At 68.7% G+C, this 226,442-nt stretch carries 216 protein-coding genes, 5 tRNA genes, 1 pseudogene and 1 riboswitch (2 of these 223 running past the window's edge); of the genes and pseudogenes, 110 read left to right on the plus strand and 112 right to left on the minus strand.

The genetic code is table 11. From position 1 onward, the window contains the following. Both EV138_RS19575 and EV138_RS19580 read left to right on the plus strand, forming a co-directional pair. On the plus strand, positions 1 to 692 hold the 3' portion of the coding sequence (locus tag EV138_RS19575; protein ID WP_133980309.1) for a hypothetical protein. 184 nt of this gene lie to the left of the window's left edge; the window shows 692 of its 876 coding nt (coding positions 185–876); its start codon lies off the left edge, out of view; the stop codon is at positions 690 to 692. Next, positions 689 to 2,056 carry an FAD-binding oxidoreductase gene (locus EV138_RS19580; RefSeq protein ID WP_133980310.1) on the plus strand — a complete coding sequence of 456 codons (1,368 nt, stop codon included), beginning with the start codon at positions 689 to 691 and terminating at the stop codon, positions 2,054 to 2,056. The genes EV138_RS19575 and EV138_RS19580 overlap by 4 nt, the downstream gene beginning before the upstream one ends. A gap of 350 nt (positions 2,057 to 2,406) precedes the next feature. On the opposite strand, the gene EV138_RS37335 is transcribed toward EV138_RS19580, so the two are convergent. From EV138_RS37335 to EV138_RS19610, 7 genes are all read right to left on the minus strand, one after another. Beyond that, positions 2,407 to 2,496: transfer RNA gene (locus EV138_RS37335), tRNA-Ser, on the minus strand. Positions 2,497 to 2,538: 42 nt separating this feature from the next. After that, positions 2,539 to 3,732 carry an RtcB family protein gene (locus EV138_RS19590; RefSeq protein ID WP_133980312.1) on the minus strand — a complete coding sequence of 398 codons (1,194 nt, stop codon included), beginning with the start codon at positions 3,730 to 3,732 and terminating at the stop codon, positions 2,539 to 2,541. Between the two features lie 49 nt (positions 3,733 to 3,781). After that, a tRNA-Gln gene (locus tag EV138_RS37340) sits at positions 3,782 to 3,854 on the minus strand. A 31-nt stretch (positions 3,855 to 3,885) separates the two neighbouring features. Beyond that, the gene (locus EV138_RS19595) at positions 3,886 to 4,332 is read right to left on the minus strand and encodes an HNH endonuclease (protein WP_133980313.1); all 447 of its coding nucleotides are present in this window, start codon (positions 4,330 to 4,332) and stop codon (positions 3,886 to 3,888) included. Positions 4,333 to 4,442: 110 nt separating this feature from the next. Next, positions 4,443 to 4,516 (minus strand) — tRNA-Arg (locus EV138_RS19600). 99 nt (positions 4,517 to 4,615) lie between these two features. Next, positions 4,616 to 4,691, minus strand: a tRNA-Pro gene (locus tag EV138_RS19605). Positions 4,692 to 5,200: 509 nt separating this feature from the next. Next, positions 5,201 to 6,463, minus strand: coding sequence for a delta-60 repeat domain-containing protein (locus tag EV138_RS19610; protein ID WP_133980314.1), 1,263 nt, complete (start codon positions 6,461 to 6,463; stop codon positions 5,201 to 5,203). Positions 6,464 to 6,684: 221 nt separating this feature from the next. Between EV138_RS19610 and EV138_RS19615 the strand changes: the two genes are divergently transcribed. Next, positions 6,685 to 6,760 (plus strand) — tRNA-Thr (locus tag EV138_RS19615). A gap of 14 nt (positions 6,761 to 6,774) precedes the next feature. Here the strand turns inward: EV138_RS19615 and EV138_RS19620 are convergent. From EV138_RS19620 to EV138_RS19630, 3 genes are all read right to left on the minus strand, one after another. Beyond that, a complete protein-coding gene (locus EV138_RS19620; RefSeq protein ID WP_133980315.1) occupies positions 6,775 to 7,914 on the minus strand; it encodes a tyrosine-type recombinase/integrase in 1,140 nt (379 codons plus the stop codon). Positions 7,915 to 8,228: 314 nt separating this feature from the next. Further along, the gene (locus tag EV138_RS19625) at positions 8,229 to 8,750 is read right to left on the minus strand and encodes a hypothetical protein (protein ID WP_133980316.1); all 522 of its coding nucleotides are present in this window, start codon (positions 8,748 to 8,750) and stop codon (positions 8,229 to 8,231) included. 251 nt (positions 8,751 to 9,001) lie between these two features. Next, positions 9,002 to 9,970, minus strand: coding sequence for an SDR family NAD(P)-dependent oxidoreductase (locus EV138_RS19630; protein ID WP_133980317.1), 969 nt, complete (start codon positions 9,968 to 9,970; stop codon positions 9,002 to 9,004). Positions 9,971 to 10,072: 102 nt separating this feature from the next. Between EV138_RS19630 and EV138_RS19635 the strand changes: the two genes are divergently transcribed. Beyond that, positions 10,073 to 10,918 (plus strand): helix-turn-helix transcriptional regulator, encoded by an 846-nt coding sequence (locus EV138_RS19635; protein WP_133980318.1) that lies wholly within the window; start codon positions 10,073 to 10,075, stop codon positions 10,916 to 10,918. 150 nt (positions 10,919 to 11,068) lie between these two features. Here the strand turns inward: EV138_RS19635 and EV138_RS19640 are convergent, their stop codons facing one another. Both EV138_RS19640 and EV138_RS19645 read right to left on the minus strand, forming a co-directional pair. Then, positions 11,069 to 11,848 (minus strand): class I SAM-dependent methyltransferase, encoded by a 780-nt coding sequence (locus EV138_RS19640; protein ID WP_133980319.1) that lies wholly within the window; start codon positions 11,846 to 11,848, stop codon positions 11,069 to 11,071. A gap of 78 nt (positions 11,849 to 11,926) precedes the next feature. Next, on the minus strand, positions 11,927 to 12,661 hold the full coding sequence (locus EV138_RS19645) for an SDR family oxidoreductase (protein WP_202866768.1): 735 nt from the start codon (positions 12,659 to 12,661) through the stop codon (positions 11,927 to 11,929). 71 nt (positions 12,662 to 12,732) lie between these two features. Between EV138_RS19645 and EV138_RS19650 the strand changes: the two genes are divergently transcribed. Then, on the plus strand, positions 12,733 to 13,662 hold the full coding sequence (locus tag EV138_RS19650) for a LysR family transcriptional regulator (RefSeq protein ID WP_133980320.1): 930 nt from the start codon (positions 12,733 to 12,735) through the stop codon (positions 13,660 to 13,662). Between the two features lie 46 nt (positions 13,663 to 13,708). Here the strand turns inward: EV138_RS19650 and EV138_RS19655 are convergent, their stop codons facing one another. After that, positions 13,709 to 15,160, minus strand: a complete 1,452-nt coding sequence (locus EV138_RS19655; RefSeq protein ID WP_133980321.1) for an MFS transporter — start codon at positions 15,158 to 15,160, stop codon at positions 13,709 to 13,711. Between the two features lie 137 nt (positions 15,161 to 15,297). Between EV138_RS19655 and EV138_RS19660 the strand changes: the two genes are divergently transcribed. Next, entirely contained in the window at positions 15,298 to 15,864 is a 567-nt protein-coding gene (locus EV138_RS19660; protein ID WP_133980322.1) for a TetR/AcrR family transcriptional regulator, read from the plus strand. Between the two features lie 130 nt (positions 15,865 to 15,994). Then, a complete protein-coding gene (locus tag EV138_RS19665; RefSeq protein ID WP_133980323.1) occupies positions 15,995 to 16,570 on the plus strand; it encodes a GNAT family N-acetyltransferase in 576 nt (191 codons plus the stop codon). Positions 16,571 to 16,578: 8 nt separating this feature from the next. Here EV138_RS19665 and EV138_RS19670 read toward each other — a convergent pair whose 3' ends face one another. Both EV138_RS19670 and EV138_RS19675 read right to left on the minus strand, forming a co-directional pair. Further along, entirely contained in the window at positions 16,579 to 17,334 is a 756-nt protein-coding gene (locus tag EV138_RS19670; RefSeq protein WP_133980324.1) for an ABC transporter permease, read from the minus strand. Beyond that, complete coding sequence (locus EV138_RS19675; protein ID WP_133980325.1) at positions 17,331 to 18,236, minus strand: ABC transporter ATP-binding protein; 906 nt, start codon at positions 18,234 to 18,236, stop codon at positions 17,331 to 17,333. Before EV138_RS19675 ends, EV138_RS19670 begins: the two co-directional genes overlap by 4 nt. Positions 18,237 to 18,412: 176 nt before the next feature. On the opposite strand from EV138_RS19675, the gene EV138_RS19680 reads away from it, so the two are divergent. Both EV138_RS19680 and EV138_RS19685 read left to right on the plus strand, forming a co-directional pair. Beyond that, positions 18,413 to 18,790 (plus strand): RidA family protein, encoded by a 378-nt coding sequence (locus tag EV138_RS19680; protein WP_133980326.1) that lies wholly within the window; start codon positions 18,413 to 18,415, stop codon positions 18,788 to 18,790. Between the two features lie 103 nt (positions 18,791 to 18,893). After that, a complete protein-coding gene (locus EV138_RS19685; RefSeq protein WP_133980327.1) occupies positions 18,894 to 19,169 on the plus strand; it encodes a YggT family protein in 276 nt (91 codons plus the stop codon). Here the strand turns inward: EV138_RS19685 and EV138_RS19690 are convergent. Continuing rightward, a complete protein-coding gene (locus tag EV138_RS19690) occupies positions 19,159 to 20,415 on the minus strand; it encodes an alpha/beta fold hydrolase (protein WP_133980328.1) in 1,257 nt (418 codons plus the stop codon). The two genes, EV138_RS19685 and EV138_RS19690, sit on opposite strands and share 11 nt — an antisense overlap. Before the next feature lie 270 nt (positions 20,416 to 20,685). After that, positions 20,686 to 21,063 carry a VOC family protein gene (locus tag EV138_RS37345; protein WP_166678644.1) on the minus strand — a complete coding sequence of 126 codons (378 nt, stop codon included), beginning with the start codon at positions 21,061 to 21,063 and terminating at the stop codon, positions 20,686 to 20,688. An 84-nt stretch (positions 21,064 to 21,147) separates the two neighbouring features. On the opposite strand from EV138_RS37345, the gene EV138_RS19700 reads away from it, so the two are divergent. The 4 genes from EV138_RS19700 (at position 21,148) to EV138_RS19715 (ending at position 22,929) form a co-directional block, all read left to right on the plus strand. Then, a complete protein-coding gene (locus EV138_RS19700) occupies positions 21,148 to 21,561 on the plus strand; it encodes a VOC family protein (protein ID WP_133980330.1) in 414 nt (137 codons plus the stop codon). 162 nt (positions 21,562 to 21,723) lie between these two features. Further along, positions 21,724 to 22,224, plus strand: coding sequence for a DinB family protein (locus EV138_RS19705; protein WP_166678645.1), 501 nt, complete (start codon positions 21,724 to 21,726; stop codon positions 22,222 to 22,224). A 7-nt stretch (positions 22,225 to 22,231) separates the two neighbouring features. Further along, complete coding sequence (locus EV138_RS19710; RefSeq protein ID WP_133980332.1) at positions 22,232 to 22,555, plus strand: hypothetical protein; 324 nt, start codon at positions 22,232 to 22,234, stop codon at positions 22,553 to 22,555. Further along, entirely contained in the window at positions 22,552 to 22,929 is a 378-nt protein-coding gene (locus tag EV138_RS19715; RefSeq protein WP_133980333.1) for a DUF402 domain-containing protein, read from the plus strand. The genes EV138_RS19710 and EV138_RS19715 overlap by 4 nt, the downstream gene beginning before the upstream one ends. On the opposite strand, the gene EV138_RS19720 is transcribed toward EV138_RS19715, so the two are convergent. Together EV138_RS19720 and EV138_RS19725 are read right to left on the minus strand one after the other, a co-directional pair. Then, entirely contained in the window at positions 22,855 to 23,235 is a 381-nt protein-coding gene (locus EV138_RS19720) for an MmcQ/YjbR family DNA-binding protein (protein ID WP_133980334.1), read from the minus strand. The two genes, EV138_RS19715 and EV138_RS19720, sit on opposite strands and share 75 nt — an antisense overlap. Continuing rightward, a complete protein-coding gene (locus tag EV138_RS19725) occupies positions 23,228 to 24,199 on the minus strand; it encodes a 2-hydroxyacid dehydrogenase (protein WP_133980335.1) in 972 nt (323 codons plus the stop codon). The genes EV138_RS19720 and EV138_RS19725 overlap by 8 nt, the downstream gene beginning before the upstream one ends. 117 nt (positions 24,200 to 24,316) lie before the next feature. Here EV138_RS19725 and EV138_RS19730 point away from each other — a divergent pair, with 117 nt between their 5' ends. From EV138_RS19730 to uppS, 3 genes are read left to right on the plus strand one after another with little or no spacing between them, the layout of a single operon-like run. Beyond that, a complete protein-coding gene (locus EV138_RS19730) occupies positions 24,317 to 25,324 on the plus strand; it encodes a magnesium and cobalt transport protein CorA (RefSeq protein WP_133980336.1) in 1,008 nt (335 codons plus the stop codon). Between the two features lie 28 nt (positions 25,325 to 25,352). After that, entirely contained in the window at positions 25,353 to 25,865 is a 513-nt protein-coding gene (locus EV138_RS19735; RefSeq protein ID WP_133980337.1) for an AAA family ATPase, read from the plus strand. Between the two features lie 51 nt (positions 25,866 to 25,916). Next, complete coding sequence (gene uppS / locus EV138_RS19740; RefSeq protein WP_133980338.1) at positions 25,917 to 26,693, plus strand: polyprenyl diphosphate synthase; 777 nt, start codon at positions 25,917 to 25,919, stop codon at positions 26,691 to 26,693. Between the two features lie 9 nt (positions 26,694 to 26,702). Here the strand turns inward: uppS and EV138_RS19745 are convergent, their stop codons facing one another. Further along, positions 26,703 to 27,194, minus strand: a complete 492-nt coding sequence (locus EV138_RS19745) for a hypothetical protein (RefSeq protein WP_133980339.1) — start codon at positions 27,192 to 27,194, stop codon at positions 26,703 to 26,705. Positions 27,195 to 27,203: 9 nt separating this feature from the next. Beyond that, complete coding sequence (locus tag EV138_RS19750; RefSeq protein ID WP_133980340.1) at positions 27,204 to 27,671, minus strand: Lrp/AsnC family transcriptional regulator; 468 nt, start codon at positions 27,669 to 27,671, stop codon at positions 27,204 to 27,206. A gap of 159 nt (positions 27,672 to 27,830) precedes the next feature. Between EV138_RS19750 and EV138_RS19755 the strand changes: the two genes are divergently transcribed. Genes EV138_RS19755 through EV138_RS38115 form a run of 3 tightly spaced genes read left to right on the plus strand, consistent with a single transcriptional unit; the run spans position 27,831 to position 31,605 of the window. After that, entirely contained in the window at positions 27,831 to 28,919 is a 1,089-nt protein-coding gene (locus EV138_RS19755) for a thiamine pyrophosphate-dependent dehydrogenase E1 component subunit alpha (protein ID WP_133980341.1), read from the plus strand. A 2-nt stretch (positions 28,920 to 28,921) separates the two neighbouring features. After that, positions 28,922 to 29,917, plus strand: coding sequence for an alpha-ketoacid dehydrogenase subunit beta (locus EV138_RS19760; RefSeq protein ID WP_133980342.1), 996 nt, complete (start codon positions 28,922 to 28,924; stop codon positions 29,915 to 29,917). Next, the gene (locus EV138_RS38115; RefSeq protein WP_238158237.1) at positions 29,914 to 31,605 is read left to right on the plus strand and encodes a dihydrolipoamide acetyltransferase family protein; all 1,692 of its coding nucleotides are present in this window, start codon (positions 29,914 to 29,916) and stop codon (positions 31,603 to 31,605) included. Before EV138_RS19760 ends, EV138_RS38115 begins: the two co-directional genes overlap by 4 nt. Before the next feature lie 83 nt (positions 31,606 to 31,688). On the opposite strand, the gene EV138_RS19775 is transcribed toward EV138_RS38115, so the two are convergent. The 3 genes from EV138_RS19775 to EV138_RS19785 all read right to left on the minus strand — a co-directional run bounded on the left by EV138_RS19775 (position 31,689) and on the right by EV138_RS19785 (position 34,621). After that, on the minus strand, positions 31,689 to 32,396 hold the full coding sequence (locus tag EV138_RS19775) for a TetR/AcrR family transcriptional regulator (RefSeq protein WP_133980343.1): 708 nt from the start codon (positions 32,394 to 32,396) through the stop codon (positions 31,689 to 31,691). Positions 32,397 to 32,500: 104 nt separating this feature from the next. Continuing rightward, positions 32,501 to 33,298: a S1 family peptidase gene (locus EV138_RS19780; RefSeq protein ID WP_133980344.1), complete on the minus strand. Its 798-nt coding sequence runs from the start codon at positions 33,296 to 33,298 to the stop codon at positions 32,501 to 32,503. A 138-nt stretch (positions 33,299 to 33,436) separates the two neighbouring features. Next, a complete protein-coding gene (locus tag EV138_RS19785) occupies positions 33,437 to 34,621 on the minus strand; it encodes an MFS transporter (RefSeq protein ID WP_133980345.1) in 1,185 nt (394 codons plus the stop codon). Positions 34,622 to 34,753: 132 nt separating this feature from the next. On the opposite strand from EV138_RS19785, the gene EV138_RS19790 reads away from it, so the two are divergent. The 3 genes from EV138_RS19790 (at position 34,754) to EV138_RS19800 (ending at position 37,879) form a co-directional block, all read left to right on the plus strand. Next, a complete protein-coding gene (locus EV138_RS19790) occupies positions 34,754 to 35,212 on the plus strand; it encodes a MarR family winged helix-turn-helix transcriptional regulator (protein ID WP_133980346.1) in 459 nt (152 codons plus the stop codon). A gap of 88 nt (positions 35,213 to 35,300) precedes the next feature. Continuing rightward, on the plus strand, positions 35,301 to 36,620 hold the full coding sequence (locus EV138_RS19795) for a DUF1800 domain-containing protein (protein ID WP_133980347.1): 1,320 nt from the start codon (positions 35,301 to 35,303) through the stop codon (positions 36,618 to 36,620). Positions 36,621 to 36,628: 8 nt separating this feature from the next. Further along, positions 36,629 to 37,879, plus strand: a complete 1,251-nt coding sequence (locus tag EV138_RS19800) for a DUF1501 domain-containing protein (RefSeq protein WP_133980348.1) — start codon at positions 36,629 to 36,631, stop codon at positions 37,877 to 37,879. On the opposite strand, the gene EV138_RS19805 is transcribed toward EV138_RS19800, so the two are convergent. Both EV138_RS19805 and EV138_RS19810 read right to left on the minus strand, forming a co-directional pair. After that, entirely contained in the window at positions 37,869 to 39,167 is a 1,299-nt protein-coding gene (locus EV138_RS19805; protein WP_238158238.1) for a HAMP domain-containing sensor histidine kinase, read from the minus strand. The two genes, EV138_RS19800 and EV138_RS19805, sit on opposite strands and share 11 nt — an antisense overlap. Positions 39,168 to 39,337: 170 nt before the next feature. Further along, positions 39,338 to 40,021: a response regulator transcription factor gene (locus tag EV138_RS19810; RefSeq protein WP_133980350.1), complete on the minus strand. Its 684-nt coding sequence runs from the start codon at positions 40,019 to 40,021 to the stop codon at positions 39,338 to 39,340. Positions 40,022 to 40,126: 105 nt separating this feature from the next. Here EV138_RS19810 and EV138_RS19815 point away from each other — a divergent pair, with 105 nt between their 5' ends. After that, entirely contained in the window at positions 40,127 to 40,306 is a 180-nt protein-coding gene (locus tag EV138_RS19815) for a DUF3099 domain-containing protein (protein WP_133980351.1), read from the plus strand. 52 nt (positions 40,307 to 40,358) lie between these two features. On the opposite strand, the gene EV138_RS19820 is transcribed toward EV138_RS19815, so the two are convergent. Continuing rightward, entirely contained in the window at positions 40,359 to 41,276 is a 918-nt protein-coding gene (locus EV138_RS19820) for a cation diffusion facilitator family transporter (RefSeq protein WP_133980352.1), read from the minus strand. A gap of 70 nt (positions 41,277 to 41,346) precedes the next feature. Between EV138_RS19820 and EV138_RS19825 the strand changes: the two genes are divergently transcribed. The 5 genes from EV138_RS19825 (at position 41,347) to EV138_RS19845 (ending at position 46,833) form a co-directional block, all read left to right on the plus strand. Beyond that, the gene (locus EV138_RS19825; RefSeq protein ID WP_133980353.1) at positions 41,347 to 41,940 is read left to right on the plus strand and encodes a helix-turn-helix domain-containing protein; all 594 of its coding nucleotides are present in this window, start codon (positions 41,347 to 41,349) and stop codon (positions 41,938 to 41,940) included. 87 nt (positions 41,941 to 42,027) lie between these two features. After that, positions 42,028 to 43,206: an NAD(P)/FAD-dependent oxidoreductase gene (locus tag EV138_RS19830; RefSeq protein ID WP_133980354.1), complete on the plus strand. Its 1,179-nt coding sequence runs from the start codon at positions 42,028 to 42,030 to the stop codon at positions 43,204 to 43,206. After that, a complete protein-coding gene (locus tag EV138_RS19835; RefSeq protein ID WP_133980355.1) occupies positions 43,203 to 44,936 on the plus strand; it encodes an FAD-dependent oxidoreductase in 1,734 nt (577 codons plus the stop codon). Before EV138_RS19830 ends, EV138_RS19835 begins: the two co-directional genes overlap by 4 nt. Further along, positions 44,933 to 45,835, plus strand: a complete 903-nt coding sequence (locus tag EV138_RS19840; protein ID WP_133980356.1) for a dihydrodipicolinate synthase family protein — start codon at positions 44,933 to 44,935, stop codon at positions 45,833 to 45,835. Before EV138_RS19835 ends, EV138_RS19840 begins: the two co-directional genes overlap by 4 nt. Beyond that, positions 45,832 to 46,833 (plus strand): proline racemase family protein, encoded by a 1,002-nt coding sequence (locus EV138_RS19845; RefSeq protein WP_133980357.1) that lies wholly within the window; start codon positions 45,832 to 45,834, stop codon positions 46,831 to 46,833. The genes EV138_RS19840 and EV138_RS19845 overlap by 4 nt, the downstream gene beginning before the upstream one ends. Here the strand turns inward: EV138_RS19845 and EV138_RS19850 are convergent. Genes EV138_RS19850 through EV138_RS19865 form a run of 4 tightly spaced genes read right to left on the minus strand, consistent with a single transcriptional unit; the run spans position 46,830 to position 50,272 of the window. Further along, the gene (locus EV138_RS19850; RefSeq protein WP_133980358.1) at positions 46,830 to 47,663 is read right to left on the minus strand and encodes a 5-oxoprolinase subunit C family protein; all 834 of its coding nucleotides are present in this window, start codon (positions 47,661 to 47,663) and stop codon (positions 46,830 to 46,832) included. The genes EV138_RS19845 and EV138_RS19850 overlap by 4 nt on opposite strands. Further along, entirely contained in the window at positions 47,660 to 48,265 is a 606-nt protein-coding gene (locus tag EV138_RS19855) for a 5-oxoprolinase subunit B family protein (RefSeq protein ID WP_133980359.1), read from the minus strand. Before EV138_RS19855 ends, EV138_RS19850 begins: the two co-directional genes overlap by 4 nt. Further along, positions 48,265 to 49,017 (minus strand): LamB/YcsF family protein, encoded by a 753-nt coding sequence (locus EV138_RS19860; protein ID WP_202866770.1) that lies wholly within the window; start codon positions 49,015 to 49,017, stop codon positions 48,265 to 48,267. The genes EV138_RS19855 and EV138_RS19860 overlap by 1 nt, the downstream gene beginning before the upstream one ends. Positions 49,018 to 49,027: 10 nt before the next feature. Beyond that, on the minus strand, positions 49,028 to 50,272 hold the full coding sequence (locus EV138_RS19865) for an NRAMP family divalent metal transporter (RefSeq protein ID WP_238158239.1): 1,245 nt from the start codon (positions 50,270 to 50,272) through the stop codon (positions 49,028 to 49,030). 151 nt (positions 50,273 to 50,423) lie between these two features. On the opposite strand from EV138_RS19865, the gene EV138_RS19870 reads away from it, so the two are divergent. The 4 genes from EV138_RS19870 to EV138_RS19885 all read left to right on the plus strand — a co-directional run bounded on the left by EV138_RS19870 (position 50,424) and on the right by EV138_RS19885 (position 53,852). Beyond that, a complete protein-coding gene (locus EV138_RS19870; RefSeq protein WP_238158240.1) occupies positions 50,424 to 51,170 on the plus strand; it encodes a GntR family transcriptional regulator in 747 nt (248 codons plus the stop codon). A gap of 21 nt (positions 51,171 to 51,191) precedes the next feature. Further along, positions 51,192 to 51,962, plus strand: coding sequence for a putative hydro-lyase (locus EV138_RS19875; protein WP_202866771.1), 771 nt, complete (start codon positions 51,192 to 51,194; stop codon positions 51,960 to 51,962). A gap of 19 nt (positions 51,963 to 51,981) precedes the next feature. After that, positions 51,982 to 53,406 (plus strand): aminopeptidase P family protein, encoded by a 1,425-nt coding sequence (locus EV138_RS19880; RefSeq protein ID WP_133980361.1) that lies wholly within the window; start codon positions 51,982 to 51,984, stop codon positions 53,404 to 53,406. Between the two features lie 209 nt (positions 53,407 to 53,615). Next, a complete protein-coding gene (locus EV138_RS19885) occupies positions 53,616 to 53,852 on the plus strand; it encodes a hypothetical protein (protein ID WP_133980362.1) in 237 nt (78 codons plus the stop codon). A 1-nt stretch (position 53,853) separates the two neighbouring features. Here the strand turns inward: EV138_RS19885 and EV138_RS19890 are convergent, their stop codons facing one another. Continuing rightward, a complete protein-coding gene (locus EV138_RS19890; RefSeq protein ID WP_238158241.1) occupies positions 53,854 to 55,347 on the minus strand; it encodes an alpha/beta hydrolase in 1,494 nt (497 codons plus the stop codon). Positions 55,348 to 55,467: 120 nt separating this feature from the next. Between EV138_RS19890 and EV138_RS19895 the strand changes: the two genes are divergently transcribed. Then, entirely contained in the window at positions 55,468 to 55,797 is a 330-nt protein-coding gene (locus EV138_RS19895; RefSeq protein WP_133980363.1) for a DUF3817 domain-containing protein, read from the plus strand. Between the two features lie 2 nt (positions 55,798 to 55,799). Here the strand turns inward: EV138_RS19895 and EV138_RS19900 are convergent, their stop codons facing one another. Continuing rightward, positions 55,800 to 56,750: a hypothetical protein gene (locus tag EV138_RS19900; RefSeq protein ID WP_133980364.1), complete on the minus strand. Its 951-nt coding sequence runs from the start codon at positions 56,748 to 56,750 to the stop codon at positions 55,800 to 55,802. A gap of 132 nt (positions 56,751 to 56,882) precedes the next feature. Beyond that, a riboswitch (glycine riboswitch) is annotated at positions 56,883 to 56,975 on the plus strand. Positions 56,976 to 57,054: 79 nt separating this feature from the next. Here EV138_RS19900 and EV138_RS19905 point away from each other — a divergent pair. Continuing rightward, positions 57,055 to 58,428, plus strand: a complete 1,374-nt coding sequence (locus EV138_RS19905) for an L-serine ammonia-lyase (protein WP_133980365.1) — start codon at positions 57,055 to 57,057, stop codon at positions 58,426 to 58,428. On the opposite strand, the gene EV138_RS19910 is transcribed toward EV138_RS19905, so the two are convergent. Together EV138_RS19910 and EV138_RS19915 are read right to left on the minus strand one after the other, a co-directional pair. Continuing rightward, positions 58,415 to 59,095 carry an alpha/beta fold hydrolase gene (locus EV138_RS19910; RefSeq protein WP_133980366.1) on the minus strand — a complete coding sequence of 227 codons (681 nt, stop codon included), beginning with the start codon at positions 59,093 to 59,095 and terminating at the stop codon, positions 58,415 to 58,417. The two genes, EV138_RS19905 and EV138_RS19910, sit on opposite strands and share 14 nt — an antisense overlap. A gap of 52 nt (positions 59,096 to 59,147) precedes the next feature. Then, positions 59,148 to 59,843, minus strand: coding sequence for an SDR family oxidoreductase (locus EV138_RS19915; protein ID WP_133980367.1), 696 nt, complete (start codon positions 59,841 to 59,843; stop codon positions 59,148 to 59,150). A 102-nt stretch (positions 59,844 to 59,945) separates the two neighbouring features. Here EV138_RS19915 and EV138_RS19920 point away from each other — a divergent pair, with 102 nt between their 5' ends. After that, positions 59,946 to 60,797 carry a helix-turn-helix transcriptional regulator gene (locus EV138_RS19920; RefSeq protein ID WP_133980368.1) on the plus strand — a complete coding sequence of 284 codons (852 nt, stop codon included), beginning with the start codon at positions 59,946 to 59,948 and terminating at the stop codon, positions 60,795 to 60,797. A 44-nt stretch (positions 60,798 to 60,841) separates the two neighbouring features. Here the strand turns inward: EV138_RS19920 and EV138_RS19925 are convergent, their stop codons facing one another. Both EV138_RS19925 and lysX read right to left on the minus strand, forming a co-directional pair. Continuing rightward, entirely contained in the window at positions 60,842 to 61,795 is a 954-nt protein-coding gene (locus tag EV138_RS19925) for a hypothetical protein (RefSeq protein ID WP_133980369.1), read from the minus strand. 119 nt (positions 61,796 to 61,914) lie between these two features. Beyond that, positions 61,915 to 65,271, minus strand: coding sequence for a bifunctional lysylphosphatidylglycerol synthetase/lysine--tRNA ligase LysX (gene lysX / locus EV138_RS19930; RefSeq protein ID WP_202866772.1), 3,357 nt, complete (start codon positions 65,269 to 65,271; stop codon positions 61,915 to 61,917). A 60-nt stretch (positions 65,272 to 65,331) separates the two neighbouring features. On the opposite strand from lysX, the gene EV138_RS19935 reads away from it, so the two are divergent. Beyond that, entirely contained in the window at positions 65,332 to 66,018 is a 687-nt protein-coding gene (locus tag EV138_RS19935) for a DUF998 domain-containing protein (protein ID WP_133980371.1), read from the plus strand. After that, complete coding sequence (locus EV138_RS19940) at positions 66,015 to 66,761, plus strand: alpha/beta fold hydrolase (protein WP_133980372.1); 747 nt, start codon at positions 66,015 to 66,017, stop codon at positions 66,759 to 66,761. The genes EV138_RS19935 and EV138_RS19940 overlap by 4 nt, the downstream gene beginning before the upstream one ends. Positions 66,762 to 66,823: 62 nt before the next feature. On the opposite strand, the gene EV138_RS19945 is transcribed toward EV138_RS19940, so the two are convergent. The 4 genes from EV138_RS19945 to EV138_RS19960 all read right to left on the minus strand — a co-directional run bounded on the left by EV138_RS19945 (position 66,824) and on the right by EV138_RS19960 (position 74,339). Continuing rightward, complete coding sequence (locus EV138_RS19945) at positions 66,824 to 68,074, minus strand: ROK family transcriptional regulator (RefSeq protein ID WP_133980373.1); 1,251 nt, start codon at positions 68,072 to 68,074, stop codon at positions 66,824 to 66,826. A 75-nt stretch (positions 68,075 to 68,149) separates the two neighbouring features. Next, positions 68,150 to 71,071 (minus strand): helix-turn-helix transcriptional regulator, encoded by a 2,922-nt coding sequence (locus EV138_RS19950; RefSeq protein ID WP_133980374.1) that lies wholly within the window; start codon positions 71,069 to 71,071, stop codon positions 68,150 to 68,152. A gap of 137 nt (positions 71,072 to 71,208) precedes the next feature. After that, the gene (locus tag EV138_RS19955; RefSeq protein WP_133980375.1) at positions 71,209 to 71,421 is read right to left on the minus strand and encodes a hypothetical protein; all 213 of its coding nucleotides are present in this window, start codon (positions 71,419 to 71,421) and stop codon (positions 71,209 to 71,211) included. Then, entirely contained in the window at positions 71,418 to 74,339 is a 2,922-nt protein-coding gene (locus EV138_RS19960) for a type 2 lanthipeptide synthetase LanM family protein (RefSeq protein WP_133980376.1), read from the minus strand. The genes EV138_RS19955 and EV138_RS19960 overlap by 4 nt, the downstream gene beginning before the upstream one ends. Positions 74,340 to 74,778: 439 nt before the next feature. Here EV138_RS19960 and EV138_RS19965 point away from each other — a divergent pair, with 439 nt between their 5' ends. Continuing rightward, positions 74,779 to 75,861 (plus strand): MsnO8 family LLM class oxidoreductase, encoded by a 1,083-nt coding sequence (locus tag EV138_RS19965; RefSeq protein ID WP_133980377.1) that lies wholly within the window; start codon positions 74,779 to 74,781, stop codon positions 75,859 to 75,861. 66 nt (positions 75,862 to 75,927) lie between these two features. Then, a complete protein-coding gene (locus tag EV138_RS19970) occupies positions 75,928 to 77,388 on the plus strand; it encodes an NAD-dependent succinate-semialdehyde dehydrogenase (protein ID WP_133980378.1) in 1,461 nt (486 codons plus the stop codon). A 3-nt stretch (positions 77,389 to 77,391) separates the two neighbouring features. Here the strand turns inward: EV138_RS19970 and EV138_RS19975 are convergent, their stop codons facing one another. Continuing rightward, complete coding sequence (locus EV138_RS19975) at positions 77,392 to 77,979, minus strand: TetR/AcrR family transcriptional regulator (protein WP_133980379.1); 588 nt, start codon at positions 77,977 to 77,979, stop codon at positions 77,392 to 77,394. A 67-nt stretch (positions 77,980 to 78,046) separates the two neighbouring features. On the opposite strand from EV138_RS19975, the gene EV138_RS19980 reads away from it, so the two are divergent. The 6 genes from EV138_RS19980 to EV138_RS20005 all read left to right on the plus strand — a co-directional run bounded on the left by EV138_RS19980 (position 78,047) and on the right by EV138_RS20005 (position 84,166). After that, on the plus strand, positions 78,047 to 78,601 hold the full coding sequence (locus EV138_RS19980) for a GNAT family N-acetyltransferase (RefSeq protein WP_133980380.1): 555 nt from the start codon (positions 78,047 to 78,049) through the stop codon (positions 78,599 to 78,601). Positions 78,602 to 78,832: 231 nt separating this feature from the next. Next, entirely contained in the window at positions 78,833 to 79,510 is a 678-nt protein-coding gene (locus EV138_RS19985) for a polysaccharide deacetylase family protein (protein ID WP_238158242.1), read from the plus strand. Between the two features lie 93 nt (positions 79,511 to 79,603). Further along, positions 79,604 to 80,965, plus strand: coding sequence for an APC family permease (locus EV138_RS19990; protein ID WP_133980381.1), 1,362 nt, complete (start codon positions 79,604 to 79,606; stop codon positions 80,963 to 80,965). Between the two features lie 14 nt (positions 80,966 to 80,979). After that, the gene (locus EV138_RS19995; RefSeq protein ID WP_133980382.1) at positions 80,980 to 81,381 is read left to right on the plus strand and encodes a hypothetical protein; all 402 of its coding nucleotides are present in this window, start codon (positions 80,980 to 80,982) and stop codon (positions 81,379 to 81,381) included. After that, a complete protein-coding gene (locus EV138_RS20000) occupies positions 81,381 to 82,601 on the plus strand; it encodes a glutathionylspermidine synthase family protein (protein WP_133980383.1) in 1,221 nt (406 codons plus the stop codon). Before EV138_RS19995 ends, EV138_RS20000 begins: the two co-directional genes overlap by 1 nt. 38 nt (positions 82,602 to 82,639) lie before the next feature. Next, the gene (locus tag EV138_RS20005) at positions 82,640 to 84,166 is read left to right on the plus strand and encodes a GntT/GntP/DsdX family permease (protein ID WP_238158243.1); all 1,527 of its coding nucleotides are present in this window, start codon (positions 82,640 to 82,642) and stop codon (positions 84,164 to 84,166) included. On the opposite strand, the gene EV138_RS20010 is transcribed toward EV138_RS20005, so the two are convergent. The 5 genes from EV138_RS20010 to EV138_RS20035 all read right to left on the minus strand — a co-directional run bounded on the left by EV138_RS20010 (position 84,163) and on the right by EV138_RS20035 (position 89,814). After that, positions 84,163 to 84,588: a sigma-70 RNA polymerase sigma factor region 4 domain-containing protein gene (locus tag EV138_RS20010; RefSeq protein ID WP_133980384.1), complete on the minus strand. Its 426-nt coding sequence runs from the start codon at positions 84,586 to 84,588 to the stop codon at positions 84,163 to 84,165. The two genes, EV138_RS20005 and EV138_RS20010, sit on opposite strands and share 4 nt — an antisense overlap. A gap of 268 nt (positions 84,589 to 84,856) precedes the next feature. Next, a complete protein-coding gene (locus EV138_RS20020; protein WP_238158244.1) occupies positions 84,857 to 87,331 on the minus strand; it encodes a glycoside hydrolase family 2 protein in 2,475 nt (824 codons plus the stop codon). 43 nt (positions 87,332 to 87,374) lie between these two features. After that, entirely contained in the window at positions 87,375 to 87,977 is a 603-nt protein-coding gene (locus tag EV138_RS20025) for an SGNH/GDSL hydrolase family protein (RefSeq protein ID WP_133980387.1), read from the minus strand. Next, positions 87,974 to 89,071: a Gfo/Idh/MocA family protein gene (locus EV138_RS20030; RefSeq protein ID WP_133980388.1), complete on the minus strand. Its 1,098-nt coding sequence runs from the start codon at positions 89,069 to 89,071 to the stop codon at positions 87,974 to 87,976. Before EV138_RS20030 ends, EV138_RS20025 begins: the two co-directional genes overlap by 4 nt. Continuing rightward, the gene (locus EV138_RS20035) at positions 89,068 to 89,814 is read right to left on the minus strand and encodes a sugar phosphate isomerase/epimerase family protein (protein WP_133980389.1); all 747 of its coding nucleotides are present in this window, start codon (positions 89,812 to 89,814) and stop codon (positions 89,068 to 89,070) included. Before EV138_RS20035 ends, EV138_RS20030 begins: the two co-directional genes overlap by 4 nt. A gap of 331 nt (positions 89,815 to 90,145) precedes the next feature. Here EV138_RS20035 and EV138_RS20040 point away from each other — a divergent pair, with 331 nt between their 5' ends. Next, positions 90,146 to 91,165: a LacI family DNA-binding transcriptional regulator gene (locus tag EV138_RS20040; RefSeq protein WP_133980390.1), complete on the plus strand. Its 1,020-nt coding sequence runs from the start codon at positions 90,146 to 90,148 to the stop codon at positions 91,163 to 91,165. 203 nt (positions 91,166 to 91,368) lie between these two features. Here EV138_RS20040 and EV138_RS20045 read toward each other — a convergent pair whose 3' ends face one another. The 3 genes from EV138_RS20045 to EV138_RS20055 all read right to left on the minus strand — a co-directional run bounded on the left by EV138_RS20045 (position 91,369) and on the right by EV138_RS20055 (position 94,739). After that, positions 91,369 to 93,471, minus strand: coding sequence for a molybdopterin-dependent oxidoreductase (locus EV138_RS20045; RefSeq protein ID WP_133980391.1), 2,103 nt, complete (start codon positions 93,469 to 93,471; stop codon positions 91,369 to 91,371). A 50-nt stretch (positions 93,472 to 93,521) separates the two neighbouring features. Then, a complete protein-coding gene (locus tag EV138_RS20050) occupies positions 93,522 to 94,040 on the minus strand; it encodes an AAA family ATPase (protein ID WP_133980392.1) in 519 nt (172 codons plus the stop codon). Positions 94,041 to 94,139: 99 nt separating this feature from the next. After that, positions 94,140 to 94,739 (minus strand): TetR/AcrR family transcriptional regulator, encoded by a 600-nt coding sequence (locus EV138_RS20055; protein WP_133980393.1) that lies wholly within the window; start codon positions 94,737 to 94,739, stop codon positions 94,140 to 94,142. Between the two features lie 76 nt (positions 94,740 to 94,815). On the opposite strand from EV138_RS20055, the gene EV138_RS20060 reads away from it, so the two are divergent. From EV138_RS20060 to EV138_RS20070, 3 genes are all read left to right on the plus strand, one after another. Further along, positions 94,816 to 95,349, plus strand: a complete 534-nt coding sequence (locus tag EV138_RS20060; RefSeq protein ID WP_133980394.1) for a 2TM domain-containing protein — start codon at positions 94,816 to 94,818, stop codon at positions 95,347 to 95,349. Positions 95,350 to 95,413: 64 nt separating this feature from the next. Continuing rightward, positions 95,414 to 96,061: a Pr6Pr family membrane protein gene (locus EV138_RS20065; protein ID WP_133980395.1), complete on the plus strand. Its 648-nt coding sequence runs from the start codon at positions 95,414 to 95,416 to the stop codon at positions 96,059 to 96,061. A gap of 9 nt (positions 96,062 to 96,070) precedes the next feature. Further along, a complete protein-coding gene (locus EV138_RS20070) occupies positions 96,071 to 96,718 on the plus strand; it encodes a class I SAM-dependent methyltransferase (protein WP_133980396.1) in 648 nt (215 codons plus the stop codon). Positions 96,719 to 96,778: 60 nt separating this feature from the next. Here EV138_RS20070 and EV138_RS20075 read toward each other — a convergent pair whose 3' ends face one another. Continuing rightward, on the minus strand, positions 96,779 to 97,357 hold the full coding sequence (locus EV138_RS20075) for a transglycosylase family protein (protein ID WP_238158245.1): 579 nt from the start codon (positions 97,355 to 97,357) through the stop codon (positions 96,779 to 96,781). Between the two features lie 493 nt (positions 97,358 to 97,850). Continuing rightward, positions 97,851 to 98,396, minus strand: a complete 546-nt coding sequence (locus tag EV138_RS20080) for a DUF5946 family protein (RefSeq protein WP_255513712.1) — start codon at positions 98,394 to 98,396, stop codon at positions 97,851 to 97,853. 111 nt (positions 98,397 to 98,507) lie between these two features. Here EV138_RS20080 and EV138_RS20085 point away from each other — a divergent pair, with 111 nt between their 5' ends. Then, complete coding sequence (locus EV138_RS20085; RefSeq protein ID WP_238158246.1) at positions 98,508 to 99,107, plus strand: response regulator transcription factor; 600 nt, start codon at positions 98,508 to 98,510, stop codon at positions 99,105 to 99,107. Here the strand turns inward: EV138_RS20085 and EV138_RS20090 are convergent. From EV138_RS20090 to EV138_RS20135, 10 genes are all read right to left on the minus strand, one after another. Then, positions 99,086 to 100,786: an ABC transporter ATP-binding protein gene (locus EV138_RS20090; RefSeq protein ID WP_133980400.1), complete on the minus strand. Its 1,701-nt coding sequence runs from the start codon at positions 100,784 to 100,786 to the stop codon at positions 99,086 to 99,088. The genes EV138_RS20085 and EV138_RS20090 overlap by 22 nt on opposite strands. Then, positions 100,783 to 102,378 carry an ABC transporter ATP-binding protein gene (locus tag EV138_RS20095; RefSeq protein WP_238158247.1) on the minus strand — a complete coding sequence of 532 codons (1,596 nt, stop codon included), beginning with the start codon at positions 102,376 to 102,378 and terminating at the stop codon, positions 100,783 to 100,785. The genes EV138_RS20090 and EV138_RS20095 overlap by 4 nt, the downstream gene beginning before the upstream one ends. A 68-nt stretch (positions 102,379 to 102,446) precedes the next feature. After that, complete coding sequence (locus EV138_RS20100; RefSeq protein WP_238158248.1) at positions 102,447 to 104,567, minus strand: prolyl oligopeptidase family serine peptidase; 2,121 nt, start codon at positions 104,565 to 104,567, stop codon at positions 102,447 to 102,449. A 107-nt stretch (positions 104,568 to 104,674) separates the two neighbouring features. Next, on the minus strand, positions 104,675 to 104,812 hold the full coding sequence (locus EV138_RS20105) for a SapB/AmfS family lanthipeptide (RefSeq protein WP_133980402.1): 138 nt from the start codon (positions 104,810 to 104,812) through the stop codon (positions 104,675 to 104,677). 4 nt (positions 104,813 to 104,816) lie between these two features. Next, positions 104,817 to 107,390 (minus strand): class III lanthionine synthetase LanKC, encoded by a 2,574-nt coding sequence (gene lanKC / locus EV138_RS20110; RefSeq protein WP_133980403.1) that lies wholly within the window; start codon positions 107,388 to 107,390, stop codon positions 104,817 to 104,819. A gap of 263 nt (positions 107,391 to 107,653) precedes the next feature. Beyond that, positions 107,654 to 108,613, minus strand: coding sequence for a catalase family protein (locus EV138_RS20115; RefSeq protein WP_166678646.1), 960 nt, complete (start codon positions 108,611 to 108,613; stop codon positions 107,654 to 107,656). Between the two features lie 85 nt (positions 108,614 to 108,698). Continuing rightward, positions 108,699 to 109,760: an ABC transporter ATP-binding protein gene (locus EV138_RS20120; RefSeq protein ID WP_133980404.1), complete on the minus strand. Its 1,062-nt coding sequence runs from the start codon at positions 109,758 to 109,760 to the stop codon at positions 108,699 to 108,701. Continuing rightward, entirely contained in the window at positions 109,757 to 110,566 is an 810-nt protein-coding gene (gene modB, locus EV138_RS20125) for a molybdate ABC transporter permease subunit (RefSeq protein WP_133980405.1), read from the minus strand. Before modB ends, EV138_RS20120 begins: the two co-directional genes overlap by 4 nt. After that, positions 110,563 to 111,327, minus strand: coding sequence for a molybdate ABC transporter substrate-binding protein (gene modA, locus EV138_RS20130; protein ID WP_133980406.1), 765 nt, complete (start codon positions 111,325 to 111,327; stop codon positions 110,563 to 110,565). The genes modB and modA overlap by 4 nt, the downstream gene beginning before the upstream one ends. Next, positions 111,327 to 111,722 carry a TOBE domain-containing protein gene (locus EV138_RS20135; protein WP_133980407.1) on the minus strand — a complete coding sequence of 132 codons (396 nt, stop codon included), beginning with the start codon at positions 111,720 to 111,722 and terminating at the stop codon, positions 111,327 to 111,329. Before EV138_RS20135 ends, modA begins: the two co-directional genes overlap by 1 nt. Before the next feature lie 65 nt (positions 111,723 to 111,787). Between EV138_RS20135 and EV138_RS20140 the strand changes: the two genes are divergently transcribed. Together EV138_RS20140 and EV138_RS20145 are read left to right on the plus strand one after the other, a co-directional pair. Then, positions 111,788 to 113,758 carry an acyl-CoA dehydrogenase family protein gene (locus tag EV138_RS20140; RefSeq protein ID WP_133980408.1) on the plus strand — a complete coding sequence of 657 codons (1,971 nt, stop codon included), beginning with the start codon at positions 111,788 to 111,790 and terminating at the stop codon, positions 113,756 to 113,758. Then, positions 113,751 to 114,371: a hypothetical protein gene (locus tag EV138_RS20145; protein ID WP_133980409.1), complete on the plus strand. Its 621-nt coding sequence runs from the start codon at positions 113,751 to 113,753 to the stop codon at positions 114,369 to 114,371. Before EV138_RS20140 ends, EV138_RS20145 begins: the two co-directional genes overlap by 8 nt. Before the next feature lie 417 nt (positions 114,372 to 114,788). On the opposite strand, the gene EV138_RS20150 is transcribed toward EV138_RS20145, so the two are convergent. After that, positions 114,789 to 115,427 carry a response regulator gene (locus EV138_RS20150; RefSeq protein WP_133980410.1) on the minus strand — a complete coding sequence of 213 codons (639 nt, stop codon included), beginning with the start codon at positions 115,425 to 115,427 and terminating at the stop codon, positions 114,789 to 114,791. Continuing rightward, positions 115,415 to 117,361 (minus strand): sensor histidine kinase, encoded by a 1,947-nt coding sequence (locus EV138_RS20155; RefSeq protein WP_133980411.1) that lies wholly within the window; start codon positions 117,359 to 117,361, stop codon positions 115,415 to 115,417. Before EV138_RS20155 ends, EV138_RS20150 begins: the two co-directional genes overlap by 13 nt. Before the next feature lie 136 nt (positions 117,362 to 117,497). Between EV138_RS20155 and EV138_RS20160 the strand changes: the two genes are divergently transcribed. Continuing rightward, positions 117,498 to 117,812 (plus strand): hypothetical protein, encoded by a 315-nt coding sequence (locus EV138_RS20160; RefSeq protein WP_133980412.1) that lies wholly within the window; start codon positions 117,498 to 117,500, stop codon positions 117,810 to 117,812. A 46-nt stretch (positions 117,813 to 117,858) separates the two neighbouring features. Here the strand turns inward: EV138_RS20160 and EV138_RS20165 are convergent, their stop codons facing one another. Next, positions 117,859 to 120,375, minus strand: coding sequence for a bifunctional FO biosynthesis protein CofGH (locus EV138_RS20165; protein ID WP_202866773.1), 2,517 nt, complete (start codon positions 120,373 to 120,375; stop codon positions 117,859 to 117,861). 90 nt (positions 120,376 to 120,465) lie between these two features. Between EV138_RS20165 and EV138_RS20170 the strand changes: the two genes are divergently transcribed. Further along, a complete protein-coding gene (locus EV138_RS20170) occupies positions 120,466 to 121,029 on the plus strand; it encodes a TetR/AcrR family transcriptional regulator (protein WP_133980413.1) in 564 nt (187 codons plus the stop codon). 70 nt (positions 121,030 to 121,099) lie between these two features. Continuing rightward, entirely contained in the window at positions 121,100 to 122,992 is a 1,893-nt protein-coding gene (locus tag EV138_RS20175; RefSeq protein ID WP_238158249.1) for an FtsX-like permease family protein, read from the plus strand. 8 nt (positions 122,993 to 123,000) lie between these two features. On the opposite strand, the gene EV138_RS20180 is transcribed toward EV138_RS20175, so the two are convergent. The 6 genes from EV138_RS20180 to EV138_RS20205 form a co-directional block, all read right to left on the minus strand. Continuing rightward, positions 123,001 to 123,501: a DUF2867 domain-containing protein gene (locus tag EV138_RS20180; RefSeq protein ID WP_133980414.1), complete on the minus strand. Its 501-nt coding sequence runs from the start codon at positions 123,499 to 123,501 to the stop codon at positions 123,001 to 123,003. 9 nt (positions 123,502 to 123,510) lie between these two features. Further along, on the minus strand, positions 123,511 to 124,062 hold the full coding sequence (locus tag EV138_RS20185; RefSeq protein WP_133980415.1) for a TetR/AcrR family transcriptional regulator: 552 nt from the start codon (positions 124,060 to 124,062) through the stop codon (positions 123,511 to 123,513). Between the two features lie 138 nt (positions 124,063 to 124,200). Then, complete coding sequence (locus EV138_RS20190; protein ID WP_133980416.1) at positions 124,201 to 126,645, minus strand: GH116 family glycosyl-hydrolase; 2,445 nt, start codon at positions 126,643 to 126,645, stop codon at positions 124,201 to 124,203. A 68-nt stretch (positions 126,646 to 126,713) separates the two neighbouring features. Next, positions 126,714 to 127,928, minus strand: a complete 1,215-nt coding sequence (locus EV138_RS20195; protein WP_133980417.1) for an MFS transporter — start codon at positions 127,926 to 127,928, stop codon at positions 126,714 to 126,716. After that, on the minus strand, positions 127,925 to 128,371 hold the full coding sequence (locus EV138_RS20200; protein ID WP_133980418.1) for a MarR family winged helix-turn-helix transcriptional regulator: 447 nt from the start codon (positions 128,369 to 128,371) through the stop codon (positions 127,925 to 127,927). The genes EV138_RS20195 and EV138_RS20200 overlap by 4 nt, the downstream gene beginning before the upstream one ends. A gap of 24 nt (positions 128,372 to 128,395) precedes the next feature. Then, positions 128,396 to 128,959: a hypothetical protein gene (locus EV138_RS20205; RefSeq protein WP_133980419.1), complete on the minus strand. Its 564-nt coding sequence runs from the start codon at positions 128,957 to 128,959 to the stop codon at positions 128,396 to 128,398. A gap of 91 nt (positions 128,960 to 129,050) precedes the next feature. Between EV138_RS20205 and EV138_RS20210 the strand changes: the two genes are divergently transcribed. Further along, positions 129,051 to 129,422 carry a hypothetical protein gene (locus EV138_RS20210; protein WP_133980420.1) on the plus strand — a complete coding sequence of 124 codons (372 nt, stop codon included), beginning with the start codon at positions 129,051 to 129,053 and terminating at the stop codon, positions 129,420 to 129,422. Here EV138_RS20210 and EV138_RS20215 read toward each other — a convergent pair. Further along, positions 129,398 to 130,663 carry a glycosyltransferase gene (locus EV138_RS20215; RefSeq protein ID WP_133980421.1) on the minus strand — a complete coding sequence of 422 codons (1,266 nt, stop codon included), beginning with the start codon at positions 130,661 to 130,663 and terminating at the stop codon, positions 129,398 to 129,400. The two genes, EV138_RS20210 and EV138_RS20215, sit on opposite strands and share 25 nt — an antisense overlap. A 43-nt stretch (positions 130,664 to 130,706) precedes the next feature. On the opposite strand from EV138_RS20215, the gene EV138_RS20220 reads away from it, so the two are divergent. From EV138_RS20220 to EV138_RS20230, 3 genes are read left to right on the plus strand one after another with little or no spacing between them, the layout of a single operon-like run. Beyond that, the gene (locus tag EV138_RS20220; protein WP_133980422.1) at positions 130,707 to 131,201 is read left to right on the plus strand and encodes a MarR family winged helix-turn-helix transcriptional regulator; all 495 of its coding nucleotides are present in this window, start codon (positions 130,707 to 130,709) and stop codon (positions 131,199 to 131,201) included. Further along, complete coding sequence (locus EV138_RS20225) at positions 131,179 to 131,640, plus strand: methyltransferase family protein (protein ID WP_133980423.1); 462 nt, start codon at positions 131,179 to 131,181, stop codon at positions 131,638 to 131,640. The genes EV138_RS20220 and EV138_RS20225 overlap by 23 nt, the downstream gene beginning before the upstream one ends. Positions 131,641 to 131,668: 28 nt before the next feature. Continuing rightward, positions 131,669 to 131,968, plus strand: a complete 300-nt coding sequence (locus EV138_RS20230; protein WP_133980424.1) for a thiamine-binding protein — start codon at positions 131,669 to 131,671, stop codon at positions 131,966 to 131,968. Positions 131,969 to 131,994: 26 nt separating this feature from the next. Here the strand turns inward: EV138_RS20230 and EV138_RS20235 are convergent, their stop codons facing one another. Further along, complete coding sequence (locus tag EV138_RS20235; protein WP_133980425.1) at positions 131,995 to 132,738, minus strand: SDR family oxidoreductase; 744 nt, start codon at positions 132,736 to 132,738, stop codon at positions 131,995 to 131,997. Between the two features lie 99 nt (positions 132,739 to 132,837). Here EV138_RS20235 and EV138_RS20240 point away from each other — a divergent pair, with 99 nt between their 5' ends. The 5 genes from EV138_RS20240 to EV138_RS20260 all read left to right on the plus strand — a co-directional run bounded on the left by EV138_RS20240 (position 132,838) and on the right by EV138_RS20260 (position 138,935). Beyond that, entirely contained in the window at positions 132,838 to 133,689 is an 852-nt protein-coding gene (locus EV138_RS20240; RefSeq protein ID WP_133980426.1) for a helix-turn-helix transcriptional regulator, read from the plus strand. A gap of 159 nt (positions 133,690 to 133,848) precedes the next feature. Beyond that, the gene (locus EV138_RS20245; RefSeq protein ID WP_133980427.1) at positions 133,849 to 135,144 is read left to right on the plus strand and encodes a ThuA domain-containing protein; all 1,296 of its coding nucleotides are present in this window, start codon (positions 133,849 to 133,851) and stop codon (positions 135,142 to 135,144) included. Positions 135,145 to 135,247: 103 nt separating this feature from the next. Further along, entirely contained in the window at positions 135,248 to 136,342 is a 1,095-nt protein-coding gene (locus tag EV138_RS20250; protein ID WP_202866774.1) for a WD40/YVTN/BNR-like repeat-containing protein, read from the plus strand. Positions 136,343 to 136,452: 110 nt separating this feature from the next. Beyond that, positions 136,453 to 137,256: an endonuclease/exonuclease/phosphatase family protein gene (locus EV138_RS20255; RefSeq protein WP_133980428.1), complete on the plus strand. Its 804-nt coding sequence runs from the start codon at positions 136,453 to 136,455 to the stop codon at positions 137,254 to 137,256. Positions 137,257 to 137,606: 350 nt separating this feature from the next. Next, positions 137,607 to 138,935 (plus strand): C40 family peptidase, encoded by a 1,329-nt coding sequence (locus EV138_RS20260; RefSeq protein WP_238158250.1) that lies wholly within the window; start codon positions 137,607 to 137,609, stop codon positions 138,933 to 138,935. A 55-nt stretch (positions 138,936 to 138,990) separates the two neighbouring features. Here EV138_RS20260 and EV138_RS20265 read toward each other — a convergent pair whose 3' ends face one another. The 3 genes from EV138_RS20265 to EV138_RS20275 all read right to left on the minus strand — a co-directional run bounded on the left by EV138_RS20265 (position 138,991) and on the right by EV138_RS20275 (position 141,507). Next, the gene (locus EV138_RS20265) at positions 138,991 to 139,695 is read right to left on the minus strand and encodes an SDR family oxidoreductase (RefSeq protein ID WP_133980430.1); all 705 of its coding nucleotides are present in this window, start codon (positions 139,693 to 139,695) and stop codon (positions 138,991 to 138,993) included. A 25-nt stretch (positions 139,696 to 139,720) separates the two neighbouring features. Further along, positions 139,721 to 140,608, minus strand: coding sequence for a LysR family transcriptional regulator (locus tag EV138_RS20270; protein WP_133980431.1), 888 nt, complete (start codon positions 140,606 to 140,608; stop codon positions 139,721 to 139,723). 410 nt (positions 140,609 to 141,018) lie between these two features. After that, the gene (locus EV138_RS20275; protein ID WP_112248339.1) at positions 141,019 to 141,507 is read right to left on the minus strand and encodes an inorganic diphosphatase; all 489 of its coding nucleotides are present in this window, start codon (positions 141,505 to 141,507) and stop codon (positions 141,019 to 141,021) included. 50 nt (positions 141,508 to 141,557) lie between these two features. On the opposite strand from EV138_RS20275, the gene dacB reads away from it, so the two are divergent. From dacB to EV138_RS20340, 13 genes are all read left to right on the plus strand, one after another. Beyond that, positions 141,558 to 142,925 carry a D-alanyl-D-alanine carboxypeptidase/D-alanyl-D-alanine endopeptidase gene (gene dacB, locus EV138_RS20280; RefSeq protein ID WP_133980432.1) on the plus strand — a complete coding sequence of 456 codons (1,368 nt, stop codon included), beginning with the start codon at positions 141,558 to 141,560 and terminating at the stop codon, positions 142,923 to 142,925. A 73-nt stretch (positions 142,926 to 142,998) separates the two neighbouring features. Continuing rightward, complete coding sequence (locus tag EV138_RS20285) at positions 142,999 to 144,093, plus strand: zinc-dependent metalloprotease (protein WP_133980433.1); 1,095 nt, start codon at positions 142,999 to 143,001, stop codon at positions 144,091 to 144,093. After that, complete coding sequence (gene tilS / locus EV138_RS20290) at positions 144,065 to 145,090, plus strand: tRNA lysidine(34) synthetase TilS (RefSeq protein WP_133980434.1); 1,026 nt, start codon at positions 144,065 to 144,067, stop codon at positions 145,088 to 145,090. Before EV138_RS20285 ends, tilS begins: the two co-directional genes overlap by 29 nt. 4 nt (positions 145,091 to 145,094) lie before the next feature. After that, complete coding sequence (gene hpt / locus EV138_RS20295; RefSeq protein WP_133980435.1) at positions 145,095 to 145,646, plus strand: hypoxanthine phosphoribosyltransferase; 552 nt, start codon at positions 145,095 to 145,097, stop codon at positions 145,644 to 145,646. A 193-nt stretch (positions 145,647 to 145,839) separates the two neighbouring features. Then, positions 145,840 to 147,876 carry an ATP-dependent zinc metalloprotease FtsH gene (ftsH, locus tag EV138_RS20300; RefSeq protein WP_133980436.1) on the plus strand — a complete coding sequence of 679 codons (2,037 nt, stop codon included), beginning with the start codon at positions 145,840 to 145,842 and terminating at the stop codon, positions 147,874 to 147,876. Positions 147,877 to 147,946: 70 nt separating this feature from the next. Continuing rightward, the gene (gene folE, locus EV138_RS20305) at positions 147,947 to 148,519 is read left to right on the plus strand and encodes a GTP cyclohydrolase I FolE (protein WP_238158251.1); all 573 of its coding nucleotides are present in this window, start codon (positions 147,947 to 147,949) and stop codon (positions 148,517 to 148,519) included. 128 nt (positions 148,520 to 148,647) lie between these two features. Next, positions 148,648 to 149,817 (plus strand): S1 family peptidase, encoded by a 1,170-nt coding sequence (locus tag EV138_RS20310; protein ID WP_133980438.1) that lies wholly within the window; start codon positions 148,648 to 148,650, stop codon positions 149,815 to 149,817. A gap of 153 nt (positions 149,818 to 149,970) precedes the next feature. Further along, positions 149,971 to 150,768, plus strand: a complete 798-nt coding sequence (gene folP / locus EV138_RS20315; protein WP_133982025.1) for a dihydropteroate synthase — start codon at positions 149,971 to 149,973, stop codon at positions 150,766 to 150,768. Further along, entirely contained in the window at positions 150,765 to 151,226 is a 462-nt protein-coding gene (locus tag EV138_RS20320; protein ID WP_133980439.1) for a nuclear transport factor 2 family protein, read from the plus strand. The genes folP and EV138_RS20320 overlap by 4 nt, the downstream gene beginning before the upstream one ends. Continuing rightward, a complete protein-coding gene (gene folB, locus EV138_RS20325; protein WP_133980440.1) occupies positions 151,223 to 151,612 on the plus strand; it encodes a dihydroneopterin aldolase in 390 nt (129 codons plus the stop codon). The genes EV138_RS20320 and folB overlap by 4 nt, the downstream gene beginning before the upstream one ends. Next, the gene (gene folK, locus EV138_RS20330) at positions 151,609 to 152,175 is read left to right on the plus strand and encodes a 2-amino-4-hydroxy-6-hydroxymethyldihydropteridine diphosphokinase (protein WP_133980441.1); all 567 of its coding nucleotides are present in this window, start codon (positions 151,609 to 151,611) and stop codon (positions 152,173 to 152,175) included. Before folB ends, folK begins: the two co-directional genes overlap by 4 nt. Positions 152,176 to 152,177: 2 nt before the next feature. Beyond that, entirely contained in the window at positions 152,178 to 152,696 is a 519-nt protein-coding gene (locus EV138_RS20335) for a DUF3180 domain-containing protein (protein ID WP_238158252.1), read from the plus strand. A gap of 11 nt (positions 152,697 to 152,707) precedes the next feature. Then, positions 152,708 to 153,148: a hypothetical protein gene (locus EV138_RS20340; protein WP_133980443.1), complete on the plus strand. Its 441-nt coding sequence runs from the start codon at positions 152,708 to 152,710 to the stop codon at positions 153,146 to 153,148. Between the two features lie 70 nt (positions 153,149 to 153,218). Here the strand turns inward: EV138_RS20340 and EV138_RS20345 are convergent, their stop codons facing one another. Together EV138_RS20345 and EV138_RS20350 are read right to left on the minus strand one after the other, a co-directional pair. Then, positions 153,219 to 154,181 (minus strand): putative endonuclease domain-containing protein, encoded by a 963-nt coding sequence (locus tag EV138_RS20345; protein ID WP_133980444.1) that lies wholly within the window; start codon positions 154,179 to 154,181, stop codon positions 153,219 to 153,221. 125 nt (positions 154,182 to 154,306) lie between these two features. Then, complete coding sequence (locus tag EV138_RS20350) at positions 154,307 to 155,512, minus strand: NADH-quinone oxidoreductase subunit D (RefSeq protein ID WP_133980445.1); 1,206 nt, start codon at positions 155,510 to 155,512, stop codon at positions 154,307 to 154,309. 26 nt (positions 155,513 to 155,538) lie between these two features. Here EV138_RS20350 and EV138_RS20355 point away from each other — a divergent pair, with 26 nt between their 5' ends. Together EV138_RS20355 and EV138_RS20360 are read left to right on the plus strand one after the other, a co-directional pair. After that, complete coding sequence (locus tag EV138_RS20355; RefSeq protein WP_133980446.1) at positions 155,539 to 156,027, plus strand: PH domain-containing protein; 489 nt, start codon at positions 155,539 to 155,541, stop codon at positions 156,025 to 156,027. Then, on the plus strand, positions 156,024 to 157,502 hold the full coding sequence (locus tag EV138_RS20360; RefSeq protein ID WP_133980447.1) for a PH domain-containing protein: 1,479 nt from the start codon (positions 156,024 to 156,026) through the stop codon (positions 157,500 to 157,502). Before EV138_RS20355 ends, EV138_RS20360 begins: the two co-directional genes overlap by 4 nt. Positions 157,503 to 157,606: 104 nt before the next feature. Here the strand turns inward: EV138_RS20360 and EV138_RS38615 are convergent. Both EV138_RS38615 and EV138_RS20370 read right to left on the minus strand, forming a co-directional pair. Next, positions 157,607 to 158,254: pseudogene (locus EV138_RS38615) on the minus strand (SAM-dependent methyltransferase); the annotation flags it as partial. After that, entirely contained in the window at positions 158,251 to 158,826 is a 576-nt protein-coding gene (locus EV138_RS20370; RefSeq protein WP_133980449.1) for a 2'-5' RNA ligase family protein, read from the minus strand. The pseudogene EV138_RS38615 and the gene EV138_RS20370, both read right to left, overlap by 4 nt. Positions 158,827 to 158,951: 125 nt before the next feature. Here EV138_RS20370 and EV138_RS20375 point away from each other — a divergent pair, with 125 nt between their 5' ends. From EV138_RS20375 to EV138_RS20405, 7 genes are all read left to right on the plus strand, one after another. Next, complete coding sequence (locus tag EV138_RS20375) at positions 158,952 to 159,788, plus strand: Rossmann-like and DUF2520 domain-containing protein (RefSeq protein WP_133980450.1); 837 nt, start codon at positions 158,952 to 158,954, stop codon at positions 159,786 to 159,788. Next, on the plus strand, positions 159,785 to 160,612 hold the full coding sequence (panC, locus tag EV138_RS20380; RefSeq protein WP_133980451.1) for a pantoate--beta-alanine ligase: 828 nt from the start codon (positions 159,785 to 159,787) through the stop codon (positions 160,610 to 160,612). The genes EV138_RS20375 and panC overlap by 4 nt, the downstream gene beginning before the upstream one ends. Positions 160,613 to 160,634: 22 nt before the next feature. Next, positions 160,635 to 162,290 (plus strand): L-aspartate oxidase, encoded by a 1,656-nt coding sequence (locus EV138_RS20385; protein ID WP_133980452.1) that lies wholly within the window; start codon positions 160,635 to 160,637, stop codon positions 162,288 to 162,290. Positions 162,291 to 162,294: 4 nt separating this feature from the next. Continuing rightward, positions 162,295 to 163,149, plus strand: a complete 855-nt coding sequence (gene nadC / locus EV138_RS20390; protein ID WP_133980453.1) for a carboxylating nicotinate-nucleotide diphosphorylase — start codon at positions 162,295 to 162,297, stop codon at positions 163,147 to 163,149. Then, positions 163,149 to 163,907, plus strand: coding sequence for a type III pantothenate kinase (locus EV138_RS20395; protein WP_133980454.1), 759 nt, complete (start codon positions 163,149 to 163,151; stop codon positions 163,905 to 163,907). Before nadC ends, EV138_RS20395 begins: the two co-directional genes overlap by 1 nt. 184 nt (positions 163,908 to 164,091) lie before the next feature. After that, entirely contained in the window at positions 164,092 to 164,538 is a 447-nt protein-coding gene (locus EV138_RS20400; protein WP_133980455.1) for a hypothetical protein, read from the plus strand. Then, on the plus strand, positions 164,538 to 165,992 hold the full coding sequence (locus tag EV138_RS20405; protein WP_133980456.1) for a multicopper oxidase family protein: 1,455 nt from the start codon (positions 164,538 to 164,540) through the stop codon (positions 165,990 to 165,992). The genes EV138_RS20400 and EV138_RS20405 overlap by 1 nt, the downstream gene beginning before the upstream one ends. A 1-nt stretch (position 165,993) precedes the next feature. On the opposite strand, the gene EV138_RS20410 is transcribed toward EV138_RS20405, so the two are convergent. Further along, positions 165,994 to 166,551 (minus strand): carboxymuconolactone decarboxylase family protein, encoded by a 558-nt coding sequence (locus EV138_RS20410; protein WP_133980457.1) that lies wholly within the window; start codon positions 166,549 to 166,551, stop codon positions 165,994 to 165,996. A 142-nt stretch (positions 166,552 to 166,693) separates the two neighbouring features. Here EV138_RS20410 and EV138_RS20415 point away from each other — a divergent pair, with 142 nt between their 5' ends. The 4 genes from EV138_RS20415 to EV138_RS20430 all read left to right on the plus strand — a co-directional run bounded on the left by EV138_RS20415 (position 166,694) and on the right by EV138_RS20430 (position 171,787). After that, a complete protein-coding gene (locus EV138_RS20415; protein ID WP_133980458.1) occupies positions 166,694 to 167,977 on the plus strand; it encodes a hypothetical protein in 1,284 nt (427 codons plus the stop codon). Positions 167,978 to 168,008: 31 nt separating this feature from the next. After that, positions 168,009 to 169,262 (plus strand): hypothetical protein, encoded by a 1,254-nt coding sequence (locus EV138_RS20420; protein WP_133980459.1) that lies wholly within the window; start codon positions 168,009 to 168,011, stop codon positions 169,260 to 169,262. 7 nt (positions 169,263 to 169,269) lie between these two features. Beyond that, positions 169,270 to 170,526 (plus strand): hypothetical protein, encoded by a 1,257-nt coding sequence (locus EV138_RS20425; protein ID WP_133980460.1) that lies wholly within the window; start codon positions 169,270 to 169,272, stop codon positions 170,524 to 170,526. Positions 170,527 to 170,833: 307 nt separating this feature from the next. Continuing rightward, positions 170,834 to 171,787 carry a hypothetical protein gene (locus EV138_RS20430; RefSeq protein ID WP_133980461.1) on the plus strand — a complete coding sequence of 318 codons (954 nt, stop codon included), beginning with the start codon at positions 170,834 to 170,836 and terminating at the stop codon, positions 171,785 to 171,787. On the opposite strand, the gene EV138_RS20435 is transcribed toward EV138_RS20430, so the two are convergent. Next, entirely contained in the window at positions 171,784 to 172,185 is a 402-nt protein-coding gene (locus EV138_RS20435) for a TIGR03668 family PPOX class F420-dependent oxidoreductase (RefSeq protein WP_133980462.1), read from the minus strand. The two genes, EV138_RS20430 and EV138_RS20435, sit on opposite strands and share 4 nt — an antisense overlap. Before the next feature lie 82 nt (positions 172,186 to 172,267). Between EV138_RS20435 and EV138_RS20440 the strand changes: the two genes are divergently transcribed. Further along, on the plus strand, positions 172,268 to 173,551 hold the full coding sequence (locus tag EV138_RS20440; protein WP_133980463.1) for a fibronectin type III domain-containing protein: 1,284 nt from the start codon (positions 172,268 to 172,270) through the stop codon (positions 173,549 to 173,551). On the opposite strand, the gene EV138_RS20445 is transcribed toward EV138_RS20440, so the two are convergent. From EV138_RS20445 to EV138_RS20460, 4 genes are all read right to left on the minus strand, one after another. Continuing rightward, the gene (locus EV138_RS20445; protein WP_133980464.1) at positions 173,537 to 174,238 is read right to left on the minus strand and encodes a DedA family protein; all 702 of its coding nucleotides are present in this window, start codon (positions 174,236 to 174,238) and stop codon (positions 173,537 to 173,539) included. The two genes, EV138_RS20440 and EV138_RS20445, sit on opposite strands and share 15 nt — an antisense overlap. Before the next feature lie 46 nt (positions 174,239 to 174,284). Then, positions 174,285 to 175,139 carry an SPFH domain-containing protein gene (locus EV138_RS20450; RefSeq protein WP_133980465.1) on the minus strand — a complete coding sequence of 285 codons (855 nt, stop codon included), beginning with the start codon at positions 175,137 to 175,139 and terminating at the stop codon, positions 174,285 to 174,287. Continuing rightward, complete coding sequence (locus tag EV138_RS20455) at positions 175,127 to 175,573, minus strand: NfeD family protein (protein WP_133980466.1); 447 nt, start codon at positions 175,571 to 175,573, stop codon at positions 175,127 to 175,129. Before EV138_RS20455 ends, EV138_RS20450 begins: the two co-directional genes overlap by 13 nt. 70 nt (positions 175,574 to 175,643) lie before the next feature. Further along, a complete protein-coding gene (locus EV138_RS20460; RefSeq protein WP_202866775.1) occupies positions 175,644 to 176,249 on the minus strand; it encodes an ArsR/SmtB family transcription factor in 606 nt (201 codons plus the stop codon). A gap of 37 nt (positions 176,250 to 176,286) precedes the next feature. Here EV138_RS20460 and EV138_RS20465 point away from each other — a divergent pair, with 37 nt between their 5' ends. The 4 genes from EV138_RS20465 to EV138_RS20480 all read left to right on the plus strand — a co-directional run bounded on the left by EV138_RS20465 (position 176,287) and on the right by EV138_RS20480 (position 182,532). Then, on the plus strand, positions 176,287 to 177,507 hold the full coding sequence (locus tag EV138_RS20465) for an MFS transporter (protein WP_133980468.1): 1,221 nt from the start codon (positions 176,287 to 176,289) through the stop codon (positions 177,505 to 177,507). 9 nt (positions 177,508 to 177,516) lie between these two features. Next, positions 177,517 to 179,037: a lysine--tRNA ligase gene (gene lysS / locus EV138_RS20470; protein WP_133980469.1), complete on the plus strand. Its 1,521-nt coding sequence runs from the start codon at positions 177,517 to 177,519 to the stop codon at positions 179,035 to 179,037. 274 nt (positions 179,038 to 179,311) lie between these two features. Further along, positions 179,312 to 179,641: a histone-like nucleoid-structuring protein Lsr2 gene (locus tag EV138_RS20475; RefSeq protein ID WP_112248302.1), complete on the plus strand. Its 330-nt coding sequence runs from the start codon at positions 179,312 to 179,314 to the stop codon at positions 179,639 to 179,641. A gap of 356 nt (positions 179,642 to 179,997) precedes the next feature. Then, positions 179,998 to 182,532 carry an ATP-dependent Clp protease ATP-binding subunit gene (locus EV138_RS20480; RefSeq protein ID WP_133980470.1) on the plus strand — a complete coding sequence of 845 codons (2,535 nt, stop codon included), beginning with the start codon at positions 179,998 to 180,000 and terminating at the stop codon, positions 182,530 to 182,532. Positions 182,533 to 182,819: 287 nt separating this feature from the next. Here the strand turns inward: EV138_RS20480 and EV138_RS20485 are convergent, their stop codons facing one another. Beyond that, positions 182,820 to 183,338 carry a hypothetical protein gene (locus EV138_RS20485; protein ID WP_133980471.1) on the minus strand — a complete coding sequence of 173 codons (519 nt, stop codon included), beginning with the start codon at positions 183,336 to 183,338 and terminating at the stop codon, positions 182,820 to 182,822. Positions 183,339 to 183,721: 383 nt separating this feature from the next. Next, entirely contained in the window at positions 183,722 to 186,622 is a 2,901-nt protein-coding gene (locus tag EV138_RS20490) for a hypothetical protein (RefSeq protein WP_133980472.1), read from the minus strand. A 106-nt stretch (positions 186,623 to 186,728) separates the two neighbouring features. Here EV138_RS20490 and EV138_RS20495 point away from each other — a divergent pair, with 106 nt between their 5' ends. Both EV138_RS20495 and EV138_RS20500 read left to right on the plus strand, forming a co-directional pair. Next, entirely contained in the window at positions 186,729 to 188,909 is a 2,181-nt protein-coding gene (locus tag EV138_RS20495) for a kinetoplast-associated-like protein (protein ID WP_238158253.1), read from the plus strand. Between the two features lie 72 nt (positions 188,910 to 188,981). Beyond that, positions 188,982 to 189,935: a DivIVA domain-containing protein gene (locus tag EV138_RS20500; RefSeq protein ID WP_112248297.1), complete on the plus strand. Its 954-nt coding sequence runs from the start codon at positions 188,982 to 188,984 to the stop codon at positions 189,933 to 189,935. 56 nt (positions 189,936 to 189,991) lie between these two features. On the opposite strand, the gene EV138_RS20505 is transcribed toward EV138_RS20500, so the two are convergent. Next, on the minus strand, positions 189,992 to 190,885 hold the full coding sequence (locus EV138_RS20505; RefSeq protein ID WP_133980474.1) for an iron-sulfur binding domain-containing protein: 894 nt from the start codon (positions 190,883 to 190,885) through the stop codon (positions 189,992 to 189,994). Between the two features lie 32 nt (positions 190,886 to 190,917). Between EV138_RS20505 and EV138_RS20510 the strand changes: the two genes are divergently transcribed. Beyond that, positions 190,918 to 191,595, plus strand: coding sequence for a hypothetical protein (locus EV138_RS20510; protein WP_133980475.1), 678 nt, complete (start codon positions 190,918 to 190,920; stop codon positions 191,593 to 191,595). On the opposite strand, the gene EV138_RS20515 is transcribed toward EV138_RS20510, so the two are convergent. The 12 genes from EV138_RS20515 to EV138_RS20570 form a co-directional block, all read right to left on the minus strand. Continuing rightward, positions 191,592 to 193,103 carry a DHA2 family efflux MFS transporter permease subunit gene (locus EV138_RS20515; protein ID WP_202866776.1) on the minus strand — a complete coding sequence of 504 codons (1,512 nt, stop codon included), beginning with the start codon at positions 193,101 to 193,103 and terminating at the stop codon, positions 191,592 to 191,594. The two genes, EV138_RS20510 and EV138_RS20515, sit on opposite strands and share 4 nt — an antisense overlap. After that, complete coding sequence (locus EV138_RS20520) at positions 193,079 to 193,651, minus strand: PadR family transcriptional regulator (protein WP_133980476.1); 573 nt, start codon at positions 193,649 to 193,651, stop codon at positions 193,079 to 193,081. The genes EV138_RS20515 and EV138_RS20520 overlap by 25 nt, the downstream gene beginning before the upstream one ends. 149 nt (positions 193,652 to 193,800) lie before the next feature. After that, the gene (gene disA, locus EV138_RS20525) at positions 193,801 to 194,895 is read right to left on the minus strand and encodes a DNA integrity scanning diadenylate cyclase DisA (RefSeq protein ID WP_238158254.1); all 1,095 of its coding nucleotides are present in this window, start codon (positions 194,893 to 194,895) and stop codon (positions 193,801 to 193,803) included. A 241-nt stretch (positions 194,896 to 195,136) separates the two neighbouring features. Further along, the gene (locus EV138_RS20530) at positions 195,137 to 196,075 is read right to left on the minus strand and encodes a beta-ketoacyl-ACP synthase III (RefSeq protein WP_133980477.1); all 939 of its coding nucleotides are present in this window, start codon (positions 196,073 to 196,075) and stop codon (positions 195,137 to 195,139) included. A 192-nt stretch (positions 196,076 to 196,267) separates the two neighbouring features. Beyond that, on the minus strand, positions 196,268 to 197,680 hold the full coding sequence (gene radA, locus EV138_RS20535) for a DNA repair protein RadA (RefSeq protein ID WP_133980478.1): 1,413 nt from the start codon (positions 197,678 to 197,680) through the stop codon (positions 196,268 to 196,270). Positions 197,681 to 197,766: 86 nt separating this feature from the next. Next, the gene (locus tag EV138_RS20540) at positions 197,767 to 199,107 is read right to left on the minus strand and encodes a hypothetical protein (protein WP_133980479.1); all 1,341 of its coding nucleotides are present in this window, start codon (positions 199,105 to 199,107) and stop codon (positions 197,767 to 197,769) included. Next, positions 199,104 to 200,879, minus strand: coding sequence for an ABC transporter permease subunit (locus EV138_RS20545; protein WP_133980480.1), 1,776 nt, complete (start codon positions 200,877 to 200,879; stop codon positions 199,104 to 199,106). The genes EV138_RS20540 and EV138_RS20545 overlap by 4 nt, the downstream gene beginning before the upstream one ends. After that, positions 200,879 to 202,147: an ABC transporter substrate-binding protein gene (locus EV138_RS20550; RefSeq protein ID WP_238158255.1), complete on the minus strand. Its 1,269-nt coding sequence runs from the start codon at positions 202,145 to 202,147 to the stop codon at positions 200,879 to 200,881. Before EV138_RS20550 ends, EV138_RS20545 begins: the two co-directional genes overlap by 1 nt. Then, complete coding sequence (locus EV138_RS20555) at positions 202,134 to 202,688, minus strand: P-loop NTPase family protein (protein ID WP_133980481.1); 555 nt, start codon at positions 202,686 to 202,688, stop codon at positions 202,134 to 202,136. Before EV138_RS20555 ends, EV138_RS20550 begins: the two co-directional genes overlap by 14 nt. 322 nt (positions 202,689 to 203,010) lie before the next feature. After that, positions 203,011 to 203,706, minus strand: a complete 696-nt coding sequence (locus EV138_RS20560) for a class I SAM-dependent methyltransferase (protein WP_133980482.1) — start codon at positions 203,704 to 203,706, stop codon at positions 203,011 to 203,013. Between the two features lie 19 nt (positions 203,707 to 203,725). After that, entirely contained in the window at positions 203,726 to 204,184 is a 459-nt protein-coding gene (locus EV138_RS20565; RefSeq protein ID WP_133980483.1) for a GNAT family N-acetyltransferase, read from the minus strand. Between the two features lie 38 nt (positions 204,185 to 204,222). Beyond that, entirely contained in the window at positions 204,223 to 205,575 is a 1,353-nt protein-coding gene (locus EV138_RS20570; protein ID WP_238158256.1) for an MFS transporter, read from the minus strand. Between the two features lie 173 nt (positions 205,576 to 205,748). Here EV138_RS20570 and EV138_RS20575 point away from each other — a divergent pair, with 173 nt between their 5' ends. After that, positions 205,749 to 207,173 (plus strand): beta-N-acetylhexosaminidase, encoded by a 1,425-nt coding sequence (locus tag EV138_RS20575; RefSeq protein ID WP_133980484.1) that lies wholly within the window; start codon positions 205,749 to 205,751, stop codon positions 207,171 to 207,173. A 98-nt stretch (positions 207,174 to 207,271) separates the two neighbouring features. Here the strand turns inward: EV138_RS20575 and EV138_RS20580 are convergent, their stop codons facing one another. Both EV138_RS20580 and EV138_RS20585 read right to left on the minus strand, forming a co-directional pair. Further along, complete coding sequence (locus EV138_RS20580; RefSeq protein ID WP_133980485.1) at positions 207,272 to 207,499, minus strand: hypothetical protein; 228 nt, start codon at positions 207,497 to 207,499, stop codon at positions 207,272 to 207,274. A gap of 19 nt (positions 207,500 to 207,518) precedes the next feature. Further along, positions 207,519 to 207,962 carry a hypothetical protein gene (locus EV138_RS20585; RefSeq protein ID WP_133980486.1) on the minus strand — a complete coding sequence of 148 codons (444 nt, stop codon included), beginning with the start codon at positions 207,960 to 207,962 and terminating at the stop codon, positions 207,519 to 207,521. A gap of 270 nt (positions 207,963 to 208,232) precedes the next feature. On the opposite strand from EV138_RS20585, the gene EV138_RS20590 reads away from it, so the two are divergent. Further along, complete coding sequence (locus EV138_RS20590) at positions 208,233 to 209,705, plus strand: WS/DGAT/MGAT family O-acyltransferase (protein ID WP_133980487.1); 1,473 nt, start codon at positions 208,233 to 208,235, stop codon at positions 209,703 to 209,705. On the opposite strand, the gene EV138_RS20595 is transcribed toward EV138_RS20590, so the two are convergent. Both EV138_RS20595 and EV138_RS20600 read right to left on the minus strand, forming a co-directional pair. Continuing rightward, the gene (locus EV138_RS20595) at positions 209,702 to 210,418 is read right to left on the minus strand and encodes a Type 1 glutamine amidotransferase-like domain-containing protein (RefSeq protein WP_133980488.1); all 717 of its coding nucleotides are present in this window, start codon (positions 210,416 to 210,418) and stop codon (positions 209,702 to 209,704) included. The two genes, EV138_RS20590 and EV138_RS20595, sit on opposite strands and share 4 nt — an antisense overlap. Then, complete coding sequence (locus EV138_RS20600; RefSeq protein WP_133980489.1) at positions 210,415 to 211,047, minus strand: VOC family protein; 633 nt, start codon at positions 211,045 to 211,047, stop codon at positions 210,415 to 210,417. The genes EV138_RS20595 and EV138_RS20600 overlap by 4 nt, the downstream gene beginning before the upstream one ends. A 307-nt stretch (positions 211,048 to 211,354) precedes the next feature. Between EV138_RS20600 and EV138_RS20610 the strand changes: the two genes are divergently transcribed. After that, positions 211,355 to 212,302: an NAD-dependent epimerase/dehydratase family protein gene (locus EV138_RS20610; protein ID WP_133980491.1), complete on the plus strand. Its 948-nt coding sequence runs from the start codon at positions 211,355 to 211,357 to the stop codon at positions 212,300 to 212,302. Here the strand turns inward: EV138_RS20610 and EV138_RS20615 are convergent. Beyond that, the gene (locus tag EV138_RS20615) at positions 212,299 to 213,045 is read right to left on the minus strand and encodes a DUF3109 family protein (RefSeq protein ID WP_133980492.1); all 747 of its coding nucleotides are present in this window, start codon (positions 213,043 to 213,045) and stop codon (positions 212,299 to 212,301) included. The two genes, EV138_RS20610 and EV138_RS20615, sit on opposite strands and share 4 nt — an antisense overlap. Positions 213,046 to 213,181: 136 nt before the next feature. On the opposite strand from EV138_RS20615, the gene EV138_RS20620 reads away from it, so the two are divergent. The 5 genes from EV138_RS20620 to EV138_RS20640 are packed head-to-tail and all read left to right on the plus strand — an operon-like array spanning position 213,182 to position 217,099. Then, on the plus strand, positions 213,182 to 214,114 hold the full coding sequence (locus EV138_RS20620) for a Ppx/GppA family phosphatase (RefSeq protein WP_133980493.1): 933 nt from the start codon (positions 213,182 to 213,184) through the stop codon (positions 214,112 to 214,114). A 22-nt stretch (positions 214,115 to 214,136) separates the two neighbouring features. Beyond that, positions 214,137 to 215,003: a sugar phosphate isomerase/epimerase family protein gene (locus EV138_RS20625; protein WP_112248277.1), complete on the plus strand. Its 867-nt coding sequence runs from the start codon at positions 214,137 to 214,139 to the stop codon at positions 215,001 to 215,003. Beyond that, a complete protein-coding gene (locus EV138_RS20630; RefSeq protein ID WP_133980494.1) occupies positions 215,000 to 215,593 on the plus strand; it encodes a TetR/AcrR family transcriptional regulator in 594 nt (197 codons plus the stop codon). The genes EV138_RS20625 and EV138_RS20630 overlap by 4 nt, the downstream gene beginning before the upstream one ends. A gap of 49 nt (positions 215,594 to 215,642) precedes the next feature. Beyond that, positions 215,643 to 216,365 carry an ABC transporter ATP-binding protein gene (locus EV138_RS20635; RefSeq protein WP_133980495.1) on the plus strand — a complete coding sequence of 241 codons (723 nt, stop codon included), beginning with the start codon at positions 215,643 to 215,645 and terminating at the stop codon, positions 216,363 to 216,365. After that, on the plus strand, positions 216,362 to 217,099 hold the full coding sequence (locus EV138_RS20640; RefSeq protein ID WP_133980496.1) for an ABC transporter permease: 738 nt from the start codon (positions 216,362 to 216,364) through the stop codon (positions 217,097 to 217,099). The genes EV138_RS20635 and EV138_RS20640 overlap by 4 nt, the downstream gene beginning before the upstream one ends. Here EV138_RS20640 and EV138_RS20645 read toward each other — a convergent pair. Beyond that, positions 217,096 to 218,136, minus strand: a complete 1,041-nt coding sequence (locus tag EV138_RS20645) for a DUF695 domain-containing protein (RefSeq protein WP_133980497.1) — start codon at positions 218,134 to 218,136, stop codon at positions 217,096 to 217,098. The genes EV138_RS20640 and EV138_RS20645 overlap by 4 nt on opposite strands. Before the next feature lie 280 nt (positions 218,137 to 218,416). Between EV138_RS20645 and EV138_RS20650 the strand changes: the two genes are divergently transcribed. Together EV138_RS20650 and EV138_RS38485 are read left to right on the plus strand one after the other, a co-directional pair. Further along, entirely contained in the window at positions 218,417 to 219,346 is a 930-nt protein-coding gene (locus EV138_RS20650) for a proline dehydrogenase family protein (protein WP_133980498.1), read from the plus strand. A gap of 566 nt (positions 219,347 to 219,912) precedes the next feature. Then, the gene (locus EV138_RS38485) at positions 219,913 to 220,458 is read left to right on the plus strand and encodes an excalibur calcium-binding domain-containing protein (protein ID WP_133980499.1); all 546 of its coding nucleotides are present in this window, start codon (positions 219,913 to 219,915) and stop codon (positions 220,456 to 220,458) included. Positions 220,459 to 220,471: 13 nt separating this feature from the next. On the opposite strand, the gene EV138_RS20660 is transcribed toward EV138_RS38485, so the two are convergent. The 5 genes from EV138_RS20660 to EV138_RS20680 form a co-directional block, all read right to left on the minus strand. Further along, positions 220,472 to 221,674 (minus strand): RNA polymerase sigma factor, encoded by a 1,203-nt coding sequence (locus EV138_RS20660; protein WP_133980500.1) that lies wholly within the window; start codon positions 221,672 to 221,674, stop codon positions 220,472 to 220,474. Continuing rightward, entirely contained in the window at positions 221,671 to 222,015 is a 345-nt protein-coding gene (locus EV138_RS20665) for a YciI family protein (RefSeq protein ID WP_133980501.1), read from the minus strand. The genes EV138_RS20660 and EV138_RS20665 overlap by 4 nt, the downstream gene beginning before the upstream one ends. Before the next feature lie 39 nt (positions 222,016 to 222,054). Continuing rightward, positions 222,055 to 222,453, minus strand: a complete 399-nt coding sequence (locus EV138_RS20670; RefSeq protein ID WP_133980502.1) for a VOC family protein — start codon at positions 222,451 to 222,453, stop codon at positions 222,055 to 222,057. 114 nt (positions 222,454 to 222,567) lie between these two features. Next, on the minus strand, positions 222,568 to 223,794 hold the full coding sequence (locus EV138_RS20675; RefSeq protein ID WP_133980503.1) for an MFS transporter: 1,227 nt from the start codon (positions 223,792 to 223,794) through the stop codon (positions 222,568 to 222,570). Then, positions 223,794 to 225,221, minus strand: coding sequence for an FAD-dependent oxidoreductase (locus EV138_RS20680; RefSeq protein ID WP_133980504.1), 1,428 nt, complete (start codon positions 225,219 to 225,221; stop codon positions 223,794 to 223,796). The genes EV138_RS20675 and EV138_RS20680 overlap by 1 nt, the downstream gene beginning before the upstream one ends. Before the next feature lie 86 nt (positions 225,222 to 225,307). Here EV138_RS20680 and EV138_RS20685 point away from each other — a divergent pair, with 86 nt between their 5' ends. Together EV138_RS20685 and arsB are read left to right on the plus strand one after the other, a co-directional pair. Continuing rightward, on the plus strand, positions 225,308 to 225,673 hold the full coding sequence (locus tag EV138_RS20685) for an ArsR/SmtB family transcription factor (protein ID WP_133980505.1): 366 nt from the start codon (positions 225,308 to 225,310) through the stop codon (positions 225,671 to 225,673). Positions 225,674 to 225,792: 119 nt separating this feature from the next. Beyond that, on the plus strand, positions 225,793 to 226,442 hold the 5' portion of the coding sequence (gene arsB / locus EV138_RS20690; protein WP_133982030.1) for an ACR3 family arsenite efflux transporter. The gene runs 382 nt beyond the window's last position; only the first 650 of its 1,032 coding nucleotides appear in the window; it begins with the start codon at positions 225,793 to 225,795; its stop codon lies off the right edge, out of view.

The raw sequence follows: 226,442 nt of genomic DNA on the forward strand, positions 1-226,442 counted from the left end.
ACCGGGTCTCGCAAGGCAGCGGCGTGATGATGCTGACCGACAGCGAGATCGACGAGATGCTCACGCTCGGCGTCGACCATGGTGTGGAGGTCTGCCTGTTCCTCGGACCGCGCGGCGCCTGGGACATCGGCGGCCAGGCGAAGGTCTCGGCTGCTGTCGGCGGAGTTGCTCGCGGCAACGACATGGTTGCCGCGTCGCTCTGTGATGCGTACCGCGCGGTCGAGCTGGGTGTCCGGAGCCTGCTGGTCGGCGATCTCGGGGTGCTCGAACTGCTCGGCCTGCTCAAGAAGGAAGGTGAGCTGCCGGCCGACCTGGTGCTGAAGACATCGGTGCTGATGCCGTTGCCCAACGCATCGACTGCCGCGCTGTACGAGCGGCTCGGAGCGACTAGCTTGAACGTGTCGACCGACCTGCCGATCGGAGTGCTGGCAGAGATCCGGGCGATGACGACTGTGCCGATCGACATGTATATCGAGGTTCCTGACGATCAGGGCGGGCACGTGCGGTTCTACGACGTACCGGATGTGGTGCGCGTGGCGGCGCCGGTGTATCTGAAGATGGGACTGCGGAACGCGCCGAACATCTACCCGGCCGGGGCGCACCTGGCCGCGACCGCCGAGGCACTCGGGCGGGAGCGCGTCCGCCGGGCCGAGTTGGTCCTTCGGTTGCTCGCGGAACAGGAGGAGGAATGAGCCTGATCGCGCGGTTGACGTCATCGCTGGGAGACAAGGCGGTCGTCACCGATCCCGACGTACTGGACAGCCATCGCAATGACCACGCTTCGTTCTGTACTGCGGGTGTGCCGCTCGTGCTCGTCCGGCCCTCGTCCACGGCCGAGGTGCAGGAGGTGCTGCGGGCGTGCTCGGAGTACGGGGTACCGGTGGTGACGCAGGGCGCGCGAACCGGGTTGTCGGGGGCTGCGAATGCGCTGGACGGGTGTTTGTTGCTGTCGACCTCGCGGCTGGATCGGATCCTGGAGGTCTCGGTCGAGGATCAGGTCGCTGTCGTTCAGCCCGGAGTGGTGAACTCGGCCTTGTCGGCCGCGGTGCTCGAGAAAGGGTTGTTCTACCCGCCGGATCCGTCGTCGTGGGAGATGTCCACGATCGGTGGCAACATCGCCACGAACGCGGGTGGACTGTGCTGCGTGAAGTACGGCGTGACGGGCGACTTCGTCAGGGCCCTCGAGGTGGTGCTTGCCTCTGGCGAGGTGATCCGGACCGGGCGCCGATCGGTGAAAGGTGTGGCTGGGTATGACGTGACCCGGCTGATCGTCGGCTCCGAGGGGACCCTCGGGGTGGTCACGGAGGCGACTCTCGCGTTGCGTCCCGCGCCCGAGGCCGCGTTGACGGCTGCTGCCACGTTCCTGTCGATCGAGGACGGGATCGCCGCTGCTGCCGCGGTGATGGCTTCTGGGTTGCGGCCGTCGTTGCTGGAGTTCCTCGACGGGCTGACGGCTCGGGCGATCCAGGACTATCGGGACATGGGTCTGCCTGCCGACGTCGGGTCGCTGCTGATCGCGCAGTCCGATCGTGGTCCACGAGCAGCAGCCGATGTCGCCGAGATCGCCCGGATTTGCACGGCTTTCGGGGCTGTGGAGGTCGCCGAGGCGTCCGACGCGGAGGAGTCCCGGCTGTTGCTGGAGGCGCGCCGGCTGGTGAATCCCGCGCTGGAGTTGCGCGGCGTCACGCTGGTGGACGACATCGCCGTACCGCGAAGCAAGCTGGTCGCGCTGCTGAACGGAGTGGGTGAGATCGGCGCGAAGTACGACGTACAGATTTATTGCCCTGGGCATGTAGGTGACGGCAACATGCATCCGACCGTCGTCTTCGACCGCGACGACCCAGCAGCTGAGTCCCGCGCCCTGGAGGCTTTCGGCGCGGTGATGCAGCTGGGCTTGTCCCTCGGCGGCACGATCACCGGCGAACACGGCATCGGCAAACTCAAACGCCAATGGCTGGCCCAGGAACTCGGCCCCATCGAACTGTCCCTCCAACGCCAACTCAAATCAGTCTTCGACCCCGCCGGACTACTCAACCCCGACAAACTGTTCCTCTGAGTCTCCCTGCCTGGAGTCGAACCAGGGACCCGGCCTTCGGAGGGCCAGGCGTGCATCCGTCACCAGAGAGCCACCACCCCGGGTGCTTTGCAGCACCCGGGGTGTTCGTCACTCCTCGACCTCGATCACGCGGACCCAGTCGGAGCAGTCCCCTTCACACCACACGTGATCGCCCGCGTGCGCGATCCGATCGCGCTGAACATGCCCACAGGCGAGATGCACACGCCGCAAGGCATGCCCTTGCTGAACCGGAGCACCGGTCCTACCGCCAGGAATCTTCCTCCGCTTACTTCTGAGATCGGCCACAGCCGGTCCTCCTCTCTTGTTCCTCGGATGGTTCAGGTGTCACGCGGTGAGGGCGAGATTCGAACTCGCGGACCGGTCGATGGCCGGTCGACGGTTTAGCAAACCGCTGCCTGTGCCATCAGGCGGACCTCACCAGGACCGCGACCGCCGTGTCCCCTGAACACGGCGGGCGCGGGTCAGCCCTTCACGCAGATGACCTGTTTGAGGTGGGCAACTACCTCGACGAGGTCGGACTGGGCGGCGATGACCGACTCGATGTCCTTGTACGCCGCGGGCAGTTCGTCGAGCACACCCGCGTCCTTGCGGGATTCGACGCCGGCGGTCTGGGCGATCAGGTCGTCGACCGTGTAGCGGCGCTTCGCCTCGTTGCGGCTCATTCGCCGGCCTGCCCCGTGCGAGGCCGAGTAGAACGACTGCTCCGAGCCGAGCCCGCGGACGACGTACGAGCCAGTGCCCATCGATCCCGGGATCAGCCCGAGGTCGCCCTTGCCGGCCCGGATCGCGCCCTTGCGGGTGACGAGCAGGTCGAGGTCGTCGATGGTCTCCTCCGACACGTAGTTGTGGTGGCAGGAGATCGGCTGCTCGAACGTGATCTCCTGCTCGAACGACTCCCGCACCGCCTGCATCACCAGGGCGAGCATGACCGCGCGGTTCCGCGAGGCGTACTCCTGTGCCCAGGTGAGGTCGCGCCGATAGGCGTCCATCTCCGGCGTACCGGACAAGAACACCGCCAGGTCCCGATCGGGCAGCTCGGCGTTGTGCGGCAGCGCCTTCGCGATCCGCATGTGCCGCTCGGCCAGTTCCTTGCCGATGTTGCGCGAACCTGAGTGCAGCATCAGCCAGACCCGGTCGTCGTCGTCCAGGCAGACCTCGATGAAGTGGTTGCCACCACCCAGCGACCCCATCTGCTGCTGCGCCTTCTTCTCCCGGTCCTGTACGCCGTCGTGCAGGCTCGAGAACGCTCCCCAGAACCGGTCCCATCCGCGATCCAGCCCGAGCTTGCGGACACTGACCGCGTTCTCGTGCGCCCGGAACCCGACCGGTACCGCGGCCTCGATCCGCGACCGGATCCCGCTGAGGTCGTCCGGCAGATCCGACGCGGTCAGCGACGTCAGCACGCCCTCCATCCCGCAGCCGATGTCGACCCCGACAGCGGCCGGCGAGACGGCCTGGTACATCGCGATCACCGAACCCACCGTCGCGCCCTTGCCGAGATGCACGTCCGGCATCACCCGTACGCCGTGCACCCACGGCAGCGCCGCGATGTTCCGCAACTGCTGGAGCGCCGGTGCTCCCACCTCGTGCTCCTGAGCCCACATCAGAGTGGAGCTCTTGGCTCCGCTCAACGGAACCGGGTACTGAACGTTCATCTCCCCACTCCTTTGTCAGGGTCGCGGCTTGGCGTGCCGCGGTACAGAGCTGCCAGGGCAGGACTCGAACCTGCGAGACCTCGGGTCAGAACCGAGGGTGGGACGCCGTCGCCCACCTGGCATCGCTCTGACGCGACACCTGGGGGCGCCGGGTCAGAGTGCTAACTCGGCACGCGTCGGAATCCACGGCTGCCACAACAGCGGCATACCGGCTTCCTCTGGCGTGCGCGAGCCCTTCTTCTCGTTGCAGGAGGCATGGGCCGCTACTGCGTTCAGCCACTCGCCGCGCCCGCCACGGGACCGTGGTACGACGTGATCCATCGTGGTGGCGCCAGCACGGCCGCAGTAGGCGCAGCGGTACTTGTCGCGCTTCAGTACGCCGACTCGCGTGTACTGCAGTCGCCCAGTGGCGTAGCGCCATTTGGTCACTACGTAGCGCACCAGTCGCAGCACACGGGGGAGGGGGAACGGGCCGATGCTGGCGCCGTCGTGCGCCTCCTCGACGACCGCCACTTCCCGGACGAGCATCCGGATGGCGTGCGGGATCGACACCACGTGCAGCGGCTCGTATGAGGCGTTGAGCACTATGACACCGCTCATGCTGGTTCCTCCTCTCATCCAGTGTGCCCGACGCTTCGTAGCCGGGCTGGCTCTCTCGGTGCGGCTCTCCGCTCTCCGCCCGCGTACTACGCCACGCGGGGCGGCCACAGCACGCCCGGCAGGACTTGAACCTGCAACCTCCTGCTTCGTAGGCAGGCGCTCTCTCCGGTTGAGCCACGGGCGTTCGTTGCGTTGCGCCCTGCGCCGGATGGGTTGCGGATTTCCGGCGCAGGGCACGCTTGGGGCGCCCGCTCGGCCGGTAGCTGAGCTTGCTGCGGGCGCCTGGTCGAGCTGGGGAGATTCGAACTCCCGTTCCCCTCATCCCAAATGAGGTGGCCTGGCCGCTGGCCCACAGCTCGCTGTCCCCGGGTACCTGTGGAGGCCCCGGGGAATTGCAATGGCATATCCAGTTGTCAATTCTGCAATTCGCCGCCCGTAAGCGTCGACAAAAGCATCGGTGGAGGGAATCGAACCCTCTCGGCGCGGGTTTGGAATCCGGCCGGCAACCATTGCGCACCGACGACGGTGTGTAGACGGTGGGAAAAAGAAAGAGCCGCCTCGGTCGGTATCCGACTCGGGCGGCTCCAGTGATCTGCGATCAGATCAGACAGGTGGGCCGCCGGATGTCGGGCTGAGTTCCGCATCGCGCAGGGAGGTCAAGGCGTGACTGGGCAGGGATCGCAGGCACGTCGGCGCGACGGCGTACTGCATCCGCCACTCCCGCCCTACGTTCCGCTTCCCGAACACGACCTTCTCCTGTCAGTTGTGGTTGACCTTGCGGGCATAAGTTTCACCCGACAACACAGGTCAAGTCAATGCATTTCTCTGCCGAATTATTCCCGCGCGCCACCCGACAAATTCACCGCGGTCAGGGAAGTGGCAGGAAGGCGAGTCGCTCGTGCACCTCGCCGCCGATGTGGGTGGTGTCCGAGCCGACCCAGAGACCGGTCGAGGTGAGCAGCAGGTCGTACCCGCCGATGCCGCGGTCCTTGGTGGGGTTCCATGAGTAGGCGAGGCCGCTGTGTGGGTTGAGTGCTGCGATGCCTGGCCGGCTGACCGCGCCGGGGCCGGCGGTGTTGTTGCCACCCGGGTTGTTCATCCAGCGCTGGTGCCCCTGCACGTAGACGGCTGCGCGGGTGACCTGCACCGAAAGCAAGGTGTCGCCGCCGGTGTAGTTCACCCAGACCGGGTACGTCGTACGGGAGTCGTTCGTGTTCCAGCGGGTCGCGGCGTCGCAGATCAGGTCCCGGTTGTTGGGGGACGTGCCGCCGGTGGTGACGATGACGAAGAACGTGCCGTCGTACGAGAAGTCGACATCGCGGGTGTACGTCGGCGTCTCGCTCCAGCAGGGCTTGTCGAACAGCGTCGAGTACCAGGTGCTCGTCCAGGCCCCGTACGTGCCGAGGGTGATCAACGCTGCCTGCCGCCGGAGCTGGCCGCCGACCGAGGTGAAGGTGCCGACGATCGCCAGCCGGGTACCGGCCGGGTTCACCGCGAAGCGGAACACCTTGGTCTGGCCGGCGTTCGTACCGCCGGGCGCTCCGGTGATGGCGAGCTTGATGTAACCGGTGTCACCGCCGGTGGCGGGATTGACTGCGATCAGCTTCTTGCTGAAGGCGCCGCCGAGGATGAGGCGGCCCTTCACCAGCGCCATGTCCGTGACCGAACCCGTCAGCCGCGCGTTGAAAGCGGTGTCGACGGCGCCGGTGTACGGGTCCAGCTTGACGACGCCGGTGCGGGCGACACCGTTGACGTTGTTGAAGTACCCGCCGACCCACAGCGACCTGCCGTCGGTGGCCATCGCCCAGACCGCGGCGTTGAAGGTGGCGTGGAACCCCGTCAGACCCCCGCTGATCGGGTTGAAGCCGAACAGCCGGCTCCGGGAGATGGTGCCGGAGTTGTTGTACGGCTTCACCGAGCTGAACTCGCCGCCGGCGAACATGATGCCGCCCAGTTGCAGCATCTTGTAGACCGCGCCCTGCTGAACCCGGGGCGTCAGATCCGAGGGATTCGGTGAGACGACATAGTCCTGCGAAATCGGCGACGCGGACGCCGGTGCGCCCTGGAGGGCCGTCGCCCCCAGTGCGACCGCGGTGACAACTGCTCCAAGAGCCTTGACGAGCTTGTTCATGGTGACGCCCCCTCAGCGCGGTCCGATTACCGGCTGTCTACGGACTCTGGCACAGCTGAACCCGCAGCAGAAGGCCCAACCATCAACGCTTCCCGGCCGCGCACGCCTCCCTCACCTGTCGCTACCGTCCGTCACCAACCCCGCAGGCCGTCGCCCTCCCGCTATCCGATTCGGAATCCCCCGAACCTCCCGCTACACTCTTGCATCGGCCCCCGGGCCACGCCGCCTTAGCTCAGTCGGCAGAGCGTCTCACTCGTAATGAGAAGGTCGTCGGTTCGATTCCGACAGGCGGCTCCACCCAAACCCCCAGGTCAGAGGCCACTTTCCTCGACTGGGGGTTTTGTCATTCCGGCCTCAAGTTCCCTCCGTGTCCCTGTGGTGCCCCCGATCTTCCGGGCGGCATCCCAGAGGTTCTGGTCGATCAGGTGGCCGTATAGGTCCATAGTCATGGCCGCCGAGGCGTGCCCCAGGATCCGCTGTACGACCTTGGGGTCAGCTCCCGATCCAAGCCAGACCGACGCGGCTGTGTGGCGCAGATCGTGGACACGGAGAGTTGGAACCCCAATCGCCTTGATCGCAGCCGACCAACGAACCGACCGCTTCCAGTTGCCCTCGCTCAGCGGCCCACCCTGAGGAGCGTGGAACAGCCAGGCGTCGTTCACCTTCTCGCCTGCCCAGCGGTCGACCAGAGGGATCAGCTCGTCGACCAGGGGGACGGTCCGAGCGCGCTTGCTCTTCAAGGTATCTACGAACAGTTCGCCGGACCCACCGCTAGCCAGCACAGCCCGTTGAAGCCGGAGACCTCTGCCCGGCACCCAGACCCTGTCGCCAGCCTGGAGACCAGCCATCTCACCCCACCGAAGACCGCCCAGGCCAAGTACGAGCACCAGTTCGGCGTACCGGCCGTTGCAGGCGTCAGCGAGCTGGTAGAGCTGTGCCTCGGTCAGGTGCACACCCTCCCGCCTCGACTGCCCGCCACTGGGAGCCTTCGCCAGGGCAGCGACGTTGACCGTGATCCGGCCGTCAGCGATGGCGTAGTTCAGGATCGAGCGCAGCGTCGCCAGGTACCGAGTGACGCTGGAGGGACGGCGACCGGCAGCGATCTGCGAGCCGACCCAGCTCGACACCTCAGCGGCTGTGATCGACACGAGAGGGAAGTTGCCGAAACGCGGTGCGATGTGGAGACGCCAGTCGGCTTCGTCGGCCTCACGAGTCCGGCGCTTGGCTGAACTGCGCGATTCCAACCAGTCCTCTGCAACTGCCGAAAGGGGAACGCGACCGCGCTTCGGGTCGGTCCACTCGCCGAGGCGAAGCTTGCGGGTCTGGTCTTGCTCCCAGGCGACGGCGTCGGCCTTGCGATCGAAGACGCGGGTAGCGACCTCCCGGCCATGCGACTTGATCCGTGCTCGGTACCGGACCTGGCCGCCCTTGGTGTACCGCTGGACGCTCATCAGGCGGGATGACGGGACCGATTTGGCCGGCTATCGCGGAGCGGGGTCGGGTGCGTCTTCCCGTCTGCCGCTCAGCCCAGTCAGGACCTATCAGGAGCCACCGGAGGGGACAAGGTCGTTCGTCCAGCGGGGCGCTCCACCTTGTCCCCTCCGGCGTCTCCTGATCGCGCTACGCGTGGGCTGAACGGCAGACGGGAAGACGGTTGGGGCGAAGCATGCGCAGCACCAGCTGCGCTGTCTTTGGCCGGTTGGGCGGCTGCCTCAAGTCGCTCGCCGGACGGGCAACAACAGATCGGCTTGCGCAGGTTCCTCGATCAGTGACGAGGGCCCGGGTCTGCGGCGTGGGCTGCGCTGTATGCGGCTGTTCGTTCGGCATGTTCAAGGCCAACTTGCACACCGCCGTTTCCTCCGCCGTGGCAGTACATGGACAACGAGAGACCTCGGATGGTCCAGGCGCTCGCTGGCATGTGTGCCGGACCCCACTCTTCGCGGGGTGCCCCGAAGGCGTCAGACAAGAGACGCCTCAAGGCGTCATAGCCAGCTCTGGGCTTCGGGTCCGTCGGGTCAGGTGAGAGGTAGAGGAAGAAGTTGAGGCCGAGAAACTCGCCGTTGAAGGTACTCCAGTAACCATCAACCTGATCGCCAAGAGAGGTACTGAAGACTCCGGGTGTTCGTTCCGACTCGCCAGCCGGGCTGCGCTCAAGGAAGGCCATCTCGGAGAACATGGCCCGCCGTTCGCCATCGGTGGTCGGCCACGGAGCAGCGACGATCCTGGTGATCGTCACTACTACTTCCGCTGGATCTGGTGATAGCACCGGCGGATCGTCTTCAGGCACACGGCTACCGTAGCCGCTAGCGCACGAGACGGCCCATAAGGGACGGCCTGCCAACAACCTTGAATCTCAGCGATCGGTGCCCCCGAGGTGCCCCCGAACGGCCCTGAACAGCCGTCAACGACCCCCGGCCGCTGAGCACGATAACTGCTCAGGGTCGCGGGTCGTCGCGGCGTTGGGGCTCAGGGGAACGGACTCGTAATGAGAAGGTCGTCGGTTCGATTCCGACAGGCGGCTCCACAAGAACCCCCAGGTCAGAGGCCAGTTTCCTCGGCTGGGGGTTTTGTCATTCCCGCCTCCGCGCGTTCCAGCAGGTCGGCGGTTGCTTCCCAGAGGCGTTGCTCGCGGGTGGGGTTGTGGGCGATCGGCTGTACTTCGGTCGGCTTGGTCTTCAGTACGAAGGCGCCGTCGCGCAGGTGGGCCCACTTGTCGTCCAGGGCCATCGCCGCCAGTAGTGGGCCTGAGCGTTGCGGCGTGGATACGCCCGGAATGTGGCCTAGGGCGCGGCTGATCGTCTGGAGTGCCTTCGGGGCGCCGCGGCCGAGTGCGGTGCCGGGCATCCAGCCCGGTTCGAACACCGACACGTTGAGGCCGGAGCCCGCTCGGCGCTGCAGCTCGTGGGCGTAGTACAGGATCGCCAGCTTGGCGTTCGAGTAGGCGACGCCAGAGGCGGCCATGCCTGGGGGCTGCTCACCGGTGGCGGGGCGGGCGAGTTCGACGGGGTCGGCCCACTTGGCCTCGGGCACGCTCAGCAGCTTGCGCCAGAAGTTGGCGTAGTAGGTGTTCGAGCCGAGCAGCACGACCCGTGCCGGAGCGGCGAACGAGCCGAGCAGGTCGCCGATGAGCTGGGCGTGGGCGAGGTAGTTGACGGCGAACGTCATTTCGTAGCCGTCCATCGAGGCGCGTCGGGTGTCGGGCGACATGGTGCCGGCGTTCGCGACCAGCGCCCGCAGCGGCCGGGCGGCGCTCGCGGCGAGCAGCTCGCGCACGGTGGCAGCCGCAGTACGGACGTCGGCCAGGCTCGCGAGGTCGCAGCCGATCTCGTGGACGCGTGCTCCGAGGGCACGGGTCTCCTCGCCGACCGCCGTCAGATCGCGCCCGGCGCGGCCGACCAACAGCAGGTCGGGTCGGTACCCGGCCGGGCGTCCCGCCATGGACCGGGCGGTGTACCGGCCGAGGTTGCGGGTCGGGCCGGTGATGAGAACAGTTCCAGGTTCGGTCATAGCCGCAGCCTGCGAGAACGGCGGGATGGCAACCATTCGTCCGGTTTTCGTAGGACTACCAGGGCCAGGACAGGCCGTGCGGGCTCGCGCACACTGGAGCCTGTGGAAGCGTGGGAGTTCGGCCGGACGGTACGCCGCTGGCGCGACCGGGTGGCACCTGAGGCCGTCGGCGTACCGGTGGGCCGCCGTCGCCGGGCGACCGGGCTGCGCCGCGAGGAGCTGGCCGCGCTTGCCGGCATTTCGGCCGACTACCTGACCCGCCTCGAGCAGGGACGCGCGACCGCGCCGTCAGCGCAGGTCGTGGAGTCACTGGCCCGGGCACTGCGCCTGGCCGACACCGAACGCGATCTGCTCTACCGGCTCGCCGGCCACGTCGCACCCGGGCCGGAAATCGTGCCGTCCCGGGTCACGCCGAGCGTGCAACGGCTACTCGACCGGCTCTCGCACACCCCAGTGATCGTGTACGACGCCAGCTGGACGCTCGTGCTCGCCAACGCGCCGTACGACGCGCTCATGGGTGACACCACCGCCTGGCGCGGCCTGGACCGCAACGCCGTGTGGCGCAACGTCACTCGCCTGCCCTCACGGGTGAGGCACACCCCACAGGAGCAAGCCGAGCATGAGGCCCGGCTCGTAGCCGACCTGCGCCTGACCGCCTCGCGCTACCCGGCCGACCGTGCTCTGCGGCAGCTGATCACCGACCTGACGTCCGGCAGCCCGCGTTTCGCCGAACTCTGGGACACCGAGGCACCGCCGCCCCCGACTGACCCGGCCCGGCGCAAGACCATCGACCACCCAGCGGTCGGCCCGATCACCCTGGACTGCGACACCCTCCTCGTCACCCTGGACGACCTCCGCATCACCATCTACACAGCCGAGCCCGGCACCGAAGCCGCCGACCGCCTCGACCTCGCCATCATCCTGGGCACCCAGTCCCTACGACTCTGACCGCAAAGGCGTTCGTCGATCCGGTACGGCGATCCGTCTTCGACGACTCTCGCCGGCATACCCCAGCGGACGTCGCCGACTCTCGCCGGCAAACCTCCACCGCACGTCGCCCGCCCTGCGTCACGCGGACATCGCGGGAGCCCATAGCTATCAGGGTTTGAGGGCGCGGGTGGCGTAGTAGCCGGGGAGCCAGCCTGCGGTGGCGTCGGCGTGGTGTGGGGCCTCGTCGAAGCCGGTGATCACGAAGCCGGCGGCGAGTTGCCCGCCGATTTGCTCGGCCATTGTGTGGCTGTACTCCAGCGGCGCATCGGCTCCCCACAGTCGCTCGCGCTCCTCGGCCGGGACGTGCGTCAGGTCGCTGTAGGGCAGGCGGTGGCGGACGACCAGCTCGCCGCGGGTGTCCAGGGCCTCGTTGTCGAACAGGTACACGTCAGGGTTGAGGAAGCCGCACAGCAGCGCGCCGCCTGGCCGCAGTACGCGGAAGCACTCGCGCCACACGGGTGCGAGCTCGGGCACGAACAGGTTCGAGACCGGGTTGAAGACGAGGTCGAACGAGGAGTCTTCGAACTCCGACAGGTCGCGCATGTCGCCCAGTACCGTGCGCAGCTCCAGACCCTCGCGCTCGGCGACCATCTGATCCTGGGCGAGCTGACGCGGCGAGTTGTCGAAGACCGTGACCCGCGCGCCGGCCGCGGCGAGCGTCGGGCCTTGCTGCCCACCGCCCGACGCCAGGCAGAGCAGGTCGACATCGGACAGGTCGGCGGGGAACCACGCCCGGTCGACCGGCCGGTACCCGATGAGTACGACGGACCAGTCACCGGCGCGTGCCCGCGCGACGGTCTCGGGAGTGACCGGGCGCGACCACTCGTTGCCGCTCTCGACCTGAAGGTCCCACGCCGTGCGGTTGTGCGCTACCGGATCAACACTCACGCGCCTACCGTAGCGCCCGGCCCGAGTGCCAACAGGCTCTTCGGCCCAGGGCGACAGAACACCGAGCGCAACCTGGTCCTACCAGGGAATCGGTCCGTCCTCGGTCAGGAAGGCGCCGGTCGGGCCGTCCTCGCCCACGGTCGCCAGATCGACCGCGACGGCCGCGCCCTCCTCCGCCGTACGGGTCCCGCTGCGGCGGTTGAGGTCGGTCGCGCAGTAGCCAGGGCTCACCGCGTTGACCAGGATCCCTTCGGCGCGCAGTTCATCGGCGTAGAGCACGGTGATCGCGTTCAGCGCGGTCTTCGAGGTGCAGTAAGGGAGGAGGACCGAGGAGTAGGAGGCCCATGGGCTGTCCGGGTCGGCCAGGTGGGTGAGAGAGCCGAGCTCGCTGGACATGTTGACGATGCGTGCGGCGGGGGAGCGGCGTAGCAGGGGGAGCATCGCGTGGGTCACCGCGATGACGCCGAACACGTTGGTCTCGTAGACCTGCCGGACGGTGGCGGCGGGGGTCTCACTCGGCTTCTGCTGTGCGGCGGCGATCGCGGCGTTGTTGACGAGGATGTCGAGGCGGCCGAACGTGGCCTCGATGTGCTTGGCGGCGGCCTCGACCGAGCTCTCGTCGGTGACGTCCAGCGGTACGAACCGTACGTCGGCGCCGCCCGCGCGGAGTTCCTCGGCCGCCGCTTCGCCGCGATCGGCGTCGCGGGCGCCGATCAGCACGGTGATGCCGAGGGCCGCGAGCCTGCGCGCGGTCTCCTTGCCGATGCCCTTGTTCGCGCCGGTGATCAAAGCAGTCTTCTGCAAAGTCGTCATGGCACCCAGCCTCCCTTCACCCACAGGCGGCAGGGAAAGACCGAAAGACTCTGGATCTATACTCCGCAGATATGAGTGAGCTCGAAGTGCGGGAGCTGAGGTACTTCGTCGCGGTCGCCGAGGAACTGAACTTCAGCCGGGCCGCGCAACGCCTGGGGATGGCGCAACCCCCGCTGTCGAAGGCGATCGCTCAGATGGAGTCGCGGCTCGGCGTGCGCCTGCTGGAGCGCACCACCCGGCAGGTGAGGCTGACCACCGCCGGTCAGGTGCTGCTCGACCAGGCCCGGATCGCGGTCGACGCGGTGCACGCGGCGGCCCGGCGTACACAACGGGCCGGTCAGCCGACACCCCAGCTCGTCGTGGCGGTCAAGCCGGGAGGCGATGCCGGGTTGCTGGGGGAGATCCTCGCGGCGTACCGGGGATCGGGTGCGCAGCTGCCGCCGCCCGAAGTCGTCGTCGGCGGCAGCGGAGAGCCGATCGCCATGCTACGGGACGGCCGTGCCGATGTAGCGCTGCTGCGCAGCCCGTTCGACGATCGAGGGCTGGATTCCGAGACGCTCGTGGTCGAGCCGCGACTGGCGGTTCTCCCCACTGCACACCGCTTGGCCAGACGCCGCCGACTGCGGCTGACCGACCTCGAGGGCGAACCGATCCCACGCTGGAAAGGGGCCGCCCCCTCCGCCACCGCCTACTACACAGGATCCGACGGAGCAGGCGATGGCTTGGCGCCGGCCACGCATCCTGAGGGGCCGCTCGTGGCCAGCGTCGAGCAACTCCTGGAGGTGGTCGCGCTGGGCCAGGCGGTGGCGTTCCTGTCACTGTCCACCACCGAGCGGTACCAGCGCCCGGACATCGCCTACCGCCCCGTCACCGGCCTCAGCCCCAGCGCGGTCATGGTCGCCTGGCCGGAAACCTCCCGATCCGCAGCCGTCGCCGCCTTCATCCAAGCCGCCCACAACGTCGCCGCCCACCACCCCACCCACCTGACGGCCCTGGCCTGACCGGGGTCATCATCCGGCGCGGCTCTCGGTCGAGGTTGGGTCGTGGTTAGTGGCTGTTCGCGGGCAGCTCGTTCGGTGTGGTGAGCGCAGCTGGGGTTGCTGAGGTCTCCGCGGGGTCGGATCGGGACAGCCAGAGGGCGGTGAATGCGGCGGTGGTCAGGGTGACGGCGCCGGCGACGAGGAAGGCGGTGTTGAGGCCGGTTTCGAAGGAGGCGCCGTTGGATTGCCGGGTACGGACGATGGCTCCGAGTATCGCCACGCCGAGGACGGCGCCGATCTGGCGGGTGGTGCTGCTGATGCCGGAGGCGAGGCCGCCTTCCTGCGGGCTGACCGCCTGGATGGCGGCGCCTGTCAGTGGCGACATGGTCAGCGCGAAGCCGATGCCGACGACTGCCAGTCGCCACCACACGTTCCCGTAGGCCGTGTCGGCGTGCACCATGCCCAGCGCCAGCAGCCCGATGCCCGCCAGGACCAGGCCGATGGTGACCACGATCCGGAAGCCGTACCGCGCTGCGAGCCGGCCCGCGAATGGACTGACGATCACCATGGCAACGGAGGTAGGCAGGGTCTGCAGACCGGCGCGCAGGATCGAGCTGCCCTGGACGTACACGAAGAACTGGGAAAAGAAGAACGACGAGCCCATCAGCGCGAACCCCACCACGATCATCGCGGTGTTGGACACAGTGAACAGTCGCTGCCGGAACAGCCGCAGCGGCAGCATCGGTGCGGAGCGACGCGCTTCCACGGCGACGAACCCGGCGAAGAGGATCGCCGCGGCGGCGAAGCTTCCCAGAATCATCGGCGAGGTCCATCCGCGAGCACCACCCTCGATCAGCCCGTAGGTCAGTGCCCCCACTGCCAGGACCGACAGCGCCGTCCCCGGGAGGTCGATCGCGGGCGCGTTCGGATTGCGGGACTCTTCGAGGTGCCGCAGGCCGATCAGCAGCAGGATCACGCCGATGGGCAGATTGACCAGGAAGATCGCGGGCCAGCCGAACGCGTCGGTCAACACGCCACCGGCAACGGGTCCGGCAACCAGGCCGAGGCCGCTGAATCCGGCCCACAGCCCGATCGCCTTGATGCGTTCCTGAGGAACGGGATAGGCGGCCGCGAGCAGGGCCAGCGAGGCAGGGCTCAGTGCCGAGGCTCCGATGCCCTGCAGCACCCGGCCGACGATCAGCCATCCTGCCGAGGGCGCGAAGCTGCACAGCACTGATGCCGCGGTGAACACCACAGCGCCGGCCAGGTACACCCGCTTGCGGCCGAACCGGTCGGCGAAGACGCCGCCGGACAGCAGCAGCATGGCGACCAGCAGCACGTACGCGTCGACGATCCATTGCAGACCGGTCAGCTGGATGTGCAGCCGGTGCTGCATGTCGGGCAGCGCAGCTCCAACGATCGTGTTGTCGAGCAGCACCATGAATTGGCCCAGGCAGGTCACCGTGAGCAGCACGGCCCGGTTCGGTCGACTGCCTACTGTCGCAGGCGATGCAGCCATGCGATTCCTCTCCTCGGAAGTTGCGCCTCTGCCCGGCCGAGGCGGGGTGGCGCTGTTAAAGCAGTCGGCGACTGCGTTAGGAGACTGTACGGAGGCTTCGCTGCAAACGCAAGCGGCGACTGCGTTAAGGTGAAAGCATGGACGAGCGACAGCGAGCCCGGCGACCCGGTGGGCGCGGTGCCCGGGTCCGTGCGGCGGTGCATCAGGCGGTCACCGACCTGATCAGCGAGCGCGGCTACGGGAAGTTCACCGTCGGCGAGGTCGCGGCCCGCGCGGGCGTGGCCGACAGCAGCATCTACCGCCGGTGGGGCAGCCTGGAAACCTTGCTCACCGACGTGGCGCTCGCCCGCCTCGACGCGCGGTCGCCGATGCCCGATACCGGCAGTCTGGCCGGCGACCTGCACGCATACGCGGCCAACGTGGCGCGCGAGATCACCGGACCCGACGGCCTGGCCTTGGTACGCCTGGCCGTCGCCCTGTCGAGCAACGGTCAGCAGGGCCTGCAGGCGCTTGACGATCTCCTCGCCGAACGCGGGAGGCAGTTGCAGTCGATGCTCGACCGCGCGCAAGACCGCGGCGAGCAAGCACCTGATGCGCTCGGCGTACTGGACCACGTGATGGCCCCGATGTACATCCGCGTCTTGTTCGGCTTGGGCCCGCTCACCCCGGAGTACGTCGACGGGCTGGTCGACCGCCTGCTGTGACCTCAGCCTGCGCCGCCGCGAGCAGACGCTATTGCGTCGTGGTGCTGCGGGACTGCTTCACGTTGGTTCAGTGCTCCGCACAGCGCGAGGGGCGACGCTCTGCGCCCTGTGAGCAGGCAAGATGGGGAGCATGTCCTTGGCTACGCCCACGCTGCACACCGCTCGCCTGAGATTGCGACCCGTGACCAGCGCGGACGCGGACGCGCTCTTCGCATTGCACAGCAGCGCTTACGTACTGCGGTACTGGGACTCGCCACCTTGGAGCGATCGTGCGCGTGCCGGACGCTTCATCGCGGCGTCCGAGCAGATGGCCGAGGAAGGCACCGGCGTACGGCTGGCAATGGACCGCGCATCCGACGGGACGTTCATCGGCTGGTGCAGTCTGACTCGGTGGAACCCCGAGTATCGCAGCGCGTCAATTGGCTACTGCCTCGGCGATGCGGCCTGGGGACACGGCTACGCGACAGAGGGCGCGCGCGCCTTGCTGCAGTGGGCTTTCGACACATTGGACCTGAATCGAGTTCAGGCCGAGGCCGATACGCGCAACGCGGCATCCGCCCGTGTTCTGGAGAAGCTCGGCTTCGTGCGCGAAGGCACGTTGCGGGAAGACTGCATCGTGAACGGCGAAGTGTCGGACTCATGGGTGTACGGCCTGCTCCGGCGCGAGTGGCACCCGGTCTTGTCGAGGGCAACGAGTTCTGTCTGAACTGAGTGCTAGGCGATGTCGCGGCGCAGGGTTGTGCGGGTGGCCAGCGCCGCGAAGATCAAGGACCAGGTCAGGAGTGCCAGTCCGCCCGAGGTCTGGCCGAGCATTGCGGCGTCGGCTGACGACGTGAGTCGGCCCAGCGCATTGCCGGCCTGGTAGGGCAGGTACTGCGCTAGCTCGGAGGTGGCCTGGACACCGCTCAGGATCGGGCCGATGACGAAGATGTAGACCACGAATCCGACGATGGCGGCGATCTGGTTGCGGATCAGGCAACCGACGGCGACCCCGAGTACGGCGTACAGGGCTACCTCGATGGCGACGCCGCCGAGGGTCCTGGCGAGGTCGGTGCCGGAGAGGACGAGGTCGACGTGCTTGGCGGCGAGCCAGGGGAGGGCGACTACGAGGACCACGCCGGTGCAGACCGCGGCGTACCCGACTCCCACCACGGCGTACGTGAGGAGTTTGGCGACGACGACTCGGCCGCGGCGGGGCGTCGCGAGGTACGTCGGTGTGGCGGTCTGGTGCACGAATTCGCCGGTGACCGCGATGATGCCGAGGATCCCGACCACCACCAGCGTCGCGGTGGCTTGGGCGAACACGGTCCGTTGCCCGGCGGCGGTTTCGAGGCCGACCGGACCCGGTTCGGCGAAACCGATCGCGGCGCTCGTGGTGGCGCCGACCATCGCCAGGCCGAGGATCAGCATCCACAACCAGAGCCTCGTGGTGGTGAGCTTGCGGAACTCACCTCGCAGGAGCGCGGTCATGGTTGTTGCGACACCGCGGTGGTCAGCGAGAAGAAGATCTGCTCGAGCCCGTCCTGGCGGGTCTCCAGGGCGTGCAACTCCACCCGGTGCTCGAAGGCGAGTCGCCCGACCTCCCGCGCGCTCAGACCGCTGGTCTCCAAGGTGTCCGCTGCCGAGTCCCTGCTCACGACTGCTCCGGACGACTTCAGTACTTCGGCGAAGCGCTCTGCATCAGGAGTGACGACGAGGACCCGGCCACCGGTGGCGAGCTCGTCCAGCCGGCCCGCCCGGACCAGGTGGCCGTTGTCGATGATCACCACCCGATCGGCGATCTGCTGGACCTCCGACAGGGCGTGGCTGGAGACCAGCATCGTGCGTCCCTCGTCGGCGAGCTGCTTGAGGAATCCCCGCAGCCAGGCGATACCAGCGGGATCCAGCCCGTTGGCCGGCTCGTCCAGCACCAGCACGCCCGGGTCGCCGAGGAGAGCGGTCGCCAGACCCAGCCGCTGCCGCATGCCGAGCGAGTAACCGCGTACTGGTCTGCGGGCGGCGTCGGTCAGACCCACCAACGCCAGTACGTCGTCAGCGCGGCTGTCGGCGAAGCCGTTCACGGCGCAGTACACGCGCAGGTGGTCGCGTCCGCTGCGGCCGGGGTGGAAGCTGCTTGCCTCGAGCGCGGCACCGACGACTGTCGCAGGGCGGGGGAGCTCGGCGTACGGCGTACCGCCGATGGTCGCCGTACCGTCGGTCGGCTCGATCAACCCGAGGAGCATCCGCAGCGTGGTGGTCTTGCCCGCACCGTTCGGGCCCAGGAACGCGGTGATCTCACCCGGCTCGACGGTGAACGACAGCGCGTCGACCGCACGGACGTCGCCGAAAGACTTGGAGAGTCCATCGACCTCGACGCGTTGCCCGGTCGCCACGGGCCCAGGCTAACTTCGCCGGATGTTCGAGAGCCAGAGCCGATGTCGCGGCCGGCAGCGACGCCTGCCTGGCATCGGGCAGGCGGTAGTGCTCTCTCATGCACCCTGGCTATCTGGTCTAGGGGGAGGTTGACTGGCTGCGCTGGGTCGGGTGTGTGAGGCGAGGGGAGAGCGGGATGGTGCGCGTGGTTGTCGAGACTGATGAGGCGCCGAAGTCGGCGGCGTACAGTCAGGCGGTGAAGGCTGCGGGGCTGGTGTTCGTGTCGGGGCAGGCGGGGTACGACCCTGCGACCGGGTTGCTGGCGGGGGACACGATTCAGGAACAGACGCGGCAGTGTCTGCGCAACGTCGCCGCGATCTTGGAGGCGGCAGGGAGTTCGCTGGACAAGGTGGTCAGTGCGACGTTCATCCTGCGGGACCCGGCGGACTTCGCGGGGATGAACGAGGAGTGGATGGTGTGGTTCCCGACCGTTCAGCCTGCTCGGCAAGGGGCTTCGCTGCCGGTGGACGTGGAGGGACTGCGCGTTTCGATCGCGGCCATCGCCGAGGCGTAGGACGAGGGCGTTGACCTGAAAGTCGGCTAAGAAGCCGGCCGGCAGGACATTTCCGGACGCGCAGGTTCGTTGGAACCGGTAAGACGGTCACTGCGGAGGAACCATGAGTCTTGTCGGAACCCTGGTCGGGTACGCGTTGTCGCTGTTCATCCTGCTGCTGCTTGCCCGCATGGTGCTCGACTGGGGACGGGTGCTGACCCAAGGGCCGCCCTGGGTCGGTCGCGCGCGGGCGGCGGTCTACGCGGGGACGGAACCGGTGCTCGCACCCGTACGGCGAAGGCTGCGGCCGGTGAACGCGGGCGGGCTTTCGTTCGACATCGCTTTCACCGTCGTGTTCGTCGCCGTACTGGTACTGCGCTCGATCGCCTTCAGTTTGTAAGGGATTCCAGCCCGTCCCACGACCAACGGGGAATGCTGAGGCCGTCGGGTACGTTGTCCGCCGAACCCGTGTACTGCGCCATGCTCGTCGTCGTGGCCCAGGCGAAATAGTCGTGCAGCACCTGCCGCAGTGGGTCTTTCAGACCGACGTCGTCGAGAGCTTGGTCGAAGCAGGCGATCGCCCGGCGGTCCATCTCGTGGTGCGGGCCGTTGCCGCTGTGAGTCCGTACGACGGACGACTCGTCGCCGTACGACTCGGAATACGTGGTCGGTCCGCCCAGGGCCTCAGCCCAGTACGCCGCCAACCGGCCGGTGTGCTCGGGATGGAAGCCGTGGCTGAACGCGTGACTGACCACCTCGTCGGCCATCACCCGCGCATGCCAAGCCTCGGCCAGCCGAACCATGCCCGCCCACCCACCCGCAGCCTCGTACACAGTCTCCATCGCTCCAGCATGCCCATCGCGACCCGGCGGCGCGAGAGGCTCGTCGAGAAACCGCCGGATATGCCCGGCCCAGAGCTCAGGCTTCTCGAAATGACACATATGCCCGGCCTCGGGGATGATCGCCAGCTCGCTCCCCGGTACTGCGGCATGCAGCCGATGCGCCACCTCCACGGGAAATCCGAGGTCCCGCTCGCCGTGCAGAATCAGGAGCGCCTTGCCGAAGTCCCGCAGTACGAACTCAGCATCGACAGGGCACCACGGGTGCATGGCACCACTGACCGCTCTCTCATAACTCCAGTCGCCCTCGTCCATACCCAGGCTCGCCCGGAATGCGGCGTACGCCGGCGCAAGCTCGAGATCCCACACATCGGTCTGCTGTCGCTCCGAACTCACGTCGGGCTTCTGATAATCCGTGTACGCCGTGGTTGAGGCGAGCACGAGTCGTCGCACCTGCGCCGGATGCTTGCCGACGAACTGCATCGCCGCCCGCCCGCCGGTCGAGAACCCCAGCAGATCGACCTCACCGAGCCCCAACTCGTCGATCAGCCGGCGCGCATCCGCCACGACGTACTCCGGTTGCAGCAGGTCGTCCGGAAGTCCGCGAGTACTCCGCCCGCAGCCACGGAAGTCGAACAGCACGACGTGGTGATCGCGCGCCAGCGGTTCGAACCCCGGCAGCAGATAGCCGTGGCCGACATCCGGCCCGCCATGGAACACGAGCAACGTCGGCCGCTCGCCGCGCCGCCCGAGCTCACGCACGAACAACGTGACGTCCCCGACGTCGACCAGCCGACCATCACCCATGCGAGGACACTTCCAGACCCCACCGACAAGACCTGTCAGTGCTTGAGGTTGTGGCCTTCGGAGGTCAGGCGGGCGCGTAGATCCTTCACTTCGGAGGGCGGCCGAGGCGCGCGCCAGTTGGAGCCCTCACTACCCCGCACCGAGGACTCCTCCGCCTTGTCGCGCTTCCGCCGCCACCACCACATAGCTCGAGCATGACGTACAGGTGCTTGCTGGCGCCACGGGTGGTGAAGAACGACAACTGGCCGACGCTCCCCGCTGACCCGGGAGTCAGTTGGTGGTGCGTTCTTTTTCGCTGCGTTCTATGCAGAACTCGTTGCCTTCGGGGTCGGTGAGGGTGGTCCAGCCTCGGCCGTCTGGTTGGCGGTGGTCTTCGTGGAGGGTGGCGCCGAGGGCGAGGAGGCGGTCGACCTCTTCGTCGCGGGTGCGTTCGGTCGGGACCCAGTCGATGTGCAGGCGGTTCTTGACCGTCTTGGATTCGGGGACGCGGATGAAAAGGAAGCCTGGGAGGGGGTCCGGGGACTCGAGGAGTACTTCGTCGTCGGCGGGGGAGTCCTGGGCGGACAGGGGCCAGCCGGTGGCCTGGCTCCAGAAGGTGGCCAGTTCGTACGGTTGCGCACAGTCGATGGTCAGGTGCCGAAAGATCATGGCCGGACTCTAACCTCGCGGACTGTCCCTGGGCGGGTCTAGTGTGCGAAGCAAGGGGAAACCACTCGGGCAAGGAGCGATCTGATGGCGTCACGACTGAATCCGTACATCAGCTACAACGGCACTGCGCGGGAGGCGTTCGAGTTCTACCGCAGCGTGTTCGGTGGGGAGCTGACGATGAACACCTTCGCCGAGTTCGGCGCGGAAGGGTCGCCGGATGCCGACAAGATCATGCACGCCTCACTGGAGGCGCCGAACGGCTTCGCGCTGATGGGCTCGGACACGCCCGAGGGGATGGACTTCAAGCCCGGTACGACGATGTCGGTGAGCCTCAGCGGTGACGACGGCGACGACCTCCGCGGGTACTACGAAAAGCTGTCGGAAGGCGGCACCGTGACGATGCCGCTGGAGAAGCAGATGTGGGGCGATGAGTTCGGCATGTTCGTCGACCGGTTCGGCGTCTCCTGGATGGTGAACATCGCGGCACCACAAGGCTGATCGACCTGGCGAGCTCCTGCGCCTGCCCGACGACCGGCAGGCGCAGTACTGGAGTGCGGGCAAGCGGGCGCGCGCTTCGCGGAGTGGATAAATGAGTACGCCGGGCAGCGGTCCCGCGGCTACCGTCGGAGGGGGAGCGCAAGCCGGCGGAAAGAGAAGCGCGTGAACGACGTCCTGTACGACGCGGTGCGGCACAACAACTGGGCGAGCAAAGAGCTGGTCGAGTTCTGCCGGGACCAGAACCTGAGCCCGGAACAGCTGCAGGCGACCGGCATCGGCACCTTCGGTACGATTCCCGAAACCTTGCACCACATCGTCACCTGCGACGGAAGCTATCTGCGTCGCCTCGCCGACAGCGACCAGTTGACGTGGGCGGACGGCAGCAAGCCGGAAGCGGACTTCGACAAGCTGCTGCTGTGGATCGAGGAAGCGCGCCTGCTCTGGGAGGACGTCCTCGCCAAGCCGATCGACACCGAGCGCGTGATCGTCGTCGACAGCGGGCTGCGCGAGTGTCGTGCCGGCATCTTCATCGCCCAGGCCCTGAACCATGCCAACCACCACCGCGAACAGGTCTGCGCCATCCTCACCGGCCTCGGCATCGAGCCGCCGGACATCCAGGCCTGGGAATATGCCTGGCAAACCCACCGAATCTGGGACCGCTGAGCTCGTCGTGGAGCAAGTCGCGGTCGTCGAGGTGTGGCGAGGGCGGTTGTGGAGCGCCGTGCCGCAGGTGGTGGTGGAGAAGAGCGCCAACCGATGGGTGACGTACGCACCGGCGGGCGCGCTCGGGGTCTTCGCGAGTAGCCGCGGAGTCGCAGGACGCGAAGGGCTTTCGCGCGCGGAGCGGAAGCTGGCCGCGATGGAAACCCTTGTTTACAAAGCCGTCGAAGCACCGACAGATCTCGCGACCTTGACGTTTCGCACCCGCGGCGCCTGGTCGAGCATCAACCTCGGCTGGTCCGGCCCTGACCGGAGTTCGCCGGGTGGTACGTGAACTTCGAGCTGCCGTACGACGAAACGCAGTACGGTCTCCAGACCATGGATCTCGTGCTGGATCTCCTGGTCGATCCGGCCGGCAATCCGCAACTCAAGGACCAGGAGGGCTACGCCCAAGCGGTTGCCCGGGGCATCCTCGACGTACCGGTTGATCTGGAAGAAGAAGCGGCTCGCGTACTACGTGAGCTCGGGTGCGGCCGAGGTCCGTTCGATCCGTCCTGGATCGACTGGCGTCCCGATCCGGGATGGTCCACGCCGGTGCTGCCACCGGGACTCCGACTCGGTGGTGCCGCTTGGTCAGTCGGCGTCGAGCTGGGTGATCAAAGCGCGGGGGGCTTGGCAGCGCCAGGCGTCGGTGAGGAGTTCGGCTAGCTCGGTCGTGTCGACTGCCGCGAGGCGGACGAGGACGGCTGGGTAGCCGTTGTAGTGCGGTTCGGTGAAGAACTTGGCCGGGTCGGCGGCCAGGAGTTCTTCTTTCGCCGCCGCACCGGCGACCCGGATCGCGAGCACCTCCGGGTTCGGGACGCGCGGCTTCTTCGGCTCGACGCGCTCGTTCCAGACCCAGGCGAAGGCCTTGTCCTTCCCCTTGTTCGGCACCGAGAACGCGAAGGTGTCGGCAGATTCCGTCACCTCGGGCAGCCCGAGCGCGATGCGGCGTACATCGTCTTGATCAGCCATCACCACGTCGTACCAGATCAGCCGATTCCGGTACAGGGGTCACCGGTACGCCGTGGTCGAACCAGCTGACCAGGTTCGCCACGACGAGACCGCCCATCGCGTCGCGCGTCGGGACGCTGGCGGAGCCGACGTGCGGAAGCAGTACGGCGTTGTCCACCTCGAGCAGACCCGGGTGGACCTCGGGTTCGTGCTCGAAGACGTCCAGCCCCGCGCCGAGAATCGTCTTGTTGCGCAAGGCATCCACCAGCGCCGCCTCGTCGACGACGGATCCACGGGCCACGTTGATCAAGATGCCGTCCGGGCCGAGCGCCGTCAGCACCTCCGCGTTCACGAGGTGCCTGGTCTCGTCACCACCCGGCACGACGACGGTGAGGATGTCGACCGCCCGAGCGAGTTCGAGCAGCGTCGGATAGTAGCGATAGGCAACGTCTTTCGGATGACGGTTGTGATAGGCAACGGAAACGCCGAATGCCTCAGCGCGGTGAGCGATCGCCTCCCCGATCCGCCCGAGCCCGATGATCCCCATCGTGCGTCCGTGCAGGGTCGCCGGCGTCAACGGATAAGACCGCTCCTGCCAATGCCCGGCCCGCAGGTACCGCTCGGCCTGCGGAAGTTGGCGAACAGTCATCAGCAGCAGCCCGAGCGCCGTATCGGCCACCTCGTCATCGAGTACGCCGGGAGTGTTGGTCACCACGACGCCACGATCCGCGGCTGCCTTGGCGTCGATCTGGTCGTACCCGACGCCGAAGCTCGCGACGAGTTGCAGCGCGGGCAGGCGACCGAGGAAGGCGCCGTCGATCGGCGTACCGGCGTTGGCCACGGCAACGATGTCCTTCGCCCGCTCGGCCAGTACGGCGTCCGGGTCGTCCGCCTCCCACAGCCGGATCACCTCGAAACGGCCCGCCAGCCCGGCCGGCACGGAGCGGTTCATCGGACCAGGCATCAACACGGTCGGCAGCGCCATCGGATCTCCTCTGCGATTCATCACGGCTTCACTCGATCAACCCTATTTCACCGCCCACAGGGGTACCGCGAGACGTAGTACCGGCGGACCATCGGTGGGGGACGAAAGGAGTCGGCCATGATCATCGACTGCGCGTACTACCGGGACGGGCGTCGCCAGCACGTCGGGGCGATGTCGATCGAGGAGGCCGCCCAACGCTGCCGGGAAGGCGGATTCGTCTGGCTCGGCCTGTTCGACCCGACCGCGGCCGAGCTCAGCCAGGCCAGCAAGTGCTTCGGCTTGCACGAACTCGCCGTCGAGGACGCGCAGACGTTCCACCTGCGGCCGAAGGTCGAACCGTACGAGGGCGACATCCGCCTCGTCATCCTGCGCACCGCCCGGTACGACGACGAGCGGGAGGAGGTCGATTTCGGGGAGGTGAGCGTATTCGTCGGGCCGGCCTTCGTGATCACCGTCCGGCAAGGTGTCGCGAGTGAACTGCACGGTGCGCGGACCCGGCTGGAGCAACGGTCCGAGTTGCTCGAGAACGGTACGAATTCGGTGCTCTGGGCAATCCTCGACCAGGTGGTCGACACCTATGGGCCGGTGGTCGCGGAGTTGGAGCGCGACATCGAGCAGGTCGAGCGGACCGTGTTCGCGGGATCGGTGGCGCCGACCGAGCGCATCTACTTCCTCCGCCGCGAGGTGACCGACTTCTACCGCGCGGTGCACCCGCTGCTCGCAGTACTGGCCAATCTCGAACGCGGTGCGCGCAACACCGGCCTGCTGCCGTACTTCCGCGACGTCCACGACCACCTGGTGCTGGTGAACGAAGAGGTCGCCGCGCAACGAGATCTGCTGGCAACGGTGCTGGAGGCAAACATGGCGGTGATCTCGGTCGAGCAGACCAAGGTGAGCGTGCAACAGAACGCCACCATCGAACAACTCACGATCCTCGCCACCGTCTTCCTCCCCCTCACCTTCGTCACCGGCTTCTTCGGCCAGAACTTCGGCTGGCTCGTCGACCACGTCAACAAGGAATGGGACTTCTTCGCCCTGGGCCTCGGCGGCCTCCTCGTCCCCTGCATCGCCCTCTTCCTCTGGTTCCGCCGCCAACGCACCTCCCGCAAGCGCCTCAGCACGTGAAGACACCCGCCGCGATTAGCCTGCGTGGATGGATGCGCGGTTGATTGTGGTGCGGGGGCCCTCCGGGGCCGGGAAGAGTTCGGTGGTGGAGGGGATCCGGGCGGCGTACGGGCGTGGGGTCGCGTGGATCGAGCAGGATCATGTCCGGCGGACGGTGTTCCAGGAGAAGGACGAACCCGGTGGGGCGAACATCGCTGCGATCTCGCAGTTGGCCGGGCTGGCGATGAGTCGGGGGTTCCACACCGTCGTCGAGGGGATCATGCCGACGGTTCGGTACGGCGAGATGCTCGGCGACCTGGTCGGCCGGTACGGCGGGTCGGCGTACGTGTACTACCTCGACGTCCCCTTCGATGAGACCGTACGGCGGCATGCCACCCGGGCGAAGGCGAGTGCGTTCGATGCGGCCGCGATGCGGGAGTGGTACGGCGGGCACGATCCGCTGGGCCTGCCTGGAGAGGTTGTCATCGAAGCGGACAGCACACTCGACGAGACGGTTCGCCGGATCCTCACCGAGACCGGGCTAGTTGCGGCGGCAGGTTAAGTCGTGGTCGGGGAGGTGCGGTGAGTAGCAGTGGTTGAGTAGGTTGCGGGGATGTCTTTCAAGGATCTCGTTTATGCCCTGTACGCGCGGCGGGTTCGGCGCAAGCTCAAGGGGCGGGCGTTGCCGGGGCACATCGGGATCGTGATGGACGGGAACCGGCGGTGGGCGCGCGGCAAGGGGCACGCGAATCCGAGCGTCGGTCACCGGTACGGCGCGTTGCACGTCGAGAAGGTGCTCGGCTGGTGTGAGACCGCCGGCGTCGACCACGTGACGGTGTTCCTCTGCTCCACCGAGAACCTGGTCAAGCGCGGCGACGCCGAGGTCGCCTACCTGATGGAAGTCACCGAGGAGATCGTCGCGAGCCGTCTCTCGCAGCCCGGCGGTCGCTGGCAGGTGCACATCGCGGGTCTGCTCGACCTGCTGCCGGACAGTACGGCGTACGCGCTCAAGAACGCGGTCGAGGCGACCAAGGACTGCGCCACCGGCAACCACATCACGCTGGCGATCGGGTACGGCGGTCGTCAGGAAGTCGTCGAGGCAGTCCGGTCGCTGCTGGAGTCCGAGGCCGAAGCAGGCAACGATCTCGACACCCTGGCCGAGACGCTCAGCGCCGACGACATCACCAAGCACCTCTACACCGTCGGCCAGCCGGACCCCGATCTGATCATCCGCACCAGCGGCGAACAACGGATGTCGAACTTCCTGCTCTGGCAGAGCGCCTACTCCGAGCTGTACTTCTGCGAGGCGTACTGGCCGGCCTTCCGCGAGGTCGACTTCCTCCGCGCCCTCCGCTCGTACGCCGACCGGCACCGCCGCCGCGGCGCGTAGTACCGGCTCTCAGCCGCAGTCTTTCGGCGTGTACTCGTCCATCGTCACGATTTCGTTGGCCTCACCCAGCCCGCGCTTCCAGCGCAGGACCTGGCCGGGCTGGAGATCCTTCAACTCCGTCGGGGTGAAGGTGATGTCGATGGCATTCGACCAGTCGTTCTCCTTCTTGCCCCGCAGTTGGTAGTGCCGGGTCACGTCGAATTCCGGGACCGGTGACTGCGGCTTCCATTTCCCCGCACCTTCGACCAGCGGGAACTGCACGACGCCCTTCGGCGACTTGGGGTTCGACCACTCGACCAGCACCGTCTCGGGATCGGTCTTGAGCCTGCCGAGCATGACGAGCTTCAGCTTGTCGATGTCGCCCTTGCAGTCCTGCAGTACGACGATCGTGCGGCCCGCGTCGTCCACGCTCAGCCCGATCATCCCGGACTGACCCGGACCGCAACCGGTCAGCGAGGCGCAGCCGACCGCCAGCAGGAGCAGCATCCGAGAGCGTCGCATCCGGTCATGCTAGAGCGAGCTGAGGTCTTCGAAGATCAGGGCGGTGCGGGTGGCGAGGACTTCGGGGATGGCCTGGAGCTTCTCGAGGACGACGCGGCGCAGGCCCTCGTTGTCGGCCGCGCGGACCAGCAGGATGGCGTCGAAGTCGCCGCCGACCAGCGCCATGTGCTTGACCTCGGGGATCGCCTGGAGCTGGGTCCGCAGGGTGCGCCAGGAACTCTGCCGGAGACTGAGAGTGACGTACGCCGAGGTCGCCAACCCGAGTTTGAGCGGGTCGACCGTTGCCGTGAACCCGGTGATCACGCCCGTCTGGGTGAGCCGCTCGACCCGGGCGTAGGCGTTCGCGCGGGAGATGTGCACCTGGTCGGCGAGGGCGCGAATGGACATCCGGCCGTCCCGCCCGAGCGCCTCGACCAGCTGCCGGTCGACCTCGTCCAGCGCCGGGGCGACGAAGTGGTGGTCAGCGGGAGCGGCCAACTGTCCAGCTTCGGCGGACGTGGACGACGCCTGGTCGGACAAAATGCTCCTCGAAACGGTCTGAACTGATCGAATGTCTCGCGATTCTCCCAGCTATGGATCCGTTTGGCCAGAAGTACGACGATGAGCCATCCGTCCGTCTCCTGCGCAGGAGGGTCTATGACTACCGTCGAGGAGCGCCTGCTCCCCTCCGCCGAACCGATCCAGTTGATCGACCAACACGGCGTACCGCACGACCATCCGCAGTACGGCCTGCCCTCGGAGCAGACCCTGGTCGACGGTTACGCGCAGTTGGTGAAGGGGCGCCGGATCAACGACCAGGCGGGCGCGCTCGTCCGGCAGGGCCGGCTCGCGGTCTACCCGTCTTCGCACGGGCAGGAGGCGTGCCAGGTGGCCGCCACGATGGTGCTGCGCGACCAGGACTGGCTGTTCCCGACGTACCGCGACACCGTGTCGATCATCAGCCGGGGGGTCGATCCGATCGAGACGCTGACGCTGCTGCGCGGCGACTGGCACTCCGGTTACGACCCGTACCAGCGCAACGTCGCCCCGCAGGCGACCCCGTTGGCGACGCAGTTGATCCACGCGGTCGGAGTCGCCCACGCGGCGCGGCTCAAGGGCGAGGACACCGTCGTGATGGCGTTGTGCGGTGACGGCGCCACCAGCGAAGGTGACTTCCACGAGGCGCTCAACTTCGCCGCGGTGTTCAAGGCGCCGGTGGTGTTCTTCATCCAGAACAACGAGTACGCGATCTCCGTACCGCTCGCCCGGCAGACCGTGGCGCCTTCCCTTGCGCACAAGGGGATCGGGTACGGCGTACCGGGAGAACGGGCCGACGGCAACGACTTGGCCGGCCTGCTCGCGGTACTGGGACAGGCGGTCGACAAGGCGCGGGCCGGTGAGGGGCCGCAGTTGATCGAGGCGCACACGTACCGCGTACAGGCGCACACGAACGCGGACGACGCCACCCGCTACCGCAACGATGCCGAGGTCGCTCCGTGGCTGGAGCGGGATCCGCTGAAGCGGCTCGAGGCGTTCCTGGTCGAGCGCGGTCTGCTCGGCGAGTCTCTGAAGAAACAGGTCGTGGCTGCCGCTGACGAAGCGGCGGAGGCACTGCGGGTCGGGTTGATGGAGGAGGTTCAGCCGGATCCGGCTGAACTCTTCGACCACCTGTACGCCGAGAAGACCCCGCAACTGAAGGAGCAGGCCGCCTTCCTGCAGGACGAACTCGCCCGGGAAGAAGCATGACGATGACTGCCACCACGCTGGTGAAACTGACGATGGCGCAGGCCCTCAATCAGGCGCTGCGCGATGCGATGAAGGCCGACGAGACCGTGCTGATGTTCGGCGAGGACGTCGGTGCGCTCGGCGGGGTCTTCCGGATCACCGACGGGCTGACCGCCGAGTTCGGCGAGGATCGTTGCTTCGACACCCCGTTGGCCGAGTCCGGCATCGTCGGGATGGCGGTCGGGCTGGCGATGAACGGGATGCGGCCGGTCGTGGAGATGCAGTTCGACGCGTTCGGGTATCCGGCCTTCGAGCAGGTCGTCTCGCATGTCGCGAAGATGCGGAACCGCACCCGCGGCCGCGTCACGCTGCCGATGGTGATCCGGATGCCGTACGCCGGTGGCATCGGCGGCGTGGAGCACCACTGCGACTCCTCCGAGAGCTACTACGCGCACACCCCCGGGTTGACCGTGGTCGCACCGGCCACTGTCGCCGACGCATACACCCTGCTGCGCAAGGCGATCGAGCACCCCGATCCCGTCATCTTCATGGAGCCGAAGAAGCTCTACTGGGCGAAGGAAGAGGTCGATCTCTCGGTCGAGCAGCCGGGCATCGGGACTGCCGTCGTACGCCGGGAAGGCCGCGACGCGACCCTGATCGCTTACGGGCCGACGGTGCCGATCGCGCTCGAAGCAGCCGAGGTTGCGGCCGCCGACGGACGGCAACTCCAGGTCGTCGATCTGCGGTCGATCGTGCCGTTCGACGACGAGACGGTGTGCGCGGCGGTTCGTAGTACCGGGCGGGCGGTTGTGGTTGCCGAGGCGAGTGGGTTCGCGAGTGTGTCTTCGGAGATCGTGGCTCGGGTGACGGAGCGGTGCTTCCACTCGCTGGCCGCGCCGATCCGGCGGGTGACCGGGTTCGACATCCCGTACCCGCCGCCGAAGTTGGAGCGGCACCAGTTGCCTGGGGTGGATCGGATCCTCGACGCGGTCGACGACCTGCAGTGGGAGGACTCGTGACCACGCAGACTTTTCTGCTGCCCGATCTCGGTGAAGGGCTGACCGAGGCCGAGGTCGTGCGCTGGCTCGTCGCGGTGGGCGACGTGGTCGCGGTCGACGCACCGGTCGCCGAGGTCGAGACGGCCAAGTCGATCGTGGAGGTGCCGTCGCCGTACGCCGGTGTCGTCGCCGAACTCCACGCCGACGCCGGTGCCACCGTCGACGTCGGCAAACCGCTCATCACCATCGGCATCGCCGCTCCCGCGGCGGAAACCTACCGCGAGGAAGAAAAGGCCGGCTCAGGCAATGTCCTGATTGGTTACGGGACACCGGAAGGCGGCACCACCGGCAGACGCCGCAAGCGGCGCGGTGCGCAGAGCGCCGCCGCACCCGAGCACACCCCGAACGGCGTCGCACCCGAGCACACCCCGAACGGGGTCGCACCAGAGCATTTGTCGAACGGCGTCGCGCTCGGCGAGCGAAGCACGCCCTCGCCCGCATCCGGCGCGTCCACCGGCTCGCCCGCCTCCGGCGCGTCCACCGGCTCGCCCGCCTCCGGCGCGTCCACCGGCTCGCCCGCCTCCACCGGCTCCACCGGCTCCAGCGGCTCCAGCGGCTCCAGCGACTCCACCGGCTCCAGCGACTCCACCGGCTCCGCCGGGTCGGTCGCATCCGTCGCCGGCGGGGTGGGCGATGGGTCCGCGGGAGCGCGGGTGCCGTTGGTGATTTCGCCGCTGGTGCGGCGTCTTGCGCGGGATGCGGGGGTTGACCTGCGAGCGCTGATCGGGTCCGGTGCTGGTGGGGTGATCACCCGGCGGGACGTGGAGGCGGCGATCGCCGCGCCGCAGGCGGGGACGGCCGGCGAGGCATCGGCGTCGGTGCAAGCGGCTGGAGCGATTGTGGCTGGAGCGATTGCGCCGCAGCCGGAGCGTCGGAGTGGTGCGATGGTGCCGCAGGCGACCGGTCAGGGCGGTGCGGATGTGGTGGCAGCCGGGCAGGACAGCCGCACCGGGTTGGCGGAGTTGCGGCGTACGCCGATGAGTGGGTTCCGGAAGGCGGTTGCGGCGACGTTGAGCCGGAGTCGGGCGGAGATTCCGGAGGCGACGACCTGGGTGGATGTTGATGCGACCGCGCTCGTGGAGCTGCGCGAGTCGTTGCGGACGGCAACTGATCCGGGGCCGGGGCTGCTGGCGCTGATGGCGCGGTTCGTGGTGGCCGGTCTGCAGAAGTATCCGGAGCTGAACGGGTTCGTCGACACCGAGCGGGAGGAACTGGTTCAGTACGACGGGATCAACCTCGGGCTGGCGGCTCAGACCGACCGCGGCCTCGTCGTACCGGCTGTTGCCGATGCGCAGGCGTTGACGGCTCGCGGGCTGGATGCGGAGATCCGGCGGTTGACGGCGTCCGCACGGGACGGGCGGTTGTCGACGCGGGAATTGTCGTGCGGGACGTTCACGCTGAACAACTACGGCAGCTTCGGCGTCGACGGCAGCGCGGCGATCATCAACCATCCGCAGGTCGCGATCCTCGGTGTCGGCCGGATCATCGACCGGCCGTGGGTGGTGGACGGCGAACTGGCGATCCGCAAGCTCACCCAGTTGTCGCTCGTCTTCGACCACCGGGTCTGCGACGGCGGTGTCGCGGCCGGCTTCCTCCGCTTCGTCGCCGACGCCTTCGAGTCGCCCACCTCAGCCTTCGCCGACCTCTGACCTCCGCTCTCGCCGACCACGGAGCTCAGCGCCGGCCACGGAGCTCAGCGCCGGCCTCGGAGCTCAGCGCCGGCCTCGGTGGATCAGCGGAGTTGGCGGGGGCGGAGGCCGATGAGGACGGCGCGGAGGCCGGCTTCGAAGCGCGCCTGCGGACCGGCGAGGTCTTCGCGGTTGAGGTACGCGGCCAGGGTCGCGGCGCCGACACCTAGTTGGTCGCCGGCGGCATCGGCCCACTCCTGCTCACTCATGCCGCTGCGCTGGACGATCGCGGTCCACGCTGCGTCGGTGACCGCGGCACCGACCACGTAGTGGAAGACCGCGGAGACGGCCGCATCGAGGTGCACACCCTTGAACCCGGCCGCGGTGAGAATCGTGAGCACGCGTTCGGCGTACGCCTGGTAGTTCGGTCCGAGTCCCGCGTGGCTCGCGAGTAGCTGTGGCGCCCAGGAGTGCTGCCCGAGGACGTCGTACGCCGCTCGCGCGAGCACCGTGAGTCGGTCGCGCCAATCGCCGTCGTCGGCCGGTACCAAGGCTTCACCGATGACGGTGTCGACGGCCAGTTCGAGGAGGTCGTTCTTGTTCGCCACTCGCCAGTAGAGCGCCGACGTCGCCGCCGTACCGAGCTCGGTGGCGAGGCGACGCATCGACAACTTCTCCAGGCCGTCCCGGTCGAGGATCTCGATCGTCGCCTGAATGATGTCCTCGCGGCTCAGCGGCGCCCGCGTCTCGCCCGGCTCCGCGCGCAACCACACCGACCCGAGCACGGTCTTCGCATCCGCTTCCCGGGCCATGACCGAGACCCTAGCTGAAACATCGTCCCAGAGCGAAACACGACGTTTCAGCCCCATGCACCGGATGGCCGGTCCCCGTGGGCCCGGCCATCCGAGGGGACGAGTCAGCTGTTGATCTGGGCCTGGAGAGCGGAGGCGTACGACGCGACCTCGGCGTACACACCGGGGTTGCCGGCGTCCGCGCAGCCGATGCCCCAGGAGACGACGCCGAAGAGCCGGCCGTTCAGGACCAGCGGGCCGCCGGAGTCGCCCTGGCAGGAGTCCTTGCCGCCGGACTTGTACCCGGCGCAGATCTCGCCGTTGGCCACGTAACCGTCGCTCGCGTACACGTCACCGCAGTACGCGTCGCCGAGCACCGGCACGAGAACCTTCTGGAACCGGTCTTCCGGCCCGGTGCCCTCCGTGTCGCCCCAGCCGTAGACGGTCGACTGCGCGCCGACGGCGTCCGCGGCCCGGCTGGTCTCCAGCGGCAGCGTGGCGACTCCGATGAACGGCGTGGTGAGGGTCAGGACCGCGACGTCGTGACCGCCGACCCGCCCGTACTGCGGGTCCTTCCAGATCTTCGAGATCTTCGAGGTCCGGCCGCCGGTCGACTTCAGGTCGTCCCGGCCCTGGATGGCGGTGTAGGTGCTCCGCGGCTGCCCGACGCAGTGCGCCGCGGTGACGAGCTTGTTCGCCGCGACGAGCGTGGCGCCGCAGTACTGACCGCTGGGCACCGGGGAGTTGCTGTTGTTCAGCGCGATCGCCCAGGGCGCCTGCGCGGTGCTGGCCAGCGAGCCACCGACGATGTTGGTGGTCGGCGGCGCCGTTCTCGCCTCGGCCGTACCGACGGCGCCGGCTGATGCCAGGGCGACCGCGGTGACGGCCAGCGCCGTACGGGCGAACTTGAGCTTTCCGGTCATGCCTCACGCTCCAGGTGTCATCTCTGGCTGCAAGGGCCGGAGCAGCCATGTGCGGAGAAGAGTCACCCGAACACGGTGGGTAGCGCAAGCGATTGTTTGAGGCACATCGGTGACGGCGCAGCGCTGTGTCACGCCGAATCAGACAGTGGTGAGTACTGCGCCCGGCTGCTCGGCTGGGCGATGGCGCCGGTCGAGGAGGCCTGACACCAGGGCTACGGCGAGGCCCGAGGCGGCCAAGGCGGCGCCTACCCAGTTGGGCGCGGTGTAGCCGAGGCCGTGCTCGATGGTGAGGCCGCCGAGGTAGGCGCCGCCCGCGTTGCCGAGGTTGAAGGCGGCGATGTTCGCGGCGGAGGCGAGTGCCGGCGCACCTTTCGCCTTGTCCATCACCCGCTTCTGCAGCGGCGCCACGGTGGCGAATCCAGCCGCACCGAACAACGCGATGGTGATTGCCGACGGCAACTTTGCGTGGGCGGTGAAGACGAAGACGGCCAGCACTGCGGCCAGCAGCGCGAGGATCACGTAGAGGCTCGGCATCAGCGATCGGTCCGCCGCCTTGCCGCCGAGGAGGTTCCCGACCACCAGGCCGCCGCCGAAAAGCACCAGCAGCCAGGTCACGGTGCCCGAGGAGAAGCCGGCGACCTCGGTCATCATCGGCGCGATGTAGGTGAAGGACGCGAACACGCCGGCGAAACCGAACGCGGTCATCGCCAGTGCGAGCCACACCTGGAGGTTGCGGAACACGGCCAGTTCGCTGCGCAGGCCCGGCCCTTCGCTCACCGACTGGTTGGGAACCAGCGCGACGATGCCGAGCAGGCCGATCACCCCGAGAGCGGTGACGGCCCAGAAGGTGGAGCGCCAGCCGAAGTGCTGACCGAGCGCGGTTCCACCCGGTACGCCGAGCACGTTCGCCACGGTCAGCCCGGTGAACATCAGCGCGATCGCGCTGGCCTGCTTCGCCTTCGGGACCAGCGACGCGGCGACCACCGAGCCGACCCCGAAGAACGCGCCGTGCGACAGCGCCGCGACGATCCGGCCGGCCATGAGTACGCCGTACGAGGGAGCGACCGCGGAGATCAGGTTGCCCACGACGAACAGGCCCATCAAGGCGATCAGCACGGTCTTGCGGGAGATCTTCGAGCCGATCGCGGTGAGCAGTGGGGCACCGACGACGACACCGAGCGCATAGCCGGAGATCAGCAGTCCGGCCGAGGGGATGCTCACGCCGAAGTCGGTGGCGACCTCCGGCAGCAGACCCATGATGACGAATTCGGTGGTGCCGATCCCGAAGGCACCGATGGCCAGCGCTAGCAAAGCGGCGGGCATGGTTTCTGCTCTCCTCGAACGTAGTCTTGTGACTGTTACCGGCGTCCGCGATAGTTGCACACGCGGGCTATTGCATAAGCGTCATACTGCCTCATGCAACGGTGAAGTTCAAGCGCGGGCCGAGGAGGAGCTGTGGGACTACCGGATGACGCCGCCGAGGCGCGCGCCCAGGGATGGCGGACGCTGGCGGCGCTGCATGCCCGGATCGAGGACGAGCTGGAGCGGGCACTGCAGAAGCAGCACGGCTTGTCGGTGAGTGAGTACAGCGTGCTCGACGTGCTCGCCCGCCAGGACGACTACCACCTGCGGATGAACCAGCTGTCGAACGCGGTGGTGCTCAGCCAGTCCGCGACGACCCGCCTGGTCAACCGCCTCGAGGACCGCAAACTCCTCGAGCGCTACCTCTGCCCCACCGACCGCCGCGGCATCTACACCGAAGTCACCCCGGCCGGCCGCGCCCTTCTCGACCAGGCCCAGCCCACCCACGACGCAGTACTGACCACCGCCCTGGCCAAAGCCGCCGACCTCCCTGAACTCTCCCCCCTCGTCACCGCGCTCTCAGAACTCGCCCTCCCCGCAAAAGCCGGCTGACGAACGCTCCGGCGACCGGCTGTGGGTTGGCTGAAGATCGAGGCCGGAAGGTGGTCCCGGGGGTGAGGGGCTGGCCAAGATCGGGGACATGGGTGAGATCAGTGAGCGCGCGGCCGTGCGGCGGTTGCATGATCGGTTGGGGTTCGGGCTCGGGCCGGGGGATGCGGAGGCCGGGTACGACGTCGCCGTACGGCGGTTGCTCGGGGTGGCCGGGGAAGGTGCGCCGCCACCGGCGTTGACGGCTCCGGCGCCGGTCGAGAAGCCGGCCAAGGGGCAGAAGCGGGACAAGGAAGCCAGGAAGGCGGCGAACAAGGCCCGGGTCGCGCAAGAGGCGAAGGTTACCGGGTGGTGGCTCGACCGGATGGTGGCGAGCGGGGGAGCCGTTGGCGGGCCCGCGGGGGCTGCGACCGAGCGGTTGACCTGGTTCTGGCACGGGCACTTCGCGACCAGTGAGCAGAAGGTGCGGAGTCCGCAGTTGATGCTCGCGCAGAACCAGACGTTCCGGAAGTTCGCTCGGGGCAGCTTCACCGAACTCGCGCGGGCGATGGTGGTCGACGCGGCGATGATTCGGTGGCTGGACGGCAACGACAACCGCGAAGGGTCGCCGAACGAGAACCTGGCGCGCGAGTTCCTCGAACTGTTCACGCTCGGCATCGGTCACTACGCCGAGACCGACGTCTTCGAAGGTGCTCGCGCACTGACCGGCTGGACGATTCGGCGTACGTCGACGCAGGCCCGGTTCGTCCCGGCCCGGCACGACTCCGCGCCGAAGACGATGCTGGGCAAGACCGGCAACTTCGATGCGAAGGGTTTCGTCGACCTCGCGCTCGCGAAGCCGGAGTCGGCGCCGTTCGTGATCGAGCGGTTGTGGTTCCGGCTCGTGTCGGCGACGCCGCCGCCGGCCGCGACGATGGACCGGCTCGTGGCGGCCTACGGGGTACGCCGGGATGTCGGCGCCGTCCTCAAGGCGATCACCGCGGAGCCTGCTTTCAGGGACAGCGGATCGACTCTGGTGAAGCAGCCGGTCGAGTGGGTGGTCGGGCTGATGCGGGCCCTCGGGGTACAGCCGGCCAAGCTCGACGACAAGAGCCGGATGAAAGTGCTCGCGGGGTTGCGGGGGATGGGGCAACTCCCGCTGCGACCGCCGAGCGTCGGCGGTTGGCCGTCAGGGGGAAGCTGGCTGACCACCTCAGCCGGCGTGACCCGCTTGCAGCTTGCGCTCTTGCTGGCAAGGAATGCCGAGCTCGGGCAACTGCAGAAGTCCAGCGCGCGCGTCGACGGAGTACGGGCTTTGCTGGGGGTCGATCAGTGGTCGACGCGGACCCGAGATGCCCTGGCCGGTGTGACCGAACCCGCGCAAATGGTCGCCGTCGCGGCCTGCGCGCCCGAGTACGTAGTGAGCGGTTGAGGAGAATCATGGACAACCTGACCCGGCGCCGGTTCCTGACGATGAGCGGAGTGACTGCTGCGGGTGCGCTCGCGGTCGGCGCGACGCAGGTGAGCTGGTCCGACCTGATGACCGCTGCGGTCCGGGATCCCTTGAACAGTGAGGATTCCGTGCTCGTCGTGGTGACGCTGTACGGCGGGAACGACGGCTTGAACACAGTGATCCCGGCCGGCGATCCGGCGTACCAGCAGGCTCGGCCGGATCTCGCGTATCAGCCGAACGACGTCCTGGATCTTGGTGACGGCCTGGGACTCAACCCTGGTTTGAAGGGGCTGAAGGGCCTGTGGGACGACAAGTCGCTCGCGATCGTGCGCGGGGTCGGCTATCCCGATCCGGATCGCAGTCACTTCCGGTCGATGGCGATCTGGCAGACCGCCTCGCCGAAGACCTCGGTACCGACCGGCTGGCTGGGCCGATGGCTCGACGCCACCGGCTCGGATCCGTTGCGGGCGGTGTCGGTGGAGCCGACGCTGCCGCCGTTGTTAGCAGGGGCCACGACGGCGGCAGCGTCTCTACCGGTCCGCGGACTCAAACTCCCGGACGGAAAGCTCGGTACTGCGTTCGCGGCGTTGGGCAAGCCTCTGGCCGGTGAGGAGCATTGGCAGGCGCAGGCGGCGAAGTCGCTGCAGGACCTGCAGGAAGCGGTCCGGGTGCTCGGAGGTGCTGTGCACGACCAGGCCGACACCGAGGACGACGAGGACGACGAGAAGACCAAGGGGACCTCGGCCGGTGGCGGGTCGCAGCTGGGCGCGCAGTTGGACCTCGTTGCCGGACTGATCGAGGCCGGGGTGCCGACGCGGGCGTACTCCGTGTCGCTCGGTGGTTTCGACACGCACGCCGACGAAAGGGGCACTCAGCAACGATTGCTCGGTGAGTTGGACGGGGCGCTGACGCCGTTCGTCGAGCGGATGCGGAAGGGCGATCGGGGACGGCAGGTCGTCGTCCTGGTGTACTCCGAGTTCGGGCGGCGGGTGCATGCGAACGGGAGCGACGGGACCGACCATGGCACGGCAGGGCCGCTGTTCGTGATCGGCGACAAGGTGAAGGGCGGCTTCTTCGGGGAGCAGCCGAGCCTGACCGACCTGTCGAACGGCGATCTCAAGGCGACGACGGATTTCCGCGACGTCTACGGGACGGTACTGCGGGATGTGCTCGGCTGCGATCCGGGCAAGGTGCTCGACGGGTACGACGGCCAGGTCGACGGGTTGCTCAAGGTGTGAGCGACGTGGTTGCCGCTGGCAACCTCAGGCGGAAGCACGCACCCGGCCGGCCGTCGGGGCGATCGGTGCAGACGAGCTCACCGCCGTGGGCGCGGGCGAATCCGCGGGCGATCGGGAGACCGAGGCCGGAGCCTTGGCTGCGCTCGCCGTGGACGAGACGTTGGAAGATCCGCTCTCTGTCCGGCGGTGGCACGCCGGGTCCGTTGTCCTGGACAACGATCTCGATGGTTCGGTGCTCGGCTGCGGAGTTGATGAGGATGTCCACCTCGCCGCGGCCGGCGGTGGCGTTGCGGGCGTTGTCCAGGAGGTTGGCGAGGATCTGGGTGAGGCGGTCGGGGTCCGCGAAGACCGACAGGTCCGGGCCGGCGAGGCGCACCGTGAGGCTCGGAGCAACCAGTCGGAGGCGGTCGATCTGGGCCTTGGCAAGGGCGCGGAGGTGGACCGGGCGGGGGCGGAGTTCAAGGCCCGCGTCGATCCTGGCCAGTTCGAGGAGGTCCGCGACGAGGGTGCCGGCCCGGCGGGATTCGCGGACCAGGAGGAGTTCGAGTTCCTCCCGGCGTTGTGTCGGGGTGTCGGGAGTCAACTGGAGCAGGGTTTCCGCCGCGGTTTGGAGGCCGGCGATCGGCGTACGGAGTTCGTGGGCGGCGTCGGCGACGAATTGGCGCATGCGTTGTTCCGAACCGCGCGCGGTCCGTTCGGCGCCTTCGAGGGAGTCGAGCATCTCGTCGAAGGCCGCGGCCGTGCGGCCGAGTTCGGTGTCGGTGCGCGTCGGCTGCAGGCGCCCACCGCGTCGCCCTGCCGCGATCGAGCGGGCAAGCGAGGTCATCGCGTCCAGCGGCGCCAGCGCGAACCGCATGCCGAGGATGAGGCCCAGCGCGGTGATGAGCAGGGCCGCGCCACCGGAGATGAGCAGGACCCGGCGCAGGGTGCGGCTGGCGCCGTCGAGCAGTGAGGTGTCGGCGGTGAGGATGAGGGTGGCGCCGCGGGTGCGCTGGCCGGCCTGCAAGGTCGCGCGGACCTCGCGGATCTGGCCGGTGGGCTCGACCGGTGGGGCGCCGAATTGCTGACCGCCGCGAAGAGTGAGCGTCACCCGGACGCCGTCGGCGTCGATCCGGCGGACGAGGTTCGCCGGCGGCACGTTCTGACGGGCCAACTGCTGGGCCAGTTGGGCCCGGCCGTTCAGCAGCGTGTTGAGGTTGCGCTCGGCCTGGGCGTCGAAGATCGCCTTCACTGCCAGGCCGGTGATCGGCAGTACGACGAGCAGCACGACCAGCGCGGTTACTGTCACTCGCCGTCGCAAGGACTCGGTCCGCAGGCGTGAGGAGGACGGAGCCGCGGTTGGCGTCGAGGCGGGTGATTGGGGTGGTGCGCCAACCTGGGGTGGTGCGCCGACCTGGGGTGTGGTGGCGGCGGGGCTGGGTCGGGTGGGGGTGGACGGGTCTTGGCCGGGTGGGTGGTTCATGTGTCCTCACCGGGGGCTGCGGCTCGGAGGATGTAGCCGGAGCCTCGGACGGTGTGGAGTACGCGCGGGCCGGTTGCTTCGAGTTTGCGGCGGAGGGCGCTGATGTGGACCTCCACCAGGTTCGCCGCGTAGTCGTCGTACCCCCAGACCGCGGCCAGGAGTTGCGCCTTGCCGACCACCTTGTCCCGGCGACCGGCGAGGAAGGTGAGGAGCTTCAGTTCGGTCGCGGTCAGGTCGATCGGCTGACCTCCGCGAGTGACCGAGTTCGCTTCGACGTCGATCAGGAGGTCGTCGACTTCCAGAACTTTGCGCAGCCGGCCCATGCGGCGGAGTACGGCTTCCACCCGGGCGATCAGTTCGGCGAGGACGAAGGGCTTCACCACGTAGTCGTCGGCGCCGGTCCGCAGCCCGTGCAGCCTGTCCTCCACGGCGTCCCGGGCGGTCAGCAAGACGATCCCCGCGCTCGACAGACGGCGTACGACCTCCAGCAGTTCGAAGCCGTCGCGGCCGGGCAGCATCACGTCGAGCAGCACGAGATCCGGGCGGAAGGAGGCGAGGTCGCGCTCGAGCGTCTCGCCGTCCGGGCGGGTGAGGACCAGGCAGCCCGCTTGCTCCAGGGCGATCCCGACAGCGGTCCGGATCGCCTCCGCGTCCTCGACCACCAGGACCCTCGCCGCCATCCGCCCATCGTCGCATCCGGGCGCGTGACGTGCCGATCCCCACGGCGGCAACCTTCAGCAGAACTTCAGCGTGAGTATGGTCGAAGTAGCGGAAGGAGACCGCGGATGAAGCCAGCGACCCGGCGAAAGGCGTACTTCTGGCTGATGGGGACCTGTCTGACCCTGATCGGCCTCGGCTGGTTCGTGGTGCGCCTGTTCTCCATCCCGGTCGCGATCGGGATGAGTTGCGTCGCCGCCGTGATCCCGCCCATCGCCGTGATCGTCGCCAACCGGCCCGACGACTGAGCGGCCCGCGCGCCTGAGGACGGGCTGCGAGCCTCAGGACGGCCTGCGAGCGTCAGGACGGGCCGGGCGTCGGGTCGAGGAAGAGATGGCGGACGGCCGGGAACTCCCGGCGGACCTGGGTGTCGATCTGCTCGGCCAGCTTCTCCACCGCGGCGCCGGTGGTTTCGGAGTTGTCGAGGTCGACCCGGACGACGACCAGGACCTGGTCCGCGGCGAGCCGGAGGCTGAGGAGTTCGACGACCGCGTCGATCCCCGGGGTGCCGGCGATCTCGGCGCGGATCTGTTCCTCCACGGCGGCCGGCAGGGCCTGGCCGATCAGCATCGCCTTGTTGTCCCGGCCGAGCACGAAGGCGACGCCGATCAGCAAGATGCCGATGGCAACGGAGGCGGCACCGTCGAAGAACTCCTTGCCGGTCACCGCGGTGAGTGTGATGCCGACAGCGGCGAGCAGCAGGCCGATCAGCGCTGCGGAGTCCTCGAAGGCGACCGTCTTCACCGCTGGTTCGGCACTGTCGCGGAGGTGTTCGAGAGTGGAGTCGCCGTGCTCGGCGGCCTCGCGCCGGAGTTGCCGGACCGCCTTCAGCCAGGAGACTCCTTCGAAGACGAAGGAGACGGCGAGTACGGCGTACGCGACCAGCAGCGCGGCGACGGGCTCGGGATGCAGGATCGCGCGGATGCCCTCGGCGATCGAGAACCCGGCGCCGAGGACGAAGATGCCGACAGCGGCGAGCAGCGACCAGAAGTAGCGTTCCAGGCCGTACCCGAACGGGTGCTTGCCGTCGGCCGGCTTGCGGCTGCGCTTGAGCGCCGTCATCAAGAACACCTGGTTCAGCGTGTCCGCGACCGAATGCGCCGCCTCCGCCAGCAGGGCCGTCGACCCCGAGAGCAGCCCGGCGATGCACTTGGCGACCGCGATCGCCAGATTGGCCGCGCCGGCCAGCAGCACGGTTCCCTCGGATTCTTCAGCCATCAACGGGCTCGGTGCCCGGGTGGCGTCGCGGTCAAACGGGCCGGCGACCGCGATATGGGATGCTCCCCGGGTGGGAAGTCAGGGTGCGGGCCGGGTGCTGGGCGTCAATCTGCGCGCACGGCGCGACGAGCAGGGGATCTCGCTGTCGGAACTGGCCCGGCGGTCGGGGATCGCCAAGGGCACGCTGTCGCAACTGGAGTCCGGCGCGGGCAACCCGACGATCGAAACGGTGTTCAGTCTGTCGAACGCTCTCGGCGTCCCGGTCTCGTCGCTGCTGAACGAGCCGCCGGCTTCGGACCTGGTCGTCGTCCGCTCGGCCGAGCTGGATGTGCTCAGCGGTGACGCCGTCGACCTCAGGATGCTGCGGCGGCTCGAACATCCCGGCAGCCTGTTCGAGATCTACGACCAGCGGATCAGGCCGGGAGTCGTCCAGCACTCGGCCGGCCATCCCGGAACCGAACATCACGTCGTGCTGTCCGGACAGCTCAGGCTCGCCACCCGCGGCCGGGTGCACGAGATCGGCCCGGGGGACTACCTGGCGTTCCGGGCGGACGGGCCGCACGAGTACGAGGCGCTCGGTGGGCCGGTGGCCTCGGTGCTGCTGCTCGAGTACCCCTCGGACCTGACCACCCCGGCCCTCACCACCATCCACCCGCCGAGCTGATCGCCGGCCCGCGCCCCATTGACCGGAGGTGGGCAGCGCGCCTACGCTCGAAGCGTTCATTCTATTGAACGCCGACGAGAGGTGACGATGTCCCAGCCGAGCGGTGCCGACGTGGTGGTCGTCGGCGCGGGGATCATCGGTGCCGCCTGCGCGGAGGCCCTCTCGGCCGCGGGCGTGCGCGTGATCGTGGTCGATCGCGGGGCGCCGGCATCGGGTACTACGGCCGCCGGTGAGGGCAACGTCCTCGTCTCCGACAAGGAGCCCGGTCCCGAGCTCGCCCTCGCGATCGCCTCGCGCCGCGAGTGGCCCGCCGTACTGGCTCGCCTGCCGGAGCGGACGGCGGACGTCGAGTGGGAGGACAAGGGCGGCCTCGTCGTGGCGACGACCGATCCCGGCCCGCTCGCGGCGTTCGCCCAGAAGCAGCAAGCGGCCGGTGTCGACGCCCGGGTGATCACACCGGCTGACGCGTTCGAGCTCGAACCGTTGCTCACCCGAGCGATCACGGCGGCCGTGCACTACCCCGAGGACGCCCAACTCCAGCCCGTCCTGGCGGCGACAGCACTGCTGGCCGGAGTACGGGCTCGTGGTGGGCAGGTGCGGGCAGGAGTCACTGCACAGTCCGTACTACGTGACGCGGGCGGCCGGGTGATCGCGTTGGAGACCGACGCGGGCACGATCCCCTGCGGCGCAGTACTCAATGCTTGTGGTCCCTGGGCCGGGTCGTTCGGTGCAGCGGCCGGCGCCGCCATCGAGATCCACCCGCGTCGCGGCATGATCCTGGTGACGTCGCCGTTGCCGGAGTGCGTCAAGCACAAGGTGTACGACGCGGACTACGTCGGTGCCGTCGGGAGTGGGGACGCGGAGTTGCAGACGTCGACGGTGGTCGAGTCGACTCGTGCGGGGACGGTGCTGATCGGGTCGAGCCGGGAGCGGATCGGCTTCGACGACTCCGTGCGGGTCAAGGTGCTGCGCGAGTTGGCGCGGAAGGCGGTCGGCCTGTTCCCGTTCCTGGGTGAGGTCGCGGTGATGCGGGCGTACGGCGGGTTTCGGCCGTACGCGCCGGATCATCTGCCGGTCATCGGTGCGGACCCGCGGATCCAGGGTCTGTGGCACGCGACCGGGCACGAGGGCGCCGGGATCGGGCTCGCCGCGTCGACCGGGCGGCTGATCACCGAGCTCTTCCTCGGGCTCGAGCCGCACGTCGATCCCGCTCCGTTCCGGGTGGACCGGCCGGCCGTGATCGAGGCGATGGAGCCGACGCCATGAGCCCGTATCTTCGGTCGTCCGAAGGCGATCCGGCTCAGCCGCGACCGCAGGAGCCGATCTCGGTGGTGGTCGACGGCGCGCCGGTCGAAGCCCTGCCCGGGCAGACGGTCGCAGCGGTCCTGATGACCGCTGGTCGCGAATCCTGGCGGACAACCCGTACCGCGGGTCGCCCGCGCGGCGTGTTCTGCGGCATCGGCGCCTGCTTCGACTGCCTGGTCGTCGTCAACGGCACCCCGGACGTCCGCGCCTGCCAACGCACGATCGCCCCCGGCGACACCATCACCAGCCAAGCCGGCGCAGTCCTTCCAGAGCAGACTCGAAAGGCCGAAGCATCGGTCGGGGAGAACGTCCACGCGGAGGTCGTCGTGGTTGGGGGAGGGCCGGCCGGGATTGCGGCGGCGTTGGCTGCGGCTGACGGCGGGGCCCAGGTTCTGCTGGTGGATGGTGGGCGGCAGTTGGGCGGGCAGTTCCATCGGCAACTGCCGGCGGAGTTCCGTCCCGGGAAGCCTGAGCGGCTGCAGCATGGCTGGTCCTCGTTCAAGAAGCAGGTCGATCGGATCGCCGGGCACCCGCGGATCGACGTACTGATGGAAACGTCCGTGTGGGCGATCGAGTCGCCTCCGGACGGCCATCGGTTGTGGGTGCAGACAGGACCTGCGGATGCGATCGGCCGGACGCCAAGGGCCGTTGACGCCAAGGCCGTTGTGTTGGCGACCGGTGCCTACGATCGTGTGTTGCCGTTCCCTGGATGGGATCTACCCGGCGTCTACAGCGCGGGCGCGGCGCAGACGCTGGCCAAGGGGCAGCGGATCGCTGTCGGCCGGAAGGTCCTGCTGGCCGGGACCGGGCCGTTCCTCTTCCCGGTCGCGGAGTCACTGATCGGTGTCGGCGCCGAGGTCGTCGCAGTACTGGAGGCCAACAGGTTGATGCGGTCGGCCCGCGGCTGGCTCACCGATCCGTTGGCCCTGACCGGCAAGGCACGCGAGGCTGTCGCGTACGCCGGCATGCTCGCCCGGCATCGGATCCCTTTCCTGCAAGGAAGAACTGTGGTCGCGGCTCACGGCGACGATCGGGTGGAACAGGTGACGACAGCCAAGCTCGACGAGGACTGGCATCCGATCCCAGGCAGCGAACGCGATCTCGAGGTGGATGCCGTGTGCCTCGGGTTCGGCTTCACCGCTCAGCTCGAGCTCGCCGTCTCCGCCCGCTGCCGACTAGGGAGTGGTCCCGACGGTGGACCAGCTGTCGAGGTGGACGAACATCAGCAGACCTCGCGACCAGGAATCTTTGCCGCCGGTGAGCTGACCGGTGTCGGTGGTGCGGATCTCGCCGCCGCCGAGGGCCGACTCGCCGGTGCTGCCGCCGCGGCTCACCTCAACGGAGCAACCCCGGCCACGGACCGCCAAGTTGCCAAAGGCAAGCGATTTGCGACGGCGCTCGCCAAGGCCTACCCGATCCAGCCCGGCTGGCAGAGCTGGAGTGGCGGCTCGACCGTCGTCTGCCGCTGTGAGGAAGTGACCCGCGGCCGGCTCGCGGACACGGTGACCGATCGCGATGTCACCGGCCAGCGCAGTCTCAAACTCACCAGCCGGGTGGGACTCGGCCTCTGTCAAGGGCGGATCTGTTCGCGGACGGCCGCCGAGCTCACCGGCATCCCGGCCGACCATCGCCGGCCTGTCGCCGTACCGGTACGACTGCAAGACCTAGCCGCTATCCAGGAGGACCTGTGACCGAGAAGCTGGACGGCGTGATCGTCGCCACCGCCCTGCCGTACGCCGAGGACGCCACGGCGCCCGCCGGGCTGCGCCCCGACCTCGACCGGTACGCCGAACACTGCCGCTGGCTGATCGAGAACGGCTGTCGCGGCGTCGGCCCGAACGGGTCACTGGGCGAGTACTCGTCCCTCACCGACGACGAGCGCCGCGCGGTGGCGAGGACGGCGATCGAGGCCGTCGGCAACGATGGTGTCGTGGTGGTGGGCGTCCACGGGGTAGGCGCCCACCAGGCCCGCTCGTGGGCCGAGAAGGCGGCCGAGGACGGGGCGGACGGCGTACTGTGCCTGCCGCCCACCATGTACCGGGCGAACCGTTCCGAGGTGATCCACCACTTCACCGAGGTCGCGAAGGCCGGGCTGCCGGTGATGGTCTACAACAACCCGCTGGACACCAAGGTCGACCTGACGCCGGACCTGCTCGCCGAGATCGCGCAGATCGAGAACGTCGTCGCGGTCAAGGAGTTCTCCGGCGACGTCCGGCGGATCCTGGAGATCAAGGAGCTCGCACCGGACCTGACCATCGTGGCGGGTGCCGACGACCTCACGCTCGAGGCGTTGCTGATGGGCGCGACCGGCTGGTTCGCGGGCTTCCCGAACGTGTTCCCGAAGGAGTCGGCGCGGTTGTTCGACCTCGCGGTGGCGGGCAAACTGCAAGAGGCGAAGGATCTGTACGAGCCACTGGTCGCGGCGTTCCGGTGGGACTCGCGGGTGGAGTTCGTGCAGGCGATCAAGTACGGCATGGACTACGTCGGCCGGTACGGCGGTCCCTGCCGCCCGCCGCGCGGTCCGCTGGTGCCGGAGCACGTCGCCCAACTGGAGCAGGACATGGTGAAGGCAGTGGAGTCACTGAGATGAGGTCGATCCGGACCATCAGTGCGATCGACTCGCACACCGAGGGGATGCCGACCCGCGTCGTCACGGGTGGCGTCGGCGTGGTCCCGGGCGCGACGATGGCCGAGCGCCGCGAGTACTTCATGAAGCACCTGGATCACCTCCGGCTGTTCCTGATGAACGAACCACGCGGGCACGCCGCGATGAGCGGTGCGATCCTGCAGCCGCCGTCGCGTCCGGATGCCGACTGGGGTGTCATCTATATCGAGGTGTCCGGCTGCCTGCCGATGTGCGGGCACGGCACGATCGGTGTCGCCACCGTGCTGGTCGAGTCCGGCATGGTCGAGCTGACCGAGCCGACCACGGTGGTCCGGCTGGACACGCCGGCCGGCCTCGTCGTCGTGGAGGTTGCCGTCAGCAACGGCCGGGCCGAACACGTGACGCTGCGCAACGTTCCGTCGTACAGTCATGTACTGGATGCGAAGGTGGACGTATCGGGTCTCGGGACGATCACCTACGACCTGGCGTACGGCGGGAACTTCTACGCGATCCTGCCGCTGGAACAGTTGGGGATCGCCTTCGACCGGGCCGAGAAGGACCGGATCCTGCAGGCCGGTCTCGACATCATGGACGCGATCAACGCCACCGACCGGCCGGTGCATCCGCTCGACCCGGGCATCAACGGCTGCAAGCACGTGCAGTTCACCGCACCCGGCCTCGACGGTGCCCACTCCCGGAACGCCATGGCGATCCACCCTGGCTGGTTCGACCGCTCTCCGTGCGGCACCGGGACGTCGGCGCGGATGGCGCAACTCCATGCCCGGGGCGAACTCGCCCTGAACACCGACTTCGTCAACGAGTCCTTCATCGGCACCCGGTTCACCGGCCGCCTGGTCGAGGAGACGACGGTCGGCGACCGGCCGGCCGTCGTACCCACGATCACCGGCCGGGCCTGGATCACGGGCACCGCCAACTATCTCCTCGATCCCGACGACCCGTTCCCGACCGGTTTCGTTCTCTAGCAGGTGAAACGGGCGGACTGGCCGGGGCGGAGTTGGGCGCAGTACGGCAGGGAACCGGCGGCGACGTAGGCGATGACGGGATAGCCGCCGGTGACCGGATGGTCGGCGAGGAAGACGACCGGAAGACCGGATGGTGGGATCTGGATGGCGCCGAGGGTCATGCCCTCGCTGGCGAGTTCGCCGTCCCGGGCGCGTTCCAGCGGGGTGCCTTCGAGTCGTACGCCGACGCGGTTGCTGTTGCTGCTGACGCCGTACCGCTGGGTGGTGAACGACGTCCAGGCCGCGTCGGTGAACCAGTCGCGGCGCGGGCCTGGGGTGACGCTGATGACCACTTCGCCGGCGGGCGGGTCCGGAACGGGCGCCAGATCGACGCCAGGCATGGGATCGTGAGCATCCCCGACTGCGAGTGTGTCGCCGGGCTGCAGTGGTGCGGGGCCAAGGCCGGACAGCAGATCGGTGGAGCGCGAGCCGAGGACAGGCGGCACATCGACACCACCCCGTACTGCGATGTAGGTGCGCAGACCGCTTCGGGGCGGACCGAGTCGGAGCACCTGGCCGGCTCGCAGGGTCGCCGGTGCATTGAGCGGCACGCCGGGGCAAGGTGCTCCGGTGACTGCGACGACCACGTCGGCGCCGGCCAGCAGTACGAGCCCGCCGAAGGTCACCTCGACCGCGGCGGCTCCCGGCCGGTTGCCGACGAGCCGGTTCGCCAACTCGTAGGACCGTTGATCGCAGGCGCCTGATCGAGGTACGCCGAGGGCGGCCTGACCGGTCCGGCCCCGGTCCTGGATCGTTGCCAACGGCCCCGTTTCCAGCACGGTCAGGGTCATCGGCGGCCGGTGTCGGTGAAACGGACCCGGCGCCCGGGATGGAGCAACGCGGCCAGCCGCCGGTCCTGGTCGAAGATCTTCACCTCGGTGCGGCCGAGCAACTGCCAGCCGCCCGGTGACTCGCGGGGATAGACCCCGCTGAACTCGCCGGCCAGGGCGACCGCTCCTGCCGGAACCTTCGTCCGCGGCGACTTGCGGCGCGGCACGTCCCAGTCGCCGGCTCCGGTCAGATAACCGAAGCCAGGAGAGAATCCGCAGAACGCCACGGTCCACTCCTCAGCGGTGTGCCGCTCGATCACCTCGCGCTGCGAGCACCCCAGCAGCTCGGCGACGTCCTGGAGATCCTCCCCGTCGTAGACGACGGGGATCTCGATCAGATCGCCCGTACCGCGACTGCCGGCCAAGGGCTCGATCGCGCCGAGACGGCGAGCCAGTCCGTCCAGCTCGCCGGTCGTCGTGACGAGGACGGTTCGGGCAGCGGGCACGATGTCGACGACGCCTTCAGGTGGGTCCTCGGCCAGCGCGGTGTAGTAGCCGAGGACCTCGTCGAGGCTCGCGAGCTCGACCAGCAGAGCGTGGTCGCCCGCCGGCAGCAGTCGCATCAGGCGGCGAACGGGCTCAGCGTGACACCCGCTCCCTCCAGCGTCAGCCGGACCCGCCGGGCGATCTCGACCGCGCCGGGGGTGTCGCCGTGCACGCAGATCGAGGCGGGGTCGAGCTTCAGCGCGCCGCCTTCACTGTCCTGGATCGGCCCACCGACCGCCATCGCGGCACACCGGGCCGCGATCTCCTCGGCGTCGTGCAGGACCGAGCCGGGCTCACGTCGCGACACCAGCGTCCCGGCCGGGGTGTAGGCCCGATCCGCGAAGGCCTCGTGGACAGTGGTCAGACCGTCCTGTGCCGCGAGGCGGAGCCAGGCCGAGCCCGCCAGGCCGAGGACGGGCAGCGACCGGTCGAAGTCGACGATCGCACCGACCACGGCCGCGGCCTGCTCCTCGTGCTCGCCGATCGTGTTGTAGAGCGCCCCGTGCGGTTTCACGTACCGGACCCGGTCGCCCGCGATCCGGGCGAACGCGTCCAGCGCGCCGAGTTGGTACAGGACCTGGTCGCGCAGGACGGCGGGTTCGACGTCGATGAACCGCCGGCCGAAACCGGGCTTGTCGTCGTACCCGACGTGGGCCCCGATCGCGACCCCGCGCTCGACCGCCCGGACGGTCACCGCCCGCATGATCGACGGCTCGCCGGCATGGAAGCCGCAGGCGATGTTGGCGCTGGTGACGACGTCGAGCAGGGCCGTGTCGTCGCCCATCGTCCAGGAGCCGAAGCCCTCACCCAGATCGGCGTTGAGATCCATCGTCAGCTCCTCAGGAGAACAGTTCGAACACCGGCTTGACCGAGCGGACGGCCAGGTAGATGGTCAGCAACCAGGCCGCACCACCGATCGCCAGTAGCCAGCGCGGGTAGTGGTACCCACGCAGCAGATCCGGACGCTGCCATGCCACCCAGAGAAGCACACCGATCCCGACCGGCAGCAGCAGCCCGTTGAAGGCCCCGGCGAACACCAGCAACTGCGTCGGTGCAGTGCCGACGGACAGGAAGATCACCGTGCTCACCGCGATGAACGCGACCACCAGGATGGTCCTCGTGCGGTCGGTCGTCTTGGTCCGCGAGGTGATGAAACTGACCGTCGTGTACGACGCGCCGATCACGCTGGTGATGGCGGCCGCCCACAGCACCACCCCGAAGGCGCGCAGCCCGAACTCGCCGGCCGCGTGCTGGAACGCCGAGGCCGCCGGGTTCTTCGGGTCGAGCGTCGCGCCGCCCGCGACCACGCCGAGGATCGCCAGGAACAGCACGATCCGCATCAGTCCGGTGATCAGGATGCCGGTGATCGAGCCGCGGCTGATGTCGCGGATGTGCTGCGGCCCGGACAGGCCCGAGTCCAGCAGGCGGTGCGCACCGGCGTACACGATGTAGCCGCCGATCGTGCCGCCGATCAGCGTGGTGATGGACAGGAACTGGACCTGGTCGGGCAGCACCACGTTCTTCAGCGCCGTACCGACCGGTGGGCCGGAGGTGATCGCCATGTACGTCGTCAGCGCGATCATCACCAGACCGAGCACGAGCACCACGCGATCCATCGCCAGCCCGGCGCGCTTCGACAAGAAGATGCCGATGGCAATCACCGCGGACAGGGCGCCGCCCCACCGGGGATCCAGGCCCAGCATCGCGTCGGTGCCCAGGCCGGTGCCGGAGACGTTGCCGATGTTGAAGACGAGCCCGCCGACGAACAACAGCGCGGCCATCACCCAGCCGAGCCCGGGCACGACCAGGTTGCCGAGCTCCTGGGCCCGCCGGCCGGAGACGCCGATCACCCGCCAGACGTTCAGCTGCAGGGCGATGTCGACCAGGATCGAGGCCGCGATGGCGAACGCGAACGCCGCGCCGAGCGAGACCGTGAAGGTGGTGGTCTGGGTGATGAAACCGGGACCGATGGCCGAGGTCGCCATCAGGAACATCGCGCCGACCAGGGTCGACCGGGTGCTCGTCTTCATCGCGGTGTCCGGCGTCTTCTTGCCGGCGGCGGGCGGTAGCTGCTTGTTCGGCATGGCGGGCTCCTGGGTCTCAGAAAGCTGTCGGGCGGTGCTCCTGTACTGCGGTCAGTAGGTGATCGATCCCCGTCGGTGACATTGAGAGTAGAGATTGTTCAACAATCCTGCAAGACTCTTGTTCCACCAAAGTTTCCTCTGGAGCCCGGGAGTGAGCGATGATGCGAAGGTGTCCACCCCGCAGCGCACCGACGACGAAGACCGGCAGGCCTGGCTGCGTGGCGTCGCTGCCGACATGGCCCGGCTGGACCGCAGCAGTTCCGCCGAGCGAGCCGCCGACGTACTGCGGCGCAGCATCACCGAGGGCGCGCTCCGGCCCGGCGCTCAGCTCTCCGAGATCGAGCTCACCGAGGTCCTCCAGGTCAGCCGGAACACTCTGCGCGAAGCCTTCCGGCTGCTCACCCACGAAGGGCTGCTGGTCTACAAGCTGCACCGCGGCGTCTTCGTGCCCGAGCTGGACGAGCGCGACGTGGTCGACCTCTTCCGGCTCCGCAGGGTGCTCGAGGTGGACGTGGTGCGCGGACTGGCCGACCGCGACTCAGCGCTGCCGGCAAGCAGGCTCGAGCCTCTGCACGCGGATGTCGAGAGCGCCAAGGCCGCCGCGCTGGCGGGCACCTGGCCCGCCGTCGGGACGGCGAACATGGGTTTCCACCGCCACCTCATCGGCCTCGCCGACAGTCCTCGCCTGGACGCCATCACCAGCCGGCTGCTGGCCGAGCTGCGGCTGCTCTTCCACGTCATGGCGACCCCGCGCGAGCTCCACGAGCCGTACATCGCCCGCAACCAGGCCATCCTCGAGCTGCTCGAAGCCCGCGACTACGAGCAGGCTGCGGACGACCTGCACCGCTACTTGGTCGACTCGGAGAAGGGCCTGCTCGCCGCCTTCAAGGCGCGCTAGTACTGCGCGGGTAGGTGCGCCGTGCTGACCCCGGCCGACGCGCGTACGGCGTACCGAGGTGGTCTGGTCGCTCCGACGACCGGGCATGCGCCGGGATTCACCCAGGCGAATCTGGTCGTGCTGCCCCGCGAGTGGGCCTACGACATGTTGCTCTTCGGGCAACGCAACCCGGTGCCGGTGCCGCTGCTGGACGTCACCGACACCGGCTCGTTCCGTACTGCGCTGGCGCCCGGGGCCGACCTCCGAACCGATCTGCCGCGCTACCGCGTGTGGCGGGACGGCGAGCTGGTCGACGAACCGGCTGACGTCGTCGACCTGTGGCGCGACGACCTGGTGAGCTTCCTGATCGGCTGCAGTTTCAGCTTCGAACAGGCGCTGCTGGACGCGGGAGTTCCGGTGCGCAACCTGGAGCAGGGGCGCAATGTGGCGATGTACCGGACCTTGACCGAGTGCCGTCCCGCCGGCCGGTTGCGCGGCCCGCTGGTGGTGTCGATGCGGCCGATTCCGGCCGGGCTGGTGGCGACCGCCGTACAGGTGACAGCACGGATGCCGCGGGTTCATGGAGCGCCCGTCCACATCGGTTCACCGGCCGACCTGGGCATCGCCGATCTGGCGCGGCCGGACTTCGGTGAACCGGTTTACGCCGAGCCGGGTGATGTGCCGGTCTTTTGGGGTTGCGGAGTGACACCCCAAGCTGCGTTGATGGATTCACGGCCCCCGTTCGCGATCACCCATGCCCCCGGGCACATGTTCGTGACCGACGTGCCGGACAGCGCCTATCGAGAGTTCTAGCTTCCAGGGGGAGCAAAGCATGACTGAAGACCGGACCGAGGAACAGCGCAAGTCGTACCGTCCGATCGACGCGAAGGGTTTCCGCGAGTCGATCGGCCGGAACTGGGGACCGGTGGATCGGTCGGTGGTGCTGCCCGACGGTCTGGCCGAGGCGGCGGCGGAGCACCGCCGGCAACTCGCCGCCGCGCTGCCCGGTCGCCGGATCGCGATCGCCGCTGGGCACTCCCCGGTCCGGTCGAACGACACCGACTACCGGTTCCGCGCGGACAGCGACTTCGTCTGGCTGACCGGTTGCCAGGCCGAGGGCGCGGTGCTGGTGATCTCCGCCGACGGCGACTCCACGCTGTACCTGCGCGAGACGGCCGGCCAGGACGAGGTCGACTTCTTCGCGAACGCGCGCGACGGGGAGCTGTGGATCGGCCCGGTGCCGGGATTGAAGGACTGGTCCGACGCGCTCGGGATCGCCTGCCGCCCGCTGGAGGAGCTCTCCTCGGCCGTGCGCGGCGCCGTACCGTTCATGCTCGCCACGTACGGCGTGGACCCGGTGCTCGACGGGCTCGTGCGCACCTCGCCGTACGACGGGAACACGCTGCGGCAGACGCTGGCCGAGTTGCGCCGGATCAAGGACGACTGGGAGATCGACCAACTCCGCGAGGCGGTCGCCGCGAGTGTGCAGGCGTTCGCCGACGTCGCCCGGGAGCTTCCCGAAGCGGTGCGCGGGGGCGGGGAGCGGTGGCTGGAGGGGACCTTCGACCGACGCGCCCGGAGCGCCGGGAACGGCGTCGGCTATGCGTCGATCGTTGCTGCGGGCAACCATGCGCCGGTGCTGCACTGGGTGCGCAACGACGGCGCGGTTCGCGAGGGTGACGTGATCCTGCTCGACGCGGGGGTGGAGACGCGGACGCTCTATACGGCCGACGTCACCCGGACCTTCCCGGTCACCGGCGAGTACACGAGTGCGCAGCGGCAGGTGTACGACCTGGTCCACCAGGCGCAGCTCGCCGCTCTCGACGCGGTTCGCCCGGGTGCGCCGTATCGGGCCTTCCAGTACGAGGCGATGCGCGTGCTCGTCGAGGGGTTGCGTGACTGGGGGCTGATCGACGTCTCGCTGGACGAAGCACTCGGGCCCGACGGTCAGCAGCACCGCCGGTACGTCGTGTGCGGGCTCGGGCACTACATCGGTCTCGACGTCCACGACTGCGACGCGGCCCGGCCGGAGACCTACTTCGCCGCGGACCTGGAGGTCGGGATGGCGCTGGCGGTCGAGCCCGGCCTCTACTTCCACCCGAACGACGAGACGGTTCCGCCGGAGCTGCGCGGCATCGGCATCCGGATCGAGGACAACGTCGTGGTCCACGCCGATCGCACGGAAATCCTCACCGCCGACCTCCCGATCACCGCCGACGGACTGGAGCAATGGGTCAAGGCCAACCTGCCCGGTTGAGCACTACTGAGGGTCACGAAAAGGGCACTGAGAAAAAGTTGGTCACGTGCTGTAACACTCGGCAGGCCGGGACCGATGTAGCGAGCGGGGGAGGGTCAAACTCGGCCCGGCGCGTGGCAGTGGGGGGCCGCGACCACGCGCCGGCCGGGCTGACCCCGACTGGGACCCGGGGGGGACCCAGGGCGTTTCCCCGGTTCGGGGGGATTTCGATGAACCTGCGAGTGCGGGTCGTGCGCTGCGCATGCGCCGGGGGCCATCACTGGTACGCCGACATCGACGATGCGGACGACTTGCAGCCCGACGACCCGTTCTGGTTCGTCGACGGCTGCCCGACCCAGTCCCGCGCGCTCGAGATCGCCTGCGCCCAGTTGCAGTTGCTGTCGGGCGAGGCGATCTCCGGTCGCCAGCTCACCAGGGTCCAGGAAGCTCACCTGGTCCACGTCTGAGTCAGCCGGTGGGCTGCACCGCCGGGCAACTGGTTCCGCGGGGAGGGACCTGCAATGACACCAGGTACTTGTCGATGGTGGCCTGCACGCACGGGCTCTTGTTGTAGCTACCGTGCCCCCAGCCCTGGTACGTCAGCAGTACGCCGTTGCGGCCCAGTTGGCGCGCCACGTCCGTCGCCCAGTTGTAGCCCGTGGCCGGGTCGTGGATGGCGTTGGACAGCAGGATCGGGGTCGTCAGGTGTCGTACGGCCAGGTTCCGCTGGGGATTCGGCACCGGGCGAAGACCGAGACACGACGTGACGGCGAGCAGCTGACCCGGATATTTGAAGTCAGGCGTGTTCCGGGCCAGCCGCTTCAGGTAGCCGGCGAATTCACGGTAGTCGCGGACCGGAAGGCTGAAGTCGCGGCAGAACGGCGCGAACGTGTTCGCCTGCAGGCCGGACGGGACCGGAGGTTGCCCGGTCGGCGGCGTGCTCGCGTCGAGCTGCTGCAGAACATCGCCCAGCCTGACCCACTGGGGTGCGTAGAGCAGCCGGAAGACGGCATAGGACAAGAAGAACGGAGTCGTCGGGTACTGCGGGCGCTGCGGGTCCGGCACCTCGCCACGGCCCGCCCTGGTGAGCAGATCCGCCCAGAGGGCGTGCACGTCCCGGCCGTGCAAGGCGCAAGTGGTTGCCGAGGCGCACCATTTCACGAATTCGTCGAAGGAATCCTGCGCGGTGCCGGCCTCCGCGTCGAGGAACTGGCGGGTCGTTGCCGTCCCGTGGTCGAAGACGCTTTCCAGCACCATGGCCCGGACATTCTTCGGGTACCGCTCGGCGTACTGTGCGCCCAGAAGTGTCCCGTACGAGCTGCCGTGGAAGGTCAGCTGCGATTCCCCGAGAGCGATGCGGATCGCGTTGAGGTCCTGAACCGTCTGCAAGGTGTCGATGTGGTCGTAGACCGGTCCGGTGTTCGCTCTGCAGTCCTCGGCCAGCTTGCGGTTGTAGGCGATCGTCTGGTCGAACTCGACCTGGCTGCCGATGATCGGCGACGGCCGCTGCGCGAGGAGAGCGGCCGAGCACTTCACCGGATTGCTGCGGGCGATTCCGCGCGGGTCGAAGCTGACGATGTCGAACCGGTTCTGCAGGTCGGCACTGAAGCGGCTCATCCCGGTTCTGATCCGGTCGACGCCGGAGTCACCAGGGCCGCCCGGCCCGAAGATCAGCGAGCCCACGCGCGCCTTCTTCGCAGTACGGCGTGCTACCGCCAGGGCGAAGGTCGGTCCCGCTGGGTCGTTCCAGTCGACCGGCACCTGCAGGGTGGCGCATTGTGAGCCTCTGATGAGCTCCTTGTCTTCCTCGGTGTCGCCAGGCTCGGGGAGGCAGTCCTTCCACTGCAGGGCTCTGACGACGGCTGGTGGTGGTTCGGCGGTGGCCGGTACGACGACGGCGCCGGTCGAGGCGACGCCGAGGATCGCAGCGCACGCGATGGTCCTGCTGGGTTTGAGGAGCACTTCGGATCCTTTGGTCGGGGATGCTCTCGATCCTCGGCAAACGTCTTCCGTGGCGCATCGGGGGTGACCCCGGACCGATCCCCTGAATGGTTGGGGGGACTTGTTAGGGTCACTGACCTGATGACTGAGACGACTCTCGACGCACCCGTCCGGCCCAAGCACGCGACCTGGTTCCGTGCCGTGGCGATCGCCGAGGCGGTGTCCTGGACCGGGCTGCTGATCGGCATGCTGTTCAAGTACGTGCTGTCCGACAACGAGCTCGGGGTGCAGATCTTCGGGCCGATCCACGGCACGATCTTCATCGCCTACGTGATCACGGTCGCCGTCGTGCGCAAGCCGCTGGGCTGGACCTGGCCGACCACCTTGCTCGCCCTGGCCGCCAGCATTCCGCCCCTGTTCACCTGGTTCTTCGAACTCTGGGCCGAGCGCACCGACCGCCTGACCCGCTGAACTCAACCGCAGCGTTCGCACGGCTTGCGGGTGCGCGCGTAGTACCCGTACGTCGCTGTCGTCAGCCCGAGGCCCCAGACCAGGTAGCAGGGCACGGCTACCCAGAAGAAGGCCGCCGGCAAGTCGATGCCGTCGAACACGCGCTCGCCCTGGAGCGCCTCCGTGATCATCTGGATCAGCCCGACACCGAAGTACGCCGTGATGCCGGCGCCCAGCGCTGCGCCTGGCAGCAACAGCATCCAGCGGGGGAACACACGGCCGAGCCGGTAGACGAGGAGTAGCGGCAGGGCGACGCCCGCGAGCAGGAATCCGCCCTCGAACAGCAGTACCGACGGGCCGGCGTCGTACGGGATGACGTCGAACCCCACTGCGGCCTGCGCGGCCAGGCGACCGAGGCAGCCGGCCACGGCGAGCCAGGCGCCCGCGGTTGCCCAGGCAGTTGGGAGCGTGGAGCGCTTGCCCACGCAGTACAGGCAGGTGGGGTCCAGTTGGCGCCGGCGAGCCAGGGCAGTCGCGGCGAGGAGTGCTGCGCCGGTCAGGCCGCCTGCTCTGCTGAGTAGTGCCGGGAGGTCGAACGGCAGCCCGAGCCCCGGCAGTGCCGCGCCGACGAGGTCCAGAAGGGCTAGGGCGCAGACTGCGACCCATCCGGCGGCTGCGGCCCAAGTGGTGACGATCAGTGCGCGGGAGCGTGGCCAGCGAGTGACAGCGAGCACCAGACCGGCGCTGGCGAGGCAGGCGGCGACTGATGCCCAGGCGGGGATCAGTAGGTCGCTCGGGAGGATCCAGTCAGGTGCGTGCCCGATGGCGAACCACACTCGTACTGCGCCGTAGGTGAGGGCCCAGATCAGAGCGAGCCGCGGTGCCCAGGGCATCCACCTGGGCCCGGTCCGAGCGCCTGTGCCCGGTTCGGTCGGCTGCCGCGAGGCGTCCGGCGTACGGGCCGTCGTTGTCATAGGGCCAGGGTCCGTTGCCGGGAGGCGTCGCGGATCCATCGCTCGGGGGAACAGTCTCCTTCGCCGGATTGACTGCTGCCGTCGGCTCGCCGTACGGTCACGGCGTCCGACTACAACCGCACAGCAGCCGCATGAACCCGTGCGGGAGAGACCCGGGCTCGACCCGGGCGCCGTAGGAGCAACTCTCCCCAAGAATCTCTCAGGCACCTTCACCGCACGGGCGAGGCACCTCTGGAAGACGTCAGGTCTGACAGAGCGGGGAGGCAAACCAAACGGTCAACGACGACCGGAAGGAATCCTCCACATGGCGATCAGCGTCTTCGATCTGTTCAGCGTCGGGATCGGCCCGTCGAGTTCCCACACGGTGGGACCGATGCGAGCCGCCCGTACGTTCGCCCTCGGCCTCGCCGCCGACGGCCTGCTCACCCGTACGACGGCCGTCGAGTCCCAGTTGTTCGGCTCACTCGGCGCGACCGGGCACGGGCACGGCAGCAACAAGGCGGTCCTGCTCGGACTAGAAGGTGAAGACCCCGAAACGGTCGACACCCGGTCCGTCGACGATCGGGTCAAGGCGATTCTTGCCGCCCGCCGGATCCGGCTCGCGGGTGAGCAGGAGATCGCCTTCGACCCCGATACGCAGTTGGTGATGCACCGGCGCAAGGCGCTGCCGTACCACCCGAACGGGATGACCTTCGTGGCCCGGGCCGCCGACGGCGCCGTACTGCGGGAGCGCACCTACTACTCGGTCGGCGGCGGCTTCGTGGTCGACGAGAACGCGGCCGCGGGCGACCGGATCGTGCTCGACCGGACCCCGCTGAAGTACCCGTTCCTGACCGGCGCCGAACTGCTGGACCGCTGCCGCGAGTCGCAGTTGCCGATCAGCGAGGTGATGCTCGCGAACGAACTGGCCTGGCGGACCGAGCCCGAGATCCGCGCCGGGCTGTTGCACATCTGGCAAGTGATGCAGGACTGCGTGCAGGAGGGCTGCGAGACCGAGGGCGTGCTGCCGGGCGGTTTGAAGGTGCCACGTCGGGCGCATTCGCTGCACCAGAAGCTGAGTCGCGATCCGTGGTCGGTCGATCCGCTGAAGGTGATGGACTGGGTCAATCTCTTCGCGCTGGCGGTGAACGAGCAGAACGCGTCGGGCGGACGGATCGTGACCGCGCCGACGAACGGTGCCGCGGGCATCATTCCCGCCGTACTGCACTACTACCGGCGATTCGTGCCTGGGGCAACGGACGACGGCGTGGTCCGGTTCTTGCTGACGGCGGCCGCGATCGGCGTTCTCTACAAGGAGAATGCGTCGATCTCGGGCGCCGAGGTGGGCTGTCAGGGCGAGGTCGGGTCGGCCTGCTCGATGGCGGCGGCCGGGCTGTGCGAAGTACTCGGCGGCAGTCCCGAGCAGGTGGAGAACGCGGCCGAGATCGCGATGGAACACAACCTCGGCCTGACCTGCGACCCGGTCGGCGGCCTGGTCCAGATCCCTTGTATCGAACGGAATGCGATGGCCTCGGTGAAGGCGATCAACGCGGCCCGGATGGCGATGCACGGCGACGGTGTCCACGTCGTCACCCTGGACAAGGTGATCAAGACGATGCGCGAGACCGGCGCGGACATGAAGATCAAGTACAAGGAGACCTCCCGCGGCGGCCTCGCCGTCAACGTCATCGAATGCTGAGCGCCGCCGGGTCCTCGACATGAGCGTTGTGGCCGAGGCCCGGCAGGGTGATCACCTTGTCGTGCAGAGCGGTGAGCTGGGCGTCGGTGTTCATCGGATCCAGCTCACCGCGAGCCAGTACTACGGAAGCCTGGCCGGCCCGTAGTAGTTCAGGCATGTCCGGAGCGCCGACACCGAAGGCTTTCGGGTCCAACGCCAGCCGCCAGCGACCGCCTTCGTGCTGCAGGCCGTGGTCGACGGAGTCGTCGGACGGATCAACCAGGCCTTGCAGTCCGGAGACTTTCAGGTAGCGAGCAGCCGCCTCGTCGCGAGTGTCGAACCACGTGATCGGACGTTGCGCCAACGCGCCGGCCCTGGCGAGTTCGTCGTCCGACCAGACCACCTTGACGCCCAGAGCGATCACGGTGGCGACCTGGACGCCGTACCGACCGCTCGCGAGTTCCAGCGCGATGACGCCGCCCAGCGAGTGGCCGACGACGGTGAGGTCGCTGCTTCCTTGGAGCTCCTCGGCCACGGCGGCGGCCATGGAGGAGAACGTGTACTCCGGCAGGCGGGCCGCCGTTCCGTGGCCGGGCAGGTCGGGCGCGAGCGAGCCGTCGTTCAGGGAGCGGAAGCCGTCCCAGACCCGGCCGGTCGCTCCGAGGCCGTGCAGCAGCAGGACTGTCATCGCAGCAGCTTCGCACAGCGGCGGCGGGCCCGCGTCGGCATCGGGCGAGGCGCTACCAGGGCATGGTGCCCGTGAGGCTGAGGTACTGCGCGGTCGGGCCGTCCTGGTCGATGCGGGCCAGCCGGATGATGATCTCGGCGCCCTCTTCGATCGTCTGGTAGCCGTTGTGGCCGTTGAAATCGGTGGCGGTGTAGCCGGGGTCGACGACGTTGATCCGCATCCCGGGGTACTGGCGGGCGTACTGGATCGTGAGCATGTTCAGCGCCGCCTTGGACGACGAGTAGGCGAAGGTCGGCACCCAGACGGGGGCGGCGTCCTTGTTGCCTTCGGGGTCGGCGGCCACCGTCAGTGAGCCGAGACCGCTGCTCACGTTGACGACCACCGGGTTGTCGCTCTTCTCGAGCAGGGGCAGGAAGGTTCTGAGCATCCGGACCACGCCGAAGACGTTGGTGTCGAAGACCTTCTGGAAGGTCGCGGTGTCGTCGTCCCTGCTGCCCGGGATGCCGGCGTTGTTGACGAGGACGTCCAGGTGGCCGGCCTCGTCCTGGATCGTCTGCGCCGCCGCGCGGACCGAGTCGTCGTCGGTGACGTCGAGCTGGACGAAGCGACCGCCGAGGCGGTCAGCCGCTTGCCGGCCGCGCTCCGGGTCGCGGGCGCCGACGTACACGGTGTGGCCGGCGGCGATGAGCTGACGGGCGGTTTCGAAGCCGAGGCTCTTGTTGGCCCCGGTGATCAAGGTTGTTGTCATGCTTCGACTCTGCTCGGGGCGGCGGAGAACAGGTAGTGCACGGGTTTGCCTAGGGAACCGCAGTACCAGGCTGTTGTGTGCGGGTTCGCGGATACTGGACCGGTGGGAGAACTCGGGAAGACCTTGCATGCGTGGCGTGACCGGGTGGCTCCGGCGGAAGCCGGCCTGACGACAGGCGGCGTACGGCGTGCGCCCGGGTTGCGGCGCGAGGAGCTCGCTCAGCTGGCCGGGCTCTCGGTCGACTACGTGATCCGGCTGGAGCAAGGACGGTCGTCCACGCCGTCCGTCCAGGTGCTCACCGCGCTGGCCCGTGCGCTCCGGCTTTCCGATGCCGAGCGCAACCATCTCTTCGCGCTGGCGGGTCAGGTCGAACCGTCGGCCGGCTACATCTCGACGTACATCCCGCCAGGTGTGCAGCGCCTGGTCGACCAACTCGAGGGCGCACCGCTCAGTGTCTGCGACGCGGCCTGGAACATGGTGAGCTGGAACTCCTTGTGGGCGGCGCTGATGGGCGACCCGTCCGGCCTACGCGGTCGCGAGCGCAACGTCATCTGGCGGCATTTCGCTCCGTCGGCCGCTGAGGTTCCGGGCGGCTTCAGTCGCGTGGTCCAGACTCCCGAGCAGGCCGAGCACTTCCGCGCGGCGATGGTCACCGATCTCCGCGCAGCCACCGCCCGCTACCCCAAGGACGCGGACCTGCGCTCGCTGATCAAGGACCTCCGCGAGGCCAGTGACCTCTTCGCCACCCTCTGGGACGACCGCCCGATGGCCTTCCACGGCTCCGAACGCAAAACCGTCAACCACCCCGATGTCGGCGCCCTCACCCTCGACTGCGACGTCCTCACCGCCCCCGGCAGCGACCTCCGCCTCGTCGTCTACACAGCCGCCCCCACCACGGACTCCGCCGAGAAACTCCGCCTCCTCTCAGTCCTGGGCCTCCAAACCATCACCTGAGCAACAGCCGGTCCGCGGCGGGTAGCTGCGCCGCGTGGGGAGTGTCAGAAGGCGTCGACGTCGCTGGTGGAGGCGTTGCCCAGGAGGCTGGGTTTGAGGCCGATCTTCCAGCCTTCGTTCTTGCCGAAGCCCTGGTCGAACTTGGAGAAGCTGCAGTCGGAGCTGAACTGGCGGCGCTTGGCGTTCCAGTCTTTTCCGGTCTTGTAGTAGATGTGGTACTTCCCGCCGATCCGGCTGATCGTCGCCGTCTTCTTCGCCTGCACGAACATCATCACGTGCGGCTTGCTCGGCGGCTGGCCGTCGGTGACGACGGAGATCGCGACGTCCTTGTCGGTCCCGTTCTCGACCTGGAGCCGGCCGGAACCGCGGGCGCCGGAGCGCACGATGATGTCACCGTTCGACGGGCGCTGGTCGGCCGGCTCGGGGCCCAGGTTCGGCAGGGTGCTGCCGAAGCGGATGCCGGCCTTCTTCAGCAGTGCGACGGCGCTGGCCAGGTCGGTGGTCAGCTTCCGCTGGAGGCTCTGCGACGTGTAGACGACACCACCGCACTTGGCGTTGGACACCGCGTCGTCGTTCTCGCTCCCGGACAGGTTGTCGCTGGCCACCTGCAGACGCGCCTGCAAGGCCTTGTGCGCAGCGGCTGCGGCAGCCGGCGGCTTCACGTCCTCGAGAGCGGACTTCTCGGTCTCCAGCAACTGCGACAGCCCGGTCATCGCATCGGCGAGGTTGTCGCCGTTGTTGGCCGTGCTGAGAGCCTTGATCGCCGGCGCGAGCCGGGCATCCAGCTCGGTCAGACTCGTCTGGTACTGCGCCGCGGTCAGCGGGCCGACAGGCGTCGTGACGACCGGCGTGGGCGTCTCCACCGGGTCGCTGCTCGTCGTCACCGGCGCCGAACTCGACTGCGTCGTCGAGCCGGCGTCGTCCTTCGACGAGGTCCCGCACCCGGTCGCCAGACCGACCACGGCAAGCCCGATCGTGACGCACAAAAGCTTCTTCACACTGCCCCCCAGATCTTGTCGTCCCCTTGAGAACAAAGCTTAAGTGGGCCCACCGACAACGGCGACCCGACTGTCCACAGGGTGCAGACGCGGCGAGCAGGAAGCTGGTTCCGGGCCGGTCAGAGCCGCGGGGCCGGCCGGACGAAGGGGAAGGCCAAGGTGGCCCGGATGTTCTGGCCGGTGAGCATCATCATCACCCGGTCGACGCCGATGCCGAGCCCACCGGTCGGCGGCATCGCGTACTCGAGCGCGCTGAGGAAGTCCTCGTCCAGCGACATCGCCTCCGGATCGCCGGCGGCGGCCTTGAGCGACTGCTCGGTCAGCCGGCGTCGTTGCTCGACCGGGTCGACCAGCTCGGAGTACGCCGTACCGATCTCCGCGCCGAAGGCGACCAGGTCCCAGCGCTCGGCCAGCCGCGGGTCGGACCGGTGGGTCCGGGTCAGCGGCGATGTCTCCAGCGGGAAGTCGGTGTAGAACGTCGGCATCGTCGTGGCCGGCTCGACCAGTTCGTCGTACAGCTCGAGCACCAGTTCGCCCGGCGACAGGTCGAACGCGACGTGGACGCCCAACTCGCCGCAGAGCTCCCGCAGCCGTTCGCACGACGTGCCGGAGTCGATCTGTACGCCGGTCGCCCGGCTGACCGCGTCGTGCACGGAGATCACCGGCCAGTCGCCGGAGATGTCGAGTTCGCCGTCGGGCCGTTTGACCACCGGCTTGCCGAAGACCGCGGTGGCCGTCTCGATCAGCAGTTCCCGGGTGAGCTCGCGCATGGTGTGGTAGTCGGCGTACGGCTGGTAGGCCTCGACGGAGGTGAACTCCGGGTTGTGGGTCGCGTCGGCACCCTCGTTGCGGAAGTTCCGGTTCAGCTCGAAGATCTTGCCCATCCCGCCGACGCTCAGGCGCTTGAGGAACAGCTCGGGCGCGATCCGCAGGAACAGCTCGGTGTCGTAGGCGTTGATGTGGGTGATGAACGGCCGCGCGTTCGCGCCACCGTGTACGGCCTGGAGCATCGGCGTCTCGACCTCGATGAAGCCACGCGTCTCGAATCCGTTGCGCAGAGCCCGGACCGCCGTACTGCGGTGTCGCATCATCCGCAGCGAGTCCGGGTTCATCACCAGGTCGAGGTGGCGCTGGCGGACCCGCGCCTCGGGGTCGGTGAAGCCCTTTCGCTTGTCCGGCAAGGGATGCAGGCACTTGGCGGCCATCACCCAACCGGTGGCCTCGATCGACAACTCACCCCGGCGGCTGGTCACCACTTCGCCGGTGACACTGACGTGGTCGCCGATGTCGACCAGCCGGCGCCACAGTCGCAACGCCTCGGGGCCGCACGCCTCGACTGTCAGCATCACCTGCAGCTCGGCCAAGCCGTCCTGCAGTTGGGCGAATGCGAGTCCGCCGTGGTTGCGCATCCGGGTCACCCGGCCGGTGACCGAGACCTGGTGACCGGTGTGGTGATCGGCCGGGAGGTGGTCGTTCACCTCGCGGATCCGTTCCAGGGTCTCGGTCCGGGGCACCGAGACGGGGTACGGCTCGATGCCGGCGGCAACGAGTTCGGCGAGTTTGGTCCGGCGGATCCGTTCCTGCTCGGTCAGTCGCCGGTCCGGCAGGACCGGACGCAGGAGTTCGTGCTCCTGCTCCCGCACAGCCGCGTTGAACCGGCCGCCGTCGGCCGCTCTGATCGCGTGCCGTTCGGCCGTCTCGACGGTGTCGACGCGGGTCCACGGCCGAGGCGCCGGCAGGAAGCCTTCGGCCGTGCCGGCGGCGAGCAGTACCTGCGCGAGCGAGGCGCCGCGGGAGTAGCAGATCAGCCTGGGAGACCAGCGCGGCAGGTATTTCTCGTTCGACTGGTAGAGGCTCTCCAACTGCCAGAACCTCGAAGCAGCGGTCAGCAGCGCGTTGGTGAGCCGCAGTACGGGACCGGCGCCGACGCGCTCGGCGTCGCTGAAGATCTCCCGGAACATGGCGAAGTTCAGCGAGATGTGGTGGACGCCGAGATCGCTGCAGGCGTCGACGAGCGCGGTGACCATGAACTCCATCAGCCCGTTCACCGACTCGGGATCGCGGCGCATGAGGTCGAGTGAGACGCCTCGCACACCCCACGGAACGAAGGACAACAGCCCTCGTACCGCGCCTTCGGAGTCGCGCGCGATCACCATCACGCAGCGCGCGTCGGCCGGGTCGCCGAGCCGTCCGAGGGCCATCGAGAACCCACGCTCGGTCTGCGCTCCGCGCCACTTCTCGGCCAACCGCACGTACTCCTGCAGGGCATCGGGGGACAGGTCGCCGTGGCGGCGCACCTCCGCGTGGTACCCGGCTCGCTGGGCTCGCGTGACCGCCTGCCGGACCGGTCGCATCGTCCGGCCTTCGAGGCTGAAGTCGGCGACGTCGATGATTGCCTCGTCACCCATTGCCAGCGCCCGCAGGCCCGCGTCGACATAGGCGTGCGCGGCCTCCTCGCTCGCGGACAGGACGGCAGGGGACCAGCCGTACACCCGGGCCTCGGCGAGCCAGCGCTGGATGGCGGCGGGCCAGGCGACCGGATCACCCAGCGGGTCTCCGCTGGCCAGGCTGACCCCGTTGACCACCCGATAGGCGATCGCCGCGTTGTTGTCGGGGGAGAAGATGACGGCCTTGTCGCGGCGGGTGGCGAAGTAGCCGAGTGAGTCGCGTTCGCCGTACTGGAGCAGGAGCCGGCGAACCTCGAGCTCCTCGGCCTGGCTCAGGTAGCGGACGCGGCGTACCGACCGCAGGAAGATCGCGAAGGCGATCACCAACGACAACGCGGACAGGAAACCGACCGTCAGGCCGACCCAGTTGTGGCCCGAGCGGTCGCCGCCCATCGTCGTCCGGCTCTGCCCGAGGGCCGCGAAGATGGCCCAGCCGACCTTCTGTTTCTGCCCGTGCAGCGTGTGCGGGAACACCTGGGTGAGCGTGATGCTGACCGCGATCGAGATCAGCAGACCGGTGATCAGTACGCCGACGGCGAGCCGTCGCGTTCCAGGCGCCAGCCGGGCCGGGAACGCGCCGCGGATCCGCCAGAGCAGCCAGATCATGCCCAGCGTGACGACCAGGCTGGCGACGCTCCATTCGAGGTCGCCGACCCCGAGCTTCTCGAACTCCGGCGTCTTCAGGTCCGGGTCGTTCGGGTTGGCGATCAGCACGCTGAGGAAGCCCACCGCGGCGATCCGGCCGAGCAGCCACAGACCCTCGAAGACGAACAGCACCCAGAGCAGCGCCGCCCGTTTGCCGCGCCGCAGCGCACTGCCGACGACCGCCAGATAGACGGCCGACAGGAAGGTGTGGCCGGCCGGGATGCCGAAGAACTCGATGACGTCCTCGACGTCCGCGACGACGTCCGGCGCGAACAGATGCACCGGGACCGCGATGAACGAGCAGACCGCGGCGAACAAGACGGCGCGACCGACCCACACCGCGGCCCGTTGCTGCCACTTGGGGATCACCTGTTCCGATGACACCTGACTGATCATCCCACCTACCAGGCCCCGGCCTTGCCCAGGTGTGCAACTCTGACCGACATGTTGGCCGTCCCCGACCGGTTCCAGTACCGGCTGATGCGCGATGTGATGATCGCGGCCGCGGTGCTGTACTGCAGCCTGTTGCTGGAAGCGGCAGCCGGATTTCCGCTGAATCTGCACTACTCGTTTCTCAGCGAACTCGGCGCGAGGGACCAACCGACGAGCCCGTACGCACGCGCGATGGACCTCGGCTCCGGCGTCTTGCTCGTCCTGGCCGCGGTCCTCGGCCGGCCGGCGGCAAAGATGCATCGGGATGTGGGCGGCCTCCTGGTCGGCGCGGCGGTGTTCGGTATCGGCACGACGTCCGATGCGCTCCTCCCGATGGACTGTGCGCCTTCACTGAGCCAGGCCTGCCGCGAAGCCGAGTCGAGTGGTCAGGTCGGTTTCGCGCTGTTCCTGCACGAGGCCACCTCGACGCTGGCCGACCTCGGCAGCATTGCCATGGGCATCTTCGCCGTTCTGGTACTGCGTCGCCTGGGCTGGGGTGGCCTGCTCGCGAAGGCGGTCGCGGTACTGGCGGCAGGTGTGGCGGTGACCCAGGTCTGGCTCGGGATCGAGGTCGGTCTCGAGGTGCTGACCGGCAACGATCTGCACCCGCCCGGCCTCCTGCAGCGGGTCTCCGTGCTGCTGGTGTGCTTTTTCATGGCGACACTGTTACCAGGTCTGAGGCAAGCTTTCATCCGATGAGCGCATCCTGGATCGTGCTGCCCGGCCTGGCCGAGACTCCCGAGGAGTTCGACCGGGTCCTCGAACTGTTGCCTGGGCGCGACGTCCGGGTCGTCGACCCCTGGCAGATCCCGGTCGCCGCGCCCCTGGACGAGTTGCGAGCGGCAACGACCGCCGGTACGCCGGTCTGCCTGGCCGGCCACTCGATCGGCGGCCTCGCCGTACTGCGCTGGGCGCTCGTGCACCCCGGCGAGGTCGAGCGCCTGGTCCTGATCGACACCAGCCTCACCTCGGAGACCGGCTGGAGCTGGCTCTATCCAGGCACCCGCGCCGACCGGATGATCCGGTCCTTCCTCACCTTCGTCGGCCGCACCGGCTTGCCGCGACTGATCGGACCCACCCTGCGTCGGCTGCTGGTCCGGGTCGGCAGCGCGACCAACCGCGATTTGTTGTCCAAGGCAACCGCCAGGGCGCGGTACGGCGCGGCGGACTCGTGGTTGCTGTTCTGGGACGATCTGGCCAGCAGTTGGACGCTGGCCGCCGAGGTGGCCGAGCTGCTGAAGGACCCGCCGCCGGACCTTCCGCCGACCGTCTTCCTGGTCGCCACCGGTGGCAGCTCCCGGTTCACCGCGAAGAGCTGGCTGGCCGGTCAGCGCGAACTCGCCGCCAAGCTCAACACCACCGGGATCGAAGTGCTCAGCGACTCAGCTCATCTGGTCCACCTGGACCGCCCGGACGCCATCGCCAAGGCGCTCAGCGACTAGTTCGCCAGGACCAAGGCAGGGAAAGAAAGGGAAGGAAAGAAGAGGAAGGCGCAGCTCAGCGACTAAGCAGGCGTCGTCAAAGCAGGAGTAGGAAGTTTGCGCTGCCAGACCTCGTCCAGCGCCATCCGCATCGCGCCGGTGACCACTGCGTCCTCAGCAAGCGCCGACAGCTCCAGCTTCGGGTGGTTGAGCGTCAGCAGCCGGAGCTGGTCGGAGATCGCGTCGAGCAGCACGGCACCCGCTCGCGCCACGCCGCCACCGATCACCACGGCCGTCGGGTCGAGAACCAGCACTGCGGGCGCCAGGGCCCTCGCGAAGTCGCGAGCGACCTGCTGCACGACTGCCTGCGCGACCGGGTCCCGCTCAGCGGCCGCGGCGAACACGTCGGCCGTGTCGAGCTGGTCGCGGCCGAGCTCTGCCAGCCGTGAGTCGGGGTTGGCCAGCGCTGCCTGCCGCCCGAGCTCGGCGATCGCCTCGGAGCCGACCGCGCGTTCCAGCGGACCGCGGCTGTCCTCGGGGTTGATCACGTCGTCCGGCGCGGTGGCGATGAAGCCGATCTCACCCGCTGCGCCCGTACCGCGATGCAGCCGGCCGTCGATCACGATGCCGGCGCCGAGCCGCTCACCCCACTGGACCGCCAGCAAGGTCCCCGTGCCACCGCGGGCCGCGGCGATGGCCAGTGCGGCCAGGTTGGCGTCGTTGTCCAGCATGACCGGGCAGTCGAGCAGGCTGCGAACGTGCTTGGTCAGGTCGACCGCGGACCAGCCGGGCACGCTCGGCACCAGCTGGACGCGACCGGTGTGCTCGTCCACGATGCCCGGGCTCGCGGCGACCGCGGCTGCGATGTCCTCGGCCGGAACCTCGGCCTCGGCGAGTGCTTCGGTGATCACCTCGCTGATCACACCGAGCAGTTCCTGAGCGCTCCAGCCCGGTCCGGACCGGCGTACGAGCGACAGCTTGCGGCCGGCCAGGTCGGAGACGCCTACGGTGACCCGGTGCGGACCGACATCCAGCCCGAGCACGGGTGCGGCGCGGCCACGCAGGGACACCCGGATGGCCGGGCGGCCGAGGGAGCGGTCCGCGGAATCCGGCCCGTGTTGCTGCAGCCAGCCGTTGTCCAGCAGCTCGTCGACCGCCTGGGCGACGGTCGGTCTGGCCAGACCCGTCCGTTCCACCAGTTCGGCGACCCGCAGCGGGGCCGGTGCCGAGCGGCGGACCGCATCCAGCACGGCCGCGACGTTGATCCGGCGCAGCATCGTCGTACCGCCGCCGCCGACCGTTCCCTTGCCCATGTCCGACCCCTTGCCTGCCACTCGCCCATCCTATATACAAAGCGAGCGTTCATAAATGAGCACACTCCGGGCGCGAGTGGTTCGTTCCGGAAGGGCTCAGTCTTGCAGGACAGTACGGGCAAAACTGCTCAGCGCCTCGCGGTCGGGCTGCTGCGTCTTGGTCATCAGGCTGGCGACATGCTTCTCGACCGTGCGCGGCGAGATGTGCAGCCTCGACGCGATCGACTTGTTGCCGATCCGGTCGACCAGCAACCGGCAGACCTCGTACTCCCGGGTGGTGACGCCGAGCTGGCGCAGATTCGCCGGCACCTGATCGGTGCCCGTACGCCGTTGCGAGACCGTCGCGCCCAGTTGCCGCAACAAGCTCCGGCAGGCGCTGGCCACTGGCTGCACGTTGGCGGTGTGGAAGTAGTCCTCGGCCTGCCGCAACCACGCGACCGGCTCGCCCCAACCGTCGGCATGGGCCGGCTCGGCCACCATGCGCAGGCCGAGGTGGCGGGCCATCGGATAGAGCGAAGACGTCTCCAGCGCCTCGGCCGCCATCGCGTTGGCCTCCTCCGGCCGTCCGTCGCGGCCGAGCAGCACCGCGTGTCCCCATTGGACGAACTGCCGGTTCCAGCGCATCTTGCTGCCCGCGGTCGCCGAGACCGCCTCGAAGTGCGGCCAGCCGTTGCGCCCGGCGAGAACGCCCAGCAGCAACCCCAGTCCGTTCTTTCCGGCCATGTGAAACGTAGTGGGGTTCTGCGCGTCGTACGCGAGTGCCTGGGCCATGTCCGACTCGGCCAGCTCGCGGTTCTCCTCGAGCAGCGCACAGAACGTCCGGGCCAGCCCGTACGACAGCGGCAGCTCGTGCGAGGCCCGCTCACCCCAGGTCGCGAGCTCGGCGAGGGTGGCCTCCATCTCAGCGCGTTTGCCCTGGTGGCCGGCCAGTACAGCCTTGGTGACCAGCACGTACGGCGCGCCGCGGGTGAGCTTGAGTCGCTGGGTGACCGCCAGGCAGGCCTCGATCATCTCGGCGGCCTTCTCGTACTCCGAACGCAGGATCGCCTGTTGGCCGAGGGCTCCGTCGACCTCGTACGCGCTGGGGATCGCGCCGATCCGCAGCGCCTGCTGGCGGGCGTGTTCCAGCTCGGTCACGTCACCGTCGGCCAGGCACATCGTGCCCGCCTGGAAGATGTGCGAAAGGTTCTGCTGGACGGCCAGGTTGTGCTCGGCGGCCACCTGCCGGGCCCGCCGGAAGTAGCCGATCGACTGATCGAGATCGTGTTCCCGCGACAGGATGCCGAGCAGTTGCCAGGCGTCGACGGCGACCTCCGGCAGGTCGGCCCGTTCGGCCGCCTCGGCCGCCCGGGTGGCCAGGTCGGCAGCAGACTTCAGTCGTCCCGGGCTCGTCTTGGCCAGTTCGAGGGCCGCCGCCATCGCGTCCAGCGGCGCCAGGTCGGCGTCGGCCGCGTCCGGTCCGAGCAGGGACCGCGCGACGGCCACATGGGTGGACGCCGACGACCAGCGGCCGGCGATGTGTTCGACGCCGGCGAGCCGGACGTGCAGCGCCGCCACCTTGCGGCTGTCCAGTCCGCGATTGGCCAGCTCCTCGATCGCCTCCGCGGTGGCTGCGGGGTGGCCGAACTGCCCCGTCTCGCCGACCGCCAGCAGCAACGCCCCGAGGACGTCGGCGCGGTGAACGACGTCGGGATCCCCGGCGAGCAGGGTGTTGGCACGGTCCAGCAGGTTCACCGCGGACGCCATCGAGCCCTCGGCGAACGACCGCCGGCCGGTGACGGCGAACAGCCGGCCGGCGCGGGCGACGTCACCGCCGGCCTGGGCCAGCTCGGCCACCATCGGCGCCCACTCGCCCGGCAGACCGGGGTGCAGTTCTTCGATCGCGTCCGCGCAGCGGCTGGCCAGACCAGCTCGCTCGGTCGGATTCAGGCCGGCCAGCAAGGCCTCGGCCGTCAGCGGATGCCGGAAGGCGTACCAGTCCGGGACCGGCTCGTCCGGCCCGACCAGCTGGGCGGCCAGGCCGGCCCGCAGGGTCGCCAGGAGCTGCCGTTCGTCGACGCCGCTGGCGTGCCGGACCACGCTGAGCGGAAAGCGGTGGCCGATCACCGCGGCCAGGACCAGGATCTCCCGCGACTGCGGTCCGAGCTGATCGGTCCGGCTGCCGATGCTGCGGACCACCGCGGCCGGCACCGTCATCCGGAAGTCGTCGACCACCTGCACGGTGCCATCGATTGCCGAGAGCAACTGTCCGGACCGGCTGGCCTCCTGCAGCAGTTCCTCCACGATGAAAGGGATTCCGGCACTGTCGGCCCAGAGTCGCTCGACCAGCCGGTCAGGCACGCCGGCCGGTGCGACCTCGAGGCAACCGGCCGTGAGCTCGCGGACGTTCTGCCGGTCGAGCGGGTGCAGTTCGACGAGAGCCGCCGTACCGCGTTGAGCCGCGAGCTGAGCGAGCTCGGCCGCCGGGGTCCGGTCCGGCCGGAGCGTCGCGACGACGGCGATCGGCTGGTCCTGGAGATTGTCGAGCAGGTACTCGATCACCGCCAGTGTCTCCGGATCCGAGCCGTGCAGGTCCTCGAGCACCAGCAGGCAGCCCCGGTCCCGGCCGACCAGCTGGAGCAACCGCAGGATCGCCTCGCCGAGGACGACGGCGGAGATTCCGCTCTCCGGTACGTCGCCGTCGTCCCAGTCGGGAACGAGGCGTCCGAGCACCCGGCGATAGAGCCCGAGCCGTTCGGGGTCGGGCATCTCGCCGCGGCGGATCAGGGACAGCAAGGCCTCGGTGAACGGGCGGAAGGCGACCATCGTGCCGATCGCGCCGACCCGGCCGCGGAGCGTCGCCATGCCGTGATCGAGGGCCAGCGTGGTGCCGACGGCGGCCAGCCGGCTCTTGCCGATGCCTGGCTCGCCGAGCAGGAAGACCGCACCCCCACGTCCGGCGCGAGCCTCGGCGAGCAGGTGATCGAGCTGATCGATCTCCCCGTCTCTGCCGACCACTCTGGGCGCATGGGTCTGCATGGTTCCAAACTCTAGCTACGCTCCGGTTGGATCGCAGTGGGTTCGGCCGGTCGCCTTCGACCGGCCCGGCTGGCTCAAGCGCTTGTTCCAGCCGGGCCGACGTCAGGCATCGCTGTGTTTCTCGGGTGCGGCAGGGATCAGTGCGGTGCGCTGATCGAGGTGAAGGTGCCGCAGTTCTCGGTGACCTCGACGATGCCGACGGCCAGTGCGCTGGCGGTGCCGACCAGCGCAAGGGCCCGCGCGCCGATCCGGCCGCGCTTCGGGAGGGTGATCGGGCCGATCGGGTCCGGCTGCTCGTCGACCGGCTGGGCGGCGACCTGGTCTTCGGGCTGGTTGTGCTGGGCGGTCATGCTGTTTCCCCTGTCGAATGGTGTTCTGTCCGGACCGGACGCTGTGATGGGCGCCGGAGACCGGTGGTGGGTTCTAGCAGCAGCACGGACGGAACCTGTCCGCCGAAACCGAGCCGGAGCAAGCCGTAGCCGATCCCGGCCAGACCTGTCAGCAGGCCTGGTGAGGAGACGGCGCGCGGCGTACCGCAGTGCGGTCCGTACTGCTGTATTGCGGCGAGCACCAGCCCGGCCCGGCGGCGCCGGACCGCCTCTGTGGCCGGGTGCTCGCGATCGGTGAGCCACAACAACGGCTCGACCGCGCCGAGCTCGCCGTGACACAGACTCATGTCGGCGAGCACCGGACGTTCTTCGGCGGACCTCAGATAGGTGTCGAGGTCCGTGGTCACACCAGCGGACAGCCGGGCGAGGGTGGTGCCGGCTCCGCCCGCGCACCAGCCGGCATCGGCGTGGTCGCGCTGATCGAGGTCGATGGAAGTCAGGTCGATGGCAGCCCGCGCCGCGTCGGCGTACCGGCTGTCCTGTACTGCGTACTGCCCGAGTGCCCAGGCGATTCCCTCGTACCCGCGGGCGAACCCGTGGTCGGGTGCCTGCGCCCGGCGGGCCACCGCGGCGACCAGTTCGTCGGCGTACCGGGCGGCCAGTCGGGTGGCTGCCGGTTGGCCGTGGATCGCCAGCATCGCGGCCAGCCCGCCGGCCGCACCCTCGACGTAGCCGGGGAACTGGTCCGGTTCGGGGGTGAGCTGTTCGCTGAGTTCGAGTGAGGACGCGAGCCACTTGGTGACGTCGGATTCGTCCAGCAGCGAGCTGAGCCGGTTGAGGCCGTAGCTGATTCCCCCGAGGCCGTGCAATCCGGGGCCGACGATCTGTGCGGCCTCCGGCGCGGCCGCGAGGGAGTCCAGCAGCAAGGGGATCGGGCGGATCGCGTCCCTGGCCAGGTCGGTGTACTTCTCCGCGCCGGTGAGTGCGCCGATCTGGGCCAGGAAGAGCGCCGTACCGGTGAAGCCGTTCGACAGACCCGCGCCCATCGGCATCACGGCCCAGTGGTGGTCGTCGAGCAGTTCGAGGCTCAGCCAGTTCGCCTCGCCGTTGCTGCCGAGGACCTGGGCCATGATCTCGTCGGCGATGTCGGTGGCGGCCGCGAGCAGTCGCTCGGGATCGGCTTCCGCCGCGCCGACGGCCGGCCTGCTCGCCGTAGTGGTGTGCACGACCGGTTCGGGGCGGGTGGCCAGGCAGGCCGAGATGAGCCACTGCTGGCGGTGCTGGTCGATCTCGCTCATCGCCGCGATCTTGGCCTCGACCACGTCGAGTCCCTTGTGGGCAAGGAGGTCTGGCACCCGGCTGCCGTCGGCGGCCCAGACATCGGTGCTGTCCGGCCGGGCTGTGAAGAGCGGGACGTCGCCTGCCCACAGGTCGGCCAGCTCGTACGGCACCAGCCGGTGCAGGGCCGGATCCGCGTCCCAGAGCAGGTCGAGCAGCTGGCTGCGGCCATCGGCATCGCGGAGCGCGTCCGGATGGGTCGCCTCGTCCAGCAAGGTCACGTAGGTCTGGGTAGGACGGGCGACGTACCTGATCTCGTCGGCCGCGCAGCGGGCCAGGAGGCCGTCCGGCCCGAGTAGTTCGTTGCGGTGCCAGGCGATCGCCTCATACGCCGCCCGGAACCCTGTCAGGAGAGCGATCTCGTAGTCCCGCGGCTCCATGTCGACGCCGTGCAGCCGGGGCCGGTTGCGGCCACCACGGGTGGTGGCAGGACGCCGTACGAGGTGCATCGTGTCCAGTCCGGCGTCGGCCCAGTCGACCTTGCTGATCGGCGACACCTCGCCGACGTCGCCGCCGAGCCCCGAGATGTCCGCCACACCGTGCTCGCCGGTGAACAGCAGCGGCAGCAGAGCAGTGCGGTAGACAGAGCTGCGCAGTGCCGAGTGAGCCGGGTCCTGGCCCAGTACGCCGTTGCCCTGCTGGCTCGGGTGGAAGAGGGTCTCCACGTCGACGAACACCGGCTGGTCGCCCGCGGCGATCAGGTTCTCGTAGTGCATGTCGGTGCCGTCCAGCACGTACAGCAGGGTCAGCAACGCGCCTTGCCGGTGGTAGAAGCGGCGTACTTCGGTCAGGTCGGTACAGGGCTTGTGCTCGATGAACCCGAGCCAGCCGTACCCCGGCCGGCACAGCACCGGAACGGTTCGCAGGCCCAGGCCGGTCCTGCCGTTCAGCCAGCCGACCAGCTCGTTGAAGTGCTGGTGCAGCTCCAGCGGCCGTGGCTTGTAGACCACCTTCCGGCCGTCCGCGAAGGTCAGCGTGGCCGTCGACCGTCCACCGCGGTGCGGATCACCACCGGGCAGCACGCTGGTCAGGGCGCCGGGGTCCGTGCCGGCCAGCAACTCGGTGACCACCAGCTCGCGGTCCTCGGCGAGGCGGGCCAGCAGTTCGAGGTGACCCTCGACAGCCTGTCGGCACGCCTCGCCCAGGACCCGGGCCAGCACCGGGTATGCGGCCAGGAATTCCGCCAGCTCGCTCCCTCCCGCGAGCCGGTGGGTGAAGTTCAGGAATCGCTCGGCCGGTGTCTGCCCGGCCAGTTCGTTGCGGCTCCGGGCGCGGGCCAGCTCCAGCACCAGGGTGCGAGCGGCCGACCGGACCAGCCGGTCTCCGAGTTGTTGCAGGAACTGCTCGGCCACGACCCCGGTGTGCCCGGCCGAGGCCAGGTCCTGCCGGGCCGATTCGAGCAACGGCGCGAGGCATCCGAGCAACGCCTGCCGCCAGTCGTCTCCCACCGGCCTGCGCTCGAAGGTCGAGGTCGTACTGCGTTCCACATACGCCGCCCAGGCAGGCATCTGCCGGCCCGGTTCGTGCGGACCCACGCCGGCCGTCCACCAGGGCTTCGCCTGGCCGGCCCGGAGTGTCGGCGTGGTCGCGGAGTTGAGCACGGGCTCAGGGTGCCATCGGGTACTGGGTGCTGCCATGGGTACGGAGCCCCCATATTCGTCGGCCGGCGGCGAGGCCGAGTGGGTAGTGCTGCCGCACCGCGGGATGGCGACTGGGGGTTGACCACCCCGCGGCAGCAGCGCCTGGCCGATCGAACCTCTGGTGGAAGGTCAGGCCGGACCAGGAACTCCGGTACTACGGGCAACCGTCGGACGGCCCCCGCTGCTCTGCGTTCTCGACGTTGGCCTCCTTCGGTTGCGTTTCTAGGGATGGATGTGACCGAACGCCGTGAACGATGCCTGAGGGCGCACGGGCCGGGCAAGACCTCCGGGCACCCAAATTCGGGCCTCGGGGGCGCACCGTTCACCTACGTGCGGGCGGGGCGGAACATGGGGGCGGATCACCCATGTGCGCCGGCTGATCAGCTGCGACGGTGGCTAGGTGTTCAGCCCTGTCACACCCGGTCTCCCGGTCTCTGCCCACTCGGTCCTCGACGTGGTGCCGCAGATGGCCGGGCAGTCTGCCGCGGCTGCGTTGCGGGAGACAGCCGAGGTCGCCCAAGCGGCGGACGACCTTGGCTACCGGCGCTTCTGGCTTGCGGAGCAGCACGGTGTGCGCGGTATCGGCAGCGCGGCGCCCGCAGTGCTCGCCGCGGTACTGGCCGCCCGTACCGATCGCATCCGGCTGGGCTCGGGTGCGGTGATGCTGGCGAACCACCAGCCGCTCGTGATCGCCGAGGAGTTCGCGGCACTCGCAGCGGCGTACCCGGGCAGGATCGACCTGGGAGTCGGCAAGGCTCCGGTGGCGGCCGCGCCGACCACCGCTGCAGCGCTTGGCCGGACCGACGTCGGCTGGGACGCGTTCCCGCAGCGGCTGGACGAGCTCTGCGGCTTCCTGCGCGACGGTCTCCCCGGGCGTGCTCCGGTGGGAGATGTCCGGCTCGCGCTTGCTGGGTTGCCGCCACCGGTGTTCGTGCTGGCCGGCACGCCACATGAGGCGCAGGTGGCCGCAGTACGGGGGCTGCCCGTCTTCCTGGCTCACCACACGACCTCACAGACCACGCTCGCGGCAGCAGCGGCGTACCGGGAGTTCTTCGAGGCGACAGGGCCCACGGGCAAGCCGTACCTCGCAGTCACGGTCGGGATCGTCGCGGCCGACACGGACGAGGAGGCGGTGATCCGGCTCGCGGAGTACGTCCGGGTGAAGCTCCGGCTCAACGCGGCGTCGTCCAGGGCTACTCCGGCCGAGCTGCTGGAGATTCTGAGGTCTCCGCTGACCACTCGGGAGCGGCACCGGGCAGAGCGGCTGCTGGACGATCCCGGCCACATCATCGGGTCCCGCGCGACGGTTGCCTCGGAGCTGGCGTCGCTGGCGGCCAGTACCGGCGCGGACGAGATCATGCTGGTTCCACTGGCCTACGACGGGCTGGTCCGCTCCGCCATTCTGCGGACCACTGCAGCAGGGCTGTCCCGCACAGTACGAACCGTTCCGCGCTCCACACCGCACTTCGTCGCCACTGCCTGATTCCTGCTTTGCGGCGGCCTACTGTGGGTACGGCCGACTAGTAGCAGCCGTGGAGAGGCAGAGCAGATGTCGCGAGAGCAGGAAGTCATCGAAGCGTGTCCCACCGACCTGTTCATCGGGGGCAAGTGGCAGGCCGCCGAGAGCGGTAAGACGCTGGCGGTCGAGGACCCGGCCACCGGAGAGACGCTCTGCTCGGTGGCCGACGCCGGTGTCGCCGACGGACTGGCGGCACTGGACGCCGCCGTCGCCGCACAGGCCGAGTGGGCCGCGACCCCGCCTCGCGATCGCGGCGAGATCCTGCGGCGCTCGTTCGAGCTGATGACGGCTCGCGCCGACGAGCTGGCTCTGCTGATGACGCTGGAGATGGGCAAGCCGGTCGCCGAGTCGAAGGGCGAGATCGCGTACGCCGCGGAGTTCTTCCGCTGGTTCTCCGAGGAGGCCGTCCGGATCGACGGCGGCTACCAGATCGCCCCGAACGGCAAGGGCCGCTTCGTCGTCCTGCGGCAGCCGGTCGGCCCGTGCCTGCTGATCACCCCGTGGAACTTCCCGGCCGCGATGGGCGCCCGCAAGATCGGCCCGGCGGTCGCGGCCGGCTGCACGATGGTGATCAAGCCGGCCGCGCAGACGCCGTTGTCGATGCTGAAGCTGGCCGAGCTGATGACCGAGGCCGGGTTGCCGGCCGGCGTACTGAACGTGGTCACCACCAGCGATTCCGGTGGGGTGATGGAGCCGCTGATCAAGGACGGGCGCGCCCGCAAGCTGTCCTTCACCGGATCGACGCCGGTCGGCAAGAAGCTGATCGAGCAGTCCGCCGACCAGGTGCTGCGCACCAGCATGGAGCTCGGCGGGAACGCGCCGCTGATCGTGTTCGAGGACGCGGATCTGGACAAGGCGGTCGAGGGCACGATGCTGGCGAAGATGCGCAACGGCGGTGAGGCCTGTACGGCGGCGAACCGGATCTACGTGCACTCGTCGGTGATCGACACGTTCGGCGCGAAGCTGACCGAGCGGATGAAGGCGCTGAAGGTCGGCCGCGGGACCGGCGACGGCGTCGACGTCGGCCCGCTGATCGATGCGAAGCAGCGCGACAAGGTGGCCGAGCTGGTCGACGACGCGGTGTCCCAGGGCGCCGACGTACTGCTCGGCGGATCGGTTGCTGAGGGCAACGGGTACTTCTATCCGCCGACGGTACTGGCCGGCGTACCGGCGAGTGCGCGGCTGCAGAAGGAGGAGATCTTCGGGCCGGTCGCGCCGCTGACCGCGTTCGACGACGAGGACGAGGCGATCCGGATGGCGAACGACACCGAGTTCGGCCTGGTGTCGTACCTGTTCACCAAGGACCTCAGCCGGGCCCTGCGGGTCTCGGAAGCCCTCGAGAGCGGCATGGTCGGCCTCAACCAGGGCATCGTCTCCAACCCGGCGGCTCCCTTCGGCGGCGTCAAGCAGTCCGGTCTGGGCCGAGAAGGCGGCAGCGTCGGCATCGACGAGTACCTCGACGTGAAGTACATCGCCGTAGCCCTCGACTGAAGCTCAACCCTGCGGGCTCAGCGCTGTGAGGTGGGCGTCGAGCAGTGCTGTGAGCCGCTTGTGAGGGAACGCTCGCGGGTCGAAGAGCGCCTGTACTACGAGTCCGTGGGTGAACGCGGCGAGCCCTGCCACGAGGTCGTCCGGATCGCCTGCTGGTAGGTCGCCGTCGTCCTGCGCGTCGACGACGAGCGGCTTGAGTCGAGCCCGCCAGCGTTTGTAGCGGGCCTTCTCCAGTGCGTGGAGTTCGGGGTCCGCCAAGGCTGCGTCCCAGGAACTGACCCACACCCGGTTGATCTCCGTGCCCTCGGGGGTCAGCGGGAGGACCGCGGCCAGGGCGGACCGCAGCGCCTCCAGACCTCGCCCTTCGTACTCCGGAACGAGGGCCCGGGTATGCGTCTCCGCCAGCTCCAAGGCGTGCACGATCAGCGCCTGCTTGGAGGGGAAGTAGTGCGTCACCAGTCCGGTGGTCGCGCCCAGTTCGGCCGCCACCGCGCGCAGGGTGAGTCCACCGAACCCTGCCTCGGCCAGCACCCGCCAGACCGCGGCCGACACGTCGCGCCGCCTGGCCTCGTGATCGGTCTTCGCCGGCATCCGCCGTCACCTCCTTGCGGGCTATAGTACGTACCTAACGTTTGTTATGTACTTCGGGAGGCCGCTCATGTTCACGTTCAAGATCACCGACGACGCCGAACTCCGGCCGCTCGAGCCGTGGCAGGCCGGTGAGTTCCTGGCGCACGTCGACAAGGCCCGGAAGAACATCGAGCCGTACATCTCCTGGGCCGACCTGGTCGTCGACGAGGACGGGGCCAGGTCCTTCCTGCAGCGGTACGCCGATCGCCAGGCGGCGGGCGAGGGCCGGATCTACGGCATCTGGCTGGCCGGCGAACTCGTCGGCGGGTTGCTGTTCCGGACCTTCGAGGTGGCCTGGGGCAGCTGTGAGATCGGGGTCTGGCTGTCGGCCGAGGCGGAGGGTCGCGGGCTGGTCACCCGGGCCACCCAACAGCTGATCGACTGGGCGATCGGCGTCCGCGGGATGAACCGGGTGGAATGGCGCTGCGTACCGGACAACGCGCGCAGCGGCGCCGTCGCCAAGCGGCTCGGGATGACGCTCGAGGGCACTCTGCGGCAGGCCTTCCCCTATCGCGGCGAGATCCACGACGTGCAGATCTGGGCTCTGGTGCGCGACGAGTGGGAGCACCGGTCCTGGGCCTGACCCGGGGCATACTGGGGGATCGTGACTGGCCATCGGGGGATCAGGATCGCGGCACTCGTCGCGACGGCGTGCGTAGTACTGACAGGTTGCAGGGATTCACCGACCGCGACACCCACACCGGACCGAACCTTTCCGGCCAGTACTACGCCAACGCAACCTAGTAAGCCTGGTGCTAGGCCAACGTCAACTGCTCCTAGTACGCCCAGTGTCAGGCCGGGGGAGTCGCACGGTGTGAGCCTGCTGCCGGTCGTGCAGCACGGGCCGCGGGACAAGCGGCGGATCGCGCTCACCTTCGACGCCGATCTCACCGCCCTGATGCGCACCCGTCTCCAGCGCGGCAAGGTCCACTCGTACTACAACGAGGCCTTGATCAACGAGCTCCGGGCGATGAAGGTCCCAGCGACCCTGTTCCTCACCGGGATGTGGATGGAGCAGTACCCGGACCGCACCCGCGAACTGGCGGCGGATCCGCTGTTCGAGCTCGGCACGCACACCTACGACCACCGCGGCTTCACCAAGCACTGCTACACACTCGGCACGGTCCCGGCCGCCGAGATGCTCACCGACGTACGCCGGGCCATCGAGATCCTCGACAAGCTAGATGCGCACGCGACGAGGTGGTTCCGGTTCCCGGGCGGCTGCTACGACGGCACCGCGCTGCACGAACTCGCCCCCGCCGGGGTCACCGCGGTCGGCCTGGACGTGCCGGGCGCCGACGGGTTCGCGAAGTCGCCGAAGCCGGTCATCAAGCAAGTCCTCTCGCACGTCCAGAACGGCTCGATCGTCGTGCTGCACATGCACGGCGGCGACAACGCACCCTTCACGGACGAGGCGATCCCCGAGATCGTCCGCACTCTCCGCGCCCGCGGCTACACCCTCGTCACCGTCACCCAGCTGATGGCCGGCTGACACCCCCGCAGCGCCTGACCCGGCGAGCCTGCGGGCAGCCCGTTTCGGCGGGTTGGTCGGTGTTGGCGAGCCGGCATGGCAGTCTGGGGGACCATGACGACGATCCCCGACTCGCGCTCGCGGGGCCGGAGTCTGCGCAAGGGCGCGCTCGGGCTGCGCGCCTCCACCGCGATCGGGATGTCGTCGACCGCGCCGGCGTACTCGCTGGCCGTCTCCGTCGGGCTGCTCGCCGGGACGGTCGGCGCGGCCACTCCGCAGGTGCTCGCCGTCAGCGCGATCCCGGTGATCCTGATGGCGCTGTGCTTCCGGGAGCTGAACGCGGCCCAGCCGGACTGCGGTACGACGTTCCGCTGGACCGAGAAGGCGTTCGGCCGCGGGATCGGCCGGATGGTCGGCTGGACCACCGTGATGGCCTGCGTCCTGGTGATGGGGAACCTGGCCCAGGTCGCCTCCGTCTACACGTACGTGTTGTTCGGACTCGACGGTGCCGCTGACTCGCGGGTCGCCCAGGCCGGTCTCGGTGCGGTGTTCATCGCCGGGATGGCCGTCCTCGCGTACCGCGGCATCCGGATCGCCGCGTGGACCCAGTTGCTGCTGCTCGGCGTCGAACTGCTCGCGCTGCTGTGGTTCGCCGTCAACGCCTTCTGGGTGGCGGACTCCTTCACCATCCCGCCGGCCTCGACCACGAGCGAGGTGAGCTGGTCGACCGGCCTGCTGATCGCGGTGTTCCTCTACTGGGGCTGGGACTCGTCCTTCAGCGTCAACGAGGAGACGCGCGACCCCCGCCGTACGCCGGCCGTCGCAGCCCTTGCTGCGAACGTGATCCTGGTCGTCCTGTACGTCGTCGTCGCCTGGTCGGCGATCGCGTACGCCGGAACCGATGCGCTCGCGGACGTCTCGGACGGCGACTTCTTCTCGGTGCTGGCCGGCGACCTGCTCGGCACGGCCGGCGGCAAGCTGCTGCTCCTCGCGGTACTGGCGTCGGCACTCGCCTCGACGCAGACCACGATCCTGCCGACCGCGCGGACGATGCTGTCGATGGCCCGCCGGGACGCGTTCCCCGGGCAGTTCGCCCGGATCTCGGCGCGCTTCCAGACACCGAGCGTCGCCACCTGGGTGTTCGCCGGAGTGAGCCTGCTGATCTATGTGGTGCTGGTGCTCACCTCGGACGCGGTGCTGGCCGACTCGGTCGGTGCGGTGTCCATCCTCGTCTCCCTGTACTACCTGGCGACCGCGCTCGCAGTACCGGTCTACTTCAGCGGTGAGATCCGCGGCCGGGTGCTGCAGCGAGTGGTCGTTCCGCTGCTGGCGACGGCCGGGTTCGTCACCGTCCTGGTGCTCGCGGTCGCCAACGCGGCCACGGGTTCGCTGGTTGTGGTCGGTGTGACGATGGTGGTGGGCGCGATCATCATGTACTCGATGAAGCCGCCCGCTGAGGGGGAGGCAAGCTCTTGACGGAACGCCGAAGGATGCGGAGTGCCGGGATCACGCTCGGCCTGACGGCCCTGGTCGCGGCCTCGCTGTCCGGCTGCTCCAGCGACGACGACCAGCCCGACTACGCCGCGATCTGCGTCGACCCGCAGACCCAGCAGCGCACCGAGGACGACAACTGCAAGGACGAACGCGAGTACCACGGGTCGGGTGCGGGATTCTTCTGGTTCTACATGGCCACCCGTGGTGGCGGGCTCGTGCCGCCGATCGGCGGGCGCTACAACACCGGCCAAGGGACCTACACGATCCCCAGCTCACGCCCGGGCGGCAGCGGTTCGCCGACGATCAAGCGCGGCGGGCTGGACACCAAGGGCGGCGACATCGGCAAGATCACCCGCGGTGGCTTCGGCAAGGCGGGCAAGGGAGGCTCCGGCGGCTGATGTGGCGGCACTCGATCCGGCCGCGACCCGGCTGGAAGGACAAGGTCGTCGAGCAGGGCCTGGTGTTCCCGATGACGGACATGCCCGACGGCAGCGAACGCCCGTACTGGAACGAGAGCGCCTGGTACGAGGTGACGATGGACGAGGTGCTGCACCTCGAGCGCGTCACCGAGGAGCTCTACGAGATGTGCAAGCACGCCGCCTCGGTGATGGTGACCAGGTTCAGTGACTCCCAACTCGGCCTGGCGTCCGGAACGCTGTCGCTGGTGGAGCAGTCGCTGAAACGCCAGGACCTGTCGGTGTACGCGCGGTTCGACCTGGCCTGGTCCGGGGTCGAGCCGAAGATGCTGGAGATCAACGGCGACACCCCGACCGGGCTGCTGGAGTCCGCGGTGATCCAGTGGAACTGGCTCGAGGACGTGTTCCCCGACGCCGACCAGTGGAACTCGGTGCACGATCGCCTGGTCAAGTGGTGGAGCGAACGGCGTACCGCGGGAGCCTTCCCAGGCAACGAGGCACACTTCTTCAACTCGGCGGCGGAGACGACCGGCGAGGAGGCGATGACGGTCGCCTACCTGCGCGACACCGCGGCGATGGCGGGGCTGGCGACGTACGGGCACGAGATCGAGGATCTGGGCTGGGAGTCGACGCAGCGCGCCTTCGTGGACTGGGGCGGGCGGAAGATCCGGACCGCGTTCAAGTTGTACCCGTGGGAGGACATGCTCGACGACGAGTTCGGCAAGTACATCCTGGCCGGCGTCGAGCGCGAACCCGTGCAGTGGATCGAGCCGATCTGGAAGACGATGCTGTCCACCAAGGCGATCCTGCCGGTGCTCTGGGAGCTCTACCCGGACCACCCGAACCTGCTGCCGGCGTACTTCGGCTCGCCCGGCGACCTGCTCGAATGGGTCGCCAAGCCGCTGCACGGTCGCGAGGGCAGCAACATCCGGATCCACACGATCACCGACCCCGACGACCACATCCAGTCGGGTCCGTACGACACGGACACGATGGTCTACCAGGAGTGGCACCCGCTGCCGTCGTACGAGGGGAACCGGGCCGTGATCGGCAGCTGGGTCGTCGACGGGGTCGCCGCCGGGATGATGGTGCGCGAATCCGACGGGCCGATCACCGACTACTACGCCCGCTTCGTCCCGCACGCGATCGGCACCGAGGCGCGCCCGGACGAGGAAACGATCCGATCCTGGTTGAACTCCTAGCTTGAGGGGCACCCCAGAAGTAGGAAAGGCGGTGTCCCATGAAGCTTGCTCAGCTGGCCATGGCCGGGGATGTGAACGCGCCCTGGAACGGGCACGACACCAGGGTCCTGATCGTCGCGGTGATCGGGATCGCGCTGATCGTCGCGTTGATCGTGGCGCTGAAGTTGCACGCGTTCCTCGCGCTGACGATCGGCGCGCTGTTCGTCGGGCTGGCCTCGGGGATCGCGGCCGGCGGGGTGACCAAGTCGTACGAGAACGGGGTCGGCGGTGTCCTCGGGTACGTCGGGGTGCTGATCGCCCTCGGGGCGATGCTCGGCAAGCTGCTCGCGGACTCCGGCGGCGCCGACAAGGTGGTGGACACGCTGCTGCGCGGCCGGCCCGCCACGCTGCCCTGGAAGATGGCGCTGATCGCCGGGATCATCGGGATCCCGATGTTCTTCGAGATCGGGCTGGTGCTGCTGATCCCGATCGTGATGCTCGCCGTCCGCCGGTCCGGGGGCAGGGCGATGCTGCTGGGGATTCCGGCGCTTGCCGGTCTGTCGGTGTTGCACGGGTTCGTGCCGCCGCACCCGGGGCCGCTGGCGGCGATCGGCATCCTGCAGGGAAATGTGGGGATCACGCTGGCACTCGGTCTGCTGGTCGCGATTCCGTCGGTGGCCGTGGCTGGACCGGTTTTTGCGCGCTTTGCCGCGCAGTGGGTGCCGATCGGTGCATCCGGCGCGGCCCTCGCGGTGACGAGCGGGACTCGCAGCGGTGGCGTTGGTGTCGGGGGTGGCGGTTCGGCCGGAGTGTCCCGCGTGCAGGACGGGCCGGTCCGGGGTCCCGGAGCAGCTGACGGCCTGGAGGAGGTGTCGGGCGCCGAGGAAGCCGGTACGGCGCAGGACCCGACGGCGACGAGGAGCCCGAGCTTCGCGTGGACCCTCGTCACCGTGTTGTCGCCGGTGGTGCTGATGCTGCTCAAGGCCGCCGCGGATGTCTGGATGAGCAAGGACGCGGCGCTCTACCCGTTCCTGGCGTTCATCGGAGACCCCGTCGTCGCGCTGCTGATCGCCGTACTGCTCGCGATGTACACCTTCGGTACCGCGGTCGGCTTCACGGTCTCGGTGCTGAGCAAGAAGATCGGCGAGAGCCTCTTCCCGATCGTCGGGGTCCTGCTCATCGTCGGCGCCGGCGGCGGCTTCAAGCAGGTCCTCGTCGACGGCGGAACCGGTACGGCGATCGCGAAGATCGCCGTCGCCGCCAGCCTGTCCGCGTTGGTGCTCGGCTGGATCGTCGCGGTCCTGATCCGCCTCGCCACCGGCTCAGCGACGGTGGCAACCGTCACGGCCGCCGGCATCGTGGCGCCGTTGGCGGCCGGCCTGAACGACACCAACGTCGCCCTGGTCGTCCTGGCCATCGGCGCCGGCTCGCTGTTCTTCTCCCACGTCAACGACGCCGGCTTCTGGCTGGTCAAGGAGTACTTCGGCCTCACCGTCGGCGAAACCATCAAAACCTGGTCCGTGATGGAAACCATCATCTCCGTCATGGGCCTGGCCCTCACCCTCCTCCTCTCACTGATCTTCTAGGCGACTTGGCGGGGTACCTTCACCCGCGGAACGGCCTTCCTCGTCTTCGGATGATCGTTGGCGAGTTGCGATACGCGGCCCGGCGACACCTCGAGGATCGTCGCGGTGTCGCGGACCGAGAGACCGTCTCCTCGGAGCTTCCGCACCACCTGGCGCATGTCGTCGGCAGCCCGGTCGACAGCGGCCTGGGCGTCCAGCATCCGCTGACGTACGGCGGCCGCTTCGACCTCGATGCCGCCAAGATCGGGCCGGACATCGACGGTGTAGTCCTCAGGCTCGCCACCGAGCTCGGTCGCGAGATAGTCACGCGCCATCCGGTCGGCATCCGCCAGCGGCTGGCATTGCGTCACCCCGACCCCGGCGACATGCAATTCCCACCCCTGAGCCCACCGCCGAGCTGTCACCTCGTACGTCTTCGTCACTTCAACCACCCTTTCGGCAAGCACGGCAGTCGCTGGATGGTCTGGCGGACCAGCCCTGGTGAGATGGTGGTTGTCTGGGTGAGCACAACCCGGTGACTCTCACCGCAACCACAGGTCCAGACCTCGTGATCACCTTTCCCCTGCCGCACTACACAGCCGTTCCGCCGCAGCGCTGCCGCCAGTACGCGATACTTCGCCGCCTTCACCATGCAGGGTAATTTACCCCGGCTAAATTCTCAATGTATAGCCGGGGTAAAACGCTCTGGTGTCAGCGTGCGATCAGGTCGTTCGCCGAGCGCAGGAGCGGGCTGGTGACACTGTGCGGGGTGCTGGTTGTGCCGGTGACGTGGAAGGTGTGGGTGGTGCCGGGGGTGAGGGTGATCAGGGAGGAGTCGACCCGGGCCGCTGCGTCGAGGCGGTCCGGGAAGAGGGCCAGGTCCTTGGTGAGAGCGGTGGCCCTGACGGTGACGTCGTAGCCCTCGGGGGTTGCGGTCACCTCGGTGGTGTAGGGCGCGGCGAGGAGTCGCAGGGCGGTGTCCTCGACGAAGTACCAGTACGCCGTGGCGCCGTCGGCCGTGCGGACTTCGACGTACTCCGCGGTCGGGTCGGCGGGGGTGGCGATCGATGCCGGGAGCGCGTTGAGGGTGTTGGAGCGGGCCGGGACCTCCAGGGCGAAGGTTTCGCCGGCGTGGATCGTGTCGTCGAGGGTGCTCCGGCGGGTGACCGTGACCTCGGTGCTCCAGGCGACGTCCGTGTCGTTGTGCGCGGCAACTACCGGGCCGTCTTCTCGCGGCTGCACGGTGAGCAGGCGGTCGGCGTACGCGTGGCGAAGGGCGAACCACAGCGGTTTGCGGATGCCGTGGCCGTCGACGGCGGCCCAGGAGACGACCGGCCAGTTGTCGTTCAGCTGCCAGACGATCGCGCCGGTGTTCAACGGGAACAGGCTGCGGAAGTGTTCGATGCCGTAGGCAACTGCTCTTGCCTGGTTCAGCTGGGTGGTCCAGTGCCAGTCGTCGATCCCGTCCCACTTGGGCAGGTGGTCGCCGAGGCCGCGCTCGAGTTTGAGATTGCCCTCGAAGGCCTTCTGGTGCACCAGCATCTGTTCGCCGTACGGGTCGAGCGGCTCGTCGTGCACGACCGAGGTGAGCGTCGACCAGGCCGGTGGTCCCTGGAAGCCGAACTCGGAGACGAACCGGGGCTTGTACATCCGGTACGTCGAGTAGTCCACCTGGTTCCAGACGTCCCAGATGTGCATGGTGCCGTTGCGCTCGTCGTTCGGGTGAATGTACCGGTCGTACGAGAACGGGCTACCCGGCGAGTACGGCGTCCGCGGGTCGAGTTCCGCCACGATCCCCGGCAGTAGGTCGAAGTAGTACTTCTCGCCCCACGGCCGGCCGGCCAGCGGCGCGCGCCAGCCCCACTCGACGTACCCCCAGATGTTCTCGTTGTTGCCGTTCCACAAGGCGAGGCTCGCGTGCCGGCTCAACCGGGTGACGGCCTGTCGCGCCTCGGCTTCCACCTCGCTCCACAGCGGCTCGTCCTCGGAGTACGCCGCGCAGGCGAACAGGAAGTCCTGCCACACCAGCACGCCGAGTTCGTCGCAGACGTCGTAGAAGTCGTCGCTCTCGTAGATCCCGCCGCCCCACACGCGCAGCAGGTTCATGTTCGCGTCGACCGCGTCGGTGATGCTCTTCTCGTACGTCGAACGATTCAGCCTGGTGACGAAGGCATCGTCCGGAATCCAGTTCGCCCCGCGCACGTAGACCGGCTTGCCGTTGACCGACAGGACGAACGGCCCGCCGTGCTCGTCCGGCGCCACGTTCATCGTGACCGTGCGGAACCCGACCCGCCCGTTCCACGCGTCCGAAGCCGCCCCGGCCGCGAGCGACACCTGTACGTCGTACAGCGGCTGCTCGCCGTACCCGCGCGGCCACCACCGGTCCACCGCGTCGATCGTCGAAGTGACGCCGACCTCGGCCGTTCCCGCGGGCACCGTCATCTCGGTGATCGTGCCGCCGACCTCGACAGTCACGGTCGCGTCGTCGCTCGCTCCGTCCGCCCATGCGAGTGCGATCTTGGTGTCCAGTACGCCGTGGTCGCGGTCCAGCCCGGCGAGCGGCCGGACCGAGTCGATCCGTACGCCGCTCCACGACTCGATCCGGAGCGGCCGCCAGATGCCGGCGGTCGCCACGTCGATTCCCCAGTCCCAGCCGAAGTTGCTCGCCATCTTGCGGATCGCGTTGTAGGGATGGAGATTCGTGTGCGGCCACATCCCGGACTCGTCGCGCAGCCGGTTGGCCGTCACGACCGGCGACGCGAACTCGATCACCAGCTCGTTGCGCTCGGCAACGAGCAGGCCGGTGACCGGGAACCGGTACGACCGGTGCTGGTTGCAGGTCCGGCCGAGTTCGGTGCCGTTCAAAGTGATCCGGGCGGCGGTGTCGAGACCGTCGGCGACGAGTTCCTGGACCGCGTGCTCGTCGGCTTCCCAGTCGAACACGGTCCGGTAGCTCCAGCCGGTCTTCCCGATCCAGGCCAGCTGGGCTTCGTTGTCGCCGTCGAACGGGTCCGGGATCACCCCGGCCGCGAGCAGGTCGGTGTGCACCTCACCCGGCACGGTCGCCGCCACCGGCGCCGCGAGCAGCGCGCTGTGCCGGTCCGGTACCGGTCCGTCGACCGCCCGCACGGTCCAGGCGGCACCGCCGTCGGTGGTCAACGGAACGGTTCGGAGCGTAGAAGTCACAGCTTGCATCGCTTTCGGAAGAAGGAGCTGAAGCGGTTTACGGTCAGCTGACGGTACGGCGCCAGAGGTCGGCGAGCAGCCGGTGCCCAGCGGCCGTCGGGTGGACGCCGTCGTAGGCGAGCGTGGTCGCGCCGACGGTCAGTGCCTGCCGGTTGAACTCCACGTCGGCCGGCACCAGCAGAGCGTCGTACTCCGCCGCGAGCCGCCTGACCACCTCGATCTTGGGATCCAGGTCGTCGCGCCAGCCGCGCTGCTCGGGTTTCACCGCCACCAGGAACGGCTCGACCAGGACCAGCTTGGCCGTCAGCGGTTCCAGCAGTTCGCGGTACGACGCCTCGAAGTCCCCGGTCGAGGTCGGGTCGTCCTTGTCGTAGCGGCGCCAGGTGTCGTTGATGCCGACCAGCACGGACACCAGGTCCGGCTGGTGGGTCAGGACATCTTGCTTCCACCGCTCGACCAGGTCGACCGCGCGGTTGCCGCTGATGCCGACGTTGACGATCCGCGGCCGGCTCGCCGCGAGGTCGTCGTACAGGTTCCGGACGTAGCCGTCGCCGAGGCCGGCCGGGTCTGCCCGGCGGCCGCAGTCCGTGATGGAGTCCCCGGCGAACACGACGGTTCGCCGGGGACCCAGAAGGCCGTCGCTCATAAGGTGGCGGCGTGCACGTCCCAGTCGTCCGGCAGGACGGCAGGGACCTCGACGGTGCTGGTCACATCGACGAAGGCGCCGGTCTCGATCGACTCGGTGATGGAGGCCATCACGTCGACGACGTGGAACGCCAGCGCCCCGGTGGCCCGGTGCGGCCGGTCCTCCCGGATCGCCCGCGCCAGATCCAGTACGCCGGTACCGCGCTCGGCCGTCGCCTTGGGGTCGGCGATGGTCTCCCAGTCCTCACTGCCGCGCCGGCGGATCTTGATCTCGCCGGCGAAGTTGTTCGGATCGGGCAGGGCGAGCGTCGCGTCCATCCCGGTGATCTCGACGAAGCCGGTCCGCGGCAGCGGCGAGTCGAAGCTGAAGATGCTCTGCGACGACTGCCCCGACTCGAACCGCGCGATCGCACTCACGTGGCTCGGCACGGTGACGTCGAACTCCTGGCCCTGCAGCGGACCCGAGCCGATCACGCGCTTCTCCCGCGACTTGGAACCCAGGCCCGCCACGGCGGCGACCGGGCCGAAGCTCTGCACCAGTGCGGTCAGGTAGTAGGGGCCGATGTCGAACAGCGGGCCGGCCCCTTCCTGGAACAGGAACGCCGGGTTCGGGTGCCAGGACTCCGGACCGGGGGACTGCATCAGCGTGAGCGCGGTCAGCGGCTCGCCGATCTCGCCCTTGTCGATGATCCGCCGGGCCGTCTGCAGGCCCGGGCCGAGGAACGTGTCCGGTGCGCAGCCGAGCCGGAGTCCCGCGTCCTGAGCGGTCGCGAGCAGCTTCAGTCCGCTCTCCTGGTCGAGCGAGAACGGCTTCTCGCTCCACACATGCTTGCCGGCGGCAACAGCTGCCAGCGCCACCTCGACGTGGGCGATCGGGATGGTCAGGTTGACCACGATCTCCACGTCCGGGTGACCGAGCACGGCCTCGGGACCACCATGGGTCTCGATCCCGAACTCCTCGGCCTTCGCCTTGGCCGCTTCCGGCCGCAGGTCCCCGATCGCCAGCACGTTCAGGTCAGGAAAGCTCTGCATGCTCTTCAGATAGGCGTCAGAGATCACTCCGGCGCCGATCACGCCTACGCCGACCGCGCTCATGCAACGTCCTCCCCGGTCAGGTAGCTGAAGCTACCCGCCACCGCGTCGAAGATCTCGCCCTCGAAGTCGTCCAGCTCGACCACGCGCAGCGTGCCCGGCGACGCCTTGAGGATGTCGGTCACCGCGATACTGCCGGCGCCGACCGCCACCTGGGCCTTGTTGTTCAGGGTGCCGTCGCCGTCCTTGATGTGCAGCGCCTTGACCCGGTCACCCAGCCGTCCGAGCAGCGCCGGTACGTCGGCCCCGCCGACCGCGGCCCAGTACGTGTCGACCTCGAGGATGACCTCGTCGGACAGGTTCTCGGCCAGGATCTCCAGGCCGTGCACGCCGTCGATCACCGACTCCAGCTCGAAGTGGTGGTTGTGGTACCCGACGGTGATGCCGTGCTCGGCGGCCTCGGCGGCCGCCTTGTTCAGACCCTCGGCCGTCGCCTTGATGTCGTCGGCCGACTGCCAGCGCGCCGGGTCGACGAACGGGTCGATCACCGTGCTGATGCCGAGCCGCTTCGCGGCCTCGAAGATCGGGCCCGAGTCCTCCTTCAGCAGCCCTGCGTGCGTCGTGGGTGCCGACAGTCCGTACTTGGGCAGCGCCTCGGCCAGCTTGTCGGCCATCCCGACCACGCCGAAGGGCTCGACCTGCCGGTACCCGATCTCCGCGATCCGGGCCAGCGTGGCGTCGAAGTCCTCTTCCAGCTTGTAGCGGACCGTGTAGAGCTGGAGGGACAGGTTGTCCACTGCGACCATGTTGTTCTCTCCTCGTCGCCGAAGCACCGACCGCTGCCCTTGGCGGCCTCCGACCATTTGCCGAACCGGTTAAGTAACGCGTTGAGCCTATCCCAGCATCCCCCCGCCCGACCACCCTCAATCCCAGTGTCCGAACCGGAGCGACTCCGCGTGAGCAAGCGCTTGCCGCAGTTTGCTCACGCTGCGTGGCGGCCGGGCGATGTGGATCGCCGATATGACGCAGAGTGATGGCAAGCGTTTACCTAGAGACGATCAGTAGGCAGCGGCCGCACAATGGGTGCCTGCCGAACCGCCCGTCACGGTTCGGACCGCCCGTTCGAAGGAGGCCATCGTGCCCCGAATCACGATCAAGGAGATCGCCCGACGGGCCGGCGTCTCCAAAGGCGCGGTCTCGTACGCGCTGAACAACCAGCCGGGGGTCTCCGAGGCCACCCGGGCAAGGGTCCTGAAGGTCGCCGCGGAGCTGGAATGGGTGCCGAACCGGGCTGCCCGGCAGTTGTCGGCCGCGCGGTCGGAGACCTTCGGACTGGTCGTGGCCCGGACGGCCAAGACCCTCAGTGAAGAACCGTTCTACATGGGCTTCGTCGGTGGCGTGGAGTCCGTGCTGAGCGAGAAGTCGTACGCGCTCGCGCTGCAGGTCGTCCCGGACCTGGCCGGCGAGATGGCGACGTACCGGAAGTGGGCCGCGGAACGCCGGGTGGACGGCGTGATCGTGGTGGATCTCCGCGTCGACGATCCACGGATCCCGTTGCTGCGCAAGCTGGATCTGCCCGCCGTCCTGGTCGGGCATCCGGCGCTGGCCGACGGGATGACGTGTGTCTGGACCGACGGCACCGCCGCGATGAACGCCGCGGTCGAGCACGTCGCCCGGCTCGGGCACCAGTCGATCGCGCGGGTCGCCGGACCGCCCGAACACGGGCACGTCTGGATCCGCGACCAGGCGTTCGCGGCGATCACCCGGGAGCTCGGCCTCGACGCGCAAGTGGTGCACACCGACTTCTCCGGTGAGGAAGGTGCCGCCGCGACCCGCCAGCTGATGGCGGCCGCCGACCGGCCGACCGCGCTGATCTACGACAACGACCTGATGGCCGTGGCCGGTCTGTCGGCGATCAACGGGCTCGGGATGAGATCACCCGGCGATGTCACGCTGATCGCCTGGGACGACTCGGCGTTGTGCCGGCTGACGCATCCCACGCTGACGGCGATGAGCCACAACATCGTTGCCTACGGCGCCGAAGTCACCCACCGCCTCTTCGGCCTCCTCGACGGCGCGCCACACCAGGCGCACCTCTACTCCACCCCAACCCTCACAGTCCGCCAAAGCTCCGGCCCACCCCCACGCCCCAGCTGACCCGGTACGACGCCCCGCCGCCGCCGAACCGGCGGCGCGCGGGGTGGGGTGAGTGCGATGCGCCACGTCGGGGCTATGGGGTGGGGGGAGTGCGATGCGCCACGCCGGGGCTACGGGGTGGGGTGAGCGCTATGCACCGCGCTGGGGAGCGTCGGGGTGGGGGTGGGAGTGGTCCGCCACGCCGGGAGGCGAGGGGGTGCGGGTCAGGGGGCTGGGGTGACTGTTACCGGGACGCCGTTCAGGGCGGCGGTGCCTGCCAAGGGGTCCGTGCGGGTGGCGTCGGTGATGTCGTTGGCGCTGGCGCCCGGCACCTCGTTGGCGACCGAGAGTCGGGCGCCTGGGCGGCCGTGGCCGAAGCCGTGCGGGAGGCTGACCACGCCGGGCATCATGTCGTTGCTAGCGGCAACTTCTACCGCGACCGACCCGGCGGCCGAGCTGACCTGGACCAGTTGACCGTCCTCGAGGTCACGCTTGCTGAGATCGTCGGGATTCATCAGCAACTGGTGCCGCGGTTTGCCCTTCACCAGCCGCGCCGAGTTGTGCATCCACGAGTTGTTGCTGCGCAGATGCCGTCGCCCGATCAGCAGCAGATCGTCGGCCTCGCCCTCGACGAGCAACACCGCCCGAGCCTGATCCAGGCCCTCGAGGATCAGCCCCGGCGCAAGGTCGATCCGCTTGTTCTTCGTGTAGAGCGCTCGAGGCAGAGCCGGCTGCAGCGGACCGAGATCGATACCGCCCGCCGACTTCTTCAGTTTCCGCACCGACAACCGGTACGGCCCGACGCGAAGCCCCAGATCGACCACGCGGCGCGGATTCAATCGGAGACGAAGGGAGGTCAGAAGCTTCCGCCGGCTTCTCGGCGTACGGCGTAACAGGGCCAACCCCAGGTCCCGGAAGATCTCCCAGTCGTGCCGCGCATCGGCCGGTCGCTGCAGCACCGCTTCGTTCCACCGAGCAGTGTTCCGTACTGCGAGTTGGTGGAACGCCAAGTCGTAGTGGTCCCGCTCGAGCGGTGGCGTCGGCGGCAGGATCACGTCGGCGTGCCGGGTGGTCTCGTTGATGTACGGATCGACGGAGACCATGAACGACAGCGTGTCCAGCGCCTCGTCGAGGGCCCGCCCGTTCGGAGTCGAGAGCACCGGGTTGCCCGCGATCGTCACCATCGCCTGGATCTGGCCGTCGCCCGGCGTCACGATCTCCTCGGCCATTGCGGCCGCAGGCAGTTCGCCGCCGAACTCGGGCCGCCCGCCGACCCGGCTCTTCCAAGCGCCGATGTGACCTCGGCCGATCCCGCGCAGCGTGTCGACGGCGGGCCGCGGGATCATCGTGCCGCCCGGCCGGTCGAGGTTGCCGGTGATGATGTTGAGCACCTGCACCGCCCACTGGCAGACCGCACCGAACTGCTGCGCCGAGACCCCGAGCCGCCCGTAACAAGCAGCCTTGTCGGCGGCCGCGAACTCGCTTGCTATCCGGCGGATGGTCTCCGCGTCGATCCCGGTGATTCGCGCGGCCGCGTCCGGCGTCCAGTCCTGGACAGCCTCGGCGACCCTGTCCAGCCCATCGACGTACGGCGCCGGCTTCGCGTTGCCGTCCGCGATCACCTGATGGATGAGCGCGAGCAGGAAGGCCGCATCCGTGCCGGGCCGGACGAAATGGTGTTCGTCGGCGACCGCCGCCGTCTCGGTCCGCCGCGGGTCGATCACGACGACGCGGCCGCCGCGTTTGCGAAGGTCCTTGAGTCGCCGGCCGAACCCGGGTGCGGTCATCATGCTGCCGTTCGACGCGAGCGGGTTGGCGCCGAGCATCAGCAGGTACGACGTACGGTCGATGTCGGCCACCGGAACCATCAGTTGGTGCCCGTAGAGCAGGTGCGAGGCGAGCATGTGCGGCAGTTGGTCGACCGACGTCGCGCTGAACCTCTGGCGGGTCCGCAGGAGCCGGACGACGGTCGGCATGTGCGTCATCGCGCCGAGGCTGTGTACGTTCGGATTGCCCAGGTACACGCCGACGGCGTTGCGTCCGTGCGCCTGCTGGATCTCGCCGAGCCGGGTCGCGATGAGTTCGTACGCCTCGTCCCAGCCGAGCTCGGCCCAGCCGTCCGAAGTACGGCGTACCGGCTTGGTCAGCCGGTCCGGGTCCTCCTGGAGGTCCTTGAGCGCGACCGCCTTCGGGCAGATGTGCCCGCGCGACAGCGGGTCGGCCTCGTCGCCGCGGATGTCGGTGACCCGGCCGTCCTCGACCGTGACCAGCACGCCGCAGATCGCTTCACACAAGTTGCACGAGGTCCTGCGCACAGAGGTCGCCATCAGCCCAAACTACCCTGCGGTAACGTTGCTCGACAGGGGCTGGTCGTAGCTCAGTCGAAGCGTGCTTCGTCGAGCCGGCCGAGGATCGCGTCGACCGTTTCGTGCGGGGACAGGTCGGAGTTGTCCAGCCAGAGCCCGCGCCTCGGCGAGAACGCGTGCAATTCGTAGTCGAGTTCGTCGACCGAATGGTCGTGTGCGCCACCGAGCCGGTTGGAGATCACCTCGGGCCGCGGAGTCAGTACGACGAGGTAGCGCGGCCGGGTCTCGATGCCGTCCAGGAACTCGCGCAGCAGTTCGCCGATCACCACGTCCTGCAGGACGACGGTGAAACCGGCCTGGGCATAGCCGTCGGCCGCCTGGCAGGCCAGCCGGTATCTCAGCTTCAGCTGTTTCTGGGCCTCGGCGCCGTCCTCGGCGTCGCGGGCCGCCTGGCCGCTGACGATCATCCGGCGGAACACATCGCCGCGAAGATGGACGCCGTAGGAGAATCGCTCGGCCAGCAGTTGGGAGACCGTGGACTTGCCGGCCGCCGTGATTCCGCTGACGACGATCACCCCCTCGGTTTCCATGAGGGGATCGTGCCATGCAGGACGAGGTTTTGGTCAGGCCTCGTCCATTCTTGTCTGCAGTCGGACACCGTCCGTAGGTGCCGCAATCGCTTGCTTTTCTCAGTCCTGCAAGGTGTTCAGGTGATCGGCGAGGATCTTGCGGACGCGGGCGGGCGTTGTCCGGGTGCGCTGCATCGACGTGTGCAAGGACAGCCCGTCGATCAGCGCGTGCAGTCGTTCGGCCTCGAGGTCGAGGTCGAGACCACTCCGTAAGCCGCCGGCAGCAGCGAGACCGTCGAGCAGCGAGCGGCACAATCCGCGCAGTTCCTCCTGGATCGGGCCGAGGTGCTTGCGCAGGCCGTCGGCGCCGGAATCGGTCTGCGCCTGGGCGACGAACGACAGCCAGATGTCGAACTCGGCCTGCCGTTCACTGTCGAGCGGGATGACCTCTTCCAGATACCGCAGCGCGATCGCGGTGGCGCTGCCGGTTGGTTCGATCGCGCTGATCCGGTCCCGCACGCGGCGCGAGACCAGATTCATCGCGAAGTTCAGCAGGCCTTCCTGGTCGGGGAAGTAGTAGCGGACCGCGCCGGCCGACCAACCGGCCTCCGCCGCGACCGTGCGCACGGAGGCGGCGCGGATGCCGTCGCGCCGAACCACGCGCCACAGCGCCTGGGCGATCTCCTCGCGGCGGGCGTCATGGTCGACGATCTTCGGCACCCGTTCTTTTTAGCACACTCGTGTTATGGTCGATGTAGAAACACGGTCGTACTAAATAAAGGGAGGGTCGGACGCCGTGCTGCTTGCTGTGATCGCCGGCTGCGAGATCGGATTCTGGGTGCTGCTGGTCGCCGGGATGGTGACGCGCTATCTGCTGAAGTGGCCCAAGGCCGGGTTGGTCCTGCTGGCCGGCGTACCGCTGGTCGACGTGGTGATGCTGGTCGCCGGCGTCATCGACCTGCGTCGCGGCGGGGAGCCTTCGTTCGCGCACTCGCTGGCCGCGATCTTCATCGGGGTGAGCGTCGCCTTCGGGCATCAGACCATCAAGTGGGCGGACAGGTGGGCCGCGCACTGGCTGGCCGGCGCCGCACGTCCGGCGAAGCGGCCGAAGGGAGGCCCGGACCGCGCGCGACGGGAGCGGCAGGGCTGGTTCCGGCACCTGCTGGCGTACGCGATCGGCTGCGGCCTGATGCTGGCCCTCGGCCTGCTCTCCGGCAAGGGGTACGACGCCCTGCTCGGGCCGGCCTGGACGTGGACGATCGTGCTGGTCATCGACGCCTTCGTCTCCTTCAGCTACTCCTTCCCTGGCCGGGAGAAGCAGAGCGTCTGACGGCGCCGGACTCCGGATCGCCGAGATCCGGGCCGGGCCCGGCAACGCGTCGTACATTTCGGACATGACGAAATCCGATGCGGGGCGGATCTGGTTCGCGGTCACGGCGCTGGTGGTCGCCGTCGGGATAGTGGTGCAGTTGTTCGTCACGGCGGGCAGTACCGAGGGGTACTTTCCGGACAATCCGGATCGCGTGTTCAACGTCTTCGCGTACTTCACGATCCAGTCGAACCTGCTGCTCGGCGGGACCTGCCTGCTGCTCGCGCTCGATCCCGGGCGATGGCAGTCGATGTTGTTCAGGACGCTGCGCCTCAACGGCGTGCTGTGCATCGCGGTGACCGGGATCGTCTATCACCTGGTGCTGGCCGGCACCGACACGTTGTCGGGTGGCGCCGCGTTCTCCAACCTTGTCCTCCACACGATCACGCCACTGCTCGGCGTCCTGGGCTGGCTGATTTTCGGGCCTCGCCGGCAGACCGATCGGCGGGTGGTGGGCTGGTCGATCGTCTACCCGTTGCTGTGGTTGGCTTTCACGTTGATTCGCGGCGAAGGCACCGGCTTCTACCCGTATCCGTTCGTCAACGTGACCGAGCACGGATACGGGACGGTCTTGCTGAACTGTCTGCTCGTCGCGCTACTGTTCCTGGCGCTGGCGTTCGGGGCGGCTCTGCTCGACCGCCGGATGGGATCGAAGACCACCTTCGACAGATAGGTAGCCGTTGTGCTGGTGACCTCTCGCTCGTACGCCGAGTACGAGGCGATGTTCGACCTGACCGAACTGCCCGGTTCCGTGCTCGACTGTTGCGCGGGCGGGGCGAGCTTCACGGCCGAGGCGGCGGCTCGCGGCGTCGACGCGGTCGCCGTCGACCCGGCGTACGAACTGCCCGCGCCGGACCTCGTGGACACCGTACGGCGAAGTCTGCCGGCCACCTCCGGGATCGTCGACGAGCACGCGGACAGCTTCGTCTGGACCTGGTACGGGACGCCCGCTCGCAAGGACGAGCTGCGGATCGAGGCCGCGGACAGGTTTCTGCAGGACGTGGCGGTCGCGCCCGAGCGCTATGTGCCGGGCAGCCTGCCGGAGCTGCCGTTCTCCGATGGGCGTTTCGAGCTGGTGCTCTGCTCGCACCTGCTGTTCACCTGGGCCGACAAGTACGACCGGGACTGGCATCTCGCCGCGCTGCGCGAACTCGTCCGGGTCAGCCGGTCGGAGGTGCGCGTGTTCCCGCTCGTCCAGCAAGGAGCCGGCGAGCCGGTCGACTACCTGCCTGAGTTGCTCGGTGAGCTCACCGACGTGACCGCGGAGATCCGTCAGGTGCCCTACGAGTTCCAGGTGAACGCCGACAAGATGCTCGTGCTGTCCCGCTAGCGAGCGACGAGGTGCGTACTGAGGGGGCTGCACCCCGCCGCCCGCAAGGACGTGCCGGTGCTAGCGGAGGTAACGGCCGCAGACCGGCCACGGGGACGCGCCGCGCTGCGCGTAGAGCTTCTTCGCGCGCATGAGCTGCTCGGCCGCCGAGGCGTTGATCGGGTTGCCGGAACCGCCGACGCTGCGCCAGGTCTGCTTGTCGAACTGGAACAGGCCGTAGTACCCGGCCGGGCTGACCGCGCGGGGGTTGCCGCTCGACTCGCAGTTGGCCACCTTGGCCCAGGCGCCGCTCAGGGACGCCTTGCCGCTCGCGCGGGTGGATGGAGCCTTCGACTCCGACCGGCTGGCCCGGACCTTGCGCTCGGGTTTGTGCACCGTCCGCGTCTTCTTCACCGTCCGGCGCTCGGTGACGGCGGCCTTCTTCACACCGTCGAGCTGGAGGGTCTGCCCGATCAGGATCAGGTCGGGGTCCTTCAGATGGTTCAGCCTGGCCAGCTGGTGCCAGTCGGCGCCATGGGCCTGGGCGATCTCGGAGAGCGTGTCGCCGGGCTTGACCGTGTAGTCGGTCGCGAAGGCAGCGCCCGCGCCGGCGGCGGTGATGCCGGCCCCGAGGCCGGCGATCGAGAGGGTCCGAACCACCCGGCGGGAACTTCGGCGGGGTCGGGCATGTCGAGCTTTGGACATCAGCGTTCTGCTCCTTGTGAGCTGGGCATGGTGAATTTCCTGCCCGGCCGATTCAGCCGCGTGCGCACTTCCCCTGAGAACCTCGTGCACCGCCCGCGCAGGGGCTGGTGGACGAGGTGAAGGTGGACGTCACCTGGGTGCGTGGGACTCGGATCGCCGGCCGCACTCCGTTCGGGCGGCCGCACCGGGCTCCGCAGTCTGGTGAGGTACCACTCCCTTTCCGGGTGCAGGGGACCGGCATCCGGACAGGTCACGAGACAGCGTCCGAATGATCACGCCCCGGTAACGACGTGACCCGAGATATCGTGCGCGACCGGCGGTGAGAACGCAAGACCTGTGGCGGAATCCGGACAAACTTCTTGTTTGCCCTGACAAGGCGAAACCCCAACAACAGAACGGTTTCCAGCGCGCCGTTCCCCGGGCGGGGCGTTTCAAACGGAGCTGTTGATCAGCGGTGGAAATGGCGCGCCGGCACGAGCTGGACGGTCAGGTCGCCGACCAGTTGCCGGTCCTGGCCGGGCCAGGCCTCCCAGACCTGCCGGGCCCACTCGATCAGTAGGTGCTCGACTGCCCGAACCCCCTCGGGGGCGGCTTGGAGGACCGCGTGAGCGGTGAGGGTGCCTACCTGGTCGGGTGGCGTCAGGACCGGCCAATCGGAGTACGAGTTGGCCATGATGCCGTGGGCCGTGCGGACGTCGAGGTTGCCGGAGCCGCGCTCGAAGTACATGTAGAGGCCGTTGAGGGCGAAGACCGTGGTGATCGGGCGGGTCTGCGGGCCGACGTGCTGGGCGCCGTACGCGTCGATCCGGAGTTGGTGCAGGTGGCCGAGGGCAGCCTGGTGGTCGACCTCGTAGCCCAGCAGGGCGCCGGCGACCTCGGCGCATTCGGGCGAGGCGTTGTATCCCGATGGCCCGCCGGACCAGTTGCTCACCGGCAGGACGACCTGGCAACCGGGGCAGCGGCGAGATTCGCGCGTGTCATCTGCGGCGTTCACTCGTTGATCGAAGCACGGGCCTGGCCGCCCGGCAGCTGATTATTGCCCGGCATCCGGAAGCGGCCCTCGGGGCGGTCCGTGGTTGAGGCGATCTAGACGATGGGGGAAGCGGTGATCCGAGTAGTCCTCGGGCACCGCGGCACTTTGGTGCGAGGCGCACTGGCCGCGGTGTTGGCAAGAGAGTCCGATCTCGAGGTCGTGGCGGAGCTGGACAGCTCGGACGACGTTCTGCCCTCGGTGACGCGCCGGCCGCACGTGGTGCTGCTGGATCCGCAGCTGCCCGGCAAGATCGGGATCGAGAGCCTGTGCCTCAAACTGACCGGCCGCGGCGTGCTGGTGCTGATCGATCACGAGGCGATCGCCGCGACCAGTCTGGCGCTGGTCAAGCAGGCACCCCGGATCGGCTTGATAGCGACCGACGCGACCACCGATCAGCTGGTCCAGGCGATCCGGGACGTCGCCAAGGGTCTGCCGGTCGTCGACGTCCGGCTCGCGGTCGCAGCGCTGAAGGCGGGCGACAACCCGCTGACCGATCGGGAGTGCGAAGTACTCCGCCAGGTCACCACCGGCGCTACCGCCCAGGAGATCGCCCGCACGCTCAGCCTGAGCACGGGGACGGTGCGCAACTACCTGTCCCGCATCCTCACCAAGACCGGTGCCCGCAGCCGGATCGAGGCGATCCGGAAGGCTCAGGACGCGGGCTGGATCTGATCGCGTCGCAGCTGGACTCCGGGCTGCCAGTGACCGAGTAGCTCCCGGTAGAGCGGCGAGGTCCTCAGCAGGGTCTGGTGAGTGCCGACGGCGGCCTTGTTGCCGTCGAGGACGAGGATCCGTCGCGCCCGGAGGGCCGAGCTGATCCGGTGCGCGATCACGATCACCGTGCCGCCGCGTGCCGCGAACGCTTCTTCTGCTCGACGCTCGGCGTCGGGATCGAGGAAACAGGTCGCTTCGTCCAGGACGACAAGCGGCGCGGGGGACAGGTAGGCCCGCGTGAGCGCGATCAGTTGTCGTTCGCCAGGCGACAGGTCGGCGGGTCGTAGCCGTGCCTCCAGCCCGCCCAGCCGATCGATCAGGGCAGCCGCGCCGACCGCATCGATGGCCTGCCGGACTTCGGCGTCCGAGGCGTCCGGCAGCAGGTAGACCAGGTTCTCCAGCACCGTGCCCGTGAAGACGTAGGCCTCTTGCGGAATCAGCACCCGCGTCATCGCCAGCCGGTCGGTGGACAGCTCGCTGGGCGGCACGCCGCCGAGCAGGAGCCGGCCGCTGGTCGGAGTGAGCATCCCGCAGACGAGAGCGGCCAGCGTCGACTTCCCGATTCCGCTGGGCCCGACGACGGCCAGGTGTTCGCCCTCGGTCACGGTCAGGTCCAGATCCGCCAGCACCGGTTCGGCGTTCGGGCCGTAGGCGAAGGTCAGTCCTCGCAGCCGGAGCTGATGGCCCTTGGAATCGGCCATGGGCCGGGGCGCGAGCTGGTACGCCGTGCTGTCGAGGATCCGTCCGAGCGTGATGACGTAGCGCAGTCCACTGTCGCCCAGCGCTCCCATCACGGTGTTCAAGGCAGGTTGCAGGCTGATCAGCACGTAGGTGAGGCCACCGAGCAACGTGCCGGTGCTGACGCCATGACCGACGAGCCAAGGCCCCATCGCCAGGAGGATCAGCAAGGGCGCCCAACCGCCGAGCGCGAAGCACAGGGTCCGCAGGGCGGCCACTCTGGCCAGCGATCGCTCGGCGGCAGCCTGCTCGTCGATCGGCCGGCCGACGATCCGCTCCGCGAACTCCTCCGAGCCGGTCGCTGTGATGTCGCGAACTCCGCTGAACACCATCCCGGCAGCCGTCGCCAGCTCCTCGTCGGCCCGGAGCGACGCCCGGACCCGGTCCGCGGCGATCCCGAGCACCGCGAGCGAAGCCACGAACCCCACCAGGAACGGCGGTACGACGAACACCGCGACCATCGGCGCCAAGGACAACAACCCGGCCAGTACGCCGAACAGCGTGACGCCGAAGTTCCGGATCACCAGGACCAAGCCGGCGAAGGTGTCGCGGACGATCTCCACCTGGCGGTTCAGCCGTGCCACCGACGCGTCGTCGCCGGTCTGCAAGGCGCCGGCCACCACCCGGCGTACGAGGTCGTCGCGGAGGGGCTCGACCAGTTCGCCGAGGCGGCCGTAGACCTGGTGGGCGCCGGCGGCTCCGAGGCAGGCGGTGGCGACGAGTCCGGCCAGCCAGGCGATACCTCGCCAGGCGTGTCCGGCCAGGAAGTTGTCCGTCGCGTGAGCGACAGCCACGCCGTAGATTGCCGTCGGCAAGATCTCCGGGACGGACCAGGCGGCCAGCTTCAGGGCCGGGCGCTTCCGCAGTGCGGCGAAGCCGTAGCGCAGCTCGCGATTCATCCGAACACCTCGCGATAGCAGGCGTCCTGCCACAACTCGGCGTGCGAGCCGACCGCGCGTACCAGTCCGCTGTCCAGCCAGATCACCAAATCGGCGCGGGCGGCCGTGGCGGTCCGGTGGGTGACGATCAGCCTGGTCCGGCGGTGCCGGTCCTCGGTCAGCGTCTTGCTGATCTGCATCTCGGTGGCGGTGTCGAGACTGGAGGTCGCGTCGTCGAGCACCAGCAAGCGGCTCGCCGGCCAGGCCCGGGCCAGCCCCAGCCGTTGCCGTTCGCCACCGGACATCGGTGCCTTGAGCAACGGTGTGCGATAGCCGTCGGGGAGTCGGCTCACGAAGTCGTGCGCATGGGTGGCGCGGGCGGCGGCCAAAGTCCGGACCGGGCCGATCACGTGGTGGGAAATCGCGTCGCCCACGGTGGTCCCGACCAGCTGGGGACGCTCGAAAGCGCAGCCGATCGCGGCGCGTAGCATCTGCCGGTTCACCGCTTGCAGTGGTACGCCGTCCAGCAGGACCTGTCCCTCGGACGGGTCGCGCAGCCGGGCAGCGAGGGCGGCGAGCACCGACTTGCCGGCTCCGCTCGGCCCGACCACGGCGACCGTGGCTCCGCCGGGCAGTTCGAGATTCACGCCGGCCAGCAGCACCTTCTCACCGGCCACCACCGACACTCCGTCGAAGGTGAGCCTGCCGGGGCCGGCCGGTAGCGGAAGGGTGCCGTGGGCAACGGTTTCGACAGCGAGCACTTCGCCGGCCCGGCGGCTTCCGGCCCGCGCCCGGGCCAGCTCGCCGAGCACACCGGTCAGGCTGCCGAGGCCGGCACCGAGTACGGCGTACTGGCCGGCGGCGAACAGCTCCCCGGCAGTGATTCGTCCGGCCACCAGCTGTAGGCCGCCGACGGCCAGAACCGCCACCAGGACAAGGGGTCCGACGATCGCTGCCTGGGCACCGGAGCGGGCGAGGACGCGCCAGGTGAGCAGGCCGTGTTTGTGCAGTTCGGGAAGGAGGGCAAGGATCCGGCGCTCTTCGCGGGCGTTCGTGCCGGCTGCCGTGATCGTGCGCAGGCCGGTGAGAGCCTCGGTCAGCAGACCGGCGATCCGGCCCTGGGTCTCTTGGTAGGCGAGGCTGATCTCCGCGGTCCGGCGGGCGAACACCCAGAGCACGCCGATCACCAGCAGGATGCCGCCGAAGAAGGCGGCCGCGAGCCAGGGGTCGATCAGCGCCAGCAGCACCAGGCTTCCCGCCGGCGGGACGATCGCGGCGACGGCGTTGACGATCGCCGGCCCGGCCTGGGCGGCGTCGACGGCGTTACCGCTCACCCGGGTGACGAGATCGCCGGTGTCGAACGCGCGGGTTCCGTCGGGTCCGCTGCGGACGACGTTGCTGACCAGGCGATGCCGCAACCACGCCGTCGTGCTGACGACACAAGCCGTGCCGGTGAACACCTCGACGAGCGCGCAGCCGATCCCGATCGCGATCAGCCCGGCGGCCAGGGCGAACCACTTTCCGTACCCGTGGTGGGCGACGATCGCGTCGACGGACCGCCCAAGCACCGTCGGCAACGCAAGCGCCACGCCACTACCGAGCAAGGCGGTCACCCCAAGCACCGGCAGCCAACCCCGCCCGCGGCGCACCACACCCCGAAACTCCGACGCCCGCTCGCCACTCATAACCCAGCCCAACCAAAAGAACCGACCTCGCCCGGAGAGCCGTGTTGGGCGGGGGTGGGATGGTCGCCGGAGGAGGTGGTGGGTGGGGTGGTGTGGGTGGAGAGGAAGGCGAGGATGTCGGCGGCCAGGGCGATGCTCGTGCTGGCTGGGCGGGGGCCGTGGCCGGAGGTTTGGTCGAGGCGGAAGACGATTGGGCGATCGCTGTCGGTTGCGTACTGAAGGGCCGCGCACATCTTGCGGGCGTGCAGTGGGTCGACGCGGGTGTCGCCGCCGAAGACCGTGAACAGCACGGCCGGATACTTCACGCCCGGCACCACCCGGTGGTACGGCGAGTAGCTCAGCAGGTGCTCGAAGGCGACCGGATCAGACGCCGAGCCGAATTCCGGCACCCAGTTCGCCCCGAGTCCGGACAACTCGTAGCGGACCATGTCCAGCAACGGCGCCGAGCACACAGCCGCGGCGAACAGTTCCGGCCGCTGCGTTACCGCGGCGCCGACCAGGAGTCCGCCGTTGGACTCACCGCAGAGCGCGAGCCGATCCGTCGACGTCCATCCCTCGGCGATCAGGAACTCGGCCGCGGCGATGTAGTCGTCGAAGACCTTCTGCTTCCCGCCCAACGTTCCCGCCCGATGCCAGTCCTCGCCGCCCTCGCCGCCACCGCGGAGGTTGGCGGTCACGAAGACACCACCGGCTTCGACCCAGGCCAGGGCGAACGCCGAGTACGTCGGAGTCAGCGACTGCCCGAAACCGCCGTACCCGTAGAGGATTGCCGGCCGCGGACCGGATCGGCCAGGCTTCGCGATGACCAGCATCCGCAGGACGGTCCCGTCGGCCGAGCGGTACTCCAGTTCCTGCGTCTCGGCGTCCAGTTCGCCGATCGCACCCGGCGGATCGGACCACCGGGTCGTCCGCGCTGTGCTGGCGTCGTACTTGAAGATCGCCGCCGGGGTGACGCTGTCGGTGTAGCTGAACCAGGCCTCGTAACCGCCTTCGGGGCGGCTGGTCAGTGAACCGACCGAGCCCGCGCCGGGTAGCTCGACCTCGCCGAGCCGTCGCCCGGTCACCAGGTCGTGGACGACGATCTCCCCGAGCGCTCGTCTGGTCCGGCCGACGAGAACGACCTTGTCGAGGACGGCGAGACTGCTCAGCGGCGCCTCGGGATCGGCCGGAACGAAGTCGTGCCAGACCAGCGGTTCCTCCGGGTCGCCGATGCAGATGCGGCCGGTCGGCGCGTCGCGGGTGGTGACGACGTACAGGCGGCCGTCGGGGCCGACCGACAGCAAGGTGATCGCGTCGACGTCTTTCTGGATCACGGCCGGCGGCTCGTCCTTGCTCAGATCGGCCAGCCAGAGATCATTGCCGGAACCGCGAACCGCCGAGATCGTCAGCCAGCGCCCGTCCGCGCTGAGTTCCAACCCGTACGACGCTTCGCCGGGCAGCACCTGGAGATCGTCGGCCGAGCCGAGCCGGTGTCGCAGGACGTGCCGGAATCGCACGTAGTAGAAGGATTCTCCGTCCGGGAGCCAGGCGACGGGCGAGTAGCGGCAACCGTCGATCGGACCGTCCACAAGGTTGCCTGTGGCAACGTCGAGCACGAACAGTCTTGCTTGTTCGGTGCCTCCGCTGGAGAGCTGGTAGGCGACGAGGGAGCCGTCCGGAGAGGGCTGCCAGCTGTCGAGATTCGTGGAGCCGGTGGGATCGAGTTGCTGTGGATCGAGCAGCGGGACGTCATCGACGAAGAGGACCGGGTGCTCCTGGGCGGGTTCTTGCCGGAGTACGAAGCAGCGGTCGCCGCGCCAGAGCGGGGCGGTCGTTGAACCGACCGCGGAGAGGTTCTTGATCCGGGTCCGGAACCGGAAGCGGTTCGACAGACCCGCGGCGTGCTGCAGCCAGAGCTCGTCCTGGATCTGCTGCCAGTGCAGGGTTTCCGGACTGTCTGCATCCTCCAGCCAGCGATAAGGATCCGCCACGGCATGCCCGTGCAACTCTTCAACCAACGGCAACCGCGGCGCAGAAGCACGCGAGTGCACGTCGGCGCCCGGTTGCGGTGCGGGGCCGGACGGCGCGCCGGGTGACGAGTGCGGGCTGGTGCTGGGGTGGTGGGGTCGGGGGTGCACGGGTTCTCCTTCCGGCGGGGAGTGGGTTCGGCCCTGGGGGAATTGCTTCACCCCAGGGCCTTCGAAACCCTTGCACCGGCCACTCAGAACCGGTGCGCCGGCGCCGATCAGTGGCAGAGCAGAAGGCTCAGGTTGCTCGGGGTGTGCGAAGCGCAGCCCAGAACGGTCAGCGTGGAGCCACCACCGTGGTGGTGGCCGCCGCCGTAGCCGGGGGTCTCCAGACCCTGAAGGTCGAGAAGTGCCATGTGTTTACACCTCCTTCGATGTGCCTAGTAGGGATGGGGACTCGGACCACTGGGGAGATCCGAGGAACGGGAGGGACACCGGCTGCTCGTGCAGCGCGGCTCCCAGAGCCAGCAGGACGCCGGCCGATCCGGTCGCCAGGTCCATCGAGAGACGGAGCAGCTGGTTGCCGGGGTAGGTGAGGCCACCGGCGAACGGCATCGCATGCCAGCCGAGGCCGTTCACCAGGTCGTCGAGGGTGTCCTGAGGCTCGGCCAGCGCGGCCGCGGTCAGCAGCAGGCCGGCGCGACCCATGAACAACCCGGGCTGGACGTAGTACGAGCAGTGGGTGACCCGGCGCAGGTCCGCGAGCGTGGCGGCCAGTTCCTCGTCCGGGCGGTGCCGCAGATAGCGCTCCAGCACGAGCGCGATGCCGGCCGAGCCCTCCTCGAGGTACGGCAGCGTTCGCCAGCCCTGGTTCACCTGCAGCATGCCGTCCGGCGTCATCAGGCAGCGGCGGAGGTCCTGCCGTAGCGCGATCTCGGCCAGGTCGAGCAGTCCGGTGTCACCGAACCACTCGAACGCCTGGAGGAACAACAGCGCCGGACCGGACGACCCGAACATCAGCCCGGCCCGCGGATGCGGCCCGCCACTGAGTTCCGGTACGTCGTGGACATCGCCCAGCCGATCCGCCACCAGGTCGAGGACCCGGATCGCCTTGGCCTGCAGGGCAGGCTCCGCTGCGAAGTGCAGCAGGTTCAGGCCGATACCGGCCAGGCCGGAGTGCAGCCCGAGCTCGCGAGCCTCGTAGTCGTCGGCGAGGGTCCGGTCGATCGCGTCGAGAGCATCCTGCCGGTAGCCGAGTTCGTCGAGTACGTGCGCGACGCCGTGCAGTCCGTCGTACAGGCCGGGCCCGCTGTCCGAGGCGATGGCCTGCTTGCGCAGCCACTCGTCGTACTGCGGGAAGCGGCCGGCGCCCGTCTTCGCCAGGGCATACAGGACTCCCGCTGCTCCCGTGGCGAGGTTGGTGCCGCCGCCCGGCTGGAACTGCGCGATGTCGCCCGGGAACAGCCGGTCGCCGCGCTCCGGCGTCGCACTGGCAACGATTGCCTTCGTCAGCGCCGAACGAACCTCGGCCCACTCCGACCTGCCGGGCATGGCGAGGCCGGCCATCTCCGGATCGCTGCTGACGCCGGCGCCGACGACGGTCCGGACCGCGGCGTCGATAGTTGCCTTCGGCACCGGAAAGGTCTCGGTGATCATCTCGGCGAGCTGGAAGGCCTTGCCGGGATGGAGATTCAGCAGCATCGTCGCTTGCGGCGCGTAGAGCCCGAGGGTGATACAGGCCAGCGCGTAGAGGTCGACGTCGACGCCTTGCCGATCGGCCGGAGCAGCGTAGCCGGGATGCGCGAGCGCCGACCGGGCCTGCTCCTCGGCCAGTGTGGCGACCTCGAAGTCGATCAGGACCAGCCGGTCGTCGAGACCGAGGAGCACGTTGTCGGGGTGCAGGTCGCAGAAGACCACGCCCCGTTCGTGCAGCTGGCGGACGGCGGCCTCGACCCGCGCGACCATCGCGGCGGCCCAGTCGGCGTACTCCGCGCGCTCGGCCTCGGTCGCGTCCGGGTGGGTCAGTGGGTAGCGGCGGACCAGCTCGCGCTGCAGGGAGTTCGAGTCGACGTGCTCCTGGACCAGGAAGTGGTGCTCGCCGAGCTGGAAGTAGTCGTGCAGCTGTGGCACCACGTCGAGTCCGTCGAGGCGCCGCAGGATGTCCCGCTCGTGACCGATCCGGGCCACGGCGTCCCGGCCGCCCATGTCGAGACCGGCCAGCGGGCGGCCCTCCTTGAGCACCACCCGCGTGCCGGTCTCGTTGTGGTGCCCGAGGTAGACGCCGCCGCCGTTGGAGAACTGGATGACGCTCTCGATCGTGTACGCCAGCTCGTTGGTGGTGACCGCGTTCCTGGCTTCGAGATGGGACTCGAGGAAGGACGGCAGGGTTGCCCACGGCGGCATCGAGAAGGTCGGGCCGCGGTGGTCAGGCACCAGCCGGCCTTGGTCGTCGACGAGGGCCAGGACCCTCTCGCCGGAGTCGTTCAGGCAATAGCGGCTGACGAACGCGCCGTACCGGACGAAGAGTGGACCCTCGGCGTAGCGCAGGTCACTCAGGATGTACGGACCCCGCACGCCGTGCAGGAGGTCGTCGAGCTCCTTCAGCACCAGCTCGAGCTGGGCCTCGTCGGTCGGGTAGATCGTCACCAGCTTGCCGCTCGAACCGCGTGGGGCGGACTTCGAGTTGACCATCACCAGGACGGGCTCGTTGCGGAGGAACTTGAACGCGATACCGCGGGGGACGCAGTAGTCCCAGACCGTCGCCAGCGCTCGCTCGGCATCCGCGAGACCGGCGGAGACGTGGATCTTCCAGCCCTGGTCCGGCAGCTTCAGCCCGGTCGGCGCGTAGTGCATCCACAGGTCGCCGGGCACGTGCTGCCAGCCGGCCGGGACAGGACGCGAGCAGAGCGCGAAGTCCGGATGCTCGGCACCACGCTTGGTCGGGGTGTCGTAGAACCGCCGGTCGGCCAGGCAGTACAACTCGTAACTTTCCATGCGGATTCGTCCCCCTCTCTCGTGGTTGCCCCGGCACATCTTGGGCAGCACGGAAGGGGTCGGCGTAGTGCATGACGTCACGACTAGGCCGTGAAGAACTCACTCGCTACGAGTGAGTAAGTAAACACTCTTTGTTACGTCTCCATCACTTTGAGCGGTGAAATCGGTGTTACATGATGCCAATTCGTGGCAGTGCGATCACAGGCCGTAACTTCGCGGCAGTAACTTCGTGTCACCTGTCGAGCACGGTCTGTATACAGCGATCACTCGGCCGCCCGGGCCTGCTGGCTGGCGTAGTACGCGCCCTTCCGGGCCCGCATCACCTCGCCGAGCGGGCGGTGCTCGATCAACGCGTTCCAGGGGTCGAACCGGGCCGCTTCGACCTGTGTCGCGAGCGCCTCGTCCGGCTTCTGCCGGGGCACGGTCAGCCGGGCCACCGTCAGATAGGGCGCCGCAGTCCAGTCGACCGAAGCGTCCTCGATCGGGGTGGCCGTCTCGTCGGTGAAGAACTGCACCTGCAGGTCGTAGGACATTGGACCCTCGATCAACCGGTCGTAGATGTCCGCCGCCCAATCGTTGCTCGCCGACGGGTTCACCTGGTCCGAGGCGGCGGCCAGTCGGACGCGGACGGCGTACGGGCCGAAGGCGATCGGGGCGGCGCTGAAGAAGTCGTGGGTCGCGAATCCGCTGAACGGCGACTTGAGCGCGGCCGAGACGGTCTTGAGTTGCGGGATCATGCCCGGGTTCTTGAGCAGCCGGAGCAGGAGATTGCCCGGTGTGCTGCCGCCGGTGGTGACAACCTTGGTGAAGTCCTCGCTCGTCGCGGAACTGAATCGCTCGTGGTTGATCAGCGCGAAGTCCTGCGATACCGCCTCGCCGCCGAGCGCGGCCCGGCCGGAGACGCCGAGCACCTTGATCGAGAAGCCGCGGATGTCGGGCACGCTGTCGGCCGCGCGGTTGAAGCCGCCGTTGGACAGCCGGATCCACGCGTCGTACCGGTCGGGGGTCCTGAACAGACCCTGTCGCGCGTACTCCGGCAGGTCGGCCAGGACGTCCAGAGTCGCCCGCAGCGCGGCGACCTGCTTGCGGTGCAGCGCCCGTCCCGTCCCGTACTTCTCCGACTTCCGGTCCTGCATCGCGACGAACTCCGCCGCCTGCGCCTCGTGCCGTTCCTGCTCGTCCGCCCCGATCACTTCACGCCACTCGGTACTCGGCTCTGCCACGGCATCTCCCATCGCAAGGATCCAGCGGGTCCCGCCCAGTATCCGCCGTCGCATTGGTTGCGCCAGGCAACCGGCCGGTGCGTGGTCAACTCGGGTAGGTCTGGATCTCGGTGGCTTTGAGGGTGGCGTGCAGGTGTTGGCCCGGGGCGAGGCGGAGTTCGGCGACGGCCGCGGGGGTGATGTCGGCGAGGAGCGTGGCCGGGCCGGCCGGAGAAGCATCGAGGCGGACGCGAACGGTGTGGGCGTGCTGTTCGAGTCCGGTGACCACCGCCGGCCAGGTGTTGCGGGGGCTGCCGGCCGGCTGCTCGGCGTACAGGCTGATCGCTGACGGCGGGAAAGCCACGTGGACGCTGCCGGAGGTGGGTGCGGCGATCGTCAGGGAGCCGCCGCTGGTGAGCGCGACGAGAGTGCCCTGGGCGGTGCCGCGGTACAGGTTGAGGCCGACCAGTTGGGCGACGTACTCCGTCCGCGGCCGACGGGCGATCTCGGTGGGAGCGCCTTCCTGGACGACACGGCCGTGTTCGACGATGACGAGGCGGTCGGCCAGCACCATCGCGTCCAGCGGGTCGTGGGTGACGAGGAGAGTGCGGCCCTGGTACCGACGGAGGTGCTCGCCGAGCTCAGCGCGCACATGCAATGTCGTACTTGCGTCCAGGGCTGCCAGGGGCTCGTCCAGGAGGAGCAGTTCGGGTGTGGTGGCGAGCGCGCGGACCAGCGCGACCCGCTGCGCCTGGCCGCCGGACAGGGAGCGCGGGCGACTCTTCAGGTGATCGCCGAGACCGACGGCGTCGAGCCAGCGGGTCGCCTCGGCGCGGGCGGAGTGCTTGTCCGTACCGCGAGCTCTGAGGCCGAAGGCGACGTTCTCCAAGGCACTGAGGTGGTCGAACAGCAGATAGTCCTGGAACACCACGCCGATCGGGCGGCGGTCGGCCGGGCGGAACACCCGCGGCGGCTCGTCCCAGACCTCGTCCCCGAGGCGGATCCGGCCGTCGGTGAGCGGTAGCAGCCCGGCGATGGCGCGGAGGGCGGTGGTCTTGCCCGCGCCGTTCGGGCCGAGCAGCGCGACCACCTCGCCTGGCTCGACGGTGAGTTCGAGGTCGAGGCTGAAGGCGGACCGGGTGACCTGCAGGTCGGCGTACAGGGTCATCGCAGACCACTGATCCAGCGTTCGCGCAGACACGCGAGAACGACGACGGAGACGGCCAGCAGTACGACGCTGAGCACCACCGCGACGTCGGGGTCGGTCTCCAGGGCGAGATAGACGGCCAGCGGCATCGTCGTCGTACGGCCGGGCAGGTTGCCCGCGAAGGTGATCGTGGCGCCGAATTCACCGAGCGCCCGGGCCCAGCACAGTACTGCGCCTGCCACGACACCCGGCGCGATCGACGGCAGCGTGACCCGGCGGAACGTCAGCCAGCGTCCTGCGCCGAGAGTGGCGGCCGCTTCCTCGTACCGCGGGTCTGCCGCGCGCAGGGCGCCTTCCACGGAGATCACCAGGAACGGCATCGCGACGAAGGCCTCCGCGACGATCACGCCGGCCGTGGTGAACGGCAAAGAGAACCCGAACCAGAGGTCGAGGCGTTCGCCGATCAAGCCGCGCCGCCCGAGGACCAGTAGCAGTGCAACACCGCCCACCACCGGCGGCAATACGAGCGGGACGGTCACCAGCGCGCGGATGAGTCCGCGACCCGGTAGCTCCGCTCTGGCGAGTAGCCAGGCCAGAGGGACGCCCAGAAGGAGACAGAGCACTGTGGCGGCGCTGGCACAGAGCAGGGAGAGTTTGAGGGCCTGCCCGACGTCGGCACTGAACAGACGCGAGGGCAGCGTCGACCAGGGCGCCTGTGCGAGCAAGCCGGTCAGAGGGACGAGCAGGAAGGCGAGACCGAGCAGTGCAGGCAGCAGGAGGATCAAGGGCACGCGCCCCCTGATCCTCCTGCTGCCGCGGCGACTCATGGCGCGTCGAAACCGGCTGCGGTGAGGACGGCTTTGCCCTGGGCGGACAACACGTAGTCGACGAACGCTTTCGCGCCTTCCGGGTTCTTCGCCTTGGTCAACGTCGCGATCGGGTAGTCGTTGATCGCCTTGTCCGCCTCCGGGAACTCGATCCCCTCGACCTTGCCCCGCGCGGCCAGGACATCGGTCTGGTAGACCAGCGCCGCGTCGACCTCGCCGAGGCTGACCTTGGTCACGGCCGCCTTCACGTCCTGCTCCAGGCTGTCGGGCTGGGCGGCGACGCCGGCGGCGTCGAAGACTTTCTTGGCGGCCGAGCCACAAGGCACCTGAGCCGCGCAGACGGCAAGCTTCTTGTCCTTGTCGGCGAAGTCCTTCAGGCCGGTGATCTTGCCGGGATTGCCCTTCGGGACAGCGATCTCCAGCTTGTTCTTCACGAACGTGGTGGCGGGGCCTTTGTCGGTCACCTGGTCCAGGTTCTTCGGTGCGGCGGAGGCGAAGACGTCGGCCGGAGCGCCGGCGTTGATCTGCTGCGCGAGTGCCGAGCTCCCCGCGAAGTTGAAGACGACCTTGACGCCGGGATGGGCGGCCTCGAAGTCCTTGCCGAGCTGGGTGAAGGCACCGGTGAGGGAAGCGGCCGCGAAGACAGTGATCGTGCCGGTGGGCCCTGTGGTCGAGGAAGCCGGTACTTCGTCGCTGCCGCACGCGGCGACGGCGAGTGCGGCGACCGCGGTCAGGGCGGCGGCGACGGTACGGCGGAACATCAGGACTCCGGGATCTCGACGACGACGTGGGTGGACTTGATCGACGCGACGGCGATCACACCGGGCTCCAGCTCCAGCTCGTCGGCGGCCTCGCGGCTCATCAGCGAGACGACGCGGAACGGGCCGGCCTGCAACTCCACCTGTGCCATCACCCCGTCCTTGACCACCCGCGTGACGATGCCGCGCAGCCGGTTCCGCGCCGAGGCGGCGGTCGTCGTGCCGGGGTCCGGCGACTCGGCCAGCTTCTGCGCGAACGCCGCCAGCTCGCGCCCGTCGACCGCCATCCGGCCACCGTCCTGGACGGCCGGCAACCGGCCCTGCTCGATCCAGCGCCGGACGGTGTCATCGCTGACTCCGAGCAGCGCGGCCGCCTCACTGATCCGCAAATTCGGCACAAATGTGATCTTAGCGCCGTATCTGCGGATGGCCTGCGGTGGTTTCTCCGGCATAGGTTTGGATCATGAGCGCGACGGGGCTGCGGGACTATCTGGACGGGCCGTACAAGGCGGCGCGGGATGTCGTCCGGGAGGGGCTGGCCGAGCATGCCGGTCTGCTGGACGCGGGACTGCGGCTGACCCGCGACGAGTACCGCGACGAGGTGCTCGCGATGCTCCAGCAGATCACCGCGGACGGGCATCCCGGCCGCGGGTTCCCGAAGGAGTACGGCGGTCAGGGCGACCTCGGCGGCTTCATCGCCGGATTCGAGACACTGGCCTTCGGCGACCTGTCGCTGATGGTGAAGGCGGGTGTCCAGTTCGGTCTGTTCGCCGGCGCGATCCTGCACCTGGGCACCACGCGGCACCACGAGGAGTACCTGGCCGACGCGATCAACGGCCAGTTGCTCGGCTGCTTCGCGATGACCGAGACCGGGCACGGCTCGAACGTCCAGGCGCTCGGCACCACCGCGACGTACGACCCGGCCACGGAAGAGTTCGTCATCCACACGCCGCACGAAGGTGCGCGCAAGGACTACATCGGCAACGCCGCCCGGCACGGCCGGATGGCGGCGGTCTTCGCCCAGCTCGTCGTCGGCGGCGAAAGCCATGGCGTGCACTGCCTGCTGGTCCCGATCCGATCCCTCGACGGCGACCCGCTTCCTGGCGTGACCCTGAGCGACTGCGGGCCGAAGCTCGGCCTGAACGGTGTGGACAACGGCCGGATCGTCTTCGACCACGTCCGCGTACCCCGTACCGCGCTGCTCGACCGGTATGCCCAGGTCGATGCTGAGGGCACCTATACCAGCGAGATCGAGAACCCGGACCGCCGCTTCTTCACGATGCTCGGCACCCTCGTCCAGGGCCGCGTCTCGGTCGGCGGCGCCGCGATCAACGCGAGCAAGGTGGCGCTGACGATCGCCGTCCGGTACGCCGACCAGCGGCGGCAGTTCGGCGCGCCGGGGAGTGCCAACGAGGCGCTGCTCCTCGACTACCGGATGCACCAGCGCCGGTTGCTGCCGTTGCTGGCCCGGACCTACGCGCTGCACTTCGCTCAGGCCGAGCTGGTCGAGGAGTTCGTCCGGCTGTTCGGCGGGGGAAGGAACGAAAGCGAGGGAAGGAAGGAAGGCGTTGCGGTTGGTGAGGGCGACGAACACGATCGCCGGGCGCTCGAGGCGCAGGCGGCCGGGACGAAGGCGCTCGGCACCTGGCACGCGACGGAGACGATCCAGATGTGCCGGGAGGCCTGCGGTGGCGCCGGCTACCTCGCCGAGAACCGGCTGGCCGCACTGAAGGCTGACACGGACGTGTTCACCACCTTCGAGGGCGACAACACCGTCCTGCTGCAACTGGTCGCCAAAGGTCTGCTGACCAATTACCGCGAGTCCTTCGGCAAGCTCGACCCGCTCGGGACCGCCCGGTTCATCGCCGCCCAGGCCGTCGAGATCGCGGTGGAGAAGACCGCGCTGCGGACGCTGGCCGAGCGGCTGCGCGACGTGGTGCCGAACCGGAGCGACTCGGCCGATCCCGACGCGGGGCTCCGCGACGACGCGTACCACTGCGGCATGCTGCGGTTCCGGGAGGAGCACATGCTCGCTGGAGTAGCTCGCCGGCTGAAGGCGGGGATCGACTCCGGGATGGAGCCGTTCGAGGTGTTCAACCGGTGTCAGGACCACGTGATCGCGGCCGGCCGGGCGCACGTCGACCGGGTCGTTCTGGAGGCGTTCCTGGCCGGAGTACAGCGTGCTCCGGAGGGCGAGGTGCGGGAGCGGCTGAAGGAACTGTACGACCTGCACGCGCTGGCGACGATCGAGGCGGAGCGCGCCTGGTACATCGAGCACGGCCGGTTGTCGGGGCCGCGGTCGAAGGCGATCACGGCGCTGGTGAACGAGCTTTGTGCCCAGGTCAGGCCGTACGCCGGCGACCTGGTGGACGCGTTCGGAGTACCGGGCGCGGCGGTGGATGTGCCGATGGTTGTACCGTCACAGCATGAGTGAGCCGATTGAGCCCGCGTCGGCCGCCGAGGCCGCCCGCGAACTGGCGAGGGTGTTGCTGGAACAAGCCGACGCCCTGGACCTGCACGACCTGCGGGCCACCACGGCGATCGAGAACGTCCGGGTCCAGGCCCGGGTGCTCGCCGACGCCGTGCACGAGCGGGGCTGGGGCGACATCTTCCTCGGCATCGACTCCTACGATCCCGACGAGCTGGACGACGACCTGCCGCTGGGCCCGGACGACTTCGACGACCCGGCCGACTACCGGGAGATGGTCGAAGGCGCCGGCCTCGACGAGCTGGACGAACCGCTGGTCCCCGAGAACGGGATCCGGCTCAGCTACCAGGCGCGGTACGACTTCGTGGTGACCGATCCGGAGGCGTTCATCGCCTACGTCCGCGGCCGCGCCGACGAGGCGCAGAACGACGAGGTCATCGACGACATCGAGGACGCCCGGTCGGCCTTCGAACTGCTCGGCTACCTGGACGGGCTCGGCTCCAAGGACTACGACGGCGTCGGGCTGAGCCCCGCCGGTGGCGAGGAGTCGCACAAGGTCGTGGAGTTCTCGCTGTGGGACATGGACCCGACTCGCCGGGACGACACCTACCCGTACTGATCGCCTTGCCAGGTTGTGGTTGTGAGCTCAACCGTTGCCTTGGAGAACGACTTTATTGTTGTTGCGGCAGGCAACTTCACTACCAGTAGTGAGTGGTTGTACACAAAGCGTCGCCTTACTCAAGATCAATGCAAATGTTTGATCCCGAGCGTGGCGGGGGTGTCCGCGGCCGTGACAACGTTCAGTTGTCGGCGACGGACGGGTCGCTGACACAGGCTCTAGGAAGTCCCGCGGCCCTCCCGTCCGGAACCGGACTGTACCTCCCCTGCCGGTTCCGGAATGAGACGCGGTACCTCCCTCCTTCGGGGCCGACCGCCCTCTCGGGGCAAAGCAAGACGCCGGCCGTGTCGCCGGGGTGCCGGTCGCCAGTGAGGTGGCGACCGACACCCGACACGGCCGGCGTTTCTTTCTGCCCGGTCAGGCCGTCAGGTGGGCCAGGACGGCGAGCACGCGGCGGTGGCTGTCCGGGGTGTCGTCGATCCGCAACTTGTGGAAGATGCTTCGCATGTGGGTCTCGACCGTGCGTTCGGCCAGGACGAGCCGGTCCGCGATCGCGCTGTTCGACAGTCCTTCCGCCACCAGGGCCAGTACTTCGCGCTCCCGGGCCGACAAGGCGGTGAGCGGATCGTTCATCCGGGTCGGCGTGACGAGAGCCGCCACGATCGCCGGGTCCAGCGCCGAGCCCCCGTCCGCGACCCGGCGCATGGCGTCGAGGAAGTCGGCGACCCGCAGTACCCGGTCCTTCAGCAGGTAGCCGAAGCCGCCGGTGGCGACGAGCTCCACGACGTGCTTGGTCTCCACGTGCTGGGACAGCATCAGGATCGGCCGGGCCGGGTTCTCGGCGCGCAGGGTCTTGGCGGCCCGGGCGCCGTCGTCGCTCATCGTCGGCGGCATCCGGACGTCGATGATGGTCAGGTCCGGCTCGACCTCGGCCACCGCTTCGACGAGTGTGTCGGCGTCCGCGACCGCACGGACGACCTCGTGTCCGTTGTCCACCAGCAGGCGGCTCAGACCCTCACGAAACAAGGCGGAATCCTCGCCGATCACGACGCGCACGGGATCTCCGCCCTGATCGAGGTACCCGCGCCGGGCGGGCTGTCCAGCGTCAACGAGCCGCCGACCGAGGCCACCCGGTCCCGCAGCGAGGTCAACCCGAAGCCTTCCCGGGCACCGCCGATCCCGTCGTCGCGGACGACGACTCGCAGCCGTTGCCCGAGCTGCTCGACCTCGATCGAGATCCGGGTCGCGCGCGCATGCTTCAGCGTGTTGGCGATCGCCTCACCCACCGTGAAGTACACCGCCGTCGCCACGCCTTCCCCGACCTGGACTTCCGGTACCACCAGGTCGACCGGTACGGAGCTGTCCTGGACCAGCCGGCGCAGCGCGACCGCCAGCCCGTCGTCCAATCGGCTCGGCCTCACTCCGTGCGCGATCCGCCGCAGCTCTGCCACGGTCTGCTCGAGCGACTCAACCAGCTCATCGATTTCCTTGTACTGCGTGGCGCCGAGTCGATGCTGCAGCGACCTGAGTCGCATGCCGACGGCAATCAACTGCTGTTGGGCGCCGTCGTGCAGGTCCCGCTCCAGTCGTTGCCGTTCGACCGTCACCGCCGCCATCAATCGGGACCGGCTGGCCCGTACTTCGGCCAGTGCGTCCTGCAGCTCCAGTCGTAGCCGGCTCACCTCGATCGGCAAGCGGGCCTCGACCGCCGCCTCGCGGGCGCGCCTGACGCGGCGGGCTGACGTCGTGCCGAGGACCAGCGCGCCGACGGCCGAATCGCCTGTGGACAAGGGGATCGCACCTTCGGGCAGATCGAGCTCCTCGCCGGGGCGCTGCAGGATGACCTGAAGTTCGGGGTCGCCGAGAGCTTTCCGGAGTACGTTTTGGACCTGCTCCGGCTCGGCCTGGCCGTCGCGGACCCGCCGGACGAAGTCCTTGATCTGGGCAACGGCTGTCGTCCGGTCGGGATCGACCAGGCGGCCGACGCCGCGGTGCAGCCAGTGGAAGAGGGGGAGCAGGAGGAGAGCCGTGACGAAGGCGGCGCTGGTGACGCCGGCCCGTTGCTGCCGCGGGAAAAGGGTGTCAACGGCAACCACCACGGCGGCGAAGATCGCGGCCGAGACGATCGTGGTGATCAGCCAGCTGACCGTCGTACCGAAGAAGCGGTCGATGTCCAGCAGGTCGTGCCGCAGGATCGCGACGGTGATCGCGGCCGGGACCAGGAACAGCATCGCGACCAGGAAGCCCAGGTAGGCGACGTCACCCGGCAGCCCGGCGGCGATCGCCAGCCAACTCGTTGCCAACAGCACCGGCACGCTGATCGCCGCGCACATCAGCCAGCGCAGCCGGATCCGGTCCAGCTCGCGGCCGCGGCGATATCTGACGACCAGGCTGACGGCAACTGCCAGCAGGATCCCGATCAGCCCGGCCATGGCCACCACGATGAGCCCGCCCCGCACTGGGGCGGGCAGCACGAACGGCGGCCTGCCGACGACACGCTCGGGCTCGGAAGTGGCCGAGTAGTTGTCGATGTCGGTGGCGATGACGAAGTTGACCAGGGCCAGCCAGACCGGTACGGCGATCGCGATCGTGCGCCACCTGCGGCCGGGGAGCAGACCGTCCGGGAACACCAGGACCAGGATCGCGAAACCCAGGAACAGCCAGGTCCAGACCCCCGCCGCCACGACCTCGACAGTGCGCGCGCCAGGCCACGCGTGGGCGGTGTGGTAGCTCGATCCCCAGTCTTCGACGGCGAAGACGACTGCCGGCAACGCGCCGGTCCAGGCCAGCGCGGGACCGATCGGGCTCGTCGGCGCTCGCACCGCGACCAGCCAGCCGAGCAGGAGCGACGGCAGCAGGATCGCCATCGTCACCGGGAGGTCGCCGCCGGACCCGATCGAGGCCGGCCCGTAGGCGAGTGCCGCGCGAACGACTAGGCCCGCGACGTACGCGACTGACGCGGCGGTCACCCACCCCAGTGGCCTGGTCACAGTCACATCATCACCCCGGCCGGCTCGGCAGCGCATCAGTGCCAGCACTTGGCCGACTGCGGCGCTGGCACGGATGTCGGCGCGCTGTTCCGAGCGGGAGCGTAGGCGGTGTCAGAACTTCGAGGAGGGGAATCCCATGGTTGCCATCATCACCGTCCTGTTCGCCTTTCCGCTCGGCTACTTCCTGCGGAACCGCACTTCGGCCTACCTCGCCTACGTGGCGATCTACGCCTACTCCTTCACATTCCAGACCCTCTACCTACTTCGCTCCTGGATCGGCGGCAGCGGCGAGGCCTTCCCGCGCGACGCGGAGAAGCTTCCCCTCGGCTACCTAGCCGTCACCGCGGGCATCTACGCCGTCGGCTTCGTCCTGATCACCGTCGCCCACCGCCTCGCCACCAAGCGCCGCACCCGCCCCACCGCCCCCGTCGACCTCGACGCGGCCCGCTGATCGCACCGGCTGCCACCACCGAGGGGGAGGCGGCAGCCGGCATCAGTCAGGCGAGCTCGAGTTCGGTGACCGGGCGGGCCGGGACTTCGCCGTACGTCGTGGTGCGTTGGCGGGCGGGTCGGTTGGCTGCGGTCGCCATGGCGGTGAGTTCTTCGATGGATTTGCGGGAGCCGTGTTTCGAGCCGGCCATCCGGCTGATGGTCTCCTCCATCAACGTGCCGCCGATGTCGTTGACGCCGCCGTTGAGGACGGCGACGCAGCCGTCGACGCCGAGCTTCACCCAGGAGCACTGGATGTTGTCGATCCGGCCGTGCAGCATGATCCGCGCCATCGCGTGCACCGCGCGGTTCTCGTCGTACGTCGGGCCCGGGCGGGCCACGCCGGCCAGGTAGATCGGCGAGTTGGTGTGGATGAACGGCAGCAGGACGAACTCGGTGAACCCACCGGTCTCGTCCTGGACCGCCGCGATCGTCCGCAGGTGCTGGACCCAGTGATGCGGCGAGTCCACGTGCCCGTACATCATCGTCGACGACGACGGCAGCCCCACCTTGTGCGCGGTCGAGATCACCTCGATCCAGCTTGCCGTCGGCAACTTTCCCTTGGTGAGGATCCAGCGCACGTCGTCGTCGAGGATCTCCGCGGCCGTACCGGGGATGCTGTCCAGTCCGGCCTCCTTCACCGAGATCAGGAACTCCTCGATCGACAGCCCGGTGCGCACCGAGCCGTTGACGATCTCCATCGGTGAGTACGCGTGGACGTGCATCTGCGGCACCCTGGACTTCACGGCCCGCACGAGGTCCGCGTACGCCGTACCGGGCAGGTCGGGGTGGATACCGCCCTGCATGCAGACCTCGGTCGCGCCGATCACCCACGCCTCCTCGGCGCGCTGGGCGACCTCGTCCATCGACAGCGAGTAGGCGTCGGCGTCCGTCCGCCGCTGGGCGAACGCGCAGAACCGGCAGCCGGTGTAGCAGACGTTGGTGAAGTTGATGTTCCGGTTGACCACGTACGTCACGTCGTCGCCGACCACCTCCTTGCGCAGGTCGTCGGCGATGCGGGCGAGCTCGTCCAAGGCCGGGCCGGTGACGGTCATCAACGTCAGCGCCTGCGCATCGGAGAGGCCGGCCGGGTCGTCGGCCGCGGCGGAGAGCGCGGCCTTCACATCCGCGTCGATCCGCTCCGGGCTCGATTCCCCGGCGCGGCGAGCGGCGACGTCTTCACGCAGTACGTCCCAGTCCCCGTACGCCGCGTCGAAGTCCGAGCGGGTCTCCGTACGCCGTCCCTCGGTGTCGATCGCGGTATGCAGGTCCGTCCGCCCGACACTGTCCCAGCCGCCGTCGGGCTCCTGCCAGGGAAGGCCCTTCGGGAAGGCGGCTTCATCAGCCAGGCCGGTCTCCGGATCGACCAGCGCCTCGACGTGCGAGATCAGCCGCGGGTCGAGCCAAGGCTCCCGCAGGTACTCCGGGTGCGCGGTCAGCCTTTCCCGCAAGGTGAATCCGGCGGCCGCGGTCACCTTGGTCAGGTCGTCGAGCTGGGGCCACGGACGCTCCGGGTTCACGTGGTCGGGGGTCAGCGGCGACACCCCACCGAAGTCGTCCACGCCCGCGTCGAGGAGCAGCTTGCATTCGGCCAGATCGACCAGGTTCGGCGGCGCCTGGACGCGCATCCGCGGGCCGAGCACGATCCGGGTGACCGCGATCGCGGCCAGCCACTCGTCCAGCGGAATGTCCGCGTCGTTGCGCATCGCGGTGTCCGGCTTCACCCGGAACCCCTGGATGATGACCTCCTGGATCCCGCCGTACTGACGGGCGATCTTGCGCAGCGCGAAAATCGAGTCGGCCCGCTCCTCGAGGCTCTCGCCGATCCCGACCAGCAGGCCGGTGGTGAAGGGGACGTTCGAGCGGCCGGCGTCCTCGAGCACGCGCAGCCGGATCGCCGGGTCCTTGTCGGGCGAACCGAAGTGCGGCTGGCCCTTCTCCTCGAACAGCCGGCGCGAGGTGGTCTCCAGCATCATGCCCATGCTCGGCGCGACCGGCTTCAGCCGCTGCAGGTCCTGCCACGACATCACCCCCGGGTTCAGGTGCGGCAGCAGCCCGGTCTCTTCCAGCACGCGGATCGCCATCGCCCGCACGTAGTCGAGCGTGCTGTCGTAGCCGGCTTCCTCGAGCCACGTCTTCGCCGCGTCCCAGCGGTCCTCGGGTGCGTCGCCGAGCGTGAACAGCGCTTCCTTGCACCCGAGGACCGCGCCCTGCCGGGCGATCTCCAGCACCTCGTCCGGGCTCAGGTACGGCGAGTGCATGCGGCCCGGCGTGGTGGCGAAGGTGCAGTAGTGGCACCGGTCGCGACACAGCCTGGTCAGCGGGATGAACACCTTCTTCGAGAAGGTGACGATCCCAGTGCGGCCCGCGTCGGCGAGACCCTGGTCCCGGACTCGTGCGGCCGTCGCCATCAGGGCGGTCAGGTCATCGCCGCCCGCTGCCAGCAACACCTCGACCTCGGCCGGATCCAGCGTCTTCCCGTCGTCGGCGCGCTTGAGTGCGCGGCGCATCGCAGTAGTCGTCACGGCGACGAGCCTATGTCGCGTTCCCGGCCGGTTCTGCCGATTCGGGAGGCGAAAAACAATTAGTACGTCTGTCTTGATAGTTTGCTGTTTGTGCAGGTCAGAGGCAGTACCAGACGCCCGGACGGACGACGCGAGCGGGGTCGCGCCCGGCGTACGGAGCTGCTGATCGCGACCCTGGCGGTGATCGAGCGAGACGGTGTCGCCGGGGTCAGCCATCGCGCCGTCGCGGCCGAGGCGGGAGTGTCGCTGGCATCGACGACGTACCACTTCGCGAGCCTCGACGAATTGCTGGTGGCCGCGCTGACCTGGGCCGCGGAGGACCTGGCCGCCGAGTTGCAGGAGCGGGTCAGCGAGCTCGGCGCCCGCCCGGCCGACGAGCTCGCGCGGCTGATCGAGCACTGCCTGGTCTATCGACGGGGACGCACGCTCGCGGAGTACGAGCTCTATCTCCTGGCTGCCCGGCGACCTGCGTTGCGCGAGGCGGCCGCTGCCTGGCTCGAGCCGTTGACGCAGATCGCCCGGAGCTTCACCAGCGACCCGCACAAGGCGAGCCTGCTGGTCGCCGCGCTCGACGGGATTCTCCTGCAGGCTCTGATCGGCGCGCGGGAGTTCGACCGGGCCGACTTCCACGCTTTGCTCGCAGTACTGAGGTAGCGCGGGCGATACCCACGATCGGGCGTGCGGGCCAGCGAACGGGCGATGGTTCGCTGGTTGGGTTGGCGGCATGCTGAGGTTGTCGCTGGGCGCGGTGCGGGATCGCTGGCAGTTGTTCGCGGGCGCCGTGGTGGCGGTGGCTCTTGGCGTCGGCCTGGTGCAGTCGGGGTTGCAGGTGCTGGCCGCGACGGATCGGCCGGAGCTGCCGCCCGGGTTGTCGAAGTTCGACCAGGCGCGGATCCGCGAGGGGTACGTCGGCGCCGCGACGCTGCTCGGCATGTCGGTCATGCTGGCCGTGTTCCTGACGGTGTTCGTCGTGAGCACCACCTTCGGGTTCACGGTGGCGCAGCGACGACGCGAGCTTGCGTTGCTGCGGCTAGTCGGCGCTCAGCGTGGCAGCCTCCGGCTGATGTTGCTCGGTGAAGCGCTGATCCTCGGTGTCCTGGGCACTGCAGCAGGTGTCCCGGCCGGATTGCTCGGCACCTGGGCTCAGTCGGAGCTGCTGATCCGGCTCGGCATGCTGCCCTCTTGGTTCCGAGCGCCCTGGGACACCGGCTCGATGGAGGCCGCTGCGATCGTCGGGATCGGTACGGCGTTGGCGGGCGTCCTCGCGGCGGCTTGGCGGGCCTCGCGGATCGCACCGCTCGAGGCGCTCACCGAGCTGCCGGAGGGGATGCCGGTGATGACCGGATGGCGTTGGTTCTGGGGACTTTCGGCCACCGCCTGCACCGTGGTACTGGTGATCGCCGCGCAGGCCGCGCGCGATCTGGTGGCCGGTTTGATGATCGCGTTGGTGGTGATGATCAGCGGGTCGGTCGCCTTGAGCCAGCTGAGCCCGATCGCGGTGCCCCTCGCGGGACGCCTTCCAGCGTTGGTGCTTCGCGGCAGTCTCGTTGCGGACCTGGCCCGCGAGAACGTCCTGTACGCCGTACGCCGAGGTGCTGCTACTGCTGCTCCGTTGATCGTGCTCGTGGGACTTCTGGTGGGGTTGTGGGGCACGTTCGGCTCGCTCGCCAAGGCGGTCGGCGAGGAGCAGCGGCAACTGATCACCGCCGACCTCGTCGTGGGTTCGGAGGTGCCGGCCTCGCAGGACATCACGGTCGCGTCGCCGCAGACCGTCGTACCGGTGACGGTGATTCGCCAAGCAGGTAAGCGGAAACAGACCGTGTACTCCGAGGCGGTCGGCATCGAGTGGTCCGCGTACCAGCGCACTCATCGCCTGCGACCGCGCAAGGGATCGCTCGACCGGCTGGTCGGCCGGACGATCGCGATCGGTCCCGGGATGAGTGCCGAGGGATACAAGCTGGGCTCGACCGTGACGGCGGTGATCGGGACCCGGCGCCTGCCGCTGAAGGTGGTCGCGATCATGCCGGAGACCCTCGATGTCGGCGACAACTTCTTCGTACCGCGCGCACTGGCCGGTGAAGGCCGGACCGAAACGCTGGTGAAAGTTGCTCCCGGCAATGACATCCGGACGGTCGCGCGCCGGCTCGAAGCCGGCGGCGAGGTGCGGACGGTCGCCGAGTGGGCCGAAGCGCGCGGCGAGGTCCAGCAACGCGGAAACACCGGCATCTTCGCCGTCCTGATGGGCCTGGCCGGTGTCTACGCGGCCGTCGCGGTCGTCAACGCCGTGGTAATGGCCGCAGCGGACCGCCGCCGCGAGTTCGCCCTGACGCGGATGGCGGGCCTCACCCGCGCCCAGGTCGTCACCGTCGCTCTGGTCGAATCCCTGACCGTGGTGGTGATCGGTGTCCTCCTCGGCTGCCTGGTCGCAGCCGCAGCGCTTGCGGGAGTCGCCGCCGGTACCGCGAACACCTACGGCGTCGTCGTCCTTGCAATCCCTTGGCGACTACTCGGCCTGATCCTCGGCGGCGCCCTCCTGGTGGTCGGCGGCACCGCCGCGGCAACAGCCTGGACCGTCACCCGCCACCAACCGGTCTCGCTGCTGGGCGGTCGGGACTAGCTCGCGTATCAGCGGTAGGTCTTCAGGCCCGAGCGGATCATGCTGTGCAGGACGAGGTGATGGAACGGCTCGATCGCGGCGTAGTAGAAGCGTCCGGCCGGGCGGAGGAAGTGGACGATCGTGACGACCTTGAACTCGCGCGTGGGAGAGGTGTTGTCGGTGATGAAGGCGAGGTAGCCGATCAGATGGTTGTCGGTCACCTTGAGGAGCAGGTAGTGGTCCTCCTCGCCCCGCACCACTTCGAAGAACGCTGCTCGATCTCCGGGCGTGAAGCTGATTGTCTCCGGCCGGACCCGTGGCCGCGACGGGACGCCGGCCGTCTGCAGTCTCAGTGCCTTGGCGAGGACGAACCGGGCAGCGAACAACGCCTTGATCCACCACGGCGAAGGACCGAGCGATCCGGCCACGAACTCGCGCAGGGTCACGGTGCCGGTCGCGGTCTTCAGGTCGACGACGTCGGCGGTGGGTAGGAGATCGGCCAGTTCGGGCAGATCGGTACGGACGGTCATGCGGGCCTCCTAAAGCAGCGACTTGCCGGTGGCCAGTCGCAAGGTGTCGGCGTACAGCGCGCGGAGCCGGTCGGACGAGAGCGGCGGCAGCACCTGCTCGGCGCCGATGAGGATCAGATACAGCAACTCGGCGAGCTGGTCCGGACCGATCAGGCTGCTCTCCAGACCACGGCAAAGCTTCTGCAGGTACTGCGTGCGCGTCCGATCCACGCGCTCCTGCGCCTGCCGCGCCTCACCGTCCTGCAACGCCCAGGCCCGGACCGCGATCTCCAGTTTGGAGTCCTCCGGCCCGGCCAGGACGAGCTCCATCAGCCGGACCAGTTTCACCTCGGCGGTCGCCTCCGGATCCTCTTCCACGGTGTCGATCAGCCGGGTCGTGAAGAGTGCCTCGAAGTGCTCGAGCAGCGCCGTCCGGAACCCGCCGACGCCGTGGAAATGGTGATAGTACGAGCCTTTGCTCAGGCCGAGCTCGGTGGTCAGCCGGTCGATGGTCACCGCCGGCGCCCCCTCGTCGGCAAGCAGCCGGAGCCCGGCGTTCAACCAGTCCACCTTCGTCGCCATGCCGCTGAACATACCATACCGTTTGGTATGGGCGAATCGCCATGCCATTAGTACTCGCCTGAACCGCGGGGGCTCAGGCGCCGCGCTGCGGAAGAGAAGCCTCGGGAGATGGGTACTGAATGGCCTGGCGGTTCGGCCCTAGAGCCCGATGGTGTCCCCCGCGCCATAACTGCTCCGGTTGAACGAGATCGGCGGCCGGCCGGGGAGGTGGAGCTCGGTGAGGTGGAGGGTGCCTTCGCGGACCTGGAGTTCGGTGTCGGTGAGGATGCCGAAGGCGTTGCCCGTGGACCAGAAGTGGTTCGTCGACGGATAGCGCGGGTCGAAGCGCATCACACCGGAGCGGCCGTCGTAGTCGAAGCCGGTGAGGGCCACGACCGCGCCCCAACTCGCCATCGCGCGGGCGTAGTGGTGTCCGCACTCGGCCTCGTCGAACGGGTTGCGCCGCTCACCGTCGTACCGGGCTCTGATGTTCGAGATCACCTCGAGTCCCTCGTCGACCAGGCCTTCGGAGATCAGGCCGACGGCGAGGATGTGTTCGAAGCCGGTCATCACCTCGGCGAAGTACGGGAACGGCCGCTCGGGCCGGTTGCCGCGGGGATAGCTGCACATCAGAACGGCCGACTCGTCACCGAGGACGTAGCTGCGCATGTTGTTGAAGTGGTCGTGGAAGCCGGTCCGGCCGTTGTGGGCCAGAATGCTGCGCAAGGCCGTTGCTACTAGCAACGGGTCGTGGAGGTGGCCGAGTTGAGCGATGTGGGCCAGGGCCTGGCCTACCAGCTGGTCGATCAGACAGCCGTCGCCCAACTGGAGTTCGGGTTTCGTCGGATCGGCCGCGCCCATCCGCTCGCGGAGGCCGGGGGCGACGTCGTCGGCCGAGGCGGGTGGGCGGATCTCGTGCCGGTAGTACGAGCCGTTGAAGAGGTTCTGGTCCATCCAGGCGCTGCCGTACTCGAAGAGCCGGCGGCACTCGGTCGCGAGTTCGTCCTCGCCGGCGTGTCGTGCCAGCTCCTCGCAGGCGCGCAACGCGGCCAGGTACCACGACTGCATCTGCGGATTCGGCCCGTAGTACTCGACGTCCATCGTGTTGTGCTGACAGCCTTCCATCACGCCGTCGCGGTCCGCGTCCCAGCCGCCGGGAATCCAGCAGAACTCCAGCGCCCGCCTCGCCGCGGGCCACAACTCGGCGAGCATCGCGTCGTCACCGCTGAGCCGCCAGTCGCGGTAGAGCTTCACCAGGCAGCCGAGTTGCCCGTCGGCGGCGGCGACCCGCCAGTCCTGGGCGGCCTCGGCCAGTGGCAGTCCGACGCGGAAGCTCATCAAGCCCTGCTCATCGGTGGCGTGGCCGAACTCGACTTCGCGCAGTGAGCGGGCGATCTCGCCGAACAGGTACGGCGTGGCCTGCTCGTAGTTCCAGACGTGGGTGCAACTGCCGAAACAGCTGCCGACGTGGTCCGAGCATCCTTCCCAGCCGAAGAACCGGCCGTCCGGTGTCCGGAAGACGGTCTGCGAGCGCAGGGTGCTCAGGTTGAAGAGGGCGGCTTCCTTCACCGCCGCGGGGAGATCGCTGCCTTCGAAGGCGCGTACGAAGGCGAGGGTACGCCGTTCGAGCTCCGGCAACTCCGGCGCGAACTTGGCGACGGCGTCCCACGCATCGGCGTACAGGGTGGTGTAGTGGTTGCCGACGACATCGGGTTTCTCCCAGGCACGGCGGTTCGGGAAGTGCCAGCCGAGCAGGAACGTGAATCCCTCGCTCGCGCCCGCTGCGACGACCCTGGTATCGGCGACGGAGGCGATCGGTGTCGGGGAGGTGCTCTCCCGCTCGTCGAGTTGCCCGTCCGCACTGAAGTCGTCCCAGAAGTCGAGCAGGCTGTCGCCCCAGGTCCGATCGGTCCACCCCGTACGGCGGCTGACGTCCTGGCCGGCCAGGATCGCCAGCGCGAGCGATCCCCAGCTCTCGGCGCTGGCGTCGACACCGTTGGTTCGCAGCAGTACGCCGCTCAGCCCGGCGTCGTCGACAGCTGTGTTGTAGTTGCCAGCAGCAACATCATTGGTGCCGTCGCGGCCGATGAAGTTCTGCAGGCAGCCGGCCACCGAGACGGTCAGCGGCCGGTCGGTCCGGTTGACGACCTCGAGGCGCAGCACCGCGATCGGCCACGAACTGGCCGCCACGTCGGTCGGCACGAGCGGATTGAATCCTTGCACCTGAACGCCGACCGGGACGTCAGGATCGTGCAGAATCACCTGGCCGAAGGGATAGCTGGTGGCGAAGGCGGCGCTCCGGAAGCGGGGGAGACCGTGGTTCTGCGCGGCGCTGCCGTGCGCTCCCTCGTACTCGCTCAGATCGAGTGGTCCTTCGGCCGCGCGGGTGACCACGGTCCCGTCCTCGTCGCAGGTCCGGACGGCGAAGAACGCGGTCTCCGGCCGGAAGCCCTTGGCCGGCCGGTTCCCCACCTCCCAGTCGCGCAGGTTGCCCCGCCCGCCGAGGCTCACGGTCCCGGTGCCGATTCCGCCCAGCGGCAAGGCGATCCGGCGCAGTTGGTTGCCTGTGTACGACCGCGACCCGGGCCAGTCAGCTCTCGTCATACCGGTTGACCCTACCGGCTGTCCGATCGCTGGGAAATCGATCTCCCAGCGATCGGTTAGACCACTTCTCAGGCGTCGGCGGTGGTGAGCGCCTCGGCTTCCGCCTCGGAGTGGGCGGTCGGCGTACGGAGGTGGGCCAGCGGCTTCCAGCCGGAGGCGAGCACGCCGACCGCGAGCAGTACGGCGAAAGCGCCCACGTAGAACGGCAGCTGGATGTTGACCTCTTCACCGAGCTTGCCGGCCAGCCACGGGGCGACCGCGCCACCGGAGAAGCGGACGAAGCTGTACGCCGCGGAGGCGGTGCCGCGCTCGACCGGTGCGGCAGCCATCACGGCCTCGGTGATGAGGGTGTTGTTCACGCCGAGGAACAGGCCCGCCACGATCACTCCGACGGCGAGAACCGGACGGTGATGCGCGTAGACCCCCATCACGGCAAGGTCCGCACTGAAGAGCAGTAGCGAGGTCAGTACTACGGGAATCGTGCCGAAACGTCGCTGCAACCGGGGAGCCGCGAAGACAGAGGTCAAGGCGAGGCCGATGCCCCAGCCGAAGAAGATCAGCCCGATCTGCCTCGCGGACATCGCCAGCGGGAACGGGGTGAACGCGAGCAGGGTGAAGAAGCCGAAGTTGTACAGCAGGGCCGTGACCGCGACGGTGGCCAGCGAACGGTGCTTGAGCGCCTTGAGCGGCTCGATGATCGACGTACGCCGTGGCGCCGGCGGCGAGGTGGGCAGCAGGAACGCGGTCGCGGCGAGCGCGATCGTCATCAGGACGGCGACGCCGAAGAACGGGCCACGCCACGAGATCGTCCCGAGCTCACCGCCGACCAGCGGCCCGGCCGCGATGCCGACGCCGAGCGCCGCCTCGTACAGGATGATCGCCTGCGCGACGGAGCCGCTGGCGGAGTTGACGATGGTCGCCAGCGCGGTCGCGATGAAGAGGGCGTTGCCGAGACCCCAGCCGGCCCGGAAGGCGACGATCATGCCGATCGAGTTGGAGAGACCTGCCAATGCGCTGAACACGACGATGATGGCCAGGCCGATCAACAGCGTGCGCTTGGCGCCGATCCGGCTGGAGACCGCGCCGGTGATCAGCATGGCGACGCCGATGACGGCCATGTAGCTGGTGAACAGCAGCGACACCTGCGACGGGCTGGCGTGCAGTTGCTCCGCGATCGGCTTGAGGATCGGGTCGACCAGGCCGATGCCCATGAACGCGATCACACAGGCGAACGCAACGGCCCAGACCGACTTGGGTTGCTTGAGAAACGAGTTACTGCTCACCGGGGCGTCTCCTCCAGAGGTTCGAGGGTGAGGATCGAGCGCATGACGGTGACCGCGGCCTGCAGGGTGGCGACGTCGGTGGCGGGGAGTTGGCTGAGGCGGGCGGCGACGGCCGCGCCGGCTTCGTGCCGCGCTTGGTCGAGTTCGGCGCGACCGGCGTCGGTGAGGCTGATCAGGCTGGCCCGGGAGTCGGCCGGGTCGGGCTCGCGCCGGACCCAGCCGTTCTCCTCCTGGCGCTGGACCAGGTTCGACATGGTCGGCTGGGAACAGCGGTCGGCCTTCGCCAGGTCGCTGATCCGCGTCGGCCCGAGCTCGTCGAGCCGCCCCATCAGCCGCATCGCGGCGTGCGGCAGCGAGCTCACATCCCGACTCGCCAACCGCGTCAACCGCGCCGCGGCCACCACCACGTCGACACCGAGCTTCGAAAGATCAGTAGCGATCACGTCAGACAACAATACATAGGAAAGCTATGCTTCTCCACCCTTCGCGCCGTGAACCGGATCACCTGTAGCCGTCCGGAACCAGGAGACGGGGATCGGACCGCGGTGAAGGACGTGCGGGATGTCGCGCCAGGGAAACAGCGGCTCGGTGGGAGTGAGCCGCCGAAGACGGGCGAGAGCCTCAGGAGGCGGAGTGGCGAGAGCGGCGACTGCGTCGGCGGTGTACGGCAGATAGTCCTCGGCCGGCTGCGCGCGGTGGTGCGGGTCGTGGCGTTTGAGCAGGATGCAGGTCTTGTCCGGATCGAGGAGATCGGCGTCGAGAGTCCAGTAGCTCGGCCCGGACTTGATCCGGCCCGACTCCGCGAGCGCGTCGAAGATGACAGTGGGATGGACCGGTGAGAAGAAGAGCACGTCGGACCAGCGGCAGCCGAGTGGATGGACCGGGATGTCCATGACGTGCGGATAGTCGGCGTACTTCGCGGCCTCGCGCTGGTAGAGCTCCGGGTACCGGTCGCGGATGCTGCTCAGCGGCAGAATCTGATCGCCGTGCAGATCGCGGACCGCTGCTTTGTAGAGAAGAAGTGTGAGCATAGAAAAAGCCTCCGAGGGCAGGCTGGCTGCTCGGAGGCTCTGTTCTCATTCTATCGGCGGCCTGGGGTCAGCCGGGGTTACCATCCGCCGCATGGGTGTTCTTGGAACTGCCGTGGCGGTGGCCGATGTCTCGTTTGCGCGGGTGGTGCCGTTCCTCACCGCCGAGCGGGCTGCGGTCGTTCTTGGCGTTGATCAGGCGAATCCGGCGGGGGTCGTGGTCGAGGCGGATCCTGGTCATCGCACGGTGGGGATGCACGGGCAGTACTGGTATCGCGGTGACTACAGCTTCGCCGAGCATCCTGGCGGCACCCTGGTTACCTACCGGATCACCAATATCTCCGGTCAGCCGGACGCTCTCATCAAGGTCTGGCAGCGGAAGGTGCTGCGGCGCCAGCAGCAGGACGTGGAAGCGTTCGCGGCTGCTCTGCCGGAGCCGAATCAGCTCGGGTGGTCGGTGAGGTGAGCGATGTGCTGGGCGGCCTGTGATGGGCCGTCGACGGCGGCGTACAGCTTCTGGAGGCGCTCCGCGGCGCGCTGGTGAGCGGGGTTGTCGAGCATCGCGGTGGCGATGGGAGCGAGACGGTCGAGGTCTGAGGGAGCCACATGGCGGGCGGCGTCGAGGCGTTCGAGGAGGGCGATGTTGAGGTCCTGCTCGATGTGGAGCGGGATGCCGAGGAGGGGGGTGCCCGAGGCCGTCGCGGTTTGGGTGCTGCCTTGGCCGCCGGTGGTGATCGCGAGATCGACCTGTGGCATCACCAGGTGGCTGGGGAGAACGCCCTCGACCATGATGCGGTCGGTGGCGAGATCGGTCAGGTCGTGGATCGTGCCGGCGACCAGGATGCGTACGTCGAGGCGGCCGAGCGCTTCGACCGCGGCCCGCACCAACTTGGGTGGCGTCGATGTCATAGCGACGTAGACGACTGGCCCCGGGCGGCCGAGGAACTTCTGGACCCGCCCCGGCAGAGGGAGATCGAGGTGAGCGAAGAGAGGACCGACGGCGGCGAGCCGTGAGCTCGGGCGGTAGCCGCGACCGGGTCGCCATGACGCCAGCTCGGCGGCCGAGATCCCAAGTATTTCAGGGATCTCGGGCACCAGCGAGAGATCGCCGAGCAGCAAGGCCGCGAGGCTCGGCACCTGCTCGACGCCGAGCGACGCGGCGACGCGGTTGAAGCCGCCGCAGTACGCCGTGGTGCGGTTCATCGTGCGGTTGACGAAGAACCGGCTGAGCCAGTCCGGTGCGCGCCTCAGTCGTGGATCGACCGGCGAACTCGGTGCCGGCAGCAACCTTCGCTCGAAGGCCGGCGGGACGAAGCTTCCGGCGTGCTCGGTGACGAGTTGTACGCCGGCCAGCCGGGAGGACAGCAGCGTGGTCAAGGTGAAGCCGGTGACGGCGACGGTGATCCCGTGCTTGCGGAAGTACTCAGCTTCCGCTTGGGCATAAGCACGGATCTCGGTGTCGTCGTACATGCTCTGTCGCGGGTCGCCCTGCCCCATCGCCGAGGCCACGAAAGCGGCCGATCGGGCGGCCGACAGACCAGGCCCGAGTACGTCGTACGCGACGCCGGCCCGGGTGAGCAGGCGCTCGTGGGGACCGCCGTGGGTGGCGACGTGGACCGGAACGCCGAGCTCGGTGAGGGCGCGATGGAGCTCCAGCATCCGGGACGTCTCGGACAGGTAGGCGCAGTGCGGCAGTAGGCAGATCACGGGTGGTTGCCTCCCCTCGGACGATATAGGTAATATATTGCCTATGTCGCGCACCCACAAGACCGAGGAGTTGCTGGGCATCGGCCCCGCTTCGTCGCTGGACCCGTCGGTCCGGGCGTTCCGGACGGTGCTCACGCTCGCCCAGAGGCTTCGCAACGCGATGGACGAGCGGCTGCGGGCCGATGGGTTGACGACTCAGCAGGCAGCGTTGATCACGGTCGTCGCCGCAGCCGGCAAACCGTCGCTGGCCGAAGCCGCGGCCGCATTGGGCAGCACCCACCAAAACGTCGCCCAGATCGTCGCTGCCCTCGTCCGCAAGGATCTTCTGCAGGTCGAGCCGGATCCCGCCGACAAACGGCGAAAGTTGCTCTCGACAACAAACCACAACGCGAGCTACTGGAAGCAGCGGGACGCCGCGGACTTCGCCGCCGTGGCCGAATGGTTCGGCGACCTGAGCCGGACCGAGATCGAAACTCTGTGCTCCTTGGCGGAGCGTGTGATCGAGAAGGTCTCCGATGCGCAAAGCAATCCTCGGTAGCACCGCGTTCTTCTTCGCGGCACCCGCTGTGGTCGCGGGCTTGATTCCCTGGTGGATCAGCGGCTGGCCGCGACCGCGCTTCTGGCCGGCCGGCGTCTGTGTGGTGGCGGGCGTGGTGATCGTCCTGCGGGCGTTCATTAGGTTCGTCCGGGAGGGCCGCGGTACGCCGGCGCCGATCGCTCCGACCGAGCAGTTGGTGGTCGGCGGTGACTACCGCTTCGTCCGCAATCCCATGTACGTAGGCGTCGTCGCTGCCATCTTCGGCCAGGCGCTCCTCTTCCTCGACGCGGGGCTGCTCGTCTATGGAGTGATCGCCTGGGCGGTGATGGCTTCCTTCGTGCGTTGGTACGAAGAGCCGGTACTCCGCGAGCGGTACGGCCCGCAGTACGAGGAGTACTGCCGAGCCGTGCCCGCGTGGCGGCCCAGGATCCGGTCCTGAGGTTCGAGGGGGATGGCAAGCTGGGGGCATGATCGTTGCATTCAGCATCAGCCCGGCGGCCGGGGACGAGACCGGTGGCGTGAGCGAGGCGGTCGCCGAGGCGGTCCGCGTCGTCCGCGTCTCCGGTCTGCCCAACGAGACCAACGCGATGTTCACCAACATCGAGGGGGAGTGGGACGAGGTGATGGCGGTGGTGAAGCAAGCCGTCGAGGCGGTCGCCGCGGTCTCGCCCCGGGTCAGCCTGGTGTTGAAGGCCGACATCCGTCCCGGTTTCACCGGCCAGCTCAGCGCCAAGGTCGAGCGCATCGAGCAGGCCCTCGCCGACTGACACGCCGTACTGCGCGGGGCGCTTTGTCAGTGGCTGTTGAGGGCCGCGAGGGTCTCGGCGTACCGGCCTTCGGGCTCTGCGTTGCGGAGGAACTTGACCCGGTCGATGACGACCTCGGTCACGTCGGGCTGGTTCTGCAGGATGTCGATGGTGTCGGTCAGGTAGGTGTCGAGCGGTAGGGCCCGCTCGTCGTTCTCCTGCCCCATCAGAGCGGTTTGGACGGCCGGCGGGATCAGCTCGATCACCTGGACCGAGGTGTCCGCGAGCTGCAGCCGCAGGCTCTGCGTGTAGCTGTGGATGGCGGCCTTCGTCGCGTTGTACGTCGGCGTGATCACCAACGGCACGAACGCGAGACCCGACGAGACCGTGAGGACGGCCGCGTCCGGCTTGTTCAGCAGGTGTGGCAGGAAGGCGCTGATCACCCGGATCGTGCCGAGCAGGTTCGTCGTGATCGTGGCCTCGCTGACGCTGAGATGGTTCGCGTCGCGCAGGTTCTCCGGATGCATGATGCCGGCCATCGTGATCACCACGTTGACGTCGGGGTGGGTGGCGATCACTCGCTCGACGGTGTCGGTGATCGAGTCCGGGTCCGCGACGTCGAGGGCGATCGTCTCGAGTCCGGGGTGTTCGGCGGCCAGCTGGTCCAGCAGTTCCTTGCGGCGGCCGCTGATGATCACCTTGTTGCCGAGGTCCAGGAAGCGCTGGGCCAGTCCGAGGCCGAGGCCCGAGGTGCCGCCGGCCAGGAAGATCGTGTTGCCTGTCGTTTTCATGTCTCCACTGTCCGGCCGATCGCGGCGGGCAACCAGGTTCGGTTCAGCCACTGCTCGGCAAGCAGTGGTTAACGCCCGGCGCTGCTGAACAATGAAGGTATGGAGTATCTGGAGCTGGCCGACTTCCTGCGCAAGCGGCGGGAGGCCCTGCAGCCCGAGGACATCGGCCTGCCCCGCGGGCGTCGCCGCCGTACTCCGGGACTGCGGCGCGAGGAAGTGGCGTCGCTGGCGTCGATGTCGACCGACTACTACAGCCGGCTCGAGGGTGGTCGTGGTCCGCAACCGTCGACGGAGATGCTCGCGGCGATCGCCCGCGCGCTGCGCCTGACGCTGGACGAGCGGGATCACCTCTACGTCCTGGCCGGGCACGGGATTCCGCCCCGCAGTACCGGTGGCGACCACGTGAATCCCGGCCTGCTGCGCATCCTGGACCGGCTGGTCGACACCCCCGCCCAGGTGATGAACCGGCTCGGCGAGACCTTGCTGCAGACGCCGATGGACGTCGCGTTCGAGGGCGAGCTGACGAGCTTCGAAGGACTCGAGCGCAGCAACATCTACCGCTGGTTCCTGCGCGAAGGCGAACGGGACCTGTACGCCGACGACGCCATCCGCGCCAATCACAGCAGGGTCCTGGTGTCGGGGCTGCGGTCCGTCTACGCCACCGACGGCGAGAAGTCCCGGGCGGGCACGATCGTTCGCGCGTTGCTCGACGGGAGTGAGGAGTTCCGCCGGCTCTGGGAGGCACACGAGGTCGGGATCCGGCATGTGGGGGTCAAGCGGTTCCGGCACCCGGAGGTCGGGGAGCTGGAACTGCACTGCCAGCTGCTGGACGACCTGGAACAGCAGCAGACGCTGCTGGTTTTCACCGCGGCGCCGGGGAGTGTGAGCGCTGAACGGCTCGAACTGCTGTCGGTGATCGGGAGCCAGCGACTGCTCCCCACGGAAAACTGAAAGTCTTTTCGGAAAAGGCTTGCTGAAGTCTTTACGTGGGTTTGGCCATCAGTTAATTTAAGCCCTGAATCCACCCTGCGTAACGCCTGAGTCACCGAGGGGATCCGCCCTGCCCGCTCGGAGACTTCTGCCTGCCGCCATCCCGGAAGGACCGCCCCCATGCTTTCCGATCCCAAGAGGTTCCTCGCCAAGCTGTTGAGTCTGCTGGTCGTCTGTCTGTGCCTGACCTCCGCGAGTGCGTACGCCCGCGAAGCCCGGACCCAGCAGGTCGCGGCCACCTTCAACGTGCTCGCGTTCTACAGCGGCACGTACGACGCCGCGCACATCGACTTCGAGAAGGAGGCGAACCAGCGGTTCCCCCAGTTCGGGGCCGAGAACGGCTTCAACTACACCGCCACCAACAACTGGGACCAGCTGAACAACCTGAGCGCTTTGCAGTACCAGGTCGTGATGTTCCTGGACGACTCGCCGCACAGCGATGCGCAGCGAACCGGATTCCAGAACTACCTGAACAACGGTGGCGCGTTCTTCGGCTTCCACGTGTCGGCGTACAACGACGCGAGCGGCGGCTGGCCGTGGTTCAACAACACGCTGCTGGGCACCGGCCGGTTCCAGTCGAACACCTGGGGACCGTCCGCGGTCACGCTGAAGACCGAGAACCGTTCGCACCCGTCGCTGGTGAACACGGGCGCGACGTTCCGCTCGTCGGTCAGTGAGTGGTACAGCTGGCAGAACGACCTGCGGCAGAACCCGAACATCCAGGTGCTGGCCTCGATCGACCCGTCGAGCTTCCCGGTCGGCAACCAGCAGGGCAACATCTGGACCTCCGGCTACTACCCGATCATCTGGACCAACAAGAACTACAAGATGATCTACGCCAACTTCGGCCACAACGCGATGAACTACCAGACCAACACCCGGCTCTCCTCGACCTTCGACAGCCCGGCGCAGAACCAGTTCATGATGGACGCGCTCAAGTGGCTCGGTGGTGCCGGTACGACGGTGCCGCCGGTCGACCAGCCGTCGCCGACCGCGTGGTACTCGGTTGCGAACAAGGCGAACAGCAAGTGCGTCGACGCGCGCGCGGCCGGTACGGCGAACGGCACCGTGATCCAGCAGTACTCGTGCAACTCGACGGCCGCGCAGCAGATCCAGTTCCAGCCGACCTCCGACGGGTTCGTCCGGATCAACAACCGCAACGACGCCACCAAGGTGATCGACGTGACCGGAGTGTCCACAGCTGACAACACCGGGCTGCAACTGTGGACCTACAGCAACGGCAGCAACCAGCAGTGGCAAGCGGTCTCGGAAGGAAGCGGCTACTTCCACTTCACCAGCCGCCTCAGCACCAAGTGCCTCGCAGTACCGGGTGCTTCGACCGCCGACTCCACCCAACTCGTTCAACTCACCTGCAACGGCAGTACAGCCCAGTCCTTCCGGCTCACTGCTGCCTGACTGATCTACGGCCGGTGATCCCCGGGGCGATCGGGGTTCACCGGCCGTAGTTGTTGGTGGGAGTGGCTGTCGGATGTCGGGGGTGTGGGTTAGTTTGCCGGGCATGAGAACCCTGCGCTTGGCCGCCCTGGCGGCGGGAGTCCTGTTGGCGATGTCCCAGATGGTGCCCGCGCAAGCGGCCGGTACGTCGAGCGGCGGGCGGCACGGACCGTCGTACGAGTGGGAACTGACGCCGACGGGGAGTGAGTCGCAGTTCCGTGGGCTCGCGGCAGTGAGTGCGGACGTCGCGTGGGTCGCGGGCAGCGCCGGACAGGTGCTCAGGACGACGAACGGCGGGAAGAGCTGGGAGAACGTGAGCCCGCCCGGTCTCGAGGCGCTGCAGTTCCGCGACATCGAGGCGTTCGGCCGCGACCGTGCCGTGGCCATGACGATCGGCAACGGTGAGGACTCGCGGATCTACCGGACCACCGACGGTGGCAGGACCTGGACCGAGACGTTCCGCAACACCGAGCCGGCCGCGTTCTACGACTGCCTCGACTTCCACGGCTCGCACGGGCTCGCGCTGAGTGACCCGGTGGACGGCAAGTTCCGGATCGCGTCGACCTCGGACGGCGGCAAGTCCTGGAAGGTGCTGCCGAACGCCGGGATGCCGGCGGCGCTGCCGGGCGAGTTCGCGTTCGCGGCGAGTGGCACCTGCCTGGTCGCCGGGCCGGGGCGGACCGCGTGGTTCGCGACCGGTGGTGGCGATCGGCCGCGGGTGTTCCGGACGAACGACAACGGCCTGCACTGGAAGGCGACGGACTCGCCGATGGCCAGTGGTGAGGCGGCCGGCATCTTCAGCCTGGCGTTCCGCGGGCCGCTCTTCGGGGTGGCCGTCGGTGGCGACTTCCTGAAGCCGACCGAGGCGGTCAAGGCCGCGTCGGTCACGTACGACGGTGGTCGCAGCTGGAAGCTGGTTCCCGCGGACAAGGCGCCGAAGGGGTACCGCAGCGGCTCGGCCTTCGTGCCGTGGTCACCGGCGACCGTGGTCGCGGTCGGGCCGTCGGGTAGCGACGTCAGCCTCGATGGTGGGCGGAGCTGGACGCAGTTCTACGACGGCAGCTTCGACAGCGTCGAGTGCGCCGGGCACGGGTTCCACGCGGGTTGCTGGGCGTCGGGCGCCAAGGGCGCGGTCGGCAAACTGGTGCTGAAGCGCTGAGCCTGCCCGTGCGCGTGGGCTGAGCTTGTCAGGCGCGCTGAGGTTGTTCGTCGGGGCGGCGACACCCGTACGTCGTGCGGGTGTCGCCTGGGTGCGGACAGGATGAGGGCATGCGGAAACGTTTCATGAGTGCCCTCGTCTGTCTGTTCCTGCTCACGCCGGCCGTTGCGACGGCCGCACCGGTTCGTCAACTGCAGGTACTGACCTACAACATTCATCACGGCGCCGGTATCGACGGCGTCGTCGACCTCGAGCGGATCGCGCGGGTGATCGAGCAGTCCGGCGCGGACGTGATCGGGCTGCAGGAGGTCGACAAGCACTGGAGTGAGCGCAGCAACTGGGTCGACCAGGCTGCCTGGCTCGCCGAGCGGCTGAAGATGCACTTCGCGTACGCGGCGAACCTCGACCTGCCGCCGCTGAATCCGGGCGAGCCCCGGCGGCAGTACGGTACGGCGATGTTGTCGCGGTACCCGATCAAGAACTTCACCAACACCCTGCTGCCGCTCTACCCGACCGGGGAGCAGCGCGGCCTGGCGGTCGCGACGATCAAGGTCCGGGGGAAGAACCTGCGGTTCGCCAACACGCACCTGACCTCGAACAACAACGCCGAACGGCTGGAGCAGGCGCACAAGGTGGTCGAGTTGCTCGGCGGATCTCGGCAGTCGACGATCCTGGTCGGCGACCTCAACGCGAAGCCCGAGGCGCCGGAGATCAAGACCCTGACCGCGGTCTGGCGCGACACCTGGAGCGAGGTCGGCGTCGGCCCGGGGTACACGATCGAGTCCGACCACCCCACGGCCCGGATCGACTTCCTCCTGCACACCGCCGATCTTCGCCCGACTTCGGCCGAGGTTCCCGTCACCCTCGCCTCCGACCACCTTCCGGTGACAGCGAGCTACACCTTCAGCCGCTAGCCGGACCGCAGGGTCCCGATCGGCGTCACCTGGCTTCGGCCGGGTGGCGCCGATCTGCTGTGTCCGGTGGTTGCCGGAGGCCCGAAACCGGGCGCCTGAGAGCGGGCGTGGGAATTACAAGCTTGTAGTTTGTCAAGCCGACACGCAGGTGAAACAAAGTTATTGGTGTGAAAGGTGTTCCCAATGGGGCTGTAGGCAACTAGTGTCACGTATGTGGTCCAGAAGGACCAAAAGTTCACGAGTTCGGGGAAGGACTCGTGACTGGCGGAAGGAAGTACCCGATGCGGACGCCCACGGGGGCTGAGTCCGATCGTCGGGACTCGAGCACAGGGAAGACCGGCAGAGTTCTGATGTCCGGTGTGCTCGCGGTCTCGCTGATCGGCACCATGGCCCTGATCTCGGTCCCGGCGCAGGCTGACCCCAAGCCGCCGGTCATTCCTTCACAGTCCACCGTCGACGCGGCCAAGAAGGCCGCCGCCGCCAAGGCCGCCCAGGTCGCCGCGATCGAGCAGCAGCTGGCCGCCGCGAACGACCGGCTCGAGCAGCTCGGGATCGCTTCCGGCAAGGCCGACGAGAACTACAACGGCGCGATGTACCGGTTGCAGCAGGCGAAGACCGACGCGGCCGCGGCCGCGTCGAGGGCGGCGAAGGCGGAGCAGACGCTGGCCGGCCAGCGCCGCGAGATCGGGCGGTACGCGGCCGCGTCGTACCAAGGGGGTGGCGACCTGGCGAAGCTAGGGCCGCTGTTCACCGCCGACGGTCCGCAGCAGCTGCTCGACTCGGCCGGCGCGGCGCACTCGATCTCCACCGCGATGCAGGGCGCGTTCCTCCGCTTCACCGCGACCCAGGTAGTCACGAACGCGTTCAAGCTGCAGGCCGACCAGGCGGTGACCAAGGTGAAGGCCGCCACCGACGCGGCCGCCAAAGCGAAGGCCGAAGCGGAGGCCGCCGAGGCGAACCAGGCCGCCGCCGTCGCCGCCATCGGCGCCGAGCGCAAGACCCAGATCAGCCAGCTGGCGACGCTGCGCAACACGTCGTACCAGGTGGCGGAGCAGCGGCAGCGTGGGCTGGAGGAGCTCGCCAGGCAGCGGGCGGCCGCGCTGGCCGCCAAGAAGGCCGAGGAGCTGCGGAAGCGGATCGCCGCCCGGGAGGCTGCCGAGCGGGCCCGCGAGGCGGCCGAGGAGAAGGCCCGCGAGGAGCGGGAGAAGCGCGAGAACCACGGCAAGAAGACGAAGCCGCCGAAGCACCGGCCTGGCCACGGCGGCGGCGACAGCGGCGGCGGGAACGACGGCGGCGGGAGTTCGGCCGGCCGGGGTTCCGCCGCGAGGGCGATCGCCTTCGCGCTGTCCCAGCTGGGCGACATGTACCTGTGGGGCGCGACCGGGCCGAACCGGTGGGACTGCTCCGGGCTGACGATGGGTGCCTGGGAGAAGGCCGGAGTCCAGCTGCCGCACTACAGCGTCGCGCAGTACGAGCAGATCAAGCACATCAGCGCGGACGAGTTGCGGCCCGGCGACCTGATCTTCTGGGCCGAGGACCACAACGACCCGAGCACGATCTTCCACGTCGCGATGTACCTCGGCGGCGGCCGGATGGTGCACGCGCCGCGGACCGGCAAGCCGGTCAAACTCGAGAACGTCTACTACTGGGAGACCCCGGACTTCTTCGGACGACCCTGACACAGGCCCGGCCTCCTTGCGTGCGGGCCGGGCCCGGTCCAGACCACCACCATGACTAGACGAGCCGGTGTCCGCCGTCGGCGTGCAGAACGGTGCCAGTGATGAATCCATTGCGCAACAGGGCGATGATCGCCTCCGCGATGTCGTTGGTCCGCCCGATCCGCCCCACCGGCAGGCGGGCGGCCATCGCCGCCAGGGTCTCGTCCTTGGCGTCTCCCGCGACGCCCTGCCAGATCGGGGTGTCGACCCAGCCGGGGGACACGACGTTGACCCGGATCGGGGCCAGCTCGACCGCCAGCGCGGCGGCCATCGAGCCGAGCCCGCCGTTCAGCGCGGCGACCATCGAGCCGCGCGGACCCGGCCGGTACGCCGCGATGCCGGACGTGAAGACGATAGACCCGCCTGGCTCGATCACCGGCGCGCCGTGCTTGGCGAGCAGCAGCGGGCCGATCAACTTGGACTCGATGGCCGACCGCGCGGCCGCCACGTCGTACTCCCTGATCGGCTGGTAGCTGCCGGAGATGTCGGCGGCGGTGGTCACGATGTGGTCGACCGGACCGGTGGTCTTGAAGAGACGTTCGACGTCTTGTTCGTCGCCGACGTCCGTGACGACCTTGCGGACCGGGAGATCCACGGCTTCGAGCCGGTCCGCGGAGCGGCCCGCGATGGTGACTTCGGTGCCTTGAGCAACTAGTTCGGTGGCCAGCGCCAGACCCATGCCGGAGCTGCCGCCGACGATGACGACGCGTTCTTTTCTCATGGTTCCGAGCCAACCAGTGGCTGGTTCAGAGATCCACGACGCGTTTCCTAACCGGCGTGAGGCCGGGGCTAACGAGTAGCGCGTGCAGGACAGGATTGCGGCTGTCGGTGCGCCACGCCGCGGCGTACCGGGCGTGCAGGGGGCTGCCCTCGATTGGTCGCCAGAGCACGTCGTCGTCCGCGGCCCGGCGGGAGCCCAGCGTGATCGCGTCGCGGCGGACGAGCAGGGCTGAGCGGAGTTGCGAATGGCTCATCGTGGTCGGGCTGATCCGGAGTCCACCGAGGCGATGGATGGCGTCGTCGTAGAAGTCCGGTGCGGCCGCGCGGTTGATCCAGATCAGCTCGTGGGCGCGCAGTTGGGCGAGAGTGATCTCGGTGCCGGCGGCCAGTGGATGTGTTGCCGTCAGCAACACTCCTAGCTCCTCTTCGGCGAGGTGCTTCACGGTTGTTGCGGTGGGCAACGTTGCTGGGGTTCTGATCAGGGCGAGGTCGACGTCGCCGGATGCGAGCATGGCGAGCTGCTCGGCGGTGGTGCCGGCGACGGGGGTGATTTTGCAGCCGGGACTTCGTTGTGAGGCTAGGTTTTCGAGGGCGGCGGGCAGCCAGCCGGGGACGCCGTTGAGGAGACCGAGGCGAAGTTGTGGCTCACCGAGACCTGCTGTGCGGCGGGTTTCGGTCAGGGCTCGTTCGGCCGCGGCGATGGTGCAGGTGGCGTGGTCGAGGAAGACCTTGCCGGCGACGGTGAGCTCGACGCCGCGGCTGTGCCGGATGAGCAGGGGTGTGCCGATCTCGCGCTCGACCTGCTTGATCTGCTGACTGAGCGTCGGCGTCGAGATGTGCAGGTGCGCTGCGGCCCGCCCGAAATGAAGCTCCTCGGCGACGGCCACGTAGTACCGCATCTGCCGGAGCTCCATAGCGGTCAATGCTAGGTGGTTGGTGAGGTGGGGGTGGTGCGAGCTCGCAGGTACCCGACCGAGGTCGGCGCGGTCCGATCACGCCGGTCGACCAGCGATGGAGGAGCGGCGCTTTGGGATGGTCGGTCGAGCAGGTGACGGAGGAACCGCGAGGCGGGCGGTGTGCTGGTTGCCTGGGCATGACGGGTGCACCTGCGTAGTGCGCCGGGGAGGGATGTCGACTCGGCTGACTTCGTCGTTCGAACCGCGACAGAGGAGCGGCGATGCGGGTGCCGCCCGTGCTGGTTGCCCGACCGAGACCGACGCGGCTCATCCTGCGGTTCGAGCCGCGACGGAGGAGCGGCGACCGGGGGGTGGGTGGGTCGAGCGGTGACGGAGGAACCGCGGTGGGGGCTCCTCCGTGGTACCGGCTAGTGGGGTTCGGTCTTCAGGCGCTCGAAGGAGGCGCGGATCTCGGCTTCGGCGTCGGCTCGGCCTACCCAGGTGGCGCCTTCGACGGACTTGCCGGGCTCGAGGTCCTTGTAGACCTCGAAGAAGTGCTGGATCTCGAGCCGGTCGAACTCGGGCACGTGGTGGATGTCGCGCAGGTGCTCCTGGCGCGGGTCGCCGGCGGGGACGCAGAGGACCTTGTCGTCCGGGCCCTTCTCGTCGGTCATCCGGAACATGCCGATCGCCCGGGCCTTGATCAGGCAGCCGGGGAAGGTCGGCTCGGTGAGCAGGACCAGCGCGTCCAGCGGATCGCCGTCCTGGCCCAGGGTGTCCTCGATGAACCCGTAGTCGGACGGGTACTGAGTGGCCGTGAACAGGGTGCGGTCGAGCCGCAGCCGGTTCGTCTTGTGGTCCAGCTCGTACTTGTTGCGGGTGCCCTTGGGGATCTCGATGAAGACGTCGAACTCCATACGGCAGATACTGTCACGGTTCGGACCGACCAAATGACAGGAGCAGCCCGGTGGCCCGTCCTCCTCGTGCGGTCTTCGTCACGCTTGCCGTGGCGCTGACCCTGCCGATCGCCCTCAGCGGAGCGGCAGGAGCGCAGGCAGTGCCTGGCCGGTCGCAGAGCGACAGCAGTACTACGGCTGCCCCACTGGTACTGCCCCCGGCGAAGACAGAGGGCGTCGCACCCACGGCCACCGGGGTACAGAAGGCGCTCGCCGCTGCGCTGGCTGACCCGTCCCTGGGCAAGCATCACGGGGTCTACGTGTACGACGCCTCGCGGGCGAAGACGCTCACGTCGATCGGTGCGACCAGGCCCTTCGTGCCGGCGTCCACGATGAAGCTGCTGACCACCTTGTCGGCTCTGTCGACGCTCGGGGCGGATCACCGGTTCACCACGAAGACTGTCAGCGCCGCGAGCGGCTCTGTGATCCTGATCGGCGGCGGCGACCCGCTACTGGCGGTGCGGCCGGGGGCGTCGGACGACTTCCCGAGGCGGGCCTCGCTGCAGGAGCTGGCCGCCGGTACTGCGCGGTCGCTGCGCTCCCAGGGCGTCGCCAGCGTCACCCTTGGCTACGACGCCGGCCTGTTCACCGGGCCGGCCGCGAACGCCAAGTGGGAACCGAACTACCTCACCGAGGGGATCGCCGCCCGTACGTCGGCGCTGTGGGTCAACGAGGGGCGGCTGTCGCCCGGTATGGCCAAGCGGGCTCCTTCACCGGCGCTCGCGGCAGCGACGGCCTTCGCTGGGCTGCTCCGGACCGCAGGGATCAAGGTGACCGGCAGCGTCAAGCCGGTGGCGGCACCGACGACGGCTGACGCGCTCGCTGAGGTCCAGTCGGCATCGCTCGGTGACATCGTCGAGTACATCAATCTGCACAGCGACAACGACGGTGCCGAGGTCCTGCTGCGGCAGGTGGGCATCGCGACGCAGAACGGTGGCTCCTACACGGGCGGCGTGAAGGGTCTGCGGGCGACGCTGGCCGGGCTGGGAATCAACGTGACCAAGGCGACGATCTACGACGGCAGTGGGCTGTCGCGGACGAACCAGGTGCCTCTCGAGGCACTGGCAGGCGCAGTACGGGTTGCGGTGGCCAAGCCCGAGCTACGGCATCTCGTGAGCGGGCTGCCGATCGCCGGGTTCACAGGCAGCCTCGAGGACCGGTTCGCTGGTCCGGGGTCGGCGGCGGGCACAGGGCTCGTGCGTGCCAAGACGGGGACGCTCACAGGGGTGCACTCGCTCGCAGGACTGGTCCGGGATCGCACTGGGACGCTGCTGGTGTTCGCCGTCGCCACCGACAGCGCGCCGCCCGACAAAGCGCTCGACGCCCGCGCCGCGCTCGACCGGATCTCCGCCACCCTGGCGAACTGCGGCTGCGCCTGAGCAGCGCTGCGACACGGGGTGATCTTCCGGCTCCCGACAGGCGCGTGTTGGACCGTGCCACTAGGGTCGAAACATGAGTACGGCGGAAGGCGATACCTCGACTGACATGGTCGATTGGCAGTTGGCGACCGTGGTGGCTCGGAAGCTGCTCCGGCCTGGTCCGGCGGTCAGCCGGGCCGAAGCGGACCAAGTGGTGGGCGAGCTGCGGCAGTTCGCCACGGACTCCGAGCAGCACGTGCGCGACTTCACCGGCCTGCAGGCCACGTCGGCCACCGCGCCGGTGGTGATCGTGGACCGGCCCGGCTGGGTGCAGGCCAACGCTGACGGTTTCCGGACCGTACTGCGACCGCTGACCGACAAGCTGCGCGAGAAGCAGGAGCGCAGCGGCAGTCTGTCGTCCACCGTCGGGCCCCGAGTGACCGCGATCGAGGCAGGCGCGCTGCTGGCGTTCCTCTCCTCCCGGGTGCTCGGGCAGTTCGACCCGTTCTACCCGGCCGAGCCCGACCCGTCGCGGCCGGACCTGACCGGGCGGCTGTTGCTGGTCGCGCCGAACGTGATGCACGTCGAGTCCGAGCTGGGCGTAGTACCGCGGGACTTCCGGCTGTGGGTCTGCCTGCACGAGGAGACGCACCGCGTCCAGTTCACCGCGGTGCCGTGGCTGCGGGATCACCTGCGGTCCGAGATCGCGTTGTTCCTGGACCAGGCCGAGTTGGACGCATCGGCGTACGCGGCGATGTTCCGCGAGGCTGTGCAGCGGCTCGGGCGCTCGGTGAAGGGCGAGGCCGAGCTGAGTCTCGTCGACCTCATGCAGTCGCCGGAGCAGCGCGCCGTACTGGACCGGCTGACCGCTGTCATGTCGCTGCTGGAGGGCCACGCGGACTTCGTGATGGACGGGGTCGGGCCGAGTGTGATCCCGACCGTGGACACCATCCGGGCCAAGTTCACCTCCCGCCGCACCGGCGGCAACCCGCTCGACCAGTTGCTCAAGCGGCTGCTCGGCCTCGACGCCAAGCTGCGCCAGTACCAGGACGGCGCTGCCTTCGTACGGCGTGTGGTCGACCAGGTCGGCATGGAGGGCTTCAACCGCGTCTGGACCGGCCCGAACACGCTGCCGACCAAGAACGAGATCGCCAACCCGGATGCCTGGGTCAGCAGAGTCAACGGGTGAGTACCGCGGCAAGCTGCATCCGTCGGTAGCCCGGGTCCGGGAGGCGGTCCGTACTGCGCTCGCCGACCTCCCGCGGGACACCACAGTGCTGGTCGCCTGCTCCGGTGGCGCCGACTCGCTCGCACTGGCGGCAGCGGCTGCGTTCGAGGCTCCGAAGCTGGGACTGAGCGCAGGAGCGGTCATCGTTGATCACGGACTCCAGGCCGACTCCGAAGACATCGCTGCGACGGCGGCCGAGCAGTGCAAGGCGCTGGGACTCGATCCCGTGCATGTACGAGCTGTCGAGGTCGGTGACGAGGGCGGGCCCGAGGGAGCCGCCCGGACTGCGCGGTACGACGCTCTGCGCGACGCGGCCGAGGAGGTGGGCGCCGACGTCGTACTGCTCGCTCACACTCGGAACGACCAGGCAGAGACGGTCCTGCTGGGCCTCGCTCGTGGCTCCGGTGCCCGGTCGCTGGCAGGGATGGCGCCGGTGGCAGGGATCCTGCGCAGGCCGTTCCTGGAGCTGTCTCGGTCGACTACCGCGGCTGCCTGCGTGGCATCAGGGCTCAGGCCGTGGCACGACCCGCACAACGACGACCCGAAGTACAAGAGAGTGCGAGTACGGCACGAGGTGCTCCCAGTGCTCGAAGAGGCGCTGGGGCCGGGCGTGACCGAGGCACTGGCCCGTACGGCGGGCTTGCTGCGGGCGGACGCGGACGCGCTCGACGTACTGGCCGCGGAGCTGGCGGAGACCGCGGTACGGCGTACTGACGGCGAGGTGCGGTGTGATGTTGGCCTCCTCGAAGGTGAGCCGGCAGCGCTCCGGACCAGGGCGCTGCGGCAGGCGGCGCTGGAAGCCGGTTGCCGCGCCAACGACCTCACCGCGGGCCACGTCGCGGCCGTCGACGCACTGGTGACGGATTGGCGCGGACAGCGCTGGATCGACCTGCCGCAAGGGATCCGGGCGGTCCGGCGGGCCGGATTCATCGTCTTGGCGCCGGGTGTGACACCCTGATCGCGTGGACGCGTCGGACATCGAGAAAGACCTGGCCCAGATTCATTTCACCGAGGAGCAGATCCAGGCGAAGCTGAAGGAACTGGCCGGCCGGATCGAGCAGGACTACGAGGGCAAGGACCTGCTGATCATCGGCGTCCTGCGCGGCGCGGTGATGGTGATGGCCGATCTCGCCCGGTCCTTCAGCCGGCACATCGAGATGGACTGGATGGCGATCTCCTCTTACGGCTCGGGAACGAAGTCGTCCGGGGTGGTCCGGATCCAGAAGGACCTGGACACCGACATCACCAACCGGCACGTCCTGATCGTCGAGGACATCATCGACACCGGGCTGACGCTGACCTGGCTGGTCAGCAACCTGCAGTCCCGCAAGCCCGCCTCGCTGGAGATCTGTACGGCGTTCCGCAAGCCGGACGCCGCGAAGATGTCGGTCCCGGTGAAGTACGTCGGCCTCGAGCTGCCGGACGAGTTCGTCGTCGGCTACGGGCTGGACTACGCCGAGAAGTACCGCAACCTGCGGTGCGTCGCCACCCTCGCGCCGCACGTCTACTCCTGAGGTCCGGCCCTGCGTCGAACGCCGGGCACTTATCAGGACTTGGTGACAGGCTGTAGACAGGGTCGTACCGTCGTTCGGTGACCCTCGTGGTGGGCACGCTTGCCCGACACGAGACACTTGGACTGGTATTGCCGTCACAAGCCCGTTATCCCGGGCCTGCTGAGCTAGGAGGGACGGGGCACCTGCCCTGATCATGGACGTCAAGCGCATCTTCCGCGGACCCCTGTTCTGGATCATCCTCGCGTTCTTGGGCGTGCTGGTGATCGGGCAGCTCCTGACCGGCTCGACCGGGTACAAGACCGAGCCCACCGGCCAGGTGGTGCAGCTGATCAAGCAGGCCACCGACGCCCCGGCCGGCGAGAAGTCGATCAAGTCGGCGACGCTGATCGACCCGGATCAGGAGATCCGGATCGAGAAGACCGACGGCACCAAGGTGCGGGCGCACTGGGTCGACGGTCAGGCCAACACCCTGGGCACCGACCTGCAGAACCTGTTCCAGAACAACAAGATCGAGAAGTACGACGTGGAGAACCCGAAGCCGAGCTTCATCGGCCAGGTGTTCTCGACGCTGATCCCGTTCCTGCTGATCGCCGTCGTCTTCATCTTCTTGATGAACTCGATGCAGGGCGGCGGCTCGCGGGTGATGAGCTTCGCCAAGTCGAAGGCCAAGCTGATCACCAAGGACACCCCGAAGACGACGTTCGCGGACGTCGCCGGGTGCGACGAGGCGATCGAGGAACTCGGCGAGATCAAGGAGTTCCTGCAGGAGCCGGGCAAGTTCCAGGCCGTCGGCGCCAAGATCCCCAAGGGTGTGCTGCTCTACGGCCAGCCCGGTACCGGTAAGACGCTGCTCGCCCGCGCCGTCGCCGGCGAGGCGGGCGTGCCGTTCTACTCGATCTCCGGTTCGGACTTCGTCGAGATGTTCGTCGGTGTCGGTGCCTCCCGGGTCCGCGACCTGTTCGAGACCGCCAAGACCAACGCGCCGGCGATCGTGTTCATCGACGAGATCGACGCCGTCGGCCGGCACCGGGGCGCGGGCCTCGGCGGTGGCCACGACGAGCGCGAGCAGACGCTGAACCAGTTGCTGGTCGAGATGGACGGCTTCGACGTCCGCGGCGGCGTCATCCTGATCGCGGCCACCAACCGTCCGGACGTGCTCGACCCGGCGCTGCTGCGCCCGGGCCGCTTCGACCGCCAGATCGCCGTCGACGCGCCGGACCTGCCGGGCCGCGAGAAGATCCTGAAGGTGCACGCCCGCGGCAAGCCGATGGCCGAGAACGCCGACCTGCGCGCGGTAGCCCGCCGTACGCCGGGCTTCACCGGTGCCGACCTGGCCAACGTGCTCAACGAGGCCGCGCTGCTGACGGCCCGGCTGAACAAGCAGCAGATCGACAAGAACGCGCTCGACGAGGCGATCGACCGCGTGATCGCCGGACCGCAGCGCCGGACCCGCTTGATGTCGGACAAGGAGAAGGTGCTGACGGCCTACCACGAGGGCGGACACGCCCTGGTCGCCGCCGCGCTGCCGCACTCCGACCCGGTGCACAAGGTGACGATCCTGCCGCGCGGCCGCGCGCTGGGGTACACGATGGTGCTGCCGGACGAGGACAAGTACTCGACCACCCGGTCGGAGATGCTCGACAAGCTGGCCTACATGCTCGGTGGCCGCGCCGCCGAGGAGATGGTCTTCCACGACCCGACCACCGGCGCCAGCAACGACATCGAGAAGGCGACCGCACTGGCCCGCGCGATGGTCACGCAGTACGGCATGACCGAGCGGCTGGGCGCGATCAAGTTCGGCCAGGACTCCGGGGAGCCGTTCCTGGGCAGGGATCTGGGCAGCCAGCGCAACTACTCCGAGGAGATCGCCGCGGCGGTCGACGAAGAGGTCGGCAAGCTGATCCTGAACGCACACCAGGAGGCCTTCGACATCCTGGCCGAGAACCGCGCCGTCCTGGACCACCTGGTCGAGGAGCTGCTGGAGAAGGAGACGCTGGACAAGGGCGAGATCGCCCGGATCTTCGCGCCGATCCAGAAGCGTGAGCTGCGCCCGGCGTGGACCGGATCGTCGACCCGGGTGCCGTCCGAGCAGCCGCCGGTGATGCCGCTGCCGTCGCGCGGTGAGCAGAACGGTTCGCTGTCCGACGTGATCCCCGGTGGATCGGTCGGCCCCGACGAGGCGGCGCACGGCCCCAACTACGGCGGCGGGCCGACCCCACCGGCCGAGTGACCTGGCTCCACCAGCTGGACGATGCCCCGGGATCGATGGTTGATCCCGGGGCATCGCCTATGTTGAGGTGGTGACTTCGCCGAAATTCGACCATGCACGTGCCGAACGCGCGGTCCGCGAACTGCTGATCGCCATCGGCGAGGACCCCGACCGCGAGGGCCTGCAGGAGACGCCGGCCCGGGTGGCCCGTTCGTACGCCGAGATCGCGGCCGGCCTCGGTCAGCAGGCCGAGGACGTGCTGACCACGACCTTCGACCTCGGCCACGACGAGCTGATCCTGGTGAAGGACATCGAGGTCTGGTCGATCTGCGAACATCACCTGGTCCCGTTCACCGGCGTGGCCCACGTCGGCTACATCCCGGGGGCGGACGGGCGGATCACCGGGCTGTCCAAACTGGCCCGGCTCGTCGACGTGTTCGCCAAACGCCCGCAGGTCCAGGAGCGGCTGACCACGCAGGTCGCGGAGTCCCTGGTGGACATCCTCAAGCCGCGCGGCGTGATCGTGGTGATCGAGTGCGAACACCTCTGTATGACGATGCGCGGCGTCCGCAAGCCGGGCGCGAAGACGATCACCTCGGCCGTCCGCGGCCAGCTCCGCAACCCCGTGACGCGCGCCGAGGCGATGAGCCTGATCGTCGGCTGACCGTAGCCCGGGCACGGCCTCCTCGTTGAACATTCAGAGCTGTTGCCCATGGACAATCCGTGTCCGAACGCCTACGGTCCGTAGTGGCGCTTTGACATGGGTGCAGGGCGCCAGCGTGAGGAGGATGTATGTCAGGGCGTTTTCGGGTCGGCGCCGCACTCACCGGGATCGTCGTTCTGACGGCGGCCGGATTGATCGCGGCGAACGGCGCGCAAGCGGACCCCCAGGTCGGCAAGACCGCGGCGGTGGGGCGGGGACAGAATCCAGCAACAGTCAGGCTGCCGCATCAGGAGCTCGTGCAGGAGCAGCAGTTGCTCCAGGCCGAGACGGTGGAGTCGAAGCTCGGCTCCCGGGTGGTCGGCAGCTATTTCGACGCCTCCGGTGAGCTGGTGGTCGCGGTCTCGGACGCAGCGACCGCCGCCGCGGTCCGCGCGGCCGGTGCGATCCCCAAGCTGGTCCGCTACACCGCCGACCAGTTGCGCGGCGTGCAGGGCGAGCTGGACCACGTGGCGACCGGCTCCAGCGCGGGCCAGGTCAAGTCCTGGTACGTCGACCCGGTCACCGGGACGGTCGTCGTCACCGTGCCCGCCGGGGCCCGTGACCTGGTCACCCAGCGGTTCCTGCGCGCGGCCGAGGAGAACGGCGCCATGGTGACCGTTCGCAGGTCCCAGGGCAGGCCGACCCTCACCGACGGCGAGTTCGGGCTGCTGGGCGGCCTCCAGGTCGACAAGAACACCGGTTACACCTGCTCGCTCGGCTTCAACGCGACGACCGGCGACGGTCAGCACATCTTCCTCACCGCTGGGCACTGCACGAGCGGCAAGCCGTCGTGGTCCCGCAACGGCTACGTCCTCGGCAACACGAGGACCTCGAGCTTCCCCGGCAACGACTTCGGCACGGTCAGCGTGATCGAGGGCTGGGACCCACAGGGCCGGGTCGAGCGCTGGGGCAGCGAGGACGTCGTAGTACGGGGTACTGCGAGTCCGACCGTCGGGTCGATGGTGTGCAAGTCCGGCAAGAGCACCAAGTGGACCTGTGGGCGCATCGTGGCCCGCGACGTCACCGTCAACTACGGGAACAACAGGGTCGTCAAGGGCCTGTTCCAGCACACCGCGTGCGTCGAGGCCGGCGACTCCGGTGGTGCCAACATGTCCGGCGACTACGCGCAGGGAATCACCAGCGGGGCCGCCCTGATCAGCGGCCAGTGCCTGGCGAAATACGGTCAGCAGAACGAGTCGTACAGCCAACCGATCGGTGAGGCGCTGTCCGCTAGCGGCGCCTCATTGGTACTGGGTTAGCGACCCCTGGCGGGAGCCAGGAGTTGATGGGGGCCTGGTACCTAGGTGGGGCAGTGCGGGTCTGGCCACTACGGTGGTCGGGTGCGAACTGCCCCACCGAGTCATCTCTCGGGCCATGTCGAAGGACTGCCCACACCGGACCGCTGTCTGGTGATGGGTGTCGTCAACGTGACCCCGGATTCCTTCTCCGACGGCGGTGAGTGGTTCGAGCCGGGTGCCGCGATCAAGCACGGCCGCGAACTGCTCGCCGAAGGCGCCGACCTGCTCGACGTCGGCGGCGAGTCCACCCGGCCGGGCGCGGTCCGGCCCGAGCCTGCCGAAGAGATCCGCCGGGTGCTGCCCGTGATCGAGACGCTGGCGGCCGAAGGCGCGCTGATCTCGATCGACACGATGCGCGCCGACGTGGCCGCGCTGGCCCTGGACGCCGGCGCCGTGATGGTGAACGACGTGTCCGGCGGCCAGGCCGACCCGGACATGCTCGCACTGGTGGCCGAGCGACGTACGCCGTACGTGTGCATGCACTGGCGCGGGCACTCCGTGGACATGCAGAACCGGGCGTCGTACGGCGATGTGGTGGCTGAGGTGATTGCCGAGCTCGGGGAGCGGGTAGAAGCGATCCGCGCGGCCGGGATCGACCTGGGCCGGGTGGCGCTGGACCCGGGCCTGGGTTTTGCGAAGAACGCGGACCACAACTGGGAGGTGCTGCGCCGGCTGCGGGAGTTCGGCGTACTGGGCCTGCCGCTGTTGATCGGTGCGTCGCGCAAGGCGTTCCTCGGTAGGCTGCTCGCCGACGAGGAGACGGGTGAGCCGAGATCGGCCGTCCGGCGAGACGACGCCAGTGCGGCCGTCTCCGCCCTCGCCGCCGCGGCGGGCGCGTGGTGTGTCAGGGCGCACGCGGTGGCGCCGAGCGCGGATGCGGTCCGGGTGGCCCGCAGGTGGGGAGGGGTATGACGCAGGAGCAGTCAGCGGGTCGAGGACAGGGCGCGGGCGTGGAGAGCGTGGTGCTGAACGCCAACACGGCGTTCTACAACGCGTTCGAGGCCGGCGACCTCGATCTGATGGCGGCCGTCTGGCTGCCCGAGCCGGATCCGGTCTGCATCCACCCGGGAAACGCGGCGATCTACGGCTACAGCGAGATGATGCGAGCGTGGGCGATGATCTTCGCCAACACGCCGTACATCCAGTTCTTCCTGACCGACGTACAGGTAAGAGTCGATGAAGACGTGGCTTACGTCACGTGTACGGAGAATGTCCTGTCGTCCGGCGAAGGGGCCCCGGAGGAGGGTTTCGCGGGGGGAAAGGCGCTCGCGACGAACGTCTTCCGGAAAACAACTTCGGGCTGGCGGTTGTGGATCCACCACGCCTCCCCGGTACTGTCGTCTGGGGGTCGACTTGAGGAGGCGGAATGAGCGGTCCCGTGCTGCCTCCTGACGTGATCGAGATCCGCGGCATCCGTGGCTTCGGCCGGCACGGGGTGTTCGACCACGAGCGGGCCGACGGGCAGGAGTTCGTCGTCGACGTCCGGCTCGAGCTGGACACCCGGCCCGCGGCCGCGTCGGACGACCTGGCCGACACGGTCAACTACGGAGTCGTCGCCGAACGGGTGCACGCGGCCATCGAGAACGACCCCGTCGACCTGATTGAGACACTGGCCCAACGGATCGCGGATCTGTGCCTCGCCGACCGGCGGGTGACAGCAGCCGCGGTGACCATCCACAAACCCTCGGCGCCGATCAAGGTGCCGTTCGACGACGTTGTCCTGACCGTGCAGCGCAGAGCCGGAGATTCCTCGTGACTGAGACCCCTAGTCCCCACGTCATCGACGCGGACACCCTCAGCGGTGGCCTGAAGCCGATCCGCCAGGTGATCCTGTCGCTCGGCAGCAACCTCGGTGACCGTGAGGCGAACCTGCAGGGCGCCGTCGACGCCCTGCGGGACACCCCGGACGTCGTGGTCGTCGACGTCTCGCCGGTCTACGAGACCGAGCCGATCGGCGGCCCGGACGAGTCCGGCCCGTACCTGAACATCGTCCTGCTCGCCGACACCACGCTGGCCGTCGAGACGCTGCTGGACCGCGCGCACGCCGTCGAGCAGGCGTTCGGCCGGGAGCGCAGCGTCAAGGGCGCGCCGCGGACGCTGGACGTGGACCTGATCACGTACGGCAAGAAGGAGATCTCCACCGACGAGCTGACCGTGCCGCACCCGCGGGCGCACGAGCGCGCGTTCGTGCTGGCGCCGTGGCTGGACATCGAGTCCGACGCGGTCCTGCCCGGGGTAGGCCCGGTGGCCGACCTGCTCGCCAAGGTGGGGACCGACGGGGTCAAGCGCCTCGACGACCTCACCATCGAGGCGCAGTAGTGGTGTCCGGCGGACCCGGCCCGGAGCGAGCACCCGGAGCCGGCAAGGAGCCGCCGCCCGAGGGTTCGGTCCGGCCGACGTCTCGCCGGCTGCTGGTCGCGATCGCCGTCCTCGGGGCGGCGATCGGCGTCACCATGGTCAAGGCGATCGAGTCCCGCGGCGGCGTCGTACCGACCGTGTCGTGGCTCACGCTGGTCGCCTGGACGTTCCTCGCGTCGCTGCTGTTCGCGGCCGCCCGCAACACCCACCAGCGGATCCAGGTACGCCGCGAACGGATGGAACCGTCGCGTGCCGTCTTCCTCCTGCTGATCGGCAAAGCGAGCGCATTTGTCGGCGCGTTGTGCACCGGCGTTTACGCAGGGTTCGCGTTATCCTTCCTGGACGCGGTGAGTTCCTCGGGTCCCCGGACCCGGGTGATCACAGCCGGTATCGCGGCGGTGATCTCAGTGCTGGTCGTCACGGCCGGATTGCTCCTCGAACGGGCGTGTCGTATCCCCGATGACCCCGAAGACACCCCCTAACATGTCCGTCCATGGGGTCAAGGGGTAGCCGCCGTCGTACCAGGACCACCGTTCTCACGATCGCCAACGCTCTGCTGGTGATCGTCTGCGTGGGCGTCGCCATCGCCTTGTTCTCGCGCAACGACTGGGTCCTGCGAGCAGCCGCGGTCGGCGCCGTCCTGGTCGCCATCGGCGCCTCGGTCCTGATCCGCCACCAGCTCCTGGTCGAGCGCCTGGCCCACTCCGACGACCGCGCCCAGGTCGCCCAGGAGTACTCCCGCATCACCAGCGCCCGCGTCGTCGAGAACGCCGAGTTCGTCGACCTGATGCAACGCCGCCTCGACCGCATCGACGAACGCCTAGACAAGATCGACGAAGAGGTAGCCACCGTCGTAGCCGCCGGCGACAAACACTCCCACGCCGACGCCCCCACCGTCGTAGACCTAAAACTCCGAGGCCTCGCCGCCTCCTGAGCGCGCCGGCCGGCCATGGCAACGGCGTTGGCTGGAAACAAGCTTGCAAATAGCGACTGGAAGTTTCCAGCTAATGGGTCGACAGCGGGCAACTGGGTCCGCAGGTCCTCGCGGCCAGGCGGGGCACTTTGCGGCGTAGTACCTGCACGACCTGTACTGCGGCCTCGCACGGTCGACTGGTGATGTCGAGCCAGCCGTAGCGCAGCGTCGCCTCGGCTCGCAAAGTGGCTCGATTGTCGCGATCGAGATCCTTCCACCGCTTCGCCGGCGTGAGATGGAACCGCCCGTCGAGCTCGACGACCAGGCCGAAGTCCGGGTAGGCGATATCGGTGAACTCACCATCCACCTGTCGCTGGCGGATCCCGGCCGGCAGTCGGTGCGAGCGCTCGACATCGCGGAGATATCGGAGCTCGAGCAGGGAATGCGAACCAGCGGCGACATCTCTCAAGATCGCTCTGAGCTGGCGGCCGTGCCGGTGCCTGCGATGGTCGCCGAGCGTCCGCAGGATCTCGGCCGGATCGACGCGGCCGCTCTGGCAGGCCTCTGCGACAACCGCCGCCGCGTCGTCCAGCGAGCCGGTCAGGCCGACCACCTCGAGTACGGCGTGAGCCGGTGCGCTTCGGAGCGGAGTCGCTGATGCGAGCCGGCTGCTCCACCGGTCGACTCGGTGAATCTTGAGATTCGGCCGCTTGCGGACCCGGCGGTGGAGCGGGATCGTCAGGTGCACCGGCCGGTCGCCATCCGGTTTGATGAGACCGAGTTGCTCCGCTGGCGTGTAGTGGCTCCAGGCTGCCTCAGGGCCGGCGTACAGGAGGGCGGCGAGCAGGTGCTCCTCGTACCCGATCGGCCCGTTGTGCGTGGCGTAGACGCCGGGGTGGACGACTTGCCAGCTCCTGCGTCGAAGTCGTCGCCGGAGCTCGCTCTCGGTCCGTCCGGCCGCCAGCAGCTGAACCCTCGACACGATCCTGTTCTGCGCGTCGATCAATGCGTCGAGGCCCTCGTCGTCGAGGTGCCGGCGCCACCACCAGTCCATCCAGCCAACCCTGACCGAAATCGCCCAGCGGCGTCGGCGGCCCTGTGGACAACCGCGCCGAGGTCGCTAGCTGGAAACTTCCAATCGCTATTTGCAAACTTGTTTCCAGGCAACGAAGCAGGCCGCTACTTGTCGATGTCGCCTACGACGAAGAACATGCTGCCGAGGATGGCGATCATGTCGGCGACGATGGTGTTGGGGAGCATTTCGGGGAGGACCGAGATGTTGTTGAAGCTGGCGGAGCGGAGTTTGAGGCGCCAGGGGGTTTTGTCGCCTCGGGAGACGAGGTAGTAGCCGTTGATGCCCAGCGGGTTCTCGGTCCAGCAGTAGGTCTGGCCCTCGGGGACCTTGAGGATCTTGGGGAGGCGGGTGCTGACCGGGCCGGCCGGCATCGTGCGGAGGCGGTCGAGGCAGGCGTCGACGAGGTCGAGAGAGACCTTCACCTGGTCGAGGAGGACTGCGAAGCGGGCGAAGCAGTCGCCTTCGGTGCGGGTGACGACACGCAGTACGCCGTCCTGGGCGAGCTCCTCGTACGCCAGGTACGGCTCGTCGCGGCGGAGGTCCGCGTCGACTCCGGAGGCCCGGGCGATCGGGCCGGAGACGCCGTACGCCGCGATCAGCTCGGGTGAGAGGCGACCGATGCCGACCGTCCGGGCGCGGAAGATCTCGTTGCCGAGGATGAGGTTCTCGATGTCGGGGAGACGACGCCGTACCGCGGCCGACGCGGCCCCGGCGCGTTCGAGCCAGCCGAGCGGGATGTCCTCCTTCAGCCCGCCGACCCGGTTGAACATGTAGTGCATCCGGCCGCCGGACAGTTCCTCCATCACCGCCTGGATCGTCTCGCGCTCGCGGAAGGCGTAGAAGACCGGCGTGATCGCGCCGAGTTCGAGCGGGTAGGAGCCGAGGAACATCAGGTGGTTGAGGATCCGGTTGAGTTCGGCGAGCAGCGTGCGCAACCAGACGGCCCGGACCGGTACTTCGAGGCCCATCATCCGCTCGACGGCCAGCACGACGCCGAGCTCGTTGGAGAACGCGGACAGCCAGTCGTGCCGGTTCGCCAGCACGAGGATCTGCCGGTAGTCGCGGACCTCGAAGAGCTTCTCGGCGCCGCGGTGCATGTAGCCGACGATCGGCTCGCAGTGCAGGATCCGCTCGCCGTCGAGGGTGAGCCGCAGCCGCAGTACGCCGTGGGTGGCGGGGTGCTGCGGCCCGATGTTGAGCACCATGTCGGTGGTCGGCAGCTCCGACGCAGTACCTGTGCCGCCGCGCTCGTAAACCGGGTCCAGTCCGGCCGCGCCCGCCCCGAGACCCACCACTCGTTCCACGCTCATGACCCCTATCGTGACAGGCTTGGGTCGTGAACGACCTCTTCGCACCTTCGGATGTCAGCTGGACGCCGGTCTCCAAGAACCTCGCGGCGCTGCGCCGGCTCAACGTCGGGATCGTGCTCGGGCTGCTGGCGATCGCCGGGCTGGTGGTCCTCGGGCTCACCGTGGGCTGGCTGTACGGCGTACTCGCGGTGGTCCTCGCCGCTGCCGTCTTCGGCTGGGCCTGGGTGCTGATCGGCCGGAACCAGCGCTCCTGGAAGTACGCCGAGCGCGAGGACGAGCTGCTGGTCAGCCACGGGGTGATGTTCCGCGAGCTGGTGGTGGTGCCGTACGGACGAATGCAGTTCGTCGACGTCGCGGCGGGACCGTTGGAGCGCGCGTTCGGGATGGCCACGGTCGAGTTGCACACCGCGACGCCGGCCACGGACGCGAAGATCCCCGGGCTGCATCCCGACGAGGCCGCGAGGCTGCGGGACCGGTTGTCCGCGCTCGGCCAGGCGCAGGCGTGGGGCCTGTGACCGAGCCGACCGCCCCGCCGCAGGCATCACAGCCGCCGCACGCCCCGCAGCAGCCGGACGCACCGCAGGCACCACAGACACCGCAGCCTGTGATCGAGAAGACGGGTGACCGGCTGCACCCGCTGACGCCGTTCGTGAAGGGCTGGGGGTACTTCGTCGTCGCCGCCGTCGCGATGGCGAACAACGAGAGCCTGCGCAGCAACCTGAAGATCGCCGGGATCGGCCTGCTCGCCGTCCTGGTCGGTGGGATCCTGCTCGGTGCGTTGTCGTGGTGGTTCACCAAGTGGCAGCTGACCGACGATGCGATCCGGGTGGACAGCGGGTTCCTGTTCCGGCGGACCAGGATCATCCGGTTCGACCGGATCCAGACGATCGATGTCGCGCAGCCGTTCGTGGCCCGGTTGTTCGGGATGGCCGAGCTGCGGATGGACGTCGCGGGCGGCGGCAAGAACGACGGCAAGCTGAGCTACTTCTCCGAGGCCGACGCCACCAAGCTCCGCGGTACTTTGTTGCTCCGGGCAAAGGGCGAGGTCGCCGCGGCGCAGCAGGAACTCCATCACGAAGAGGCGCCGCCGCTGCTGGTGGTGCCGACCGGAAGGTTGCTCGGTGCAACATTGCTGTCGTCGACGGTGCTGGCCAGTGCGGCGGCGTTGATCTGGCTGATCGTGACGACGATGGTGTTCGAGTTCCACGTCGGCCTGTTCGCCGGTCTGCCGCTGTTGCTCGGTGTCGTGCAGCCGATCTGGAAGCAGGTCGTCGGCAACCACGGCTTCACCTTGTCGGAGACGCACGACGGACTGCGAACCAAGCGCGGCCTCTTCGACGTGCAGCGGCAGACGGTCCCGCCGGGCCGCGTGCAGGGCCTGCTGATCACCGAGCCGTTGATCTGGCGCCTGATCGGCTGGTCGCGGGTCGACCTGGACATCGCCGGAGTGGCGGGCTCCAAGGCGGACGGCGAGGAAGAGCATGAGGGTGCGCAGCTACTGCCCGTCGGTCAGCGCGGTGAGGTAGCGGCTGTGCTCAGAAGGGTCCTGCCGGGCACAGAGCTGGCAGCGATCGAGATGCACAGAGCGCCGGAGCGAGTGAAGTGGCTGCGGCCGATCGGCTGGCGCTATCTCTCGTACGGCGTCGACGGTCAGGTACTGGTGACTACCCGGGGCTGGGTGAGCCGCCGTACGTCGATCGTGCTGCACCACAAGACTCAGTCCGTGCGCCTGCAGCAGGGACCCCTCCAGCGCCGCCTGGGGCTCGCCAACGTCCATGTGGACACTCCGCAAGGTCCGACCGACGCAGTGGCGCTCCACCGCGAGCTGGGTGAGGCTGCCCAGCTGGTAGAGGCTCAGGCCGACAGGGCACGCGAAGCGCGTCGTACGACGTCGTCGCCCGCGCCGGTCCACACCCAGCCGAACGCACCGAGCCCTGACGAGTCCAGTAGCTCCGCGGCCTCACCGGCGGACGACAGCTCGGCCAGGTAGCGCAGCGGCTCGCTCCGGGCCAGCTCCTGGCTGGGGCGCGCAGCAGCAACCCCGAGGGCCAGCAGGGCATCTCGCTGACTGGTGACGGTGCCACCGGCTACCGCAGCCAGTGAATCCAAGGCGACGTGAGCGGTGAGATCGCAGGAGCCGTCAGCGACGGGCGAGCACTCGCGACCATTGCGGAAACCGGTCAGAGTCCCGTACGGCGGACGCCCGCCTCGAGCGTGCCCGTAGTCGATCGCGATGGCCAGGCCGTGATCGAGCCGACCGACAACGTCCGACCACACCTCGTCGCGGGCCAGCCCGATCTCGGCCCGGTCACCCGGTTCGGCCAGCGGCCACCAGGTCGACAGCCAGGCCAGGTCGTTGCCCTCGACAACCTCGCCGAGACTCAGGTCGGCCAGCAGGTACCGGGGCGTGCCCTGGTCGTCCAGCTCGGCCAGCTCGCAGGGGACGTTGTCGAGCCACTCGTTGGCGATCACCAGACCGGTCAGCGTCGAAGGCAGTTCGTCGTCCAGCTCCACGTCCAGGACTTCGAGGTCGCACTCGCGCAGCACCTTGCCGAGTTCACCCGATCCCGCCCCGATGTCGACGACCTGCGACGCCCCGACAGCCGAGGCCAACCGGGCCAGCGCCTGGCCGAACAAGGCCGACGCGTGCACCGACGTACGGAAGTGTTGGGCGGGTCGTTCGCGCCGGTAGAACCCGTCTGGGCCGTACAGCGCGGCTTCCCACGCCTCGCGGAACCTCACTCGAGCCCGATGCCGCCGAGCGGGACCGAGCCGGTGAGCTGCCAGATGCCGTCGTCGCCCTCGCGCCAGATGGTCAGGTCGTCGAGGCGGATCGTCGGGAGTTCCTCGGCGGCCAGCGCGGCCTCGGCCTCGGCGAGCACCTGGTCGCCGCCCTGGGCGGACGACGAGATGGTCAGGTGCGGGTGCGGATCCGGGTGCTCACCGCCGTACGGCGGGCATTCGGGGAAGGCGTCGATCACCGTCTGCATCAGGGCGCGGATCTGGTCGAACGGCTCCGGCCGCAGCCACGTCGTACCGTTCTCGAACTGCCCTGCGGTGGAGAAGCTGAGGTCGAACGGCTGGATCGGTGCCAGCACCTCCTCGAGCCGCCGGACCTTGTCGGGCTGGGGCTCGGCGAGCCAGGGCACCAGCACGGTGACGTGCGGCGGGATCAGCTCGTTCAGCGCCATCGTCGGTCGCGCAGGCGAATAGGACACCGAACGCCAGCGATCGGTGAATTCGGCGAGTTCCGGGACGGCGATCAGGATCGCGGTCAGCCCGGTGCGCGCGGCCCAGGGGTTTCGTTCGCTCACGGCCACATGCTCCCACCAGTTGTGACGAAGGACGTAGTGCCACTGCGAAGGACCGGGCCGTAGGGTGGAGCCGACCGCACGAACCGTCTGGTACCCACCAAGGGACTGGAACGTAGAGAGTGGACATGGAACGCATCGGCATCATCGGCTTCGGCCGGGCCGGTGGCGCCTTGGGAGCAGCCTTGGCGTCCGCCGGATATCCCGTCACCGGAGTCAGCGCTCGCTCGCGCGCGTCACGAGAACGCGCCGCGCGACTCCTTCCGCACGTCCCAGTCCTGGAGCCCGCCGAGGTGGTGGCCGGCGCCGACGTGGTCGTGCTCGCCGTACCGGACGATGTGATCGGTGAGGTAGCAACCAGCCTGCCGTTCACCAAGAGCCAGTACGCCGTGCACCTGTCCGGCGCCCACGGCACCGCCGTACTACGGGGGATCGCCGCGACTCCGGTCGCGCTGCACCCCCCGATGACGTTCACCGACGCCCCCGTGAGCCTGGCAGGCGTCGTGTTCACCGCGACGGCACCGGAGCGAGCTCTGGTCGAGCGCCTGGTGAAGGACCTCGGCGCCGAGGTGCAGTGGATCGCAGAGGAGCAGCGTGCGCTCTACCACGCGGGCTTGGTCCACGGTGCGAACCACCTGGTCACACTGGTCAGCCAGGCCCTCGACGTACTGCGTGAAGCCGGCGTGGTGGACCCGTCGGCCACACTTCGGCCACTGCTGACCGCAACTCTCGACAACACGCTGCGGTCCGGTCATGATGCGCTCACCGGGCCGATCGTGCGGGGCGACGTCGAGACCGTCCAGGCACATCTGGCGGTACTGCGTGGTCGCCCGGCGAGCACCTACGCCGAACTGGCGCGGGCGACGGTGGAAATGGCGGCAGGCGACGGCCGGGTGGACGCGGAGACGGCCGCCAGAATCGTTCAGGTGCTGGAGCGGGATCGGACAGGGGAGGCACCGCGATGAGACTCACCCAGACGAAGGCGGAGTTGCGGGCGGCCGCGGCGATCCGGCCACGGGCCGTGGTGATGACGATGGGTGCCCTGCACGAGGGGCATGCCGCGTTGCTCGCCGAGGCCCGGGAGCGGGTCGGGCCGGACGGCAGCGTGGTCCTGACGATCTTCGTGAATCCCTTGCAGTTCGGGCCGACCGAGGACTTCGACCGGTACCCGCGGACACTGGCCAGCGATCTCGCGATCGCCAAGAACGAGGGCGTCGACCTGGTCTTCAACCCGTCCCGCGACGAGCTGTACCCGAACGAGCCGTCGATCACTGTGCATCCCGGCCCGCTGGCCGACGAGTTGGAGGGGATGGTCCGCCCGGGCCACTTCGCCGGCGTACTGACCGTGGTGTCGAAGATGCTGCACCTGACCGCGCCGGACCTGGCGCTGTTCGGCGAGAAGGACTACCAGCAGCTGACGCTGATCCGGGAGATGGTGTGCGACCTGGACATGGACGTCGACATCGTCCCGGTGCAGACCGTGCGCGAACCCGACGGGCTCGCACTGTCCTCACGCAATCGCTACCTGTCGGAGACCGAGCGTGACGAAGCGCTCGTGCTCTATCGAGCCCTGACCGCCGGCGCGAAGGCCGGGATGAACGGCCCCGACGCGGTGATGTCCGCCGCCCATGCCGAACTTGAGGCGGTTCCGTCGGTGAAGATCGACTATCTCGCTCTGCGAGCACCCGATCTCGGTCCGGTGATCGGCCCCGGCGAGGCCCGGATGCTGATCGCCGCCCGGGTGGGCAGCACCCGTCTCATTGACAACATTTCCATCACGCTCCGGTGAAATCGATTGATACCGTCGCGGGATGACTGCTCCTGCTGTGCCGCAACGGCTGGCTGCGCCCGAGCCCGGTTGGACCGACACCGTCGACGTGGTGGTGATCGGCTCGGGGATCGCGGGGCTGACCGCCGCGCTCGAGGCTCGCGAACTCGGCACCGTGCTGGTGGTGACGAAAGACGTGATCGCCTCCGGCTCGACGCAGTGGGCACAAGGCGGAATCGCAGCGGCGCTCGGGCCGGGTGACTCGCCGGAGCAACACCTGCAGGACACCTTGGTTGCGGGCGCCGGCCTGAGCGATCCGGTCGCGGTACGGGCTCTTGTCACCGAAGGGCCGGACGCCGTACGGGATCTGATCGAGTTGGGGGCGCGGTTCGACAGTGACGCGGCCGGTGATCTGTCGCTGACTCGCGAAGGTGGTCACCACCGCAATCGGATCGCGCACGCAGGTGGCGACGCTACCGGCGCCGAGATCGAGCGGGCGCTGGTCGCCGCCGTGAAGCGGGCGCCGGACATCCGGCTGATGGAGCACGCCTTGGTGCTCGACCTGTTGACCGCCGAGGACGGCGCGGTCGCGGGCGTCACCGTGCACGTGATGGGCGAGGGGCAACTCGACGGCGTCGGGGCGATCCGCAGCCGCGCGGTGATCCTGGCTTCGGGTGGGCTCGGCCAGTTGTACGCCGCCACGACGAACCCGAGTGTCTCGACCGGCGACGGGATGGCGTTGGCCTTGCGGGCCGGCGCGAAGGTGCGCGATCTGGAGTTCGTGCAGTTCCATCCGACCGTGCTGTGGTTGGGCAAGAGTGCGAAAGGCCAACAGCCGTTGGTGTCCGAGGCCGTCCGCGGTGAGGGCGCGTTCCTGGTCGACCACGAGGGCAAGCGCTTCATGCAAGGCCGGCACGAGCTCGCGGACCTCGCGCCACGCGACATCGTGGCGAAGGCGATCATGCGTCAGATGCTTGCCTCCGGCAAGGATCACGTGTTCCTGGACGCCCGGCACTTCGGCGACGAGAAGTGGCGGGTGCGGTTCCCGACCATCCTGGCGTCCTGCCGGTCGCACGGTATCGACCCGGTGCGCGAGCTGATCCCCGTCGCGCCTGCTTGTCATTACTCGTCGGGTGGCGTCTGGACCGACCTGCAAGGCCAGACCTCAGTGCCTGGGCTGTACGCCTGTGGCGAGGTCGCCTGCACGGGCGTCCACGGCGCGAACCGGCTCGCTTCGAACTCTCTGCTCGAAGGACTGGTCTTCGCCCGCCGGATCACCAACTCGCTGGCCGCCGAGCTGCCCGAACTCCGCGAGCCGGCGATCGACCGGCGCGTGCCCGGGCTGGTGGACGCGGACGTCGTACCGGAGATGCAGCGGGTGATGACGGTCGGCGCCGGGGTGATCCGGAGCGCGAGCGGGCTGGCCGACTCCGGGGCGATGCTGGGGAAGCTGATCGAGCAACCGGCGGGCGAGCCCGGTACGCCGGGTTGGGAGGCGACCAACCTCGTCACGGTCGCGTCCGCCCTGATCGCCGCGGCCACCGCGCGCGAGGAGAGCCGCGGCTCGCACTGGCGTGAGGACCACCCGGATCGCGACGACGAGAACTGGTCGGGCAATCTGGACCTGACACTGGCCGCCGAGGGCGACTCGAGCCGGCCTGGCGCGACGTTCGTGCCACTGCAACAGGAGGGGAAGTAGTCGTATGGATGACACGCTCGACAGGCAATGGGTCGAGGACCTCGTCCGGGCCACCATCGAGGAGGATCTGGCCGGCGGCGTCGACGTCACCACCACGTCGACCGTCGAGGCCGATCAGGTCTCGGTCGCGGAACTCGTGGCGCGCGAGGACGGCGTCGTGGCCGGGCTGGAGGTCGCCGAGCTGGTGATCCGGCTGGTCGCGGGCAAGGAAGAGGTCGAGATCGAGCACTCCGTCGTGGACGGGGCGACGGTCAAGGCCGGCGACGTCCTGATGACGGTGCGCGGCAAGACCCGGCAACTGCTGACCGCCGAGCGGACGACGCTCAACCTGCTCTGTCACCTGTCCGGTGTCGCCACGCTGACCCGGCGCTGGGTCGACGCGGTCGAGGGCACCGGCGCGGTCATCCGCGACACCCGCAAGACGATGCCGTTGCTGCGCAGCCTGGAGAAGTACGCCGTGCGCTGTGGTGGCGGCAAGAACCACCGGATGGCGCTGTCGGACGCGGCGCTGATCAAGGACAACCACGTGATCGCCGCCGGCGGGGTCGCGGAGGCGTTCCGGCTGGTCCGCAAGGCCTATCCGGAGATCTCGATCGAGGTCGAGGTCGACACGATCGACGACGCGCTGATCGCGGTCGAGGCGGGCGCGGAGCTGATCCTGCTCGACAACATGGCCGTGCCGCTGCTGCGGGAAGCCGTGGAGAAGGTCGACGGGCGCGCCCGGCTCGAGGCGTCCGGCGGGCTGACCCTGGACGACGCGCGCGCGGTCGCCGAGACCGGCGTGGACTACCTCGCGGTCGGAGCGCTCACCCACTCGGCACCGGTCCTCGACATCGCGATGGACCTGCAGGCTTCCTGATGCTGCTCGCCGTGGCCGTGGAGAACACCAGGACGCTCGTCGGCCTGGTGTTCGAAGGAACGGTCAAGCGGCACTGGTGGGTCGGCACCGACGCACGCCGTACCGCGGACGAGTGGGCTGTTCTCCTCGGTGGTCTCCTGGCCGGCGAGTCAGCGGTGACCGGGGTGGCCGTGTGCTCCGCGGTCCCGAGTGTGCTGCACGAACTGCGCGAGCTGGTCTCCCGGTACTACCCCGACTTGCCCAGCGTCGTCGTCGAGCCTGGGGTGAAGACCGGGCTTCCCGTGCTCGTCGACAACCCGCGTGAGGTCGGCACCGACCGGATCGCCAACGCGCTGGCGGCGGTCCATCTGTACGGCGCCCCCTGCGTGATCGTGGACTTCGGTACTGCGACGACGGTCGACGTCGTGAACGCGGCCGGTGCGTTTGTCGGTGGTGCGATTGCTCCGGGAATCGAGACGTCGGTCGACGCCCTTGGCGCCGCGGCCGCCCAGCTTCGCCGGGTGGAACTGACCCGGCCGCGCTCGGTGGTCGCCAAGAACACGGTGGAAGCCCTTCAATCGGGCGCGATCTTCGGCTTCGCGGCCCTGGTGGATGGTCTGGTCACCCGGATCCTGGCCGAGCAGGGCCTGTCGTCCGTCACGGTCGTTGCCACCGGCGCCCTTTCGTCGCTGATCGTCCCGGAGTCGCAGACGATCACCCGGCACGAGCCGTTCCTCCCGCTGCTCGGCCTCCACCACGCCCACACCCGCAACAACTGACCGCCACCTTTGCCGGCGGCAACTGATGACGATTACGTTGCGTTAGCTGACGGATACGCGGCTGCATCTTGTGCGGGGGGTGCGGCAGGTTCACGATGAGGTGAGCGACCCCTGGGCCGAGAGGTTCGGGACTGCGGGTGGGACCGCGGTCGCAGGGGGCGGGTCGCGGGTCCGGGGGAGGATCATGAAAGCGACATATCGGGTGCTGGCCATGCTGATCGCGGCCGGAGTGGTCCTGCAGGCGATGTTCATCGCGCTGGCGTGGTTCACGGCGATCAAGGACATGGACGACGGACTGGTGATCGACAAGAACTACGACGGCAACATCGGGCACACCCTGCACGGCCAGACCGGGATGATGGTGATCCCGATTCTCGCGCTGCTGTTGCTGATCGTGTCGTTCTTCGCCCATCTCGCCGGTGGCGTGAAGTGGGCGGCGATCGTCCTCGGACTGGTGGTGCTGCAGATCGCGCTGGCCTTCGTGTCCTTCGGCGTGCCGGCGGTCGGGGCGCTGCACGGACTGAACGCGTTCGCGGTGCTCGGGACCGCCGCGTACGCCGGCCGGCGGGCCGCGGTACAGATGAAGGTGCCTGAGGCAACGATGGCGCCGGGGGCGGGGGTCACGCCTTAGTGCAGCGACGCAAGCTGATCGCGATCGCCGCCACGGTGGTCGTGCTCGCGCCGATCGCATGGTTCTGGCAGCGCAGCCTGGTGCCGGACAACCTGTCACCGATGGCGATGGGGTACGCCGACTTCGGCGGTGGGCCGCGGATGGCTGCCGAGCATGCCGAGCACGGGCGCGAGCTGAGCACGCTGACCGGTCCGGCCGAGCGACGACCTGATGTCGTCGTTCGGCTGGTCGCGCGCAAGGAGCGGTTCGAGATCGCGGGCCGTGGCTCGGTGGAGGGATACACCCTGAACCACACCTCGCCCGGGCCCGAGATCCGTGCCAGGCAAGGCGATCTGGTCGAGGTGACACTGGTCAACGAGTCGGTGCGGGACGGGATGACCCTGCACTGGCACGGGGTCGACGTGCCGGCGGCCGAGGACGGGGTCGCCGGCGTCACGCAGGACGCGGTGATGCCTGGCAGGAGTTTCGTGTACCGCTTCGTCGTACGGGATGCGGGGACGTACTGGTATCACTCGCACCAGCAGTCGCATGAGCAGGTGCGGAACGGGTTGTGGGGTCCGCTCGTGGTGACCTCGGCGAAGTCGGGTCGAGACGTGCTGGCGGCCGTGCACACCTACGACAAGATCCGGACGGTCAACGGCGGGTACGGCGAACGTCGTACGGAGGTGGCTCCTGGTTCCGTGGTGCGGGTGCGATTGATCAACACCGACAACGGGCCGATGGCGTCGTGGGTCGACGGCGCGCCGTACCAGGTGGTCGCGGTGGACGGCACGGACGTGAACCAGCCATCACTCGTCACCGGCAAGTCGGTGCTGGTGACCGCGGGGGGACGAGTGGATCTCTTGCTGACCGTGCCGTCCGACGGTACTGCGGTACGCATAGGACTCGGTGGCGGTCCGACCACCCTCGTCGTCGGGCCACATGGTGGCGCCGCGCCTGCTTCGCGGTCGGCTCCGGCCGATCGGGTCGACCTGCTGTCGTACGGGAAACCGGCGCCGATCGGGTTCGATCCCGCGCACGCGAATCGGCGCTTCGAGTACCGGATCGGGCGTCGGCTCGGGCTCTACAACGGCAAGCCCGGATTGTGGTGGACGATCAACGGACACCAGTACCCCGACGTGCCGATGTTCGTGGTCGCGCAGGGAGACGTCGTGCGGATGACTGTGCGCAACACCAGCGGTCAGGTGCATCCGATGCACCTGCATGGCCACCACGTCGTCGTCCTCTCCCGCAACGGTGTCGCCGCCACCGGCAGCCCCTGGCGAGTCGACTCCCTCAACGTCGAGGACGGCGAAACCTACGAGATCGCCTTCCTCGCGGACAATCCAGGCATCTGGATGGATCACTGCCACAACCTGCCCCATGCCGCCCAGGGCCTGGTCACCCACCTCATGTACGAAGGCATCACCACCCCGTTCCGCATAGACGGCTCCGCCAAGAACAAGCCGGAGTAGGTCAGATCTCCCGGCCGACGGTGAGGGCGGTGAGGAGCGTGGGTGGGAGGAGGGCTTGGTACGCCGGGTCGGGGGTGGTGCCGGTGGCGTCCAGGGTCTTGGAGAAGAAGCAGCGGGCGGCCGCTGCGAGGGCTACGTCGAGGACGTCGGCGTCGGAGAGGCCGAGGGTGCGGAGTTCGTCGACATCGGCTTGGGTGATCTGGTCGGCCTCGAGGGCGACCTTGCGGGCGAAGGCCATCACGGCACGGTCAACCGGGTCCTGGGGTGGCTCGGTGACCAGGGCCGCGACTTCTTCGTCGGTGAAGAAGTTCTCGGCCAGCACCTGGCCGTGCGCGAGGCTACAGTAGCTGGATTTCAGCGTGGTCGCGGCGGCCAGCGTCGCCAGCTCGTAACGGCGCAGGTCCATCGACGCCTTGATCGCGCCGTTGAGTTGCTTCCAGGCGTCGAAGACCGCCGGCCTGGCCGCGAAAGTCCTGACGAAGTTCGGGATGTGCCCGGCCGCGGCCCGGTTCTCCTCGAGAAAGCCGTCGTCTGCCCCGGCTGTGCTGATGAACGCCATGATGCCCCCTTCACTGGGTTTCCACAGTGCGCCGCATTGCAGCAACCTGCAACTTTGTTGTCCCCAGCCCCGAATTCCTGCAGAATGCCGAAGCCGAGGCCGGTGGGGGAACACGGGCCCGCAGTCATCCTGGGGGACTCCTTTGAAGCGCATCGCCGCCGTTCTGCCTGCCGTCCTGCTCGCAGCCGGCCTTGCCGCTCCCGCCGCAGCAGCCGAGGAGCCCGCACCCACCAACGTCAAGATCGCGTGGAAGGACAGCACGCTCAAGGACGTCCACGTCACCTGGGACGAAGCGACACCCCAGCCGAACGTGCTGTACTACCGGGCAGCCGGGAGCAGCAAGCGCTACCTGCTGAGGTACCTCGCGGCTGACGCACCGAACGAAGCCGACATCGCGGCTGTGCTCCTCCCCAGGCAGCTCGCGGATGCCGGCACCGACATGAGGCTCGCCACCAAGGAGATCGGCGTTGCCGTCGGCACGCGGGAAGCCGAGACCAGCCCGATGGCTGTTTCTCCCGCCTTCGACACCTTGGGCCCGACCCCGGCAAAGCTGGAGTCGTTCACAATGTCGGGCACCAACGGAATGCTTGTGAAATGGTCCGGCGGAGCCCTCGCCGCCGCTGACGAGACCCCCGGCGACCCGCTGGACCAGCCGGGCGCGGTCCGCTTCCAGCCGCGCTACTACGCGCCCGACAGCAACAGCACGGTGGATCTCGGCCAGGCCACGGAGGCCAAGCAGCTGAGTTTCACCGCACCCGCCGAACGCATCGGCTTCTATGTCGTGGCGACCAACGAATGGTCGACGGCAGCCGCCGGTGCGCAGGTCGCCGTCCGTCCCGGCGGGGTCAAAGCCACCATTCCGACCTGGATGATCGCCCACTACGGCGCCACCATCAAGGGGACCGCGACACCGACGCCGTACCTTCGGCCGGCGATTCTCCAGGCCCGGAACAGCTCGACCAGCGCCTGGTACGTCGTCGGCAGCACCGAGACCACCGGCGACATCGAGTTCCAGTTGGAGCCGTTCTTCGGCACCCGCCAGTACCGGTTGGCTGTCCCGAACTACGCGACCGCGGACACCGCGTACTTCGGCGCTTACAGCGCCCCCGGCACGCTGACGGTGCAGCAGTTCGGCTACGCATCGCCGCTGGAGTACGACGGCCATGTCGTCCTCGGCCAGTCGACGATCATCTACCTCAACCTCTATCCGCCCGTGAACGGCACGGCCGCATTCCAGCGGTGGAACGGCAAGACCTGGGTCGGCGCCGGCAGCCTCCCGTTCAAGAACGGTCACGCCGAGGGCCGTCTCAGAGGCACCGCCCTCGGCCGGGTCGCCTACCGCTACTACATCCCCGCCAACACCTACAACGGCCTCCCCGTCGCAGCGGCATACACCAAGCAGTTCGTCATCACCACCATCCGCTGATCCCCTCCCGCCCCTTGAAAGGCCCCTCGAGATGAGAAAGTGGCCCACGCTGGTCGTCGCCGCCACGGTGTTGGCGGCGACGCTGCCCACCGGAGCCTTCGCCGCCGACCTGCCCGACCCCGCGCCCACCAACGTGCAAATCAGCTGGGCGGCCGACGGGTCTGCGCAGGTTCACGTGACCTGGGCGGAAGCCGCGGCACGACCGAACAAGATCGCCGTCCGCGACCTGGACAAGGCCTCGAACGTCATCGCCGCCTACACGACCGCTGACGGCCCGGATTCGATCGACCTGCCTGCGGGCCTGTTCAGACATCGCGAGCATCTGCAAGTCATGGTTGCCGCAGGCACCAGAGACGGCTTGACGAGCCCGGAAAGCCCGTCAGCGGTCTTTGATTCCAGCTATCCGAGCACCAAGATCGATGGAGTGAGCCTGGCTCCGACCGGGCTCACGGTCAAAGCGCAACCATCGCCTCTCCAGGACACAACCCCTGGGGATCCGCTGGACGACGACGGGACGATCTACCAGCCGACGTACCGGTCGAGCCAGGGGACCTATGCGCTGGGTGCGGCCGGACCGGCCATGGAGGTGTTCGTTCCGCACCCGGCCTCGAACTACACCTTCTGGCTGGCCGGCCACAGCCGTTGGGGGTTGGACGCCTGGGACAACGAGGTTGTCGTCGATCGTCCTCGGGTGACGGTGCAGGCGGCCGCCCGCTGGCAATACGGCTCCGATATGCGGGTGACCGGAAGCTACGGCCGGCTACTCGGCTGGTACCAACCGCGGGTCATCCTGCAGGCGCGAAACTCGCCGGCTTCCCCGTGGTACGTGGTGACGTCCGACGTCGCCACGAACGAGGGCAACTTCGTCTTCACCTTCCCCGCCAGGACGCGTGAATACCGCATCGCCATGGCCAACTCGATCACCAACAGCACCAACTGGACCGTCTTCGTCGGTGGGTACACGGCCCCGGTGAAGACGGTGGCGTATCAGCGGGTCTATGCGTTGTTCACGACACCGACGGTCAAGGTGGGTCAGACGTCGAACGTGCATGTGCAGTTGAACGTGTTCCTGCCGAAGGCGCAGGTCGCGTTGCAGCGGTGGAACGGGAAGACGTGGGTGTTCGTGCAGAACATCACCCTGACGAACAACGTCGGCTGGGCGAAGGTCACCGGCAAGACGGCCGGCTATTCGGCGTACCGGATCTACTCGCCGAACGTCACCAAGGACGGCAGGTTGGTCGCCGCCGCCTACAGCCCGAACTTCGTCCTCGCCACCGTCCGCTAGGAAGCACGTGAAGCACATCGCCGCAGTACTCGCAGCCGCCCTGGTGACGATCGGCCTGACCGCTCCCACCGCGACGGCCGCCGACCCCGCGCCCACCGACGTCAAGATCGCCTGGAAGGACGACACCTTCCAGTTCATCCACGTCACCTGGACCGAGGACGCCGCCCGGCCGAACAGGATCGTGGTCCGCAAGGTCGGCGACCCGACCGAACGATCCACCTGGCACGTCCCGGCCGATGCCCCGAACGCCTTCGACGTACCGAAGTCCGCAGTACGCCAGGGCTCGACGATGACAGAGGTGCTCGAGATCGGCGTGGCAGCCGGCACCGAGGCCGGCGAGACCAGCCCGGTCGCGGCCTCGCCCGGTTTCGACATCCGCTACCCCGGAACACCCAGGATGGGAGCGGTTTGGCCGACCGGAACGAACACCGTGACGGCCACCTGGTACGGCTGGCCGGTCAGGGATCCCAATCCCGGAGATCCGCTGGACCGCGACGATACGGCGTACTACAACCCGGTGTACCAGGTCGGTACCGCGGCGCCGGTTGCGATCGGCAAACCGATCACTGCGGAAACCGTCACCTTCGCCGGCCCCAAGCCGCCCTATGACTTCTACGTATGGTCGGAGAACGAGTGGGCGCGACCTGCGGACAGTAAGCGGGGCCGCGTTCAGACCACTGCCTTCACTGTGTCGATTCCGAGTTGGGCGATCGCGGGCACCAGCACCGTGATCAGCGGCACTTACAACGGTCCGTCGGCCGCCAAGGTGACGGTGCAAGCGCGGAACTCGGCCACGAGCGCGTGGTACGCCGTCGTCAGCACCGATTTCACCGGCAACAAGTACCGATTCGCCGTTCCCAGCCAAGGGACACGGCAGTACCGCGTCGCGATCGCGAACCGGGCCGACAGCGACGCTTCCGCGGCCTGGTTCGGCGGCTACAGCGCTGCCAAGACCACCACGGTCCAGCAGAAGGTCACCACTGACGGTTCCCGGACGTACCACCGCTCTTACGGGGAAGCACCGCAGATGCACGTCTATGTGAACCCCGCGGTCGAAGGCTACGCAGCCATGCAGCGCTGGAACGGCAAGGCCTGGGTGTTCGTGGCGAACGTCAACGTCCGCTTCGGCTGGGGCGTGAACGCCATCAGCAAAGCCAGTCTGGGCAGCACCACCTACCGCTACTACGTCCCCAACAACCTGTACGGCGGCAACCTCGTCGCCGCCGCGTACAGCCCCAACTTCGTCATCACCGTCCTCCCTTAGGAACCCTTGTGAAAAAGCTGCCTGTCGTTGCTGTGCTCGCTGGGTTGTTGCCGGCCGGGCTTGTCGTTCCGGCTGTTGCCGCGGAGCCGACTGACCCGGCGCCGACGAATGTGCGGATCGGCTGGAAGGACGACAGCTTTCAGTTCGTGCATGTGACCTGGGACGAGGATTCGGCGCGGCCGAATCAGGTGTTCGTGCGGAAGCCGGACTCGACCGGGCACAGTGCGCTGAAGTACGTGGCCGCGGATGCGCCGAATGCGATCGACCTGCCGAAGGATGCGATCTGGCAGGCGGGCGTCAAGTCGGAGTGTCGGTCGGCGACGCGGCGGGGGAGACCAGTCCGGTCGCGCTGTCGGTGCCGTTCGACACGATCGATGCCGGTCAGCCGATCATCGAGTCCAATCAGCCGTCCGGAAGCAGCACGCTGCAGGTGACCTGGAAGGCGGGCACGCCGGTTCACAACGACACGACTCCGGGCGACCCGCTGGATGTGAACCTGCCGGTGACCTACCAGCCGGCGTACCGGGTCGGGACTGCGGCGCCGGTGCTGGTCGGGCAGCCGACGACGAACACCACGGCGACCGTGACCGGCCCCAAGCCGCCGTACTCGCTCACCGTGCGGGCAGTGAACGAGTGGACCTACATCTCGAGCGACCCGGTCAACGCCCAGCCGATCGGCTTCACCACGTCGATCCCGACCTGGGTGATCGCCGGTACGGACACGGTGATCAAGGGGACCTACACGGGCCCCGACTCCGCGACGATCACACTGCAGGCGCGGAACTCGGCGACGAGCGCGTGGTACGGCGTCGGCGGGTACGCCTTCACTGGTCACACCTACCAGTTCACCGTGCCGAGCCGGGGCACCCGCGACTACAGGATCGCGGTCAGCAACTCCCAGGACCCGATCGCCAAGACCGGCTGGTTCGGCGGCTACAGCGGGATCGTGAAGACCACGACCCAACTGAAGGCGACGGTGTTGCTCGGCGCGTCGACGGTCTACCGCAGCAGCACGCCGGTGAACGCCGTCCTGACCGTGAACCCTGCTTCCAGCGGCACCGCTTCCCTGCAGCGCTGGAACGGCACAACCTGGGTTGCCGTCGCCAACGTGCCGTTCACATCCGGACGCGGAACGGGCCACCTGAGCGCAGCGACCGCCGGCACCTTCACCTACCGGTTCTACGTGCCTGCGCAGACCTACAACGGCCTGCCCGTCGCAGCGGCGTACAGCCCGAACTTCACAGTGAAGGTTCTTCCCTAGCTGTAGGACCAGCCGGTCCAGTTGTCGATGGTGACTGTGACGAAGGGGCCGGCTGGGGGTGATTCGGCGTACTGCGGGTACTTGGCAGCCAGCGCGTCCAGAGGGCCCGTGTCGCTGATGGTTGCGTGGCCGTCGGCTCGAACCCACCACAGGTGGGTCCAGTCCCGGGTGTAGTGGTCGCAGAGAACTGCTACCTGCGGGTTGAAGGTGACGTTCGCCAGGCGGCGCAGCGAGCGGGTGGACTTCGGCTTGTGATCGACGGCGAAGATCAGGACGTCGCCGGCCAGCGCGAAGGTGATCGGGACGATGTGCGGGCGCAGGTCCTCGCCGGTGGTGGCGAGGAACGCGCGGTCCGCCGCGGCCAGACGGCTTCGGCAGGCGGACGGCCCGAGTATCACGATTCGACCCTACTGGCTGACAGCGGCTTGTCAGCACTATGTATGGTCTACGCGGTCCAGCTGTAAGGGTAGGTGAGACGTGATGCGCAGGGTGTTGGCTGTCGCGTTCGCACTTCTCCTCGGCGCGTCGACGTTGACCGCCTGCTCGTCCGACCCCTTGCCGACCGGGGTGACGATCGGCTGGGCGGACAACACCCATCAGGCGGTTCAGGTCAGCTGGAAGGACTCGGACGCGCCGAACCGGATCACCATCCAGGGCGTGGTGAGCAGCAGCCCGTCGTACGTGAAATACCTGGCGGCGACCGAGCCGAACACCTGGGCGATCCCGGCCTCGGCCTTCCCGCCGGACGGCAACTACAAGGTCGCGGTCGAGATCGGTACGTCGATCGGCGGGGTGACCAGCAAGGCGGCGCTGTCGCCGATGTTCGACACCGACGGCCCGCTGCGCCCGACCGACGCGGTGGCCACGCCGACCGGCAACGACGTGGTGGTCACCTGGAAGGTCCCCCCGCCGGAGCAGGACTTCTCCCCGGGCGACCCACTCGACGTCCCGCACGGTAGCCAGCTCTATGTCCCGGTCGTCGGTACGGCGGGGCAGCCGTTCCGCGTGGTCGGTCCAGGGACGACCACAACCCGGCAGGTGGTGAAGAACCTGCGGCCCCCGTACTACTTCCAGCTCCGCGCGACGAACGAATGGACCTCGCTGACCGGCGGCGAGATTCTGGGCCGGACGAGTTCCACGTCGATCGCGGTGCCGACCCTGTGGACGTTCGGCCTCTCCATGCCGCTTCGCGGCCGGACGGTCCAGCAGGAGATCAGCTGCGCCGAAACTCGCTGCGCTGCCCGGCAGACCACCTCCGCCGGTCTGCCGGTGGTGATGCTGGGCCAGAACAGGGCGGGCGGCCCGTGGGTCCAGGTCGGCCGTGCCGTGACGCAACTGGGCGGGTACTTCGAGGTCCGGGTGAACGCCCCCGGAACGCGGAACTACCGGGCCTACGTGCCGCTGACGAGCCGGGTCGGGTATCTGTCGACGGCCTCGAGCAGCAAGGCGTCCCTGTCGCGGAGCAAGATCCAGATCGCCAGCGCGTTGTACTACGGCGGCAACGTCCATAACCGCAACGACGTCGTCACCGCCGTCCTGGCCGTCCGCCCGAACATGAACCAGCAGGCCATCTTCCAGTTCTGGAACGGCAAGGTGTGGGTCAGCATCAAGCAGACCCCGATCAAGAACGGCCGGGCCGCTCTCGCGTTCAGGGCCACCCGGCCGGGCATCTTCGCTTATCGGTTCCTGGTGCCGAGCACGCAGTACCTGGGGACGCCGGTCTACGGAACCGCCACCGGCAGCATGGTGCTACGCGTCCGCTGAGGTCTCCGCCTCGCCCGGCTGCACCTGGGCAGGAACCGGTACGGCGTCGACGAGCATCGGCCCGCTGGGCGCCTCGACCCGGCGCCGCCGGAGCTTGAGGACGACGTACGCCGCCACGGCCACCACGCCGATCGCGACCAGCGCCCAGACCGACACCTGGCCGAAGATCTTGTCCGCGTTGTCGCCGACCTTGTACGCCACCACGCCGATCGTGGTCGACCAGGCGATCCCGCCGGCCGCGTTGGCCGCGAGGAAGCGCGGGTAGGACATCCGCAGCATGCCGGCCATCGGGCCGGCGAAGATCCGCAGCAGCGCCACGAACCGGCCGAAGAACACGGTCCAGACGCCGTAGCGGTGGAAGTACTTCTCCGCCTTCGCGATCCGGTCCTCGGAGAAGTGGTGGAACCGCCGGCCGAGCCGCTCGAACAGGCTCCGGCCCGCCTTGCGCCCGATGAAGTAGCCGATCGAGTCGCCGATGATCGCACCGGTCGCAGCCGCGCCGATCACGAAGTAGATGTTCAGGTTGCCCTGGGACGCCAGCAGGGCGGCCGCGACCAGCGTGGTCTCACCCGGCAGCGGCACTCCCATGCTCTCGACGCCGATGACGAGTCCGACCACCAGATACGCGACGATCGCGATCCCACCGGTCGGGATCGCGATGGCCAGCGCGTGCATAGTTGCCCCCATGCCTACATCCTGGCATCCGGAGGCAACCAGTTACTTCACACTTGCGTTAATCCGGGGGAATTTCCGGGGTGGTCCCGTTGAAAGCCTTCGTCACGTTCTGTAGCGCCGAGGTGACCTCGGACGGAATCACCCAGAAGGTGTTGCCGGGTCCCTTCGCCAGTTCGGGCAGCATCTGCAGGTACTGGTAGGCCAGCAGTTTCGGGTCCGGATCGTTGCGATGGATCGCGTCGAAGACCGTGTCGATCGCCTTCGCCTGCCCCTCGGCGCGCAGGATCGCGGCCTGCCGGTCACCTTCCGCGGTCAGGATCCGCGCCTGCCGCTGCCCCTCGGCGGTGAGGATCGTGGCCCGCTTCTCCCGGTCCGCCCGCATCTGCTTCTCCATCGACTCCTTGATCGACGCCGGCGGATCGATCGCCTTCAACTCGACCCGGTTGACCCGGATGCCCCACTTGCCGGACGCCTCGTCCAGGACACCGCGCAGCGTCGAGTTGATGTGCTCCCGCGAGGTCAGCGTCTTCTCCAGGTCCATGCTGCCGATCACGTTCCGCAGCGTGGTCACGGTGAGCTGCTCGATCGCCTGGATGTAGTTGAAGATCTCGTACGCCGCGGCGCGCGGATCCGTGACCTGGAAGTACAGCACCGTGTCGATGTCCACCACCAGGTTGTCCTCGGTGATCACCGAGCGCGGCTCGAACGAGACCACCTGCTCGCGCAGGTCGATCAGGGCCCGGGGCCGGTCGATGAACGGGATGACGACGTTCAGGCCCGGCTCGAGGGTGCGCAGGTACCGGCCCAGGCGCTCCACGTTGCTGGCTCTGGCCTGCGGCACGATCCGCACCGTTCGCAGTACGAGCACGACGGCCAGCAGAGCGACGACCAGTCCGACGATCAGTTCGGCCATGGATCCTCCCGGGGATGGACAAGGGCGGTCGCGCCCTCGATTGCGAAGACGTCGACGGTGGTCCCGGCCGGGATCAGCAGATCGGGGTCGTACGACCGGGCGGACCACTCCTCGCCGCCGATCCGGACCCGCCCCGGCTCACGGCCGACGGCACTCAGTACGACGGCCTCCCGGCCGATCAGCGCGGCCACCCCGGTGCGTAACTGGGGATGCGAGGTGAGGTGTCGGCGCGCGACCGGCCGTACCAGGGTGATCATCGCGCCGGCCGCGACGGCGAACGCCAGCAACTGCAGGCCGGTGCCCAGTCCGATCGCGGCCACCCCGGCAGCGGCCAGGGCCGCGAGAGCGAGCAGCAGCAGGTCGAGAGTGGCCGTCATCAACTCGGTGATGCCGAGGACGGCGGCAATCGTCAACCACAGGAGCCAGGACTGCATGCGATCACCTACACGGCGGAGTACCTCTTGTCTCGACGGTACGCCCGCGCGGGCGATTGTGTCCTAACGGTCAGGTTTCTTCCGGCGGCTTCCCGACCGGTACGACGGCCAGCAGGGTGCTCACCTGGCGGGTACCGGCCGGATGGCTGGTCGCCGTGCGAGTCCGGCGGTAGCGGTCGATCACCTCGGTCAGCTCGTTGCCGAGCTTCTCGGCCTCGGCCTTGGTGAGCCACAGGCGGCTGCGGGACATCATGCTCAGCTCGTCCCACGGGTCGTCGCCGGACAGCTCCTCGAACTGCTCGATCAGCCGGTTCACGTTCGTCCGCATCATCGCCTGGCTGGCCAGCCGGCCCGAACCGGCGGACTGCGACGAGATCACCAGGCTCTGCGCCGGCGCCCGCCAGGGCCGCTCGCGGCCGTCGGCGGAGGTGTCGGCGCGCTCGATGATGCCCCAGCGCGACAGGGCCCGCAGGTGGTAGCTGGTCGCCGACGGGGTCAGGCCGGCGAGCTCGGCGCACTCGGTCGCGGTGAGCACCTTGCCGCCGTACAGCTCGTCGATGATCCGCTGCCGGGCCGGGTGCGCCAGGGCGCGGATCGCCCGCGGGTCGGTCAGTACCACGCGCTTCTTCACCGCGCGCTTGTTCTTCCGGGCCACGGCGACAGCGTAGCGGGTCACTTGACGGATCAAAATATGAAGCATTAACTTCATAACTATGAAGCAACCACTTCACGTCTCGATCTGGTCGTACCGCGACATCCGGCTCGTCCTGCCCGCCCGCGCGGTCTCGTACGCCGGTGACTCGATCGCTCTGGTCGCCCTGATGCTGCGGATCTCCGACCACGGCGGCCCTGCCGCGATCACCGCGCTGCTGCTGGCCTTCGCCGTACCGACGGTCGCGATGATCCCGTTCGCGGGCCGGATCGTGGACGGCTACGACTCCCGCACAGTGCTGGTGTGGGCGTCGCTCCTCCAGGCAGCCGTCGCCGTCGGCCTCGCCTTCTGCAACGGCCTGGTGGCGACCTTGGCGCTGGTCTGCGTTCTGCAACTCGGCCAGGCGGTGGAGGGACCGGCCTGGGGAGCCTTGATCCCGCGGATCGTGGGCGAGGAACTGGTCGGCCGCTCGACCGGCGCGAGCCAGGCTCTGATCGGTGTCGCGACGCTGGCCGGCTCGGGGCTGGGCGGCGTACTGGTGGGCTGGTCTCCCAGGGGTGCGTTGCTGGTGAACGCCTCGACCTTCACCGGACTCGCACTGATCGCCGGGCTGGTCCGGACCCGGCGACGTCCGGAGCCGGGCGTCGTGCGCGAGCGTGGCTCGATGACCGCCGGACTGCGGAGCATCTTCGCGGACGACCTGCTGCGGATCCTGGTGCCGTCGCTGTGGGTCTTCATCCTGGTCGGCGAGGCGGTCAACATCGTCGAGGTGTTCCTGATCACCGACGACCTCGGCCTCGGCCCGACCGGGTACGGCGTGGTGCTGGCCGCTCAGGGGGCCGGAGCGATCGCGGGTGCCTGGCTCACCGGTCGGTTGAAGGGCCACCTGGACCGCTCGCGCGCCGTCCTGCTGGGGATGGCCGGCATCGGGATCTCCTGCGTCCTGATGGGACTGGCCGGAAACGTCGTCGTGCTGTTGATCGGAGCGGTCGCCATCGGCCTCGCCAGCGGAACGCTCAACGCTGCCGTCAGCACGCTCCTCGTGACCAGGACCGCGGAAGAGCGCCGCGGCCGGGTCATCGCCGCCCTCAGCGGGACCGCTCGTGCTTGCAGTCTGCTGGCGCTCCTCCTCGGCGGCGCCGCGGGAGCTGTGCTGGGAACGCGGCCGACTTTCGTGACGGCCGGTGCGTTGGCAGCGGTCGCTGCCGTGGCGGCCGCAGTACTGGTACTGCGGAGCAGGCTGTGGACAAAGGATTCGGCTGCGGAGGCGCTCAGTCACTAGCCTTTGGGCATGACTGACGCACGCGAGACCCCGGTGAACCCCAACAGCGGGCAGGACGACCTGCCCGAGCAGATGCGGGTCCGCCGGGAGAAGCGTGACCGGCTGCTGGCCGAGGGGGTGCAGCCCTACCCGATCTCGGTCGAGCGGACGCACCTGCTGAAGGAGCTCCGCGAGCGGTACGACGCCCAGGAGCTGGCGCCCGACACCAGGACCGGCGAGCAGGTCGCGGTGGCCGGCCGGGTGATCTTCCTGCGCAACACCGGCAAGCTCTGCTTCGTCCGGCTCCGCGAGGGCGACGGCACCGAGCTGCAGGTGATGCTGTCGCTGGCCGACCTCGGCGAGGAGGAGCTCGCCCGGTTCAAGGCGCTGGTCGACATCGGCGACCTGCTGGCCGTCCAGGGCGAGGTCATCACCAGCCGCCGCGGCGAGCTGTCCGTGCAGGCGACGGCCTGGCAGATGGCGGCCAAGACGCTCCGGCCGCTGCCGAACGAGCACACCCCGCTGAGCGAGGAGTCACGCGTCCGGCTGCGATACGTCGACCTGATCGTCCGCCCGGAGGCCCGCGACATGGTCCGGACCAAGGCGACCGTGCTGAAGTCGCTGCGGTCCACCTTCGACGCGCAGGGCTTCGTCGAGGTGGAGACGCCGGTCCTGCAGCTGACCAACGGCGGGGCGGCGGCCCGGCCGTTCCGGACCCACCTGAACGCTTTCGACCAGGACATGCTGCTCCGGATCGCGCTCGAGCTCGATCTCAAGCGGGCCATGATCGGCGGCGTCGACCGGGTCTACGAGATCGGCCGGACGTTCCGCAACGAAGGCCTGGACTCCACCCATGCCGCGGAATTCTCGATGATCGAGGCATATCAGGCCTACGGCGACTACAACACCATGAAGACATTGCTGCGCGATCTGATCCTGAATGCCGGTGAAGCGCTCGGTCGCACGGTGGTGACCGCACGTGACGGTTCGGAGATCGACCTGACCGCGCCGTGGCGCGAGGCGACGGTATTCGAGCTGATCTCGGACGCGGTCGGTGAAGCCGTCGACGTGAGCACCGACGCGGCCGTGCTGAAGAAGCTGGCCGAGCAGCACCAGGTCGAGTTGCAACCGGGCTGGAATGCCGGCGAGATCGCGCTGGAACTGTACGAGAAGCTGGTCGAGCACACCTTGATCCAGCCGACCTTCGTGACCGACTATCCGGCCGCGGTCCGGCCGTTGGCCAAGCCGCATCGCCGGGTCGAGGGCCTGGTCGAGGCATTCGACCTGATCATCAACGGGGTCGAGCTGGCCCCGGCGTACTCGGAATTGAACGACCCGGTGATCCAGCGGGAACGCCTGGTGGCACAGTCGTTGCTGGCCGCGGCCGGCGATCCCGAGGCGATGGACCTGGACGAGGATTTCCTTCGCGCGATGGAGTTCGGCATGCCGCCGGCCGGCGGACTGGGAATGGGTCTGGACCGGTTGGTGATGTTGTTCACCGGCGCCGGTATCCGGGAGACGATTCTGTTCCCGCTGCTCCGGCCGGAGTGAGAAGTTTCGGCCCCGGGGAACTGTTGCATAGCACAACCATCGGCCAAATCCATTCCCCGGGTCCGATTTCTTCGCAGACCGTAGGCGAAGTGGCGTGAATACCCATCGTCACGACGGATGCGCTGCGTCGATCGGTTTGGAGGGTTTAGTCACATCTTTACCTCCCATTCCGCCTGTTGAATGACAGCGAACCGGTTTGTGCGGTACAAATCAGGGTGCAAGTAATCGGCAGGGGGATTGTGCCCGTTGACGGGCGCGGAAAGGACTGTCAGCGATGGCGCAAAGGGTTCAGGTGGTTCTCGAGGACGATCTCGACGGCGGTAAGGCCGACGAGACCGTGACATTCGGTCTGGACGGCTCGACGTACGAGATCGACCTGTCGAAGAAGAACGCCGCCAAGTTGCGCGACGCCCTCGCCGGATACGTCGGCGCCGGTCGCCGGGTGGCCGGCCGCCGGGGCAGCGCCGGGCGCACGCGGGGACGGGGCCGGTCCGCGACCGACTCCGCAGATATCCGCGCCTGGGCCAAGGAAAATGGCTACGAGGTGAGCGAGCGCGGCCGGATCTCGGCCGAAGTGCGGGCGGCGTACAACGACGCGAAGTAATTCCCCTCACTCACGTCCCCGTACCACGGGCTACCGGTCCCGGTGCCAGCGATTGGCATCGGGACCGTCCGCATTCCGGCCGTTTCACAGTGTGGACACAGTTCGGGACCGGGTACGGAATCGGTGCCTGACCGGACAACGAAGGTGACGAATTCGCTGGTGGCGAACACCGGGCGCGCCGGGAACACCACGGCGGTCCCGGAGGTTGTTCCCTTGTGATCCCCACTCCACGGCCGTACCGGAGGTGGTGGCGTGTTCGCTGAGAGCGAGCCTGTCGGTGCCGGGGACTAGCATGCATGTACGGGGGTTGGACACACGGCACGTCCGACTCCTCTGAGGCAAGGAGTGCTTTGGCGATGTTTGAACGATTTACGGACCGAGCCCGTCGGGTCGTCGTCCTGGCCCAAGAAGAAGCCAGGATGCTGAGCCACAACTACATCGGCACCGAGCACATCCTGCTCGGCCTGATTCACGAGGGTGAAGGTGTCGCCGCCAAGGCTCTCGAGAGCCTGGGTATCTCGCTGGAGGCTGTCCGTTCGCAGGTCGAGGAGATCATCGGCCAGGGACAGCAGGCTCCGAGTGGGCACATCCCGTTCACCCCGCGCGCCAAGAAGGTTCTGGAGCTCTCCCTGCGTGAGGCCCTGCAACTGGGCCACAACTACATCGGCACCGAGCACATCCTGCTCGGCCTCATCCGCGAGGGTGAGGGCGTCGCCGCGCAGGTCCTGGTCAAGCTCGGTGCGGACCTGAACAAGGTCCGGCAGCAGGTCATCCAGCTGCTGAGCGGATACCAGGGCAAGGAGACGCAGTCCGCAGGAGCTCCTGCGGAGGGTGCTCCCAGCAGCTCCTTGGTGCTCGACCAGTTCGGCCGGAACTACACCCAGTCGGCCCGCGAATCGAAACTCGACCCGGTGATCGGGCGCGAGATGGAGATCGAGCGGGTCATGCAGGTGCTGTCCCGGCGGACCAAGAACAACCCTGTCCTGATCGGTGAGCCCGGTGTCGGCAAGACCGCGATCGTGGAGGGTCTGGCCCAGCAGATCGTCCGCGGCGACGTGCCGGAGACCCTCAAGGACAAGCAGATCTACTCCCTCGACCTGGGTGCCCTGGTGGCCGGTTCGCGCTACCGCGGTGACTTCGAGGAGCGGCTCAAGAAGGTGCTCAAGGAGATCCGCACCCGCGGCGACATCGTGCTGTTCATCGACGAGATCCACACCCTCGTCGGGGCCGGCGCGGCCGAGGGCGCGATCGACGCGGCGAGCATCCTGAAGCCGATGCTGGCTCGCGGTGAGCTGCAGACCATCGGCGCCACCACCCTCGACGAGTACCGCAAGTACGTCGAGAAGGACGCCGCACTGGAGCGCCGGTTCCAGCCGATCCAGGTCGCCGAGCCCTCGATCGCGCACACGATCGAGATCCTCAAGGGCCTGCGCGACCGCTACGAGGCGCACCACCGGGTGACCATCACCGATGCCGCCCTGGTCAACGCCGCGCAGCTGGCCGACCGCTACATCTCCGACCGGTTCCTGCCCGACAAGGCGATCGACCTGATCGACGAGGCCGGCGCCCGGTTGCGGATCCGCCGGATGACGGCTCCGCCGGACCTGCGGGAGTTCGACGAGAAGATCGCGAACGTCCGCCGGGAGAAGGAGTCGGCGATCGACGCCCAGGACTTCGAGCGAGCGGCTTCTCTGCGCGACGACGAGAAGAAGCTGATCAACGCGAAGGCCGAGCGGGAGAAGCAGTGGAAGGCCGGCGACATGGACGTCGTCGCCGAGGTCGACGAGGAGCTGATCGCCGAGGTGCTGAGCACCGCGACCGGCATCCCCGTCTTCAAGCTGACCGAGGAGGAGTCCTCGCGGCTGCTGGACATGGAGAAGGAGCTGGCCAAGCGCTACATCGGCCAGACCGACGCCGTGAAGGCGCTGTCGCGGTCGATCCGGCGGACCCGTGCGGGTCTGAAGGACCCGCGCCGGCCGAGCGGCTCGTTCATCTTCGCCGGCCCGTCCGGTGTCGGTAAGACCGAGCTGTCGAAGGCGCTGACCGAGTTCCTGTTCGGCGACGAGAGCGCGCTGATCAGCCTCGACATGTCGGAGTACTCGGAGAAGCACACGGCCTCGCGGCTGTTCGGCTCGCCTCCTGGGTACGTCGGCTACGAAGAGGGTGGCCAGCTGACCGAGAAGGTCCGTCGCAAGCCGTTCAGCGTGGTGCTGTTCGACGAGGTGGAGAAGGCCCACCCGGACATCTTCAACTCGCTGTTGCAGATCCTGGACGAAGGTCGCCTGACCGACGCCCAGGGGCGCGTGGTCGACTTCAAGAACACCGTCATCATCATGACCACGAACCTCGGGACCAGGGACATCGCCAAGGCCGTCAGCCTCGGGTTCTCCCAGGCGAGCGACACCGGCGGCTCGTACGAGAAGATGAAGGCCAAGGTCACCGAGGAGCTCAAGCAGCACTTCCGGCCGGAGTTCCTGAACCGCGTCGACGAGATCGTGGTCTTCCACCAGCACGGCATGGAGGAGATCGTCAAGATCGTCGACCTGATGGTCGGGCAGGTGGAGGAGCGGCTCAAGGACAAGGACATGGGCATCGAGCTCACCCCGGCGGCGAAGGCCTTGGTCGCCGACCGTGGCTTCGACCCGGTCCTGGGTGCTCGCCCACTGCGTCGCGCGTTGCAGCGTGACGTGGAGGACGTGCTGGCCGAGAAGATCCTGTTCGGGGAACTGCGCCCCGGCCAGATCGTGCTCGTCGACGTGGCCCCCGAGGGCACCGTGAACGAGGACGGCCTGCGGGAGTACTTCACCTTCACCGGCACCCAGAAGGCGCCCAGCCCCGACCTGGAGCTGACCGAAATCGCCGGCGGCTCGTCCGGCCTCCAGGACACCTGACAGCAAGAGCAAACAAGCGAAGGCCCCGCGGACACCTCGTCCGCGGGGCCTTCCGCCGTTTTGGAGCGCCTCAGCGTGGTGCGCGGCAATCAGCGGGTGTGGAGGTGCGGGCTCCCCGGCCCGCGCCTCAGCGTGGTGCGCGGCGATCAGTAAGTATGGGGGCGGGCTCGCAGGCCTGCGCGTCAGCGTGGTGCGCGGCGATCAGCGGGTGTGGGGGTGCGGGCTCGCCGGGCCGCGCCTCAGCCTGGCGCGCAGCAACCAGTGGGTATGGCTCGCAGGCCTGCGCGTCAGCGGGTTTGGCGGAGGTGGGTGATGGTGGTTTGGAGGGCGTCGTCGGTGGGGGTGGTGGGGTGGGGTCGGTCGGCGATGAGTTGGGCTGAGGTGGCCAGGGTCCAGCAGAGGCCGGTGGTGATGGCGATTGCCGGGCCCGGGCCGGGCCAGACGTCGGAGAAGGCGTCCAGGGTGGCGGCCTGCCAGCTGCCGGCGACGTAGATGAGGGCGATGACTCCGGTGATTGCGGTGGCGGCCTGTGCGGCTGCTCCTGGGCGCAGGGTGAGTGCTACGGCCGAGGCGATCAAACCGGCCAGCCAGGCGAGGAGAAGCGACGGCTGGACCTCGTAGCCGAGTTGCCAGACCGACTCGCCCAAGCGTCGGCTGAAGGTCCACGGCAGAAGCAACGTCAGCCCCGACGCCAGCGCCGTCAAAACGGTGACTCTGGCGAACCAGCGATGCTCTCTGCTCGCAAGAGTCTGCTCAGCAAGGTCGAGCTGCCGGTTGAGCTCCTCGTCCGGCGGCAGAGGCTGCACCGGCGGCAGAGGCTGGACCGGCGACAAAGGGCGAGCCGCCGACAACGGGTGGGCCGGCGGCAAGGGGTGGCCCGGCGGTGAAGGGTTGCCCGGGAACGGTTCGATGGTCGGCGGCAAGGCGTCGCCTGGCGGTGGAGGGTTGGCTGGGGGCGGGTCGGTGGCCGGCGGCAAGGCGTGGCCCGGCGGTGGAGGGTTGCCTGGGAGCGGTTCGATGGCCGGCAGCAAAGGGTGGCCCGGCGGTAGAGCGTGGTCCGGGGACGGTTCGGTGGCCGGCGATGCTGCCTGTCGTCGTGCTCGACGGGCACCGTCTGCGAGATCGCCTAAGGGGAGCCTCCAAGGCGCAAACCTGGACAGCTTGCGTCGAGGACCACCGGCAGGAGCGCTCATAGCACCGGCTCCAGCTTGACGACGTCGTTGCCCAGTTCGAAGTACAGGGCGGTCCCGATCACCGTGATGTCGTCGGCTGCCTGCGGGACTCCTTGGGTCGGTCCGGCGACGACGGTGACTCTGCCTGGTCCGTCCACCCGGACCAACTGACGACCGTCGTACCCCCAGATCTTTCCGTCCGGTCCGGTGAACCAGTTGCCGTCGGTGGTCCACTGGTCCGGTGGGACGGTCGACGCGACGGGCCAGCCGGTCGCCTCGCCGCCGAACAGCTTCGTGGACCTGCCGGACCTGTTGACCAGCAGCAGTTGCTCGTCGATCACCATCGCGACGTCACCCGACGAGAGCTGCACCAAGCCCTGCTGCCGAAGCGAACCACCGACCTTGACCCGGCTCACCTCCCGCCCCGGCCCGTAGAAGTCGTAGAGCCCGCCACCAATCGCCCTGACCAGCCGATCGCCCGCCGCAGCAGCGACTTCGCCCTGCTGGTCGGGAGCTGCCAGATCCCGCAGAACGGTCGCCGTGCCGCCCGCCAGATGCACTGCCACCTCGCCGCCGGACGCTCCCGACGCAGTCCACCAGAGACCGCCCTGCCCATCAGGAGCCCACGCGTGCGCGGAGCTGGGCACCGCCAGCCGCACCAGCCGCCCTCGCGAGTCCAGCGCCAGTTCCGTGTTCGTGCCCGACGCCGCCTTGCCCACCACGCCCTCTGCTGTGACAGGCGGATCAGCAACTGGCACGCCCGACAGCAACGCCACCTTGTACGGCGTACTGCCGCTCGCCGCCTTCCTGCGATCACAGCGCGGCTCCGGCTCAGGCAGCACCGGGTACGACGAAGCAGCGGCGGCCGCGTCGGTGATCTCCAGGACCTGATCGCCACCACCTGGCGAAACGCCCAGCAGCAGTGACCCGTCCGGCCTGGCTTCCATGCTGTCTACCTGCGTCACCGGGCCGGGCACTCGGCGCAGCAACCCGTCGGGCGTCAGTACCGCGGTAGGCGAGCTGCCACCGAGCCACAGATCCCCCCGCACATCGACAGCGAACGAGTCGACCGTCAACGAGGAACTGGCCATGTCGGAACTCAGTTGGCAGCCGGCCGGAGCAATCCCGGTCACCTGCTGCGGCTGCCCGCCCGGCCTGAGCAGAACCAGCCCGGTCTCGCTGTTACGCCAGGCCGTGGTGCCGTCCGGTCCGCTGGAGACACTGTTACCAGCTGCCCCCGCCCCAGGGGCGATCAGAAACTGCTTGAGGTCCATCCCGACCCGCAACTGGTTCGCGGGGATCTGCCAGGTGGAGGTGGCTCCCCAGACGACGATCGAGTGGTCCGCGTTCCGGTGGGTCAAGGCCGGGCCGACGCCGGTCGCGTAGATGTCGACGCCGGGCGTCACGTAGAGGGTGCCGTCCGGATTGGTGTGGCTGAGGCTGACATCCGCCGCCACGAGGTTCAGTGGAACGGCCAGTAAGGCCCAGCGCTTCTGAGCAGCGCCGCCGGCCAGCATGACCAGCTTGTCGTCGGCGACGCCGAGCAGAGCCGGCGGTGTGACCCCATGGCTGAGCGAAACCCTCGGCAAGGCGAAGCCGTCGCGGTACTCGAACACGGTCGACCCCTCGGAGCCGGTCCGGCCCAGCAACCACTCGCCCGGCGTACCGTCCAGCCTGGTTGCGATCGAGTCGAGTGGGTCGGAGGTGCCGATCGCGACCCGCATCCCCAGCCGGTCGACGAGTTGGCCACCGTGCAGATCCAGTAGCGGGTGCGGGATCCCTGCGACCACCCGCGGCTCGTACTGCGGTGCTGCCGCGGCTGGTGCGACCAGGCCGGCCGCAGTGGCGACCACCCCGGCCACGACGAGGGCCCCAACGCGCAGGGCCCGCCCGTGCGACTGACGACGTACGGCGAGAGCCAGTCCGAGGGCTAGGAGCAGTACGCCGATGCCAAGGCCCAGCCAGGCTCCCACGCCCGGGCGGTAGCCAACTCCATCGGAGAGTCTCGCTGGGAGGCGCAGGAGGGCTGTGAGGACTCCGGTGACGGTGAGGCAGCCGGTGGCGACCGCAGCTGTTTGTAGTACGGGCAGAAGCGCTCTGGGACGGACGAGGGTGAGTGTGGCTGCCGCGAGGGTGGCGGTGGCGCAAGCGGCGACGACTAGAGCCCAGGCGGATGCGTAGGGCAGGTCCCAGAGTTGGGCACGGGCGAGGCCCACCTCGGCGCCTGCCGGGCCGATCGACACCGGGTCGATCAGCTCGCGCCAGGGGAGCACGGTCGAGAGCAGCAGGAGTGCGGCGAGAGCTCCGGCGACGATCGGAGCGATCGGCCGACGGGCCGGGACATCGAGCTGTGCGGTCAGGCGGACGAAGATTTCTCGCAATTCGGACTGGTTGAGCGGTCCGTCGGGAGAATCTTCGGCGACCTCTGGAAGTACTGGTCGGGATGCCTGCGTACGGATCGCCCAGACGGCGGCGATCGCTGTCGCGAGGCTGCCGCAGGTGACGACGCCGATCACAGCCGGTGAGGTGGAGCAGCCGGTCCGTCCTTGGCCGGTCAGGCCGATCCAGGCCGTCCCGGTGATGACAGCGAGTCCGGTCGCGCCCCAGCCGCGGACCTGCTGCCGATAGCGGAAGTGGTCTGCAGCAAGGCGATCCGCGAGTACCAGGGCGAGCATGGCGATCGGCAGTGCGAGCGCTGCGCCGCGACCGTCGACCGGCTGGGTGGTTGCCCGCCAGAGATAACAGTCTGTGCCTGTCGGGCCCGGAACCAGCACGGACAGAACAGCCCCGACAGCGAGACACGCGAGTGCCGCACTCTGCCACGGCGTACGTCGTAAGGTCCTTCGATGCCGGAGTTCTTCGGTCCGGAGCAGGGCCGCCGCTGCCGTCGATTCGGTGGGAAGATCGCGCAGCGGCATGAAAAGAAGTTACCCGTCGCGCGATGTGGCTCGTTGTAAGAGCATGACTGCGTCTAGTGGACCCGGACTGTTGGAGAGGGGGTCGGAGATGGAATCATCTCGTCGCATGGACGCCCCGCGTCTGCCGTTGACCCAGGAACCGGTCCCCGACGCCGGTTCCTTTGGCGTGCGGCAAGCGGGCGGCGTGCTGGAGCGGGCGCAGCGGATCGCCGACACCTTGCGCGAGCAGGCGGAGTACGAGAACGACACCGCGCTGGCTCAGGCGGAACGGATCCGGGTCGAGTCGGCGCGGGTGCGTGAGGAGGCCGAACAGGCCGCGCAGAAGCTGCGAGCCGATGCGGCAGTGGCCGCCGAGCGGCTGCTGAAGGACGCCGAGCGCGCCGCCGAGCAGCTCCGCGACGAATCCGAGCAACGGGCCGAGCAGCTGCGGACGACGTCGGAGCAGCGCGCCGAGCAGCTTCGCAGCGAATCGGAGCAGTACGCCGAGCGGCTTCGCAGTGAGTCCGAGCAAGAGGCCGAGCGGCTTCGCAACGAGTCCGAGCAGGCCGCGCAGCAGCTTCGGAGTGAATCCGAGGCGCGGGCCGATCAGGTGCGCGCGGACGCCGCGGAACGCGCCGAGCGCCTCCGTGCCGAATCGGAAAGCACCGCCGAGAAGCTCCGGACCGAATCCGAGGCAGCCGCCGCCAAGCTGAAGGCCGACTCCGAGGCCGAGGCCGAGCGGGTGCGGACCGAAGCCGAAGCCGAAGCCGAGCGGGTGCGGACGGAGTCCGAGGCAGCCGCCGCGAAGCTGAAGGCGGACTCCGAGGCCGAGGCCGAGCGGGTCAGGGCCGCGGCGGAAGCCGAAGCGGAGCGGGTCACGCGGGAAGCGAACGCTGCAGCCGAGACGTTGCGGGCCGAGGCCCAGGCAGCCGCGGACGAAGTGCGGGCGGAGTCGCAGGCCGCTGCCGCGCGCCGGATCGCCCAGGCCGAGGCCGAGGCAGGCCGCCTGAAGGAAGATGCCGACGAGCTGCTCGAAGAAGCGCGCCTTGCCCGGGAGGCTGCGCAGCAGACCGTCGAGCGGGCCAGCCGGGAAGCACAGCAACTGGTCGCGGACGCCGGCGAGCAGGCGCGACTGGTGTCCCAGGCCGCGGTCCAGACCGAGACCGACCTGATCGCCCGCGCCGAGGCCGAGGCGAACGAACTGCGCACCAAGGTCGAGCGCGAGGCCGAGGCCGCCCGCGAGCGGTCCCGGGCCGAGATCGCCGAGGCGCACGCCGAGATCGAGCGCCTCCGCGGCGAGAACCGCTCCGAGCTGGAACGCCGGACCGCCGAGCTGGAGGAGACCGAGCGCGCCAAGCTCGCGGCCATCACACTCGAGATCGACAAACTCCGCACCGCCGCCCTCGAGGACATCGCCGAGCAGAAGGCCGAGGCCGAAGCCGCCAACGAACGCCTGATGGCCGACGCCCGCGCCCAGGCGAAGCTGGTCGTGGACAGCATCGAGGCCGACCGGCGTACGGCGTCCGGCGAGGCGCAGCGGATCGTCGAGGACGCGAACCGGGCCGCCGAGGCCGCCCTGGCCGAGGCCGAGAAGCAGACCGCGTGGAGCAAGAAGACCGTCGACGAGCTCGTCGCCGCGGCCGAGCAGGAAGCCCAGACCATCCGCGAGCAGGCCGCCGCCGAGGTCGCCCAGCTGGCCAAGGAGAAGCGCGCCCACCTGCGCCGGGTGATCAGCCGCTCGACGAGCCGGCTGCGCGACACCCAGGCCACGGTCGCCAAGGAGCTCGAGGACGCCCAGCGCGCGGCCGCCAAGCAGAACGCAGAGCTGACCGCCCGGGCCGAGACGATGCTGGCGGAGGCGACGCAGCAGGCCGAGCGGCTGACCTCACAGGCGCAGGCCAAGGCCGACCGGCTCAAGGCGGCCGCCGCCGTCGAGGCCCAGGAGATCGTCGAGCGGGCCACCCGCCGCGAGGCCGAGGCCGAAGCCAGCACCCAGGTACTGCGCGAGCGCGCGGCGACCGATCTCGCCGCGGCTCAGCGGCAGTCGCACGAACTCATCCGCAAGTCCCGCGCCGAGGCCCAGCAGCTCGAGGCGCAGGCCCGCGAGCACGCCGACGAGCTGCGCGCGCAGGCCCGTAAACTTCTCGCCGACGCCGAGGCGAGGGTCGCGGCGCTGAACCAGCGCCGCGACGAGATCACCAAGGAGCTCACCCAGCTTTCGGGTGTGATCGAGGCACTCGCTGTACCGGGGTTCCGCCCAGGTGGTGGAATGTCCGTCAACGAGGGTTCCACGGGGGAATCAGGATGAGGACGTGACAGTCAGATCCTTGTCAGTGACAATGTGTGATCCACCCACCCACCGAAGTGAGCATCAGAAGACATGAGCAGTGAAGCCCCAACCCCGTTCCGCACCGTTCTGCGTGGCTACGAGCCTGCCCAGGTGGACCAGCACGTTCGTGAGCTGACCACCTCGCTGACCGCGCTGCAGCAGCAGTCCGAGCAGCTGCAGCGGCACGTGCAGGAGCTGCAGAGCCGGACGGACGCCGCCGAATCGGCCGTCATCTCCGCCCAGGAGGAGAGCAAGGACCGCGCCCCGACGTTCACCGAGTTCGGTGAGCGGGTCGCCAAGATCCTGTCGCTCGCCGACGACGAGGCCCGCGACCTGGTCACCCGGGCCCGGACCGACGCCGAGGCGATCGTCGCCGACGCCGAGGCGCACGCCAAGAAGGTCCGCAAGGAGGCCGAGCAGTACTCCCTGGACTGGAAGAGCGAGGTCGACGCCGAGGCTGCCCGCATCCTCGAGGAGGCCCGGACCCAGGCCGACGACATGCGCGACGAGGCCGAGCGCGACGCGACTGCCCGTCGCAGCGAGGCGCAGGCTCTGTACGAGCAGGAGCGGGCCAAGTCCGCTCAGGCCGCGGCCGCCTTCGAGACCACCCTGGCCGAGCGCCGCGGCAAGGTCGAGCAGGAGTTCGCCGCCCGGACGGCGCTGGCCGAGCAGCAGCTGGCGGCGGTCACCGACCGTGCGGCCCAGGTGCAGCGCGAGGCCGACCGGTCCCGCTCCGAGGCGGAGCGCCTGGCCCAGCAGCAGCTGGCCGACGCCAACCGTCAGGCCCAGGAGATCGTCGCCGCCGCGAAGGACAAGTCCGAGCGGATCCGCGCCGAGTCCGAGCGTGAGCTCGCGGCCGCGACGCAGCGCCGCGACAGCATCAACGCGCAGCTGACCAACGTCCGGCAGATGCTGGCCACGTTGTCCGGCAGCCCGGCGATGCCGCTGGACCTGCTCACCGACGACGCCGACGAGGCGACGGCGAACAGCAGCAAGAAGAACTGATCACCACCCGCTGAAGCCGGCCGGGGTCCCGAACCCCAGGCCGGCTTCCAGCACGCTCATCCAGGTAGCTGGTAACGCTGTCTCGGCAGCGGGTCAACCAAGCCGTCTGCGACCAGGCCGTCGAGGGCACGTTCACGCTGCGCCTGTTCGGGCCAGCAGGCGTCCAGGTCGGCTTTCGGTACAGGCCCGGCGGCGGCACGGAGTACGGCGAGTAGGCGGCCGCGGACCTGGCGGTCGGTGCCTTCGTAGGTCTGCCCTTTGCGTGGCGGCCCGTCGTACGGCGGACTGCCGGCGAGGACCCACGCGCAGCGGCTCCGGATCGGACACTCGGCACACCGTGGTGACCGGGCTGTGCACACCAGCGCGCCCAGCTCCATCGTGGCGACTGCCCAGCGCGCCGCAGTGCGCTCGTCCTCCGGCAGTGCAGTGACAGCAAGTCGCTGGTCAGCCGCAGTGGGCGAGATGCTCGGCTGCGCGCTTCCCGTCAAAGCCCGGGCGAAGACACGACGTACGTTCGTGTCCACCACCGCGTGCCGCTGCCCATACGCGAACGAAGCGATCGCAGCGGCCGTGTACGTCCCTACGCCAGGCAGTGCGAGCAGTGCAGCGTGGTCATCGGGTACTACGCCGCCGTGCTGGTCCACAATCGCCTTGGCAGCCGCGTGCAGCCGTAGAGCGCGTCTCGGGTACCCCAGACGGTCCCAGGCCCGCACAGCCTCTCCTGGCGGCTCTGCGGCCAGATCCGCCGGCTTCGGCCAGCGCTCCATCCACACCCGGTACGCCGGGAGCACCCGGGCGACCGGTGTCTGTTGCAGCATGAACTCGCTGACCATCACGGCCCACGCGCCCGCGTCCGGCTCTCGCCAGGGCAGCGAGCGGGCGTTGCCTGCGTACCAGTGCAGGACGGGCTCGTGCAGGGCTGATGCGTGGGGGAGCGGCGAGTCTGACATGTCGAGCACAATCCTGACATTAAGGTGCGAGCATGAGCAGCCTGCTCCGACCGGTCGGGCACCTGCCCGCCAGCGTCTACTGGTTCCGGCGGGGGCTTCTCCTCGTCGTCACCGTGGTCCTGCTGGTGCTGCTCGTCCGCCTGTTCGGCGGCGGCGGGGGCGAGGATCCGAAGAACTCCGCTGCCACCGATCCGGGTCAGTCGCCGAGTTCGGGGCCGCCGGCCGATCCCAGTACGACGCCGAGCTCGACGCCGTCCGACCGGCCCACGAAAGGCCGGACGACCAAGCCCACCGCCAAGTCGTCGACACCGGTCACGCCGAAGGATGTGCAGTGCACCGGCGCGGACGTCCGGGTCGACCTGATCCCGGCCGCCCGCAGCGTGGCCTCGGGTGCCCCGCTCAACTTCGCGGTCCAGCTGACCGCGCTGCGCGACGAGTGCAAGGCGCTGCTCGACCCGACCGTACTCTCCCTGACGATTGCCTCAGGCAACGATCAGATCTGGACCTCGACCCAGTGTGAGCAGGCGATTCCGCGCTCGACGCTCGTTGTTGCCAAGGGCAAGGTTACTGGCGCCACCATCTTGTGGAACGGCCGCCGATCCGCGCCAGGCTGTCTGCCGGGCCAGTTGCAGGCCAAGCCCGGAACCTACGTGGCCAAGGCCGTCTACGACGGACAAGCCTCGGCCACGCAGGCATTTCAGATCGTCTAGCCGGCTTCGGCGGCAACCGGCGCGTCGGTCGGACGCTGCAGGTGCTTCGGCTTGGCGAACATCAGTACCGCGATCAGCCCGATCACCAGAACGGCCGCCGGCAACAGCATCGACTGCGCCATCGCGTCACTGAACCCCTGGTGCAAGGCGACCGGCAGGTTGCCAACGCCACCCGCCTCGCTCTGTGCACTCCCCGCCGGTGCCGCAGGCAGGTTCGCGGCCAGCCGCGACTCCATCAGTACGGCGATACCCGCGCTGCCGAGCACCGCGCCGATCTGCCGGGTGGTGTTGTAGACACCCGCGCCCGCGCCGGCCTGGTGCATCGGCAGGTTCCGGGTCGCCGTCGTACCGATCGGTGCCCACATGAAGCCGTTGGCCACGCCCAGCAGCGACAACGGAAGCAGGAGCTTCCAGATCGGCACCGACGGCTCGATCACCTGGCTCAGCCAGAAGAGCGAGGCCGAGCAGCAGAGCAGGCCGAAACCGGCGATGAAGCGCGGCGGCGTACGGTCGGTCAGGCGGCCGACGAACGGCGCCAGTGCGCCGGAGATGACGGCCATCGGAACGAACAGCAGTGCCGCCCGCGTCGGGCTGAGACCGCGCACCTCCTGCGCGTACAGCATCAGCGGGAAGGCCATCGCGGTGATCGCGAAGCCGACCGTGGTGATCGCGACGTTCGCCAGCGAGAAGTTGAGGTCCTTGAACAAGGCGAGCGGCAGCAGCGGTTCGCCCTTGTTGCGGCTCTGCCAGACCAGGAAGATCCCGATCACCACCAGGCCGGCGATGATCAGCGACCAGACCGACAGCGGTCCCGTGATCTGGCCCCAGTCGTACTTCTGCCCCTCCTGGATCCCGAACACCAGGCAGAACAGGCCGATCGTGCTCAGCGCCACCCCGATCAGGTCGAACTTGTGCTCGTGCGTCGGCAGGTCCGGCACCAGCCGCAGCGCCAGCACGAAGCCGATCACGCCGATCGGCGCGTTGATGAAGAAGATCCACTGCCAGCCGAGACTGTCGACCAGGACGCCGCCGAGGATCGGCCCGACCAGGACCGCCACACCGGCCGTCGCGCCCCACAGGCTCATCGCGCGGCCGCGCTGGTCCGGCGGGAAGATCCTGGTGATCACGGCCATCGTCTGCGGCGTCATCATCGACGCGCCCAGGCCCTGGAAGACCCGGGCGATGATCAGCATCTCGATCGTGCCGGTCAGGCCGCACCAGACCGAGGCGAGGGTGAAGACGATCAAGCCGGTCAGGTAGAGCTTCTTCGGGCCGATCTTGTCCCCGAGCCGCCCGGTGATCAGCAGCGGTACGGCGTACGCGAGCAGGTAGGCGCTCGTCACCCAGACCACGGTGCCGACATCGGACTTCAGATCGGTCAGGATCGCGGGCGTCGCCACCGAGACGATGGTGGAGTCGATCAGGATCATGAAGAAGCCGAGTACCAGAGCCCAGAGCGCGGGCCACGGCCTGATCTCGGGCTTCACTTGTTCTTGCGATGTGGCCATGCCAAGTCCTTGCTCTCGATCCGTTTGATCAGGGTCTTCAGCCAGTCGCGTTCACCGGCCTGTTGGGTGCGCACGTAGTCGCCGCCCAGCCAGAACACTTCCGGTACCTCGCGCGCCTGGGCGGCGGCGAGCGCCTCGTCGAGCTCGGCCAGGGTGGCGTCCAGGTGCGCGACGCGCTCCCGGAACCGGGCCAGCGCGTCCTCGACGTCCAGGTTGTGCGCCTCGCTCAGGACGACGGGGAACAACGGGAACTCGTATTCGTACTTCTCGATGCCGGTCCGGATCCGCTCGGCCAGCGCCTTCCGACCGGCCGCGGTGATCGCGTACGTCGTGCGCTCGGGGCGGTTGCCGGCGCGCTCGGTGCCGGTGGCGCGGACCAGTTCGTGCCCGGCCAACCGCTCGACCGTGTGGTAGAGCGACCCGGGCCGGACCTTCACCAGCCGGTCGTTCTTCCTGGCCAGCAGTAGCTGGTACATCTCGTACGCGTGCATCGGCTCCTCGTTGAGCAACGCCAGCACGGCGATCGCCAGGGGCGTCAGCTCTCGCATGCTCCTCCGTCTGGATTGATCCATGTTGAATGTTCCATGTGGAGTATTACTCGGCCGATAGCGATGAGGCAACCCTGAAGTTGTGCGGAAAAAGTCGCGGCGCCGGCGGGAAAGCTCCGCCGGCGCCGCGTACGTAGTACGGGAAGGTTTTAGACGTACCGCTCGAGGATGCTCGACTCGGCGAGGCGGGACAGGCCCTCGCGGACGGTGCGGGCGCGGTTCTCACCGACGCCGTCGACGGTCTGCAGGTCGTCGATGCTCGCGGCCAGCAGCTTCTGCAGGTGACCGAAATGCTCGATCAGCCGGTCGATGACCGCACCGGGGAGACGCGGCACCTTGGCGAGCAGCCGGTAGCCGCGCGGCGTGACGGCCGCGTCCAGTTGCTCGGCGCCACCGAGTTGCAGGGCACGCGCGACCTGGCCGATGTCCAACAGGTCGGCCGGGCTGACCGCGTCCAGCTCCAGCAGTACGTCGTCGGCCGTCTTCGCCTTGCGCCCGGTTGCCGGCGGCAGGTAGTCGCGCACGACCAGTTCACGTTCGCCGGCGACACCCGCGACCAACTCGTTCAGCTGCAGGGTGAGCAGGCGGCCGTCGGTGCCGAGCTCGACGACGTAACCGTCGATCTCGGTCGCGATCCGGCGGACCATCTCCAGCCGCTGCGCGACCGCGGCGACATCGCGAACCGTGACCAGGTCCTCGATCTCCAGTGCGGACAGCGTGCCGGAGACCTCGTCGAGGCGCAGCTTGTAGCGCTCGAGGGTCGCCAGTGCCTGGTTCGCCCGGGACAGGATCGCGCCGGAGTCCTCGAGCACGTAGCGCTGGTCATCGACGTACAAGGCGATGATGTGCATCGACTGGGAGACCGAGATGACCGGGAAGCCGGTCTGCCGGGCGACCCGGTCGGCGGTCCGGTGCCGGGTGCCGGTCTCCTCGGTGTGGATCGACGGGTCCGGCATCAGGTGCACGGCGGCGCGCAGCATCCGGCTCATGTCCCGGTCGAGGATGATCGCGCCGTCCATCTTGCTCAGCTCGCGCAGGCCGGTGGCGGTGAACTCCACGTCGATCTCGAACCCGCCGGTGGAGATGGAGTCGACCGTCTTGTCCTGGCCGAGCACCAGCAGGGCACCGGTCCGGCCCCGCAGGATCCGTTCCAGGCCTTCACGCAGTTCGGTACCGGGTGCCACGGCGGCGAGGGTCGCGCGCATCCGGGCATCGGTGCTGTTCTTGTCGGAATTCGGGGCCACGATCACTGAGTCTATGCGGCTCGGAGGGGTGCTGTGGACGCGCGGGCCCGCTGATCGCCCGGCGACCGAGTCGCGCTTGCAGAAGCCCGTGCAAACGATCGTGCACCAGCTTCGTGCAGCCCCTTTTCCACCGCAAGCAGGCGTACGACGAGGTCGCCGCGAGCGCTCGCGGCCAGGATCCGGCCGCGACTACTACGGCTTCTTCACGACTCGTACTACGGGCGCGTCGCCGGCGAGTGGGTCAGGGGCAGCGGATGATCTGGCCGGCGTAGGTGAGGCCGCCGCCGAAGCCGAAGAGCAGGACGGGCGCGCCGACCGGGATCTCCCGGCGCTCGACCAGTTTCGACAGCGCGATCGGGATGCTCGCGGCCGAGGTGTTGCCGGACTCGATCACGTCGCGGGCGACCACCGCGTTCACCGCGCCGAGCCGCTTCGCGAGCGGCTCGATGATGCGCAGGTTCGCCTGGTGCAGCACGACGCCGCCCAGTTCCTCCGGCGTCACGCCACCCTTCTCGCAGACCTGCTGCGCGATCGTCGGGAGTTGCGTGGTGGCCCAGCGAAAGACGCTCAGCCCTTCCTGCTCGAACGTCCCGTCCCGGCCTTCGATCCGGACCGCGTCCGACATCTCCGGCACCGAGCCCCACACGACCGGCCCGATCTCGGGCTCGTCGGAGGCGACCACCACGGCCGCTCCGGCGCCGTCGCCGATCAGGACGCAGGTGGTCCGGTCGGTCCAATCGGTCCAGTCGCTCAACTTCTCGACGCCGATCACCAAGGCCTTGGAGGCGGCACCCGCGCGGATGGCGTGATCGGCGGTGGCGAGCGCGTGGCTGAACCCGGAGCAGGCCGTGTTCACGTCGATCGCGGCCGGCGTGCCGAGGCCGAGGCGCGCTGCCACCCGGGCGGCGATGTTCGGCGACCGGTCGATCGCCGTACAGGTCGCGACGACCACGTAGTCGATATCGGCCACGTCGATCCCGGCGTTCGCGACGGCCTTCTCGGCGGCCCGCCAGGCCATCTCGTCGACCTGCTCGTCGGGTGCGGCGATCCGGCGTTCTCTGATCCCGACCCGGCTCTGGATCCACTCGTCGTTCGTCTCGACCATCGTGGCGAGTTCGGCGTTCGTGAGCACCCGCTCGGGCTGGTAGTGGCCGAGGGCGACGACTTTGGATCCGGTCATACGAGTGCTCCTCCGGTGGACGGGGCAAGGGGCCTGCGGTTCGGCGCGTACGCATTGTCCATCACCATCGTAGACAGTGTCTACCGGTTGCGCTCACTCCGCAGTACAGGGGCCGTTCCTAGAGTACTTTCAGCGGTCCGGCGGTTTGACCCCGTCTCACCGCGGGGCAGAGCTGTGCTTCGGACCACAGGGTCAGCCCAGGCCCGCGGCGAGCAGGGCGGCGCGAATGTCACCGGCGGCGAAGGTGCGCAGACCGTACTTCGCCTGCATGTCCATCGGCTTGGAGTCCTTCGACCGGTTCGGCACGTCGGCGGGGATGATCGCCTTGGTGAAACCGAGCCGGGCCGCTTCGGCCAGCCGTTTCTCCAGACCCCCGACGCGGCGGACCTCACCGGCCAGGCCGACCTCGCCGATCGCGATCAGGCCGGGATGGATCGGCTTGTCCATCACCGATGACGCGACCGAGATCGCCACCGCGAGGTCCGCGACCGGTTCGGTGATCTTCACCCCGCCGACGGTCGCGACGTACACCTCCTGGTCGGTCAGCTTCAGGCCGGCCCGGTTCCCGAGCACGGCCAGCACCATGGCGACCCTGGACGACTCGAGCCCGGACGTCGTACGCCGTGGTTGTGGTGCGGCCGACGGACCCACCAGAGCCTGTACTTCGGCCAGCAGCGGGCGCCGGCCTTCCATCATCACCGTGACGCAGGTGCCGGCGACCGGCTCGGCGTGCTCGGAGACGAACAGGCCGGTCGGGTCGCTGACCTCGACGATGCCGGTGTCGACCATGTCGAAGCAGCCGACCTCGTCGGACGGGCCGAACCGGTTCTTGGTCGCGCGCACCATCCGGAAGCCGGAGTGCCGGTCGCCGTCGAACGCGAGCACGACGTCGACCAGGTGCTCCAGCATCCGCGGGCCGGCGATCGCGCCGTCCTTGGTGACGTGGCCGACCAGGACGACCGCGATGTTGCGCTCCTTGGCGAGCCGGACCAGCGCACCGGTCACCTCGCGGACCTGAGTGACGCCGCCCGGTGCGCCGTCGACCTCGGGGTGCGCCATCGTCTGCACGGAGTCGATCACCAGGAACACCGGCTCGACCGCGTCGACCTGACCGACGACCGCGCCCAGGTCGGTCTCGGCGGCGAGGAAGAGCTCGTCGACGAGGGCATCGGTCCGGCCGGCGCGCAGCCGGACCTGGGCGGCCGACTCCTCGCCGGAGACGTAGAGCGTGCGGTGCCCTTGCCGTGCGGACTGGGCCGCGACTTCGAGCAGCAGTGTGGACTTGCCGACCCCTGGCTCGCCGGCGAGCAGGATCACCGCGCCGGGAACGACCCCGCCGCCGAGGACGCGGTCGAGCTCGCCGATGCCGGTCGGGCGCGACTCGGCCTCGACCGCCGAGACCTGGGCGATCGGCATCGCGGGCGACGAGACCGGACCGGCCGTGATCCGGGCGGCCTTGGGCGCGCCGACCTCGGCGACCGTGCCCCAGGCCTGGCATTCGCCGCAACGGCCGATCCAGCGGGGCGTTGTCCAGCCACACTCGCTGCACGCGAAGGGCGACTTGCCCGTCGTCTTCGACCTGGTCTGCGCCGCTGCCTTCACCATGCCCGACAACCTAGGCGATCCCACCGACAAACCCCGCCACCCCATCCACAACCTGCTCGTCGCCGTCGGCAGCCGAGGTTCGGCGCCTACCGTCTGAAGCGGCGGAGCAGGCGGCGGAGCCAGGTGGTGGGGGATCGGTGCGGGGTTTCGTCGATGATCAGCGGTACGTCGCCGTCGTGGGCGGCGGTCAGGTATTTCAGCAGTAGGGGGTGATCCTCCGAGGCGCCACCGCGGAGTAGGGCGCTCTGCTCCAGTAGCTCTCGCGCCCTGTCCAGTTCGCCCATGAGTACCGCGGCCGATCCGAGGTGCTGCAGGCATCGAGCGCGACCTTCGCGCTCGTCGATCTCGGCGTACAGGTGCTCGGCGTGTTCCCACCACTGCCGGGCCTCGTGTGGACTCCGCTGCATCCATGCGGCCACGCCGGTGAGCTCGAGTGCGTGCGCCTGGCCGCTGACGTCTCCACCGGCGCTTGCCCGTGCGGCTGCCGGGCGCAGGTGGTCCAGCGCGCCCGCTGGGTCCTGTTGATGCAGCTGGACTATCGCGAGGTTGATCAGGATCGCGACGTCGCCGGCCAGGTCTGGACCGGGTCGGCTGAGTCTTGCGTCGTCCAGCCGGTCCCTTGCGTTCAACACCGCCTCGTCCCGGTCGTTTCCGGCCGGAGCGGTCTCGGCTCGCGCAAGGTGGAGCAACGCCCGCTCTACCTGCCGACGAGTCGTCAGCGCCGCCGCAGTACGGCTGTGTCCTCGTCTGGCGGGTGCGACGTTGTCGGAGATCCCCAGCCGCGTACTCGCCGCTTCGAGGTCACCCATCAGCCGGTACGCCGTGGCCGCGCGCGCCGCGGCGAGTTCGGCCAGATCGCGGCGACCGCAGCCGTCCGCGAAGGAGGAGAGGTGCTCGCTCATCGCCAGCAGTTCACCCGCTGCGCGCTTGCGGACGTACCAGGCGTCCAGTGCGTCACAGATCCTGGCGAGGTCGTCAGCAGCGTCCTCGTGCGGTTTCTCCGCGAACAGCAACTCTCGCAGTCGTGGCTCGTTCTGCTCGAACCACTCCGCGGCTGCCATCCCTCCTGCGTCCGAGCCCAGGGAGACCAGCCACTGCTCGGCTTCCTCCGCAGCGGCGTGCAGCTCAGTCACCTGATGCGGTGCGGCTACCCGCCAGGCCCTGTACCTCCGCAGGCCGACCGGTGCGTTGTAGATCGCCCAGATCAGGGCGAAGGCGATTGTCAGGGTGATGCCGACGACACTGATCCAACCGCCACTGTCGAGGCTCTGCGACAACTTGTCGCCGGCCAGCCCGGACAGCAGGGCCGAAGCCAGTGCGCTGATGCCGAAGAAGTCACCACGACGCCTTGCCTGCTTGGCCCGCTTCTCCTCCGCCGAAGCCGGCTCCACTGGCTCCACCGGCGCTGCTGGATCAGGTGACGTCATGGCTTGCTCCCGACCGTCAGCCCGCGGACAACGGTCTGCCAGAAGGACAGCAACAACACGACCGGTACCACCGACGCGACGACAGCGGCCGCCGCGACCGTCCCGGCCGACGTGGAGAACTGCCGCGCCTCACCCCACAACACCAGCGACAACGGCGTAGTACCGGCTCCGCTGATCAGGAAGCCGACGATGAAGTCGTTCCACACCAGGGCGAACTCCAGCACGGCCACTGCCACCAGTGCAGGTCGATACGCACGCTGAACAGTTGCCAGTACTGCGCTCTGCCGCGCGGGCCCTTGCAGTGCTTCGGCGACCAGAGCAGGCGGAGCCGATGCGAAGGCGGATCGCAGCAGCAGTACGGCGAACGGCAGACCGGCAGCCGCATGGACCAGAGCGAGTGAGACCCGCGACCCGGCCAGACCGGCCGTGCCGATCGCATCGCGCAGCGGAGCGGCGTACATCTGGACTGGCGTGACTGCCAGCACGACGAAGGCCGACATGACGACGCGGCCCAGCCAGGTCGGCAGTCCACCCCAGGCGACCAGGTAGGCGGTCGGCACGGCGATGACGAGCAGTACAGCGGTGGCGATCGCAGAGATCACCACTGTCGACAGCAAGGCGCGCAGTAGTCCTGCGTTGGCGGCAGCGCTGAACGACGAGAACCCGATCCCTTCGGTCGACCACCAGCCACGCAGCCCCGCCTGCTGAGGCGAATGCAGCGCGGTAGCGACCAGAACCACAGCAGGCAGAATCCAGAAGAGGCTGACCAGGAACCCGACGACCCAGCCCGTTCGCCGCACCCGCCGACTCGGCTTGGGGCGACGAAGCGACGGGTCAGGCGGTACGACGGACACCGGCATCGCCCAGCGGCGACGGCGCAACCCCCGTACGCCGATCACCGCGACCGCCGCGACGATGGCGAACAGGACCACGCCGAGGGCGGCGGTACGGCCGGCGTCGTCACCTGCGCTGGTCGCTCGCCACCAGTTGAGACCGAGGACATCGGCGTCCCGCTGCATCGGGCCGGGAACGACGATCAGCACGAGGTCGAACACCCGGACGGCGGCGATCACCAAGGTCAAGGTCACGACGCCGGTGATGGGGCGGAGCATCGGCAGTTCGAGAGCGCGGAGTCGCCGCCAGCCGGTCACACCTTCGGCAGCGATGGTCCGGCTCACGTCGGCGGGGATGGCGTCGAGGCCCGCGCGGAACAGCGACACGACGTACCCGAGCCAGGTCCAGCCGAACGCGGACACGAGCACCAGCCAGAACAACCCCTGGCCGAGCCAGACCGGGCTGGAACCGAACAGCTTGGTGAAGACCGCGGTCACCGTGCCGTGCTCGGGTGCCGGGTCGAAGATCAGCCGGAACGTCGCGCCCGACACCAGCACCGACACGGCGAACGGAATCACCAACGCTGGTTGGAGAAACGACGTGACGCCGGGCAGGCGGTAACTGAGCAAGGCCAGGAAGAAGCCGATCGCCACGAGTGCGAGTGCCACGCCGACCCAGGCGAGACTGTTGCCCACGGCATGCAATGCGGCGCGGTCACCCATCACAGCGAAGTTGCCGAGGCCGAAGGAACCGTCGGGCCTGCGGAAGGCGGCCAAGACGGTCACCGCGATCGGTATCAGCAGGACGCTGCTCAGCAGGAGGGCCGGAAGCCCAAGGAGATAAGGGCCTGCCGGGCGCCGCGGCTTGCCGGGGACGGGGCGGCCGCTGATCTCCCGGCCGACGACCTCGAGCGACAGGCCGTTGGTCTGCAGAGCCATCAGTGCTCCACCTTCTTCAGCTCGGCCAGTGCGGCGTCCACCGCGTCGGGGACCAGATCGCTGCCACGGTTGCCGATCCGGACGAGGAAGTCGGTCAGCACCCGCCACAGCCCGTTGATGTCACCGAGTCGGCCCAGCCGGTCCGACAGGTCGAACTGCAACGACGTACCGGGTGTCACCAGTTGCTCTGCCAGTCGGGTGAGCTCGGGGGAGTAGCCGGTGGTTCGGCCGTCGGCGAGGAAGCCGCCGGTCGCGATCCACGGATCCACGGCGGTGGGGACGGCCAACCGGCGGACGAGGTCCTTCGCGTCGTCGGTGGCCGGCTTGGGCAGCACCATCACGTCGCCGCCGACGACCACCGGGGCCGCCGTACCGGGGCTTGTCGACGGGAAGGTGAACAGGCCGATGTCGGCCGGGTCGGCGGCGAAGGAGTGCACCACCGGCTCGGCGAAGTCGGAGGCCAGCACCATGGCGGCGCGGCGGTAGCCGAACACCTCGACGATCGCGTCGGGGAACTGCTGTGTCAGTGAACGTTCCACGCCACCTGCGAGAGTGCCGGGCGCCGACCACATCGTGCCGAGCAGCCGGAGGGCCGCGGCGAACGCCGGTTGCTGGGAAGGCCGCGGGTGGGTCGCAGTCGACAGCGCGCGGTAGGTCGGCGGGGAGGAGCCGAGCAGGACGTTCTCGAGGAAGTCCGTGAGCACCCAGCCGTCTCCAGCGGCCAGCGCGAGCGGTCTGATGCCGGCGCGCGTCAGCGAGCGGTTCAGCTTGAGCCAGTCCGACCAGAGCTTGGGTGGCTCGACACCGACCTGCTTGAACACTGACGGCCGGTACCAGACGGCCGACTTGTGCGCAGTCTTGAACGGCACGCCGTACGTCGTACCGTCGTGCACCAGAAGCTCGTCCCAGAGTCGGGCGCGACCCCGATCGGCCAGGTCGTCCGGCATCGATTCCAGGTCACGCAGGTGCTGCGCGACGAGGCCCGGTTGGGGCAGCATCACGATGTCTGGGCGCCGGGTGGAGCGCGGCCCGAACGCGGTGGAGATGTCGTCGCCGAGCGGGACGACCTCGACCGGGTAGTCCAGCGGTCCGAGGCCGTCCAGCACGCTGTGGAAGGCGCGGAGCTCGGCGCTGCTCCAGCTGACGGCGATCCGCACACTGCGCTTCAGCCCGAGGACGTCCTCCGTGCCGGAGCAACCGGCGAGCGCCATCGTCGCGGCTGCCGCTGCTCCTGCTTGGAGGACGGTTCGGCGGCTAGTCGGTGACAAGGCGAAATCCTGTGGTTCGGGCGGGGTCGGTGGTGATCAGCAGCAGCGCGGCGGACCAGAGCTCGGGGTTGTGGTCGAAGCGCAGGAGGGAGCCCCAGGTGGGTAGGCCCGGTGCATCCTCCAGCACGATCACCGCGGGGTGTGCGCGCAAGGCGCGGGCCACTGCGGCCAGGCGGCGACGGCCGGGAGTGATCTCGTGCGGATAGCGGTCCAGCACGTCTTCGAGACCGCAGCGCGCCGCGGTCACCCGGCTTTCTTCAGCAGCCGCGCGCTTTGTCACGCGGTGCGTCACCGTATGGCCGTGGACGACGTTGCCGAGCACGGTGAGATGCGGGAGCAAGCCGCCTTCCGCCGCCACCAGCCGGACCGCGCCGCCTGCCTTCACGACGACGTCATCACCCGGTTCGTCGATACCGGCGATGAGGTCCGCGCAGTGCCGAGCCGTGGCCGCGTCGGCGACCACCAGGGCGCGCTGCTCGCCTACGTCGATACGAAGCTGCCGCGGTACCCCGGGCAACCCTTCGAGCAGCAGTCCGTCCATCCCGGCCTGGCGCCTCCCAGTTCAGTACGAATGCTCACCCTAGGACGCCAACAGGTCCACCGCAGCCGCACGCGCGCGTCTTCCCCACGCAGGCTCCTCCGTCGCATGCTCCCACCCACCCCGATCCGCCGCTCCTCCGTCGCGGCTCGCGCCCAGAGTGCAGGTCGCTTCCTGCCGGACGCATCGGCGATGCCGGCGCGTGCGTGCTCGACAAGCACCGCCTCAGGGGTATCGGCAGCAGGCCATCGCTTACCTCGCCCGACCGCGCAAGCTCCGGTGAACCGAGCGCCGAAACCATCGGTGGCCGACTCGCGGTCCTTGGTTAGTAGGTCTTGCTCCACAGGTTGATGGCGTAGTCGACTTCCAGGCCGGGGTGGGAGGCGATGATGGTTTCGGCGTCAGCCGGTTTGAACTCGATGCGGATGACGGCTTCCAGGTCTTCGCGGCGGGTGAAGCGCCAGCCCATGTCGAGGGGGGTTCGGTGCCAGCCGCGGGCGGTCCAGAAGCGCTCGACCTCGGCCGGCTTGATCATCGGGTAGTACTGGCTGAACCAGCGGCCGAAGGTCGAGCGGCTGCCGTCGTTGTCGATCACGAAGGCGGTTCCGCCGCGGCGCATCACCCGGTCGAGCTCGGCCAGGCCGGGCTCGCAGCCGGGGCCGAAGAAGTAGGCCCAGCGGGCGTGCATCACATCGACCGACGCCTCCGGGATCGGCAACCGTTGCGCCGTGCCCTGCCGTACTTCGACGTTCGCCAAGTCCCTTGTACGGCGTCGCGCCGCGTCCGCCAGCGTGCCGTGTGGCTCGACGCCGACCACCTTCGCCGCGGTCGCCGCGAACCTCGGCAGGTGAAAGCCGGTCCCGCACCCCAGGTCCAGGACGTTCGCCCCGGCCCAGTCGCGCACGGCCAGCATCGCCTTCTCGATCACGCCGTCGGGATCGACCGCCTGGTTCTCGATCTCGTAGACGTCGGCGTGGTGCCAGATGTTCGGACTGGGGATCCCGCCGTCGGCAATACTCATGGGACCAGACCTTAATCGCCTACTCCAGCCGCAAAGTGAGCTCCTCCGGGTCGTGGTCAGGTCCACGCTCGTCCTCGCTGAGAATCCGGAAGCCGCACTTCTGCAGCACCCGCAGCGAGCCGACGTTGGTCCGCAGCACGTCGGCGTACAGCGGCCGGTCGGGCAGTTCGGCGATGAACGCGGTCAAAGCCGCCGTCGCGATGCCGCGGCCCCAGAACTCCTGGCCGAGCCAGTACCCGAGCCTGCGCTGTCCGTCCTCGTCGACCCAGCTGACGATGTCGCCGACCAGTTCGCCGCCGACGGTGATCGCCCGGGACTCGTTGTCGGGCCTGGCGGCGTTCCGCGCTCGGTGGGCGTAGAAGTCCTCCTCCTCGCGAGGCGGCATCCCCACCATCGCCAGCGCCACCGGGTCGCTGTTGAAGGCATAGATGGTCGGCAGGTCGTCCTTGGTCAAAGCCCGGAGGCTGACATCTTCCATACCGAGCACGCTAACGCCCGGGTCGGACAAAAACCGTGCTAGGCAAGGGCGTCCGTGACCCGGGACCGGGTGGCGAGAGCGAGCAGCGCGACGGGGAGCAGCAGACAGGCGCAGAGTACGGCGAGCCAGTGGAAGCCGAGGTGCGCCAGGATCGGGCCGGCCGCAGTACCGGCGAGGGACGCCAGAGCGCCCATCGTGAGGTCGGACAGGCCCTGTGCCGAGGTGCGGATGTCCTCGGGGACGGATCGCGACAGCAGGGTGGACCCCGAGACGAGGCACGCCGACCAGCCGAGGCCGAGGAGAACCAGCGCGAGCGCGGTCAGCCCGTGCGCCTCGTCCGGGGCCAGAGCCGCGACTGTCATCGCTGAGGCGAGGATGCCGAGGCCCAGACCCACCGTCGGGATGCGGCCGATCCGGTCCGTCAGCCAGCCCATCACAGGCGACAGGGCGTACATGCCGGCAACGTGCCCGCTGATCACGAACCCGACGATCGTCAGTGAAGCGCCGTGGTGGCGTAGATGGACGGACGTCATCGACATCAGACCGACCATCACCGAGTGCGCGGTCGCGATCGCCAGCAGTCCGAGGCGGGCGTGCGGGATCGCCATCACCCGCCGGAAGGTCGCCGTCAGCGGCTGGCGTTCCAGGCGTACTCGGGGCGTCACCTGCTGGAGGCGTCGCAGACCGAACCACACCGTTGCCAGACCGAGGCCGAAGGCGACGACGGAGAAGAGATAGGGACCGGCCAACGGCAGCACACCGAGTGAGGAGCCGACGGAGCCACCGAGACCGGTCAGGTTGGGGCCGACCACCACACCGATGGTGGTCGCCCAGACGACGACCGACAGGGATCGCGCGACGTGGCGGGGGTCGGCGGCATCGGTTGCGGCGTACCGGCTCTGCAGGTTCGAGGCGGAGCCGCTGCCGAAGAGACAGCCGGCGAACAGCAACAGCGCCATCGAGCCGATCTGGGCGGCGACGATGGACAGCAGCGCGCCCGCGGTCGCGATCAAGTAGCCGGCCGTCAAAGAGACGCGGCGGCCTTGGGACCGGGCAAGACGAGCAAGCGGTACGGCGAGGATCGCGGCGCCCAGCGTCGTCGAGGTGGCGACCAGACCGGCCATCGACGTCGAGCCGGAGATGCTCTCGGCCAGCAACCCCGCGACGGCGAACCCGCTCGCGACCGCCACCCCGCCGAGCACATTGCTCACGACCAACACCCGCAACGTCCCGCGCTGCAAGTCAGCCGCTGTCGCGGGCTCCGCGACCCGGGCACCCGCCCCGATCGGATCCACCGGCGGGGAATCGACCGCTCGGCTCGCGATCGCCTCTTGGTCTCCCGGACGGCGAGCGGGCGGTGGCGGGCTGTCGGGCGTGGGCGTGGCGGTCACCTGCTCACCTTCTCACCCGATCGCTGCGGCGGCAGCAGGTTTACTGTGTTCGGCAGTGCTCCTGGCGGCCGGTTGTGCGCAGTTCAGAGCGTGGACCTGACCTGTGCTGGAAGTGGTCCGCACTTGTACTGTCGGGTCGAATGGCAGCGCTGTCATCGACCTTTGGAGACCGGATGTCCGTACCGATCGCGATCGTCCCCGCACCCCGCGAGCTCGTCGTCGAAGAAGGCCGGTGGATCACCGCCGACCCGGCCGCCGACGCGGTCCGGACCGTGGTGGAGAACCTCCCCGACACCGAATACCGGATCGACGTGACCCCGGACGGCGCGCGGCTGTCGGGCGGTTCCGACGAGGCACTGCGGTACGCCGAGTCGACGTACCGGCAGTTGCTCGACTCGGCCGAGCAGGTCGACGGCGGCCTCGCCGTACCGGCTGTCCGGATCGCCGACGCGCCCCGGTTCGGCTGGCGCGGGATGATGCTCGACGTCGCCCGGCACTTCATGCCGAAGGAGTTCGTGCTCCGCATCGTCGACGCCATCGCGCTGCACCGGATGAACGTGCTGCACCTGCACCTCACCGACGACCAGGGCTGGCGGGTCCAGATCGACGCGTACCCGAAGCTCACCGAGGTCGGCGCGTGGCGGCCGGAGACCATGGTCGGCAAGATGTCGCACGGCCAGACCGAGTTCAGCTACGACGGCACTCCGCACGGCGGGTTCTACACCAAGGACGAGCTGCGCGAGATCGTCGCGTACGCCGCCGAGCGGGGCATCACCGTCGTGCCCGAGATCGACCTGCCGGGTCACATGCAGGCCGCGATCGCGGCGTACCCGGAGCTCGGCAACCACCCGGACCGCCAACTCGGGGTACGGCAGTACTGGGGCATCAGCGACGACGTGCTGAACGTCAACGACGAGACCGTGGAGTTCGTCCGGACGGTGCTGCGCGAGGTGCTCGACATCTTCCCCGGTCCGTACATCCACCTCGGCGGCGACGAGTGCCCGGACGTGCAGTGGCGTGAGTCCGAGGCCGCGCAGGCGAAGCAGGCCGAGCTCGGCCTGACCGACGCGAGCCAGCTGCAGGGCTGGTTCACCGCGCAGGTCGCGGCGGTGCTCACCGAGGACGGTCGCCGGCTGGTCGGCTGGGACGAGATGGTCGAGACCGACTGCCCGAAGGACGCCGTGATCATGGCCTGGCGTGGTCCCGACCGGGGCGAGGTGGCAGCCAAGGCCGGCCACGACGTGGTGATGGCGCCGAACCAGTCGGTGTACTTCGACTACTACCAAGGCGATCCGGCGACCGAGCCGCTGGCGATCGGGCACTTCACGCCGCTGGAGAAGGTCTACGACTTCGAGGTGATCCCACCGGGCCTGACCGCCGAGGAGCAGGCCCGGATCGTCGGTACGCAGTGCCAGATCTGGACGGAGTACATGGAAGACCCGGACCGCGTCGGCTACATGCTCTTCCCCCGCCTGTGCGCCTTCTCCGAACGCGCCTGGGGCTCGGAGAAGACCTCGTACGACGAGTTCATCGGCCGCCTCCGCCCCCACCTGACCCGCCTCGAGGCGCTCGGCCTCAGCTACCGGCCACTCGACTGACCTCTGCGTGATTCGGGTCGGTTCGCACACGGGTAGCAAATGAATCAAGCGTTTCGGAGCGGAGTGGTGCACCGCGAGCCGGTGCACCACTCCGTCAGTCAAGACGCTGACTTTGCGATCTTGACGTTGTGATGCTTGCCCTTCTTCTTCGCCTGGTACTTTCCGCCATGAAGGTCTGCCCAGACCCTCGCACGCTCTTCCGCGAGGTGGCCATGGAAGTGATAGTCGATGTAGGACCGGTGCTCGTAGGCGGTCACGTTCTTGAACAAAATAGTGACGCCTTCAACCGGCTCAGTGTGGATGTCGATAATCGGACCAAGATCCATTTCGTGATCCCCCTCTATCTCAGTTGCCTAGTGCTGCTCTGACAGCAGGCAGCGAGGCCTCGTCGATGTAGAAGCCGACAGCTGAGACACCGCCGTCGTAGTCGACCCAGAAAGGGAATGGCGCGACCGGCAGATCCACACCTTCCTTGGTCAACTGACCGACCACGGTGTTGATCGGCTTCCGAAATCCGTTGAGTCGACCGTCTACATCGCGCCCAAGGATTCGTAGCACTCGGTTACGAGTGATGCTCCCGTCCTTCTGCGCTGCTTCAGCGATGGCTCGCCCTTGAGGAGTGCCACTGAGCCGCTGCAGTACAGGCTTAAGCTGCGAAACTCGCCACGGTGACTCTCCCACCTCCTTGCGGCGCCGCAACTCTTCGGTGAGTGCATCCACCAAGCGATGCACCTCCTCGGTGCTGAGCTCTACCAGGTGGATCCTGGCCTCGATAGGAATGGTCGTCATGTGCCTTCCTCCCCCTCTGCGATGTACTCGCCAATCAGTCATAAAGAGTGTCGCAACTGAATATACAGCCAGCTGTTTATTGAGTCAATACACTCTTTCTGAAGGTCTTCGTGTCCGATGTTGCAGTTCGTCCGGAGGTCGTCGCGTGGGCCTGGCCGACGGAGCGGGTGCCTGAGGGGTAACCAAATGTTCGCGAGGTCGGTTGCTGGGGTAGACGGCCTGCCGCCGAGTAGCGACGATGAGGCGTCAGAAGCCAGCTCGGGAGGTCGGATGACCGCAGTGGGGCCGCTGGACGCGATGTTCTTACTGGGGGAGACGCGCGAGCAGCCGATGCATGTCGGTGGTCTGATGCTGTTCGAGCTGCCCGAGGGGGCGCGGGACCAGGTCTTCCCGGACGGCACCAGGGACCTCGTCTCACGGATCTACTCCGAGATCACCGAGCACCAGACGGTCAACCCGCTCTTCACCCGGCGCGTGCGGAACCGCGCGCTCGACCTCGGGTACTGGTCCTGGGAACAGGACCGCGAGATCGACCTGCAGTACCACGTCCGGCTGTCGGGCCTCGCCCGGCCGGGGCGGTACCGGGAGCTCTTCGAACTGACCAGCCGGCTGCACGGCACACTGCTCGACCGGCGCCGCCCGTTGTGGGAGATGCACGTCATCGAAGGTGTGCAAGGGCGCCGGTTCGCGCTCTACACCAAGGTCCACCATTCCCTGCTCGACGGCGTCACCGCACTACGGCTGATGCAGGCCATGCTGACGGCCGATCCGACCCAGACCGACATGCCGGCGCCTTACGCGCTGCCTGACACCTTTCCTTCGACGGCACCGGCCACCGAGCGATCCGGCGGCTTGCCGACTCCGGCCGAGTTGGTCGCAGCGGCGGGCCGGATTCCTGGCGAGGCAGGCCGGGTGATCGGCGGTGCGGGCCGGGCGATGGGTGGTGTCGGGCGATTGCTGGGCGACCTCGCCGGGTTGTCACCGGTGGGGTTGAGGAGCGCTCTGCGCGCGCTGCAGCACGAGCATTCGTCGGTCGCCTTCAAGGCGCCACAGACCGTGTTCAACCAGCCGATCACCGGTTCGCGGCGGTTCGCCGCGCAGTCGTGGCCGATGGAACGGCTGGAGAAAGTCCGCGCGATCACCGGCGCGACGCTCAACGACGTGATGCTGGCGATGTGTTCAGGAGCCTTGCGCAACTATCTGCTGGAGCTGAACTCCCTTCCCGACCAGGGGATGACGGCGATGGTCCCGGTCTCGCTGCGAGCCGCGGAGAACGCTCCGGGTGGTGGCAACTCGCTGGCGACACTGATCGCCGACCTGGCCACCGACGAGCGTGACCCGGAACGCCGGATCCGCCGGATCATCGACTCCACGACGTACGGCAAGAGCGTGCTGTCCCAACTGAGCCCGCTGCAGAACCTGATGATTGGTGCGCTCGGGCTGGGTTCGGCGGGACCGGCGGCGGTGATCCCCGGGCTCGCGGGCCGCACGCCACCGCCGTACAACCTGGTCATCTCCAACATTCCCGGTCCGGCCGAGAGCCCGCTGTACTGGAACCGCTCGCGCCTGCTCGGGATGTACCCGGCCTCGATCGTCCTCAACGGCCAGGCGCTCAACATCAGCGTCACCAGCTACGACCACGAGCTCCACTTCGGCCTCACCGGCTGCCGCCGAACCGTCCCGCACCTCCAGCGTCTGCTGCTGCATCTGGAGACGGCTCTGCAAGAACTCGAAGCGCTCTAGAGCAGCCGCGGCACGATCGCGGTCTCCCGGAAGCCGCCGTCGCCGTCGGGCTCGACCTGCCAGGCGCGCTTGTCCGGCAGCACGGCGACCGCTTCCTTCAGCTCGCCGTCGACGTAGTGCAGGCCGACGCCGTCCTCGGTCGCATAGCCGCCAGGAAGGGCGCCCGAGGCAACCAACCGCCGGTACGTCGTACGCCGTGGCTGGTCGGCGAGGTCGTCGTGGACGCCGTTGCTCCACGGCAACCAGCCAAGGCAGTTGCCATAGGCATCGAGTCCGTCGCCGAACGAGTCGGTCGGGCCACCCACGTGCCAGCACAGGCTGCCCGCGCTCTGGCCGGCCATCACCACGCCGCTGCGCCAGCACTCTTCGAGGATCTCGGGCAGTCCGTGCGCACGCCAGACCGCCATCAGGTTGACCACGCTGCCGCCACCGACCCAGAGCACGTCCTGGTCCAGCAGGAAGGACCGGACGTCAGCGACGTTCGGCTTCGTGAACAGCGTGAGCACGCCGGCCTCGATCGCCGGGTCGTTGCCGTAAGCCCCTTTGAACCAGTCGACCGCGCCGGGGTGGTCACCTTCGGCGGTCGGGACGAAACAGAAGCGGGTGGGCCGATCGCCGACGCCCGCCAGCGACACGGCGTACGAGATGAGATCGAGCGTGCGGGCCCGCTCGCCGACCAGAACGCCGGAGATCGCGAAGATCTGCGAGGTCACAGCCGAACGATGCCGTTGGGGGTCTGGAAGACGGCCGCGTTGAGACCGGGCTGACCGTTCGGGCCGACCCAGGCGACGTCCAGGTCGTCGAGCAGGTGGTCGGCCGGGTGGCCGATCCAGTCGGTGACCCGGGCCGGGTCGCCGGCGATCTCGAGCGCGGTCAGCTTGACGCCCTTGCCGCCGACGGACGGGTGCTGGGCCAGGTCGTCCCAGTGGATGAAGAACGGCAGTTGCGGGTCGGCGATCAGGCCCTTGACGCCGATCTGCCGCCAGGTGAGGTTCACCCCGTCGGGGCGGTGCCGGTTGCCGGGGACGGCCTCGCGGCCGAGCCGCTTCTCCATCCGCTCCATGTCGCGGACCGCGACCACCCAGCCGAGCCAGCCGCCGCCGACCTCCTTGCGGGCGCGGACGGCCTGACCGAACGGGGCCTTGTCCGAGGCCGGGTGGTCGAGCACGTCGACGACCTCGATGTAGCGGTCGTTCTCGAGCGGAAGGATGTGGTTCACCGTGCCGAAGCGGGGGTGCACGCCGCCGTCGACGAACTCGGCGCCGAGCAGCGCGGACAGCCGCTCCACCGTCGCCTGATACCCGTCGGGACCGGCCGCATATGAAAGATGATCCAAGCGCATGCGAGTCATTCTGGTCCCAGCCACCGACACTCCGCGCCATCGGGGTGTCGAACAAAGGGCAACCTAACCACCCCTCGCTCCGCTCGGGGATGGGTTGAAGGGGGTGGCCCTCACTCCGTTCGGGGGTGGGTTGGGAGGGGTGGCCCTTGCTTTGTTCGGGGGTGGGTTGGGAGGGGTGGCCCTTGCTTTGTTCGGGGGTGGGTTGGGAGGGGTGGCCCTTGCTTTGCTCGGGAGTGGCTGGGAGGGGTGGCCCTCGCTTTGCTTGGGGGAGGGGTGGAGGCACTGTGGGGGTGCTTAGGGTGGGGTTATGCGCATTGTGGTGATTGGTGGGACTGGGCATATCGGGACGTATCTGGTTCCGGAGTTGGTTCGGCTTGGGCATGAGGTGGTGGTGCTCAGTCGGGGCGAGCGAACGCCGTACCAGGACAGTGGCGCCTGGCGACAGGTGGAGTTGCAGCAGGCGGATCGGCAAGCTGAGGATGCCGCCGGCACCTTCGGGCAGCGGGTGCGTGAATTGCACGCCGACGTTGTGATCGACCTGATCTGCTTCACCGAGCAGAGCGCGAAGCAGTTGGCGGAAGCGCTGCAGGGCGAGGTCGGCCACCTCCTGCACTGCGGCACGATCTGGGTGCACGGCCCGAGCGCGACGGTGCCGACGCCGGAGGACGCTCCGCGCAAACCCTTCGGCGACTACGGCATCGCGAAGGCGGCGATCGAGCGCTACCTCTTGGCCAAGGCCCACCGCGACGGACTCCCGGTCACGATCGTCCACCCGGGCCACATCTCCGGACCAGGCTGGACCCCGATCAACCCGGCCGGCCACCTCGATCTCGGCGTCTTCAAGAAGCTTGCCGAGGGCGCCGAACTGGCCCTGCCCAACTTGGGCCTTGAGACAGTCCAGCACGTCCACGCCGCCGACGTCGCGGGCGTGTTCCTCGCGGCACTGGCGAACCGGTCCGTCGCGATTGGCGAGAGCTTCCACGCGGTCGCCGATGGCGCGATGACCCTGCGCGGGTACGCCGAGGGCGTGGCGAGCTATTTCGGTCAGGAGGCGAACCTCACCTTCCTGCCCTGGGACAAGTGGACGAAGACGGTGTCCGAAGGCGACGCCGCCGCGACCTGGGACCACATCGCGCACAGCCCGCACTGCTCGATGGAGAAGGCGGCCCGGCTGCTCGGTTTCCGCCCGCGCTACTCCGCGCTGGAGACGACCCAGGACGCGCTCGGCTGGCTGGTCGCCAACGACAAGCTCTAGACCTGCGGCGACGCGGGGTGCGGCAGCAGCGGCTTGGCAGCCTCGAGCCGCTGCCGGCAGAGCTCCGCCAGTACGTCGTACGCCTTCAGCCCCATCAGTGTCTGCAGCTCGACCTTGCTCGACTCGAAGACAGCCTCGACGCCGATGTGCGCCTCAGTGTTCCCGGTGCAGTACCAGTCCAGGTCGTGCCCGCCCGGTCCCCACCCACGCCGGTCGTACTCGCCGATGCCGACCTCCGTGTACGACGTACCGTCGGGCCGCTCCACCTCGCGGAACGTCCGCCGGATCGGCAGTTGCCAGCACACGTCCGGCTTGGTCTCGACGAAGTGCACGCCCTTCTTCAGGGCGAGCCCGTGCAGCGCGCAACCGCCGCCGCCGGGGAAGTCCGGCCGGTTCAGGAAGATGCAGGCACCTTCCCAGACCCGGGTCTTGCGGTCGCCGTCGTCGTCGGTCTCGATCCAGCCGTTCGTCTTGCCTTCCTTGCGGAACTGCCAGTCGTCCTTGCCCAGCTGCTTGACGTAGCCCTTGACCCGCTTCTCGTCGTCCTCGTCGGAGAAGTGCGCGCCGAGCGTGCAGCAGCCGTCGTTCGGGCGGCCCTTGTAGATGCCGCGGCAACCACCGCCGAAGATGCAGGTCCAGTTGGACGTCAGCCAGGTCAGGTCGCAACGGAAGACCTGGTCGGGATCATCGGGATCGACGAACTCGACAAAGGCACGGGGAAAATCGAGAGAGACCTCAGGCACCGGGAAAGCGTACGTCCTCCACAGTGATACCCGGTCATCCCCTGCGGTACCGAGGACGCGCGGGCCGGGTCAATTCTGAGTGAGGACCACCGTACGCCGCGTAGGTGCACCTCGGGAGTCCAGTAGCGTGGAGGGTATGCGGCTCGGCGTACTCGATGTGGGATCCAATACCGTCCACCTGCTGGTGGTGGACGCGCACCGTGGTGCCGCGCCGCTGCCGGCGTACTCGCACAAGACCGAACTGCGGCTCGCCGAGCACCTGGACAAGGACGGCAAGATCGCCCAGTCCGGCGCCGACGAACTCGTCTCGTTCATCTCCGAGGCCGCCGAGCTCGCCGAGGACAAGGGCTGCGAGTCCGTGCTGGCCTTCGCCACCTCCGCCCTTCGGGAGGCTCCGAACGGCGAGAAGGTGCTGGACCGGGTCCGGGTGAAGACCAAGGTCGATCTGCAGGTGCTGACCGGCCAGGACGAGGCTCGGCTGACCTTCCTCGCCGTACGCCGCTGGTTCGGCTGGTCGTCGGGCCGGCTGGCCGTGTTCGACATCGGCGGTGGTTCGCTGGAGATTGCGGCCGGGTCCGACGAGGAGCCGACGGTCGCGGTGTCGGTCCCGCTCGGCGCCGGCCGGCTGACGCGCGAGTCGCTCACCGCGGACCCGCCGGACAAGGACGAAGTACGGGCTCTGCGCAAGCGGATCCGGGTGGAGATGGCGGCGGTGGCCGGCGACGTACTGCGGGCCGGCCGGCCGCAGCGCTCGGTCGCCACCAGCAAGACGTTCCGGTCGCTGGCCAGGATCTGCGGGGCGGCTCCGTCCGACGACGGTCCGTACGTACCGCGCTCGCTGGACCGCGACGACCTGACCGAGTGGATGCCCAAGCTGACCGGTATGTCCGCGGCCGAGCGGGCCGCGTTGCCCGGGGTCTCCGCGGGCCGGTCCACCCAGCTGATCGCCGGTGCGCTGGTCGCGGACGCGGTGATGGATCTGTTCGACCTGACCTCCCTCGAGGTCTGTCCGTGGGCTCTGCGGGAAGGCGTCATCCTGTCCCGTCTGGACCAGTTGCAACCCCGATGACAACCCTGGAAAGCCCACTGCGATGAGCTCCCGCAAGACCGCCGCGAAGATCGGCCTGTCCACCGCCTCCGTGTACCCGGAGTCGACCGCCAGCTGCTTCGAGCTGGCCGCCCGGCTCGGGTACGACGGCGTGGAACTGATGGTCGGGATCGATCCGCTCAGTACCCAGATCGACGCGGTGCAGCGGCTGGTCGACTACCACCAGCTCCCGGTGATCGCCATCCACGCGCCTTGCCTGCTGATCACCCAGCGGGTGTGGGGGACCGATCCGTGGGAGAAGCTGGAGCGCAGCGCCGAGGCGGCCAAGGACCTCGGTGCCGACGTCGTCGTCGTCCACCCGCCGTTCCGCTGGCAGCGCGACTACGCCCGCGGCTTCGTCGAGGGGATCGCCCGGCTGGAGGCGGAGACCGGCGTCATCTTCGCGGTCGAGAACATGTACCCGTGGCGCGCGCCGGGCAAGGGCCTGCAGGCGTACGCGCCGAGCTGGGACCCGACCGAGCAGACCTACGCCCACACCACGCTCGACCTGTCGCACTCGTCGACCGCCGAGCAGGACTGCGTCGAGCTGGCCGCGACGATGGGCAGGACGCTCAAGCACATCCACCTCACCGACGGCACCGGCTCGGCCAAGGACGAGCACCTGGTGCCCGGCCGCGGCACCCAGCGCGCGGCCGACCTGCTGAACGGTCTGGCGAACAACGACTTCCGCGGCCACATCATCATCGAGATCAACACCCGCCGCTGCTCCAGCCGGTCCGAGCGCGAGATCGACCTGATCGAGTCGCTCGAGTTCACCCGCAAGCACTTCGTCCGGACCGCCGACGCCGTCTCCCGCCGGTCGGCCTTCGCCGTGACCAGCGACGGAGAGGTGTCGGAGCTGACCCCGTGACGGATTCACCGGCCCGTACGCCGGGGCGTCGGCCGGGCGGTCCGGACACCCGCGGTGACATCCTCCGGGCGGCCCGGGAATCCTTTGCAGGTAAGGGATTCGCCGGTACTTCGCTGCGCGCGGTGGCGCGCGAGGCCGGCGTCGACGCGGCGCTCGTGCACCACTACTTCGAGAGCAAGGACGAACTGTTCATCGAGTCGATGGCGCTGCCGGTCGATCCGCGCCAGGTGGCGGCCGTGATCCTCGGCGGCCCGCGGGAGGAACTCGGTCGGCGGATCATCACCACCTTCCTCGGGGTCTGGGAGTCCGCGGAGGGTCAGCAGCGGATGAAGGCGGTCCTGCGCAGCGTCGTCACCAGCGACGAGGTCGCCCGGATGATGCGCGAAGGCATCACGAAGATGATCATGGTCCCGGTCGCGGCCGTCCTGGACGTCCCCGACGCCCGGCTGCGCGTCTCGCTGGTCGCCACCCAACTGCTCGGCCTCGCGCTGACCCGCTACCTCGTCGACCTCGACCCGGTCGCCACCACCCCTGTCCCGGACCTGATCGACCGGATCGCCCCGGTCATCCAGCACTACCTCACCGCCTGAGGGTCTTTCGCCTCTTGCCGACGGCGGTCGTGCGAGCTAAATTCATCACATGATGAAAAACGCCGTGACGTGTCGCGATGTGGTCGTGGTGCGAGGCGATCGGGAGGTCCTGCACGGCCTGGGTTTCGGCCTGGCCGTCGGGTCGGTGACCGGGTTGCTCGGGCCGTCCGGCTGCGGCAAGACCACGCTGATCAGGGCGATCGTGGGCCTGCAGGCCAAGGTCACCGGCGCTGTGGAGGTGCTCGGGCTGCCCGCCGGCTCGCCGAAACTGCGCGGCCGGATCGGCTACGTGACCCAGGAGCCCAGCGTGTACGGAGATCTGACGGTCAGGGAGAACCTCCGCTTCTTCGCCGCCGTCCTCGGCATCTCGTCCGACCACGTCGACCGCGTGATCGACGCCGTCGACCTCCGCAGCCATGCCGACGATCGCGTCGATCGCCTGTCCGGCGGCCAGCAGTCCCGCGCGTCACTCGCGGCCGCGCTGCTCGGCGACCCCGAGCTGCTCGTCCTCGACGAGCCGACCGTCGGCTTGGACCCGGTGCTCCGGCGCGATCTGTGGGAGCTGTTCCATCGGCTGGCCGACGCCGGCTCGACCCTGCTGGTGTCGAGTCACGTGATGGACGAGGCGGTCCGCTGCGACCGGCTGTTACTCATGCGCGAGGGCGAACTGCTCGCCGACGACACTCCGGACGGGCTGCTCGAATCGGTGGGGACCAGCGACATCGAGCAAGCCTTCCTCACCCTGATCGACCGGAAGGCAGGTGCGCGATGACGCCGCGAGTGACGCTGGCGGTGGCGGCCCGGGTGCTGGCGCAACTGCGCCGGGACCACCGGACCGTGGCGATGCTGATCCTGCTGCCCGCGCTGCTGATCACCTTGATGTGGTGGATGTTCCACGATTCGCCGGGCACGTTCGACCGGATCGGCGGGCCGCTGCTGGCGGTGTTCCCGTCGATCATCATGTTCATCGTGACGTCGGTGGCCACCCTGCGGGAGCGGACCAGCGGGACCCTTTCGCGACTGTTCACGCTGCCGATGGCCAAGCTGGACTTCCTGCTCGGGTATGCGCTGGCGTTCGCGCTGATCGCCGTGGTCCAGGCGACCGTGGTGGTGTCGATCTCGCTCTACGCACTGAACCTCGACATCCGCGGCTCGGCCTGGCAGCTCGGCGTGGTCGCGGTCCTGGACGGAGTTCTCGGTACGACGCTGGGTCTGTTCGCGAGCGCCTTCGCCGCCACCGAGTTCCAGGCGGTCCAGATGATGCCGGCCGTGATGATCCCGCAACTGCTGCTCTGCGGGCTGCTCGTCCCGCGCGACCGGCTGCCCGGCGTACTGCATGGCGTCAGCGACGTGCTGCCGCTGTCGTACGCCGTCGACGCGGTCTCCGGAGTTGCCCGAGGCAACGGCTTCGGCGCCGGCGCGGGCTCGGATGCCTTGGTCGTCGCCGGCTTCATCGTCGCCGCCCTGGTCCTCGGTGCCGCAACGTTGAAGCGTCGTACGGCCTAGGTCAGGTGGCGGACGCCTTCCCAGCCGGCGTCGGCGGAGACTTTGAGGGTGACCGGGCCGTCCGGCCAGCCGGTGATCGCGGCCTCCAGTTGGGCAGCGGCCGGTGTGGTGCCGTCGACGTAGTAGTGCAGGATCCGCGAACCGGCGGCAGTCTCGTGCGCGAGCAGCCGGCCCGAATCGCCGAGCCGGTTGGTCAGGTGATCCTCGAAGTCGCGCAGGTGGCTCAGCGTCTCGTCCTGAGGCAGCCCGTCCTCGCGCGCATCCTTGTACGGCACCTCGACGGCGACGTGCGTGTCCAGGTGCGGCATCTGGATCGAGCGGAGCGGGACCATCGCGGTCGCGACCAGGCGATCGCCCGCGGCCGTCTCGCCTTCCATCAACCGCCAGCTCGGCCCACCGTCCTCGGCGACATGCGCCGCGGCGAACGAAGCCACCGCGGGAAGCAGCTCACTGATCGGTACTGCGTTGGCGGGTGGCGCCACCGCCGTACTGATCGCGCCGATCCAGGTCTCGACCAGTTCCTCACCCAGGACCAGGTCGAGCAACAGGAAGGTCACCCGCTTGCGGAGCTCGTCGGGCAGGGCCGGGAACGTCGGGTGGTGCACCTCGACGTGCAGGGCGGCCTCCCGACTGTCCGGCTCGATCGTGACCAGCGCGGACTCGATGGAGACCAGCGGCATCCCGTCGAACTTGATGCCCGCATCCGGTGAGGGCCGGCGCAGGTCGGCGTACTCCCAGAGGTGGTCCGAGGCCGGCGCGGCGCGCAACCAGCGGCGGGCGATGGCGCGAGTACCGGGGTCGCCGGCGGCGGTGACGATCAGGACGTGCTCGGCGTGCAGGCCGTGGCCGAGTTCCCAGTCGAGGTTCTCGTGGATCCGGTGCACCTGCTCGGACAGTACGGCGCCGGCGGCGGTCAGGTCCCGCAGGGCGATCGACTCGGCGATCTGGGCGGCGCCGGTGGCTTCCCACCAGCTCCAGAACCCACCGATCGGGTCGGCCGGCGCAGCCGTCGTACGGCGACGCTTGAAGATCCGCATGCCGCATCCTCTCCTGACCGGGGATCACGCCGTCCGTCCGACGGCCCTGCAAACCCAACCTACGGGGCGGACGGGAACCAGCCCAGTCCGCGCCACCCGGCCCCGCCGGGCCGCCGCCGGCCTGCCCCGCTCGCCTCGTCGGCGCGGACCAGTCGGCGTACTGGTGTGGTCCTGGCCACACGATTAGGGTGCGTGCAGGCCAGGCGCGTAGCCTGCTGACACCCCTGGAACATCGCGGCATACGGGGCCGGATGAGTCGGGAAACGAGGAGGAACGCGAAGTGCTTCGGCGAATCCTGCTGGGCGTGTCCCGCAGCCCCCAGATCAAGAAGGCCGTCTCGGCGATGCCGGTGTCCAGCGGCATCGTGGCCCGGTTCGTGGCCGGCGAGACCGCTCCGGAGGCCGTGCTGGCCACCGAGAAGCTGGTCAGCAGCGGCCTCAACGTCACCCTCGACCACCTGGGCGAGGACGTCACGGACGCCGCCGCCGCGACCGCGACGGCCGAGGCGTACCTGACGTTGCTGAAGCAGCTGTCCGCGGCCGGGCTGACCGCGAACGCCGAGGTCTCCGTCAAACTGTCGGCCGTCGGCCAGGCGCTGCCCGGTGACGGCGAGAAGATCGCCCTGGAGAACGCCCGGTCGATCTGCCACGCCGCCCGCAACGCCGGCACCACGGTGACGCTCGACATGGAGGACCACACCACTACGGACTCCACCCTGAGCATCCTGCGCGAACTCCGGCAGGACTTCCCCGAGACCGGCGCCGTCCTGCAGGCGTACCTGCGGCGCACCGAGGGCGACTGCCGCGACCTGGCGTACGAGGGTTCGCGGGTCCGGCTCTGCAAGGGCGCCTACAAGGAGCCCGAGTCGGTCGCGTACCAGGACAAGCGCTCAGTCGACAAGGCGTATGTCCGGGCGATGAAGATCCTGATGAACGGCGCCGGCTACCCGATGATCGCCTCGCACGACCCGCGCCTGATCGCGATCGCCGGCTCCCTGGCCGACCGCGCCAACCGCCGCCCCGGCTCGTTCGAGTACCAGATGCTCTTCGGCATCCGCCCCGAAGAACAACTCCGCCTCGCCGGCGAGGGCCACACCGTCCGCATCTACATCCCCTACGGCGAAGACTGGTACGGCTACCTCGTACGCCGCCTCGCCGAGCGCCCCGCCAACCTCCAGTTCTTCGCCCGCTCCCTCATCAGCAAGAAGTAACCCCCACGCGGCTTCCGAGCCCGCTCCTGCGTCGCGTGCCCGTTCAACCGCTCCCCGCCCACCCTCAACGCGGGCTCCTCCGTCGCCCGCTGAGCAACCCCGTTCCGCCCGACCTGGAGCGCCGGGATGCACCGCGTTTTCGTGGCCGCTTCCCACCCCGGACGCGAGCTCCTTCGTCGCCCGCTAGGTGACCCTCGTCCGGCTTGCCCTTGCACGCCGAGATTGAGCGGGGTTCGCCCTACCGCGGGCACTGCCCCTTCACGAGCCGCCGCGATTGTCCAGCAGCCGTGGCGCTCGTCGTTTGCCGTAGGTCTCTTTTTGCTTGTCTATAAGCATCTATTGGGGATTTTGGCATCGTCATTCGACCTTTGAGGTATTCGAATTACCTATTGCCGGAACCGCCACCGAATGCGCTTGGTCGCCTAGGCTGCGGGCGTTGGAGCACCTCGGGGGAGGAGGCTGGAGTGAGGCATTTCAACGCGCCGCCCGAATGGCCGGAACCACCGAACGCTCGGTGGCGCCCGCCCAAACGCTGGCAGCCTGAGGAATCGTGGCCACCAGCACCGTTGGACTGGCCCTTCTGGGTCGACGGTGACGGTCGCCGGGTCCGAGGACCTCGCGGGCGGTACGGCGGACCGACCTACCTGCCCGTCTTCGCGTCGACCGGTGTCGTACTCCTCGTCGGCGCTCTCGTGAGTTTCATTCTCTTCGGTTCGCTCGACGGCAACACCGCACCCACCCGGGTCGCGGATTCTCCGTCGATGCTGGACACCGAACTCCCGCCACTCCCCACGGTGCCACTGCCCACCCCGGAAGAGATCACCAGCGAGCCGACGCCACCCGATACGCCGAAGCCCACTCCCAAGCCACTCCTCGCCACCATCTCCCCGACCCCCACCCCGACCCCGATGGCTCCGTCGACTCCACCCCCAACCACACCATCGCCCCCGAACCCAACCCCAACTCCAACGTCGGCAGGCGCGCCCGTCTTCTACAAGAACTGCCCCGCCGTACGCCGAGCGGGTCTGCTCGTCCTCCTCCGCGGCATGCCCGGCTACTCCCTGCGCCTCGACCCGGACGGCGACGGCATCGCCTGCGACCGCCGCGGCTGACGAACTCGCCAGGTCAATGCGTGGCGAGCCGTTCCCTCAGTACTTCGGCCTGTGCGGGGTTCGTGGTGAGTTCGAGAGCACGCCGGTCAGCCGCGGTCGCGGTTTCCGGGTCACCGACGGCTCGGAGCAGCTCGGCGCGGGTCGCGTGGTACAGCGGGTAGTTGCTGAGCTCGCCGTCGAGGTGGTCCAGCTCCGCGAGAGCGACGTCGGCGCCCTGGACATAGCGGACTGCGACGCTGCGGTGCAGGCGGGTGACCGAACTGGGCTGCAGGTGGAGCAGCATGTCGTACAGGACAAGGATCTGCTGCCAGTCGGTGTCCTCCCAGCTGGCGGCTTCGCAGTGGCAGGCGGCGATGGCGGCCTGCAGTTGGTACGGACCTGGTGAGCGGTGGCGTCGGGCAGTGCGGGTGAGCAGTGCTGTCGCGGCGGCTATCGCCTCGTGGTCCCAGGTACTGCGGTCTTGGTCCTGCAGGAGGACGAGCTGCCCCTCGCTGGTGAATCTCGCGGCGGCGCGGCTGCGGTGGAGGCGGATCAGGACGAGGAGCCCGATGATCTCGGGCTCGGCCGGCTGGAGTCCGGCGAGGAGAGTCGTGAGCCATTCGGCGTCGTCGACGAGGTCGCGGGAGTGGACGCGGTCGCCGCTGCTGGACAGGTAGCCCTCGTTGAACAGCAGGTAGATTACGGTGAGTACTTCACCGAGGCGTTCGGGCAGTTCGTCGTCCTGGGGAATCCGGTACGGGATGCCGGCCTGGGCGATCTTGCGCTTCGCGCGGGTGATGCGCTGCGCCAGGGTGGTTTCCGGTACGAGGAACGCGGCAGCGATCTGAGCGGTGGTGAGACCGCAGACCACGCGCAACGTCAGCGCGATCTGGGCTTCGCGAGCCAGGGCGGGATGGCAGCAGGTGAAGATGAGCCGGAGCCGGTCGTCGGGCGCGGACTGGATCGGCCATTGCAGCTGGGCGAGTTTGGAGCGGTAGTTCTCCTGCCGCCGGAGTACGTCCAGGCCGCGGCGCCGGGCGACGGTGAACAGCCACCCGTCGGGCCGGTCGGGGATCCCCTCTACGGGCCAGCGCCGCAGAGCTGTCTCGACGGCGTCCTGGACCAGGTCTTCGGCGGCGGAGAAGTCACCGAGCAGCGAGACGAGTGACGCGGCGAGCCGGCCGGCGTGGTCGCGGACCACGCGGGCCAGCTCGTCAGCGGCCGGACCGGTGGTCATGACTCCACGGGGCGGATTTCGACGATCGGGCAGGCGGGCCAGGTCTTGACCATGCGCAGCGCCTCGTCGAGGTCGGCGACCTCGATCTCGGTGAATCCGGAGATGACTTCCTTGCCTTCCATGAACGGGCCGTCGGTGGTGACGGGTTCGGCGCCGTCGAGCCGCACGGTCGTGGCGGTGGCTGCGCCCTTGAGCTTGCCGGTCGTACTACGGATCTTCGCGGCGTGATCGATGAACCACTGATTCACCCGGTCATAGACCTGTTCCAGCTCGGCCGGGGTCATCGCCTCGACTTCCTTGGTGTACTCCTCCGTGTCGACGAACATCAGCACGTACTTCACGCGCGTCACCTCCTTGGTTTCAGTGTGGCTGCTCCGGGGTCAGCCGGCCTGGAGGTGGGCGTAGAGGTCGATGCCGTTGCCGGCCGGGTCGGCGACGGTGGCGTAGCGCATTCCCCAGGGCGCGTCGAAGGGTTCCTGCAGTCCGGCGACGCCGGCGCTGGTGAGTTCGGCGTACTTGGTGTCGACGTCGGCCGAGGTGTCGAACTGGAAGGCGAGGAACGTTCGGCCGGTGGTTGGTGGGGTCCAGCCCGCAGTGGTCTTGGTGCGCAGGTCGTCGGTGTCGAGCATCAGGTGCAGGCCGCTGGGCAGGCCGCAGTCGGCGTGGTCGTCGGGCATGTACTGGTCGCGGACGAATTCGAGCCCGAGGAGCCGGTAGAAGTCGATCGCCGCGCCGAGGTCGGTGACGGCGATATCGAGCACATTGAAGGTCGGTTGCATCGGATGCCTCCCTTTTCGTGGTGACGGTTCACCCAGGAGACGATCGGCACGACCCCGAATACGACACTGCGCGATGAACCTCCCGACCTGGATCGGCACGCCGTCGGTGGCTCCTCAAGTGGCTTCGGGTGGGAGGTGTTGGGTGAGTGCGAGGGCTGCTCCGGCGATGACGCAGGCTGCTCCGGCGGCGAGGATGAGCGGCCGGTACCCGATGGTGGTGGCGAGGGCCGCGGCGGCCAGTGGGGCGGTTGCGCGACTGATGGTGGTCGGAGTACCGAGGATCCCGGCGATGGTCGCGTAGCCCTGGTCGCCGTAGCGGTCGAGCAGGATGGCAGGAGTGGCGATGGACGCTACGCCGAAGCCGAGCCCGAACAGCCCCAGACTGGTCGCGGCTCCGGCGATGCTCTGCCCGATGAAGGGCAGCAGAGCGATCGCAACGCCTTGCAGGGCGATGATTGTGGCGGCGATGAGGGTGATCGGCAACCATCTTTTGGCGACGGTGGTGATGACGCGGCCGGTGACTGACAGGAGGCCGAGCAGCCCAGTGAGGCCGGCTGCCGTCGTCGGTGTGTGACCCAGCTGGGTGAGGTAGGTGACCAGGTGGACGGCCAGGACGGCAAGAGCCGCGCTGTGCAGAACGAAGGCGGCGGCGATGAGCCAGAACCCGAGATCGCGAATCACTCGGGCAGGTGACCGCCGCAGGTGGTGACTGATTCGCGGCGCGGTCGGCTGCGTGCGCCCGAGTACGAATGCGTGCACGGGCACGGTGATCACGGCGACGATCCCGGCCAAGGCGATCAGGGCTTGGCGCCACCCGGCGGCTTCGATGAGTTGGCCGGTGAGCGGGATGAAGATCGAGCTGGCGAACCCGGCGACGAGAGTGATGCTCAGCAGTGCGTTCGCGCGTTTCGCCGGCGCGGTGACGGCGACGATGATCGCGAAGGCGGGCTGGTAGAGCACCATCGCCGAGGCAGCGCCGATGGCCACGAACACGGCGTACAGCTGGGCGGTGTTCTGCACCTGGGACCAGGCCAGGACGGCGAGGGTCGCCAGGATGGATCCGATGGTCATGACGCCGTGCCCGCCGTACGCGTCGAGTCGGCGGCCGACAGGTATCGCCATGGCGGCGCTGACGAGTACGGCGGTGGTCAGTGCGCCGGTGGCGACCGTGGTGGAGATCTGCAGGTCGTGGCTCATCGGGGCGAGCAGGGCGCTGAAGGCGTAGTAGAGAACGCCGTAGCCGATGGTGGTGGTGATGGAGAGCGCGGCCACGACCTCGCGTCGAGTGCCGCGGCGATCGCCTGAAGCCAAGCTGGTGGCGGTCGCCGCGGCGCGGTTCATCAGCCGCAGCAGCCCGATTGGCTGGCGGGCTTGTCGTCGATGACGGTCAGCAGACCGCCGCTGATGCCGGTGGCCAGGCCGCGACCAGCGGGTGCGGTGATCTCGACGGCCTGCGGTGCGGGGCCGCAGCAACCGCCAGCGGTCTCGTCGCCGGCGTCCCCGTAGGCGAGGTTCGAGGAACAGACGCCTGTCTCGGGCAGGTCCAGCTGCACGTCGCGTGCTGCTGCCCAGTCACCGGCCAGTGCTGCCACCACCGAGCGGGCCTGCTCGTAGCCGGTGGCCAGCAGGAAGGTCGGTGCCCGGCCGTACGACTTCGCGCCGACCGCGTAGTAGCCGGGTTCGGGGTGAGCCAGTTCGTCGACCCCGTGCGGCGGGACCGTGCCACAGGAGTGCTGGTTCGGGTCGATCAACGGTGCGAGGGCTCGGGTGGAGCCCATGATCGAGTCCAGGTCGAGGCGCAGCTCGCCGACCATGTCGTGGTCCGGGCGGAACCCGGTCGAGTTGACCACCGTGTCGGCGACCACCCGCCGCTCGCCGGCCGCGAGCTCGACCCGGCCGTCGGCGGTGCGGGAGACAGCCTCGATGCGGAAGCTGCCGACGAGTTCGACCTGGCCGGACTGGACGAGCTTCTTCAACCGGCTGCCCAGTGCGCCACGGGCAGGCAGTTCGTCGGCTTCGCCACCGCCGTAGGTGCGGGCCTGGTCGGTGCCACGCACCACCCACACGATCTCGGTGCCGGGAACCTCCTCGGCGAGCGCGCCGAGATCCAGCAGGGTTGTGGCAGCTGAGTGGCCGGCGCCGACGACCGCGGTACGGCGTCCGGCGTACCGGTCGCGGTCGCGGCCGAGGACGTCGGGCAGAGCGTGGGCGATGCTCTCGGCGACGTCGGCCTCGCCGCGGGCGGGGATGCCCGAGCCGCCGAGGACGTTCGGGCGTCGCCAGGTCCCGGCCGCGTCGATCAGCGCGGCGGCGAGGATCTCGGAGCCGTCGGCGAGCCTGATCAAGAACGGTGCCTGGTCGCGGCCCGCCGTACGGACTCGGTCGAATCCGACCCGGGTCACCGCCACGACCTGAGCGTTGTAGCGGATCCGGTCGTTGAGCTGCGGGGTCTTGGTCAGTGGCTCGAGGTAGGAGTCGATCAGGTCGCCGCCGGTCGGCAGCTTCCCGAGCTCCGGCTCGACCCATCCGGCCTGCTGGAGCAGGCGGCGGGCGGCGGAGTCGATGTCGTAGCGCCACGGGCTGAACAGCTTCACGTGCCGCCATTCCTCGATCGCGGCGGCGACGCCGGGCCCCGACTCCAGCACCAGGAAGTCCACGCCGCGCTCGGCCAGGTGCGCGGCCGCGGCGAGTCCCACCGGGCCGGCTCCGATGACCACGACTGGTCTCCCCGGCGCCGCAAGAGCGGCGTTGTTCTGCTCGTTCACCATCGGTGTCCCATCCCCACTATGTAGAAGTTCATCTAATCAGCGACTCCCACCTTGCATCGTGATTAGACAGGAGTCAAGATAGACGCATGTCTAAACAGGAGATCTCGATCCAGCGGAGCGGCGGCTGCTGCGCGCCGATCTCCGTCTCGGCGCTGGACGAGGCGCAGGCAGCCGAGGGTGCCGCGGTCTTCAAGGCGCTGTCGGACCCGATCCGGCTGCGGCTGATGTCGATCATCGCCTCGGCTGACGGCGAGATCTGCGTCTGCGACTTCACCGGCCAGTTCGACGTGTCCGGCCCGACGATCTCCCACCACCTCCGCGTCCTGCGCCAGGCTGGCCTCGTCGACTGCGAACGCCGCGGCACCTGGGTCTACTACTGGTCCCTACCTGAGCGCATGCAATGGATCTCCGCGCTGCTGTCGATCCCCGAACCGGCTGCCCTGACCCACTGACCTTCCCCGCCCCCTCGAGCCCGGGAGACTCCGTCATTCCGACCTCTGCTGAACAACTCCCGCCACTCGACAGCCGCAGCTCCACGACACCAGCCGTCAACGGTGCGGTCGTCGCTGGGCTGTCGTTCCTCGATCGGTATCTCGCGGTGTGGATCATGGCCGCCATGGCTCTCGGGCTGCTGCTCGGCCGCCTCTTCCCTGGACTGGACGACGCGCTCGACGCGGTCGAGGTCGGCTCGGTCAGCCTGCCGATCGCGATCGGTCTGCTGCTGATGATGTACCCCGTGCTGGCGAAGGTCCGCTACACCGAAACCGGCCGTGTCACCGGCGACCGGAAACTCCTGGTCGCGTCCCTGGTCCTGAACTGGGTCGTCGGCCCGGCGCTGATGTTCGCGCTGGCGTGGATACTCCTCCCGGAGCTGCCGGAGTACCGTACGGGCCTCGTCATCGTCGGGCTCGCCCGTTGTATCGCCATGGTGCTGATCTGGAACGACCTGTCCTGCGGCGACCGCGAAGCCGCCGCTGTCCTGGTCGCGCTCAACTCCGTCTTCCAGATCGTCGCGTTCGCCGCGCTCGGCTGGTTCTACCTGCAGACGCTGCCCGGCTGGCTCGGGCTGGAGACCACGAGTGCGGAGTTCTCGATGGGCGCGATCGCCCTCAGTGTGCTGGTGTTTCTGGGCATCCCGCTGCTGGCCGGCTATCTGACCCGCACGATCGGGGAGAAGGCCCGTGGCCGGGACTGGTACGAATCGCGGTTCTTGCCCAGGAT

This window comes from Kribbella voronezhensis, assembly GCF_004365175.1.
Classification (GTDB): Bacteria; Actinomycetota; Actinomycetes; order Propionibacteriales; family Kribbellaceae; genus Kribbella; species Kribbella voronezhensis.

Coding starts and splice junctions, on each gene's coding strand:
- EV138_RS19580 (WP_133980310.1), top strand. CDS start 689: ATGAGCCTGATCGCGCGGTTGACGTCATCGCTGGGAGACAAGGCGGTC.
- EV138_RS19590 (WP_133980312.1), bottom strand. CDS start 3,732: ATGAACGTTCAGTACCCGGTTCCGTTGAGCGGAGCCAAGAGCTCCACT.
- EV138_RS19595 (WP_133980313.1), bottom strand. CDS start 4,332: ATGAGCGGTGTCATAGTGCTCAACGCCTCATACGAGCCGCTGCACGTG.
- EV138_RS19610 (WP_133980314.1), bottom strand. CDS start 6,463: ATGAACAAGCTCGTCAAGGCTCTTGGAGCAGTTGTCACCGCGGTCGCA.
- EV138_RS19620 (WP_133980315.1), bottom strand. CDS start 7,914: ATGAGCGTCCAGCGGTACACCAAGGGCGGCCAGGTCCGGTACCGAGCA.
- EV138_RS19630 (WP_133980317.1), bottom strand. CDS start 9,970: ATGACCGAACCTGGAACTGTTCTCATCACCGGCCCGACCCGCAACCTC.
- EV138_RS19645 (WP_202866768.1), bottom strand. CDS start 12,661: ATGACGACTTTGCAGAAGACTGCTTTGATCACCGGCGCGAACAAGGGC.
- EV138_RS19650 (WP_133980320.1), top strand. CDS start 12,733: ATGAGTGAGCTCGAAGTGCGGGAGCTGAGGTACTTCGTCGCGGTCGCC.
- EV138_RS19655 (WP_133980321.1), bottom strand. CDS start 15,160: ATGGCTGCATCGCCTGCGACAGTAGGCAGTCGACCGAACCGGGCCGTG.
- EV138_RS19660 (WP_133980322.1), top strand. CDS start 15,298: ATGGACGAGCGACAGCGAGCCCGGCGACCCGGTGGGCGCGGTGCCCGG.
- EV138_RS19665 (WP_133980323.1), top strand. CDS start 15,995: ATGTCCTTGGCTACGCCCACGCTGCACACCGCTCGCCTGAGATTGCGA.
- EV138_RS19670 (WP_133980324.1), bottom strand. CDS start 17,334: ATGACCGCGCTCCTGCGAGGTGAGTTCCGCAAGCTCACCACCACGAGG.
- EV138_RS19680 (WP_133980326.1), top strand. CDS start 18,413: ATGGTGCGCGTGGTTGTCGAGACTGATGAGGCGCCGAAGTCGGCGGCG.
- EV138_RS19685 (WP_133980327.1), top strand. CDS start 18,894: ATGAGTCTTGTCGGAACCCTGGTCGGGTACGCGTTGTCGCTGTTCATC.
- EV138_RS19690 (WP_133980328.1), bottom strand. CDS start 20,415: ATGGGTGATGGTCGGCTGGTCGACGTCGGGGACGTCACGTTGTTCGTG.
- EV138_RS37345 (WP_166678644.1), bottom strand. CDS start 21,063: ATGATCTTTCGGCACCTGACCATCGACTGTGCGCAACCGTACGAACTG.
- EV138_RS19700 (WP_133980330.1), top strand. CDS start 21,148: ATGGCGTCACGACTGAATCCGTACATCAGCTACAACGGCACTGCGCGG.
- EV138_RS19720 (WP_133980334.1), bottom strand. CDS start 23,235: ATGGCTGATCAAGACGATGTACGCCGCATCGCGCTCGGGCTGCCCGAG.
- EV138_RS19725 (WP_133980335.1), bottom strand. CDS start 24,199: ATGGCGCTGCCGACCGTGTTGATGCCTGGTCCGATGAACCGCTCCGTG.
- EV138_RS19730 (WP_133980336.1), top strand. CDS start 24,317: ATGATCATCGACTGCGCGTACTACCGGGACGGGCGTCGCCAGCACGTC.
- EV138_RS19735 (WP_133980337.1), top strand. CDS start 25,353: ATGGATGCGCGGTTGATTGTGGTGCGGGGGCCCTCCGGGGCCGGGAAG.
- uppS (WP_133980338.1), top strand. CDS start 25,917: ATGTCTTTCAAGGATCTCGTTTATGCCCTGTACGCGCGGCGGGTTCGG.
- EV138_RS19745 (WP_133980339.1), bottom strand. CDS start 27,194: ATGCGACGCTCTCGGATGCTGCTCCTGCTGGCGGTCGGCTGCGCCTCG.
- EV138_RS19755 (WP_133980341.1), top strand. CDS start 27,831: ATGACTACCGTCGAGGAGCGCCTGCTCCCCTCCGCCGAACCGATCCAG.
- EV138_RS19760 (WP_133980342.1), top strand. CDS start 28,922: ATGACTGCCACCACGCTGGTGAAACTGACGATGGCGCAGGCCCTCAAT.
- EV138_RS19775 (WP_133980343.1), bottom strand. CDS start 32,396: ATGGCCCGGGAAGCGGATGCGAAGACCGTGCTCGGGTCGGTGTGGTTG.
- EV138_RS19780 (WP_133980344.1), bottom strand. CDS start 33,298: ATGACCGGAAAGCTCAAGTTCGCCCGTACGGCGCTGGCCGTCACCGCG.
- EV138_RS19785 (WP_133980345.1), bottom strand. CDS start 34,621: ATGCCCGCCGCTTTGCTAGCGCTGGCCATCGGTGCCTTCGGGATCGGC.
- EV138_RS19795 (WP_133980347.1), top strand. CDS start 35,301: ATGGGTGAGATCAGTGAGCGCGCGGCCGTGCGGCGGTTGCATGATCGG.
- EV138_RS19800 (WP_133980348.1), top strand. CDS start 36,629: ATGGACAACCTGACCCGGCGCCGGTTCCTGACGATGAGCGGAGTGACT.
- EV138_RS19810 (WP_133980350.1), bottom strand. CDS start 40,021: ATGGCGGCGAGGGTCCTGGTGGTCGAGGACGCGGAGGCGATCCGGACC.
- EV138_RS19815 (WP_133980351.1), top strand. CDS start 40,127: ATGAAGCCAGCGACCCGGCGAAAGGCGTACTTCTGGCTGATGGGGACC.
- EV138_RS19820 (WP_133980352.1), bottom strand. CDS start 41,276: ATGGCTGAAGAATCCGAGGGAACCGTGCTGCTGGCCGGCGCGGCCAAT.
- EV138_RS19830 (WP_133980354.1), top strand. CDS start 42,028: ATGTCCCAGCCGAGCGGTGCCGACGTGGTGGTCGTCGGCGCGGGGATC.
- EV138_RS19835 (WP_133980355.1), top strand. CDS start 43,203: ATGAGCCCGTATCTTCGGTCGTCCGAAGGCGATCCGGCTCAGCCGCGA.
- EV138_RS19845 (WP_133980357.1), top strand. CDS start 45,832: ATGAGGTCGATCCGGACCATCAGTGCGATCGACTCGCACACCGAGGGG.
- EV138_RS19850 (WP_133980358.1), bottom strand. CDS start 47,663: ATGACCCTGACCGTGCTGGAAACGGGGCCGTTGGCAACGATCCAGGAC.
- EV138_RS19855 (WP_133980359.1), bottom strand. CDS start 48,265: ATGCGACTGCTGCCGGCGGGCGACCACGCTCTGCTGGTCGAGCTCGCG.
- EV138_RS19860 (WP_202866770.1), bottom strand. CDS start 49,017: ATGGATCTCAACGCCGATCTGGGTGAGGGCTTCGGCTCCTGGACGATG.
- EV138_RS19865 (WP_238158239.1), bottom strand. CDS start 50,272: ATGCCGAACAAGCAGCTACCGCCCGCCGCCGGCAAGAAGACGCCGGAC.
- EV138_RS19880 (WP_133980361.1), top strand. CDS start 51,982: ATGACTGAAGACCGGACCGAGGAACAGCGCAAGTCGTACCGTCCGATC.
- EV138_RS19885 (WP_133980362.1), top strand. CDS start 53,616: ATGAACCTGCGAGTGCGGGTCGTGCGCTGCGCATGCGCCGGGGGCCAT.
- EV138_RS19895 (WP_133980363.1), top strand. CDS start 55,468: ATGACTGAGACGACTCTCGACGCACCCGTCCGGCCCAAGCACGCGACC.
- EV138_RS19900 (WP_133980364.1), bottom strand. CDS start 56,750: ATGACAACGACGGCCCGTACGCCGGACGCCTCGCGGCAGCCGACCGAA.
- EV138_RS19905 (WP_133980365.1), top strand. CDS start 57,055: ATGGCGATCAGCGTCTTCGATCTGTTCAGCGTCGGGATCGGCCCGTCG.
- EV138_RS19910 (WP_133980366.1), bottom strand. CDS start 59,095: ATGACAGTCCTGCTGCTGCACGGCCTCGGAGCGACCGGCCGGGTCTGG.
- EV138_RS19915 (WP_133980367.1), bottom strand. CDS start 59,843: ATGACAACAACCTTGATCACCGGGGCCAACAAGAGCCTCGGCTTCGAA.
- EV138_RS19935 (WP_133980371.1), top strand. CDS start 65,332: ATGTTGGCCGTCCCCGACCGGTTCCAGTACCGGCTGATGCGCGATGTG.
- EV138_RS19940 (WP_133980372.1), top strand. CDS start 66,015: ATGAGCGCATCCTGGATCGTGCTGCCCGGCCTGGCCGAGACTCCCGAG.
- EV138_RS19950 (WP_133980374.1), bottom strand. CDS start 71,071: ATGCAGACCCATGCGCCCAGAGTGGTCGGCAGAGACGGGGAGATCGAT.
- EV138_RS19955 (WP_133980375.1), bottom strand. CDS start 71,421: ATGACCGCCCAGCACAACCAGCCCGAAGACCAGGTCGCCGCCCAGCCG.
- EV138_RS19970 (WP_133980378.1), top strand. CDS start 75,928: ATGTCGCGAGAGCAGGAAGTCATCGAAGCGTGTCCCACCGACCTGTTC.
- EV138_RS19975 (WP_133980379.1), bottom strand. CDS start 77,979: ATGCCGGCGAAGACCGATCACGAGGCCAGGCGGCGCGACGTGTCGGCC.
- EV138_RS19980 (WP_133980380.1), top strand. CDS start 78,047: ATGTTCACGTTCAAGATCACCGACGACGCCGAACTCCGGCCGCTCGAG.
- EV138_RS19990 (WP_133980381.1), top strand. CDS start 79,604: ATGACGACGATCCCCGACTCGCGCTCGCGGGGCCGGAGTCTGCGCAAG.
- EV138_RS19995 (WP_133980382.1), top strand. CDS start 80,980: ATGCGGAGTGCCGGGATCACGCTCGGCCTGACGGCCCTGGTCGCGGCC.
- EV138_RS20000 (WP_133980383.1), top strand. CDS start 81,381: ATGTGGCGGCACTCGATCCGGCCGCGACCCGGCTGGAAGGACAAGGTC.
- EV138_RS20005 (WP_238158243.1), top strand. CDS start 82,640: ATGAAGCTTGCTCAGCTGGCCATGGCCGGGGATGTGAACGCGCCCTGG.
- EV138_RS20025 (WP_133980387.1), bottom strand. CDS start 87,977: ATGAGCGACGGCCTTCTGGGTCCCCGGCGAACCGTCGTGTTCGCCGGG.
- EV138_RS20030 (WP_133980388.1), bottom strand. CDS start 89,071: ATGAGCGCGGTCGGCGTAGGCGTGATCGGCGCCGGAGTGATCTCTGAC.
- EV138_RS20035 (WP_133980389.1), bottom strand. CDS start 89,814: ATGGTCGCAGTGGACAACCTGTCCCTCCAGCTCTACACGGTCCGCTAC.
- EV138_RS20045 (WP_133980391.1), bottom strand. CDS start 93,471: ATGGCGACCTCTGTGCGCAGGACCTCGTGCAACTTGTGTGAAGCGATC.
- EV138_RS20050 (WP_133980392.1), bottom strand. CDS start 94,040: ATGGAAACCGAGGGGGTGATCGTCGTCAGCGGAATCACGGCGGCCGGC.
- EV138_RS20065 (WP_133980395.1), top strand. CDS start 95,414: ATGACGAAATCCGATGCGGGGCGGATCTGGTTCGCGGTCACGGCGCTG.
- EV138_RS20090 (WP_133980400.1), bottom strand. CDS start 100,786: ATGAATCGCGAGCTGCGCTACGGCTTCGCCGCACTGCGGAAGCGCCCG.
- EV138_RS20105 (WP_133980402.1), bottom strand. CDS start 104,812: ATGGCACTTCTCGACCTTCAGGGTCTGGAGACCCCCGGCTACGGCGGC.
- lanKC (WP_133980403.1), bottom strand. CDS start 107,390: ATGGAAAGTTACGAGTTGTACTGCCTGGCCGACCGGCGGTTCTACGAC.
- EV138_RS20120 (WP_133980404.1), bottom strand. CDS start 109,760: ATGACCCTGTACGCCGACCTGCAGGTCACCCGGTCCGCCTTCAGCCTC.
- modB (WP_133980405.1), bottom strand. CDS start 110,566: ATGAGTCGCCGCGGCAGCAGGAGGATCAGGGGGCGCGTGCCCTTGATC.
- modA (WP_133980406.1), bottom strand. CDS start 111,327: ATGTTCCGCCGTACCGTCGCCGCCGCCCTGACCGCGGTCGCCGCACTC.
- EV138_RS20140 (WP_133980408.1), top strand. CDS start 111,788: ATGAGCGCGACGGGGCTGCGGGACTATCTGGACGGGCCGTACAAGGCG.
- EV138_RS20145 (WP_133980409.1), top strand. CDS start 113,751: ATGAGTGAGCCGATTGAGCCCGCGTCGGCCGCCGAGGCCGCCCGCGAA.
- EV138_RS20160 (WP_133980412.1), top strand. CDS start 117,498: ATGGTTGCCATCATCACCGTCCTGTTCGCCTTTCCGCTCGGCTACTTC.
- EV138_RS20175 (WP_238158249.1), top strand. CDS start 121,100: ATGCTGAGGTTGTCGCTGGGCGCGGTGCGGGATCGCTGGCAGTTGTTC.
- EV138_RS20180 (WP_133980414.1), bottom strand. CDS start 123,501: ATGACCGTCCGTACCGATCTGCCCGAACTGGCCGATCTCCTACCCACC.
- EV138_RS20185 (WP_133980415.1), bottom strand. CDS start 124,062: ATGGCGACGAAGGTGGACTGGTTGAACGCCGGGCTCCGGCTGCTTGCC.
- EV138_RS20190 (WP_133980416.1), bottom strand. CDS start 126,645: ATGACGAGAGCTGACTGGCCCGGGTCGCGGTCGTACACAGGCAACCAA.
- EV138_RS20205 (WP_133980419.1), bottom strand. CDS start 128,959: ATGCTCACACTTCTTCTCTACAAAGCAGCGGTCCGCGATCTGCACGGC.
- EV138_RS20210 (WP_133980420.1), top strand. CDS start 129,051: ATGGGTGTTCTTGGAACTGCCGTGGCGGTGGCCGATGTCTCGTTTGCG.
- EV138_RS20220 (WP_133980422.1), top strand. CDS start 130,707: ATGTCGCGCACCCACAAGACCGAGGAGTTGCTGGGCATCGGCCCCGCT.
- EV138_RS20225 (WP_133980423.1), top strand. CDS start 131,179: ATGCGCAAAGCAATCCTCGGTAGCACCGCGTTCTTCTTCGCGGCACCC.
- EV138_RS20230 (WP_133980424.1), top strand. CDS start 131,669: ATGATCGTTGCATTCAGCATCAGCCCGGCGGCCGGGGACGAGACCGGT.
- EV138_RS20235 (WP_133980425.1), bottom strand. CDS start 132,738: ATGAAAACGACAGGCAACACGATCTTCCTGGCCGGCGGCACCTCGGGC.
- EV138_RS20240 (WP_133980426.1), top strand. CDS start 132,838: ATGGAGTATCTGGAGCTGGCCGACTTCCTGCGCAAGCGGCGGGAGGCC.
- EV138_RS20245 (WP_133980427.1), top strand. CDS start 133,849: ATGCTTTCCGATCCCAAGAGGTTCCTCGCCAAGCTGTTGAGTCTGCTG.
- EV138_RS20250 (WP_202866774.1), top strand. CDS start 135,248: ATGAGAACCCTGCGCTTGGCCGCCCTGGCGGCGGGAGTCCTGTTGGCG.
- EV138_RS20255 (WP_133980428.1), top strand. CDS start 136,453: ATGCGGAAACGTTTCATGAGTGCCCTCGTCTGTCTGTTCCTGCTCACG.
- EV138_RS20260 (WP_238158250.1), top strand. CDS start 137,607: ATGTCCGGTGTGCTCGCGGTCTCGCTGATCGGCACCATGGCCCTGATC.
- EV138_RS20265 (WP_133980430.1), bottom strand. CDS start 139,695: ATGAGAAAAGAACGCGTCGTCATCGTCGGCGGCAGCTCCGGCATGGGT.
- EV138_RS20270 (WP_133980431.1), bottom strand. CDS start 140,608: ATGGAGCTCCGGCAGATGCGGTACTACGTGGCCGTCGCCGAGGAGCTT.
- EV138_RS20275 (WP_112248339.1), bottom strand. CDS start 141,507: ATGGAGTTCGACGTCTTCATCGAGATCCCCAAGGGCACCCGCAACAAG.
- EV138_RS20285 (WP_133980433.1), top strand. CDS start 142,999: ATGAGTACGGCGGAAGGCGATACCTCGACTGACATGGTCGATTGGCAG.
- tilS (WP_133980434.1), top strand. CDS start 144,065: ATGCCTGGGTCAGCAGAGTCAACGGGTGAGTACCGCGGCAAGCTGCAT.
- ftsH (WP_133980436.1), top strand. CDS start 145,840: ATGGACGTCAAGCGCATCTTCCGCGGACCCCTGTTCTGGATCATCCTC.
- EV138_RS20310 (WP_133980438.1), top strand. CDS start 148,648: ATGTCAGGGCGTTTTCGGGTCGGCGCCGCACTCACCGGGATCGTCGTT.
- folP (WP_133982025.1), top strand. CDS start 149,971: ATGGGTGTCGTCAACGTGACCCCGGATTCCTTCTCCGACGGCGGTGAG.
- EV138_RS20320 (WP_133980439.1), top strand. CDS start 150,765: ATGACGCAGGAGCAGTCAGCGGGTCGAGGACAGGGCGCGGGCGTGGAG.
- folB (WP_133980440.1), top strand. CDS start 151,223: ATGAGCGGTCCCGTGCTGCCTCCTGACGTGATCGAGATCCGCGGCATC.
- EV138_RS20340 (WP_133980443.1), top strand. CDS start 152,708: ATGGGGTCAAGGGGTAGCCGCCGTCGTACCAGGACCACCGTTCTCACG.
- EV138_RS20345 (WP_133980444.1), bottom strand. CDS start 154,181: ATGGACTGGTGGTGGCGCCGGCACCTCGACGACGAGGGCCTCGACGCA.
- EV138_RS20350 (WP_133980445.1), bottom strand. CDS start 155,512: ATGAGCGTGGAACGAGTGGTGGGTCTCGGGGCGGGCGCGGCCGGACTG.
- EV138_RS20375 (WP_133980450.1), top strand. CDS start 158,952: ATGGAACGCATCGGCATCATCGGCTTCGGCCGGGCCGGTGGCGCCTTG.
- panC (WP_133980451.1), top strand. CDS start 159,785: ATGAGACTCACCCAGACGAAGGCGGAGTTGCGGGCGGCCGCGGCGATC.
- EV138_RS20385 (WP_133980452.1), top strand. CDS start 160,635: ATGACTGCTCCTGCTGTGCCGCAACGGCTGGCTGCGCCCGAGCCCGGT.
- nadC (WP_133980453.1), top strand. CDS start 162,295: ATGGATGACACGCTCGACAGGCAATGGGTCGAGGACCTCGTCCGGGCC.
- EV138_RS20395 (WP_133980454.1), top strand. CDS start 163,149: ATGCTGCTCGCCGTGGCCGTGGAGAACACCAGGACGCTCGTCGGCCTG.
- EV138_RS20400 (WP_133980455.1), top strand. CDS start 164,092: ATGAAAGCGACATATCGGGTGCTGGCCATGCTGATCGCGGCCGGAGTG.
- EV138_RS20410 (WP_133980457.1), bottom strand. CDS start 166,551: ATGGCGTTCATCAGCACAGCCGGGGCAGACGACGGCTTTCTCGAGGAG.
- EV138_RS20420 (WP_133980459.1), top strand. CDS start 168,009: ATGAGAAAGTGGCCCACGCTGGTCGTCGCCGCCACGGTGTTGGCGGCG.
- EV138_RS20440 (WP_133980463.1), top strand. CDS start 172,268: ATGCGCAGGGTGTTGGCTGTCGCGTTCGCACTTCTCCTCGGCGCGTCG.
- EV138_RS20445 (WP_133980464.1), bottom strand. CDS start 174,238: ATGGGGGCAACTATGCACGCGCTGGCCATCGCGATCCCGACCGGTGGG.
- EV138_RS20450 (WP_133980465.1), bottom strand. CDS start 175,139: ATGGCCGAACTGATCGTCGGACTGGTCGTCGCTCTGCTGGCCGTCGTG.
- EV138_RS20455 (WP_133980466.1), bottom strand. CDS start 175,573: ATGCAGTCCTGGCTCCTGTGGTTGACGATTGCCGCCGTCCTCGGCATC.
- EV138_RS20465 (WP_133980468.1), top strand. CDS start 176,287: ATGAAGCAACCACTTCACGTCTCGATCTGGTCGTACCGCGACATCCGG.
- lysS (WP_133980469.1), top strand. CDS start 177,517: ATGACTGACGCACGCGAGACCCCGGTGAACCCCAACAGCGGGCAGGAC.
- EV138_RS20475 (WP_112248302.1), top strand. CDS start 179,312: ATGGCGCAAAGGGTTCAGGTGGTTCTCGAGGACGATCTCGACGGCGGT.
- EV138_RS20480 (WP_133980470.1), top strand. CDS start 179,998: ATGTTTGAACGATTTACGGACCGAGCCCGTCGGGTCGTCGTCCTGGCC.
- EV138_RS20490 (WP_133980472.1), bottom strand. CDS start 186,622: ATGCCGCTGCGCGATCTTCCCACCGAATCGACGGCAGCGGCGGCCCTG.
- EV138_RS20495 (WP_238158253.1), top strand. CDS start 186,729: ATGGACGCCCCGCGTCTGCCGTTGACCCAGGAACCGGTCCCCGACGCC.
- EV138_RS20500 (WP_112248297.1), top strand. CDS start 188,982: ATGAGCAGTGAAGCCCCAACCCCGTTCCGCACCGTTCTGCGTGGCTAC.
- EV138_RS20505 (WP_133980474.1), bottom strand. CDS start 190,885: ATGTCAGACTCGCCGCTCCCCCACGCATCAGCCCTGCACGAGCCCGTC.
- EV138_RS20510 (WP_133980475.1), top strand. CDS start 190,918: ATGAGCAGCCTGCTCCGACCGGTCGGGCACCTGCCCGCCAGCGTCTAC.
- EV138_RS20515 (WP_202866776.1), bottom strand. CDS start 193,103: ATGGCCACATCGCAAGAACAAGTGAAGCCCGAGATCAGGCCGTGGCCC.
- EV138_RS20520 (WP_133980476.1), bottom strand. CDS start 193,651: ATGCGAGAGCTGACGCCCCTGGCGATCGCCGTGCTGGCGTTGCTCAAC.
- EV138_RS20530 (WP_133980477.1), bottom strand. CDS start 196,075: ATGACCGGATCCAAAGTCGTCGCCCTCGGCCACTACCAGCCCGAGCGG.
- radA (WP_133980478.1), bottom strand. CDS start 197,680: ATGGTGAAGGCAGCGGCGCAGACCAGGTCGAAGACGACGGGCAAGTCG.
- EV138_RS20540 (WP_133980479.1), bottom strand. CDS start 199,107: ATGACGTCACCTGATCCAGCAGCGCCGGTGGAGCCAGTGGAGCCGGCT.
- EV138_RS20545 (WP_133980480.1), bottom strand. CDS start 200,879: ATGGCTCTGCAGACCAACGGCCTGTCGCTCGAGGTCGTCGGCCGGGAG.
- EV138_RS20555 (WP_133980481.1), bottom strand. CDS start 202,688: ATGGACGGACTGCTGCTCGAAGGGTTGCCCGGGGTACCGCGGCAGCTT.
- EV138_RS20560 (WP_133980482.1), bottom strand. CDS start 203,706: ATGAGTATTGCCGACGGCGGGATCCCCAGTCCGAACATCTGGCACCAC.
- EV138_RS20565 (WP_133980483.1), bottom strand. CDS start 204,184: ATGGAAGATGTCAGCCTCCGGGCTTTGACCAAGGACGACCTGCCGACC.
- EV138_RS20575 (WP_133980484.1), top strand. CDS start 205,749: ATGTCCGTACCGATCGCGATCGTCCCCGCACCCCGCGAGCTCGTCGTC.
- EV138_RS20580 (WP_133980485.1), bottom strand. CDS start 207,499: ATGGATCTTGGTCCGATTATCGACATCCACACTGAGCCGGTTGAAGGC.
- EV138_RS20585 (WP_133980486.1), bottom strand. CDS start 207,962: ATGACGACCATTCCTATCGAGGCCAGGATCCACCTGGTAGAGCTCAGC.
- EV138_RS20590 (WP_133980487.1), top strand. CDS start 208,233: ATGACCGCAGTGGGGCCGCTGGACGCGATGTTCTTACTGGGGGAGACG.
- EV138_RS20600 (WP_133980489.1), bottom strand. CDS start 211,047: ATGCGCTTGGATCATCTTTCATATGCGGCCGGTCCCGACGGGTATCAG.
- EV138_RS20610 (WP_133980491.1), top strand. CDS start 211,355: ATGCGCATTGTGGTGATTGGTGGGACTGGGCATATCGGGACGTATCTG.
- EV138_RS20620 (WP_133980493.1), top strand. CDS start 213,182: ATGCGGCTCGGCGTACTCGATGTGGGATCCAATACCGTCCACCTGCTG.
- EV138_RS20625 (WP_112248277.1), top strand. CDS start 214,137: ATGAGCTCCCGCAAGACCGCCGCGAAGATCGGCCTGTCCACCGCCTCC.
- EV138_RS20635 (WP_133980495.1), top strand. CDS start 215,643: ATGATGAAAAACGCCGTGACGTGTCGCGATGTGGTCGTGGTGCGAGGC.
- EV138_RS20640 (WP_133980496.1), top strand. CDS start 216,362: ATGACGCCGCGAGTGACGCTGGCGGTGGCGGCCCGGGTGCTGGCGCAA.
- EV138_RS20645 (WP_133980497.1), bottom strand. CDS start 218,136: ATGCGGATCTTCAAGCGTCGCCGTACGACGGCTGCGCCGGCCGACCCG.
- EV138_RS20660 (WP_133980500.1), bottom strand. CDS start 221,674: ATGACCACCGGTCCGGCCGCTGACGAGCTGGCCCGCGTGGTCCGCGAC.
- EV138_RS20670 (WP_133980502.1), bottom strand. CDS start 222,453: ATGCAACCGACCTTCAATGTGCTCGATATCGCCGTCACCGACCTCGGC.
- EV138_RS20675 (WP_133980503.1), bottom strand. CDS start 223,794: ATGAACCGCGCCGCGGCGACCGCCACCAGCTTGGCTTCAGGCGATCGC.
- EV138_RS20680 (WP_133980504.1), bottom strand. CDS start 225,221: ATGGTGAACGAGCAGAACAACGCCGCTCTTGCGGCGCCGGGGAGACCA.
- EV138_RS20685 (WP_133980505.1), top strand. CDS start 225,308: ATGTCTAAACAGGAGATCTCGATCCAGCGGAGCGGCGGCTGCTGCGCG.